Below are 230,686 nucleotides of genomic sequence, written 5' to 3' on the forward strand. Positions count from 1 at the left end.
AATTACAAAAAGAAATTCGGGTTTCTGTGCCAGACCTTAAAATCAAAAATGAGAAATATAAGGTTGTATATTTTGAGCCTGCCTCTGGCGTTATCAGGCTATGTTTGTCAGAAGCCGGTCGAAAAACCAAGGTTAGCGCCAATGTAGACAATATTGTAGAAGAAAATACGGCGTATTTTAAAGTAAGGGACATTGCTCGTATTCAGCGTTTGACCCATCGATTTATATGGGAGTTGGCGGTAAGGCATATGCCTTCTCTAGCAGTGCTGTGTGTAATGAATCGCTTTACGTTAGACAGGCTCAAAACCGTGTATCAAAGCGATAACTCGGATGATTTATTTCCTTTTTCTCGTACCCAAAATATTATTCCTTTACACGGTTTCTTTGCTGATAAAGGGCAGGCCAAGCCTAAATCTTTAATTCTAGAGGCAATGTTTAAAGAGTCTATACAGCAGCATTTGGTCGTACACTGCGTTCGCAAAAGTGACAACAGACTTGTTTTTATTAGAGAGCGAGACTTTTTGTACTCCAAACTTCGCACCCAAATTAAAGAGCAGTTGGATGAAGGAAAAATTCAGCTGAGCTCTACTGACGTAACGGCAATTCGCTGTCACGGCGCTATCACGCCGTTAACCAAAAAACGGTTGGCACAATTATCAAAACTCGATAAAGCGATGTACGATAAATTAGAGACGATGCAAGCAGGGTACACCCACTGTATTTTTATTACTAATATGTCGGCACTGCATCACGATCTCGTTATCGATAACCTAATTGCAAAACGGGAGTCGAAAGAGCCTGATTCTGTTCCCGCTTAATCGATAAACCGCGCTGCTATCTGCATTGGGTAATGCTTTTTTGTGTTATCTTTTTTCCCATTTTGCTATTCTTACCAATAAATCAAATTAAAGGGTTTTGTGTTGAAAGGGATCGTATCATTTTTGATCATTCTTGCGCTGCTAACGGTGGCGTTCGTTATTGGGTCGCAAAACGAAGGAGTAGTGACGGTAAATTATCTTATTGCTCAAGCAAACATTAGATTATCTACTCTCATCGCTATTTCGCTCTCTATAGGAGTGATTGTTGGTATCTTGATTATGCTAGCGAGTTGGTTGCGTTTGAAAGTGCAGCTCATGTCGGCTCAATCTAAGATGCAGCATTTGGAAAAAGACCACTAATGCTAGAGCTGCTGTTTTTACTTTTACCTGTCGCGGCAGGTTATGGCTGGATAATGGGGCGCAATAGCGTTCGCCAGGCACAAAGAAAGCAGTCGAGCATACTGTCTAAGCATTATTACAAAGGCCTTAACTTCCTTCTTTCAGACCAACCTGACAAAGCCGTTGATACGTTAATTAAAATGATTAACGTGAATAGCGACACGGTAGAAACCCACATTGCCATGGGCAGTTTTTTTCGTCACCGAGGCGAAATAGACCGCGCAATTAAGGTGCACCAAAACTTAGTGAGTCGTGATGAGCTTCAGCCTGCACAGCGTGAAAACGCGTTACGGGAACTAGGGCAAGATTACACACAGGCAGGCTTTTTAGAACGTGCAGAAAATGCGTTTCTCCAGTTACTTAACAGTGAAAAACACTACCTCATAGCCCAGCAACAACTTTTCAGTATCTATCAAACAACCAAAGAGTGGCAGCGAGCGATTGAGCTTGCTGAGCGTATGGTTGAATGTCACGGCGATAACGATGATGTGTGCGAGCGGCTTGCCCACTTTTATTGTGAGCAGGCAACGGTTGAGCTTAAAAATGACAGTCAGGGTGCGGCCCTTACGTTACTTCAAAAAGCGGTTAATGCCGATGCTCATGCGGTTCGCCCCTGGCTTATGCTGGGCGAGCTAGCACTTAATCAAAAACGATACACCGACGCCACTGCTTATTTTGTTCAGGTAGCTGAGCGAGATATTAACTGGTTTAGTGAAGCCGTGCCGAGTTTAGAAAAAATTGCCGAAGATACTGGTGAGTGGGATAGTTTCGAAAAGAACTTAGAAGCACACTGGCAAGAATGCGCTACGTCATACCTAGCCATGGTTGATGTTTTGCTGAAAAAAGGTGAGATATCGCAAGCCAGTGAGTACTTAATTGAGCAGCTTAGAAAGCGTCCTACCATGCGAGGTTTTAAAACCTTAATGGGCCTTTATATCGACCAGCTCAGCGATAAAAATACTGCCGATAGTTTGCGATTATTAAAAGAGTTAGTTGGAAAACAAATGCTTCAGCGCCCCAAGTATCGCTGTAATAGCTGCGGTTTTTCCGGTAGAAAATTGTATTGGCTATGCCCATCGTGTAAGAAATGGGGCGTAGTAAAACCCATAAAAGGGTTAGATGGAGAGTAATGATTTATGCCCAAAGCTAATCCCAATGAAGCTATTCAAGAACCCCGCGTTATTGTAGCGCTTGATTATGACGACAAAGACACCGCATTAGCGTTTGTCGATAAGCTAAGTCCCAGCTTGTGTAAACTCAAAGTAGGCAAAGAAATGTTTACTTTATTCGGGCCAGAGTTTGTTAAGAGTTTAGTGGGTAAAGGGTTTGACGTTTTCTTAGATCTAAAATTTCACGATATCCCCAATACCGTGGCCAAAGCGTGTAAAGCTGCTGCTGAACTTGGCGTTTGGATGGTAAACGTTCATGCTTCTGGCGGGCTGCCAATGATGCAGGCTGCAAAGCTCGCCATTGAAAATAGCAACAACCCCAACACCAAGCTGATTGCCGTCACGGTGCTAACCAGTATGGATCAAGAGCAGCTTTCAGGTGTTATTGATGGCGTTACCCCTGAACAGCAGGTATTACGACTGGCAGGGTTAACGGAAAAAGCCGGCTTAGACGGTATAGTTTGCTCAGCGCAAGAAGCAGCTGCTCTGCGCAAACGTCATAACGATGATTTTTTACTGGTAACACCCGGCATAAGGCCTAGTGGAAGCCAAGCTGGCGACCAGAAGCGAGTAATGACGCCCCCTGATGCTATTAATGATGGCGTTAGCTATTTAGTGATGGGCCGGCCTATTACACAGGCATCAGATCCCATGGCAGTGTTAGCAGAGGTTAATGAATCTATTCGTTGAACCTGTGCTAGTTTGACGCATTTGGGTTTTTATATGCTCTTCAATGAGCGCTAGTCGGGCGTTAGTTAAGCGTTCATAAAGCTTTTGGTGAGCGTCTATTAATCATAGTCACATGCCTTGAACAGCGAATTCATTTTTGGTTTATCAATTGAATACATACAAAAAAGCTCGATGTCTTATTACAGACATCGAGCTTTTTTATTAAGCGGGGCTAACCCAAAGCAGTAGCTGCTAAATTATAGACCGTTAAGCGCTACTTCTGCTGGCGTATAAGTTAGGCCAAGTTCTTCACCCAACGCATCGACAACCGCCTTATACGTAACTTTTCCTTCGTGGGTGTTCAAGCCCGCAAGTAAATGCTTGTCATCTAGCATTGCTTGAACTGGACCCTTGTTTGCCAAAGCAAGGCCAAAAGGCAGAGTTGCATTGTTTAGCGCCATCGTTGATGTACGCGCAACACCACCTGGCATGTTAGCAACACAATAGTGCACAACATCATCAATGATATAAACAGGGTCTTGGTGTGTCGTTGCTTTTGAAGTTTCAAAACAACCACCTTGGTCGATGGCAACATCTACCAATACTGAGCCAGGCTTCATTGCCGCAATTTGTTCACGGTTAAGCAACTTAGGTGCTGCTGCGCCAGGAATTAACACCGCGCCAACCACTAGGTCAGCTTTTGACGAATAGTGCTCGATTGCGTCAACAGTAGAATAAACTGTCTTCACTTGGCCATTAAAAATATCGTCGATTTGACGCAAACGCGGAAGAGAGCGGTCAAGAATAACCACCTCAGCGCCTAAACCAAGGGCCATTTTCGCTGCATTTGTTCCTACAACGCCACCACCAATAACCAATACTTTACCAGGTGCCACACCTGGTACACCGCCAAGCAATGTGCCACTGCCACCGTGGGCTTTTTCTAGGTAATGCGCACCTGCTTGTACAGACATACGGCCTGCAACTTCACTCATAGGAGCAAGAAGAGGGAGGCCTCCACGGTCGTCAGTTACTGTTTCATAAGCAATACAAGTTGCTCCAGATTCAACGAGAAGTTTAGTCTGCGTTGGGTCTGGTGCAAGGTGAAGGTAAGTATATAAAGTCTGGCCTTTGCGCAGCATTTTACATTCGTTAGGCTGGGGCTCTTTTACCTTTACAATCATTTCTGCTTCTGCGAAAACTTGCTCAGCTGTTGGCGCAATAGTAGCGCCAGCGGCTACGTACATTTCGTCAGTAAAACCAATGGCATCGCCTGCTAATGTTTGAACTAGCACAGAGTGACCGTTGCTTGTGAATTCTTTCACTGCAGCTGGCGTTAGGCCAACACGATACTCGTGGTTTTTTATTTCTTTTGGTACACCAACTAACATACTAGGTCCTCTTATTACTGATGAGCTCTGAGTGGCTCGGCTTTAAAAATAACTGTGTTTATTTTGGCGAGTATACGTTAATAAAAAGCGAACTATGTGCTGAAAAATAGCAGTTATTAGCATATAGTATGGCTATTAATTGCTTTTGAAAAATATAATATGTTAGTAAAAACCCCAAAACACCTTGACCGAATAGACAGGAATATCCTAGTTCAGTTACAAAAAAACGGACGGGTTTCTAATGTGGAACTGGCTAAGGAAGTGGGCCTGAGCCCCAGCCCATGCCTCGAGCGGGTTAAGCGATTGGAAAGCCAAGGCTATATAAAAGGCTACCACGCCATTGTGGATCCCGAAAAACTTGGCGCCGCAATGTTGGTGTTTGTGGAGATAACTTTAACGAAAACTTCCGTGGATATCTTTGCAGAATTTTCTGCTGCGGTAAAATTGCACGACGATATACAAGAGTGCCACCTAGTTTCAGGCGACTTTGATTTTCTGTTAAAGGCAAGAGTGGCAGATATGTCTAGCTATCGAAAGCTATTAGGAGACACACTACTGCGCTTGCCGGGCGTCAGTGAGTCTAGAACCTATGTGGTTATGGAAGAAGTCAAAAGTACGTCTTCTTTGCGCATTAATTTGAAGTAATGAAAGCATGGCTCAGAATGTTGCTTTTATGGTAGGCTGTGCAAAAATACAGTGCTTTAATACTCGCGCGCTTTCAATACCTTACAGAACCAATACATATCGGTTACAGAAGGTTTGAGGCGGTTACAGAGAATGGATAGCAGGAAACAAAAACGGGTTTCTTGTACTTATAGCGCATTACATCAATAGTAGTGGCAGATAATTTAAAGGTTTTATAAACGTTATGGCGCGATTAACAGGGGTTCAGCGAGTGTGGGAAGCAGGCATGATAGTCGCTTGCGTTTTCGCCTTTTTCTTATTGCTGGCACTAGCATCTTTTCATCCTGGCGATCCTGGATGGAGCCAAGCCGGGCTGCAGCTCGATGTACACAATTGGGTGGGGGCCACTGGCGCGTGGGTTGCTGATTTATTGCTATTTTCTTTCGGCTTCCTTGCCTATTTACTGCCTTTTGGTGCGGCGTTCTTAGGCTGGTTTCTTTTTCAGCATATTAAAGAGCTTGATGAATTTGACTACTTAACCATTGGTCTTCGGATTATTGGCGGTTTACTCATGGCACTGGGTGCAACGGGTATCGCGAGTATCAACTTTGACGATATTTATAACTTTTCTGCTGGGGGCTTTGTTGGAGATGTTATAAGCTCTGCACTAATTCCCTATTTTAATACCGCGGGCACAATCCTCCTTTTACTCTGTTTCTTTTGCACGGGGTTTACTTTACTCACCGGCGTGAGCTGGCTTTCGATTATTGACAAAATAGGCGAGGGCGCTCTGTGGCTTACCAGAAAAACGATTAGTGCACCCCAGCGGTTACTGTCTTTTGAGATGCCGCGCTTAGCGCTAACCAGTAATGTTAAGGATAATACCGCTTCATCAGGTGAGCTTGATATTACGACCATGCGCGCTGAGCCTGCTTATGAATCTGACTCTGCTTCTGGTTCTGAACATGAGCAGGGGCAGGAGAGGGGAGCGCAATCTGCTGCGCCTTCACACAATGCACACGATGATAGTGCGGCGAATCAGCGTCATTCGCCCTATGAGAGACAGGAACCACGGTTTACGGTAGACACTACTCACCATACCAGCCAGTCAGATGAAGAGAGCGAACCGCCATTTTATTCTCACACCGACGGTACAGACGAGCTCACACCGTCTTCTAAGGATATCGAAAAAGAGCCGAAAAAATCGCCATTTTCTTTATCAGGCATGCGCGCGGCCGTTAAGGATAAAGTGGGGTTGGGTGATTCTGGAAATTCAGCTGAATCAATCGTTGATAGTAGAGCGGATGAAGATGCTAACGAAATGACTCCTAACGCAACAAACTCTGCCGCTTTCAGTGAAAGCACAAGAAAAGCTGAGCCAACCATCGGTGACTTTGACGAGTTTGATGAATTTAATGCAGACATGCCTTACGCTAGCGACGAAGAAGACTCATCGAACTCGCATATTCAACCTCCCGTAGAACCTGCAAAGGCTCAAAAAACGGTAGATACCTCTGTACAACAACCGTTTTCGCCAGCGGCAGTGGGTGCTAAGCCTATTAAGCCAAGACAGGAAATTGATGAAAACATGGCGCCCATGCCATCGTTTGATTTGCTAGAGCGAGCCGATAAACACGAAAACCCCCTTACCCAAGAAGAGATAGAGGGTATATCTCGCCTGGTTGAGGAAAAGTTAGCCGATTTTAATATTGAAGCCACGGTAGTGGGTGTTTATCCAGGGCCTGTTATTACGCGTTTTGAGCTCGATTTAGCGCCGGGGGTTAAGGTAAGTAAAATCACTGGTTTGTCGAAAGATTTGGCGCGAGCGATGTCTGCCATGTCGGTGCGTGTTGTTGAGGTTATCCCTGGTAAATCGGTTATCGGATTAGAGCTACCGAATAAGCAGCGAGAAATGGTTCGCTTGAGCGAAGTTATCAGCTGCGACGCGTTTCAATCGAATAAATCGGCGCTTACCATGGTACTTGGCGCTGATATATCCGGTAAGCCAGTTATTGTAGATTTAGCGAAAATGCCCCATGTACTCGTTGCTGGTACTACAGGCTCGGGTAAATCGGTAGGTGTGAACGTAATGATTTTGAGCCTGCTATATAAAAGCACGCCTGAAGACGTTCGCATGATCATGATAGATCCTAAAATGCTCGAATTATCGGTATATGAAGGTATTCCTCACTTACTGTCTGAAGTTGTTACCGATATGAAAGAGGCGGCAAATGCTCTTCGTTGGTGTGTGGGCGAAATGGAGCGCCGATATCGATTAATGAGTGCACTTGGTGTGAGAAACCTCAAAGGCTACAACGTGAAAGTTGAAGAGGCTAAGGCAAATGGAACGCCGATAAAAGATCCGCTCTGGAAAAATGAAGAGAGCATGGAAATCGAAGCGCCAGATTTAGATAAATTACCTGCCATTGTGGTTGTGGTGGACGAATTTGCTGACATGATGATGATCGTTGGTAAAAAAGTAGAGGAATTGATAGCACGTATTGCACAAAAAGCGCGAGCCGCAGGCATACACCTTATTTTGGCTACGCAAAGACCGTCAGTAGATGTTATTACCGGATTAATCAAAGCAAACATCCCTACTCGTATCGCATTTCAGGTATCAAGCAAGATAGATTCGCGTACCATATTAGACCAGCAGGGTGCTGAAACACTGCTTGGTATGGGAGACATGCTTTACCTACCGCCAGGAAGTCCGGTGCCTACGCGAGTACATGGCGCGTTTGTAGACGATCATGAGGTGCATGCCGTGGTAGCCGATTGGCAGAAACGTGGCGAGCCCGAGTACATCGATGAAATTCTAAACGGTGAAGCGTCTGCTGAAGTACTACTGCCTGGTGAACAACCTGAAGGCGAAGAGCAAGAGTTTGACGCATTCTACGATGATGCCGTCGCATTTGTTACTGAAACACGCCGTGCAAGTGTGTCTAGCGTGCAGCGTAAATTCAGAATTGGTTACAATCGAGCAGCGCGTTTAGTTGAACAAATGGAGGCGAGTGGGGTCGTAAGTGCACAGGGGCACAACGGAAATCGCGAAGTAATAGCGCCGCCCCCAATAAAGGAATAACGATATGAAGAACAAAGCAATGTACCTTGTACGCAGTGTGCTTTTAGTGGCTGCTGGCGCAACAAGTTTTGTGTTAAATGCTCAAACACAGGCCTCAGTCGAAGCTGCTCCTGAATCAATGGCTGCTCCTGAATCCATGGCCGCACCTGAATCAACGAGCGATATTGATACTAACGACACAGCGGCATTAAAAACACTGCTCAGTGATATGCGTCAGTTTCGGGCTAACTTTGCTCAAACCGTTGTGGATGCCCAACAAAATGTAGTGCATGAAGCACAGGGTGTGCTTACTATGACACGTCCTGACAAGCTGCGTTGGGAAACAACTTTTCCAGACGAGACGCTACTTATCGCCGACGGCGAGGCCGTGTGGAATGTAGACACATTTGTAGAGCAGGTTACTGTGCTATCTCAGGCAAATGCTATTAAAGACAACCCTGTTATGTTACTCACCTCTACTGATAACAGCACGTGGTCGATGTTTTCTATTAGCCAGCTTGATAATGCGTTATCGCAGCTGTTAGAGCAAAAAAACAGGTCAGGACAAGAAAACACGTCAGGTTTGCGCAGCTTTCAAATAACGCCTAAACAGCAGGGCGGACAAATATTAACGCTTACCCTTACGTTCAATAGCGACAACGAACTTGCAGCGTTAACCATGTTAGATGCTCAGCAACAGATAAGCACGCTGACCTTCAGTGATATAGAAACAACCTTCCCACTTGCCGCTGATACGTTTGAGGTTGAAGTGCCAGACAGTTTTATTATTGATGACCAACGTTAATCAGGCATTCGCCCCACTGGCCGCGCGGATGCGGCCTACTACTATTGAAGAATACAGCGGCCAATCTCACCTTTTAGGCCCTGACAAGCCCCTTCGTAAAATGCTAGAAGCGGGTCACTGTCATTCGATGATTTTGTGGGGGCCCCCTGGAACAGGAAAGACAACCCTAGCAGAGCTCATCGGAGAATATACGAACGCTACAGTGCTTCGTATTTCAGCAGTGACGTCTGGGGTAAAAGACATTCGTGCGGCCATGGACAGCGCCCAAGATAACGCACGCTACAATCAGCGTACGCTATTATTCGTTGATGAAGTGCATCGTTTTAATAAAAGTCAGCAGGACGCGTTTTTACCGTTCGTTGAATCCGGTGTCGTGACTTTTATCGGTGCAACCACGGAAAATCCGTCTTTTGAGCTAAACAATGCGTTGTTATCTCGGGTAAGAGTTTACGTACTTAAGCCACTTGAAAATGATGCTTTGGCCGAGCTAGTAGAACGGGCTTTAGGCAATGTGCAAAAAGGGCTGGGCGAACGGCATTTAAAAATTTCAGAACCTGCAAAACAAGCCCTTATCGACTTAAGCAGTGGTGATGCCAGACGCCTCCTCACTTATTTAGAGCTATCTGCCGACTTTACCAGTAATGATGAAATTGCCATTGGTGACATTGAGCAAGCCGTTGGTCAAAAAGTGGCGAGCTACGATAATAAAGGCGATACGTTTTACGATCTCATTTCTGCCTTTCACAAATCGGTGAGAGGTTCAGACCCCGATGCAGCGCTATACTGGTATGCCCGAATTTTAGACGGTGGTGGCGATGCCCTTTACGTTGGTAGGCGTTTGCTGGCTATCGCTTCAGAGGATATTGGCAATGCTGATCCGCGCGCCATGCAGCTTTGCATTAATGCTTGGGATACATTTCATCGCGTAGGTCCAGCTGAAGGCGAACGGGCTATCGCGCAGGCTGCCGTTTATTGTGCATTAGCAGCTAAAAGTAATGCGGTTTATATGGCGTTTAGTGCTGCAAAGGCATTAGCCAGAAAAACGTCAGATGCGCCAGTGCCTATGCATTTACGTAACGCTCCCACGTCGTTAATGAAAGATCTTGGCCATGGCGATGGTTATCGCTACGCACATAATGAGCCAAATGCTTTTGCGGCAGGGGAGACTTATTTGCCAGAGAGTATTGTGGGAACGCGATTTTATGAGCCAAGTGAGAGAGGCTTAGAAAAGGCACTTAAAGCGAAACGAGATTTCTTAGACAGCTTAAATTCACAGAGCAAAAACAGACGGTAAAGGGGTATTAGCGTGTCACTTGGCGTATCACACAGCTTAACATTGTACTGTTTTATCGCCGCTGGCGGCGCGACAGGTGCATGTTTACGCTATTTTGTTACCACAACGGTAGATTCTTGGTTTGGAAAAAACATGCCGTTTGGTACACTAACGGTAAATGTCATTGGCTCATTTGCGCTGGCGCTTCTTTATGGCTTGATAGAACGTCACGATTTGAGCGATTCACCATACCGCGCACTACTAGGTGTGGGATTATTGGGTGCATTTACAACATTCTCAACGTTTTCCATTGAAACGCTAACGTTGTTAGAAAATGGGCTGTGGCTGAAGGCCATAGCTAACGTATTTCTTAATGTCGGCGCTTGCTTAATAGCAGGTTGGCTGGCAATTGAATTGATGAAAGGATAAGTAGAAGCGCATGTTAGATCCAAAGTGTTTGCGAAGCGATATAGAACAAACTGCCGAACGTTTGGCTGCCCGTGGTTTTAAGCTTGATGTGGCAGCATTTAGTTCGCTTGAAGAAAAAAGAAAAACACTTCAATCCAGAACTCAGGATCTGCAGAACGAGCGTAACGTGCGCAGTAAGTCTATTGGTAAAGCGAAAGCACAGGGCGAAGACATTGCGCCTTTGCTCGCTGAAGTTGGTAAGCTCGGTGATGAGCTTGATTCAGCAAAAGCTGAATTAACTGCATTGTTAGATGAAATTACAGTGATGACACAAGGCATACCTAATTTGCCTGACGAGTCTGTGCCTGAAGGTGAGAACGAAAATCACAATGTAGAGATATCACGCTGGGGTCAACCAAGAACGTTTGATTTTGAAGTAAGTGACCATGTCGATGTAGGCGAGCGCTTAAACAATGGCCTCGATTTTTCTACGGCAAGTAAAATTACCGGCAGCCGCTTTGTTGTTATGCGTGGCGATGTTGCACGTTTAAATCGGGCGATTGCGCAGTTTATGTTAGATGTGCATACCGGTGAGCACGGCTATCAAGAAATGTACGTGCCTTACTTAGTAAACTCTGACAGCCTATATGGCACAGGTCAACTTCCAAAGTTTGGTGAAGATTTGTTTCACACTCAGCCAGCAACTGAAGAAGGACAGGGGCTATCCCTGATTCCTACTGCAGAAGTGCCACTCACTAACATCGTGCGCGATGAGATAGTAGACGCTAAATCGCTGCCAGTGAAAATGACGGCCCATACACCGTGTTTTCGTTCTGAGGCAGGCTCATACGGTCGCGATACACGAGGCCTTATTCGTCAGCATCAATTCGATAAAGTGGAGTTAGTGCAGCTAGTAAAGCCTGAAGATAGCTTTGAAGCACTTGAGGCGCTTACTAGTCACGCTGAAGCGATTCTGCAAAAGCTTGAATTACCTTACCGCAAAATGTTGCTGTGCACTGGTGATATGGGCTTTGGTGCGTGTAAAACCTACGATTTGGAAGTGTGGTTACCAGCCCAAAACACCTACAGAGAAATCTCTTCGTGTTCTAACATGTTAGATTTCCAAGCCCGCCGTATGCAGGCTCGCTTCCGTAACCTTGAAACCAACAAGCCTGAGTTGCTTCACACATTGAATGGTTCAGGTTTAGCAGTAGGGCGTACATTGGTTGCTATTTTAGAGAATAATCAGCAAGCCGACGGCAGCGTAACGGTACCTAAAGCGCTCGTCCCTTACATGGGCGGTGTTGAAGTACTTAAGCCTCAGTAAACCGAGGGGCTTCGCAATACTTGTTGAACACCGTAGGTAGCTATTCGCACTTATTCATTTATAAAGTATTGTATTAAAAGGTTTTTAATTAAACGTACAATAAAGGCCTGATGGTTTTTACCTCAGGCCTTTTTTTGTATTTGCTGTTTTAATCGGTTATGCGTAACGAGAATTTTGGCTAAATATCATCGTATTTGCTAGAAAATTGCAATTCTTATTAGAAGTCTAATAAGTGTGGAAAACATGGAGGCTATATGTGTGGTTTTATTCAACGAGAGACAAACGCCCCCGCGGTTTTAGAACTGCTTGAGGAAGTTGGATTAGGTGAAACCATTCCGCTCTTTAACCATGAGGCACAGCATAGCGATACACTCAATTTTTATCCTGCATTTGGCAAATCGGTAGATAAACGTATCTCTAATCTTATTGTAGATAGTAAACGCACTATAAACGCAACGTGGTGGTTTGACGCGAGCCCCGTTGGCGAGACATTAGCGCTTGGTGATCGCACCACGTTTAATGCAAGAAATTTGGATAGCCCTTACTGGCACAAAGCAATATCTAAACGGCGTGGTGTTGTTGTCGCTACTGCAGTGGGAGAGTCTAATCCTTCTGCTAACGGTAAATCACAGTATTTAATGCGTCCTACCAGCGGCGCCATGCTGCTAGGTGTGGTCTATCGAATGTTTAGCAACGGATGCTTTTCATGTGCAGTGGTAACGCGGCCGCCAAGACCTGATTTCAGCCAGTATCACGAAAAATCCATTCCTTGTTTCTTACCCCACGATAAAGAAGTTATTAACGCTTGGCTTGGGAATAGGGACGACGGTGCTGTCGATGAACTATTGTCGAACCCCAAAATTTACTGCGACCTGGAAGTCACTAAAGTGAAAACCTTTAAAAGCGGCGAACCTTTAGCACCCACAACTATATTGCCAGCTTCCACACGCTAAACAGCCTACACAGTATCTAATGGGATAGCTGCTGTGTCGGTAAAACAGCTCTTTTCTATGATGTTGTGATAATAGTCTCTAGTAAAATGCCAGCGGCACTATTTGTGCTCTATATATTAAAGGGCATATTAGAGAATTATATGTTAAAGAAGGGCATATTAGAAACGAACACTTTAGGAAAGGGCATATTAATAGAGGCGTTATAGGCAGCGCGCAGGTTTTGGTAGGCCAGCTAGCTTTGTTGCTTGTTTGGCTGGGCCTTTTTTGAACAGACGCTGTAAATAGCGGCTATTTCCTTTTTCGGGGCCAAACTTGTTTGCCATGGCTTTAACCAGCGCTCTAATAGCTGGGCTTGTTTCGTACTCTTCATAAAACTCGCGAACAAAACGAACGACTTCCCAGTGTGCATCGCTTAGCTCAATATTTTCTTCTTGGGCCAGTAAGGGCACCATTCCCTCATCCCACAACGTATAATCTAGCAGGTAACCCGCTTTGTCTGTTGGAATTTCATTTCCGTTGTAGGTAAAGCTGAAGGTATCTTGTGACATTCTTATCTCGTCCGTCTTTATCTTGAGTTTTTTTCTTGGGTCTATCTATTGGCTTTTCTCGTAGCGAATTCTTGTAAGGCTATTTCGGAGCGTCTTCTAATAGGTCATTTCAGTACCGCGTTTTCTCTTTGGTCGGCCATATCACCTTTTTAAACCGCCAAATACGCTTCACCAAAAATGCTTCACCAATTATGCTTCACTAAATATGCTTTACCAAATACAACCCACCCACTCTTTAACGCAAACTAACCTATAACCCATAAGCTCAGAGCGTAACCCATTGCTGATGACGATTCGCTAGCTCTGCAAGTTCTCGATGATTGATTATCGAAACATTGTTCACAACACACGCACCTCGAAGTGCTAAATCTGCTTGTACTGCAAAAAGTATCGTCTTGCTGGGGCTTGCTTCGGCTTCGTCTGACAACGCTTTACGCTTAGCTAATAGTGATGCAATACTGGATTGTGCAAAAACGCCATCGCCAGAAAATATAATGATGGCCGCCGAGTCAGTGGCTTCGTCTGCTTTAACACCGGTATTAGAAGCCGTCTCATTATTTGCATTTAAAACTGCATCTAAATTTGCATCGAAAACGGCATTTAATAATGCATTATTGCTGCTTGAAAGCTGTGTACTGGTAATATTAATAATCATCAAAAGGTTACCACATGATCAGCGCGTTGAATCAATGCCAGTCGCTGTGTAGCGCTTAGCAGTTGTCCTTCGAGTTTTTCTATTAATCCGGTATTTAAAAGCACGCTATCGATTGCAAAAGCGTCGACGCTATCTTTGCAGATAAAACATTCTTCAATATCAAATAAAGGCATAGAGGCTAAACGTTTACTGTGGTTCCTTATCCCTTTTGTTGATGCTGTTTGAACAAGCTGTAATACCCCTTCACCTTCAAAAAGAACGTGAACCGTATGCCCATAATTTGTTGCTGCAAGCGCAAAGTCTAGCCCGTCTTGACTAAACGCGCTGCCATAAGGGCTCTGAGTAAATCGGATAAGTAAACTCGCCATTAAAATTGTACCAACCTAGTGCAATTATGTAACTCAGTAAAAAACTCGCCCAAGCCAGCCTGAATAAAAGGAGCGGTTAAATTCGCGGAGGCGATGCCGTTATTAACCGCTTCCTGTTCGCTCACAATACCGCGTTTTACCGCAGCGGTAATGCACACCAACAGTTTTACGTTATGGGCTTCAGATAGCTTTTTCCACTCACCAAAGCTAAAGCACTCACCACCAGCCTCAAGCATAAGGTTGTTGGTATGATAAACCCCATCACCATAAAAAAAGACATTATCGATAGTGCTGCCACTGTCAATCACGCCTGCAATAAACTGAAGCGCACGAAGTGTACTGTCGCCATGAAAAGGGGATGAGGTAATTAAAACTGAATATTGCGCCATAAAAAGTGTTCCAAACAAAAACACCCCGATTAAGGGGTGTTTGTTTTACGTATTAAACGCTTGTTTAGTCGTCGCCGCCAAATGCACCTAGAAGGTGAAGTATCGCAGTGAACAAGTTGTATATGTTCAGGTAAAGCGACACAGTAGCGCGAATGTAGTTTGTTTCACCACCGTGGATGATACGGCTAGTGTCATACAAGATGAAACCAGACATGATAAATACGATAGCTGCGTTAAGAGCCAAGCTTACCGCTGGCACTGCAAAGAAAATGTTCGCAATTAAGGCAACAAGCACTACCACTAAACCTACAACCAAGAAACCACCCATGAATGAGAAGTCTTTCTTAGTCGTCAGTACATAACCTGATAGAGCGAAAAACACCAGCGCCGTTGCGCCTAATGCTTCCATAATCAGACCTGGTCCAGCCACGCCTAGATAGAAGTTTAATGTGTAGCCGAGGGACGCACCCATTAAACCTGTAAACGCAAACACCCAAAAAATACCTGATGATGTGTCTGCTTTCTTCTGAACAACAAATAAAGTGATAAATGCGCCTATGGTCATGCCTAATGACATCATAGGTGAAATACCTACTGCCATTGCGACACCTGCACAAACTGCACTAAACGCTAGTGTCATCGCAAGCAGCATGTAGGTGTTGCGTAGAACCTTGTTCGTCTGCAATACCGATGGTTGAGATGCACTAGAATACATCGAACGTTGATCCATTGTTTCCTCCGATAGGACTATGATATGACCACAACTGGTACACTTACATTTAGTGTATGTTGTATGGGTTTTAGTTCCCATTTTCAAGTAGTTTCAGATGAAAATGATGTTATGTGCTTATAAAAACAGCCAAGGTACTCACTTAATACGTTATTTGTTTGATTTATGGGCACTTAAATAACTTTTTTCATTTTTCCCTTTACAGCGAAAAAAATATCATTAAGATACGCAGCACTTCTGGAGAGTTGGCAGAGCTCGGTTTAATGCACCTGACTTGAAATCAGACGTGGGGTCAAACCCACCGGGGGTTCGAATCCCTCACTCTCCGCCAGATTAGAGAAACCCGCACATTGTTGCGGGTTTTTTTATGCCAAAAGAAAATATATCCACGGATCGGCGCTGATTAGACTTTTGACTAAGACTACAGTCGCATTGTTACCCTCCTTAGACCTGTTTACCCTTGCGCTTCCTTTTAGCAACCCACAGGTGTTTTGTGTCTCAAGATAGTGCTTCATATAAAGAACTGCATAAGCCAAGTCACTCTTTCAAAACCCGAGATGATTATCTCAATCACGAATTACAAATACTGTCTGTGAAACGCTGGCGTCCGAATCTTCCTTTTAAAGATTACCGCATTGAGTGGGAAGACTTTATTCCAGGCATGGCAGCTACTATAGGTAAAATTGTTATGGTTGCTGCGGTGGTAGGGGCTTTTGCTGCACCACTTGGTTTATCGCCGGAATTTGTCATAGAGAATGTTCGCTTTGAGCTACTTATCGCCGCCGTTTTGTTTGTGGTTCTGATATCCGGTTTTTTAAATCCATCGGCTAACTTGGCCGGCACCCACGGACCTTTGTTACCTCTAGTGCCTTTAATGGTTGCATCGGGTGGTCATCCCATGGCGTTAGGATTGCTAATTGGCGTACTGGGCTTTTTATTGGGGATCACCAAAGGGGGAAGCCTGCTTGCAAGGCTAACCAGTAACGGTGTGTGCGGTGGTCTTTTACTGTATCTCGGATTTATTGGCATTACTGGGCAGGTAAAAAAACTGTTTGAATGGGCCGAAGGTTTCAATATGGGCTATTTAGCGTTTGTTGTACTCATTGCCACTATTGTGATGTTTGCATGGCTCGAGCACATCAAAAAGCGCTGGTTAGCCATTCCTCTTGGGGCCGTTATGGCAGCGGTGATCGCTCTTGCGATGGGCGCGCCTTTTGAATTCACGACCTCGCCAGGTATGCCAAATTTAAACCCAGCCTATTGGTGGGGTGAGAATACCGGTTGGCAGCTAGGGCTACCCGATTGGTCTCATTTTGTTGCCGTATTACCTTTTGCTGTGTTGGCCGTGGCTATGTGGTCACCGGATTTTCTCGGTCAGCAAGTGTTTCAAAAACTGAGCTATCCTAAAAATAGTGAAAATGCCTACATGAATATAGATGACACTATGATTGCTGCGTCTAGTCGACAAGCAATAGGCTCAGCGCTTGGAGGTGGCAATATTGCCTCATCATGGGGCACATATATTATTCCAGCGTCAATTGCCCGCAGACCCATACCCGGTGGCGCAATAATAACAGGCCTGTTGTGTGTGATAGCCGCAATTTGGGGCTATCCCATGGACTTAGCAATTTGGCCTCCAGTGTTATGTGTCGCCCTTATTGTTGGCGTGTTTCTGCCTCTCATGGAAGCTGGCATGCAAATGACCCGAGAGGGTAAAACAACACAATCTGCAGCGCTTGTTGTCATCAGTTCAGTGCTGGTGAACCCCGTATTTGGATGGTCGTTTACGATGCTGCTCGATAACCTGGGTATTGTAGGGTGTAAAGAGCGAGCGTTAGATCTTGGAAAGGCGGGTAGGTGGCTAATACCAGGCATCACTTTTATTGTGCTGTGTACGGTAATGGCGCTGATTGGCATGTTCCCCGGTGTGCCGGCCATCATGTCGTCTTTTCGTGTTTAGTTTTTCTATCCCAATGGGGCGTATCGTCAAAAAATTCGCATAAAAAGTCGATAAACACCTTAAGCTTTGAAGAAACCAGCTTACGGTGAGGGTATACGGCATAAAGTGATACAGACTGTGGTACATAGTTTTCTAGTATGGACACCAGTTCGCCGCTTTGTAGCGCCTTAGATACAATAAATGTAGGTTGCAGTACATAACCCTCACCGTGCTTTGCCACGTCAGCAAGTACCTCTCCGTTGTTGGCTGTTAATCGAGGTGCGTGTTTTTGCGCATTTGTTCTCAGCGCCTGTATGAGTTCCGATTTGTCGTTGTCGTAATTAACATGTGCATATTCGAGATAATGCTCTGGACGCAGCTCGCATGGGTGCTGTGGAGTACCGTACTTCTTTAAGTACTGTGGTGATGCGCAAACAGCAAGCTTTATCGTAGTCACCTTTTTAGCGATCAGCGAAGAATTGCTGAGTATGCCTGCGCGCAATGCTACATCTAATCCTTCTTCCACCACATCCACTTTTCTATCGTTTAACTGCAGGTTTATAGACACGTCGGGATATTGGGTTTGGAATTGACCAATACAGTCTGATAAGTGAAGGGTGGAAAATGAGACCGGAGCGCTAATGCGCAGTGTTCCCTTTACTTGAGAATTCAACAGTCCAAGTTGGCCTTCCATATCATTGACACTTTCAAGAATATGATTAGCGTGCTGTAAGCATTGATAGCCGGCCTCAGTTAAATGAATCTTTCGAGTGGTTCGGTTGAAAAGACGGGCGTCGAGACGCTTTTCAAGCTGGTTGATATATTTGCTAACGAGTTGATTAGACATATCGAGTTTCGATGCAGCGTTAGTAAAGCTACCTTCGTTTACTACCACAACAAACGTCTTCAATAGATCTATTCGGTCCATAACCATAGCCTCTCAGTCATCTTTCAATATTATTCACTCATTCTTCGTAAATAATATTGAAAACAAATTGTTGATAATCATTCAATAATTACACCATTTATTCAAGCGTTGTTGTTAGTTATTATTCTTATCATCTTGAGAGTACAGCTTATATGACAGGCACTCATGAATTCATAAATTAAAAACTATTGGAGATTAAAAAATGAAAAATTCACTACTAAAAAGCGTATTTACAACTAACAACAGCATCGCCAACCTTGCATTACGCCTACCAGTAGGCATTATTTTAGCTGCACATGGCAGTCAGAAGCTGTTCGGGGCATTTGGCGGATACGGATTAGAAGGTACGGGTCAGTGGATGGAGAGTATTGGCTTAGCGCCTGGCTTTTTAATGGCGCTATTAGCTGGAAGTGCTGAATTTTTTGGCGGGATCGCGTTAATACTTGGTTTATTAACTAGACCTGCCGCAGTGGTAAGCGCCTTCACCATGATTATTGCAATTGTGACTGTTCATGGCAGTAACGGGTTATTTATGAGTAACAACGGATACGAATTTGCACTATCGCTGCTGGCTATCACTGTGGCATTGGCCATACAGGGTGGGGGTAAGCATTCAATAGATAGCACAATAGTAAAAAAATTCGAGCTATCAGAAAATTAAGAATAGCTTTAGTCCATTATTAGTCATTGTGCTAGGCCCTAAGCCGCTATTGTGAAATTGAAGTAAAACCGAATAGTGGCTTAGTCGTTGCAGTGCTTAGTCGTCGCGATAACAAGTGCGAATTGCTCAATTTTTGTTACTACAAATCAAAATATAATCACATTGTTCACCAATTCGCCAGTTGATTGATTTTATTGAAATAAGGGCTTTACAGGCCAGCCAAAATCATTATCATACGCAGCACTTGAGGAGAGTTGGCAGAGCTCGGTTTAATGCACCTGACTTGAAATCAGACGTGGGGTCAAACCCACCGGGGGTTCGAATCCCTCACTCTCCGCCATATTGAAAGAAGCCCGCACAATGTGCGGGTTTTTTTTTGCCTGTAACAAACACTCTTTACACTGACTCACAATACTTTTACTTCAAACTACGGCTTCTTAATTTCATTCACTGCCGTATGTCAGTGATACATCATTGTTTTCACTATTTTTAGAGAAGAACTTTTGATCTCAACCAATGCATGCAGGGTATTTAAGGTTCATCCCATCATATAGCTCCGTTGTAAAACCAATACAGAAAAGTCTGATAATGCAGCGGATTTTTGCTACAAATAGTATATAACGAAATATTAATGCTTTTTGCGTCGGCGTTAGAAGCGATGCTCCATGTCTTCCTTAGAAGTAGACAGGCAAACATTAATAAAAGAATAAAAACGAGGAATATATGCAGGCAATGTCAACGCTCAAACTAAACGAAGGTTCTGTTGAGCAAAAACGTATGGAAGTGAAAACGTATTTTCTCGACTCATTCGATACCTATGAATCACTTTTTTCATGCTTAAGCAGTGATGAGGCTTTTTATCAGCGTGCTGAACGACTTCGTCATCCGCTGATTTTCTACTTTGGCCACACAGCAACATTCTTTATCAACAAACTCATTCTTTCCAAAGCGATAAATGAACGGATAAACCCTCGTTTTGAGTCATTATTTGCCATCGGTGTTGATGAAATGAGCTGGGACGACCTCAATGACAATAACTACGATTGGCCAACCGTTGATGAAGTAAGAGCATACCGAGACCAAGTGCGTACGCTGATGTGCGACCTCATTGATACTATTAACTTCTCTATGCCGATAGATTGGGAAAGCCCCATGTGGCCAATTGTGATGGGTATTGAGCATGAAAGGATCCACCTTGAAACGTCTTCAGTGCTTATTCGCCAACTACCGCTTTCGTTTGTTAAGTCCCAAGATTCTTGGCCTCGCTGTAGCGATTCTGTGACCAGCCTAGACAAGGCACCAGTGAACGATTTTATTAACGTATCGTCTGGTGATATTTCTCAGAATAAGTCTTGGGATAATCAATACTATGGCTGGGATAATGAATATGGCACGCTTAACGCGCATGTGAACGATTTTAAAGCGTCCAAGTTTTTGGTGAGCAATGGCGAGTTTTTATCGTTTGTTGAAGACGGCGGCTACGATAACGCAGAATACTGGGAAGAGGAAGGCAATAGCTGGCGGCTTTATACCAAAGCAAAGCATCCCTTATTTTGGTCTAAAACCGAGTCTGGTTTTGTGTATCGAAGCATGACTGAGGAATTTGCGCTGCCATTAGATTGGCCTGTTGACGTGAACTATCACGAAGCGAAAGCGTTCTGTAATTATAAAAGCGAAAGAAGTGGCAAAGTCATCCGTCTTCCTACCGAGAATGAATGGTTGCGAATGCGTGATGAGGCCGGGCTTAACCAAGCGGTATATCGAGATGGTTTCAATATTGCCCTTCAAAAGCATGCATCAAGCGAGCCGGTAAATACCAACCAAACCGGTGAATTCTATGACGTAGTGGGTAATGCATGGCAATGGACGGAAACGCCCATTTATCCTTTTGATGGCTTTAAAGTGCATCCGTTATACGATGACTTTACCACGCCAACCTTTGACAATAAGCACAACCTAATTAAAGGCGGCAGTTGGGTATCGACGGGTAACGAGGCAATGAAAGACAGCCGTTATGCGTTTAGACGCCACTTTTTCCAGCATGCTGGATTTCGATATGTACAAGGTGAGAGTGTAATTCAAGTGAATGATTTAGATTATGAAAGCGATACTCAGGTATCACAGTACAGCGAATTTCATTATGGCGACGAATACTATGGTGTTGCTAACTTTGCTAAAGCAAGTGCAGAGTTTTGTATTCAGCAAATGGCCGGTAGAGCATCAGTGAGAGCGCTTGATTTAGGCTGCGCAGTAGGGCGTTCTACCTTTGAGCTAGCGACTCATTTTGATCACGTTGACGGCGTTGATTTTTCAGCACGTTTTATTAAAACCGCATTTTCAATGCAAGAGCGCGGTGAAGTCCGCTATAACTTGATTGAAGAGGGTGAGTTAACGTCATTTAAATCTCGTAAGCTCAGTGCAATGGGCCTTGAAAACACCGTAGACAAGGTTTCATTTTCACAAGGCGATGCCTGTAACCTTAAACCTCAGTTAACAGGGTACGACCTCATCTTTATGGGTAACCTTATTGATAGAGTGTACAGCCCTCGAAAAGTACTTGCGGATATGACCGAACGCTTAAACCCCGGTGGTCTTCTTATTATTGCAAGCCCATTCACTTGGTTAGAAGAATACACAGAGCGAAATGAGTGGCTTGGTGGCTATAAAGATGAAAATGGCGAGACACTGAGCTCTACTGACGCACTTGAGCAAGCGTTAAGCCCCAACTTAGTTCGCGTTGGACAGCCGAAGGACATCCCTTTTGTTATTCGAGAAACTAAGCGCAAGCATCAGCATACGCTGTCTGAATTTAACGTTTTTGAAAAAAAGTAAAAAACGGTAATGCCTTGCAGTATGGATAATAGCGGCACGGAAATTAGCGATTTGAACAGTAGCGATAAGGATAGTAGTAGGAATAGCCCCAATAGTGCACAGACAGGCGCTCAGGCAAGCACACTAGCAGGCACAATGACAGAGGCAGGCGCAGTGCCTGCCGAGTTTCTAGCCTATCAAGATGTATGGGAAAGGGTAAATCCACAGGAGTATGACGTATCTTCTAGGCTCAAGTTTTCCGCTGTACCCAGCAGATACCCAGAAGCTCCTGCTGATACCATCGCGATGTGGATTGCCGACATGGACACCAAGCCATTACCAGAGATTTCAGCTTATATAGCCGAACGCGTTCAACGTGCATATGGTTATCAAGACAGCGATATTGGTGAGGCGGTACATGGATGGTTTGAGGCGCAAAGATCCTTTGTGGATTCAAACACAGTAGACCCATGCTCAGTCGTTGGTGTGGCAAGCGTGATAAGCGCGGTAGACGTCGCCCTTAAAACATTCTGTATTTCTGGGGATGAGGTCATGGTGTTAGCGCCGACCTACGGTCCTCTTGTTGACTGTATCAATAATAACAGTTTGAAAGTGCACGCCGTTCACACAAACCGTGATGAGAATGGCGACGACACCATTGATTTTAGTTCGCTATCAAAAAACACCACTGCTTTTGTCCTTTGCCATCCCAATAATCCAACAGGGCAGGTGCTACCAGCATCTTGTCAAAGCGAACTTATACGGTTTTGCAACGAGAATGGCATACTTATTATCACTGATGAGATACACAGTGAATTTGGCTTTTTAAGTAACGATAAACCACTACCTATCCCGCTTTTTGGCTCCCATTGCGATGCTGTGGCACAAAAAGGCATCATTCATATTAGCGGCGTGTCGAAAGCCTTTAATTTGGCCGCCATTCCAGGCGCTTCCTTTGCCATTATTGAAGACGCTGAATTAAGAGCGAAATTTAGTACTGCTATTGCCTCAAGGCATCTTGAGGCGAGCTACCTATCGCAAGTTGCGCTTAAAGCTGCCTATAGTCTTGGTCACAATTGGTTAGATAATATTCGTAAGGCACTTGGGCTCAATCGCAAGCTAGTTCACTTCTACTTTAAACAGCAGAACGTTAGTTGTGAATATACGATGGGTAAAGCGGGTTACTTCTTATGGCTTAACTTGTCGAAAACAGCGACCTGCGCTGATAAAAAGGTTAGCTCATCAGCGTTGTCAAGAAAGGGTATTTTCAATCCTGCTTCAACCTTTGATAGTTGTGTTAGCCGCGGCGTGATAGGCAGTGATGGCAATCAATTTAATGCACCTGGGTGGATTCGACTGAACCTCGCTTGCGATCCAATACAAATAGTGAACGTGCTAAACAGGTTATTTTTCCGTTAAGCACCACCAGACTTATAGCCTAGTGATATAAGTTTGCAACAAATACTACTTTTAACATAGGTTCACGAAATGCCATCTCATGGTACTATTGCACTAAAGATGGATATACAAGGTGAGTGTAAGAACTCCCAATAAAATAAAGCTATGCGCAAAGCCACAAATAAAAAGCCGTGCTAGAGCAGGTGAAAACGCAAGGGCAGTCGCAAAGACAGTGAGATAAACAAGTGATCAAAATTATCCTAGTAGACGACCATGAATTGGTGAGAACCGGGATCCGCCGTATTTTGGAAGATGTTGCAGATTTTAAAATTCTCGCAGAAGCAAAAAGTGGTGAAGATGCGGTTCAGTTGTGCAGAAAGAATGCGCCAGATGTCATTCTCATGGATGTGAATATGCCGGGGATAGGCGGGTTGGAAGCAACCAAGAAAATAGTTCGTATGTCTGAAAATACACGGGTTATTTGCTTGTCTATGCATACTGAAAGCCCAATTCCTATGCAGGTGATGGAAGCTGGCGCGTTTGGTTTTTTAACCAAAGACGCAGAGCCAGAAGAAGTCATACGTGCTATTCACAAGGTAATGGCAGGGCAAAAATACGTCGATAGCGATGTGGCTAACAGTATTGCCGTGGCTAGATTGTCGCCCCGTTCGGATAATCCGTTTAACGAACTTTCGTCACGGGAATTGAGCATAGCAATGCGGTTAACCAAGGGGAAAAGGGTTCCTGAAATCGCCAGCGAACTGAGTATCAATCCCAAAACCGTCAATACCTATCGCTACAGAATGTTTGAAAAGCTTGGTGTTGCCACCGATGTTGAACTTACTCACCTTGCCTTACGTCATAAGCTCATCGACTCTAATTTGTTATAGGTGTAAACATTTCACACTATGCCTGCATTTGATTCAGCAGCGTTTCTCAAAAATCTAACGTCGCAACCTGGGGTGTACCGAATGTACAGTCAGCAGGACGACGTTATTTATGTTGGAAAGGCAAAAAATTTAAAAAAACGTGTCTCCAGTTATTTTCGAACTAATGTAGATAATGCCAAAACGCGCTCATTAGTTAGTCAGATTGCGCATATGGACGTTACCGTTGTTAACAGCGAAACCGAAGCGTTCCTGTTAGAAAATAATTTTATTAAAAAGTATAAGCCACGCTACAACGTAGTGATGCGCGATGATAAATCTTACCCGTTTATATTTCTCTCTGATCACGAACATCCACGTTTATCATTTCATCGCGGCCCGCAAAAGAAGAAGGGGGAATACTTTGGCCCTTACCCCAGTGCTTGGTCGGTAAGGGAAAGCTTAAGGTCAATGCAGCGGATTTTCCCGGTCCGACAGTGTGAAGACAGTTACTACCGATCTCGCAGCCGCCCGTGTTTGCAATATCAAATGCAGCGGTGCAGTGCCCCCTGTGTTGAAGGCTACGTGTCGGATGAAGAATATAAAGAACAGGTGAATTTTGCTCGTTTGTTTTTGAAGGGCAAAAATCAACAGGTAATTGGCAGCTTAGTTGAGAACATGGAGAAGGCGAGTGAGTCACTTAACTTCGAGGCAGCGGCTCGCTATAGAGATCAAATTAATGCATTGCGAAAAGTGCAGGAGCGTCAGTGGGTAGCCGGTACTCAGGACGAAATGGATGTGTTTGGCTTCGCATTTAAAGGCAACATGGCCTGTATACAGGTAATGTTTATTCGTGAAGGTCAGCTATTGGGCAGTAAAGCATTCTTCCCAAAAGTACCCACCATTGCCGATGAAAATGAAGTATTCGAATCATTTTTCCTTCAGTTTTACCTTGCTGGCAACAAAACCATACCAAAACAGATTGTGTTGGCGAATACGTTAAGTGATGAATCAGCAATTTCTACGGTGCTCAGTAGTGAAGCTGGGCATAAAGTCACCTTCTTTAAAGGTGCTCGCGAAGAAAAGCGACAATATTTGGAGCTGGCGCAAACCAACGCAGAGTCTGCTCTTGATGCGCAATACAGCCAACAAAAATCAGTATTTGCGCGATACCTCGATTTAGAAACGGCGATGGAAGTAGACAGCCCCATTCAGCGTATGGAATGTTTTGATATCAGTCATACTTCTGGTGAGCAAACCGTAGCGTCCTGCGTGGTGTTTAACAGAGAAGGGCCGTTAAAGAGCGATTATCGCCGTTATAACATTGAAGGGATAACGCCAGGCGATGATTACGCGGCGATGGCGCAAGCATTAAAACGCCGATACAAGTCAGTGAAAGAAGTCCAAAAAATACCGGATCTGTTGCTAATTGATGGCGGAAAAGGCCAACTAGCGCAAGCAGAGTCATTTTTTGAGGATTGGCCACACGATAAAAAGCCCATGCTATTGGGTGTTGCAAAGGGCACCACGAGAAAACCAGGATTAGAAACCCTTATATTGGCAGGCAGTCACGACGTACTGCCAATGGATAGCCATTCTCCCGCCCTTCATTTAGTGCAGCATATACGTGATGAGTCTCACAGATTTGCGATAACAGGGCATAGAAATAGACGCCAGAAAGTGAAAACCACCTCGAGCTTAGAATCTATACCGGGTATTGGTGCAAAACGCCGCCAAACGCTATTGAAGTTCATGGGCGGTTTACACGGGCTCAAGAAAGCCAGTAAGAACGAAATTGCCAATGTGCCTGGTATTAGTCAAGAATTAGCCGACACTATTTACGACCACCTGCACCAATAACATAATGACTGGCAAGCATTAATGATTAAATTAAGGTAAGGTGTGTGGAATTATAGGCCGTAAAGGCTAGCGCTAAAAAATGCCCCCCGTTGGCAAAACCTGAGATATATCTTTTATGTGGAATGTTCCAAATTGTATTACTTTATTCAGAGTAATTTTAATTCCTGTTTTCGTTGTTGTTTACTTTCTTGATTGGCGTTGGGCCCACGAGGCCGGTGCATTCGTATTTTGGCTTGCCGCCATCACGGATTGGTTTGACGGTTACCTCGCAAGAAAGCTCGAGCAGTCGACGCCATTTGGCGCCTTTCTCGACCCCGTGGCGGATAAACTTATCGTTGCCACTGCATTACTCATGATCACACACAGTTATGCCACCTTATGGATTACGCTGCCAGCAGTGGCTTTATTGGTTAGAGAAATCTATGTATCAGCGCTGCGAGAGTGGATGGGCTCTAGCGGCGTTCGCGACGCAGTAAAAGTGTCATTTATCGGTAAAGCGAAAACCACAGCGCAAATGTTGGCGTTAATCGGTTTACTTTCAGGGCTTGAAACTTTCATGGGCTTCCCGATCTATTGGGTAACTTTAGGTTATATTCTTCTTTATATCGCAGCGGTGCTGTCAATTTGGTCAATGGTTGTTTATACAAAAGCGGCTTGGCCACACTTGAAAGGTGCTGCGTCAAATTAAAATTGATCGCGCTTTAACCAAGTTGAATAAAAAAATAGCAAACGATCGTCAAAACATGCATTTATCTCAATTTAAACGTTTTTTCGTATTGACAGTTTTGAATGGGTAGGTAAAATGCACCCCACATTTCGAGAGGACATAAACCTAACGAGATGTACGATTTAAGAGTGCGGGAATAGCTCAGTTGGTAGAGCACGACCTTGCCAAGGTCGGGGTCGCGAGTTCGAATCTCGTTTCCCGCTCCAAAATCGCTGGCATTATGTAGTCGCTATTTTGAAGTATAAATTAGCACTGCAGTCAGATTATTACGGCGGAATGGCAGAATGGCTATGCAGCGGATTGCAAATCCGTGGATCTCGGTTCGACTCCGGGTTCCGCCTCCATAATCTGTAACGCCACATCAGGTTCTACGCCTGACACCTCGCTGAAAAGCAACCCAATGCCCGGGTGGTGAAATTGGTAGACACAAGGGATTTAAAATCCCTCGCTGGTAACAGCGTGCCGGTTCAAGTCCGGCCCCGGGCACCATTTTATGATTGCACACCTTTTGCATGTTTCCCATAAAATCAAACCTCAATATAATACTTCTCTTTAGCACTAAGCATCATCTTCATTCAATTATGCTGAAAGCAGATATATTCAAAAATCATTTCCTTCAAAACTCTGTTGCTCATAACTCTGTTTTCCAAAGCTATTAATTCAAACTCTTTAATTCAAAGCCTTTAGTTCAAAGTTCTTTAAATCAGAAGACACAATGCATTGCAGCAAATGAAAGCATTGGCGTTGCATGTTTGCTTCGCGTAACCTTTCGCCCCTATATCCATTCTTAAAATTGGTGAACACATCATGTCACAACCCCTGAAGCAACAAATTGGCAATATTTCTATCGTGGTCGATGATTACGATGATGCCCTTGAGTTTTACATTGAAAAACTACAGTTTGTTTTAATCAACGACATAGCATTAGGCGAGGGCAAGCGTTGGGTAGAAGTATCGCCCCCAAATTCAAATGGTACGCATCTGCTATTTTCTAAGGCAAACACCGAAGAGCAGAAGCGTGCCGTTGGCAATCAGTCAGGAGGCCGAGTCTTTCTATTTCTTCATACCAATGACTTTTGGCGAGACTATGAGCACATGAAAGCCAGTGGGGTTGTGTTTGACGAAGAGCCAAGAGTCGAAGAGTATGGCACCGTTGTCGTTTTCCAAGATCTATACGGAAACAAATGGGATTTACTGCAAAGTAGTGCAGCTAGCGAATAAAATGGCTATCGACTAAAATTCTATACAGTCTTAGTAAACCAGAGATGCGGTGAGTACATGACGTTGGACGCGCAATTTAATGAGTGCGGATTTATCATCTTAAGGGATTTTTTCAATAATGAAGAAATTACCCAGATAGAAACCAACGTCGACCGCATTTATGAAACCTGGACTAAAAATAACGAGCAAGCCATATACGATTACAGGCTGGTTAACATGCACTCGTTAACAAGCCCCCAATACTTTAATGACGCTCCACATCAAAGGCAGAAGTTTTTTAGCGCAATTGCGCCGTTTAAGCTCACCTCGGTGCTTGCCAATATCTTTGGCGAAGGGGTGTATTTCCACAATACTCAATTATTTTTTAACCCTTCAAACACTCAGCGCCTTCCATACTGGCATAGAGATATGCAGTTTAGTGATATAGAAGACAAAGTTCAGCGCGATGAGCAGCATTCTATACTAAACCTTCATGTGCGCATTCCGCTAGTAGACGAAAAAGGCCTTGAGCTTGTTCCAGGGTCTCACAAGCGGTGGGACACAGAGCAAGAGCGCAATGTAAGGTTTGAGTTGGGTGGCCATAAAAACAGTGAAGAACTTCCTGATTCGTTGATGATGAACCTTGCCCGAGGCGACGTCTTGATATTTGACGGACAAATGCTGCACAGGGGCGTGTATAAGCACAACCCGATAAGAAAAGCCTTCGATGTGTGTGTGGGAAAGTACCATTCTATCTCTTCGTGCTTTTTAGACCCTCAGGTACTGCCTACCGAAGAGGAGATGGCGCACATCAATAACAATGGATGGTATACACTGGCGAGAGAAGTGTCCGCAAAAATATTTTAAAGATAGGTGATGACACTAACTGGTTATTGTTTCGAAGGAGTTGGTAGCGTGCTTAAGCTATAACGGTAATAGTAATTGACCAAGAGCGTCGAGCCCTCGGTCAATTATTATTACGAAACACGTGGGCTATTCAGCAGCTGCGTCTTTGAGTGGTTTCATTTTATCTTCGATATCTGAGGCTTCTTGTTCTGTAAGCGACGTCTCAAGAGGAGCTGGCTTGCCGTATAAGTACCCTTGTAAATAGTCCGCTCTGGCGTCTTTTAACCACTGTGCTTCATCTTCAGTTTCCACGCCCTCTGCAATCACTTCAATACCACTGCGGTTAGCTATTTGAATAAGACTCTTAACGATATTTTGTTTGTAACTGTCGTTATGGACATTCCTTACTAGCTCCATGTCTATCTTCACAAAATCAGGGCGTAAGCTTTGAAGTAAGTTAAGACCGGACCACCCAGAGCCAATATCATCGAGGGCGATTTGGAAACCGGCATTGCGATAGAATGCTAAAATACCTTTCAGGTGGTTTATGTCTGAGGCCCGATGGGTTTCCGTTACTTCAAACACAATGTCAGATGGCGATAGTCCAATTTCATTAATTGCCGCAGCCGTCGCCCGCAGGCAGTACGAGGGGTCGTAAATGCTAGATGGATTAAAGTTGATAAATAGTTTAGTTCTTAATTTGCCTCTTGCTGCGCACTCTACTGCAGAACGTCGTGCAACCAAATCGAGCGAGAATAAAAGGTCAGACTTTTCTGCAAGTTTAAATGCCAATGCTGGCGGTACGATTGAGCCATTGTCATCGCGAACCCTAAACAATCCTTCATTTGCAAAAACCTGTCCATCTATTGCACTGACAATGGGTTGAAACCATGATTCGTAACGCTGTTTCTCAATACTTTCCACCAGCCATTTTGCTTGATAGCGATTAACCAGTACTTCAAGCGTCACCATACGGCCCATATCGTCAATAGAAGGCTGTTGATCGTGTGACGCAGTGGTGACCTTAGTATTTTCTTTTTCTTTTGATTCTAGTGCGCCATTGAGGGACATGATGAATCTTTGAATATTTGGACGTTCTACTACGCAAGAAATACAGTGATCAGACTGCTGAGTGGCATGAATTTCCATTGAGCCGCATAGCCCTGCAACTTTTGAAAATGTTTCTAGAGTGGGGAGGAAGCTCCAAAAGTGAGTGGTCTCAAAAAAATAGTCGTCAATAGATTCGCAGTCGGCGCAGTACATAAGTTATTCCTAAAACATGGCGTATGAGTATGGTTACACTAGTGACTGTATTTTGGTTTCCTATGTAATGAAATTCTTATAACAGGCGCTTATAGATGGTTATATTTAATCGGTAAGCAACGTTGTACTAACAGGTGAATACCGGCAAGTGTGGTACTATTCGCAATCGTATTGATCATCCATTGGTAAGGGTAACCGTTGAACTCAGTTATGGCGCTGCGCGCACAAGAGCTGTTAAAAGCAGAGCGCCCATTTCATGCTCGAGGAAGCAAAGTAAAGCGCTGTGATGCGTGCCTTCTGCCTATTCCTCAATGTATTTGTGCCTACAAACCTGAATTGGGCACGGATGTTGCCGTGTTGATTCTCATGTACAAGGGGGAGTACTTTAAGCCCACGAATACGGGTCGGTTAATTGCCGATGTGGTGAAGGAAAACTACGCGTTTTTGTGGCACCGCACTGAGCCAGCAGCAGATATGTTGGCAATGATTAATAACCCCGCCTATCAGCCTGTTGTGGTGTTTCCCCACGAATATGCCAACGAAGTCCACCGCATTGACAAACCGCCTTTGTCAGGTGAGAAAAAGCTTCTTTTTATTTTTCTTGATGGAACCTGGCGCGAAGCTAAAAAAATGTTCAGTAAAAGTGATTACCTTTCAAACTTGCCCGTTTTAGGGGTGAACCTTGAAGGCTCATCTGATTATTTGCTGCGTGAGTCATCGCATATGTTTCAACACTGCACCGCAGAGGTTGGGGTGCATATATTGGCTATGGCTGAAGAAAAGGAAGGGGCAGAAAAGCTTGCTCAGTATTTCAGTATTTTTCGGCGAGAATATGTAAAAGGAAAACCTCACTTGCGTGACAAACTAGACTTTGCCAATGCGCAGGTGAAGTAATACGTTTACAAGCCTAAGCATTATTTGCGACACTCTGGTTGCTACAATTTTTTCAACTAGCCATTCGGAGATTTTTAATGTCATCAGTAACATTTCAAGGTAATGAAGTAAAAACGGTAGGCGAATTACCCAGTGTAGGCGCAAGTGCACCTGCATTTACGCTAGTTAAAGCAGATTTAAGTGAAGTTGCTTTGTCTGACTTGTCTGGAAAGCAAGTTGTATTAAACATTTTTCCATCAATTGACACTGGAACCTGTGCCACATCGGTACGCAAGTTTAATGAACATGCTGCAACGCTAGACAATACCGTTGTCATTTGTGTGTCAGCAGACTTACCGTTTGCTGCAGGCCGCTTTTGTGGTGCCGAGGGGATTGAGAATGTTATTACCGGTTCTACATTCCGCTCTTCATTTGGCGACGACTACGGTGTTGCGTTTGAATCAGCACCATTAACAGGTTTAATGTCCCGTTGTGTTGTTGTTATCGATACCAAAGGTAACGTAGTTTACACCGAGCAAGTAGCTGAAACTACTGAAGAACCAAATTATGATGCCGCAGTTGCTGCGTTAAGCTAAACTCTCTTAATTGATTGTGCAGTTTATATAATCGATTGGAAACCGCTGGCATAAATAAGCGTGTCAGCGGTACTCAATGTATTTATCAATACTGCGATTTGTATTTTTAGGAGACACCTATGACATCAACGTTACTTCAAGTTGGAGAACTTGCCAGTAAAATGCAGGAGAAACCTGTAACCCTTCTGCGAGCGTTGATGGACGACCCGCTTACCCAAACACCCGACAAGCGGGGGGCCATGGTGTTACCGGCCTCTGTTGATTTAGACCTAGACGGTGAGGGCAGCGATCATGCCACTGGCTTTCCCCACAGTATGCCGTCTGCCGAAGATCTCGCAGTATATTTAGGTAAGCAGGGCATAACAGCAAACACCACCGTCGTCGCCTATGATACGAGAGGCATTTATAGCGCGCCTCGTGCTTGGTGGATGCTGAAAACGCTAGGTCACAATGATGTGTATCTACTTGATGGTGGACAGCCTGCTTGGAAAGCCGCAGGTCTTCCTGTATCGGAGCAACAGCACTTTGGCAAACTGACTTACCACCCGTCACCTCGCAATGGATGGTTTGTGAATTCCAGTGCGGTGCTTCAGTCTCTCAATACAGATGCACAACTGGTAGATGCGAGAAGTACACCCCGTTTTAGAGGGGAAGTATCTGAACCTCGTGCAGGTGTGCGCTCAGGTCACATGCCTGGCGCATTAAACTTGCCCTTCGGTAGTCTTATTGATAACGGTCGCTATCTCCCTATAGACTCGCTCAAGCAAGCTTTTGAGCGTGCAGGTATAAATTTATCTTTGCCGATTATTTGTACCTGTGGGTCGGGAATTACAGCATGTGTTGTTGGTTTTGCCGCCCTTTTATGTGGTGCAAAAGAAGTCTCCATTTATGACGGCTCTTGGTCAGAGTGGGGTGCCGATCCTCAATATCCCGTTATTGTTGATTAATGCTTAGGTACAATTTAACAATAAAGATCTAACGCTAAAGAACCAACGAATCAGACATAGTCATTCCAATGGATTGAAAACCATGACTCAATTAAAAACACTGCCAAAAATCGTGGTACTGACTGGTGCAGGCATTTCTGCGGAGTCGGGGTTACAAACCTTTCGTGATAATAACGGCCTGTGGGAAAATCACAGCGTTGAGGACGTGGCAACACCACAAGCCTTCGAAAATAACCCTGAGTTAGTATACCGCTTTTACAATGCGCGCAGAGCACAATTGCAAGACAACCAAGTGTCTGCCAATAAGGCTCACCATGCACTTGCTACATTAGAGCAGCATTGGAAAGCGCAATTGGTGTTAGTAACACAAAACGTCGATAATTTGCATGAACGCGGGGGCAGCGAACGTGTGCTGCATATGCACGGCGAACTTCTCTCTGCTCGATGTAGTTTCTCAAACCAAACATTTGAATGGTCTGAATCATTTGATGGTAATACGGCGTGTCCTTGCTGTAGCAATAAAACCTTAAGACCAGACATAGTCTGGTTTGGTGAAATGCCCATGTATATGGACGAAATAATGTCACATCTTTCTACCGCAGACATTTTTATCGCCATTGGTACCTCTGGTAATGTGTATCCAGCAGCGGGCTTCGTGCAGCTCGCAAAAAGCGCGGGAGCCCACACGATTGAGGCGAATTTAGAACCAGGCAGCTCAAATGCATTATTTGATGAGTCGCTTACGGGGTTGGCCTCAGATGTTGTACCGAAATGGGTCGACGACACTATTGCTCAATATACCAAATAGAAGACAAATTAATGCAGTACCTCAACGAATTCCTTACCATCGCTTTAGTACATTTAGTTGCTGTGGCAAGCCCCGGCCCAGACTTTGCCATTGTGGTGAGAAATAGTGTCGCTTATGGACGTCGTATTGCGATATTCACCAGCGTAGGCATCGGTGCTGCTATTTTATTGCATGTAGCCTATTCGCTAGTAGGGCTTAGTGTGGTTATTGCCACTACGCCTTGGCTATTTACCACGTTTAGCTATTTGGCAGCGGCCTATTTACTTTACCTTGCGTTTGGGGCGCTAAGAAGCAGTCCATCTACGGATGCTTTGCCAGATGAGCAAAAAGTCGCAACCGCTATGATATCGCCGAAAAAAGCACTTTGGATGGGTTTTCTGACTAACGGACTCAATCCTAAAGCTACCTTATTCTTTCTGTCTTTGTTCACTGCCATTATCAGTATCGACACGCCTTTTAGCGTACGGTTGGGATATGGCATCTACCTTGCGATAGCCACCGGACTGTGGTTTTGCTTTTTATCCTATATGCTCAGCACCTCAAAAGTGGCAGAGTTCATTGGCAAGAAAGGCTATTGGTTAGACCGCGCAATGGGCGTTTTATTGGTGGGGTTAGCAGTGAAGCTGGTCGCGGGTTAACGCGACCTGCTTTGGTAAGATTAAGCAGATAGAGCGTTCTTACTCTTCAGAATCTGGAGAAAGGGTTGCCAGCATGTCAGCAATTTCTTCTTTTAACTCTTTGTCCTCAATTTTATTAGCACTCACTTTCGCTGATTCAAGGCTTTTTATGGCTGCGTACTTTTGGCCGCATTCTACCTGTAATTGAGCCATTGAAAACGCAATGGAAGAGAGGTGGTCTTTGGAATTTATCTTTTCTGCTTTTTTAAGTGCCTTGGCATAAATAACGAGCGCATCAACCAGTTCTTCTGTGAAATCGGCCAGGGTTTCCCACTGTTCGGGATGGTCTTTTGGAGTATCTTCGTGTTCAATACACAGCGCATTCAGCTCTTTGTATAATGCGTCGAAGGTTTCTCTGTCGTCTTTATTGGCAGCTTCCATAAGCTGCTCGCTAAGTTGATATACAGCTTTATATATTTTGGTATTGATCATAAAAACACATGTCCATCTCTGGTATTAAACGCGATAGCGCTATCGGCAAGACAAGCAGCAATAAAGTACTGGTGCCATGCAAGTAATAGTCTTCAATAAGTAAGCTTCAAACAGTAATCACAAGGTAATCATCAAGCGTTCACGCTATGGCAAAAATCTCGCGACAAACATCTTTCGAAGTGCCTCTTAGGGCGTGTTGATCTTTGTTGTACAAGTTTTGGGCTAAATGGAAGCATTTTAATCGCGAAACAGTCCTGTAGGCCTAGTGGGCTAAGTCAAAGGGCCCAAATAAAAAAGCGGCAACAAAGAGTAAAATGCTTCCATAACGCCCCCTTCGGGCAGCGCCTGTGAGCTATTTATCCTGCGTAAAATGGTTTCGATTTAGCCCGCTAGACCTTCAACCATTCGCCTTGTCTAAATAGCTCACAGACCGCTGCAAAAATGTACAGCAAAGATCAACACGCCCTAGTATTCAGGCATAATACCTTAATTATATGAAACGTGTTTCGCGTTCACCCAAGTATTTCTTCAATGTGCTTACTCTTTTGACTGACGTTAATGTTGAATGTTGTCGCAACGCAACTCAATACAAACAACAGACAATACGCACAGATGACTGAGCATGGGCAGTTTAAAAAAAGATAGGCGAAACAAAGACAGAAAAGTAAAGATAGAAAAGCAAACCTTGAATTTTGCCACGTTAATAACTATTAACGCACAAAGGCAACTGTTGTTATGTTACAGACAAGCATTCAACTGCGTGAATTGTTATACTCGCGCGGTTATCACGTTTTAAAATAGGAACGAAGTGAAAGACGTTAATTCTGACCGCCTAAACACAACATTGGCAAAGCAATATCAATTCGATCTGAAGTCGCTCTTGAAAAAAGCTTCTGTATTAACAAAAGCTAACTTTTCGCCTCTGCTTCAAAGCAGCGTTGTCCTGTTTCTCGCCTTTGTAGTGATGGGAGTGATTGCTCAACGGTTTATCACTATCAACGATGACGGCAGTTATATTTTTGAGCATCAATCAATTTTTGAAATTGTGGCAATATGTATCGTCTCTCCGTTAATAACCGGCCTTTACATGGCGGGCGTTAAACATGCTAGAGGAGAAAGCACCACAGTCTTTTCGGTTTTTGCCTATTTCCCTTTACTGTTTTTAGTTGCGTTAACACAGCTGGTTAACAGCATCTTAGTGCAATTAGGCTTAGTGCTACTCATCATTCCTGGCATCTACTTTTATCTCGCCTCGTCGTTTGCTCTTATGCTGGTGGCAGATAGAAAATTAACGCCTATCAGCGCAATTATCCTCTCTTGTCGCGTTTTTAATGCATATTGGAGTCAAATGCTGAGCGTATACGGCGTTTTCTTTCTATTATTTGCTACTGTGCCGCTTACCTTTGGTTTATCGCTAATTTGGGTATTACCCTTTTATTTCAGCGCGATGGGATTGCTGTACGATGAATTAATAGGAGAACAAGGCGCCAGTGTTACTGCATCAGGAAATGACGTAAAAGAGTCTAATTTTAATGCATAAGCGAGAAACGTTTAAAATTGTCCTCATCACCATTGGTGTATTGGCTGTTATTGTTATTAACGCCATTATCTTCAATGAGGAAACCCAGGACATTCTCGACGTTCCAGAAACTATCAAGGCGAAAAAGCCCGTACCAGATTTTTCTGTCTACACACAGGTAGAGGAAAAGAAGGCTGCTTTTTTTAACTATTTGAGGCCAGAGGTAGAAAAACAAAACGCGTACTTGCTTACACTTCGTCATTATGTGCAAACCCTTTATCGAAAAGCGCTAGCTGAAGAGCCTTTTAGTGAAGACGACATTACCCGTCTGGCGTGGTTAGAAAAAGAGTACCGAGTGAAGTCTTCAGATCCGCTGAACACTAAACTGCTTAATTTATTGCAAAAAATTGATGTGTTGCCTGCTGAGCTCGTCTTGGTACAGGCTGCTAATGAGTCAGCGTGGGGTACAAGTAGATTCGCCCGCGACGGCTATAACTTTTTCGGATTGTGGTGTTTTAGCAAAGGATGCGGCTTTGTTCCAAGCCGAAGAAATGATGATGCTTCTCATGAGGTGGCAAAGTTCGACAACCTATCACGGGCTACATACACCTATATGCGAAACCTAAACCGGCACGATGCGTATAAGGATTTACGAGAAATTCGTAGCCGATTAAGAGCCAATCAAATTGCTATTAACGGTGTAGCGTTAGCCGAAGGATTAATGAAATATTCTGAGCGTGGCGCTGCCTACGTGGAAGAACTACAAAATATGATCAAATACAACGAGGAGTTTTTGGGCGAATGATACGAGTTGCTATGGTGTTGCTGTGTGGATTTTTCACCGGTCAGTCAATTGCAGAAACAATTGATGTTGAATACAGTCGGTTTTACAGCCACGTAAAAAAGTTGGATAACGAAGATACCCAAGCTTTGCAATTCGCATTCGGATTTCTACGTGTAGGTGAAGGGCGTTTATGCGGGATGACCAGCGCTGAAATTGTCACTGATAAACAAACAATGAGCCTAGATGTAAGCAATGAAGGACGCTTTACGGTGCCTACCGAAAAAGCGCTTAAACTTGCAAATGCAATAATACGGATATCGTTGGTTGAGCGCGCCAATGTGTGCGACATGTCGGTACAGCTTGAGACTAAACCAGAGTATTTAAAAGCTCGCTATACCAAAGATGAGTTAACGTTTGTGTATGGCCAGTACGAAGCGTTCTTTAATGAAATGGGGAGCTTCCTGTCTTTTCTCATGCCAACGGTTAAAGGCTTGATGATACATTTTGAGGACAGAGATTTAGATTATATTACGCCTGAGGGCGTGACCATCACCAATGGTGTATTGCATATTGAGCAAGAGTGGATAAGCGAAGCAAAAGGGTTATCGTTACCTCAAGCTCCGCTTCGTATTACCGCAATGGCATCAAGTTAATAGCTGATAGCGTATTTGCTCTGCCAGACGGGTGATAGTTTCTTCGCCCTTTGCGCAGAGCTCTTCTGCTCGGTGAAATTCCATAATACCAACGTCAGTGAGTTGCGGCTCAATTAAGATATCTGGCGGATCGCCAGCAAGTCGAGAACGGGTTACTCTAGCTTGCAATATCTCTAACGAACTACTCATTACGCTCATTATTCCCGGCGGGTTCTTCTTATTGACCTTTGCAGGAACTTCCATGACTTCTTCTTCAACCTTTTCGATAACTTCAGCCCCTAATGAGTCGTTATTGCTCTTGGTTTTTTTATCAAGACCGTCTTCGGAATCACTGTCTTCTGACTTACTGTCTGAAGAGAACCACTGTTTCAGTGCGTTTTGGCTTTTGGTAAAGAAGTCTTCGGTTTTTCTTTGATTGTCTTCGTGATCTTTACGCAACTTTTCAAGTCTAAGGGGTCTAAAGTCTGCATTCAGATTAACCGCAATGACAAAATCTGCGCCTAGCTGTCGACAGAGGTTCACAGGCACAGGATTGACCACCGCACCGTCTACCAACCACCTGTCATTGTACGCTACCGGTGAGAAAAGCGCTGGAATGGCACAAGACGCTTGAATTGAAGTGCCCACCGGGCCTGAATCAAAAACAACTTCGCGCCCGGTATACAAATCTGTGGCCACTGCGGCAAATGGCTTATTCATTGCCTCAAAGCTATCAGCGCAAAAGTCACTGGCGAGTTTATCAAACACTTTTTGTCCGCTGGCTAGGCCGCCTCTGCGCAGCCCAACGCCCATGAGGGCTAACACCTGCCAATCACTAAGGGAGCAGGCCCACTCTTTAAGACCTTCAAGCTTACCACTTGAATACGCGGCGCCTACGTACGCACCAATAGAACAACCTGCCACAACATCAATCTTAATACCTAGTTTTTCTAGTGCTTGTATAATACCAATGTGGGTCCAGCCTCTCGCTGCACCCGCTCCTAAAGCGAGTCCAATTTTCATCTATTGAGGTTCCATAATGTTGATGATGTCGATAGTGTCTGCTGCCTCGGCTGACTGGTCACTTTCTGGCTTTTCAAAAGTGGGCTCGTCAAAGCCAATGTCGCCATCTTTCACAGGGCCATCATGTGTAGTTATTGATTGAAAGTCGTATAAGTTACTGTCAACTAAATGGGATGGCGCCACATTCTGAAGGGCACTAAACATAGACTCAATTCGTCCAGGAAAGCGCTTATTCCAATCTTGAAGCATGCCCTTAATATGCTGACGCTGTAAATTATCTTGTGAGCCACACAAATTACACGGGATAATAGGAAAGTCAGACAGTGTAGAGTATTCTTGTATGTCGCTTTCAGTGCAATACGCCAAGGGGCGTATAACGATATGCTCGCCGTTATCACTGACTAGCTTAGGCGGCATAGACTTGAGCTTACCACCGTGAAACATATTGAGGAAAAACGTTTCAAGCATGTCATCTCGGTGATGGCCTAACGCTATTTTGGTCGCCCCAAGCTCTTTTGCTGTGCGATACAAAATAGCTCTGCGCAGCCTAGAACATAAAGAACACGTGGTTTTGCCCTCAGGAATCTTATCTTTCACGATAGAGTAGGTGTCTTCTTCTACTATCTGATAGGCTACGCCTAAGCTGTTTAAATATTCATGAAGAATATGCTCTGGAAAGCCAGGTTGTTTTTGGTCTAGGTTCACTGCCACAATATCAAAGTGAATAGGGGCGGCGCGCTTCAAAAACATAAGAATATCGAGCATGGTGTAACTGTCTTTACCACCTGACAGACATACCATCACTTTGTCATTCTCTTCAATCATGCCAAAGTCGGCTATGGCTTTACCCACATTGCGACGAAGACGCTTTTGCAGTTTATTGAAATTGTGTTTTTGCTTACTTTGCGCTGCAGCAGAGGACGGCGATTCAGCGCCGTTTGTGCCTAAACTCATAATTAACTAACTTAGTTTGTGTGAAAGCCGCCATTATACAATAAAGCGGCTTTTGTTAACTATGCTTGTGTACGTTAAATATCTTCGCTTACAGTTTCATTACGCCCTGTTACACACGGTCGCTATTTTTTAGCGATTTCTCAGCGTAAATAGCGGGCACCTTGAGGCATTTGTCAGCACTACACGGTATAGGGCGACACAAATCCGTTAGGCTTTATGGCTAACACGTCGCAATTTAGCGCATCAATAACATGTTCTGCGGTATTGCCAATCAGCGCCGCCGATATGCCAACCCGCCCAACGGTGCCAATGATCACCAGCTCAGCATCTATCTCTTTAGCAACTTGTGGGATAACACGTTCAGGTAACCCTTCTTTTACAATACATTTGTTAGGGGCAATGTCGTGTTTTGCTGCATGGGCATTCATTTCATCAAGATGATGATTTTTAACCGCGCTGTGGTACTTCTCCGAATCAAACTCGGGAACCTCTATGGCAATGTTGAGCGGAGTAGCGGGGTAGCTATTGACCAGATTAACATGGCCTTTTAGCAGCCGAGCATATTCATTGGCAATGTCGGTTATTTTGTCATTCAGGGCTGCGTGTTCTTCATCTTCGCTGCCCACGTTTACCGCCGCAATAATTTCACCATTTTCAGGCCAGTCATGGTCTTTTACTAACAACACTGGGCGAGGGCACTTTCTCATGAGATGCCAGTCGGTTGGCGTGAATATAACAGAAGCTAGGTCGTCGTGATTTTTTGTTGCTTTGACGACTAAGTCGATTTGGTTGTTAAGCGCATAATAAATGATGGATTCGTACGCTTTATTGTTCCACTCAACCACTATGTCGATATTGGAAAAACCTTGCTCTTTGAGCTGCTGTGACAGTCGCTTAGATTGGTCTTTAGTGACAGCATCGCGCATAGTATCGCGCTCGTCAGGGCTTAGCATGGTGGTCATATCGTAAGATAGGTCGTACACAACCATTAGCGCAGTAACCGTTGCGCCTGTTTTTTGGGCAACCTCGAGAGCGCGGCTTAACGCAGGTTGGTTGTCACGCTCAGCATCGACTACCGCTAAAATGTGATTACACTCAATCATAACTTCTCCTTCCTATGAAGCTCTTCATTAAGTGTAATAGACAATAGGGAAAACGTGGCTTGTTTTAGATCAAAATTTTAACAAATTTGTCAAAGCCTTCTACCACGTTAACGTGCGCTAACCATTGCAAACAATGCTCGGCCCTTTAAGGGCGGTGACTTTGCCGTCGATAGCATCAAAATCGAGTATGGTGATCAGTTTGCCATCCACTTTAATTAACCCTTCTTTTTGAAAACGACTCAGTAACCGACTGATAGTCTCAATAGTCAGGCCTAAGTAATTCCCAATTTCGTTGCGAGTCATGGTTAGGTGAAACTCTCGGTGAGAGAAACCACGCTCTTCAAAACGCTGAGACAAGTGAGATATAAAATAAAGCAGGCGTTCTTCAGCAGTGCGTTTATTGAGCATCATGATCATATCGTGATCTTGCTTTATTTCAGCGCTCATAAAACTCATGATTTGATGGCGAAGCTTGGGAAACTGAACAGACATTTCATCAAGGGTGTCGTAGGGAAGCTCACATACCATGGCCGTTTCTAGCGCCTGGGTGTAGCTTTGATGTCTACTTTCGCGAAGCGCATCGAAACCCACAATATCACCAGGGAAATGAAAACCGGTTATTTGTTCTTCACCATCTGAATTAGTCACAAATGATTTGAACGATCCGGTTCTTACTGCAAATAATGACGTAAACGTGTCGCCGTTATTAATTAATGTGTCACCTTTGTGCAGCGGCTTTTTGCGTTCGATGATGTCATCGAGAGATTCAATCTCGGTCTTATTCAACGCCACTGGTAAACACAAGTGACTGAAGCTGCAGTTTTGGCAGTGGATAGAGAATCCGCTTCCTTTGCTCATAATTTCTATTCTCTGTAAGTTCACACCCCTAAATGGTACAACATCATTTAGGATAATGCGCTATAAATAAGATAAGCTGCATATAAGGCCATGGCAATGGCGATGCATTGTCGAACAGCACTATGCTTAAACCCCTGAATAATATACTGGCTACTGGTGCTTACAGCAAGCAAGGTTGGCAGTGTACCCAGCCCAAAACACAACATGATACCAGCGCCTTGAACCGCTGAGCCCGCCGCGAGAGACCAGGTTAAGGTGGAGTAAACTAGGCCACACGGCAACCACCCCCAAATAAACCCATAGGGTATGGCACTAAAAGGGGTTTTAAAGGGGAGAAAGCGTTTTGAAACCGGCTGGATATAGCGAAATAAATGTTTGCCCACACTCTCAAGCGCCGTAAGCCCTGTCCACCATTTTCCTAAATAGCATGCCAATAAAAATACCATAACAGCACTTAAAATGGACAACGCATAACTGGCCACGGGCACAAAGTCGGAGGCCATTTTGCCTAAGGCGCCGGTGATTGCACCTGCAAGGGTGTAACTAATAATACGACCAATGTTGTAGGCAAGAGTGAAGGGAAGTGCAGGTTTATCTTTTGGCGTTACCATTCTAAGCGCCGATACAATGCCACCGCACATTCCAACGCAGTGCACGCCGCCGGCTAAGCCAATCAAAAATGCAGAAAAGTAATTAATCTGATCCATACTTATCTTGTTCTTGTTGAAGCTTTTTGCGTTGTTCGGCCAGCTTCTTCTCTTCTGGCGGTAAGTCGTCATCAAACAAAATGCTGTAACCTTGTCGGTCTAAGTCTTCAAATTGATTTGATTTAACAGCCCAAAAAAAGATAACGATCGCAAGAGCAACAATGATAATCGCAATGGGAATTAAGACATAAATAATGCTCATGTTATTTGCTCAATAATCGTGTTGAATTTGTAACCACAATGATACTGCTTAACGACATACCTACAACAGCCACCCAAGGGGAAAGTAAACCCGAAACGGCAAAAGGTAGAATGATAATGTTATACAGCACAGACCAACCAATGTTTTGGCGAATTTTTTTCCGGGTTTGGTGCGCTGTATCGATAAGCGCCGGTACAGACAATAACTGATCGCCCAACAAGATGACATCTGCAGCGGTTTTAGCCACATCAGTGGCGTTACCTACTGCCACTGCAACGTCGGCACTGGCCAATACTGGCGCGTCGTTAATGCCATCGCCCATCATCATCACCTTTTTGCCTTGTGACTGAAGCGTTTGAACCTCCGCGTATTTCTGTTCAGGAGTAAGGCCACCCAAGGCCACGGATACTGGCAGTGAGGCAGTAAGGTCGTCTACGTTTTGCTGCGTGTCTCCACTAAGCACTACCAACAGGTTTGTTAAAGCCAAAGCATCTAGGGTCGATTTGGTATCATCACGCAGCGTATCGCTTACTTCAAATGCTGCAACCAGTTTCCCTTTTGTCGCTAAATATACATTGGCGGCAATGGGAATACTTTCGTTACTTGATGAGTTAACACCGCAAAAGATAGCTGAACCCATTTCAAAGGCAACGCCGTTGACTTCGCCACTTATTCCGCCACCGGGTGTCACGGTAAATTGAGAGACCTTATGCTTAATGTCATCAGAAAATGCGTGTGCGATAGGGTGCTCAGAGCGTGATTCTAGTGCCGAGGCAATTTCCCAGGCCCGCTGACTGTCTACACCCTGCGCATACCAGCTATGTCGAAGGCTAAATTTACCTTGGGTAAGCGTACCTGTTTTGTCTAAGGCGACTGTATCAATTGTGGTAATTTGCTCGAGAGCGTCGGCTCGCTTTAGCAAAATGCCTTGTTTGTTCAATTTGGCCATTGCACAAGTTAAAGCTGAAGGCGTTGCTAAACCTAATGCACACGGGCAGGTAGCAACAAGCACAGAAATGGTGATCCAAAACGCATCTACATTGCCGGTATAGGTCCAATAGGCATAAGTGAGCAATGCAATGAGTAACACCGATACCACAAAGTAGCGAGAGAACTCATCAGCAAGCTGTGCCGCCTTTGGCTTGCTGGCCATGGCGCTTGCCTGCAAACGCATTATTTGATTAACCAGCGCATTCTTAAGGGTATTTGTTACGACAACGGTTAATGAACCGTCTTTGCATATCGTGCCGCCATACACTGTGCTTTTCTCATGTTTCATCACGGGGTTAAATTCCCCGGTCAGCATGGACTCATCCACCGACGCATTGCCATCAGTAACATAGCCATCGATAGGAATAGTTTCCCCAGGCTTTATTAGCACCACATCATCTTTAGACAGTTGCTTGGCTAAGCATTCGATCACGCTTCCGTCGGCTTCTAATTTGGATGCAGAAACGGGTATGTACTGCATCATATTTGCTGAAATCTGCGCCGCACGATGCCTGCTTCTATGTTCTAAAAACCGGCTTAACAGCAGCAAAAAGATAAACATACAAATAGATTCGAAGTACACCTCTCCCTGTTCTAGCAGGGTTGAACGAATACCTGCTATATAGGTGCCAAAAATAGCGATGGTAACGGGCACGTCCATATTGACAGTTTTGGCGCTTATTGCTTTTAATGCGCCCAAGTAAAATGTGCTTCCGGAATACAAGACCACTGGCGTGGTAAGTGTAAGCGCCACCCAATAAAAGTATTGGCGGGTTTCTAATTCGATAGCGCCAAACCAATCAAAATATAGGCCTGTCATCAGCATCATAACCTGCATGGTCATAATACCGGCTAACCCAAGCTTTTTAATAAAGACTTTTTCTTCGCGCTTGTAACTGGCCTCGTGCTCATCAGGGTGAAAAGGGGAGCCGGAATAGCCGATGCGCTTTAACGTGGATAGAATTTGGCTTAATTTAATGACTGAGGCAGACCAAGTTACTAAGGCACGGCGTTCCTGTACGTTTACCGCGACTTGCTTAATACCGTCTACTTTGGATAGCTGCTTTTCAATTAACCAACCGCAAGCAGCACAGGTGATACCCTCAAGAGTTAACTGTATTTGTTTATGCTTGCCTTCGTCGTAAACGAATTCATCTTGAAGCGTTGGATCATCAAACACTTTTAACCTGTCTAAGGTGTCGAGAATGCTATCGTCAGACTTTTGCGCAGGTTCGGTTCTAAACTGATAATAGTCTTCTAGGCCATTGCTTACAATGGCCTCAGCAACCGCTAAGCAGCCAGGGCAGCACATTTGTCTGGTTTGGCCTAAAATGACGGTTTCAAAACGTTTGTCGTCATCATTGGGTAAACCACAGTGATAACAGGTAGCTTCGCTCATTACGGGTTAAACTTTATAACATTAGTAGTAGGCAATATGAGTGTATTTTGGATTTTCCATGCTTCGTCCACGGGTGTCAGCGAAACCTGCCATTTACCGTCTAAATTCGCTTCTATAAATCCACGATAAATACCGTTGGCGTCACGGCTAAGTAGGGTGCTTACATCTTTATCTTCTAAGGTCACGTGGTAAAAGTTCAGCTTAAGCGCATTGCCCTCTGCTGGAATACCTGAGTGAAATTCTAATGCAATGCTGCCATCTTTAATGGTGAGATCGGAGGTCATGTTAAGTTTGCGTGCAACGGCCTCTTTGTCTAGTCGTGCGTTGATTGCTTTACCTTCCTTGTAGTAATCGTCTACCACCAAACTATCTTCTGTTGAAATGGCAAGCTTAAGCAGCACGCCACCCATGATTGCGGTGATCACTGGCACGGCAATAAGAAACCACGGCCAAAATTGTTTATACCAAGGTGTATTCATTAATCGTTGATCTCATCGTTGTTTCGCTAACTGCATATTCATGTTCACTCTTCGCTAGCTTAAGGCTTCGAGACTTTCAAAAACCGCGCAAAAATAATCATGAATATACATTTAGTGTTTACATTTGATAGCGACTGGTTAAGTAAAACCAATGGCTAAGTGATGGTATTTTCTCATAAAAAAAGCCCCGCAGTAACGGGGCCTTTTGCGATATTTAGCTTTTCAATGATTAATCATTTGAAAGGCTATATACGTAAGCTGCAACAACGTGAATCTTATCTTTACCCAACGTCTTTTCAAAAGCAGGCATTACACCGTTTCTGCCGTAGGTAAGGGTTTCTGTCACCGCTCGGTGGCTGCCGCCATAAAGCCAAATGTTGTCAGTAAGGTTCGGAGCGCCAAGCATTTGATTGCCCTTACCGTCCATACCGTGACATGCAGCACAAGCCGCGAAGCGGGTTTTACCTGCTTTCGCTAACTGTGGGTCTACATCGCGACCGCTAAGACTAAGTACGTAGTTAACCACTTCGTTAATACCGTCTTCGCCCATTGCGTCAAGCCATGCAGGCATTGCTGCGCGACGACCGTTGATTAGCGTTTCCACAATTTTATCGCCCGAACCGCCGTACAACCAATCGTCATCCGTTAGGTTAGGGAAGCCGCCGTTCTGACCACGCGCATCAGAACCGTGGCACTGTGAACAGTTTTGTAAGAACAAGCGTTGTCCAACTTTGTTGGCTTCCGCGTCATTCGCTAACTCTTCAACAGGCACTTGTGCATAAGCTTCAAAGATTGGGTCAAACTTGTCTGCCGCATAATCTAGCTCGCGGTCATACTCAACCAGTTTACCTTGCTCTTTCGCATCTATACGCGCTTGCATAGACTCTTCTAGAGACTGAACGTTCTGGTTAGAACTTTTCCATCCTAGAAGACCTTCGTATGCACCTAAGCCCGGGTATAGTGCAAGATATATAAAGCCCCAAACGATGGTCATGTAGAACATAATTGTCCACCAACGAGGAAGCTGGTTGTTCAGCTCCTCAATCCCATCGAATTCGTGCCCCATTGACTCTCCTTCTGGTACACCTGTCTGGTTAGAAAGGCACCAGCGCAGAAGGAAGTAGCAACCAATGATTAACCCTAGGGTTATCACTGAAATCCAAATTGTCCAAAACATACTCATGAGTTCAAGACTCCTGCTAATCTTCTTTTGATTTTTCTTTTTCTTCGTCTGCAAACGGAAGGTTTGCGGCTTCATCAAACTTTTGTTTGTTGCGACTACTGAAAGCCCACCAAACTATGCCAATAAAGCTAACAAAGACGATGATAGTAAAAATGCTGCCTATAATTCCCTGATCCATATTATTTCAAATGTGTGCCAAGAGATTGTAGATAAGCAATAAGGGCCTGCATTTCTGATTTACCCTGTACTGCCGCTTTTGCACCCGCGATATCTTCATCTGTGTAAGGAACACCAAAGCCGCGGAATACTTCCATTTTCTCTGCCGTCAACTCGCCTTCTAGCGTGTTTTCTGCAAGCCAAGGGAAACCTGGCATATTAGATTCTGGAACAACATTGCGAGGATTAAGCAGGTGAACACGATGCCACTCGTCACTGTAACGACCGCCAACACGCGCTAGGTCAGGACCTGTACGTTTTGAGCCCCAAAGGAAAGGGTGCTCCCATACAGACTCACCAGCAACACTGTAGTGACCGTAACGCTCAGTTTCAGCACGAAACGGGCGAATCATTTGGCTGTGACACCCTACGCAACCTTCGCGTATATAGATGTCACGACCTTCAAGTTCAAGTGCAGTGTATGGACGTAGTCCTTTAACGGGTTCCATTGTTTGCTGTTGAAACATCAACGGCGTTATCTGAACCATGGCACCAAAGCTGATAGCAACCAGAATTAGTACGGTTAAAAGACCAACGTTCTTTTCAATTAACTCATGTGGATTTTTCATTATTCGACTCCTTTACTACGCCGGCTGTGTCGCTGGGTCTACAGCGATACTGCCTTTAGGGGCACGAACGGTTTTCCATGTGTTATAAGCCATGACAAGCATGCCTGTAACCACGAAACAACCACCAATGAAACGCACTACATAAAACGGCTTCGATGCTTCTAAAGACTCAACAAAACTGTACGTCAGTGTGCCGTCTGCATTAACTGCACGCCACATAAGACCTTGTAGTACGCCCGACATCCACATTGCTACGATGTAAAGTACAACGCCAATTGTGGCAAACCAGAAGTGAACATTAACAAGACGCGTGCTGTACATTGCCGGCTGGTTAAACAGTATTGGGATCAAGTGGTAAATAGAGCCAATTGACACCATAGCAACCCAACCTAGCGCACCCGAGTGAACGTGTCCGATTGTCCAGTCTGTGTAATGCGATAGTGCGTTTACTGTTTTGATTGCCATCATAGGGCCTTCAAAGGTAGACATACCATAGAAAGACAATGAAACAATAAGGAAGCGCAATACTGGGTCGGTGCGTAGCTTATGCCATGCGCCTGATAAGGTCATTATGCCGTTAATCATTCCGCCCCAAGAGGGCACGAATAATATAATCGACATCACCATACCCAATGACTGCGTCCAATCTGGAAGGGCAGTGTAATGAAGGTGGTGAGGACCAGCCCAAATGTAAAGTGAAATCAGCGCCCAAAAGTGAACGATTGATAATCTGTATGAGTAAACCGGGCGTCCAGCTTGTTTAGGCACGAAGTAATACATCATTCCTAAGAAACCGGCGGTAAGGAAGAAGCCTACAGCGTTGTGTCCGTACCACCACTGCATCATGGCGTCCACTGCACCCGCGTACAATGAGTATGATTTAGTGAAAGACACAGGAATTGCCATGCTGTTACCAATGTGCAAAACAGCAACGGTAAGCATGAATGCGCCTAGGAACCAGTTTGCTACATAAATGTGCGAAACCTTACGAATCACCAACGTACCGAAGAAGTTGATAATGTACGCAATCCAGACGAGGGCAATTAAAATATCGATTGGCCATTCTAGCTCAGCGTATTCTTTTGAACTGCTAAGCCCCATGGGTAACGTGATAACAGCAAGTACGATGACTGCTTGCCAGCCCCAGAAAGTAAATGCAGCGAGCTTGTCACTGAACAATCTTACCTGGCTGGTACGTTGAACGATATAGTACGACGTCGCAAACAATGCGCAGCCGCCAAAGGCAAAGATAACGGCGTTAGTGTGCAAAGGACGCAAACGCGAAAATGTTAGCCACGGCGTGTCAAAGTTGAGCATAGGTGCAAACAATTGCGCTGCAATGAATACCCCCAGTCCCATACCAATGATACCCCAGACTATGGTCATGATGGTAAATTGCCTAACTACTTTATAATTGTAATCAGGTTGTGCTTGGCTTGTCTCACTCATTTTAATGAATCTTCCACTTCAAATGAACTATGGTCTCCAACTGCCGAATAGTGCGGTTGAAACGCGTATCAGCTAATAATAACGCTTCACACCGAGCCCGGAAAGAGTAATAATTATTGTCTCCAAGCCAGTTGGTCCGCGGATAATAAGGTTTTTGATAACAAAAAGATACCACAAACTGGCCTTGCTTGATCTCTATCAATAAAGAAATACATAAAATTTAAGAAATGAAAAAAAGCGATAACAATAAAAGATCAAAGTTTTTACAAACTCAGTTGCCTCTCGTCGCTATTTTAGTCGTTGCTGTGTGTGTGTATGTCGCACATAGTTATCAATCATCAGTCTCTACCGACACTGATATTATAAGCGGATTAAAAAGTAGCTGCACGTTTTCCAACAAAACTTGCGAATTCTTAATAGATGATGAATTAGCTGTAGCACGGTTTTCTACACAGCCAATGCCAGAAGAATCAATCACGCTGTCACTTCGTATGCCGAACGATGAAATTATAGAGAGCGCATGGATTGAAGGGGTGAATATGTATATGGGAAAAGTGCCTGTACTGCTCGAACAATCGGTAAAGGGCGAATGGAGCGGTTGGTTTATGCTAGGCAGCTGCAGCGAGCCGGTAATGACATGGCAACTCCGATTGAACATAAAAAAACAGGCAGCACCAAGCTACCTGTATTTTACAACTGAGGCTTAACGACGCTGTTACATCATAGCCTGTAGATAATTTTGCAAACCAATGCGTTTAATAAGTCCAAGCTGTTGCTCTAACCAGCGTGCGTGGTCCATTTCAGTGTCGTCAAGCAACACAATTAGCATATCTCGGGTTACGTAATCGTTTTCTTGCTCACACAACGCGATAACTTCACGCAGTTTTGCATCAACTTCATATTCCACGCGAAGGTCGCTTTCAAGCATTTCAGGAACGTCAGTCCCCACTTTAAGACCTGTGCGAGTGACCATATCCGGAGTGCCTTCTAGAAACAGCATGCGTTCTATTAGCTTAGTTGCGTGGCCGCGCTCATCGTCAAACTCGTGGTCGATGCGCTCGTACAATTTGTTGAAGCCCCAGTCTAGATACATTTGTGAATGTATAAAGTACTGATCCATCGCGGCAAGCTCATAGCCCAGTAATTCGTTAAGACCGTTGATGATGTTTTGATTGCCTTTCATTAGTCGTCTCCCATTACTTGCGCTTGAAGATAATTTTCAATGCCCATGGCATCAATTTGATATTCTTGCGTTTCAATCCAGTCTAGGTGTTCTTCTTCGTATTCGAGAATGTCTTCGAGTAAATCTCTTGAAACGTAATCTTGTTTTTCCTCGCACAGCGCAATGGCTTCGCGTAGAAGGGGAAGCTGCTCTTTTTCAAAACGAGCATCACAATTGAGCATTTCAACTGTGTCTTCGCCAATATAAAGTTTTCCAAGCGCCTGAAGATTAGGTAAGCCTTCAAGGAATAAAATGCGCTCTATAATGTCATCTGCCTGCTTCATGTCTTTAATCGACTTTTTGTAGTTCTTGGTATTGAGAACTTCAAATCCCCAATTTTTAAACATACGAGCGTGCAGAAAGTATTGATTTATCGAGGTAAGTTCGCTTGTGAGAACCTCGTTCAATTTCGCTATAACTTGTCTATCGCCTTGCATTGCGAACGTCCTATCTGAAAATAATGTGTGGAGTCTAGTTGAAAGTGCGGGGTATGTCAAAAAATATTAGTAAAAACAATGATTTACTAATGAAAACAGTTCTCAATCAATCCTTCGTTCGCATTAGTAATACCTTACTGATGGGAGCGTACATAGGTTAAGCTCTCATCGGCGAAACCAAGCCCAGCTTCAGTAAAGAAATTAAAGACTTTGTCTATGCCGTTTTCAAGTAGGTAAGACACTTCATCTTCATAGCGCGCTATGGCAGCAACACGACCCTGGTAACCCGCGTTCTTGAGCTGAGTAGTAATATTTATCGCGTCTTGAATAGAGGGTAATGCCAGCAGTACCAGCTGCGTACTGTTTAAATCTAGATTTTCCCACAGGTCTACATCTTCGCCATCGCCGCAAATTACCTTATGGCCTTCGTTTGCCATTTTCTTAATTTTAATTCTATCTGCATCCATACCACATACATTGACATCAGACAGCTTCGACAGGGCGTTAAATGCGCCTCGGCCTACGCGACCCATACCAATCACTAAAAATTCTGCCTGTGACAAAGTAGGGTAAACATCTTCTTTTAATCGTTCTTCTTTTTCAAACCGCTTAATTTTGTCTTTAAAGCGGTTATATTGAGAATGAGAACCTTTATATAAAATACTTGTGAAGACAAATGAGATAGATACCGCGAGGGCAATAATGACAAGCCATGATTCTGCCAAAAGACCCATGGAAACCGCGACGGCACCAACAATAAGGCCAAATTCACTGTAGTTTCCCAAAACTAGACTGCTTAGGTAAGCGGTTCTTCCACGCAGGCGCAACGAGGTGAAAAGCCCAAAAAACAATATGGCTTTGAAAGGTAGAAAAAGACAGAATACTAAGGCCATCCCAACCATACTCAGGGTAGGTAATGCAGTAAGACCAATCGTTAAGAAGAAACCAATTAAAAACAGATCTTTAAAGCTTAAAAGTGATTTTGATAGCTCAGTGGCTTTTTCATGTTGAGCCAACATGATGCCAAAAATGAGCGCACCCAAATCACCCTTTATGTTCACTAGTTCAAATAATTGATAACCGCCAAGTGCTAATATAAAACCGGTAAGAGGGAGAAGTTCACCGTGTCCAGATTTGTTTATTATCTTATTAATAAGAGGCATGGCAGGGAATAATGCGAGTAGCCCAAGCGCATATACTGAGGGAAGTTTACCTGTAGCTGCCACGAGGAACACTACCGCAAAAACGTCTTGCATCACTAAAATGCCAATGGCTAAGCGTCCGTGGCGCGTTTTACTTTCACCACTTTCTTCAAGCACTTTTACAACGCAAACGGTACTGCTAAAACTGAGCGCAAAGGCAATGAGCACAGCACTTTGCCAAGAAACGGCGTCAGAGGCTTGAGCGACTAACGCCGCAGCACCGTAGATGACGCAGGTGATAACACCAATCCAGATTAGTGTGTGAGAAACACTGCCGGCCCATACTTCTCTTCGACTTAAATCTTTCAGATTAAGTTTAAGTCCAATAGTGAACAGCATAATGGTTATACCCAAATTCGCTATTTGGGTAAGATCATCAGTTAACGAATAACCAGCGAAGTTGAGAAGAAAACCTGCGATGAGGTAGCCAACAAGTGGCGGTACACCAATTAATTTAACCGTTAATCCACATACGAAAGCAAAGAGAAGAAACGCATACTCCATGGATACTTTAACCCTATTAGTTTTTAAAAATGACGGTGCCGTAAGGTCATCACGCCCTAGTCATAAATAAGTCTTTATGTATGGCAGACCTCAGTGATATAAACATTATCACGTAAAATAAAAAATTCGCATAACAATTACGGCACATCAACTCCACAACTGGTTATGCGTAACTTATTTAATTGATCTTAATCAATAAAATCACATAAAAACAATTAGATAATCAATATTACATAGACTCAGATGGGAAGCCTAGCGTACAGGGCTTTCGTTTCAGCAATACCAATAAGCAAGCAACGCCAGTCAAAGAAGTAAAGGAAATACAATGCGAAAAACAATTTTATTCACACTAACTGCATTTGTTGCAATCAATGTTGGTTTGAGCGTCATCGAGCCTAGTTTGTGGTGGTTACTCATCGTCACAGTACCATTACTCATCATTGGTTTATATGACGCTTATCAACCGCAGCATGCCATACTGAGGAACTTTCCGTTGATTGGCCGAGCAAGATGGGGAATTGAAGGGTTACGGCCTTATATTCAACAGTATATTATCGAAACGGATACGGGAGGTGCCCCGATTTCTCGTATGTTTCGAAACATCGTGTATCAAAGAGCCAAAGATAGCAGAGAAACTGTACCTTTTGGAACACAGTTGGATACTTACGAAGAAGGCTATGAATGGATGGGCCATTCTCTAGCTGCCCGGGAAGTTGACGATGTGGAACAAAACCCACGTGTGAATATTGGCGGTCCCCATTGCAAACAGCCTTATAGAGCGAGTGTACTCAATATAAGTGCAATGAGTTTTGGCAGCCTATCGAAAAACGCTATTTTGGCATTGAATAAAGGTGCGGCTAAAGGCGGTTTCTATCATAACACGGGGGAAGGAGGCCTTACCCCTTATCATCTTGAAAACAAGGGCGATGTGGTGTGGCAAATCGGCACGGGCTACTTTGGTTGTAGAACCGAGGATGGCAAGTTTGAGGCTGAATCGTTTAAAGAAAAAGCAACGTTAGAAAACGTGAAAATGATTGAAATTAAGCTGAGTCAGGGAGCAAAGCCAGGTCACGGAGGAATTTTACCTGCTTACAAAAACACCCCTGAGATAGCGAAAATTAGAGGGGTAACAGCGGGTACCCAGGTCGACTCACCACCACGGCACAGTGCGTTTTCATCGCCGTTGGAAATGGTTGATTTTATTCAATATCTACGAGATTTAAGCGGTGGAAAGCCCGTTGGGATTAAGCTAGCCCTAGGCAGAAAAAGCGAATTTATTGCTATGTGTAAAGCCATGGTGAGCAAAGGAATAACCCCTGATTTTATTACAGTAGATGGGGGCGAGGGCGGCACAGGCGCAGCGCCGCTTGAATATACCAACTCTATTGGCTTTCCATTACGTGACGCGCTGGCCTTTGTGGATGATTGCTTAATGGGGTTTGGTTTACGTGAAAATATAAAGATTATTGCGTCAGGTAAAATAATCAGCGCATTTCAATTGGCTAAAAACCTTAGCTTAGGGGCAGATTTATGTAACAGCGCAAGGGGGATGATGTTGGCGTTAGGCTGTGTGCAATCTCTGTCGTGTAATACTAATAGATGTCCAACAGGTGTAGCGACACAAGATCCGCGGTTGGCGAGAGGTCTCAACGTTGAAGATAAATTTGAGCGTGTTTATCGCTTTCATCAAAAGACGGTTCATGCACTTATCGATTTACTGTCATCGACCGGCCACAAAAATACCAATGAGTTAAATAGAACCCACATATTTAAGCGTATCGACCAATGTAACGTTGCCCGTTATGACGAAATGTACCCTTTAATTAAAAAAGGCGCTTTCTTGACCGACGAAATACCAGAGCGCTACAAATTACACTATGAGGAAGCTAACGCAGATAGCTTTATGCCCTCTAGCTTGCTTGCGGAAATAGATAAAGAAACAAAGGCAGTGTCCTAGACATCTGCCTTTACCTTAAATCTAAAAAAGGCGTTGAATAGCACTTTCAAATCTAATTAACGTAACCCATTCAGTCGTTGTTTTCAGCCGCTTTTTCAGGGATCCTCAGTTGATATAAACGGTAGTCGGTGGTGCGATAGGGCATCACTTTGTACTTAGGCTGCAAATAGGACACTAGGTCTATAAGTTCACTCACGGTTAATTCATCATTGATAATACGCATAAACGATACACCGTCTTCACTGGTAAAACTTGCTGGGCGACGTGGTGTAAGTTTGTGAGAAGGGTTAATAATACTGGTAACTAATTCACCATAGGTTTTTATTCTACCACTGCTTCCGCCAAGGGGAATAGGGTGGCTTATTAAATAGCGGGCATCACTGTCTGCTTTTTCGCCTGCAACCGTGTGACAATCGTTGCATCCATATTTCTTAAATACCGTTTTACCTTGTTCGATGTCGCCCTCTGGTAAGCTGAATCCTCTAGGGGATTTTGCACCTTGATCGCATGCACTTAAGAAGAGGCACGCCAGTAGCATTATTGTAATACGCATAGTTTTCTCCTTAACCAACCCATGTGGTTCATTAACAAGTATTGTCTAAATATAACTGACACTATTTGATTTAGCTCAATCCAAAGCTAAAAAACATGCACTACTATTAACATTACGACAAAGTTAAAAGGACAACACTATGCAGAGCTACGATACCATTTTGGTACCCATTGATGTGTATTCTGATTACGAGCTGGTAGTCGAAAAAGCACTTGCGATAGCGAGTAGCAGTCAACAATTACATCTATTATATGTGGCTTACCCGCAGACTAATGTAGAGCCTTATGGATTTTTTCTAGAGAAAGACTTTTCACAAGAAGTACGTGAACACGCATTAAGAGTATTGAAAGATGTGGCAGATAAATACGAAATACCACAAACTAACATTAACGTAGAGATTGGTTCGCCTTCAGATGAGATACATCATTTGGCAGAGAAAATAAGCGCAGATTTAATCGTTGTCGGTACTCATGGACAAAGCGGTTTGAAACTACTTTTAGGCTCTACTGCGAATGCCGTATTACACGGTGTCAAAACCGATGTATTAGCAGTGAAAGTATAAAAGTCTCGCAGTAACCATCCAAATACACATATAAAAACAAGAGCAAAAACAGTGGAGCTTTCGAAAGCTCCACTGGCACTAGCACTTAACTATGCTATTAGAATTAGCTAATTAAATTCGCAACTTAAATCCTACGTCTAAAACTTTATAACGCTTTGATTGATAAATCGCAGCTGTCTGTCACAAGAGTGCGAATAGTACTTTCAAGATTTTTAAGGTGAGAGTAGTGAAGGGCAGTTTCCCCACCAAATTTAGTACTGTTAATAGTAAACACAACATCGGCATCACGTGATGAAACGCAAAGGCGAATGGAGTCATCACTTTCATTTACAGGCACATGCATGTAAAGCGGTTCGTTATGAGAATCTAAATAGCTAAGCGCTTCAGAATCACTTTTAAACGGCGTTTGTTTTTCAGGTTGCAGCTTCCAGCTTGACGAGGGAACCACAATTTCTGCCAATAATTTTCCATGTTTAGAATCAATTCTATTACTCATAGTATCTCCTTGTTTTTGAATCTATTCAGTATTACTTAATGGATACGCAATAATGGCAAAGTAAGTTCTAATTTACCCAGACAGGAATGTTCCAATGAAACAATTCAGTTACGCGTAACAGATTTGTGCGTATAAAGCATTGTTTTATCAATACTTTAATAATTAATTCATTAATGCTGAAAACACTAGCGCTTATGCTTTGAAGACAGTTTTGCCATGCCGCCACGTTTAACACTGGCTTGTTTGGTATAGTGGCCTGGCATCTCCGGTGACTGCCAGCCCCCAGCTAACTGCAATTCGGGTAAAGATGCGCCGTCTTCCGCTAACGAAACTGCTCCACCAACTCGTCCACTGTGTGGCGTGATATTTTCTTGAATACCTGCCCGGACTGCAATGCGCTGCCACAACCTATAAATACTAGAGTAATTCAACACGGCGTCTTGGTTTACGCTATGACTTTCTTGATAAGGATGAAGCGCCGTTTTGTGATTGTTAACTCGCCTAAACAATACACCTTTACTAATTGAACGAGGGTCATTCTGATCTCGAGGAAGTGATGTAGAAGGGTTATTATTTGCCTCGTTGATGTATTCGTTAATCATAGAAAGTGTACTCGATGAAACATATCTATATTGGCCATCGCCACTTTGGTCGCTCTTGGAAGATACAACGAGTACAGTGTTATTTCGATGAGAAATGTGTTCAATGCACACCCTGACTAATTCGTCTGCACGAAGAAGGGCATCGAACATAAGATTAATAATGGCTAGGTCTCGAAGTTCGAGCAAGGAATCCGGGATGATTTTATTATTGATCTGCTCAACCATTTCAATGGTGAGTGGTACCGCTTGTTTATGAGACATACGAAATTTTTTGTTCTCTATAAGCGACAACCGAATAAAATCTCTAAGGTAGACCGAACGAATAATCGGGTTAGGTAGCTTTGCCATACCTAAGAACTTACTCAATGCTGAAAGCCGTCGCTTGATGGTTCTGTAGGCGAGGGGAGTTTGGCATAGCAGCGCAACGTATTCTTTTATGCATTCTTCATTGTTGGTAAAGCTATTGTTCAAACCTTGAAAGTTATTCTGCTTACAGAAAATCGAAAATTCGTTGTAATCACTAATATAAGCTCGCTGTGTGTTGTAAGGCAGTTTAGAAAATATATCTGTGAAGTATTTCTGAAAACTTTGGTCCGCAGACGAATAGGCATGATTTTCTGAAGTTTCTGAAGTAACACCGTATGCATCATCTGAAACTTCTGCTGTATTTGCCAGCGGTACTGGGAACAATTGATGGGAACGATGCTTAATAGTCTTATTTGTCATAAAGCCAAAGCCTCAACGGATTTCTTATCAAATGTGGGTAGCCTTGTTCGAAAAGGGCTCTTACTCACTGAGTTTAAAAGTATTAAATGAATCAAGTTAACGAATCAAGTGACGTGTATGTTGACGATTTTTCTCTGAAACAGCTTATGGAGCAACTTAAGAGAAACTTATGGGATATCTTTTGGGGAAGAAAAAGACAAGATTAACAATAAACCAATCAGCGTTCTTAATGTTAGGCGTCACAAAGCGGGAACATACTCATAAAATCCGCAGTCATCACAAAGTACTGAAGAGCTAAAATTATTTCTAACCATATGAAAATATGTACTTTTTTAAGTGTTCACGCATGATAACTGTAATTATCATGCGTGAACATTCAGCATGATAATATAGGTAATATAAGCCCGATTCAGATACCGTAAAACCCCCTACAAACCTTGTGCAAAATAACACATAACTGTGCATGTATACAGTTGTTGGTGGTATTTTAGGGTAAATTAGACTATAGCAACAGCTATGTGGCTCAAAAAACAGGCGCTCCTACGTAAAATCTGAGGCGTTTTCCAGACATCTACCTTGCAGAATTCGCGAAAATGAACCTTTTCCATATACCGTTACCTTTCAATAAACGAGAACTATGAGAAGCGAGATCTTCTTCATTGTATTAGGCAGAATCCTTCATCACTCATGAAGGTGAATAGCGGTGCTGCTCAAACTATAAAACAATTTTAATATGAATTAAAACCCGCGAATTCAAACATCAATTCAAATCTCAATTCAAAACCTAGTTTAAAACTGGCCCTGGCTGCTACGTGTAAAAAGCATAGAAAGCGTAAAGCACTTATGAACACTCCGTCGGTAGTTAACACACTTATGTTTTTACTTTGAAAAATTTGAAGTAGGAGATAGAAAGTAAAGTGGTTTAACCCAACCTAGTAAATCAAAACAGCTATTCTTGAGTTCTTCTTTAAGTAATGTCCAAACTCTTACGGTATTTAATCCCAGATGAGCAATATTGATAAAATTTGTCCTCCATATAGTCATCGCTAGTAAATTAAATATCGATAAATAATCTCAAAAACTCAAGCAGAAATAGGAAGCTAATAAGCCTATTAATCGCTAGATATTAAAAACTACGACAAATTATTTAACTACGCCGCTGAACTCATCCTTAGCTTTCTATGCATCGCTTTTAATCGCTAAACTATAAATCGAAAGAATTAAATTGGAAATGAATGATTAACTGAATATGCCTTTATAGTTGAAAAGTATTTAATTTAAAAAAATTGAAATGCTTATTTTTGATTTAGCCATAGAGTACTTGTACTGGATATCAGACCGCCATACTAATCTTTGATATATAGGCCGCTATTAACTCCGGTATGTAACAAAGAGCCTTTACTTGAAGTGTCATTGAATTAAATCAAAAGCACACACGTCTATTATTAATCGATACTTTGCTTTTCACTGAATGCGATTAAAAGAGCCAGTATAAGAGTGTTTTTTTTAATTAAAGAGCTCTAAAACCTCTCTGTATAAAATAAGAGCCAATAAAAGATGGATAGGTGATACACCTTCTAAATTGCCGACGCCTTTTTGGATACTTTAACAGTCTATTTAACATAATATACATTATGCGTAATTATGTATTGTGTCGTTTTAAGAGTGAATCTGTTGCTGCTTGGTTGGTTTGCTGTGCGTGAAGACTTACCTACTTTTACCGCATGCGCAGTGCTTTGCAGTCAGTTATATCTTCATGGGATTTTAGATGGCTGGTCACGAGTTTGTTTACGGTGCTTGTAACTGGCTTTTTGCAGGCTTTTTCTGAGGCTTGTTTTGAAAAGCTTGAATTGGTTTATGTTTGATAGTGAGTGCGTTACTAGCAGCTTTATCTATAGTTATGTGCATTATTTCAAATCGTCTTCTACGTGAAATCTGACGTACTACACCTCACATTCTTTTATTTAATTCACGTAGCGTCACCTAATATCTTGAGGGAATTCTAAAAGCTTTTGTAAAGACATTAATGTCTATCTTCTGTATTACTCCTATCACAAACTGTAATTTGATTGGCTTGTTTTATTTCTCTCAATTTAAAAATACGACCACGCTTTTTAGTTTTCTGCTTTTTAGCTTTTTAGCTTTTTAGCTTTTTATTTTTCAGTGCTTAATCAAAGTTTTAATACTCGGTTTTTATCCACGGCTTGAGTGACTTGTTTGTTGTCCTTTTTCCAAAGTTTATTATTTAGTTCCACTTCGATGATTTATGTAATTAGTATCATTATAAGTTCTTTGGTAGCCGCCAGTTTTTAACCAGGCCTTGATGATAATTTCAGAACGCTATTCTGAAATGCCCCAATTTTCTGATGATTGAAATAAATGCTGAACATTTAAGTGTCTTACTTTTAGTTCTTAGCAAATGGTTTTTAAAGGACTCGAGTGTTAGCTAGTGGCTTTGACACCGATCTCAAAAATCAAATCGCCTGAGAGATTTTAAAAAATTATCGAGGCTGTATATGATTTTCTTTATGAGAGTAACGGTTATTTTTATCAAAACAGATAAAAGAGAATAAAGCTAGTTTGATAATGACTAACGATTCTGTTTATACAGATTAAGATTATTGGAAAGACTGTGGCGGTTTTTTATTATCCTATGAATCACTATCCTATGAAATAGTAGCGCGGCTTGGTCTTGGACTAGGGCTTGGAAACTGGTTTTCCAGTAAGTTAATGCGTCACGCAGGGTTTGCTGTGAGTTAATGCATCACGCTGATTTTTTTTGAATAATTAGGTGTCGACGCTGTTTTTGAAATACATGCATGCAAGGTTCTTAAACTTCATATCAGCAACGAGAATCAATTATTACAATAACAATAAAACAGTGCTGACCGCCCTACTTTCTTCGTTACTAGATTACTGGTTATTAGGTTTTAGGACGTGTTTTGCTACAACCTATTTTTCGAATTCGAAAACACAATATTGAGGTTTTAGGTTTTTGGTTTTAGGTATTAGGTAATAGGTTCATCAACTTTTATCAGCCATCTAGCCGTTGATGCCAAAAAAGCACTATTTTTTAGGTGCTAATTTCTAAGCGCTAAGTTTTAGGCCTTAATTCTTAACGTTAATACTTGGCCGCTAGAGCCTAACCCTTTACAGGTTTAGAGTAAGACTTTTTAAGCAGCCCGAATCCGAATGCCGCCATTGTCACTGCCACAATACCGTTTAAGTAATTGAAAAAGGCGTAAGGTGCATAAGATAAAACGTCGACTTCAAGGGTTGCGGCATAAAATGCACCTGCCGTTGTCCAAGGAATAAGGCCCGTTGTCATTGTGGATCCTTCTTCCACTGAGCGTGAAAGTACGGCGCTGTCTAATTGCTGTTGCTCATATTTTGGCTTAAAAAGTTGGCAACTAAGAATAATTGAGATGTAGGCTTCTCCCATCGCCACATTACCCACAAAGCCAGATACAATAGTGCTAGCAACGAGACCTGCCGTTCGTTTTACTCTGGCAATACTGCCAGCAAGAAGCGAACTTAAAAAACCGGCTCCGTGTAAAACGCCGCCTAAGGCGATAGCCATTAAGGCAAGCAATAGTGTCCAGCTCATGCTCGTTATACCGCCGCGACCGAGTAAAGCGTCTAAGTTCTCAATGCCAGTCGATTCCGGTTTATTTTCCCATAGCGCATTCAACACACTGATAAAACTCTCGCCTTGATAAAAGATGGCAATAAACACGGCGAATAAAATACTGAATGACATGGTGACTTCTGCAGGTACTTTTTTAATGCTTAAGGTGGCCAATAATATAAGTGGAAGCAAGGTCACAATGGGTGTCAGGCTATAGTTGTTTGCCAGCGCATCTTGAATCAACGCGACTTCACTTAGGTTAAGGTTTTGATCTCCATAGCTTAACCCTATGACTACAAAAATGATGAGGGTGATAATAAATGTAGGTAACGTGGTAAAAAGCATGGAATAGATATGGCGAAACAGTGTGGTTCCAGCACTCATTGCTGCAAGGTTTGTGGTATCTGAAATAGGTGACATTTTATCGCCAAAGGTAGCACCACAAACAATCATTCCCGCCACCAATGGAAGTGGAATATTCATGGTGCTTCCTATACCTATTAACACAACGCCCAGTGTACCCACGGTGCCCCAAGACGTTCCGGTTGCCACAGACATAATCGCGCACAGTATCATGCCAACGGCTAAGAATAAGCTAGGGCTTAGCCAGCTCAACCCGTAATACATCAGCGTCGCGATTGTACCGCTGTGCATAAAACTGGAAATTACCATGCCAATCAATATAAAAATATAGATAGCGGGCATGGCTCGAGCCAGTGAATTTGTCATTAGCTCGCGAATTTGTAGGTAGTTGTACCCAAGTAAATAGGCATTTAAACCCACCCATATTAGGCACAAAAACATCAGCGCATGCAGACTAATACCCAGTCCAAAAATACCGCCAGCTAGTGCAATAACAATCACGCTAAAGCAGATGAAAGACTGCAGGAATGAAGGCGTGCGCAGTGGCGATATAGTGGATTTGGACATAAGTAGTTAAATTGCCTATTAGCGACTAATTAATGGAATAAAGCGCATGTTTTCTTTGTGGATACTATTTGTTATTGGAGCTATTCGTCTCTGGTGCGACTTGTTATTGGTACTATTTATCATTGGCGCCGCGGTAGATTTTTTCTAACCGCGCTTTATCTTGCTCAAAGCACAGTTGCTGCTCACTGCGTTTAAAGCTTTGTGTGGCAAAGTCATTCGCCACTTTTGAAAAATCAGACGCTAATTCGCTACCGGTGTCTTTTTTGAGTTTCTCGAAACACGCAGATAACGTTTGTAATGACTTTTGAATTCTTATGGCAACTTCAATGTTGCCAGCGCCATCTCTTGCGATACTTGTATATGCGTCATCAAAGATATCGTGTATTGAAATTTTAGGAACGGAAATGCGGTTGTACTTTGGTTTCTCATAATGGGGTTTGTCATTATGCGGTTGTTCACAGTTATTGTCGTCTGAGCTCTTTGCTGCTTTATTATGGTTGAAGGCGCGCCCGTCCTGATTGGTTTTGTCAGTGTTCTTATTTGGTTTTGACCACAACAGCATTAAACGGGTGATACTGCTAACAATGCCGATGGCAGTTCCGTGGTCGTTTACCGATGGAGACAACGCACGTGACGCTATTTCTGCTAGCACAATAAAACCAAAGCGTGGATCGGCTTCAAAGGAGCGCGACGAACTTATACTAAACGCTGAGATTAACCCTTCACAGTCAATATCTTTATTCACGTAAGCGATGTTCTTTTCCGGCGTAACAAATTCCCCAGGCAGCATGGCAATGTTAACAAATAGGTCGTTGTTGTTTGCCCACTCTTGAATCTTGGCAAGATCTATTAGCTGGATGTACCCAACCTCTGAGGTCTGTACCGCAAAACTCCCCTGCTCTTTAATGTCGCTTGCTGGAATAGCGCCCAAACAGGGGGTTTTAATTCGCTGCTCAATGGCGCGCTGCGTCGCTTCTTCAACTTTCAGTGTGGTTGATTCAACTCGACCTAAACGAGCTACACTGTCAACCCAACGAATAAAAGTTAAAATTACCACGGCAAATGCCAAACAGGTAATACAGAAAAGTAGGAATACACCCGCCTGTTCGTAAAACCCCTGGCTCATTGCAGTCAGAGCAACTGCGCTGTAAATAAACGCGCCAACAAATGTTGATAGCGCGTTTTGCGATACATCATCTGAAATGATGAGCCCGAGTGAGCGAGGTGTCGATGACTGGCTTGCAGATGCATACGCATTTACCATAGCACCAGCGGAAAACGTAGCAATCACCATCATGCTCGATGCCATAATAGAAAGCAGTGTTTTAACCGAATCAGGTTCAATCTTTGGTAGGTGTTCAGCAAGAGAAGTGCCGTCTACTATCTTTGCGGCGAAAACCGCGAGTAGCGAAAGCAGACAGAAACCTAAAGGTTTAATCCATAATTTTTCTTTAAAACTGAATAGCAAAAACCGTACTTTATCTACCGACAATGGCGCGTCCATACCTTTACTCCTGTTGGTTTTTACTTGTTAGTATTGTTATCTGATGCTTACTTATATTCGGCGGGGGTATAAATAGCAAGGGCGAATGTAGGTTCGCCCTTTTACTTACGTTACCAATTAACTTGCTTGTGTCTTGTTTTTGTTGCCGGCGCACCGTTTAGAACAGTATCGAACGTGCTCCCAATCTCTTTCCCATTTTTTACGCCAGCTGAATGGCCTATTACACACTGGGCACATTTTGGTAGGTAGATCAGACTTCTTCATTTTTCGTTATCTTCGTTAAAAACTTGGCGGCATCCTCTTTCATCGCATTAATATTGTCTTCTTTCATTCGGCCATAGGTCTTAAGGATCATAGCCATGCGGTGATTGTTACTGAGCTTTTCCTTATTCTTATCAATGAAATGCCAATATAAGTAGTTAAATGGACAGGCTTTTGGCCCCGTCTTTTTCGACACTTGATAGCCACAATTTTTGCAATAGTTAGACATTTTATTGATGTAGCTACCGCTTGCTACATAAGGCTTGCTGGCTAAATTTCCGCCGTCACTATATAAGATCATGCCAGCCACATTAGGTAACTCTACCCACTCATAGGCATCAGCATACACCGAGAGATACCAGGCCTGCACTTGTTCAGGGCTAAGTTCGGTGAGTAAACTGAAGTTTCCAATCACCATAAGCCGCTGTATATGGTGGGCGTAGGCATTTTGCTTCGTTTCTTTAATGCATTGACGCATGCAGTTCATATTGGTTTGCGCGTCCCAAAAGAACTCAGGCACATTTCTGTCGTTATTAAAGTAGTTATCCGTTTTAAGTTGCGGCATAAAGTGCCAATAGAACCCACGAATGTACTCTCGCCATCCTAGGATTTGACGAATAAAGCCTTCGGCGGAATTAAGGGGAACTTGCCCGCTGTGATAGGCTTGCTCCGCGGCGCTTATCGCTTCTTTGGGTGACAGCATACCGCAGTTTAAATAAAATCCAATGTGTGAATGATACATCCACGGTTTGCCTTCAACCATTGCGTCTTGATATTGACCAAAGTTAGGCAGGCGTTCCTCAATAAACGTATTTAGTACCTTAAGGGCATCTTTACGAGTGACAGCAAAGAAGAAGTTGTCTAGGTCGCCAAAATGATCGGCAAACTCGTTTTCAACAAGCTCAATGACCTCTTTCGTTATATCGTCAACCTCAAAGGTGCTGTGTTTTGGTACTTTATGATCATCTGGCATCGATTCGCGATTTTGTGCATCATAATTCCATTTGCCGCCAACAGGATCTTTACCTTCCATGAGTACGTTATGCTTTCGACGCATCTCACGGTAAAAAAATTCCATGCGCAGCTGCTTTTTCCCTTCGGCCCAGTCACTAAATTCCTGAGGCGTTGCGAGAAAGCGATTATCTTCTGAGATTTTAACGGGCGTTTTTAGCGTGTTTTCCCATTGCTGCATACTACTTAGCAGACGGTGCTCGCCCGGGGAGGTAACAACCACTTGGTCAAAGTCGCCAGCACTTAATGTTGCTTCAACCTGAGCCAATAGGCTGCCCTTGTTGCGCTCATCATTGTAGGTAACGTAATCTACGGTGTAGTTGTTATCTTTCAGTTCTTGTGCAAAGTGGCGCATAGCACTGAACAAAAACGCTATTTTCTTTTTATGATGCTTTACGTAGGTTGCTTCTTCCCTCACCTCTGCCATTAAAATGGTGTCTTGCGTTTTTGTTGCGTTCGCAATAGCCGGCAGATTATCGGTAAGCTGATCGCCTAAAACAAGAATGAGTGAAGCCATCTATTGTCCTTTAATCTCTTGAAAAGCATCAAGAGCACGCTGCCTAGAGGCTTTTAAATCTACAATGGGTTCGGGGTAACTTTTACCTAACTCTAGCTTGGCGTCTTTCGCTATTACGCCCGGTGTTTCCCAGGGCTTATGAATGTACTTATCGGGAAGATCTTTTAATTCAGGGCAGTATTTACGTACGTACTTACCTTTCTTATCAAACTTCTCGCCCTGCAAAATCGGGTTGAATATTCTAAAGTACGGCGATGCATCGGCGCCTGAGCCAGCCACCCATTGCCAACCTGCACTATTACTGGCTAAATCTGCATCTAATAAGGTATCCCAAAACCATCTTTCACCTTCGTGCCAGCTTAAAAGTAAGTTTTTAACAAGGAATGAACCAACAATCATACGTACTCTGTTGTGCATATAGCCGGTTTGCCACAGTTCGCGCATGCCAGCATCCACAATCGGAATACCTGTATTACCGGTTTGCCACGCTTTCAGTGCTTTCGCGTCTTTGCGCCATGGGAACTTATCGAACTTGTCGTTGAAGTTTTTATTTGGCAATGTGGGGAAATGAAACAGCAGGTAATAGCTAAACTCTCTCCAGCCAAGTTCACTCAAATAGGTGTCGATACTCTTATCTTCTGTGGCGCCGAATTTATCTTTTATCGCATACCACACCTGATTGGGAGACACTTCGCCAAAGTGAAGATGGGGAGAAAGTCTCGACGTTCCTTTCATAGAAGGAATGTCTCTGCCATCTTTGTACTGTCTAGCCGCGTGTTGTATAAACTCTGACAGGTTGTCCGCTGCACCTTCTTCACCGGGCTTCCACATTTTGCTAATGGTAGAGTCCCATTTAATCTCAGGAAGCAAGTTTAGCGCATCAAGTCCATCATCTTTATACTCATCATCCGCGTAGGTAATCCTCGCTGGAGGCGCCTTGGGATAGCGTGGCTCTTCAATTTTTAAGCATCCATTTCGATAGTAAGGTGTATACACTTTGTAAGGTGTTCCATCCTTTTTTAATACCTTCATCGGCTCCCAGAGCAAGCTGCCGTTACTGCTGTAAGCTTCAAAATCACTATCAATAAGCTGTTTTTTAATTTCCTTGTCACGATTTATTTGCCACGGTTCGTAGCAGCGATTCCAAAAAATCGCCTTAGCGTTGATCGCTTTCATAATCTTTGGGATAAGTACTTTCGGGTCACCCTTAAAGATTTTTAAGTGGCCGTTTAGCCTGTCATTAAGCGAGGTAAGCGAGTGATGCAACCACCATTGACTCGCGCTGCCAGGTACCCTCCCATCGGGAGTGGTATCGTCATAAATGTAAATGGGGAGAATTTTACCCATGTCACAGGCTGCGTTAAGTGCTGGGTTGTCATTCACTCTGAGGTCTTGTCTAAACCACATAATACTTACGGGAACGGTCACTTTTTTTCCTTAATGTGTTGCTCTAATCTTTGATTACTAACGTAATTGAACTTGTACGCAATTCGGCGGGTTCAGGATCCGTTGTGATTACAAAAGTGATATAAAAATAAATCTGAGAATTACTATGTCAAATCAAAACCTTAGCAGTGACAATACAACATCAAAACAACGTGGAGTCTTTTGGTTTAGACACGATTTACGGCTTCACGACCAAGTTGCACTAGCCTCGTTGTGTGAGCAAGTAGACGAAATTTCTTTTATTTATATATTTGATGAGAGCTATTTTTCACCCACCAAGTACGGGTTGAAACAGATTGGTGATAATCGATATCAGTTTTTACTGGAAACGCTCAGCGACCTCAAAGCGTCGTTAGAAAACAAAGGACATGAACTCACGGTTCTTAAGGGCAGTATTTCAGAATGTCTGTCTAATGTACTGAAGCAAGGTCAATTTACCCATCTTGGAGTGACTAAACATTGCGGTTTTCATGAACAGAAACAAATAGAGGAACTTGCTCGGTGCTACCCAAACATGTCTATTGTTGAGGGTGAGTCGCTAACACTGTTCAACGAATCTGACTTACCCTTTTCAATTGAAGAGATGCCTGATGTGTTTAGCCCGTTTCGCCGTAAGGTGGAAAAAAAGCTTAGTCCTAGAGAAGTTTGCAGCTCCGTTGACACCTATCCTACTCCATTTGTACTTGAGCACCTTACTGCCGATACGTTAATTATTGAAGACGAACTCGCCAACCAACACCAAACCTTGCAGCAGAGCAGTAATGACTTTGAAGGTGGTGAAAGTGCAGCCCTTGAGCATCTAAACAAATACCTGTTTGAGTGGCATGCTGCATCCACCTACAAAGAAACGAGAAACGCCTTGGACAGTTGGCGTGATAGCACAAAGTTGTCACCGTGGCTGGCCGTAGGCGCATTGTCGCCAAGAGAGGTAGTACGCCAAGTTACCTTGTTTGAAGAGCAGGTTGAGAAAAATGAATCTACTTATTGGATTTATTTTGAACTGTTGTGGCGTGAGTTCTTTCATTGGATTCAAGCAAAGTACGGTGAAAAATGGTTTAAATTTGGTGGTATTCAGCAAAAAGTGCCCGGCACAAAGCATAACCCCAAGGTGTTTGTTGATTGGTGTAATGGCAATACCGGTTATCCCATCATTGATGCCTGCATGAAACAGCTCAAAGCGACAGGCTATATGTCTAATCGCGGAAGGCAATTAGTAGCGAGCTGTTTTGTACACGAATTACAGCAAGACTGGCGCTTTGGTGCAGCGTGGTTTGAAAATCAGTTACTCGATTTTGATGTGGGCAGCAATTGGGGCAATTGGCTTTATCTTGCCGGCGTGGGAAGCGACCCTCGTGGACACAGGCAGTTTAACCTAGATAAACAAACGGCCACCTACGACCGCGACGGTGCATTTCGCAATAAATGGTTAACTTAAGTGTTTTAGAAAACGAGATGTTTAAGAAAATGAATAGCAAGCAGGTGAACATAGAAGTATGACTCAACAAGCCGTTTCTGTAATTTGGCTTAAGCGCGACCTCAGGCTTCGAGACCATCAGCCGCTGTTTGATGCTGTAAATAACGGTGACAACATCCTTTTACTTTATTGTTGGGAACCGTCCTTGCTTGCCGATCCTCATATGGATGTTCGTCATTGGCGATTTGTAGAGCAGAGTCTTGCTGATATTAACGCCCAATTACCCAGCGGTATTCAAGTACTGCAGATGCACATGGAGGTGCATGAGGCTCTATCGCAGATTCAGGAATATTTCTCCATATCCTCCCTAAGAAGTTACCAAGAAATTGGACTTTTGGTTACGTATAACCGCGACAAGGCAATAGCAACTTATTGTATTAAAAACAAAATACCATTTTTAGAGTGTAATACAGGCGCAGTGATAAGGGGCTTGCCTAACCGTGCACGTTGGCAGAAAAATTGGGAGGCACACTTTAATTCCCCAACCTATGATTTCGATATTCAGTTGGCAAAATGGGTAAATTGGACTCAGCATGCGCGTTTAGCTGATAGCGACACCACCTACTCGGCTTTTTCACTTTCTGGCTCAAGTTCTGATGTGAAACCTGGCTCAATTTCAGGTGCGCTTCAAAACCCATCAGTATCTGGTGGCGCATCAGCATCAAGTAGCGCAACAGAGGGCTCAGCTGAAGGCTCATCTGAAGGTTCATCTGACAGAGGCCAAATGCAAAAAGGGGGAGAAAAACGAGCGTGGCACGTAATGAAGCATTTCTTTGAGGAGCGAGGAAAATATTATCACAAGCATATATCTCGCCCTTTTGATGCTCGTCGTTCTTGTTCGCGATTAAGCCCCTATCTTGCTTGGGGAAATATCTCCATCAGGCAGGTTTATCATTTTGTTGAAAAAGAAAAGCAAATAAAGAAAGCGTCCGCCGGTAAAGACAAAGCACTGTGGTCGCGAGCACTGTCGGCCTTAACATCCCGGTTGCATTGGCACTGTCATTTTATTCAAAAGTTTGAAAGTGAACATACTATTGAATGGCGACCGATGAATGCCGCCTATGAAAAATTTCCATTTATTGATGGCCCCGAGGCAGAGCGACGTTTTTATCATTGGAAAAACGGGACTACCGGCTACCCCTTGGTTGATGCCTGTATGCGGGCTCTCGCCCAAACGGGTTATATTAATTTTCGAATGAGGGCAATGGTCACAAGCTTTTTGTGCCATCATCTCAATGTACATTGGCTAAAGGCGGCGCACTATTTGGCCACACAATTTTTAGACTTTGAGCCTGGTATTCATTACCCGCAAATTCAAATGCAGGCCAGCGTAACAGGCATTCATACGGTGCGCCTCTACAATCCACATACTCAATCTATGAAACTGGATCCAGAGGGCGTGTTTATTAGGAAGTGGGTACCAGAGCTAGCAGAATTGCCCGGTGACACTGTGCATGCTCCCTACGCCATGCCGCCCTTAGAAGCGATTATGCTGAATTTCGATGTTGAAAAAGACTATGTGTTGCCAATTGTGGATATTGGCAGTATGGCGAGAAAGACTGGGGAAAGATTGTGGCAGTATAGAGAACGCGACGACGTATTGCGCGAAGCTCGTCGAATAGTGCATCGCCACACCATGCAAAACAGCCCGAGTAGACAGTGGCTAAAAAAGAAAGCCTAGTTTCAGTTATCACCTACTTTGATTATCACACCACCTGTTAACGATTGTTTTTTCTGAGCCACTCGGTAAGAAGCTTAATTTGCCCGCATTTGTACGATGCATACATAAGGCGCATGGCATTTGACATGGCCTCGCTATCTGTCCACCCAGTCTTCTCGCGAATTTCGTCGTAACACGCTTTAGCTTCTGGAGACACATAGCCGCGCACGAGTTTTTTACCGGCTTCTTTTTGACGTTCTCTAAAGCGTCGCTGTTTATCAGCATTTGCTTTCGCTTTATCGCTGTTATTTTTTTGAAGCGCTGTTTTTGATTGTTTTTCTGTCATATTGTTCAAGTACCTTTTGAAGAATTTAGTGTACCACGCGTTTTTCTTTATAAAAATGACTGTTCGGAGTTGTTTAGCGCACAACTGTTCGCTAAATTAGCACTGAAATTTAAAACAATACGAGTTGGGAATGTCTGAGAGAAAAAATAGCTTTACTAGAGACGACTTACTAGCGTGTAGTCGTGGGGAAATGTTTGGACCAGGTAACAGCCAACTTCCTGCACCTAATATGTTAATGATGGACCGTGTGGTTTCAATTACAGAAGATGGTGGAGAACACGGTAAAGGTGAAATTATCGCTGAGTTGGATATATCACCAGACCTATGGTTTTTTGACTGTCACTTTCCTGGCGATCCGGTCATGCCCGGCTGTCTTGGCTTAGATGCAATGTGGCAGCTTGTCGGTTTCTTCCTAGGCTGGAGCGGCGGTCCAGGCAAAGGCAGAGCATTAGGCGTAGGTGAAGTTAAATTTACTGGCCAAATTTTACCAACAGCAAAGAAAGTCACTTACAAACTCACTATGAAACGCGTGATAAAACGTAAACTTTTCATGGGTATGGCTGATGGCACTGTTGAAGTTGATGGTAGAGAAATTTATGCGGCGAAAGACCTCAAAGTAGGTCTATTTCAAGATACATCAAATTTCTAATTTTTCCGCAAATACAAAAAAAGCCCCTTATTTAGGGGCTTTTCCTTTTGCATAATCAGTATAAAAGAGAATGTATTATTTTACAGTTAGTCCTAAGTGCCTATCTTCTACCGCCTCACGCCATCCACCTAACCACTGTGAACGGGTTTCGTTCTGCTGAAATGGACAATTTTCCTTCGCACGACCACTAATACCAGCTTGATAGCCTTTAGAATGTGCACGTGTCATTTTATCTCTTTTTTGTCTTTTCATTGACTAGCCTCTTCTGTTTGTTGAAAGTACAACAACGTCAGTTCGCGGGCGCTCTACATCATATTTATTAAAAGTGCCGGAAAATCTTTTGCGTACATTACTTAGATAGTGCACTTAGCCAATTGGTTCAAGAGAATTTTGAAATTAAAATTCTTGACTTTTAATAAATGAATGAAGTTTATATGAAATTATTTTTACAGTTTTGTGAATTTTTTTCGCACATATTTTTTGTGAACGAATGAACGTTTGATTTATGAACAGACATAAAAAAGGCCACTCAACAAGAGTAGCCTTTAACGTCATTTACTTTCAAGGAAGTGCGCAACTAGGTAATCACTATTACGTGTAAGTACTAATGAGTAATTAATAAGAACCTTAGCGTTTAATTCTGCGTCTAAATAATCCAGCTAACAACATACCACCTAATGCTAATAGCCCTGTCGATGCGGCCTGTCTTTCATAGGGTTGCTCATCTTCTGGTACTTCACAGTCGTCTATTGTGCCGTTTGATAGCGGTGATAGTTTAACCGCAACAATAGAATCAACGGCGTTAGTTTCACCTGCGCTGTCTAAAATTTCTACGCCAGTAATATACTTACTAGTAGTTCTTAGGCGTGCGTTAGCAATTATTTCATTGTTATCGTTAATATCTACGGCCTCAACAAGCTCGTAGGTGTTATCACAAGACACTAAATCGTTTAAATCAATTAACTCTTCAGTTTCAATGTTGTACATGAAAGCCGTTGTTTGACGCTGGGTTTCATTCGTCGCTGTCACATCTGCGCTACCCACAACAATATTATTATTGTTAATCGCATTTGGCGTTACGCCACCGCTAGTGAAAAATCCCTCTGGGTATGCTTTCTCTTCAGTTTCTAAGTTGTAGACAAAGAGACGAGAGCGTGAAGCCGTACTTGATGGCGGCAACACTGCACCGGTTACCCAGTTGTTATCATTAATACCAATGGCTTGGCTGATGATATTTTCATCACGAGGAAGTAACTCAATAGTTTCACCGTCTCTAAATACGGTAGCTACACGTTCACTTTCCGCTCTTGCCGATGAATTTGGGCGAGTAATAGCAACAAAATCTCCGGTTAAGCTTTCACCTACTGCAATACCTTGCTCATTAATATCGAAGGCGTAGGTGTAAAGGTAAAAGGTATTGTCCTCGGCAGGCTCTTCTACTAGTGGATACGTCTGTGTGTCAATGACATCGCCGTTTACATCGAGTTGCCAGATAGTAGCGTTAACTTCTGACAGGCTCACAAAGGCTGGAATCGGAGGATTTTGTGCTGTCACAAAAAGCGTAGATACGCGAGGGGCAGTAAATTCGCCCGTGTATAAATTGAATAAACAGCGGTCAACAGAAATATCACCGCGCTCTTCATCATCGTCGCAGCGCGCTACCGCATCATCAACAGCGGTTTGAAAGCTTACCGTACTAAATCCAGCTACTTGTAGGTTATTGTTGATAGCTCGCGCTGAAGCAAAACCGCCAAGGGTATCATCTACAGGAGGAAGTACTTTGGTCGTTCCAGATACTTGCACAAACGCCTGCTGTGAAGACTCTGGGTACGTATAATTAATGGTATCACCGTCAGTATTCTCATAGGCATCTAAAACAACTAAACCGCCAGAGTCGCCGACAATATAATTGCCGCTAAGGCTGTCTCTGCCCGATACCCGAACTGATTGAGTGTAATCATCAAATTTATCGGTAATTTCGTCTAACCCAGGTACTAATTCCGCATCTACTGTATCGGTAATGTAGGTTCTAAACTGTGTAAGCTTTTGAATCTGAGGAAACGTTTGGTTGCTAATTATATAGCTGACAATAGTGGAGTAATCTGAGTCAGTGAACACCCCTTCTCTCGCACTATCTTCATCTTCCAGCGAAGGACCAAAAGTTTCGAAGAAAACGGTGCCATCGATCAGTTGGTCAACGTCGATGGGAGGATTGTATTCAAGCTGCGCTATCGTTAGCATTTGTCCTGCTTCATCAATAGAGCGACCAAAATTGCTTCTTGCAGAATCCTGTAGCGGAAGAGGTGTCACTGAATAAGTCGCGGCATAAGCCGAAACACTTCCTGTTGCCAACAGAACGGCGGCGGCAAGCTGAGTTCGTTTCATCTAAAATCCTATTTACTGCTGATTATCTTCCAGCATACTTTCTAATTCATCCCAGCGCGCATACTTCTGGGACAACAATAATTCTTGGTCTGCCAAAAGCGCTAATGCTTTTGCAGTGGTGTCACTGTCTTTTTTGAAGAATTCAGGATCATTTACCTGTTCTTGCATTACTTCTAGCTCGGCCTCAAGACTTTCTAGCTCTGCGGGAAGTGATTCCAGTTCACGTTGGTCTTTGTATGATAACTTTTTCGCCTTGCGGGGTGAAGGCTTAGCACTAGGACTATCTGAACTTGAATTAGTTTCATTCCTAGACTTAGCTTTTTCTTCTTTTTCAATCTGAAGGCGTTTTTCCTGCTGCCCTTTATACCAGCTTTCAACGTCAGTGAAACCCCCAATAAATTCTCGGAGTCTTCCCTCACCTTCAAATACTAAGCTGCTATTTGCTACATTATCCACAAATTCTCTATCGTGGCTCACAAGTAACACAGTACCGGTATATTCGTTAAGCAGGGTTTCTAACATTTCCAGTGTTTCAACATCCAGATCGTTAGTCGGTTCATCGAGAACCAACAGGTTGCTGGGTTTAAGCATAAGCTTAGCCAGCATAAGGCGATTTTTTTCTCCGCCAGAAAGTGACTTCACCGGCGCATTTACACGCTCTGGTGTAAAGAGATAATCTTGCAAATAACTGATGACATGTCTGGGGTGGCCGTTAACCATTAAATCTCGTTTGCCATCGCCCACAGCGTCAATCACTGTCTGCTCTAAATCAAGACCATGCCTGTGCTGGTCGAAGTACGCGACTTCTAAATTTGTACCTCGCTTGCAGTTACCACTGTTTGCTTCTAGCTCGCCTAGCAGCAATTTGATGAGCGTACTTTTACCACTGCCGTTAGGGCCGATAAGCGCGAGCTTGTCGCCTCTTAGTACATTCAGGCTCAAATCTTTAACAATGCAAAGCTCACCAATGTTGTATGAAAGGTTTTCAACTTCGAAGACCATTTTGCCAGAGCGTGCACCTTGGTGCTGGTTTACCACTGCACTCCCTTGCACTGCGCGGCGCGCCTTGCGTTCATCACGTAATTTTTTAAGCGCTCTTACGCGACCTTCGTTTCTTGTGCGACGCGCTTTAATACCCTGACGAATCCACACTTCTTCTTGCGCCAGTTTTTTATCAAACTCAGCGTTTTGCGAGGCTTCGACTTCAAGGTCGTGCTGTTTCTTCTCTAAATAGGTTTCGTAATTGCCAGGGTAGCTGGTGATGCCGCCGCGGTCTAAATCAATAATACGGGTGGCCATAGAACGAATAAATGCTCGGTCATGACTCACAAACACAATGGCACCATTGTAATTGCTCAAGCTAGATTCCAGCCACTTGATCATTTCAATGTCTAAGTGGTTTGTCGGCTCATCAAGGAGCAATAGATCAGGCGAACGTACAAGTGCTCGTGCCAGCGCCGCTTTTCTTCTCCAACCACCGGACAGCGTCGATAACGATGTTTCTGGCTCAAGTTTAAGCATGGTAAGAGTTTGTTCAATTTGTTGTTCAAACTGCCAAGCATCACGTGCTTCTAAGGTTTCTTGTAAACGCTGTAATTTGTTGAGATTGGCTTCGCTGGGATCTTCACCAACCAATCGGGTTTGATGAAAATAGTCTTTAAGCGTCTCGCCAATGTCAGATAATCCCTCTGCCACGTAATCAAACAAGGTGACGTCTGTGGTTTGCGGCGGGTCTTGCTCTAAACGTGCGATTACTGTGTTGTTCTCAATAATTCGCTGGCCATCGTCGGCAATGATGTCACCAGAGATAACCTTCATTAACGTTGATTTGCCACTGCCATTTCGGCCCACAAGGCACACCCTTTCCTTCGGCTGTACAACAAGTTCGATACCGTCTAGTAGCGGCGGGTTTCCATAAATAACCGTAATATTTTTTAACTGCAAAATACTCACTGCAGAAATGCCTCCAGGTCGGCACTGTCAAAAGGCCAACCGATTTCTTTGTTTGTGTCTTCCCGTTTTAATACGGGAATGCGTGCACCATAGTGATGATAAAGGTCGGTGCTGTCTCTTATATTTACTTTCTCTACTGTTAGCGACGAAAACACGCTGGTTTTCGAAAGCTCGACGTCAGCTAAGTCACATAAACTGCACTGGGGGCCGGTATAAAACACTATCTTCACGACTGTAATGTCCAGCACTGATGAATTTTACCCTTTCTGGCAAAGTCTTCAGGAATGGTCTTTGACGTAATATTTTCAATACCAAAACCAAGGGCTTCAAGGGCTTGGGTATCAAGTTTAAACCCGCGCTTATTGTTAGAAAAGATAACTGTACCGTTTTCATTTAAACAGGCTTTTGCCCGTGTCAGCATATCCACATGGTCGCGCTGAACGTCCCATGTATTGCTCATGCGCTTGGAATTAGAAAACGAAGGCGGGTCGATAAATATCAGGTCGTATTTGCCTTTGTGATCGGCCAACCAAGTTGTACAGTCAGCCTGAACAAACGCGTGAGGCCCATCAAGCTTATTGAGCGCTACATTTTTCTTCGCCCAATCCAGATAGGTATTCGACATATCCACGGTGGTGACTGATTTCGCGCCCCCTTTTGCCGCAAATACAGACACGCTGCCCGTGTAAGAAAACAGATTAAGCACGTCTTTGCCCTTGGCCATATTCATAACAATCTGGCGGGTATCGCGATGGTCTAAGAACAAACCGGTATCTAAGTAATCCGTCAGGTTTACCAAGAAACGTGCGCCGTTCTCATACACTTCCATCATATCGCCAGACTGATTGAATTTTTCGTATTGCTTAGTGCCTTTTTGCTGGCTACGCACTTTTAACACAATGTTTTTAGGCGCAATGCCCGTTACTGCGGGTAAATGCAATAGCACTTCTTGAAGGCGTCTGCGCGCCTTATCTTCTGATACTGTCTTAGGGGGAGCGTACTCTTGTACCACTAACCAATCGCCATACTTATCCACGGCCACGTTGTAGTCAGGCAAGTCAGCGTCATAAATGCGATAGCAGTTTGTATCTGCGTTTTTAAGCCACGGCTTAAGCTTTTTAAGGTTTTTCTTAAGGCGATTTGCAAATTCATGGTTACCGGTGTCTTCGCTAAACTGAACGGTATTTTCTTCGTTTAACACATAGTTAGCTAAACGACACTCTAGCTTACCGTTATTCATTGCGTAGTCTTTGCTCGCGCGCAGCTTAAGTACTCGCAACAAGTCTCGGTTACTGCTTAAAAGAGACACATGCCAGCCTTTCCACGCTTCTTTAAAGCGCTTGCCCCATTCACTGAATAACGGAATAAGAGACGTCAGTTCCCCTAATCGCTCACCGTAGGGCGGGTTTGACACAATGTACCCTGGTGTAGCGATAGGTGGTGATGATTTGGTGGCATCTTGCTGACTAAAGCCAATATCGTTGTAAACCCCCGCAAAATCAGCATTGGCTTTTGCAATTGAAATCATTTTACGGCTAAAATCGGCAGCATAGATACCGCTAGTAGAAGGCTTTTGATTGTCTAAGGCGTCATCAACAAGGTTGTCCCACGTACTCTCTTCGTGACCTAACCACTTGGTGAAACCCCAGTATGAACGTTTGATCCCCGGGGCGATATTGCGCGCGATATACGCAGCCTCAATAGCGATAGTGCCCGAGCCGCACATTAAATCGACTAATGGCGCATCGGTGTTTTCAGTCCATCCGCTTCGCATCAGCATGGCGCAAGCAATATGCTCTTTAAGTGGCGCATCACCCGCTTCTTGTCGGTATGCACGTTGATGCAAGCTCGCCCCCGCTAAATCTATGCCGATAATAACGTTGTCACGTTGCAAGCGGGCGTAAACGGAAATGTCAGGGTGTCTGCGCTCAACAGACGGCCTTGCCAAGCCTTCTTCAACAAACGTATCAACTATGGCATCTTTAATACGAACAGCCCCAAACTGGGTGTTTTTGATCGCAAAGTTGGTTCCCACAAATTGGACAGACAGCGTATGCCTGGAGTCCATTTGCATCTGCCAATCTACAGTCATTGCCGTATCGTAAAGGCTTTCGGCATTATTTGCTTTACCCGATGCCAAAACCCAAATTACTCGGTTAGCCAGTCGCGACCATAAGCAAAGTTTATAGGCGTCTTCTTTAGAGCCCTCGAACTGAAGCATACCAGGAGCCTGCTTTATTTGTGCCTCAGGGCACAAAGTGAGCACTTCTTGTTTAAGTAGTTCGTCGAGACCGCGGCTGGTTGTAACCAGAATTGTATTCATTCATTTACCTGTAACTGGCGCACGACATTAGCACGTGCGCACTTTATGAGAGATCGGGGGTATTATAACGCGTTTACGATACGTTTAACGAGCGATGGACCTTGATAAATAAAGGCCGAATATAATTGAACCAGTGATGCACCAGCATCTAAACGTGCCTGGGCTGACTCAGGAGAGTCTATGCCTCCTACGCCGATAATAGGCATAGATTTATCTAATGCTTTATCTAATTTCTTCGTCACTTGTAAACTCATGTCAGTCATCACTGAACCGCTGAGGCCACCCATTTCATCAGCATGGGCTAAACCTTGCACTGCATCACGAGAAAGCGTTGTATTAGTGGCAATGACGCCATCCATTTTGCTGTTCATCAAAGACACCGCAATACTGCTTATTTCATCATCGCTTAAATCAGGGGCGATTTTAATGAACATGGGCACGTATTTACTGTGTGTCTGCGTTAGCGTTTCTTGAGCGGCTTTAAGACCTACAAGCAGTGAGTCTAATGCTTCGCCGTACTGCAGATTTCGTAGCCCTGGTGTATTAGGCGACGAAATATTGATTGTGATATAGCTGGCGTACGGATAAACCTTGTTTAGGCAAATAAGGTAATCTTCTAGAGCCTTGGTGTCTTCGGTATCTTTATTTTTACCAATATTGATGCCGATGGGCCCTTTGAATTTGGCTTCTTTCACTTGTTCAACAAGGTGGTCTACCCCTTTGTTGTTAAAACCCATGCGATTGATAATGGCTTGCTTTTCAGGCAGACGAAACAAGCGTGGCTTAGGGTTACCCGGCTGTGGCCGAGGCGTCACGGTGCCAATCTCAACAAAGCCAAAGCCCATGCTTGAGAATGCATCTATGCAATCACCGTTTTTGTCTAACCCTGCAGCAAGACCCACTGGGTTATCAAACTTAATTCCTGCTACCGTCACTGGTTTTGCAATAGGTGTGGTGCTGTACATCCATTTCAGCGGTGTATGTTGAGTTTTATTTAGCCAGTTAATCGTAAAATCGTGGCTTTTTTCAGGTTCACACTGAAGTAGCAGCTTTTGCACTAAAGATTGCATGGGTATTATAACGCTCGCTAATATAAAAAAGCCCTGTTGAACAGGGCTTAAATCATTAAGGTGCGTGTATTCTAATGGTTAGACTTCACGCTTAAAAGCATCAATTCACGTAAAGCGACAGAAAACTTCGCAAATTCGTGGGTTGTGCTCGTTTTAAACTCAGACATCATGTGATACCAGCGCTTTAACAACACTTGGTTGCTGTCTATCCAGTCATCAAGAATTTGATCCGCATCTGCAACATCGGTGCGTGATTGCAGCAAGTTAGCGGCAATAGAACGCTGCTGCCAATCCAGCTCTTCTCTGTAAGATGCACGAGCAAGAGCTTGCCAATGGTTACTTACTGCCTGATTATTGATTTGGTCGAGGAACCAATGAAGTTCTAATCTAGAACCTAGTTGGTAATAAAGCTTGGCGACGACATCGGTCTCATGTTTATCTGCATCAACAATTTGTGCTAAATCGAAACTAGAGAACATGTTTGAGAAGCTAGCCACTTGATAGGCAATATCATGGGGCACGTCTTGCTCAGTATATTTCTGCGTAGTTGCCTCAAGTTGCGAATATTCACTTTCAACCAAATAGTGCTGAAGGTTTTTTGACAAGGTATCGAATGTACCGCGATAGCTTTCGATGGCTTCTTCTATAGACTGAGCTTTATCGCCGTGTCGAATATACCAACGAGCGCCTCTGCGCATAATACGCCTTGCTTCATCGAGCATCGTAAGTTGAAGCTTGGCACAAATGACATTGTCTAAATCTTCAATACGGCTCCATAGGCTGTCCATATTAAAAATACCATGAACAATTGCATAGGCATCTGCAATTTCGCTCACGCTGGCGCCGGTTTCTTCCTGTAAGCGAAAAACAAAATTCAAGCCCATGTCATTAACCATATTATTGGTTAATTTAGTGGCAATAATTTCACTGCGCAGTGGATGTTGCTGCATGTGCTCGTTAAAGCGGCTGCGAAGCACTTCAGGGAATGCCTCTAATAACAGACGAGCATGATACGGGTTTTCGGTAACTTCAGGAATATTGAGCGCATCTTTCATCACCATTTTACCGTAGGCAATGAGCACACTCAGTTCAGGTCGCGTCAAACCTTGGTCTGTGGCAACGCGATCTGAAATTTCATCATCGCTTGGAATAAACTCCAACTCTCTGTTTAACTGCCCTTCTCTTTCTAATCCGTGGATAAAGCGAAGTTGCTCTTTAAGTTGTTTTACACCAGCTAATTCAGTAATTGAAATAGACTGGGTTTGACGATAGCAATCTTTAAGCACAATGGCAGACACATCGTCAGTCATATCATAAAGCAGCTTGTTGCGTTGCTTGATTGTAAGCTCGCCGTCATTAACTAAACTATTAAGCAGTATTTTGATGTTTACTTCGTTATCAGAACAATCAACGCCACCCACATTGTCGATAAAGTCGGTATTGACTCTGCCGCCGTTGGCTGCGTATTCAATACGACCTAGTTGGGTAACACCGAGGTTACCCCCCTCACCTACAATTTTCGCCTGAACGTCTTTACCGTTTACCCGTAAATCGTCGTTAGCGCGATCGCCCACCGCAGAATGTGATTCTTTAGAGCTCTTAATGTAAGTACCAATACCGCCATTCCACATTAAATCCACAGGCATCTTCAATACATTATGAATAAGCTCGTTGGGTGTCATGGTTTGTTGTCTAGTGCCTAACCATTTTTTCATTTCTGGGGTTAGCTTAATAGACTTAGCTGAGCGGTTAAATATACCACCGCCTTTTGAAATCAATTTGCTGTCGTAGTCTTCCCACGACAACCTTGGGTTTTCAAACAAGCGCTGACGCTCTTTATAACTGTCTGCTGCATTTGGATTAGGGTCGAAGAATATATGCAGGTGGTTAAATGCACAGATAAGCTTTGTATGCTCAGATAACAACATACCGTTACCAAATACATCACCCGCCATGTCACCCACACCGATACAGGTGAAATCGGTAGTTTGACAATTCACGCCCATTTCGCGGAAGTGACGCTTAACAGATTCCCAACCGCCTCTGGCTGTAATACCCATTTTCTTATGGTCGTAGCCAATGCTGCCACCTGAGGCAAACGCGTCGCCTAACCAAAAGTTAAATTCTTCTGCTATGCCATTGGCAATGTCAGAGAAAGTCGCGGTTCCTTTATCTGCGGCAACAACAAGATAAGGGTCGTCGTCATCCAATCGCACTACATCTTTGGGCGGTACGATTTCTCCGTTCACGATGTTGTCAGTAATATCCAGCAAGCTGGTTATGAAGGTGCGGTAGCATGCTTGCCCTTCTGCTTGAATAGCTTCTCGGCCTTGCTCTACAGGGGCTTTCTTACAAACAAAACCACCTTTTGCACCAACCGGAACAATAACCGTATTTTTAACTTGCTGAGCTTTCACTAGGCCGAGCACTTCTGTACGGAAATCTTCTTGACGGTCTGACCAACGCAAACCACCGCGGGCTACTTTACCGCCTCGAAGGTGGACACCTTCTACCCGAGGGCTATACACAAAAATTTCGTACTTAGGACGAGGTAACGGCATGTCCGGAATAAGTTCTGGAAGCATTTTAAACGAGACATAAGACTTTTCGTTCTCAGACTCATCAAGCTGATAGAAGTTAGTGCGCAGTGTCGCTGACATCATGTCTAAATAACGACGAATGATTCTGTCATCATCAAGATTATTAACGCCGTCTAGCTGCGATTTAATATCGGCAAGTATTGCGTCTTCTTTTTTCTTGTTGCGCTTTTTCTTCGGATTAAAGCGCTGGTCAAAGAAGTCTACTAATAAGCGAGCAATGTCGGTGTAGTTGGCCAGCGTATTTGCAATGTAATCGTGGCTAAATGAGCTGCCTGTTTGACGCATGTATTTTGCATAGGCACGCAAAATAGTCACTCGGCGTCCGGTGAGGTTTGCACCAAGAATTAAGCGGTTAAACGCATCGTCTTCTAAGGTGTTGTACCACACTTTAGCAAACGCATCTTGGAACAGTATTTGGGCGTTTTCCATGTCGAAATGCTGCCCGCTTTTGTGCAGCATTTTGAAATCCATGATCCAGTTATGCTCACCACCTGAACACGTTATTTTATATGGGCTCTCGTCAATTACGCGTAACCCAAAGTTTTCCAGCATTGGCAGTACATCCGACAGATGAATGGGCTCTGCACGGTGGAACAATTTAAGTTTAACAATTTGACTCTCAGAGTCTTCTTCTTGGGGGCGATAGAACAACATATCTAAGGTATGTTTATCGTCTAGCATCTCCAATTTACCCATGTCTACCAACGCTGCTGATGGCAGGTTGTGTTCCATGTAGCTGCGAGAGAATGCATTGCTATATTTACGCTCTAATGACTTTCCAGACGCCTCGCCGTGAGATGCTGAAATAGCCGACGCAAGCCTGTCATTCCATGTTTTGGTAAGCTCGATGATATTTTGTTCTATTTCCTTCACATCAAATTCCGCATTGTTATCGTTAACTCGCGCTATGTAGTGTGTTCTTGCATAAACAGATTCAGAGAAGAAGGTTGTAAACTCCACCTCTTCTGATGCGTTAAGCGACACCTTTAATAGTTCTTGCGTCTCTTTACGCAACTGCGTGTTGTAGCGCTCTCTTGGTACAAACACCATGCACGAGAAAAAGCGACCAAAGGTATCTTTGCGTATGAATAAGCGAGAAATCCCGCGTTCTTGCATTTGGAAAATACCCATGACAATTTGAGCTAACTCCTGTGCTGGCGTTTGCAATAGCTCGTCTCTTGGGTAAGTTTCTACAATGTTAACAAACGCTTTGTAGGCGTGAGTACCCGGCTCGAAGCCTGATAAGGCACAGATAAGCTGAATCTTTTCGCTTAAAATTGGCAACTCAATAACGCTTTGGTTATAAAACGATGCCGAATACAGCCCTAGGAAGCGGTGCTCACCGACCACTTGACCATTATCGTTGAAAACTTTGACGCCGATATAGTCCATATACGCAGGGCGATGAACGCGAGCCCGAGTATTGGTCTTGGTTAAGATGAGGGGATTTTCACTTAACGCTTCACTGCGTGCTGAGGCTGGCAGCTTCGATAAAAGACGCTCGCGGTTGTTAACGGAGTTCTTTAGTAAACCTAGGCTGCTATCGTTTTTAGGGATCCAGCGATGGTCGCCTTCTATGGCTTTTACATCGTAATAACGGTAGCCCATCATGGTGAAGTTATGATCGCCCAACCAGTTTAGAAAGCGATTTACCTGGTCTTTTTGCTCAACGGACACGGGCCAGTTAAACGACTCGCTGGTTTTAATTACCGTGTGCAATGTGCTGGTCATATCTTGCCAATCAGCCACGGCAAGTGATACTTCATCGACCACTGAGTGAAGCTCTTTCGTCAGTATGTCGATATCTTTTTTGGAAGTTTGACGGTCAACTTCTATAAAAATAACGGTTTCTTTTTTCGCACCTTCCAGGGTTTTGCCCTGCTCAGAAAAGCTTTCCACTTTGTTGCTGGTGTCACGCTTAATGCCTATGGGGCTGTGCAAAAATAAATGTGCGGTTATGTTTAGTCTATTCAGCGACATTCGAACCGAATCAACGAGGAACGGCATGTCAGACACAATCACTTCAACAATAGTGTGGCTTGAGTGCCAACCGTGTTTTGCAATTTCTGGATTAAAGACGCGTATATGGGGCGCAGAGTTATCGAATCGAGAAAGTGCATTCCATAAACTCAGAGTTGCACCGTAAAGATCGCTGTCGTTGCGATTTTCTAAATCATCGCTTGATATGTTTTTATACAACAGACGTCCGAATTGCTGCACAAGAGACTTCTGCTTCGTATCTACTTTTTTATCGATAAGTGCGAATACATTATCTAGCAGTACTGAGTGTCGCTGTGAGGTGACTGTCATTTGTTAACCTTTTAGTAATATCGTAAGTGCTGAAAACCTTTGTATTTTCTCTAATAAAGCGGCTTATTAAAAGCCCCTTTTTAACCTTATATTAACAGCATAGATAACTATGCAGAAAACACCTAAAAAAAGGGCCTAAAGGCCCTTTTTTTTGATTAGCTATGCAAAAATAATTTATGCACCAGGGTCATTTTTGTTCCACCAGAGGAACCTAGCTAACGCTGGTAGTACAATTATTGCACCAAGCATGTTAACAACGAACATAAACGTGAGCAGTATTCCCATATCCATTTGGAATTTGAGCGATGAGAATACCCATGTGCTGACGCCAATTGCTAACGTTACTCCGGTAAATAACACCGCACTGCCGCGCTCTTTAAGCGCTGCGAAATAGGCTTCTTGTACCGTTGCACCCTGCTTCAACATAAGGCTCTTGGTCGATAGTATATAAATACCATAGTCCACCCCTATTCCCACACCCAGTGCGATAACTGGTAAGGTAGAGACGGTGAGACCAATTTGCAGATAGGTCATCAATGCTTGGGCCAGCACAGAAACTACGTAAAGCGGTATAACAACCACTAATGTAGCGCGTATTGAACGGAAGCTGATTAAGCATAAAGCGATGACCGCACCGAATACATAGAGCATCATTGGATCTTGTGCTTCGCTAACCGCTTCGTTCGTTGCTGCCATAACACCCACCGGACCAGACGCTAAGCTAAACTTCATATCGTCAGTTTCATATTCGGTACGATAATCTTTAACCGCATCAACAACGCGAGAGATAGTTTCTGCCTTGTGATCTTCCATAAATAGAATGATAGGCATTACAGAGCAATCGCCGTTTAGAAGACCTGATGATGTAGGTACACGAGATATAGCTTGAACCAATGTTTGTTGGTTTCGTGGAATAACCTGCCACTTCACATTGCCTTCGTTGTAACCCGCATTCACAATTTTAGCGACTGACGCTAGAGACACTGCAGACTGAACGCCTTTGGTATTCTCCATTTTCCACTGGAAGTCGTCCATGGCTTTCATGACATTGTGTGATGTACACGCTTCAGGCGTGGTTTCTACCAAAATAGAAATGTAGTCAACGGTCACTTCGTATTTATCGGTAATTAAGAAGGTGTCTTGGTTATACCGAGAGTCTTCGTGAAGCGCTGGTGCACCGGCATGTAAATCACCGATTTTCATTTTTTGCGCTTGGAAGTGACCAAACACAAATAAGATAGCGGTAATAGTTAATATAATTGCAGCGGGTTTCTTACGTGAACAAGCAGCAATCATATCCCAGAACTTACTGTTCGCCTTTTCCTTGCCAGCAAATTTTTCTACATAGCGTTCGTCAAGCTTCAAGAAGCTCATCAATACAGGAAGTAACAGTAAGTTAGTTAAAATAATAACCGCTACACCCATACTCGCTGTAATCGCTAGCTCTCGGATGATACCAATATCGATAACCAGTAGGGTCATGAAACCAACGGTGTCAGAGAGCAGTGCAATACCGCCTGGCACAAGTAAGCTTCTAAATGCTGCCATGGATGCTTTTTTAGCACCAATACCCGTTACCGCCTGCTTCTCTACCGCATTTATCATTTGCACACCATGGCTTACGCCGATGGCAAACACTAAAAACGGGACAAGTATAGACATAGGATCCATACCAAAGCCGATAGAGGTGAGTAGACCAAGCTGCCAGATAACGGCAATCACAGAACACAGTAGTGGCAATACTGTTAACATTATGCTGCGAGAGAAGAAATACACCATGATGGCAGTAATACCAATGGCGATAGCAAAGAATACCAGTACGTCTTTGGCACCATCGGCTACGTCACCAATCATTTTGGCAAAGCCAATAATATGAATCGACGTATCTTCGTTTTCATATTGGCCGCGAAGCTGCTCTTCTAACTCTGCCGCAAGGGCCAGTGTATCAAGGGGTTCGCCGGTTTGAGGGTCAATATCTAGTAATTGCGCCGTCACCATTGCACAGCTGTAATCGCTTGCAACCTGTCGTCCAACAATATTGGCTTTTTCAATATTTGCCGCAACCAGCTCCAACGCTTCTGGGTTAGACGAGTTAAAGTCTGCAGGAATAACTGGCCCGCCAGCAAATCCGCCCTCAACGATTTCGGTAAATCGAGTGGACGGCGAAAACAGCGATATCACCAATGAGCGATTGACGCCGTTGATAAAGAAAAGTTGGTCGTGCACATTTTTTAATGTGTCGAAAAAATTCTTGTTAAAAATATCATCGTTTTTGTCGCATACAGACACGAGGATATTGTTTGCACCACCAAAATCTTGGCGATGTTCAATATAGGTCTGCATGTATTCATGATTAAGAGGAATGTTTTTTTCAAAACCAGCGTCTAAACGCATTTGAGAAGCTTGATAGCCCAGAAACACCGTTGCGATAGCGAATAGTGCTACCACAAGCTTTCGGTTACTGAAGACTAATTTTTCGAGAAAATGGGTCATTGCTTTTATTCTGCCCTATTTTAAATTCAACGTTTTAACGCCATTCGCTGATACCGCGAGATTCAGGCCTTTGAACTGCTTAGCATTAAGAATTGCAGCTTTATCTTCAATCTGAGATACCGAAATACCTTCCCCTGGCTTGCAATCAACAGGGTTTGCATATGGGTCGCGCATACTCGTCGGTATTGGTCTGTTGGCCTTCACCATTTTGCCGTTATTGCCAAGGGCATAAACAACAGAGTCTGAGCTAACAAGAATGGAATTTAGCGTACTGGTTGAACACGTTTGAATATATTCCCACGACGATTCATTGTGATTAATGAACATATTGCCGCGCAAACCAACCGCTAGCACTGAATTATCGTCAAGTGGCTTGATATCAAAAAACGAACCGGTGTAATCAACGCTGTAGCGTTCCCACGACTTGCCCATGTCGGTGCTTTTAGCCAATAGACCGGCTTCACCAGCAAGATATAGGGTATTGCCATCAAGCGTGATGCGATTGATATGGGGAAGAATAGATTCCAACTCTTGTTGATAAAAGGCTTCATCTTCTTTTCGGATGTCTTCCAAATATTCTCTATCATATGGGTCTAGCAAGGTTGCATGGCGTTCTGCATTCCACGTTTTCCCGCCATCTTCAGTGCGGTAAAACAAGCCATATGCCCCTGCGGCGACGCCCTGCATTTCGTCAAAAAAGAGCACGTCGAGAAAAGGACGCTGTAAATCAGGTTGGTACTGCTGCACCTCCCACGATTCACCTTTATCTGATGAATGAATAATAACGGCGTCGTGACCTACCGCCCATATATTGTCACCGACTACAGTAGTAGCGGTAAGCGTTGACTGAGTTGGAACTCGTTTTTGTTCGAAAACGTCTCCGTTTTCAGAAATAAGTACATGACCACGTTCACCGACAATAACAACAAACTGATCAGCGTCAATATCGAGCAGAACAGACTGTTCTACCAATGGTGCCATGAATACTTCTTCAGCGATTGCAGTGCTTACGTTATTCACTGCAAAGGCGGCGGCAATGCACGCTGCAATGGTTTTTTTCATATTGAACCATTCCCCCTAAAAATAATTGTCTGCAAACAAAAACGGTTGGCAAGTGCCAACCGTTTGGTGTGTAAGCCGATTAGCGCATACCTTCTCGTCGCAATGCTTGCGGCGTAAACTCAACATCTCGAGGACGTACAGTAAAGTCGTACATTTGCTCTTCGTTGTCTAAGCCGATGGCTAGATATCTACGAGAGTTCAAGTCATGGTACGAATCAAGTGTAGACCATTGAGTTGGTACTTCGTAGTAGTTTACACCATACGCTACTGCAACACGATATAGTTCACCACGATTATCATACATATCAGCAACTTGAATCTGCCAGCTGTCTTCATCAATGAAGAACACACGTTTTTGATAGATATGGCGGAAGCCTTCTTTCAATGTAGCTTCAACCACCCAAACACGGTGTTTTTCCCAGCGTGTCAAATCAGGGTTAACATGATTTGGCGTAAGAATGTTTTCATAACTTGCGTTATCAGAATGTAATGCATAGTTGTTATACGCTACGTACATTTCTTGCTTACCAACCAAGTTCCAGTCATAACGGTTTGGTGAGCCGTTAAACATATCGAAATCATCGGTGGTACGCAGGCCATCAGCCGCAGTTCCCGGTGTATCATAAGCAATGTTTGGTGCTAGACGAACACGACGCTGTCCGGTGTTGTACGTCCATGCTTTACGCGGCTCTTTAACTTGATCAACGGTCTCGTGAACAAGCAAGGCTGTACCTGCCAAACGGGCTGGCTGAGTTACTTTTTGCTTGAACATAAACAACACGTTGTCTTCTGTTAGCTGTTCAGGCGTCGCATTATCTTCTGCGTATTTAATAAGCAGCTGCTCATCAAATCCGATAACGTTATAGTCACCGCCAGTGGTTACCGCTGCTTGTCCGCCGTTACGCTGAACTGCAGCACCACGATAACGCAAAATGTGGTTCCATATTGCCTCTAACCCATTTTGTGGAATAGGAAATGGAATACCAATCGCTGCGCCCTTAATACCATTACCACCGTCTAAAAGCTCTGCACGAGTCGCATTTGCTTTAGTCGCGTCATAAATAGCCTGCGGGTTTGAAGCAGAGCGACGTGTCGGATATACCGGCATGCGGAACGTCTCTGGATAGGTTTCAAACATTTTCATCTGCCCTTCAGACAGATGCTCAGAATACTCTTTGTAGTTCTTAGCGGTAATTTCAAATAACACTTTGTCTTCAGGGAACGGATCAGGATGATGGTCGCCCACTGAGTATCCTGCTGGCACAGAGGTAATACCCCCTGTCCACGCTGGGATGCTGCCGTCTGCATTAGCGGCAACTTCACCACCGAGTGGTGTCAAATCTTTACCCAGTTTACCGGCTTCGGCATCTGAGACTTTCGCCATGGCGCTTGCACCAGACAACGCTAGTGACAAGGCGGCTGCAATAATTCCTACTTTTCTAATCATAAGTACCACTCTTTAGATTGCATATTTGATGTTAAATGACAAAAAGTCTCTGTCTGCAAGAGCATTAGTTGTTCCAATGCCTCCCCAGAACGCGCTGTATGACGCCGTAGCAGACCACTTACTTAAGTAGTCAAATGTCATTGATAAAGCAGCAGACTTAACATCTTCTGTGAAAAGGAATAGAGGATCAGGCGTGGTCCCCTCTACGTCATGTGAAAACGTTGCACGAACACGCAGGTTCATACCGGCATAAATTGAATTATAATCGGCAACAGCAAGTAATCGATAGCCCCATGCATCATCAGTGGCGAACGGATTAGTTTCCGGTCCGTCTGACAATCCTTGGTGAAGGCCTTGACGCAGGTTACCCGTTGCCGTTGGCTCTAAAGATGGCGTTCTTGCCGTACCAGGTGCATTCAGCCTCACCACGTTTGGATCTGGCATATCAACAATGTTTACGTAACCGGCTTCACCGAGTAATACAAAGTTATCTGCACCAAATTTAGGGCCAAATACGTGAGACGCAGTAAACTGCATCTGCCATGTATCAGAGAAAATAAAGCCTTGGGCTGTTTCACCCGGACCTACTGCTCTTCCGATATTATTTAGCTGAGAAATTCCTGCAAGGTCAGGACGCAAACCAGCATTGGCAAGCTGTTCTGGCATGCCCATGTAAAGTAGTTCAACGTCGTCTATTTGAAGCGGCTCATCAACACGGTAAGCAAATTCACCGGCCAATGCCGTTGTGCCAATGTTTGTGTTGAAGCTCATACCATACAGTTTGATATCTTCAGGGTAGAAAAACTCTGATTTTGTAAACGCACGTAAGTCTGTGATGTTATCGCGCGTTATTTCATTACCTGCAAGAAACGCAAGGTCAGCACCAATACCAGCTTGTGTAAAGTCTGACGTAATACCTGAAATAAGTGGACGCTGACTATGGTAGTTAATGTGATAGAAGCTGAATTCAGTCTCGTTAATCTCTGGTGAAAACACGGTTAAACGCAAGCCGTACTGACCTTGATCATCTGCTTCGTTGTGCGGGTCATCGCCAAAACCACGAACGGCAACCTTAGTTGGATACGCTAGATAGGCTTGAGAAATATCTGCTGCGTCCGCACCAGAACGCAACAAGTCGCCATAGCCGTTTAGTGCAGATAGCAAGTGCTCTAAATCAATATCTGGGTTACCACTGAAACCTAGTTGGATATTCTGGCGTTGACCGCCGTCTCCCGCAAAGTCGTTACCGGCAAAATAACTGCCTGAAACAGGTAGCCAACTGCGCTGGAACTCGTATTGATAATAGCCCGATACACTCACGTCAGGCGTTAAGCCTAATGACGCGTAGACCATACCAACAGGTAAAAATACTTCTCTTAGCTCGGCGCCAGGTGCGCGAGCACGAGTTACGTCAACAGGGTTGGTGGTGTTTATACCATGCTGGATAAACGTACTTTCACCCCAGCTGATCACCTGACGTCCAACACGCAAGGTAAGTGGCTTATCGCCTACCCACCAATCGCCGTAGAAAAAGGCATCGTACAACCGTACATCAGTACACAGTAAGTCTTCTGCTTCTGGATCCTGACATAAGTCGTATTGGTTGCCCGTTATAGGGTTTGAATATGGGCGGTCACCATCCATTTGCTCAAAGTCATAGAACCAAAATCCGCGAGCAAAGAAGCCGTAATCACCGAAGTTAATGTCTAGTTCGTGAGTACCTGAAATCTGTGTTGCGAATGCGTCGCCTGGATCGTGTGCTAAGTTACCTAAATCACCGTTGGTAGAGTAACCACCATCGGCTAAGCCCCATACATCACCACTAGAATAAAGTGGGTTGAATGCAGCGTGGTAGCCAGTCCAGTTAAATTGAGGATGATTACTGTTACCGATTAAATCATAATCTCTAGCTTCCGTACGAATACTTGTTGCAAGCGAGAACGTTGAATCTAACGTAATGCTTACATCACCTACTTGCCAATTAGCGGCGTGAGCAGGTACTGCAGCAGCACCTAGCAGAGTGAGAACCCCTGCAGCAATTGGTGATATTTTAAAAGCGCTAGGCCTGTTTTTCATATTTTTATACTCCCAAGTCGACGCGTGTGCATGCCCGACATCATGACCAACCATAACGATTAACAAAATCATTACATCATTTTACCAGAACCGCAAGAACTAATCCTACCAGTTAACAACTTTTACAACATTAATCGTATCAAATAGTTATTGCTTTATGCTGAGTATAAAAGCCATTTATGCGGTTGTACAAAATTCAGCTTGAAAGTGCGCAAAAATCGCTCACTTGTGAGTGTTTTGTGATAGCGGGGTTATGCGACCTCGCTTACTTAATTATCTAAGGCGTTCTATAGCCCTTATTTTATTGTGCTGATCTACAATCATACGGAAGCGCCCTTTCACCCCGTCCGAGGTGATAAACTGGCGCAAACGATTGGTGGGAACCTGCACCCGAACGCCAGATTCTGCCATCATGACAACGCTCGGTACCGCAGGCGAATATAATGCCTCACACTGGGTGTAAGGCACGCTTATAGAGAAATAAAATACGCTATCTGTTGGTTCAATCTGCGCCATAAGCAAGGCTCTTGCTCACTTTTTCAAACACATCTTTGCTCAGTCCTTTGTGGTTAAGCAAGCGACCTAGCTGTTCTTTCATTAGCGTTTGATGTTCAACTGCAAACCCCTGCCATTGGGTTAATGGCGTTACGATGCGAGCAGCAACTTGTGGATTCAATGTATCGAGTTTAAGTAAATAATCAGTAACAAATTTATAGCCACTACCGTCTAGCGCATGAAACATCTCGCTATTATAAAACGCGAAGCTACCAATGACTGAGCGAACTCGATTGGGATTACTCATAGTAAACTGAGGGTGTTCACACAACATCGTTATTGTAGCGAAGATATCCTTAGATGCTTGCGTAGCGTGTAGCGCAAACCATTTGTCCAGAACAAGCGGGTCGTTACTCCACTTTTGCTCGAACTTCGCCATAAGCGAATCAAAGGTGTCACGCTGACAAAACTGTGCGCCTCGCAACGCTCCGAGCGTGTCGGTCATGTTATCTGCTTGTTCAAATTGCTCAATAACAAGGCTTTCGTGCTGCGGTAACCGCGCCAAGTGTGCAAGAACAACATTCTTACAACGTCGCTGATTCACTGCATTCTGGTTGTAAGCATACGGGGCACTTTCAATGCTATTAAATACATCAAGCAATGATGACTCGAGATGCTGTGCAAATTGAGAACAAAATGCCTTTCGAGCAGCACTTAAGATTTCAACATTTATCGATGTTCTAGACTGGCAGAGAGTTTCAAATGAAGGAATAACCAGACATTCGCTGAGTAGCTCAACATTATCCAGCTCACGTGCAATGGCTTCTCTTATGCCCGCCCAAATATCGTCATCGATAGATTTGGTAGGAACACTTTCTAATTCACTGATACAGCGATTGTAGATAGACTGCATCGCATCCCAGCGATTAAATGCATCTTTGCCATATTTGAAAATGGTTAATAAGGAGGTAGTTGGTAACTCGTTATTCACTTTTGCAGGGGCTGAGAAGTTGCCTAATACCACCGGGGTCAATGTCTTGTCTGGAGCATCGATGGTGAAGGACACCGATTCTTTATCTAAAATGACCATTCCATCATTAATAATGGCTTCATTGTCGGTGTACTGCACTCCGTCTTCGTCCATCACTTCCATTTTGATGGGCATGTATAACGGATGCTTTTCACTCTGCTCAGAGGTAGCCGGCGTATGCTGAGATAATGTAATGGAATGTTTGCCATCGTCGAGCTTACTCTGCTTAACACTGATAATGGGCGTACCAGATTGACTATACCAACGTGCAAACTGGCTGAGATCTAACGACGTTGCCGATTGCATAGCAGAGACGAAGTCATCACAGGTTACAGCTTGCCCATCATGGCGTTTAAAGTATTCATCCATACCTTTTCTAAACCCATCTGGGCCAAGCAGTGTGTGGAACATACGAATAACTTCAGCACCTTTATCATACACCGTTACCGTGTAGAAATTGTTCATCTCTATCACTTCATCGGGTCGTATGGGATGGCTCATTGCACTTGCGTCTTCGGCGAACTGGTGTTCGCGCATCACGCGCACATGCTTAATACGATTGCTCAGTTCTGACGTCATATCAGCGCTAAACTGCTGATCTCTAAATACCGTAAGCCCCTCTTTCAAACTAAGCTGAAACCAATCTCGACAGGTGACTCGGTTCCCGGTCCAGTTATGAAAATATTCATGGGCAATAACCGCTTCCACATTAAAGAAGTCATCGTCGGTAGCCGTGTTTTGGTCGGCCAAAACAAACTTACTGTTAAATACATTGAGGCCCTTGTTTTCCATGGCTCCCATATTGAAAAAGTCTACCGCCACTATCATGTAAATATCGAGGTCGTATTCTAGACCGAAGACCTCTTCATCCCATTTCATTGCGCGTTTTAACGACTCAAGGGCAAACGTACCTTGGCTTTGCTTTCCCTTATCCACATAAAGTTCTAGCGCAACCTCTTTACCGCTAACTGTGGTAAACGTATCAGAGAGCATGTCAAAATCGCCTGCCACTAGGGCAAAGAGATAACACGGCTTCGGATGTGGGTCGTGCCATTTAACAAAATGTTGGCCGTTACTTAACTGCCCTTTGTCAATGGGGTTACCGTTGGAAAGTAACATAGGAAACGATGCATCCCCCACCACGGTTACCGTATAGACCGACAGCACATCAGGGCGGTCCATAAAGAAGGTAATACGCCTGAACCCTTCTGCCTCACACTGCGTGCAGTAAGCACCGCCAGAAAGATATAAGCCCTCTAATGCTTTGTTGTGATCAGGGGCTATAGTGGTTTCAATCTCGAGTGTAAATTCATCGCTCTCAACAGGAATTGTCAGAGAGGATTCGTCAAGTACATAGCCTGGGCTGTTATCACTTTTATGTGACAGTTCGATACCGTCAATGGTGAGTTTGTTGACAGGAAGGTTGTCGCCGTCTAGTACCAAGGCGTCTTGATGACTGCCCTGTCTTTTTATACGCAATGAACTGAATACACGAGTTTCAGTTGGATGAAGTGTGATGTGTAAATCTACGGTAGAGATAGCAAAGGCCGGCGGCATGTAATCCGCTCGGCGTTTAATTTGAACTGACATAGAACTCCTCAATGAAGCGTCTATATAATGTTTATACGGACCCTTCGCTTTTCGTTTCAAATGTTGGCGGCGTTATACGCAAAATTTTAATTCCCAAATAGGCGTAAACGATAGCAAGAAATGGATTAATTAAGTTAAAGAACGCGTAGAAAATGTAATCAAAAGGATTCACTAGCAGCACGCTATGCATATAGGCACCGCAAGTGTTCCAAGGAATAAGTGGTGATGTAAGCGTACCGCCATCTTCTAAACTGCGTGATAGGTTTAGTTGGTCTAACCCTCTTTTAGCATATTCTTCTTTATACATGCGGCCAGGCATTACAATAGCAATATACTGGTCGGCAGTGACTAAGTTTGTCGCGAAGCACGTCATAATGGTTCGGCTTACCATATCACCAGCAGATTTTGCGCCTAGCAAAATAGTGGCTACAGCTCGCTTGAGCAGTCCGACTCGCTCTAACACAGCACCAAAAGACATGGCACATATTATCAGCCATATTGTATTGAGCATTGAGGACATCCCGCCTCGAGATAATAAGCTATTTAAATTCTCATCAGGTGTTGAAAAGCTCACTCCATCAAACAAAGCTGTCCATACTACTTTTAATGCACCTATACTTGCAGTGTCATTGGAGCTTGCCATTGCAGCGACGACATCCCATTGGAATATAATGGCCCAAATACCGCCGAGTAACGCGCCGATAAACACGGCTGGAAACGCCGGCATTTTTTTAATCGCTAAAGTAAGGAGCACAACAAGTGGCACAAGAAGGTGCCATCCAAGATTAAAAGACTCACTGAGAAGTTGCTGCATTTGCTCAATTCGCTCGGCCTTCGCTTCACCTACTTCACTAAACCCGATAACAGTAAACAGAATAAGCGCAATAACAAAGCTTGGGATTGTGGTCCAGAGCATGTAGCGAATGTGGTCGAAAAGATCGGTTCCTGCTACTGCTGGCGCTAAATTAGTGGTTTCAGACAGTGGCGAAATTTTATCACCAAAATAGGCACCAGACACCACTGCCCCCGCGGTAATAGCCGCTGACATTTCCATACCTGCTGAAACGCCCATTAGCGCAACACCCACAGTCGCTGCTGTCGTCCACGAACTGCCTATGCTCATGGCAACCACTGCGCATATTAAACAGGTCGCGGCGTAGAAAAACGAAGGATTAAGAAGTTCGAGGCCAAAATAAATCAACGTAGGCACTGTTCCAGACAGCATCCACGTGCCAATTAAAGAGCCAACCGCAAGCAATATAAGACATGCTCCCAATGACATTGAAATGCCATCGACTATGCCTTTTTCTATTGTTTTCCAGCTATAGCCGTTTTTCATTCCAATAATGGCTGCCATACCCATTGCTAACAACAAGGCTATTTGATTAGGGCCGTATGACGAATTATCTTCAAACAGATAAACGGCAGTTCCCATCATAAGAACCAGTGCAACAATCGGAATTAAGGCATCTAAAAGTGACGGTGTTTTTAACTCTTTATTAGTCATTGTTATTATTTTATAAAACCTTTTTTGAAAGCTATTTATTTTTGCGAGCTTCTTAAATCAACAGTTCCTTCGATCAAGAGCTCTTGAATTAAGCGCTTTTAAAATTGAGAGCACTGATTTTAAAAGCCGCTTACATTCAGACGCGTCGCTGAAAAATTTGCGTTTAATATTATCTAAAAAACAGAGCGATAGAACATGAGCGCGATAATAACAGGACAAACAAAACGCACGTACCACGGCCAAATTTTCCAAAATAATCCGTGCTCTACGTTTTCGTTGCCCTCTTTAAGCTCAGCAAGTATGGCATCTCTGCGCCACACCCAACCAGCGAAAATACACAGCACTAAACCTAGCAGTGGCTGGCTGTATTCTGTAGTTAACGCAATAACGAACCCAAACAACATATCGAAATTAAGAATTATGATACAGCTGAGAATGAAAATTAACGCAGTCATGAATACCACGGCCTTGCCGCGCTGCAAACCTTTACTCTCTACCATGAACGCGACCGGTACTTCTAACATGGAAATAGAAGAGGTCACCGCCGCAATGGCCATAAGCGCAAAGAAAGTGAACGACACGAAAACACCTACAGTGCCAATAGTGTCAAACAACGCGGGAAGTACTTTAAAAATAAGTGTGTCGCCTTGAATTAAGGCACCATCAGGGGTGAATATTTCTACGCCGTTGTTCAATGCAACGTACATCGATGGAATGATAAGCATACCTGCTATTACCGCTACACCAATGTCAACCAGCGCCACCGAGGCTCCAATCGTTGGCAGGTTTTCTTTTTTACTCAAGTATGAGCCATACACTAACATTGTGCCCACACCCAAAGACATTGAGAAGAAAGCTTGCCCCATGGCATTAATTAACAAGTCAGGGTCGAGTACTCGTGAGAAATCAGGGACTAAATACGCACTCCATCCTTCACCTGCACCGGGTTGCATACTGACATATACGATAAGCGCTAGTATGAGAATGACTAAGGTTGGCATCAATCTAACTGACCATTTTTCAATACCGGCTTTAACACCACCGACTACGATAAATGCAGTTAACATCATGAATAAGGCGCAGAAAATAACGTTACGCGTAACGGAAGAGGTAAGAAGCCAATCGCTTGCAGACTGCAGTCCTACTAGCCTTACCGCTGAGTCAGCAAAGTAGACCAGCATCCAGCCACCGACTATGGCATAGAAGGCTAAAATGAGAGAAACGGTAACACAGCCCCAAATGCCGGTTGCTCTACCTACATAACTGCCTGATATTTTGCCAAGCGCGTCGACCATATTTGAGCGTGTACTACGACCAATGATCAACTCGGCCATTAGGACAGGATAAGCTAGGACAAAGGCCAGTAATAGATAAACGAGTACAAATGCAGCACCGCCGTTACTTGCTACTTTTGTGGGGAAACCCCAGATATTTCCAAGCCCAACCGCTGAGCCTGCAGCCGCCAGCACGAATCCTATTCGAGAAGAAAACTCGCCTCGTATCGCCATGTTATTTGCCTTTATTATTGTTGTAATATTTGTATAGACACAAAAAAAGGGCTGGCCCTAGACCAGCCCTTTTCCGACAGCGCTTAATGTGTAGTGATAGCGTATCGGCCTGTTTCAATCATATCGAAAGTAATATTTGCCGCCTCGTCTAAAAACGGGTCCAACTCTTCCATGTCTTCTGGAAGGTCATCAAGCGTCGTTACCGGCTCTAAACCAAGACGCTGCAGGCGTTCGTTAGCGCGTGCTAATGATTTTACCTCAGCTTCTTTTTTCTTGGCTTCTCTTTCAGCCTTTACAAGTGATATGAAATCTTTGTCTTTATTCTTTTTGTATTCCTCGATGTCATCATTGATGTATGAAAACTCGGGGTTTTGCATAATTCGTTTACTGTGCTTCGCTGATAATACGTCTAACGCAGATTGGCCGTCAGCAAACGTAGTGTAGTTGGCCCTGTTAATGCTATCCCATGGAAGCGCGTTATCAGCCTGACTTTCGCCCCACTCTGCAGGTTCGATAGCCGAGGGATACAAAATATCGGGAATAACACCTTTATGCTGTGTGCTGCCGCCATCAATTCGATAGAATTTAGCAATAGTAAACTGCACGCTGCCTAACGGGTTGTCGTACAGATCGTAAATTTTACCTAGGCCACGATGCTGCTGAACCGTACCTTTACCGAAGGTTTGCTCACCAACAATTAAGGCGCGATTGTAGTCTTGCATTGCTGCTGCAAAAATTTCTGAGGCTGATGCGCTGTAACGGTCAACAAGCACAGTCAGTGGGCCGTCATAAGATACTTTCCCATCGGTGTCACGATTAACGCTAATCTTAGATTGTCCGTATCGAATTTGAACCACGGGACCTTTTTCAATGAAAAGTCCAGACAGCAATGTTGCTTCTGTTAACGAACCGCCGCCATTTCCGCGAAGGTCGACAATAACGCCTTTCACGTTTTGTGACTTTAACGCTTCAATTTCTTTTGCAACGTCAACACTTAGGTTATTGTAAAAACTGGGAATGGTAATAACGCCTAAGGGCTGCCCTGAATGCGGACCTTCGTCAGGTACATACACTTCAGACTTTGCCGCCCTATCTTCCAGTTTTATCTTATCTCGGGTTAGTTTTACTACTGATGTTGTTTTTGATTCTGTTGCGCCCTTCTCTACTTGCAAGCGCACCATGCTTCCCTTTGGACCTTTAATCAACTCGACGACTTCGTCGAGTCTCCATCCAATAACATCAACAAACTCTTCATCGTCTTGAGCTACACCAACAATTTTGTCTTCTGGCTTGATTGCCCCAGACTGGTCTGCTGGACCACCTGGCACTACACTCTTAATAATGGTGTAGTCATCTTCGCTTTGCAGTACCGCACCTATACCTTCAAATGATAAGTTCATTTCCATTTGGAAACGGTCTGCATTTCGAGGAGAAAGGTAACTCGTATGTGCTTCGATGGTTCTTGCAAACGCGTTCATGGCAGTTTGAAAAACATCTTCGCTTTTCGCCTGCTTTGTACGTTTTATTGCACGTGTGTAACGCTTGGTAAGTAGCTCTTTCGCTTCTTCCCACGTTTTATCCGCCAATATCAGGTTCAGCGCATCGTATTTAACTCGCTGACGCCAAATTTCGTCAAGTTCGGCAGTGTCTTTCGCCCAATCGGCGTCTTCTCTGTCGTAATAGAACTTGTCGTTTTCTTTAGCAAAATCAAAAGGGCCATTATCGAGCAATGCGAGTGCATATTCATAACGCTCGACCCTGCGCTTAGCAGTAACATTGTACATGTCATAAGCAATGGATAAATTACCTTTGCCCAACGCATCATCAAACAAATCACGGTATTTTTCAAAGCTTACGACATCGTCTAATAAAAGCACTTGTTTGTTGTGGTCAAGTGACTCTATAAAACGTTGATAAACGCGGGCTGAAAGAAGATTATCCAACGAAATTTCTTTGTAGTGGGCGCGAGTGAATAATGCACTTACTCTTTTAGCGGCCACACTATGCTGAGATTCCTGTTGAAGAATAGGAAGCTCATCAACGTCTGGTGTTGACGTAACTGCACCAGCGCCGACGCCTACCGTCAAAAATGCGCTAGCAATAGAAATTCGAAGGATATCTTTCATATTTACGACCTCTTGGAACGTGCCAAACGTAAAGCATCTGCTTTTACTTTTACCACCATACCTGTATCAAGCTGAACATGAATACCGTCTTTAGCAATCTCGGTGATAGCCGCTGGCATAGGTTCTTTACCCAGCTTAACGGTAACGCGAGTGCCTTGCTTCATGTCATCTTCAGTTAACTTAGCAGGTGGCGTAGTATTTGGTCTGTTATTCTTCGGTTTAGTTCCGCGCTTTGCCTCAGGTTGCGTAGAATTAGCCGGTTTTTCGCCTTTAGGACGATTGAACTGACGCTTTTCTGAACGCTTAGGCTGCTGTGCTAGCTTTGCCTTACGTTTTTCTGCAGCCTTAGCTTTACTCTCTTCGAGTTGCTTTTGCGCGTGATCTGAATGTTCTTTCTCAATTGCTTCGCCCTTTTCACCATCAAGGTCAACGCGGTGAGCGCCTTCTTTAATGCTGTATAAGTAACGCCAACTGTTTGTGTAATGACGAAGGGTTGAGCGCAATAGCGTTTTGCTCACGCGCTCTTCATCGTCTAACCGTTGAGCAAGATCTTGAAAAATACCAATCTTAAGTGGGAGGGCCTCGCCTTCAATGCTAAAACATTTTGGGAAGGTCTCTGCAAGGAAAGCTATAACTTCCTTACTCGTAGTAAACTTCTCTGTTGATTCCATTAACTTTCTAAATTATTCAGGAGATTTCATCGTTATTTGCATCATCCCAAGTTGCCAGCGTGTGGTCAACCCAATCGAGCAATTCGTCGTCATCAATTTCTAATAAATGTGCATCTTGTTGCCAAGACTCCCAAGCGTAGTGCAAAATTTGCTCTAAACGCTGTGTTTCTATATCTTCTTCAGCAGCATCATATATCCCGTGAAGAATGAAGTTTAAACGTTCAGATGCCTCATCTGGGTCATCATGAACGTCTTCCATGTCCTCGAATGTAGATAATACTACATGAATATCGACGTTTGATTTCATAGTGCTTGCTGAGATTCAATCAATATATTCGCAATTTCGACAAGGCCATCCTCATCATCTTGCGTGAAGCGAGCGTGATTTGGACTGTCTATATCCAATACACCGATTAATGCGTTGTTAACCACAATGGGTACAACAATTTCAGAATTTGAAGCCGCATCGCATGCAATGTGACCATCGAATCCGTGAACATCGTCAATTCGCTGAACGGTTTGTGTGGACGCACTGGTACCACATACGCCTTTTCCCATTGGAATTCGAATACAAGCAGGCTGACCTTGAAAAGGCCCAAGAACCAGCTGTTCGTCTTTGTACAGGTAAAAACCAGCCCAGTTTACATCTTCGAGACCATTAAACAGCAGTGCACTGATGTTTGCCATATTGGCAATTAAGTCCTGCTCGCCCGATACCAAGCTTTTCGCTTGGCTTATTAGCTGGCTATATTGTTGTTGTTTCAAACGGTAACCCTGTTATTGATTAATGTTAAACGTCACATTCACACGGGCGTTCACACTCTCTTGCCCTGGCAAAGACAGCGACATTTCTTTGGAAAACGTGTCGGCACGCATGACTGGTATCGGCATATTGCCACCAGATTCAGATATTGCAACCACTTCACCCACTTCCACACCTAATTCTTTTGCTAGCAACTGTGCTCTATTCTTTGCATCAGCGACCGCTGTTACCAACGCTTTCTGATAGACAGAGGCTTCACCCATGTTTACAAAATTGAATTGCTGGATACGATCAACACCTCTTTTGAGCACGCCATCAAGCACACGATCGTAATTCTCTAAATCTGTTGAGGTAATGGCGATTTCTCTAGACAGTGTAAAACCATCTTGTTCTCTACCCTGCGGCGTATTGTTGTATCGGGGCGAAAGACGTACTTGCATACTTTGAATGTAACGCTCTTCGATACCCTCTTCTAATAAAAAACTAACAATAGATGTTAAGTCGTTTTCAAGCTGCCCATTGAGCTTTGTTACCGTTGTGCCTTGTTCTTCAACGATAAAGGTAACGGAGTAAGCATTAGGTGTAACATCGATGGCTCCTACTCCTTGTACACTAATTGTCCCTAATGACCTTTCATTGGCTTGCGATTCTTTTTCCTTAACAGCATCCTTACTCGCCTCAGTATGTGCATGGCTTTGTGCAGTGTATAAAGGTGCGGTAAACAAGGTAAGGAGTATAAGTGTCTTGGTAAATGTAAGCACGTTTTGCATATCAGTTCCTTTAATCGATATTAAGGTTAATTATAGCGCGTCCAGTCTATGCCATCCTATATGAACCCTGAGTGAACAAATAACAAGGCTTTAGTTTTAAAATAAAAAAGCTGGCTGCATATTTATTTCTGCCTCCAGCTTTAGGTTAATCTCTATTTGTAATTTAGTATTTGTATATAATTACTTAAGTACAGTTTTAAGCGACGCGATACAGTGATCGATGTTGCGCTGTTTACAGGCATATCCCATGAGACCGATACGCCATACCTTTCCAGCATGTTCTCCTAAACCAGCACCAATTTCTAAATTAAACTCATTGAGTAACTGACTGCGCACCGCGGCGTCATCAACACCATCGGGTATTTGTACAACGTTGAGCTGAGGCAATCTAAAATCGCTATTTACCGTAAGCTCCAAACCTATCTCTTCAAGTCCCTGTGCTAACTTTGCATGTCCGCTTGCGTGTCTATCCCACGCATTCTCAAGACCTTCCTCTTTCAATACGAGAAGCGATTCGTACATCGCGTACATACTATTGACCGGTGCGGTATGGTGATAAGCACGTTTAGCGCCCTTGCCCCAATACCCTACGATCAAATTCATATCGAGAAACCAGCTTTGCACTTTTGTTTGTCTGTTTTGAATCACTGAAACAGCTTTATCACTGAAAGACACTGGCGCTATACCGGGTACGCAACTGAGACACTTTTGCGAACCTGAGTAGATAGCATCTATTCCCCAGCCGTCAACCTCGAGTTCGATACCGCCAAGAGAGGTAACAGCATCAACAATAGTTAAGCAATTGTGTTTCTGAGCAAGCTCACACAGTAATTTGGCTTCGTTTCTCACCCCTGTTGAGGTTTCTGCATGCACAAATGCCACTACCTTTACATCTGGATTGGCGTTCAGCGCGTCTTCCACTGCATTAAGGTCGGTCTGCTCTCCCCACGTGTTGTGAATGGTAATGGCAGTGCCGCCGCAGCGTTCTACATTTTCAACCATGCGCAAACCGAAAACGCCGTTAACGCAAACAATGACTTTATCACCAGGTTCAACAAGATTCACAAAACATGCTTCCATGCCGGCAGAGCCAGGGGCAGATATGGGCATTGTTAGCGCATTTTCAGTTTTAAACGCGTATTGCAGTAAGTTTTTGGTTTCATCCATCAATTCAATGAACAAAGGGTCGAGGTGCCCTAGTGTAGGACGCGCCATGGCGTTAAGAATACGAGGGCTTACATCAGAGGGGCCCGGTCCCATTAAAGTGCGCTCTGGTGGAATAAATGTTGATAGTGATTTTGTAGATGCCGTTGTAAATGCCGTTGTAGATGCTTTCATATTAGCCCCTCTTACATTCAGGAGTTTTAATTCATAGCCACATACTACAAGGTTCGTCATGTGGTACAACCATCTGTATTCAACATAAATCTTGTGAATAGGGTTTTAGCTAAACATTTTCAAAATATGGAGGTGATTCAGGCTCAATGGAGGAAGATTTTGACAATACCCAACGGGATTTCTATACATTACGCACTGATAACTTGGTGGGTGGTGTGCAAAAAATAGGAATAATTTAATGGTCGAACCAGCGGCGATGGGTCGTAAGGCATTGTTATTGTTAAATATATATTCAAAATAATAGTGTCACAAAAAATTAACCGTTAATTTGTTTATAAAATGCACAAAGCTATTCTATACTTATCGTTCAACGTTAATACATACATTATCTCTCCCTGTAAAAGTTAGCGCACGGCTCAGAGATGAGCCATTCCCCTAGGCCCAGAACGATTGTTCTGGGCGTTTTTTATTGGGCTAACTGTTTGTGAATTAAAGCCTTCATGCGTCTGAACTGTTATGGATCTAAATTTTATAGATCTATTTTTATCGAGATGAAGTTAACGCGCGGGAACTGAGCGGCATCACAAAGCAGTTAGGTGCTTCAAATAGTGTTGCGCATTGCCTCGATAATGGGCAGCGGAAGCTTCTAGCTTTGACGCGACGCTTTCATCAAGTGTTTTCACCACTTTTCCAGGTGAACCAACTACCAAGCTATAATCCGGTATTTCCATGTTCTCGGTGATTAAAGCGTTTGCACCAATAATGCAATACTTTCCAATATTTGCCCCATTTAAAACAACTGCATTAATACCAATTAACGAGTAATCACCAATGGTGCAACCATGAAGCATCACTTTATGACCAACGGTAACACCTGTGCCAAGAGTAAGAGGAACACCAGCATCAGTGTGCAGGACACTACCATCTTGGATGTTGGTATCTTCTCCTACCGTAATAGTATCCATATCGCCACGAATAACCGCGTTAAACCACACGCTGCTTCCCTTCTGAAGGTTCACGTTACCGATCACGTGAGCGCCAGGTGCGATGTACGCACTTTCGTCAACCGTTGGCGTTAATTCGCCTAATGAATAATGCATGTTGTTCTCCTTCAAGTGCCCTTTTTAATAGCCGTTTTAAAAACCCTTTTACAAACAATGCTGGCCTCGAATCAGGCTCTGTTCTTTTTTTTGTGTCGATTGACTGATAGACGATACGCAAATAGTGAATGTAATTTTGCTGTGTAAAATTACACGTCTACTTGACGCATCAACCCTTCCTGAGACGTTGAGGCGACAAGCTCGCCTTGCTGAGTAAAAATTTGACCTCTTACCAAACCACGAGCGCCACCACTGAAAGGGCTGTCCATGGCATAAAGTAGCCATTCATTTAAGTTTACAGGACGATGAAACCACATTGCATGGTCAATGGTTGCCATCCTCAATGATTTGTCGGTGACTGCAACGCCATGCGGTTGTAGCGATGTACTTAAAAAATGGTAGTCAGACGCGTAAGCAACAGCAGCTTGATGAACGGACAAAGACCCAACAAGGGGATCTCTCGCCTTCATCCATATATAGCGCGTAGGGTCTCGCTTTACTGGTTGATAAGAGTTAGCCGCATTAATAGTGCGTATATCTACCGGTTTATGATAGCTCAGAGCCTCTCTCATTGGCCTCGCTATTTTACTAAAATTCTCTTGGTAAAAATCGATGTCTGACTGCACCTCTTCAGGTGGCGGCACGTTAGGCATTTCGGGGGCCTGATGATGCATGCCTTCTTGAGGTACTTGAAATGATGCCGTCATATAAAAAATGTTTCGACCGTCTTGAATAGCCTTCACCCTTCTCGCGGAGAAGCTGCGGCCATCACGGACAATTTCAACATCATACACTACCGGTTTTTTCGCATCGCCAGGTAATAAAAAATAGGTGTGAAACGAATGGGCAACGCGGTCTTTATCAACAGTTTCATAGGCTGCTGCGAGGGCCTGACCAAGCACTTGGCCACCAAAAAGCGCTCTAAATCCTAGGTCCCAGCTTTGTCCTCGGTAAAGGCCTGCTTCTACAGTTTCTAACTCAAATAGCGAGGATAGTTTTATGTCAGACATGTTGTTCTTTCTCTTGATTTAATGCTTTGGGATTTCTTGGATAATACTTTTCAGGCAATGATGCCTTATGCTCAAAAAAGCGAGTATCTTTATAGGGTAACTTCATAAACCCTGAAATACCTAACCCTTTTATAAGCGGAATTTGCGCCACTAAGTTTTCAAGAAGTGCTTTAAACGTATCTTCTTGACTGTGATCGAGAAGCGTATAGTAATTATGAATTTTTAAATGCATGGGCAAGGCTTCAAAAATAATGCACCCCGTATGATGAATCGCATTGAGGGCCTTGATAGTGTCGATAATTGTTTCAGGCAACTTAAGTAATTCATCGGGATCATCGCCATCTTCGAAATAAGAATGGGTTCTACTGTCGTCTTTTGACAATGACACTTTTGATAACTCGTACGGAATGTGTAGCGCTTTAGACGGAATAAAGTCTTGTTGCTCATTATCACGTTCAATGTGTACGGTGTTTTTCGCATTGAACATACAGCATTTAAATACTGCTGGCTTGTGAATGGCCCTCGCTAGAGTAATCACATTATTGACGGCCTGTTCAAAGGCACGGCGTAAACTTGGGTCGTGCAGGTTCAAACTAGAGTCTACATAGATACCCTCTGGCTCCCACCTGACAGCCATTCCCCCAACCACGGGATAGCGACCTAAACGGCTGATAGCAGAAACAAACGCTTTTTCAGTATCTCCCATACCTTGAAGGTAGTTTTTGTAATATCGATCAAACTGGGCGTCATCAATATACCGCAACTCTTCACTTTCAAGCGCCGCTTGCTGGCGAAGGTATGATTTTCTTGAGCTGTAAACCACAGTCTCGATATCTTGGCTCGTTTGGTGGACCCAGGTTGGAATAAGCGCCGTGTAAGCCGTGTCTTTATCCTCGGAAAACACCATATTTTTCAGCACATGAAGGTGCTTAAAAAAGTAATCTCCCCCCTGCCTTCTTTTGGTCGCATCTTCATCTAACATGTAGGTGAGTATATCAGCCAGCATTTTGGGCAGGCCTAAGGAAGAAGGTGTAATAACTTTACTGCCATAACGGCAAGATTGCCCAGATGCCAGTGCATATAGCGTACTGGCTAGCCCCTGCTCATCAAAGCGAGGGGTGGATAAAGCGCCGTTAAGTTGCTCTTCACCGATAAAATACACATCGCCAAGACGAGCGTTAGTTTGTTGAAGCTCGCCCGACATTAAATCCATAACGTTATTGGTAATGAATTGCCCTGACGCGTCAGTTTGGGCGAACACCGACGAGCCCCAGTCGATAAGACCAATACACTCGTTTTCAGCGTCCCACACCAAGTTTGACGGCTTAATGTCGCCATGTACGATGGGTTTTTCCAGCCCCTTGTCGACAAAATGCCTAAACTGAAACAGCAGCTGACCAACTTGCACCGCAATTTTAACAATCACTCGAGGCGGTAAGGGGCCTAATCGAAGGCTCACCTTTTCAAGGTCCTCTCCTGGTGCTTGGGCCATGACCAGAATGGACTGTTTTTTAATCTGCTGATATTCAATAAAGCGAGGAACATATTCATGCTTTACATGAGACAACATGAACGCTTCTTCTTCTAACCGCTCTCGAATATGTTGAGGAAGCGTGATCCGAGAGAATTTAAATACCCGTTGTTCGCCGTTGGGCGATGTACCAGAGAAGGCAAAACCAAAGGCACCTTTGCCTAGCAGTTTAATATTGATATATCCTAGACTCTTAAGCTCGGCCATACACAGACTCACCCAGTCTTTTAACTTTTTAGCGTCCGCATGGGACAGCAAGTAAATAGACTGTTCGTCGGGTATATAAAAGTGCTTAAGACCTTTGAGTTGGGACATGATTAATTATCTTCGTTAACCCAAACAAGTCTACATGTGCTGTTTTCACCAATGTAGCCTGTTACCTCATTCATAGCCGCACTCAGTGTGGTATCAAGCTGCCATGGTGGGTTTATCACCATTATCCCTGAACCATACATACCTGCATCATGGGTATTTTCAGCTACCTGCATTTCAGCTTTAAAACAAGGTGCTCCCAATGCACTGAGTGCTTCGCACATACGTTCACTGGCCCCGTGTTTTGCCCCTGCACGCTCAGACAGTAGCGGATACCACACAACTATTTGGGCTTGTTGCCATCGCTTTAAAACGCCCTCGATACCACTTACCACATCGTCGTATTCGTTGGCTCTCTCGTAAGGCGGGTCTATTAATATCGCTCCTCTGTTTGGCTTTGGAGGGGTAAGCGCTATTAGGCCTTCGAAACCATCTCGCTTATGACAATGTGAGTGATGCCCTGCATAGGCCGCAAAATTAGCCTCAAGCTTGGCATACTCTGCGGGATGAAGTTCCATGGCATGAAGTACGTCGTGATCCCGCTTTAGTTCGGCACTGATGATGGGAGATCCTGGGTAGGCATCTTTGTCTACAAATCGTTGGCATAGCGTAATGTAATCATTGAGTAGTTCACAACTTGCTGACACATTGCTTAAACTCGACACACCAGTTTCATACTCTTTATTCTTCGCAGATAGCGAGTCGGTAAAGTCATATAAACCGGCACCTGCATGTGAGTCATAAAGGGTAAAGGGCTTGTCTTTTTTCTTAAGCGCTTTTATTACGCCTAACCAGCACAAGTGTTTAATAACGTCGGCGTGATTGCCCGCGTGAAATGCATGTTGATAACTTAACACAAAACCTCTACATCGATTTTTGATAACTCTGTAACGCCATAATAACCTCTCGTGTTAACCGAGTACATTCCTAAGCCAACGGGGGTTAAAAAAAGGGATAAAAAAAGGCAATAAAAAAGGGCTAATTGACATACCAATTAGCCCTTTTAAGACGCTACTTTCTGAGCGCTTCGTTAGTCACGCTGTCGCAGCTCGTTCAAACGATAGCTATTTCAAATGCATGAGCATTTTTTCAGGAGAAGTAAGGTAGCTCATCCATAGGTTATTGAAACGAACCATGGTTGCGCCATCAATTATGCGATGATCCCCTGACCAATTAACCGCCATAATATGCTGAGCAATCACGTTATCGTCGGCATCAAATCGTGGCAATTTTTGCGTTTTGCCCAAGGCAACAATGGCGGCTTCCGGTTTGTTAATCACAGGAGTCGCTGTGATCCCACCAATCGCACCGATATTTGAGATACTGATGGTACCTCCTTTAAGATGCTCACCAGATACTCGCCCTGCTCTTGCTTGGTCAATAATATCCTGCATTTGCACAGCAATATCGAGTAGCGACAGATGCTGAACCCCTTTAATATTGGGCACTAACAACCCTATCTTGGAGTCCACAGCAAATCCGATATTGTGGTCATCGAAATAGGTGAGCTCAGTACCTTCATCATTGAGCTGACTATTGATGACTGGAAACTCGGTAAGCGCTAGCGACATGGCCTTGACGAAAAACGGCATGAAGCTAAGTTTAACCTCTTTTTTCTCAAACTCGGGCTTGAGGTTTTTGCGAAGTGCAATGAGGTTATCCATTACCACCTCATCACTTACCGTAAAGTGTGGAATGGTATAAACAGAGGCCGCCATTTGTTTAGCCATTGCAGATTGGATACCGCGCACTTTTTCCACGCGAGTTGAGCCTGTAACAGTATTTTGAACTGCGCTCGTTGAAGACTCTTTCGCTGATGCTGCTGTAGACGTTGCATCTTTACCTGACACCGGTTCGCCTCGCTTAGAAGCAGACGCAGAAACAGACGTAAGTACGTCAGATTTTAAAATACGCCCCTTTTTCCCCGAACCTGATACGTTGAGCAAATCAATATCTTTCTCTCTTGCGATACGACGCACCGCAGGACTTGCTAGCACTTTACCTGGAATAGAAATAGGTGGTTCAAAGTCACCGTCTTTCCACTTGGTATTGTTTTCCCGTTCGACTGCTTTACTGCTGGTTTGTGCATTAGCATTCGAAGGCGTCGATTTGGCGCTAGCTGCACTGTTAGAGTCTGATGCTTTGGCGTCGGCTGGTGCTTGCTCTTGTCCTTCAGCGCCCTTAACAGAAAGCGCGAAAAGTGGGCTGTGTACTTGAGCAATTTCGCCCTGTGCATAATAAAGTTTGTGAACGATACCCGCATTTTTGGCAGGAATTTCCACTACAGCTTTATCGGTCATCACCTCAACAACGGCCTGATCTTCTTCAATGCTGTCGCCTTCTTGCACATTCCATTTAACAATTTCACATTCAACAATCCCCTCACCAATATCGGGAAGGATAAAGTCTTCGATAATCGATGAATTAGACGACACATCTGAAGTTGTTAAATCGCTACTGGTTGTCTGAGGTGCGTCTGGTTCTGCCGTATTCGTCTCAGTCATATCTGTTTCAGCTGCTTCTGCATCAGAAGCGTCTGGCTTCATAGAGAATAGCGGCTCGTGCACTTTTGCTATTTCGCCAACAGCATAATGCAACTTTTCTACTACGCCGGCATGCATAGCAGGAATTTGTACTGTTGCCTTATCCGTCATCACTTCTGCTACTGGCTGGTCTTCTTCAATGTGTTCGCCTTCGCTAACCAACCACTCCAACAGTTCGCATTCAACGATGCCTTCACCAATGTCGGGTAAAATAAATTCAATTGTCATTGCTACTTCTCCCGTCATTAATAATGAAGCGTACGCTTGATAGCTTCGTACGTTTTAGTTTCGTCTGGCATGTATTCTTTTTCATGAGCCAGTGGGTATGGCGTATCTAAACCACACACCCGTGCAATCGGCGCTTCTAGGTATAAAAAACAACGCTCTTGAATACTTGCTGCAATTTCACTGGCAAAACCGCCTGTAAGTGGTGCTTCGTGGTTAATCAGCAAACGTCCCGTCTTCATGACTGACTGCATGACGGTTTCCACATCCCATGGCAATATGCTTCTTAAGTCAACAATTTCACATGACACACCATCTTCTAGTGCCATATCTGCCGCTTTTTGCAAAATCTCTATTTGAGCACCCCATCCCAGCAACGTTATGTCGTTACCTTCTTGTACAATATCGGCTTTACCAAGAGGCAGTTCATAATCTTCTTCAGGAACATCGGCCACAGAAGCTCTGTAAAGGCGCTTCGGCTCCATAAACAGAACCGGGTTTTTATCTCTTATAGAGGCAAGCAGTAACCCTTTTGCATGGTAAGGGTCTCTTGGTACCACAATTTTAAGGCCTGGGCAGTGGGCAAAAAACGCTTCCGGAGATTGACTATGATACAAACCGCCTGCAATGCCGCCACCGTAGGGAGTGCGAATGGTCAACGAACCAACATCGAACTGGCTACCTGAGCGGTATCGCCATTTCGCGGTTTCATTTACAATTTGATCGAATGCGGGAAAAATATAATCGCCGAATTGAATTTCTGCTACCGGTACTGAGCCCTGTGACGCTAATCCATTCGCAAATCCGATAATCCCTTGCTCGGTTAATGGCGTGTTGAAACATCTACCTTTACCGAACTTTTCCTGCAAGTGGCTTGTTGCGCGAAAAACACCGCCAAAGTGGCCAACATCTTCGCCAAACACCATTACTTTTTCGTCTTCGGTCATGGCAGTAATGAGGGCGTTATTGATTGCTTGTAGTAAATTCATTTTAGCCATTACTTCACTCTCCCCGCTGTTTTAGGGTATCTCTGAGGATATTTCTTTATGTGTGCCTTTAATGAGGCTAACTGTTCTTTTAGATGCCAAGGTGGGGTGTCGTATACATCTTCGATGATGTCGTCGATATCACACACATCTGTTTTTTCACACGCCTTCATAGCTGCAAGCACGTCTTGTCTCGCTTTTTCCACGCGCTTGTCATTTTCTTTCTCATCAAACCATCCCTTCCCTTCAAGCCAATTGGCCATTCGGGTGATTGGATCTTTGGCGCGCCATTTATCTTCTTCGTCTCTTGAGCGATAACCCGTTGGGTCGTCAGACGTAGAGTGTGCGGCAAGGCGATATGTCATAGCTTCAATGAGCACAGGACACTTTTCTGCAATAGCAAGGGCCCTGGCTTCTTTCGTTGCAGCGTAAACTGCCAGCGGATCGTTACCATCAACGCGAATAGTTTTAATGCCATAACCAAGACCACGAGACGCTATCCCGTCACCGGCAAATTGCTCTTCAGCTGGCGTCGATATGGCGTATCCATTATTACGGCAGAAGAATATAACCGGGCAGTTTAATACCGCAGCCATATTCAAACCGGCATGGAAATCACCCTCAGATGCAGCACCTTCACCAAAATAGCAGATGGTAACAACGTCTTTTCCAGACATCTTTTGGCCGTAAGCATAACCCGATGCCTGTGGGATCTGGGTACCAAGGGGTGATGAGATAGTCATGAAGTTCAGCGCTTTGTCACCATAATGAATGGGCATTTGACGACCTTTGTTTGGGTCGTCTTTATTACTGAACATTTGGTTCATGAATTGGTTTGTTGTGTAACCACGGTAGGCTAATGCGCCCTGCTCTCTGTACTGCGACATGATCATATCGTCTGGCGACAGCGCTGCCGCGCTTGCTACCGACGCAGCTTCCTCGCCGGTGCTGGCAAGATAAAAACTAATGCGCCCCTGGCGCTGCGCACCGACCATTCTCTCGTCTAAGACACGAATATATTCCATCGTGTCATAAATTTTTAGTGATTCTTCTTTTGTCAGTGTGGGTTCCACTGCGCCATCAATGACACTTCCTTCAGCAGATAAGATCTGAAGCATTGGGATGTCGACCACACCATTTTTTATTATTTGTACGTTGGATACGGTTTTTACATCTGCGAGATGATTTCTATCTTTCACAATTTTTCCTCTTATATTTGAGGGCTAATAGCAATATCTATCGTTGTAAAAGATGGTAGTAGAAACAATGAGGAAGTGTATTCCTCATTAGAAATGAATTTGTTTGCAAGATGAAGAGCATGAACTACTAAACCTGCTCAAGATAGGATATCTATCCTACAAAGGTAAATTCGTTGTAAAAATTGTGACATTAATGAGAAATATAATTCTATTTAATGAACGGCTAGGTGTCGGAAAAGAAACATTTGCCAAAGCCGAAATGTGTAATTTAGTTACGAAATTTGCGTATCTCACAGCGAAAACATCGCAAAATCTTTTTGTTTTATTCCAAAATCATGCTCGCTGTAAATGTAACAAAATATGTAATGTATTTAATTTTGAAACACTCATGACATTCATGTGACAAGTGTGCTAATAATTGTAGTGTCTTGATGAGAGAGGCAATGTCGATTTGCCAGCTTAACAATAATAAAAGCACAATCATCGAGGCATCGGGGAATAAAACCACAAGAGATTAACTATGAAAAAAACAACTTTAAGCGCTGCAATATTGGTGGCTTTATCTGCCACAACTGCTGCGGCGAATGACAGATTCGATTTAGATGCCCTTACTAAGGGTTTCGAGAAAAATGCAACCGTTGAACAATCTGCACTAGCGAAAGCTGGAACTACATGGCTTGTTAAAGCCAAAAGTTCTACTGCTACATCGGTAGCAGACGTAGCGCTGGCAAATCGCACTGGATTGTCTAACCTTTCTAACCCAACAGATGCTGTATACAACGCAAACACAGGCCTTGATATACTGCAGGCACAAATTGAATCTTTAGGTTTGAACGTATCGTTTAAATCTAGAACAACAAACTTGGTTGCAGGTTTGGTTATCGATGGTTCTTCACAGGACATCGCTAAAATCAAAACCCTTAGCGGCGTAGAAAGTGTTTTGCCTGTTGTAAATTCAGAACTTCACATCGCTGACAGTGCGGAATATATCAACGCAACAAGCTTAGTGACTGGTAATGTTGCAAGCGGTCAAGGTGTTCGTGTTGCCATTCTCGATTCGGGTCTAGATTATACGCATGCTGCTGTTGGCGGCCCGGGTACTATCGAAGCTTTCAACGAAGCATCTGCTGACCTTGCTGATACACCTGCGTGGCCTATCGGCAATGTTATTGGTGGTTTCGACTTCTTTAATGGCGACCCAGATCCAATGGATAACAACAACCACGGAACGCACGTAGCGCATTCTGTTTTGGGTGTTTCTCCTGACGCACAGGTTTATGCATACTCAGTATGTGACCAAAGCTGTCCAGGTGCGGCTCAGTTAGCCGGCCTTGAAGCGGCAATGGATCCAAATGGCGACGGTGACATTTCTGACCGTGTAGATGTTATTAACATGTCTCTTGGTGGTGATTTCGGTACTAACCGTGGTGGCGCTGTTGGCGAGCTAATCGACAAAGCGGTCGAGCTTGGTGTTGTAGTTGCCATTTCTGCTGGTAACGATGGCCCTACTCCGTTTATCGTTGGTGGCCCGAGTACTACCACCAATGCACTTTCTGTAGGCGCGATGACTCACCCTACAGCAGAAACCGCAGAAATTACTGCGACATTAGGCGAAACTGCAATTGTAGCTGTTGGCGCGGCATTTAACCCTGAGCCAGAGTTCTCAATTGATAGCACAACGCCTATCGTATATGCAGAGCCAGAAACTAATGCAACAGGTTGTGTTGAATATGCGGCCGACCTTACCGACCAAGTCGTTTTAATTGACCGCGGTGCGTGTGGGTTTACTACTAAAGTAGCCAATGCTGAAGCTGCAGGTGCTGCGTTTGTTATTGTAGCAAACAACATTGAAGGCGATGGCGCTTTCGTTATGGGCGGTACGCCAGCTGAGCCAATTGGCATCAACTCGGTAATGATTTCGAAAGAAGATGGCGACGCGCTTAAAGCATCAATTGAAGCTGGCAGTGCAATGTTTGCATTCGATTCAGTTCTTGTCGCTAAGCCTGGCGCGATTGCGACCTTTACTTCACGCGGTCCATCAGTAGACGGGTTGCTTAAACCTGAAATTACTGCACCAGGCACAGCGATTGATACAGCAGCTGTTGGTACAGGCGACGGTACGTCTCCGATTAGTGGTACCTCGTTCTCAAGCCCAATTACGGCTGGTGCTTTAGCTATGCTAGCGGAAGTGTTCCCTAACCGTAATGCGTTTGAGCTTAAAGCAACGCTGATGAACTATGCGAACCTTGACGTTACTCTTGAGCCACGCTCAACTAACCCAGAAGCTGAACTTGCCCCAATTAGTTACATCGGTGCAGGTCTTGTTGATGTAGAAAAAGCGTCGATGTCTGCTACTGCGGCATGGGACTCTTCTACTAAACAAGCTGCTCTTGCGTTTGGCCTTCTGGGTCTTAACGAAACAGCGTCTATTACTAAAACAGTGACGGTTAAAAACTTCTCTGGCGAGTCTAAAACTTACACATTGGCAGATGAAGCTCGCTTCGCCAATGATGCAGAGACTGGCGCGCTTACGATGGAATATCCAAGCACAGTAACGGTACCTGCGGGCCAAACGGTCACGTTTGATGTTGTGGCGACTATTGACCCAACTAAGCTTCCAGAGTGGACATTAGACAGCACAGTAGCTGGCAGCCCAGATGGAACTGCAGAGCTAACATCGGTGGAGTTCGACGGTGCACTTATGTTCACTGATGAAGCCGAAGAAACAATGCACCTTGTTTACCACGTATTGCCAAAAGCGTACGGCTCGGTAGAACTAGGTACTGAACTAACTGAAGACGGTGTTTTACGTACCGTAACTAATACTGGTTCTGTTGACTTTGACACTGCACTTGTTGCTACCATGATTGATAGCGGTGTAGATGCTGACAAGCAATTTGATATTGTAAGCACGTCACTTGAGTATGCATCAGTACCTGCTGAAACCTGTGAAGCAGGCGCAATCGTGTTTACTAACATCACCATGCGCGATCCAGTGGCATCATTGCATTCAGCTGGTTTCTTCATGGACGTAGATGTTGATGGCGATGGCGTTTTTGACTTTACTGCACAAACTCTTAACGAGTCAGCATTTGGTAGAGACTCTACTGCCGTACTTACCTTCACTCGCCCATTTGGTGCGTTATCTGGTCAGTTGTTCGACACAATTCACGAGCCAGGTTCAAACGTACTTAGCATGGTAAGTTGTGCAGATGGTTTAGGCCTAACTATTGCTGACCTTGGCAATGCAAGTGCAACTGTAGCCTTCCGCGTTGAGAACAGTGCTTTTGACTTCTTCCCATCTGTAGCATACGACGAAGACTTGGTAATCTCTAATTACTCGTTCCCACTTCTTGGCGCACCTACAGTAGTAGATGCAAGCGGTGAGGCGGTAGCGACTCTAGAGCCAGGCCAATCAGCGTTCTTAAGTGGTGTAGGTACAGGCGGTTTCACTTTCCTAGGTGCTGACGGTGCTGTTGCAACAACTATTCCTGTAGACGGTGGAAATGCACCAACGATCGAAGCACAGTCTTTCGACGTTGATGAAAACACTGAAACAGGTACGGTTATTGGTAGTATCGAAGCGTCAGACGAAGATGGTATAACAAGCCCAGTATCAGAGTTCTTCGTTCAGTCTTCTAGCTCGATTGCACTCTCTGTTTCTCGTGATGGTACCATCACGGTAGCGGATAGTTCGTTGCTAGATTTTGATGCCGGATTCGAAAGCGTTACTATGGAAGTAGTCGCTATCGATACATCTGGAAACATCTCTGAACCAGCTGAAATTACAGTATCGGTTAACAACCTAGCTGACGAAGTGAGCGAGCAGCCTGCTCCACCACCGCCAGCACCAGAGCCACGCACTTCAGGTGGCGGTTCAACGGGTTGGTTAAGCTTGTTACTTCTACCAGCAATTTACCTACGTAGACGCTTTAAGTAGTCTTAAGTAGCTGAAATCACAAAGCCCCTTATTGAAGGGGCTTTTTTATTGGCGCAAACTCTACAAGCAAAAGTACAAATACCGATCAATGTTTGAGTTGGTGTTTAATGAGCAAAAGCTTAATCCTGTTTATCGTCGCTAGATAAACCATGCTGGTTCACATCTAATCGCTTACTAGGCTGTACTCCCAACTCTCTAAAGTTTTCTATTTGGCGAACAATGTTTCCTCTACCACGTGTTAGCTTATTCATAGCCTGTTCAAAGCTGCCTTGCGCACTGTCTAACGACTTGCCTACTTTTTCCATATCGTTAATAAAGCCTACAAATTTGTCGTAAAGTTTTCCGGCCTGCTCTGCTATTTTTTGCGCGTTTTGATTTTGATATTCGTACTGCCAAATATTGTTAATTGTACGCAGGGCAACGAGTAAATTAGTCGGACTTACCAACATGATATTGTGATTTAGCGCCAAAGTGACTAGCTCTGGCTCTTCTTCTACAGCTAATAAAAATGCAGGCTCAATAGGGATAAATAACAGCACATAGTCAAGGGTTCTTAATCCTTTGAGGTTTTGATAGTCTTTTGCCCCTAACCCCTTAATGTGTCCTTTGATAGAAGTCACATGCTGGCTTAAATACAGCGCTTTTTGCGATTCATCCTCGCAGTTGTAAAAACGCTCATAAGCCGCAAGACTGACTTTTGAATCTATGATGACATCTTTATCGTTAGGTAAATGGACGACAACATCCGGCTGTAAACGCCTTCCGCTATCAGATTTAGCAGATACTTGGGTCTCAAATTCATGCCCCTCTCTAAGGCCCGACTCTTTTAATATGCGCTCTAAAACCACTTCTCCCCAGTTACCCTGTTTCTTATTATCTCCTTTAAGTGCGCTTGTCAGCGCTGAAGCTTCTTCTGTTATTTTTTGATTAAGCTCTTTAAGGCTTAGTATCTCTGTTTTAAGAGACGCTCGCTCTTGTCCTTCTCTTATATGCTGCTCTGATATTTGTCGCTTGAACCCCTCAAGTTCGTTCTTAAACGGTGCGAGTACTGCCTCAATATTTTGTTTGGTTTGCGTTGTGTAGCGCTGCTGCTTTTCCTCAAAGATTCTATTGGCTAAATTTTCAAACTGGGTTTGAAGCCGTTGTTCAGAGGCAGCCATGTTAGCCAATTTTTCTTCATGGTTTTCATGAAGCGCATCTATTCGCCCTTGCTGGGCCTCGTTTTGCGCTTTCACTCTGGCTAGCGCAATGCGCTCTTCATGTAGCGACTGCACAAGGGATTGATTCGTTATTTCGAGTTGCTCTACTCGTTCAGATTTTGCGCTAACCACCGCGAAGTGTTGTCTTAGCGATGTTAGTTCATTGGATATCTCGTCATAACTGCTTTCTTTGTTTCGTAGTTGAGCGTTTAAATGTAAAGAACGAGCAACAAAGCCGACAAGAAGAAATAAGGTGATGACAGCAATGATGAATAATACAAGGGAGTGTGAGGATAAGTATTGGATAAACATAGTGCGCTTTTGTACTGTTATTTTGTACAGCACTATAAACAAAAACAGGCGCCATTGGCACCTGTTTTTTTCTAGTGACTACCCAACACTCATCATGCGTGTTGGGCGAAGTCATATAGAAAGCGTTTATTTACTTAGTGACGAATCTAAATCTTCGATTTTTGCCTTCCAAATAGCAGGTCCCGTTTTGTGGGCATTAGCACCTGTGCTATCAACCGCTACCGTTACTGGCATATCTTCAACGTCAAACTCGTAAATAGCTTCCATACCAAGCTCTTCAAAGGCCACAACTCGAGACTTCTTGATGGCTTTTGACACTAAGTAAGCAGCACCGCCCACAGCCATTAAATATACGGCTTTGTGTTTAGCGATTGAGTCTACTGTAGCAGGACCGCGTTCAGCTTTACCAATCATGCCGATAAGGCCTGTTTTTTCAAGCATCATATCGGTGAACTTATCCATACGTGTTGCGGTTGTTGGGCCTGCTGGGCCAACCACTTCATCGCCAACCGCATCAACCGGTCCTACGTAATAAATGAATCGATTAGTAAGGTCAACGCCTTCTGGAAGTCCTTCACCATTATCCATCATAGTTTGAATGCGCTTATGGGCAGCATCTCGCCCGGTTAGCATTTTTCCAGAAAGTAATACGGTCTCGCCTACTTTCCAGTCTTGAATGTCTTCTTTGGTGACATCGTCTAAGTTTACCCGGCGCGTATTTTCACCAACTTCCCAGGTCACTTCTGGCCAGTCTTCTAAACGTGGAGGCGTTAGTTCAGCAGGACCAGAACCATCAAGATAAAAATGAGCGTGGCGTGTGGCAGCGCAGTTAGGGATCATAGCAACTGGTTTAGATGCAGCGTGAGTAGGCAATGATTTAATCTTAACATCAACAACGGTAGTCAAACCGCCTAAGCCTTGCGCACCAATACCTAGCTTATTAACTCGCTCAAAAATCTCAAGACGCAATTTTTCATCGGTATTTTGCGGGCCGCGTTCAATCAATTCCTGAATGTCCACAGGGTCCATCAAACTCTCTTTTGCCAAGACCGCTGCTTTTTCAGCAGTACCACCTATGCCTATGCCAAGCATACCTGGTGGACACCATCCGGCTCCCATGGTCGGCAATGTTTTTACTACCCAATCGGCAATATCGTCACTTGGGTTAAGCATTACCATTTTTGATTTATTTTCAGAGCCACCGCCTTTAGCAGCGATCATCACTTCAATTTTAGTACCCGGCACCATGTCGATATGGACAACTGCTGGTGTGTTGTCTTTAGTATTCTGCCTTGCCCCTGCTGGGTCTGACACAATAGAAGCTCTTAGGGGATTATCTGGGTTGAGGTAGGCACGGCGCGTCCCCTCATCTACCATTTCCTGCACTGTCATGTCGGTCTTATCCCAAGACACGCCCATTCCTACTTTTACAAAACAGGTTACTATCCCGGTGTCTTGGCACAAGGGACGTTTGCCCTCTGCCGACATACGAGAATTAATAAGAATCTGAGCCATGGCGTCTTTGGCCGCTTGGCTTTGCTCTTTGTTATAGGCTTCCTCGACTGCTTTTACATAGTCTAATGGATGGTAGTAAGAAATGAACTGCAGGGAATCTTCAATACTATCAATGAAGTCTTGTTGACGGATAACGGTCATGACATCCTCTTTTTATTTGGCTTTCGTGGTCTTAGCTAGCTAAAAGAGCGTATACTAGCGCATCTATTATCATCGCACCATGCAAAAGCGTGTGCCATGCAATTTTTATCATTATCAGCCGCGTAATCGATGCATCACCCGCTTATATTTATGCAAAGAAATGCAACGAATATGCCTAAAATAGAAAGAACAAAGCGCAAATACCATTTATGTCTTTTATTGCAGATATCACCAACGTTTCCATCACCCCGTTCACACAGCAACAAATTGCACACTTTTTGGGTGTAGATAACACGGCTGCTTCAACCACATTCTTAAACTTGTTTAGTCAGGTTGCTCACTGTGAGTGGTCTATTTTACTCGACACTGCGGGTTCAAAGAAAAGTGATGGCCGTTTTAACATCATGGCGTGGAACCCGTCATTGATGATTAGAGCGGCAAAAGGACAAACCGAATTTATTGATGCCATCCGTAATACGTCGCGTAAAGTGAAAGAGGCGCCCTTCGAAGCAACTGAAAAGTATCTTCACAAGCAGGTTGCACACCTTAAATGTCCACGTGATAAACAATATGCCCATTTGCCTTTTCTCATAGGGGTTGCCGGAATGGCGGGTTATGATGCAGGCAGGTTCTACGAGAGCCTACCTTCTAACGCGATAGATGACTACGATACGCCTGACTTTGCTACAGGCTTATATTTGCAGTCTATTATTGAAGATACAGAAACGGGGATTTTCTATTATTGCTCGGCGAATGGCAGCACTCAGCCTGATTTTTTACAGCCCGAATTTTCCCAGACCGATTTTTCCCAGACCGATTTTTCCCAGACTGATTTTTCAGGAACGCATCCGTCAGAGTCGGTAGAATCAAATTCAATCAATCAGAATACCAGTGTGCATGGCGAATGTAGAAAGCCTGATAAGCTTAAAAGTCGCAATGATTTCACCCTAACCACGCCCTTTGCGTCGAATCTCACCAAAGAGGAATATTGTCAGCGACTTGAAACAATCCACGGGTATCTTACTGCTGGTGACTGTTATCAAGTGAACATGGCTCAGCGTTTCACAGCCCAATATCGTGGCGACTTTTGGACAGCATATCGTCAATTGCGCGATACCAATCAAGCACCATTTTCAGCGTATTTTCATTTACCCGAAGGAACGATAGCGAGCATTTCGCCTGAACGTTTTCTGAGTGTAAAGAATGGCATTGTAGAAACCAAACCTATTAAAGGCACACGCCCCCGTTTTACGGATAAACAACGTGATGAAGAAAGTGCAAACTCGTTACTTAATGCAGAAAAAGATCGCTCTGAAAACTTGATGATTGTGGACTTGCTTCGCAATGATATTTCAAAGCACTGCACCCCTGGAACGGTGAATGTTCCTGCCTTATTTGCGCTTGAAAGCTATGAGGCGGTGCACCACCTTGTAAGTACAGTCACAGGAAAGTTAGCAAGCGAATCAACACCACTAGACCTTTTGGCATCAGCATTTCCTGGGGGCTCAATAACAGGCGCTCCTAAAATTAGGTCGATGGAAATTATTGATGAGTTAGAGCCGCATAGGCGCAATATTTATTGTGGCAGCATATTTTACATGGGCTATCGTGAGGATATGGACTCAAGTATCTGTATACGCACGGTATTAGCAGAAAACAATAAGCTGCATTGCTGGGCTGGCGGTGGTATTGTTTTGGACTCACAGGCGCCAGACGAATACCAAGAAACATTAGATAAAGTATCGAAAATAATCCCTGTGTTAGCTGCTTTTAACGAGGGTAATGAATGACAAAAGCCGAGTTTTTGAATCAGTTTCACCATTTGCGATTGCCGCATTTAGAGCCTGACTTTCCTCTTACTAAAACGGGACGGCCCGCGGCGGTTCTTATTCCTCTGATAGACTACGGTACATCGCTTAACGTTCTTCTCACAGAGCGTGCACATCATTTACGCCATCACCCAGGACAAATTAGCTTTCCCGGCGGTGCAGTAGAAAAGTCCGATAACACCCTTTTTGACGCTGCAATGCGAGAAGCCGATGAGGAAATTGGATTGCCGCCAAGCCATGTGGATATAGTTGGTGTACTACCACGATATCGCACCGTCAGTGGTTATGAAATTGCGCCCGTAGTAGGCTTTGTCAACCCAAGCTTTGAACTCAAGCTTGATCCCAATGAAGTTGAAAGCGCTTTTGAAGTACCTTTAACACACGTTTTAAACCGAAAAAATCATTTAATTCATAAAACCCATCTTAATAAACGGTCATTTCCCATTTATTTCATACCATGGCAAGAGCGTATGATTTGGGGTGCTACCGCAGCCATTCTGCGTAATCTTTCACACCATATTCATCCGTAAGCAACTGAAAAATCATTGTATTTGAGTTTTCGAATAGATAGGTTTTGCACTTTGGCCGCGTGCTGGCCGTCGAGCCTATCAATTTATCTTTACAGTCTATTAGCAAAACTAATCACATTATTAGCATTTCTGTATTGTAGTTAATGTTTGCTGAATGCATGATCGTGTCATTACTAAATAACATTTTGAAGTTTATGATAAGTGTATTTGACATGTTTAGCGTGGGTATTGGTCCTTCGAGCTCACATACTGTTGGCCCAATGAAAGCAGGTGCTGAATTTGCTGCTTTTCTAGCGAAATCCGAAGGCGCGAAATCAGAATCGCTTTTATCGAGCGTAGACACAATAAAAATTGAGCTTTTTGGTTCATTGGGCCAAACAGGTATAGGCCATGGAACCGGTAAAGCCGTTATCCTCGGTCTTTTAGGTCACACCCCTGAATTTGTCGACGTTGATAAGATTGACGCCATGCTTGAGCATGTGCGCTTAACAGAAACACTGTGTTTAAACGGTGAAAAAGAAATCGCGTTTCCTAACAAGAACGCCATTGTCTTTCATCGCAGAAAGACATTGCCTAAACACGCAAATGCATTAACGTTTTTCGCCATGAATGGCGCGACGGTTGTCGCTCAGCAAACCTATTACAGCATCGGTGGTGGCTTTATTATCAAAGATGAAGACTTTGATGAAACGAAAGCACACGCAGCGTCGCTGCAGGCTGAAGTTCCCCTACCCTTTAAGACCGCGGAAGAGCTGTTACTACTGTGTAAAAACAATGGTTTGAGCATCAGTTCGTTAATGCTCAACAATGAGTCGACATTCAGGCCTAAACATGAAGTAAAGCAAACTTTGTATAACATTTGGCTTGTTATGAAAGCGTGTATTCAGCGTGGGATAGAAAGCGAAGGCATTTTACCTGGTGGGTTAAAAGTGGTGCGCCGAGCCCCGGGACTATACCGTCGACTTCAAACCGAACACACCACCGATCCTATGCAAACCATGGACTGGGTGAATTTATTTGCGTTGGCCGTTAACGAAGAAAATGCTGCGGGAGGTCGTGTAGTCACTGCGCCGACCAATGGCGCTGCAGGCATCATTCCAGCGGTTTTACAGTACGTTGATAAATTTATCCGACCAGTGGATGAAGAAGTAGCAAGTCGATTTCTTCTTACCGCTGGCGCAATAGGCATACTGTATAAAGAAAACGCATCCATCTCTGGCGCCGAAGTAGGCTGTCAGGGTGAAGTGGGCGTGGCGTGTTCAATGGCAGCAGGCGCACTTGCAGAAATTATGGGCGGAACGGCTTCATCGGTAGAAAACGCAGCGGAAATTGGAATGGAGCACAACTTAGGGCTTACCTGCGACCCCGTTGGCGGTTTAGTTCAAGTGCCTTGCATTGAGCGTAATGCGATGGGTGCTATAAAAGCAATTAACGCCTCGAGACTCGCTCTTCGCGGTACCGGCGAGCACAAGGTATCGTTAGACAAGGTGATTAAAACCATGCGCGATACTGGAAACGATATGAAAACGAAATACAAAGAAACCGCTCGCGGTGGCTTAGCGGTTAACATTATTGAGTGTTAGCGTTACATAAACTCTTTATATAAGCAAAAGGGGCCAGCAGGCCCCTTTCTTGTTTGTACGCCTAAATTCGGTAACTGGCATCGCGTCTTTTTTGTTGACCTTGTTATTTTACGGGCAACGTAACGCCCTTAAACATCTTCTCAACTTCATCATTATTTTTTAGCATCATGGCCTTTTCGACTTTATCTTTCGTTAAATGGGGAGCAAAGCGCTCAATAAAGTCGTACATATAACTGCGTAGGAATGAGCCTTTCCTAAAGCCGATTTTCGTGGTGCTATAATCGAATAAATGACTGGCATCAATTTTAACCAAGTCAGAATCTAACTCTTCATTTACCGCCATGGAAGCAATTACGCCAATACCAACACCAAGGCGCACATAGGTTTTAATCACATCTGCATCGGTGGCGGTGAATACGATTTTAGGGGTAAGACCTGCCCGTTCAAACGCTTGGTCTAGTTCAGAGCGCCCGGTAAACCCGAAAACGTAAGTCACAAGCGGATATTTCGCAATATCACTGATGTCGATTGAGCCCTTTTTCGACAGCGGATGGTCTTTGTTTACGATGACGCTTCTATTCCAGTGATAGCAAGGCAGCATAACGAGGTCGTTGTACAGATGAAGTGCTTCAGTTGCTATTGCAAAATCCGCCTCACCTTTTGCCGCTAAATCACTTATTTGCGAAGGCGTACCTTGGTGCATGTGCAGTGATACCTTAGGGTATTTTGTCATGAAACCTTGAATAACATCAGGTAATGCATAGCGCGCTTGAGTGTGGGTTGTGGCTATGTTGAGTTTACCTTGGTCGGGTAACGTGTGTTCTCTAGCAACCGCTTTTATGCTTTCTACTTTGGCCAGTATTTCCCGAGCAATATTAATAACATCACCGCCGGCATCCGTTACGTGAGTAAGGTGCTTTCCACTGCGACCAAAAATTTGAACGCCAAGCTCATCTTCCAACATACGAACCTGCTTGCTTATGCCGGGCTGAGAGGTGTACAAACTCTCTGCAGTTGCAGATACGTTCAGGTTATTGTTAACGACTTCTACTATGTATCGAAGTTGCTGTAGTTTCATTGGTTATACCGCTTCATTGCTCTTTATATACACTATACTCCTATACTTATAACCAAAACTACATTTTTTTAAAGGTTGATATTACTAAATAGCCATAATACAGTTCAAATAGTGATTAAAATGAATAAAATTCAAAAACATGTGTTCATTTTGCTTTGTTTTATTCTACATTATGAATAGGTTGTCGCCGCCTTATTGACTGAGACACAATGACATCGAACAAACAAATATCCACCAACATCGACTTTTCTTCGGTGTTAGCCGCTGCTGTGCACGATATGAAAAATTCCTTGTTTCTACTTATTCAGTCAATTGAAGGGCTAAGAGACGCGTTGCCTAAGGAAAATAGCGGTGCCAGAGAGCAAGTCGCAAACGTGCATTACGAAGCTTCACGACTGAACACGAATTTGGTTCAAATACTTTCACTGTATCGATCGGAATTAGAAAGTATTCCCATCAGTGCTGATGAGTGCTTTGTTGCCGATTTGATTGACGATGTTGTAGGGTCAAATGCATTTTATATAGAACAAAAAAACATCGAACTCAGTGTGAATGTTGATGAAGACGTAAGTTGGTATTTAGACAGCGAACTTATTTATCTCTTAATAAACGATGTCATTGTTAATGCATTGCGCTACGGCACATCTCGCATCGCCATACAGGCAAGCATCGCCGATGATTATCTGTCGATAAAAATTGAAGACGACGGGAACGGTTACCCAGAGGAAATGCTCTCTAAAAGTCATTCAACCTTGAGTAACTTTCAACTGAGTCAGGGCCGAACGGGACTGGGGTTGTTTTTTGCTAAATTGATAGCAGACGCTCATTCGCACAATGACAAAGCGGGTATCATTTCGCTGTCTAACGGCGGAAGTCTCGGCGGAAGTGTATTTGAAGTAAAAATACCGTAGTATTAGCAATTAACGTATTGAACGATATGAAAAGCACGAAGCAATATGGCAACTGAGCCCCTATTTTTTAAAAGACAGTGTTTTTAAGATAGCGTTTCTTAAATAGTGTATTTAAAAATGATGTTTCGGAGATAATGAACTGATGGAACCACACGCATGTACGTGATAATAATTATTCTAATTGTTGTATTGCTCATTGCCGCGATATTTATAAACGCCATTCAGCAACATAGACAAAAACAAGAAGCTGAGCGCAGAGCCGAATTAGCAAAGCAAAAAACCATTGTCGATGAAACGGAAAATGTGCTTACGGCTTGTACCAACATGCCAGTTTCCTCACGAATTATCGGTATTTTGCATAACCGCATGGCAAACGCGCTTAAAGCGATTGACAGTATTGCCCCTACGCGTGATGTAAAGCAACGCATTGAAAGTAGCAAACAAGCTGCAGACGCGTCACTTCAAACCGACGGCAGTGATAATGTCGATTTTGTACTGCCAGACAATGACAAAACCATCATTCAATATATTCAAGCGGTTAAAAAGCTTCGTGTTTTGTTGCGCTCTGAACACAGCAAAGGCCAAGTGGGTTCAAAGCTTTTTTCTGAAGAAGACAAACAGTTAGAAAGACTACAAGTTAAGGTGAATGTGGAGACTCTGATTAAGCGAGGGCGAACCGCTCAATCTTCAAATATGCTAGGCTCTGCCCGTCAATACTTCGAAAAAGCAAAAATCGCATTAGAGAATCAGACCAATCATGATGAATACGTTTCATCAAAACTTGCTACGCTTAACGCATGGCTAAACGAAATTCAGTCTGACCTCAAAAGCGTTAACGAAAAAGACCGTGCGAGAAAGCAAGAGGAAGAACGAGACGAGCTCGACGAACTCTTTGCACCTAAGAAAAAATGGTAACGCTTTACATTCATTTAATACTCCCGTGTGCTTAGCTTAATCACGGCCTAATCAGCAAACATCTTATTAACTAGCATAGCGCTCTGTGGTTAGCTGCCACAGAGTTTGCGCTGATACCGATAGCCCTCGTCGCTCGTTTCTTAATAATCCCACTCGTTTACATAATAAGCCTTTATCGAAAGGTGCCTTGTCAGAGGGCTCTCTTTCACAGGGCTCTTTATCACAGGGCTGTGTATCAGAAGAGCCTTCTAAAGAATGTGCCTCTGAAAAAGGAAGCGCGATAAGGCCCAACGCTTCCATCTGCTGTTGACAAATTGATGGCATGATAGAAATTCCCAAACCGCTTTTGATCAGTTTACCTAACGTAGCCAACTGCCCGGTTTCTGCCACAATATTAGGTTCGCCATACTGTAACAACTCTGCTTCAGTCCACTTTCTTACCGCTGAACCACGATTCATCATCACCAGAGGAAAATTAAGGCACTGCTGCCAACTCGCCTTATTATTGAATTTTGCAGCCTGCTCTACTGATGCTACAACGACAAAATGATCCGTGAACAAGCTCTCAAATTCTAAGCCTTCTTTCTGTTCAGGTTCAAAGGTAAAGCCAATTTCTGCACGTCCGTCTCTTATTTCCTGAACGACTTGCTCCATCACTACGTCTACAACGCGAAGGTTAATATTGGGCGCTTTGTGATGAAAGTCGTGCAGCAGACTCGGTAAATGTGACTCTGCGAAAGACGGCATTGCGGCAATGGTAAGCTGACCTTTTGCCATCGCGAATAAATTCTGAATATCCGAAAACGTATTATCCCAGTCTCTGCTTAAACGAAGTGCGTTGGGTAGCAGAGCCTCTCCCTCGGGGGTTAAACTGACATTTCGTGTGTTTCTCTTGAATAATCTTCCTCCTAATTCAGCTTCCATTTTCTTAATTGAAGAAGACAGCGCAGGCTGAGTGAGGAAAAGCTTGGCCGCCGCCTCTGCGAACGTTGTAGAGTGAGCAACTTCGATGAATGCACGCAGGTGACGATAGGAAATGTTCATGGCAACTAATAACTTTATTTTATTAATAAGAAGATAAATTCAATTTTACATAAGTTGCTACAGAACAGATACTATTTGTTAACAATCCATTGGTGGAGAATTAAATGGCTGGATTTAATAAAGTAGTTAACACATATGAAGAGGCACTCTCGGGGTTATCGGATTCAATGACGGTAATAGCCGGAGGATTTGGTCTTTGTGGTATTCCCGAAGGTTTAATTGCACATATTAAAACCATGGGCGTAAAAGATCTTACTGTCGTATCGAACAACTGTGGCGTCGATGGATTCGGATTAGGCTTACTCCTAGAAGACAAGCAAATTTCTAAAATGGTGTCGTCTTATGTTGGCGAAAATGCATTATTCGAGAAACAGTTGTTAAACGGTGAACTAGAGGTAGAGCTGACGCCTCAAGGTACCCTGGCCGAGAAAATGCGCGCTGGCGGTGCGGGTATTCCAGCGTTTTATACCGCTACTGGCTATGGAACCCCTGTGGGCGAAGGCAAAGAAGTTAAAGAATTTGATGGTCGGCCTTATATATTAGAACACGCCATTACTGGCGATTTTGCCATTGTGAAAGCCTGGAAAGCCGACAAGTTTGGGAACTGTGTATTTAGACACACAGCGCAAAACTTTAACCCAATGGCGGCAACAGCAGGCAAAATTACGGTAGTGGAAGTAGAAGAGATCGTAGAGCCTGGAACCTTGTCTCCTAGCGAAATTCATACGCCGGGGATCTACGTTAACCGCATTATCAAAGGCGAGTTTGAGAAACGTATAGAGCGCCGTGTAGTAGCAAAGGAGGACGTGTAATGGCTTTAACGAGAGACCAAATTGCAATGCGAGTTGCACAAGAGTTTAAAGACGGTGACTACGTAAACCTCGGTATCGGCATACCTACCCTTGCGGCCAATTATGTGCCTGGTGACATCAGCGTTATGCTTCAATCAGAAAACGGCTTATTAGGAATGGGACGCTACCCAACCGAGGCCGAAGTTGACGCAGACATGATTAACGCAGGTAAAGAGACCGTGACGGCAATCACTGGCGCATCAATATTTAATAGTGCAGAAAGTTTTGCCATGATCCGTGGTGGCCATGTGGACTTTACGGTGCTTGGTGCCTTCGAGGTTGATGTGTCTGGCAATATTGCGTCTTGGATGATCCCTGGAAAGCTTGTTAAGGGTATGGGCGGTGCAATGGATTTGGTAGCAGGCGCTAAAAATATCATTGTGACTATGACTCACACAGATAAACACGGTAACTCAAAACTTCTACCAGCGTGTACGCTCCCCCTAACAGGCGTAAACTGTATAACACGTATTATCACTGACCTCGCCGTTTTATCCGTAGAGGACGGTGCTTTCGTATTGCAGGAAAAAGCGCCTGGTGTATCTGTAGAAGAGATTAAAGAGAAAACCCTTGGTAAGCTTATTGTGCCAGATGATGTAGCAGAAATGGTGTTCTAACTTTTTCTGCGTTTAACAAAGCCAGAAAATACAATGCGTAAGAGAGCAAGAGAATACCGTTCTCTTTTCAAATGCAGTATTTTCTGGCTTTTTTGTTTTTAAATACCATGTATAAGAGACTATGTTTAATAGAGCATGTTTTCAAAGATTAGAAATCGCCTGCTTTCAAATCGGTGACCTTTGAGGGATAATGCGCGGGAATATTCATATAGAGGCTCTACCTTGCTAGTTACTGACTTACCGGTTCATCATAAAATTATCTCCAAACTTGAAAGTAAGAACATCACCACCCTTACGGAAATTCAGGAGCGGACAATGCTACCCGGTATTCAGGGTAAGGATATTATCGCGTCCTCAAAGACAGGATCAGGTAAGACGTTTGCCTTTTTGGTGCCTGCAATTAATCGACTTATGTCTCAAAAAGCTCTGAGTCGACAAGACCCTCGCGCGCTTATACTGGCGCCAACCAGAGAGCTGGCAAAGCAGGTTTTTATTGAAGCAAAGTCAATGTGTAGTGGCCTAAGTTTGTCCTGCGAACTGATTGTTGGCGGCGAGAACTTCAACGACCAAGTAAAAGGTTTGCGACGCAATCCACACATAATTGTTGGTACAGCGGGACGTATAGCCGACCACTTGATTGGCAAGAGTATGTATTTAAACGGCTTAGAACTACTCATTTTTGATGAAGCTGACCGTATGCTTGATTTGGGTTTTGCCGCTCAGCTTAAGCTGATTAATACCTACGCCGACCACAGAAAGCGTCAAACCATGTTGTTTTCCGCCACCCTCGATAACATTGAGCTTAAGCACATGACAACGCAGCTCACACATTCAGCGGTAAGAGTGGCTGTGGGTAGCTCTACGGGCGAGCATGGCGATATAGAACAAACCTGTTTTTTTGCCGATAATGTGAGTAACAAAGACGAAATTCTTCGGTTTGAACTCGCTAAACGAGAGTACAACCAAGCGATTGTGTTCACCGCTACCCGCGAAGATACCGATAGGATTGCTGCAATACTCAACGAAGATAACCTTGAGGCTATCGCCTTAAGAGGCGATTTAGCTCAACATCAACGTGCTTCTATCATGAGCAGTTTTTCTAGAGGCCAGCAAAGTGTTCTGGTAACGACGGATTTAGCTTCTCGTGGTCTAGACTTATCAAAAGTAGGTTTAGTAGTTAACTTCGACCTTCCCAAAAATGCCGATGAATATATTCACCGAATTGGACGTACCGGCCGAGCAGGACAGAAAGGCGAAGCTTTCTCTCTTGTTGGTCCAAGAGACTGGAACAGTTTCGAGGCGCTTAAAATTCATCTTCAATACGCCCTTGAGTGTAAACCTCATGATGAATTTAGTGCAAAGTTTGAAGGTTTCACTAAGAAGAAGAGTACGCAGAGTAAAGGAAAACCAACAACAGATAAAAACCGTGATGCTAAGCCTGTTAGAGCAAAGCCTGTAAGACGTGTTGACCCTATGGAAGGTGCGGATATTGGAATGGTTCCTGTGAAGCGCAAGCCCCGTAATACCAGCGCGCCTGATCCTGAGGAAGAATAGTTGATAAACATTAACTAGTACTAATAAAGAAAAAAGCGAGCTTATGCTCGCTTTTTTGTTCGTGTTTGAAATGGTCGTTATTGCAAACGCATTAGTATTCCCACCAACACTCTTGCCACCATTCTAAAAACTCTTCGAAGTCTATATAACCGTCGTCATTGCCGTCGATTAATTTAAAGCCTTCTTCAACGTGACTCGCCTTTGTTTTTGGCGAAATAATGGTTAAAAGCTCAATAAACTCTGTTATATCTATCTGACCATTTCCGTCACGGTCAAAAAAACTGAAGTCTTTTCTTATCTCTTCAATTTTTGCATCTGAAAGTTGAGTGCTCACTCTCATTCCTTAAAACTTTACAACGATGTAGTGAGTGTATCGTCTCTCCTTTCTAGTGTCTATGCCTCTTTTTATTTTGCTTTTTCATTAGCTTTTAAGGCTCGCTCGCGCTGCGCCTGAGCTTTCTCCAAACGCTTCTGTTCCATGGTAAGCCTAGCGTCTGTTCCTACATGCTCTTGCTGTCTCGCTTTAGCTAGCTGCACTTGTTTTTCGCGCTCTCTGAAGCGGGAAATTTGATCTTCAGTATGGGTACCATGGCAATGGGGGCAGCTTACCCCTGGCTCGTATACATCGCTCTTTTTGTCTTCTTCGGTTATTGGCAGCCGACACGCATAGCACTGTTCGTAGTGACTCTTTTCTAAATCGTGGTTTACCGCAACCCGATTATCAAAAACGAAACAGTCACCTTCCCACAGAGACTCCTCTTTGGGCACATCTTCTAAATATTGAAGAATTCCGCCTTCCAAATGATAAACGTCTTCAAAGCCTTGTTCTTTGAGATAGGCAGTAGATTTTTCGCAGCGTATTCCGCCTGTGCAAAACATGGCAACTTTCTTGTTTTTAGCTGGGTCGAGTGACTTAGCGACGTACTCAGGAAACTCTCTGAAGGTGTCGGTTTTTGGGTCTATCGCGTTTTTAAACGTACCAATTTCTATTTCATAGCCATTACGTGTGTCGATAACGGTAACATCTGGGTCGCTTATTAAGTCATTCCATTCACTGGGCTTTACGTAGGTACCTACGGTTTGTCGAGGGTCTATCCCTTCAACACCCATGGTGACAATTTCTTTTTTAAGTTTTACTTTAGTGCGATAGAAAGGCTGCTCATCGTGAAGAGACTCTTTACAGGAAATGGGGTTAATCCGCTCGTCACTGTTTAAGTAACTGATTAACGCATCGATACCATCTCTGGGACCAGAAACGGTTCCGTTTATCCCTTCATGAGCGAGTAGAAGCGTGCCCCTGATGCCATTTTTTTCCATGACGTCAGTAAGTGGTTGGCGCATCGCCTTAAAGTTTTCAAGCGCGACGAACTTGTACATCGCGCATACAATATATTTTGATTCAGATTGTGTAGACATTATTTAAACCTTTGCTGATTGGAGCGTAAGACCAGTGCAAAATGCGGCGCGCAATATACCAAAATGCATCGCAAAAGCCAATCAGCTTAGGGGTAATAGCAAAAACGAGACTAAACGGCCATTCTTACTGAGTCTTCAGAGAATGCGTTCTGTTTATTATTTTGGGGATTGGCGTTAGGGTTGATGCTGCTATATTCACCACTGATAATGTCATACAACATGGTGTTATCTTCTTTAATATCACTTCTGTAGAGATTCGCTAAACGCTTTTGTGTGCCTAAGCTACAGTTATTTTTTACATCATCAGGTATGCGTGAAGCGTCGTCAGATTGGGCAAGCGGTGAAGGGTTCATCGATAAGAATAAGCGAGCAGAGGCTAAATCAGATGACATGAGTGAGGCTAACGTAGCCATATTCGCCCAGTCTTTATCTGCAGCTTGTAATGCGGGCTGCCTGTAGTGACTCAGGTTACTTATTTCGTTTTGATAGGGTGAGTCTTCGCTCTTTGCATGTGGCGTTAAATGTATAGGATGGGCTAACGCATTTTGATGCATGGCTAGATACAGAGCAAACAAGCGACCTTGTGAGGAGGCTTTTGCCAATGTACCGTCAAACTCCCAGCGGTAACTAGGGTCTAATTCAACAGTGCTGTTTGAACTGACTTGCTCAACGCTCATGATGAAAAACTGTAGTGATATTCATACGTTAGTTGTCGGCTGAATAAGAATATTCTGAAGGATCAAATTGCTCATTACGCATTTTTAAACCATCATTATGTTTTCTTGCTCTGCAAATCTTTGAGGATGCAGTGAAATACAGTGATAAAAGAGTACTGATTGTTGAAGATCAGCGACCATTTCTGCTTATGCTGAAAGGATTATTGCAATCGATGGGCGCGACCAACATCGTGACCAAATCCTCGGCGGAACAAGCTATTTCTGAAGCCAAACGCACAAAGTTCGATATTGTGGTTTGCGATCTGCATTTAGGTGCAGATTATAAAAATGGCTATGAGTTAGTAGAAGAGCTGAGAGTCAAGCGACTGATAAAAACGACCTCTGTATTTATTTTGATAAGTGCGGATAGCACTCGCTCTATGGTTCTTGGTTCTATCGATAGAAGGCCTGACGATTTTTTAGTTAAGCCCTTTTCTCAGGTTCAATTGAAGAGCAGAATAAGCAGAGCATGGCAAAAACGACAGTTTTTGCAGCAAGCCTATGAGTTCATTGAGAAAGAGCAATTTACTGATGCAATCACTGTACTCAACACACTGTATAAGGAACCCTCTCATTACAAAGGCCATTGTGAACAGCTATTAGTTGAAACCTATTGTCGTAAAAACGACTGTAAAAGGGCGTTGGCTATCTTAGCCCCCTACACTAGCGGCAAGCCTGTATTGTGGGCTCAAATTGCATTGGGAAAAACCTACATTCAAAACGCCGACTACGACAAGGCTATCACTATCGCGATGAAAACCCTTAAGCGGAATCGTTTTAGCGCTGATGCAAACGACGTATTAGCGCTCGCTCATCAGGGGTTAGAAAATCGAGAAGCCGCCTTAAACGCAATTAAAGAAGCCATAAAACTATCGCCCTACTCTGTTTCTCGTCATTTACAAGCCTGCGAAATAGCAAAGCAAAATCTTGATTTCGTCACTGCGTCGCTCTCGTGCAGCGCTATTTGGAATTTATCTAAACGTACCGTGCATAAAAACAGTCTGCATTGGTGTACGTTAATACGCAGCCTTTTAGATGTTGCCGAGCATTCAGAAGACCAAAAACAGCGAAACAAATATCAACAAGAGGCATTGCTAGCACTTCAAAGGGGCAAGTTTGACGAGCATCTTTTAAAAATGGATCGAAATTTTGATGTGGACATTTTTGGAAATATTGTCAACGCTCGGGTGAGCGCAATAGACGGCAAGTTGATTGATGCTAAAAAGCACTTGGTTAACTCTCAAGTTGCCATTGAGGAAAAGTACCCCGAGCACCCCACTGCCTATCTCCCCGATAGTATTAACGTGATGTACACATTGGGAGAGTACGATGATGCCCTTGCGCTGTCGAAAATTGTGGCAACCAGAAAAGATGAATTAGATCAAAACAGCGCTTCAATGCTTGAACAAAAGGCAGAAAAAGCAAAAACCAACTTGGCAAATTATCAGCAATTTAACCGCGAAGGTATTCAGCACTATCAGCAGAACTCATTTGAGCGAGCAAAAGCGTCGTTTGCTCTGGCCCAAAATTATGCCCCAGTGAATATTGGCGTTGCTTTAAACCTGCTTCAGTGCCTTCTTCAGCTATTTAAAATAATAGACAAAGCAGACTCGCAGATGGCTGGTGAGTGCAGGCGCCTTTATAAATTATTGGACAATATCCCACTCAAAGACGCCTACAGCGAAAAGTACTCGAACTTACGTGATGACTTGTCGCTTTTTCTTGGCTTATAGCGACATTTCATAGGCTTTCAATAGCCAGTTGACTACCTCTTTATCAACCTCTGTCACTTGCTGCAACTGGATCCTGTGCGTGCACATGGAGCCAAAAGGCCCAGAATTTTCTAAGCGCCCCTGTATATCCACCCCTTTTAGTTTTAATCCCAGGTCAATTCTTTTCTTTGTCGCAGGCTTGATCAGCGCAAATTGATTTTTTCGAATTACACTCACACTCCCTTTTTTCGGCACGACCACAACGTCATCACCCAATTTTGTCATTGTCGCTATCAACAAATCGTATATGGGTTTAAGTGTTTCTTTACCCTCATACTGAGTGGCTACCAAATCGGGAGAATCACTCTCTTCTTTAGAAAGAGTGACTATTGTGTTGGCAAATCCATGTGTAACCCCATAAGTTGTTTTTAAAAATGCGACTGCCTCTGAATGTTTATTGAAGTTTTCTTGCCTCAACAGCACAGTCCATTCTTCAAGGTTTTTACCCGTTTTTGCGGGCATATTTGCAATCATCGTCTCTAGTGCTTGATCCATATTTTTTCTCTTTTACTTGGATTAGCTGCATTATAGCTTATAGAGTAACGCTAGAAGCTCTATGAATAACGTGGCTTAGCTTAATTAGAAGCTACTTCTGAAACTTGTCTATCGTTGTAATAAATTCATCAATATTCTCGACCAGGGTTTTCTTTTGGGAATCGCTGAGTGTGGATGCAACTTCCACAATCATGGTTGCTCCCACTTTCATATTATGGGCGCTAGCTTGCTGATAGTCCTCGCTTCGGTATTTATCTGGGTTTTGCATTAAATAAGTTAAGTCTTGGACAAAATTTGGATTCGTGGTTTTGGTAATGAATAGTCGACGGGCTGCATTTTGAATTTTTCTGCGATACTGCAACCATTCGTCGGACGTTGACACAAACTGTGCGTTGTAGGTAGCAATAATTTGTTTTTGCTCCTCAGACAAATCACCAATACGCTCTTCCACGTTGTCAGTCATCCGCTCAATACGCTTTTCACTGCGCTCTGCCTCTGACTGTTCGAGAAACTCTTGCCGCTCCTCTTCTTCTTCCTTGTTGTCTTTTTCTAGTGTGGCGAATAAAGACACTATTTGTTGGTCAGTAAGGTCGACGGCAAGCTCAGCAAGTTCCGGGCTAATCTGTGCCCTCACCCTTTCCCAATGCGTTCTCACGTCGTTAATATGCGCATAAACCGTGTCGTAATCTAACTCGCGGTTTAGTACTTGCTGTTTCAGCGTTTTAAGCTGATTTTCATAGCGTTTCAACTCACTTCGTTTATGCCATTGAAGCCAATTGGTTAAGTAGTCATCAAACCGTTCTTCTTGTTCATCGTTAAGCTCTACATAGTCATCTAGATACCAGTATACCCACCAATCTAAGTTGTCATAAGCGAGCTTAGAGGTACACGCTGTAAGAGAAAGTAGCAGAACAAAGATAATAGCAACGCGCATTTTGATTAGCCTTCAATATGTTATGTGCAAAGAGCGTAATACTGTATAGACCGCTCAGATGGAAAAAGTGCAAAATAAATGGCTTTACCTTCCAAACAGTCTGCTCTATTTTCCATACTATAAGAACGAAACCTACTGAGAAGGATTTTAATGTGTCAAAACGTGTCGCAGTATTAACGTCGGGTGGTGATGCACCGGGTATGAATGCATGTATTAGGGCAATTGTGATTGCCTGCAAAAAGCGGAATTACGATTTAATAGGTTATCTTCATGGCTACAATGGATTAATTAAACAAGAATCTATTTCTCTTTCACTAGACTCTACTCACAACCTTATTCAGCAAGGGGGTACCGTATTGCACAGCGCTCGGTGCAAAGCTTTCACCGAGGAAGCGGGCTTGAAGCAAGCGGCAGCTAATTTATCAGAGGCAGGCGTAGATGCTCTTCTTGTTATTGGTGGTGACGGTTCATTTCGCGGGGCCACGCATCTGGCCGACCATTACCATGGCCAAATTATCGGTATTCCAGGCACGATAGACAATGATATAGCCGGCACCGATGCCACCATTGGTTATTACACTGCTATAGATACTGCAATGAACTCAATTGATAAGGTACGAGATACTGCAGATGCATTTGAACGCATATTTTTAGTTGAGGTGATGGGAAGACATGCCGGTTTTTTAGCATTGAACGCAGCGCTCTCGTCAGCAGCAGATTATGTGATTTTACCTGAATTCTTTGAATCGCCAGAAAGTGAGATAAAGAAAATTCTCACACAAATTCATGCTCAGCGCCGCGTGAGAGGCTCGGTAAGCTTTATTGTGGTAGTGGCAGAAAACGTATGGCCGCAAGGCCTAGAGGCCCTTACCAAGGCGCTTAACGACAGTGGAATTACTGATGTAAGACCGGTAACTCTCGGACATGTGCAACGAGGAGGCACTCCGGTAAGCAACGATAGGCTACTTGCTACTTCATTAGGCGAATACGCGGTAAGTCTTGTGGGTACAGATACAAGCAATGTCATGGTCGGAGAAGTGAACAGAGAACCCACTACTGTGCCGCTCACCAAAACCAGTGATAATAAACCGTTAAACAGCGCACAAGTGGCCTTAATGAAATCAATAATGAATGAAAGGTATGGTTAATACCACATAACCTCTTCTATTGAATAATTTACATAAATTGTGACCTATCGATAAAGCGACGCTTAATCAATAAAAGGGCTTAAAGAGTTTATGTTTTGAGGTAGTGAGAATTTCAGGTATGAGTTGAAAAGCTGATTGATGAAAATACAGAGAAGCGCCCTTGTAGGCGCTTTTCTTGTTTGTTGCCAAGTTAAAACCACAAGGCTAACTTTGTCCAGCGTTGCTCAAGATAATAAGAAGCAAGGACATATTCCTTGCTGTTAACTTAAGAGCGAGCTTAAGCGCAGGACTCAACTACATCTTCATTGCAGCTTTCACCTTATCGCGATGACTTCTGCTCACCTTCAGCTCGGTATCATTTTGTAAAATGAGGTGGTATTCGCCGCTAATATGACTCACTAGTTTTTTCACAAAACGGATATTAGCAATAGCGGAGCGGTGAACTCTGACAAAGAACTGAGGGTTCAATTCCTGCTCCAACTCTTTCATGGTTTTACGCATGATGTGCATACCGTCTAGCGCGTGAACACACATGTAATCGCCAGCCGCATCTATCCACTGAATATCTTGAACATTGACTCGTGTCACTTCAGAGCCATCTTTAATAGCAAGCACGTCTGGATAAGGGTTGGTTTCTACCGGTTCACCATTCGCTAGCTTGCGTAAAATTTCTTCACAATCGTCGCCTGTTAATTCTGCAACTAAACTCACTAGCTTTTGTGACTGTTCGTCTTGATGTGCCGTGCTGGTGTATTCTCTTACCTTATCGAGGGCTGCGCCAAGTCGTTCGTCATCTGCTGGTTTCAATAGATAATCCAACGCATGCACGTCAAACGCTTTAATCGCATAGCTGTCGTATGCGGTGACAAAAACAATCATTGGAATTGGCTGTTTCAATTCACGAAGTTTGTGAATGACTTGAAATCCATTGAGCCCTGGCATTTGAATATCGAGAAAAACGAGGTCCGGGCGATGTTGAGAAATACTGCTTACCGCCTCAAGACCATTTTGGCACTCGGCCAGCACTTGAATATCGCTATGACGTTCAAGCCTCGCACGTAGCCCTCTACGAGCAAGAGGCTCATCGTCTACCACAATGGTTTTAATCATTTGCTTGGTCATATCATACGTCCTTTACGTCATAGGGAATACGAATTCGTACTCGTACACCCGAGGGCTGATTGTGCTCAATAGAAAATGCAAAGTTGCGTTGGTAAAGCGATTGTAAGCGCTCTTTTATGTTCACAAGTCCTACGCCATTTTTCCGGCTTAATTTGCCATCTTTTATATCAGCACCAGGGCCATTATCGGCCACGTCCATCAGTAAGTCATTGCCGAAGGTACGGGCTGTTATCGCAATTTGGCCACCATTTTCCATTTTAGAAATGGCATGTTTAATGGCATTTTCAATTATGGGCTGAAGTATCATGCTCGGTACCAATGCCGATTCGCATTTAGTATCGATATCCCAGATGACTTCTAAGCGATCGTCGAATCGCACTTTTTCGATTTCAAGATACAGGCGAAGTGCCTTTATTTCCTGACCTAGCGGAACTCGCTTAATGGGATCGTTATCAAGTGAGTAACGCAAAAAGTTGCTTAATTTAGACACCATGGCTTCGGCAGTGTCATTCTCTTTCAACAGGATTAAGGTTGAGATAGCGTTAAGCGTGTTGAATAGAAAGTGAGGGTTCAATTGATATCGCAACATCTTGATATGGGCTTGATGTGCCATGGTGCTGGCTTTGAGCGCATTCTGCTTCTCTTTTTGCAGCATTTGAAAGTTTTTGATACCAAAATAAACACCACTCCAACAACCAACCATAATCAACGAGTTAATGGTGTTGGTGAAGTACATGTACCATTCGTCTGGGCGATAACCGTGCTTGTATATCTCCCAATAGTTAATGTTTTTTACCACAGCCCACACCAGCGCCACGATATAGCACGATGCGATAACAATAAGGATCATCTTTAAAGGAGAGCGCTTTCGAGCCCACCGATAGACATAGCGCAACGGAATAGTCAGTAACCAACCTGCGTATGCATTAAGCATGATAATGAAAACCCAAATGGATCTTACATCATGTAGAAAAGAGCCTATGTAGTAAATTAGCGCAAATCCTGCCCACCCTGCACTGTGCAAAGTCCAAAATAAACGCTCATTACTTTCGATTACTCGCTGGAAGCGACTCACTGTAACACCAACTTATTATTACCAAATATAGAGCTTGTAGTGAGATTATACGCTTGGAATTTAATGACCCAAGCAGCTTGGTCGTGTAGGTAGTGCGTCTGGTCGCAGCTAGGAGCGAGTGGACGTTTACTGTATATTTTCGCAGCAATAAGCGCTTTGTAACGACAAAACGAATAGATTAACGTCAACACGCCGTGCTAATTGTGTAACTGCTTTAATAGCTAATGTTCATTCGTTTAAGCCAGTGAACCCACCACCATGCAGGCCCAACGAGCAGAAAACGAAGATCTTCGAAAAATGAGGGCTTTTTCCCCTCAATTTTGTGTCCAACAAATTGTAAAATCCACATAACCACAAACAGCGCTAAGCTGAATTGCCAAACAGAAATATCGAAGTGAACCAACAGATTTACCACACCAAAACACGCGATAGTAAGTAATGTCATAGCCGCACCAATAGGACCAGACAAAGAAAAATAGTAATACAGTACTGGAATAGCGATGATGTGCGCCCATGTAATATCAAAATGCGCGATAGCGTCTGGGGTAGGAATACTCCAAAGCAAGCCAAGGGTTACCAAATAAATACTCGGCACTGCAATAGCGTGAATTATCACGTTAGTCTTATTTTGATGGCTTTCACCGTACTGCATAAGCAGCCTTTCAATACTTCTCATTGTCCCTCACCTTATTATTTGAATTATGAGTTTGTTAGGTTTTTACTTAGCTCACAGAGCTTACTAGCGCATAAAACAATTACATTAAGCGCAAAATTTGTACAGCAGATGACAATATATACCTTTGCCCGCTTTGTGTTGCCACTGCCTGTTTTGATGACAGTACACTTTTTAATGACAGTATACTTTTTGATGTCAGTTCACTTTTTAAAGACAATACATAGGGTCAGTTTAAAAAAAGCTACGACACCAAAGTATGTCTTGCGAGTAGCTCGCCAATCATTGCATCACCAGATTGAAATTTGAGCCCGTAATAGACTATTCGATTATCTAACTTATGATTTTTAACCATGGCTTTAATTTCAACCGCTTCACCATTAAGCATATATACAAGTGTTATTTCGGTATTGTCAATTAGTATGGGCCACCCAGGTTTCACCTGAAGCCCGACTTTGCACCCGTGTTTTGATAAGTCGACGATGATGCCTGACGCATCTTCATCGCCCTCGAAAACCTCTGACTTGATGTTTATGGCAACGCCAGGCTGTGAGCGTGTTGAGGCTCGAAGCCCTATTCGCTGTATGCGTGAAGGAAAGCTGGTAATTAATATGCCAGCGGGTTTAGAAAGTAGTTTTAGCACTTTTACCCGATAAGCAATGACTTGCCCGGTGCTACCCTCGACTATCGAGCGAACCACAATATCATTATCAACCGTTAACGCATCTCTTACCGTTATCCATTTTGATGAAGTTGGGATATGAAACATCATGCAGTCGTTGGTATGCATACCTAAATATTCAGTTTTGACCCGTTTCGATGCCGCAGGCATGGTGATCTCAAGATCGACAACATCCCCAGGCTGAAACGCATTGAGCGCCTCAAAATCTTCTTCGCTTATTGTTGTAGTGCTAGTTCTTTCAACCATAGGTTTACTACTCAGCCCTTCTCATCCTGTTAGAAGCAATATCGGTCGCGCTATCGCTAATTAGAAACACGTTTGCTTCGACAATATTTCAAATAGTGTCTAGCGCGTTTGATGCTTAAGTACGCTCACTTCAGTATTCACTTATAGTACACTAGTTCTTAACTACGTAAATAAAATGAGTTTTTATGTCTGATAACACGTTGCATTTTTCACTTAATTTATCTCAGTGGCAGGCTCATCAGTTCGATGTTCAGCTATCAATTCCTGCTCATAGCGCCTCTTCGCTAACGCTTTCCTTACCCAGTTGGATACCGGGTAGTTATATGGTTCGCGATTTCGCAAAAAACATTGTCTCGCTGTCTGCAAAGAAAACAGCGGCGAATACATTAGCAGCAGAAGCCTTTGCTCAATCATCCGTTAGCATTGAGAAGTTAGACAAACAAACATGGTCAATACAGACTGATGGTGATGCCTGCATTATCGATTACACGATTTATGCTAATGACTTATCCATTCGGTCCGCCTTCATCAATCATGAATATGCGTTTATTAATGGAACCAGTGCATTTTTACAAATTGCAGAATTTGAAAACTCACAGCATTATCTTGAAATAACACTAGGCGATACTATTCCGTCTAACTGGAATGCGCATACGTCGATGGAAACGCGAGAGCCCTGTTCTTTAGATAGTGTGATAGACGCCAATGCTAATGCTAGGGCATGGTATTTTGAAGCGAAAAACTATGATGAGTTTATCGACCATCCCATTTATGTGGGCGTGGCCGACACGTGCGAGTTTAAAGTAGATAACGTGAACTTCACGCTACTATTTTCAGGCAACAACAACATTGATTATGCGAGAATTGCGAAAGATTTAGCCCCTATTTGCCAACACCACCTTTCACTATTTGGCACGCCCTATCCAGTGAAAGATTACCTGTTTATGACCCTGCTAGCCGATAATGGTTTTGGAGGTTTGGAGCACAAATATTCTACGGCATTGCTTTACCCTCGCTTTGAGCTTCCTCTCGTTGGCGACGGCGAAGAAAAAACAGACGGATACGTCACGTTTTTAAGTCTTTGTAGTCATGAGTTTTTTCATACATGGCACGTGAAACGCATTAAACCTAATGTGATGGTAAAACCGGATTTATCCAAAGAAAGCTATACCAACCAACTGTGGATATACGAAGGGTTTACAAGTTTCTATGACGACGTCACCCTTGCTCGTGTTGGCACAATACCACCGCAAAAGTACCTCGATATTGTTGCTCAAAATATAAGTAGGCTTTTGCAAAATGCTGGACGATTTAAGCAAAGTGCGGCTGAAAGTAGTTTTGATGCATGGACAAAGTTTTACAAGCAAGACGCCAGTGCCACTAACAATATTGTTAGCTATTACACCAAGGGCGGTATCATCGCGTTGGGGCTCGATTTACTATTGCGAGAGCAATCTGGCGATACGGTGTGCCTCGACGATGTCATGCGCGTTTTATGGCAGCAGTACGGCAAAGATGAGAGCGGAACGCCGGATAATGTCATACAGACGTTATGTAAAGAGCACTTTGATATTGATGTATCAGATTATTTAAATAGCGTTGTATACCACACAGACGACGTTGAATTAGAAACATTAGTTCAACGAATTGGTGTTGCACTTCGCACTCGGGCAAAGGTATCTAGCGAAGATAAAGGCGGCCTATCATTGAAGTCGCCAATGAAACGACAGCTTGGCGCGACACTTAAACCTGCCCCATTGGGACTGACTGTTGCTCAACTATTTGAGGGGCTTGCCGCCATGCGTGCGGGGATCCTATTGAACGATAATATTATCGCTATAAATGGGCATGTGGTTTCTCAAGGCAAGTTACAACGTATTTTAGATACAACGTTAGAGTCAACAGCAGAAGTCAGCGTAATTCGAGACGGCCAACTGTTAAACGTGACCTTACCTATTATGAAAGCGAGAAAAGACATGGCGTTTTTTGAGATAAACGACGCCGACGTGTTTGGTCATTGGCTTGGCGTTAGGTAATTTGTCAAAAGGCGGTGCGTCGAAGCGCCGCCCTTTGTCATAAAAACCTTGATTGAACGAGGCTTTTTATTCCGGAGTACCAGTTACAATAGTTTGCGGGTCTAAGCGCATTTTACCAAGGTTGATACGCCAGTCTAAGTGTGGACCCGTGGCCCGCCCCGTTTCACCGATGGTACCTATTTGCTCGCCTTTTTTAACCCTATCCCCAACATTAACGGTCATACTGTTCAAATGAAGAAAGGTAGAGAAAACCCGCATTCCATGGTCGAGAATAAGAGTATTGCCTGAATAATATAAATCCTCTGCCATGGTGACAATGCCATCAACAGGGGCATAAACAGGAGTTCCCGTTGGAGCGCCTACATCTACGCCGTAGTGTGGCCACTTAGGCACGCCGTTCAACACCCGCTGACTGCCATATACGCCGGTGATGGGGCCTTTAGCGGGCCAGGAAAAACGAGTAAATAGCGCGTCTAAATCGCTGTTAGTGCTTCTCGCTTTTGCCACGTTTATGTTGTCTTGCTTAATACGCTGAGTGACCGATGCCGGCGGCGTTACCATCTTTTGTTCTAAACCGTCGATACGCTGAATATTGTATTCACGCTTTTCTAACGTAATGTGGCGCACTGTTTCGCTGCCATCAGCAAGGGTTACTGTAAGGGTATGTTCAAGCGGTGCAGTTCGATCGAAACCAATAACAAACTTTCCATCAAGATTTGTTGGCACAGCCGAATCATTTAGGGTCACAGTTGCGTTTTTAGGTACTTCACCGCGTAACAACGCACCTTGTGTAAATACTCCGTTTAACACGAGTGGTGCTGGTTGCTTGTCATCGCTGTGCTTGGTATCCATTTTACTGCTTGGAAGTGAGCTATCTGGAAGTGAGCTATCTGAAAAAGCGCCAGTGGAATACAGGTTTGTAGCATAAGCGTTTATAGAAAAGCTCCCGATAACAAATGCAGCTAGCACAGAGGTGAAGTGCGTGGTGCTATTTCTAGTATTCAGTGAAAACTTCATGAGGTCGAAATCCTTTACCAACAAAAATGTGTGTTTTACGGAGACTCTAATAATAGTAAGTGGCCATGTCTTTACGACACATCAATAAGCCGAGTAAAAAGCATTACTCTACTTAGGGCGTGTTGAACTTTGTTGTACGAGTTCTGGGCTAAATGGATGCACCTTAACCGCGAACCAGTCCTGTAGGCCTAGTGGGCTAAGTCCAAGGACAGTAGCTAGGATACAGACGCTTAGCCTGCATCCAAACTTTTCGGTTACGCGTTACCCAGAAACTAATGCGCCCTTGCCAACGCCCTCGTACGCAACCACTTTGCATTCGCCGTTTGGCGTTCTTTTCTTTTGTTCCACTAATAAGTACTGCGCTAGACACTCTACCGTGGAATCTGTCTCAATCACTTCACACACTGCTTTAGCAATCAGTAGCTCAAAATATCCTTGCGAAGACTCATAACCAAAACACAAATAGTCTTCAGGTGCGTCAACAGAGCCCGATAACTTTCTGTCAGCGTACTTTATTTCGTCTTCGCGAGTGGCAACGTAAATATCTTCCCAACGTTTTGCCCAATAGGTTTGGCTTTCCTCACATATCTTGCCATCGAGATAAATGTCGATACGAGACCGGTGACCGTGAGCAATACGTTGACAGTTGCCGTCGTGCTTTTTAAGTCCGTGGGTATAGTGATAAAAAGGGGAACTTATCACTTCCGTTCGTAGATTCAATGTCAAATTATCTACGTTTTCGGGAAGATGCGTCGCAAGCACCTCTTTAAGATACACCCCTACCGAGTCCATAGTGATCACATCGGAATATAAAATGGCGTAGGCTTCAGCCGGGCAATAAAGCATTATTTTCTCGCCGTTTTCACGACTAAAGCGCACTTCAACTTGTTCGCTGTCTTCATCGTGAATAACCTCTGACCCACTATATTCTGCGGGCACTAGAAGTTTGTGATCGACATATTCGTCTATCAATCGCTTGAGGTTTTTCTTCACGTGTCCGAAATCCTGGACCATGCTCTCTTCGTTCAGCTCGCCGTCCAATACTACATCGACAATCCAACTTTCCCCTACCATTCCGCGCTTCGGACACAGGTAAGAAAAGTCCATTACTGTCAAATCATTTACAAATAATTGCATAACACCCTTTAATCGAGTTTATTTTCTGTTGCTAGTATACTTTTTTTATCACTTGAGCGCAGTCATTAGTCCATAGAGGACTGACGATTGAGCTGATCTTTTAAATTCGGTGGAATTCCGCGAATAGTTAGGGTATCTGTGGCAGGGTCATAAAACACTCTATCCCCCATCAGTTTGCGCTCGAAGCTCACCGACACGCCGCCGCCTTGGCCTGTAAATTTCGCCAGCTGTTTAAGCGCAGCCGGATCAGGCTGAATCTCTTTTTCCAGCGGTACTTCAAGTGAATCAGTAAATGCGGCAAAATTGTTCTTCGTTTCTTCATTTGAAGGCAAGCGGTTGGCTAATTCATCTACCGATAAACTCTCGCCGGCATCAATTTGCTCTTTAAAATAGGATTTTACTTCTTCTCGATGTTGGTGCTGCTCTTGTGGGTCGAGAGATTCGCTTGCCAAATAAGCATCAACCGAGGAGATGAGCTGTTTATTCTGCTGTTTTACATCAACAAGCTCTTCACAGCCAACAAACTGCATGAAAAAGTCTGATACCTTGCGGCCCATTCGCCCTTTAATAAAGCTCACGTAGCGCTGTTGCTCAGGCTGAATATCCCACTGCGTTAAATCGAAACGGACGGCTAACTGCATTCTCGCTAAATCAAGATGCTCTCTTGATGATAAGTCCAGAGAATTGGTAACCTCAACGTGGGAGCGCGTGTTAAGTAACGCAATCATAAGAAACTGCGTAGATAGATACTCATACTGGCAAAATATTAAAAAGCCAGTTTCAACCGTCCCGGTGTCTGTGAGGGTTTTAACGAGGCGATGAGTGGCATCAACAGAGAAATCGTGAAATGCGTCTTCCACATTGTCACCCCCTGCTTTGTGTGCGCTTAGGTAATTTTTTAAACCCTCAGCGAAACCTGATACGTTTTGTACACTATTCTCTTGCGAGCTGTCTTCGTCGCTATTGCTAGCATCGGCGCTGCGAGGCACTTCTGAAACAAAATGGCCAACGCCCTTGCCAGGTTTAGCATTAAAACTGTGATTAATTTGATGAGCGAGTGACTCTATTTCTGGGGTAACCGCTAAACATTTATCGCGAGGGATCGCTTCTATTCTTTCTTCTTTGTTAACGATTAAACGATGAACAACAAAGTGGTGAATCAGTGCACTCATAATTGATCGGGTGTCCTGTTGCTTAAAAAGTGTATGAAATGCCCAAAGAATTGTGGGTTTTTAGAATGAATGATTGTACTCACTCAAACAACGATTATAATCATTTTACGAGTAAAACCATTCTTTTTATCAAAGAAAACATAAAAAAGAGGCGTAGCAATGCCCCAAAATAGCCGTTACAGCAACGACGAATTCGAAGCGCTGATGAACAAGGTAATATTAACACTTGAAGAAAGTGGTGCAAATCGCGATCTTTCACTTATGGTGTTAGGCAATGTCATTACCCATATCTTGAATACGCAAGTTAAGCCAGATAACCGCGAAGCGATGGCTTCTCAGTTTGCCGACGTGTTGAAGAAAAGTGTCAAAGCGTAATAAGGTAGTTCTATGATACTTGCCGAATCTCCTCGCCGCCAGCGCGTTACAAAGCTAGTGAACTGGGGGCATTGGTTTGCCCTAGCGAATATAATCATTGCTATTGTAATCGCCTCTATTTTCGTCTTTTCTTCTCCAATGCCCGGCACTGGTGTGGGAACGATATTTTTGCTGGCAAACTGGTTTGGTCATATTAGTTTTATGACCTTTTTCGGCTTTGTCATTTTTATACTCCCCTTGTGTTATCTCGTGAGTAATTCCCGGATTATTAAGGCTAGTGCGTCTGTTATTGCCGCCGTAGGCCTTGCCTTACTAGCGTTTGACGCGCTGCTGTTCAATCGCACGGGCTTCCACATTAGCTTTCACGCGGCAGACTTACTGCGCAGCGAAGCCCAGTCTCAAATAGCGATAGAGAATTGGCAGCAGTGGGGATTCTTGTTTTTGCTCTTTATTGTGTGGCTTGGCTTTCAATTAGTATTAGCAAACGCCATTTATAAACGCGTAGAACGTTTTACAAAATACAAAATAGGTGTGCCGGTTACTACCTTCTTTGTAGCCTGTTTTGTCACAAGCCATGCTGTGCATGTGTGGGCGGATGCTAAGCTTTATCAGCCCATCATCAAACAAGACAATATGTTTCCGCTGTCTTATCCAGCGACGGCAAAAACCACCATGTCTCGCTATGGGTTATTAGACCTTGCCGCTTACGAAGAGCGTAAGCAGCTGCAGTTTAACCCCGAGTTTCACAGCACAACTTATCCAGCACAGCCGGTTTATTGTTCTGTAGACACCAGCAAGAACTTGACGGTGGTAGTGCAAACTGATGACGTGGCGATAAATGATTTAAGCACATCATTGCGACTAAATCGGCTTGATAATTACTACTCGACAGCGAGCAGTTTAGAAGGCTTGATGACCACGGCCCTATTCGGTGTGCCAGAAATTTATCAAGACGCGCTGTCGCAAAAACGCCCCGTCATGTTAGCGCTACCTCTAGGCTCTGGCATGCCTGTATCGGTTCACAGTGATAGTCCCCTTCCAATGTCGCAACTATCCGGTTACCAGCAGCCTCAATCAAATGAACATGACGGCCTGCATATCGCCTTTATGAATGGTGCTGATATTGAGAATTACATTGAGAAAGCGAGACAAAGCCAACACGATGTGATTGTTGCTACTGGCTATGGAAGTGATGACAGTAAAGGTGTGCTCTATAGTAACCTGCCACTGCGTGCGAACGTTGCGAGCACTGAGGACCTGGCACCCACCATCTTAAATGCATTAGGCTGCAATGCTCCCAGCACCTTTTATTCAACGGGACAAAGCTTACTTTCGCCAACACGACCTTGGTTAGTCAGTACATCTGGAGAGCGCATTGTCGTTTTCCATGCGGGAAAACGTACAGACGTATTGAGTAATGGTAGTTACGAAATAACAGAAATGGCTACCGGTAAGCGTAGCAATGATGCATTGAATGTAGACCTGCTTAGCCAAGCGATTAAGCACCTGTCTCGCTTTTCTACACGGAATTGAGTAAGCCGTTTTAAGTGAGCAGTTTACGTTAAAATAAGGCCAAACAAGGTGGCGGATAAGTTACGCATAACTTATTCTCCACCTTATCTGCTCTCTTCATTCGCTCACTCTATTGCAGTAAGCTGTTGTAAGGATTGAACTTTACGAACACCTTCTATAGTAGCGCCAGCGGGTATGGCATTTTCTGAAAAGTAGATGCTTTTCTTTAGGCCAGCTGCGTGCGCTGCCTCAATATCTCTCCAGCTATCACCAATAAGTACGCTATCATCAAGTGCTATGCCAAGCTCTTGTGACGCTTGCAACAACATTCCTGGCTTTGGCTTTCTGCATGCGCAGTTAATGGCATACTCTTCTACGCTGCCCTCAACGTGATGAGGACAAAAATACACGGCAATCTCGGGCACACCCTTATCAGCAAAGTCTTGTTTTACCCTATCCATCAACACATGAAAGTCGGCTTCGGTATAGCGTCCCCTAGCGATGCCGCTTTGATTGGTGACAATAACAATTTTATACTTTGCAGAGGCATACATTCTTACCACGTCAAAAATGCCTTCAACGTAATCAAAATTGTCGTAATGACCCACGTAGCCATGGTCTACGTTTATCACGCCGTCTCTGTCTAAAAACAACGCTTTATGCTGAGTGTTCTTCTGATGAGTGCTCTTGCGATGCGTATTAAAGCCTTTAAGCTTGCTCATACACGCTTTTCCCACACTTGAATGTGAAAATGGGCGGTCACAGTGGTCAGTGCATTTACCATGTCGGTAATACTGTCTTGAGGTAATTTCCAATAAAAAGGCGTCATTTTAACTAGCGATAATGCATGCTCGTTGTTTAAAAGCGATATTTCAAAGCGCAGTGTCTCACGAGTCACTAGCGTAAACCCTTCACGACCACTCACGTCGAGCTGATGTTTTTCTGGAGCATCATAAACCCGCTGCTTTATTTCATATAAATGATCTTCCGCTGGGTCTACTGTGATCAACAACCCGTGTTCTGGTGTGAGGATGCGTTGGTATTCGTCGTTGCTGCCAGGTGCAAATACTTGAAGCACCACATCTTGGCTGTTAGATTCCAGTGGAAGCTCGAAACTGCTGGCTACAACAAAGGTGTGTTGTTTAAACGCCTTAGCAGCAAGCTCTACGGCAATTTTCGAAATATCACTGCCAGCGCCAGCAACTTCTATGGGTTGTGCTTGTGAGGCTTGTCCGCTTATTTTCTGATTTTGTAGCGTGTGCTCTGTTAAACCTTTCTCTTTTAAACCAGCTACAACAGCATTCAAATAACTGCCCTCGCCGCATCCCGCATCGTAGATATTGACACGTCCACGCTCTTTTATTTTTGGGTTTAGGTGAGCGCCGATAAGTTCGCACATTCTGTCTTTTAACGGTTTATACGCGTTTCGCTGATGAAATTCTCTTCTTGCCCTTACCATTGCTTTGTCATCGCCTGGCATTTTTGACTTTTTAAATTGAACGGGTAATAAGTTCACGTAGCCTGCTTTCGCTTTATCAAAGCTATGGTTATTAATGCAGCGAATTGGGGTTTCGTTTAGCGAGACAGGTGTTTTGCAAAGTGGGCATAGCCACATAGTGGAGGTCTTAAGGTCGGTTGCGATAAGATTAAGTTTATCAAATTGAATGCACTGACAGCAATCGCATGTTTGCTGTCAGTGATTTTCACACCTAATTAGCCGAAAGTTGCGTGACTATCAAACTAGGGCGTGTTGATTATTTTCCTAAAGACGCTAGAGGATGAGCTTCCTCTGTCCATGGTGAACTAAAAAAATGCTCAACAACCTCTGTGGGCACTTTGTCTACAGATGCATATTTCCATTTGGGTGACATATCTTTATCTATCAACAACGCGCGAACCCCCTCTTGAAACTCGCCACTTTCCCCGCAGCGGCATGACATGTTGACCTCCATTTTAAAACACTCAGCGAGGGTCATAGATGCACCACGACGACACTGCTCGAACACCAAGTGCATCGTAATAGGCGAGCCTTTTTGTAGCGTAGATTGAGCGCGGCTAAGCCATTTATCGCCCTGCATATCGCAATTCAATATAGCGTTAACCACTTCTTCTGCGCTATCGCCTTGGCAAAGTGAGTTTATGAGGTCACTGTGTTTTTCTATGTTGCCTTGAGGCAGCTCTTCGGGCTGCTTCAACGCACCTAGCAGCGTAGAAACCTGACCCATCAAATCGTTTGGCTGCCATGAGTGCTGTAACAGGCTATCAACCATCGTGTCTTTTTCAGTTGAAGCCACCAGCACATCAGCTAGCCCAACAAATCGAGCGTCCGCACCATTCATCTGTCCGCCAGTTAGCCCTAAAAATAGCCCCGTCTTTTCAGGTAGTCTGGGTAGAAAGTAACTCCCCCCTACATCTGGATAAAGACCAATGCTTATCTCCGGCATAGCTAGGCGTGATGTTTCGGTGACAACACGGTGGCTCGCGCCGCTTAGCAGCCCCATTCCGCCGCCCATCACGATACCAGCACCCCACACTATGATGGGTTTGCTATAGTTGTGAATGGTGTAATCAAGGGTGTATTCTGTTTTAAAGAACGTTTCCAAAAACTCTGGAACTCCACCTTCGGCTTCGACCATAGAGCGATACATAGATACTATATCGCCACCCGCGCAAAAGGCTTTATCACCTGCTGCATCAATAACAACGGCGACTACGTCATCTCTGCTCTGCCACGACAATAGTGCATCCAGCATTATGGTTGCCATGTCTAAATCAAGCGCATTCAGTGCCTTTGGTTTGTTCAGCGTTAGCCGACCAATAACATGGCTTCCATTTTTAGCCGAAAGTTCTTCTTTGATAACAACCGAGTCCATATTACGACTTCCTTAACCTGATTTTCTATTTCTGATTTTTGAGTAAAGGCTAGAGAATGCTGCGTTCATCTGCTAACAAACGTCTACCAATAATAACGCGCATGATTTCATTCGTGCCCTCTAAAATTTGATGCACTCGCACGTCACGGAAGTGTCTCTCTAATGGATACTCTTTAATATATCCATAACCACCGTGCAGCTGCAGTGCATCATTGCACACACTAAAGCCAACGTCAGTAGCAAATCGTTTAGCCATTGCACAATAGGTGGTTTTATCCACGTCGTTATTATCAAGCTTGCATGCGGCCATGCGTACCATTTGACGAGCGGCTACAAGTTCTGTTGCCATATCTGCTAGTTTAAACTGCAGCGCTTGGAAACCAGCAATAGCTTTGCCGAACTGCTCTCGTTCGTTCATATAGTCTCTTGCTACATTCAGGGCCTGTTGCGCAGTACCGACTGAGCAGGTTGCTATGTTGATACGACCGCCGTCAAGACCCTGCATCGCCATTTTAAACCCTTCACCTTCGTCGCCAAGTCGCCATGCGTCTTGAAGTTTTACGTTATCAAAGGTGATCATTCGTGTTGGCTGAGCATTCCAGCCCATTTTTTCTTCGGCTTTTCCGTAAATTATACCGTCGCTATCTGCCGGCACGGCAAATGCAGATACGCCTGAAGGGCCGTCGCCACCCGTTCGCGCCATAACAACCAATACATCGGTGCTACCCGCGCCTGAAATGAATACTTTAGCGCCATTAAGCACATAACCATCGTCTGTTTTTGTGGCTTTGGTTTTAAGTGATGCGGCATCAGAACCTGCGCCTGGCTCAGTTAAACAGTAAGACGCTAACTTATCGCCTGTGACTAATTCATCACACCATTGGGCTTTTACGTCCTCGCTGCCCCATAGCGCAATCATCCACGTGGCCATGTTGTGTATGGTGAGCATCGCAGTGGTAGTCGTACAGCCCATCGATAGCTGCTCAAAGATAATTGACGCGTCTAAACGTGATAGCCCTAGGCCACCCGCTTCCTCTGGAGTATATAATCCGCAGAAACCAAGCTCGCCCGCTTTTTTGATAGCGTCAACTGGGAAGTGGTGCTCTCTGTCCCACATAGCAGCATGTGGTGCTAATTCTTGTTGTGCGAACTGACGTGCTGTTTCTTCAAACGCCAATTGATCATCATTTAATTCAAAGTTCATGTGGATTGCCTTTCATTATTGTGACTTTACACTGTATTAACACGATAACTAAAAGTTACCCCTTACGTAAACGTAAAGGTAAAACATTAATTAAATTATAATTGCGATGACGTAAATAAAATGTGACGAAAATGCTGTCCAATGTGTTCCGTTCTTTGTAATGCGTTTCTGTAAAGACCGTCACGTTTCAACGACTCGTTTTAGCTGTAGTTTTAGTTGTGTTTGAATTAGTTGTTAAATTAGTCGCTTTTTAACAAACGGATACCGGATAATAAGCTGCTGATAGCGTGTAACTAAAATTATGGCGAATGTAGATGCTAAGGTTTTTTATTGTTTCGTGCAGTTTTGAGCCTTCGCTGGTAAGCTAGTTACAGAGTTATCACTAACCTTGGTTTTTGTGGAATTACGAGCAGCTATTGTAGAAGACAACGCCACCGCCCGCACAGCATTGCGCGGTCACGTTATGTCTATCGCGAATTTATCGGTTAGTAGCTACACCTCGGGGGTAGAACTCAAAGCCGCCTTGCGAAAACAAAACTTTGAATTGCTCATCATGGATTATCACCTGGGCGAGGGGAAAACGGGCGTAGAGTGGCTGCAAAGTTTAAAAGAAGCCGACTTTATTAAACCCAGTACTGGCGTATTTTTTCTTACATCAGATCGTTCTCCACAGGTCATCGGTCGAATTATGGACCTGCAGCCCGATGTGTTGCTTATTAAGCCCTATACCATTGCATCACTTTCCCGTCAGATAAAACATTATCTCTACTATCGCGATTTCGTGAAAAACGTTTTAGAAGCGCTTGATAATAAGCAACTTGAAAGAGCAATAGGTGTTATACGAACTAAGATTAAAGAAGGCATTCCCCCTCGCCTAGTTTCAGATATTCGCAAGCTGTACGCCCGATTGTTATTCAATAATGGTGAGGTTCAGCGAGCGCTTAATATTTACGACGACATTCTAAGTCGCTCAGATAAAGTATTGTGGGCACAGTGGGGAAAAATAAAATGCCAGTATGCGGCTGGTCAATGGCCACAGTGCAAAGAACAGCTAAGCTCAATGGTAAACTCCAGCTTAGCCAGAGACGAAGCGTTTGAATGGCTGGCGTCTCTGTCTTTTGAACAACACTCTTATGAAGATGTTGAAAAGTACTTAGAACAAATCAAGTTTAGTGAATTGAGTTTACCCGCGGCCAAACTCAAAAGCCTAGCATTTCAAAAGCAAGATAAGGTGGTAGAAGCCATCGACCTGCTGCAGAAAAAACGAGCTCTGCATAGGTCTGCCAAAGATAGATTCAACGATTTCACTTTTGAGCTAGCGGAGTTTTATTTACTGCTTGCAGAGGATTCGCCGCAGACCAATCGGAAAGAAAGCTTATCTCAAGCTCGCAAGCTGGTTGGCATTGCCGGTCGAAACCAGGCAGACGCCCAAACGTTACAAAAGCGAGACTACCTGCTCGCCTTTTCATCGGTACTTGATGGGGATTTGGACAAGGCGGCTTATTTCCTTGAGCCTGACTATATGGATAACCACCTCAGAACCGAGCCTTCTATGCTGGTTATCGCTGCAAAAGTCCATCACAGTTTGGGAGATGAGCGTCGCGCAGGTGAATTATTACTGATGGCAAAACAAAAGAACAGCGACATTCAGGGCATTTCTGAGCAGGTGATGAACGAGGAGTCTATTTTTTCAGGAGGTGAACGCCTCGGCCTTAATCATGAGCATGCGGTAGCGATAAACGATACTGGCACCCAACTTTTCATTGACGGTTTATACGCTCAGGCGATGAAGCACTTTTATGATGCATTTCAACTGTCGCCTGCTACTGCTGCATTCGGCCTCAACCTACTACAATGTATGGTTGAAGCCGATACTGCCGTATACCGACGATTTAATATTCACCAGTTGCTAGATACGCTTTCTGAGCTAGCCCTTAGCGAGTCAAACACAGCCAGACTCGCTCAGCTCACCTTGTCTGTGAGGGCAAACAGCTAGCTATCTCAAGCACGGTGTTTATATAAACTTACTTTAGGCGTGTCAGCAAGCTCGAAGTGTCCCATCTACTGCCACCCAATTTCTGTACATCGGCGTAATACTGATCGACCAATGCGGTTAGCGCGAGGGTCGAGCCATTTCGTTTTGCTTCATCTAGCGCTATGCCCAAATCTTTGCGCATCCAGTCAACAGCAAAACCAAAATCGTAAGTGTTAGATAACATAGTGCTAGCGCGATTTTCCATTTGCCATGATTGTGCCGCGCCTTTGCTAATAACATCGATAACCGCGTTACAGTCGAGACCGGCCTTTTGGCCAAAATGTAACGCTTCAGATAGCCCCTGAACAATACCGGCGATACAAATTTGGTTCATCATTTTTGCAAGTTGACCGCTACCACACTTCCCTAGAAGCTGACTGTGGCGAGCATAATTATTGATTACTGGTTGAATGCGATGAAAGCTTGCTTCTTCTCCACCCACCATGATGGTGAGTTGTCCATTTTCAGCCCCTGCCTGCCCACCAGAAACCGGCGCATCCAAAAAGTGTACCTTTTCCTTTCGGCATTCGGCGTCTAGCTCTCTCGCAATATCAGCTGAGGCGGTAGTATGGTCTACTAACACCGCATCAGGTTTCATTCTGCTAAGTGCACGGGTACCTATTTCTCTAACGTCGTTGTCGTCACCCACACACATAAAAACAATATCTGCACCTTCGGCAGCTTCCTCAGGGGTTTTTGCTATCGTACTTGTTGGCGCAACGCCTGAATAGGTTGATAACCACTGCTGTGCTTTTGATGACGTTCGATTGTAAACTGTGACCTTGTAGCCTGCATTTGCCAAGTGTCCGGCCATAGGAAATCCCATAACACCTAGCCCTAAAAAGCTTACGTTTAAATCTGACATGCAAAATACTCTCTTGTTGTTTACAGTAGAAGCTAAGCTTCTTTTGGCTAATAGAATATCAGAATTCACACTAACAAAAATATAAAGGAAAGAAATTGACTATTTATCAGCACACTGTGACAAGTAATACCGGAGACGCTGTTCCACTTGCGCACTATGCGGGCAAAACATTGCTTATTGTTAACACCGCTAGCAAATGCGGTTTTACCCCACAGTATAAAGGCCTCGAGTCACTGTATAAAAAATACAAAGACAGAGGTTTTGAAGTACTGGGTTTTCCATGTGATCAGTTTGGCCATCAAGAGCCAGGTAGCGATGATGAAATTGCGCAGTTTTGCGAAATGAACTTTGGTGTGTCGTTTTCGTTATTCAAGAAAGTTGACGTAAATGGCGCCGATGAAGACCCACTTTTCACCGAATTAAAGAATAGAGCGCCCGGGTTACTTGGCAGTAAACGTATTAAATGGAATTTCACTAAGTTTTTGGTAAACGATAAAGGCGATGTGATTAAGCGCTACGCGCCAACCATGAAGCCTGAAGATATCGAAAAAGATATCGTAAAGTTGCTTCCCTAGCTCTTTTAAAAAAGAGCGCCTTTAAAAAGAGCTCCTCTTAAAAAGAGCTCCGTTTTAAAAAAAACTGTGATGAATAGCGCCCAAATAGCGTCAAGGGGAACGCATGAAAGATAACGAAACAATACACGTCGCGTGTTTCAGTACGCAAGAGTATGACAAAGCGGTATTTGAACGCGCATTAGATAGTGCCTGGGCTTGTGCTGAAAACAGCGCCCCAAATAGTATCGTAAATAGCGGCGAGCCTTCCTATAACCGCGCTGTCACTATAACGTACTTTACTCACGGGCTAACAGCATCTACGGCACGTTTGTGTGACGGGTACGATGTGGTTATTGCCTTTGTCAATGATGATATTGGCGCTGAAACAATCAAAGCACTTGCGCAATGCAAGGTGAAACATATTGCGCTGCGCTGCGCTGGTTTTAACAACGTAGATATAAAAGCGGCACATGACTATGGCATTCAAGTAAGTAGAGTGCCGGCATATAGCCCGCAAACCGTTGCCGAGCATACTCTCGCCCTAATCCTCACGCTAAATAGACAAACTCATAAAGCCTACAATAGAGTGAGAGAGGGTAACTTTGCGCTAAATGGCCTTTTGGGATTTACGCTACACAACAAGACCGTAGGCGTAGTCGGTACGGGTAAGATTGGTTGTTCGGTTATTCGCATTTTAAATGGTTTTGGCTGCCGCGTTCTTTGCTACGATCCTTATGAAAACCAGGAAGCAAGAGACTTAGGCGCACAGTATGTAGATTTAGATACCCTCTTTGGTGAAAGTACGATTGTATCTTTACACTGTCCACTCAATGAGAACAGCCATCACATGATAAATAGCGAGTCGCTTCACAAAATGCAGAATGGAGTCATGCTAATCAATACCTCGCGAGGTGGTCTTGTGGACGATCAAGCAATAATAGACGGGCTCAAAAGTAAGAAAATAGGCTACCTTGGATTAGACGTATATGAGCGGGAATCGGAGCTGTTCTTTACCGACCACTCCCAAGATATTATTCAAGATGACAACTTTCAGCGCTTGACCACCTTTCCCAATGTATTGATTACAGGTCATCAAGGCTTTTTTACCGCTGAGGCACTTAATGAGATAGCCCACGTGACAATAGATAATATTATTAATAACAACAATATCGTTGAAATATGAATAAAACAGATTGCTGAGAATTTGTGAGCCGCGCGTTACCATCACCTGTGGTTCAACATTTAATCGTCGGTATATCACTCCATCGGGTGGTCGCTCGTTGAGTGATAAACTGTCGTTTCATTTCATGAGTTTTAGTGAAACCCTTTGATGCAATTTGGAGCGTGCTTTTACCATATCTATCATTGACAGCGTCAAGCACATTCATCAATTTAGGGTTATCTTTGTTTTCGGCAAACAGGTCAGCTTGATAATTAGCTGCGGATAAAATCTCGACAAGGCCCACGCCACAGCGATAAAAACAAATACCCGGCTTGTGAATTTTATCTATAACGGCAGGAATAGCGTTAGTAACTAAACGGGTGTCCATAGTGGGTACGGCAAACTGGTGATACACCGACTTCCTGTAATAGCGCGCGTCATCATGGGGCGAGTTAGATGCAAAGACAGTGATAGCCTTTGTTAACCCACGCTGCTTACGCAGTTTACGCATTGCGCTTTCGCAATGCCCTGTAATCGCCTTGTGTAATTCTGCTTTCGTTGTCACTCGTGCACCAAAAGTACGTGTACTGTAAATCTGTTGTTTGTCAGGCCTCACATCATCCCAGTGAATACGAAGTTCGCCATTGAGTTCTCTGACCGTGTTTTCTAATAAAATTGAAAATTGCTTTCTTATCCGCGCCGGTGACTGCTGGGACAGTTGAAGCGCGTTATTAATTCCAAGGGCTGTCAGCTTTTGTCCTAAACGGCGACCTACCCCCCACACATCCGTGACATCCATCTGCTCTAAGATATTGACGCGCTCTTGCTCGCTGTGAATAACTGCAACACCATTATACCCAGGAAGTCGCTTACCAGCGTGGCTGGCTGCTTTGGCTAACGTAGGGGTTAATCCTCCTCCTGCGCCTACAGGTAATCTCACCTCTTTCCATACCGTTTGTCTGATTTCACGGCCTAGCGCCATCCAACTTTCGTGAGAAAGCGCAGTGTTAAAGCGCGCAAACACTTCGTCTATAGAATACACATAGATGTCATCGGCGAATTGGCCGATGGTGTCCATCATTTTGGTACTCAGAGAATGATACAGTTCATAGTTTGAACTCGTTACCGTTACGCCGTATTTTTCGACAACGTCTTTTACCTGAAAATAAGGTACGAATTTCTTAATGCCTAATCGTTTCGCTATGGGACACACTGCCACCACACAGCCATCGTTATTGCTAAGGGTAATCACTGGCTTTTTACGCAGGTCTGGCCGCATCACTTTTTCTGCAGATGAATAAAACCCCGACGCATCGCACAAAAAGAACACTAGGCGCCTACCTTCTTGTTAAGCGGCACGTGAATTCTCACTGAACGTGTCACTACCCCTTCAAGTGAAAAGTCATCGCCCTCTTGTATAAAGTACGGTAAGGCGTCAGATTGCGCAGAAAGTAACGCACGACGCTCCATGTCTAGCCGTTTACAGCAAAACACGCCGTTAAGCACCGCAACGATAATAGACATGTGTTTGACCTGTTCCGCGCGTGAAATGATGAGCACATCACCATCAAAGATGCCGTCCAGTTCCATTGAGGTGCCCTGAGCGACACCAATCCACGTAGCGGAGGGTTTATCGATGAGCAACTCGTCCAAGCTTAACTCCATCTCTATGTATTCTGCAGCAGGGCTTTCGAACCCCACTAATCCTGCTTGTGCTTTGATAGGTATAACTTTCATAAAAACCACAATACTGTACACATATACAGTATTGTATTTTTAAACTTGGATTGCCGTCAAATTACATTTTTAATCGGAAAGTTAAAGACCTGATTTTCTGGCAACTATAGTCTGATAAAGAACAAAAACCCGGATGATCCGTTATCCCTCAGATAAAGTTTAAATGACACGCTGTTAACTATCTTTGATGCCAATATCAATTCGCTTTACATGCGCCGTCCATATTGTACGAGAATGTTATTCGAGAATATTGTACAAGCATGTTCTATTCGAAGATGGACATCGACAGCGCGAGCGGGCTGTATATTCAAGCGGAGTGATTGTCAAACTATGTCGGACGAAACAGAACAACGTAAAAGCGCTGAAAGCAAAAACTCAAAGAGTAATAACTCCGAGAGCAATGACACTGAGAGCAAAAAAATGGCTCGTGAAGTAGAAGATTTGTCACAGCCAAAATCCCGTATTGTTTATGAAGCCATAAAACAAGCAGGGCAAGAGGAACTCACCAGGCCGACTCAAAGCTTGTTATGGTCGGGAATAGCCGCCGGTATCTTAATTTCATTTTCAGTGCTCGGGGAAGCAATTCTTCGCACGTATCTGCCCGATGCGCCTTATGGTTATTTAATTGAAAACATTGGTTATAGCCTTGGTTTCATGCTGGTGATATTGGGCCGCATGCAATTATTCACCGAAAATACAATAACGACCGTACTCCCACTCATAGAAGATTTTAAAAAGAAAAACATGTTCTGCGTGGCAAAGCTGTGGAGCATTGTGTTGGCAGCAAATGTGATTGGCGCTTTTTTGATAACGGCGTTGTATGTGTTTACACCAGCATTACCTGAAGATCTGGCGCCAGCTATGCTCTCTCTAAGCGAACACGCTGTGTTTATGCCCCCCTTAGATAGTTTTTACAAGGCCATTCCCGCAGGTATTCTTATCGCTGCGATCGTTTGGATGATCCCCCAATCCGAATCGTCGGCCTTTATGATTATTCTGGTATTCACATGGTTAATCGCTGCGGGAGACTTTACCCATATTGTGGCAGGCTCCGTTGAGATGGCCTATCTCATGTGGCTGGGGGAACTTGGGTTGATGGATGCCACATTTGGATTTTTTCTTCCCGTATTTTTGGGCAATGTAGTGGGTGGCACATTAATATTCTCATTTTTAGTCTGGGGACAGGTGAAAAATGAAATTGAATAAAATCGGCTAATGGCTAGCTTCTAGTGGTTAGCGGTCAGTGATTGCTAGTTAGTGATAGGCAAAGCGCAATATCACTTTCTTACAATGAGCTGAAAGTATTTGCCCAGCCACATGTAGGGGTCGGATTTGTGGTACTTCCTCTCCAAGGCCAGCAAGTCATCATACTTAGTGGCTTGGTGAGAGATGTCGCGCATATAGTCATGAAAGCATCGAATACCCGCTTTATCCAATACAGTAAAACCGAGTGAATCGCAGTAGTTAAGTACTTTCACTGCAGAAAGAGGCTGCTTTGGATTTAATCGAACCTGCTTTTTAGCCTTCATGCCTTTTTCAATGTAATCAAAATTGCCATAAATCGCATTGGCGAATAAATTAGCGTCATGATTAAAGAAGCTCAAACTCATTATCGCCCCAGGCTTCATGCGTGCGTAGATAGAGGATAACGCCTCATAGGGATTATCTAACCACTCCAATACGGCATGGCAAATAACAACATTGAAGCGTTCAAAGTCGGTTATCTCCTGAAGAAACTCTTGCCTTATCTCAATGTTATCTCTAATGTCCTCATTGCTACTGTGAGAAAGTAGGTCTGCTGCTTGTTGAAGTACATCGTTTGAGGCATCGGTTAGCACAACGCTATGCCCTATTGAGGCTAAGTGCGCTGCCATTACACCCGTGCCACCGCCTATTTCAAGTACTGTACTGTTGGCAGTAAGATGACTATCTAATACATCACAAAGCAAGGTATGGCGAAGCTTTCCCTTGGTAGTACCGTAAATATTTTTGGCAAACTTATCAGCGATGCCATCAAAAATATGGTCTTCTTTCATAGTGAGAGTTCACATCCTGTAACGAGATAATTAGGCTGGATTATCTATATCAACGAACTCTACGGCTACATCGAAATGAGATTCGATGTGTTCTCCTAGTGCCTTTGCACCGTATCGCTCTGTAGCGTGGTGCCCGGCAGCAAAAAAGGCAATATCCATCTCTCGTGCAGTATGGATAGTTTGTTCGGAGACTTCTCCGGTAATAAATGCATCAACACCTAATTCCACGGCTTGCTCTATAAAGCCCTGCCCGCCACCAGTGCACCAGGCTAGCGTTTTTATCGGTTTTGCTTCACTGCCCTCAAGCAAAATAGTCCGTGATAACAGTGAGCCCAATGCATCACGTAACTCTCCTGATGAAAGCGCGTTCTCAAATTCCCCCTGCATTAAAACACCAGTAGGCTTAACTGACGACACAGCTGCAATATTTTCTATCCCCAATAGGTCCGCTAGCTGACGATTATTGCCAAGTTCGGGGTGAACGTCTAAGGGTAAATGGTAGGCATACAGGTTAATGTCGTTTTCAATCAACGCCTTTAATCGCTGCTTTTTCATGCCGGTAATGGTTTGAGATTCGCCTTTCCAAAAATAGCCGTGGTGCACCACAATGGCATCGGCATTTCGCTTGATCGCTTCATCAATTAGCGCCTTCGATGCAGTAACTCCCGTGACTAATTTTGTAATTTCTGTAGCTCCCTCAACTTGAAGGCCGTTTGGGCAGTAATCGCTTATCTCATGAGCTCTAAGCAACCCGTCTAGATATGTTTTAAGCGCTTGATTAGTAACCGACACGTGAACTCCTTTAAAGCATTAGCTTGAAAATTAGACAGAATGTAAAAAAAACGTTATAAAAGCCATGAGCATTTTTTATACTTTGTGTTGGAAGTTTTGCCGCTAAGTTCTATATCGGCAAAGACGAAGGCAAAGGCACAAAGCAACGCCTCGAACAGGGCAGCACAATAACAAAATATGAATAACAAAATAAGCGAAACAAAATAAGAACGGGGAAATCATGGCAAAACCTGATAAAAACGACGTTATAGAAGAATTTACTCACGCCTACACTAGTGTGAACGGTAAACGACCGGATATTCAAGCCAAAAGTGGCTGGTACAGTATCGATGGTGGCAAAAATGTGAGGCTGGCACAGATTCAGGAAATGACTGCAGCATTACTAGAAGATGGTAGTAAAACACCCTCCACATCGAAAGCGACGAAAGAGGCTATGTCTGAAACCCCTCCTAAAACTACTTCTAAAACTAAACCTAAGAATGAAGCTAAGACAAAACCGCAAAAAAGCGGCTTCTCAGTAAAACAGTATTGGGCAGACAAACTCAACACTGAGGCACCGGGCTCTACACAACCTCGCTAGATTTCGGCTACCTGCCGGCTAGACCTTGCGCTACGAAGGGCACTAAATGCGCAATAACTTCGCTGATATCAACGTGCTTTTGAAAATCAGATTCGGCGATTTCGGTGAGTGCTTGGCTTGATGCCATGGAAAAGACGAAGCTACCTATGGCGAAATGCAAGCGCCAAAATAGCTCTTCTTCTGGCACATGTGGTAAGCAGTGTTGAATTGCCCTAACCAGTGCTCGTACCGTTGCGCCATAGTCTTTCATAATAAAACGTCGTAAATGGCCTTGAGTCTCGTTGTATCCTCTACCAAGAAGTTTAACGAAGTTAGCTGTGCCATGTTCAGTGACGGTATTAAGCTCAAGCATAGGTGGAATAAGTGTGTAAAGCAGCTTTTCGACGCCTTGGGCGCCTTTTGAAGATTCAAAAGAGGTTAGGCAGATGTCGATATGGGGCATAAGTTGGTCAAAATAGCGTTTGAAAACAGCCTGAATAAGATTTTTTTTACTGCCGTAATGGTAGTTGACCGACGCAAGGTTAACCCCTGCCCGCGTGGTGATTTCTCGCATTGAAGTGTGTGAAAAGCCATTTTGGGAGAACAAACACTCTGCTGCATCGAGAATGTCGTTTTTCGTTTGCCGTGCCATTTTTTCTTTCTTATTTTGCTCGTAAAGTGGGGCAATCACTGCCCCGCTTTCACATGTAGATTAAAACCAGTGTCTAGCTTTACTCCACGATTTCATGATTACACGTTCAACCACTGACGCTGCCGACATACCAAGTTTTTCAGCCACATTCTTTTTCACTGAATACTTAACACTAAAAATTTCTCGTTTAGGGTAATGAGATAAGATGTAGTCGTCAGAGGTTGTAATATCATCGATTAAACCAAGCTCTTTGGCTTTGGTACCAGGCCAATACTCACCTGTCGCTACACGGTCGATGTTCATATCTGGTCGCTGGCTATGGACAAAGTCTTTGAACAACACATGAATTTCTTCAATTTCTTCTTTGAACTTAGCGCGGCCTTCATCGTTATTTTCACCAAACACCGTAAGGGTTCTTTTAAACTCACCCGCGGTATGTTGCTCAAACTCTATGTCGTTTTTCTTTAATAGCTTATGAAAGTTTGGAAGCTGCGCCAACACACCAATGCTGCCAATATAAGCAAACTGAGAGGCGAGAAGCTTATCAGCAACACAGGCCATCATATAACCGCCGCTTGCTGCTACTTTATCAACCGACACGGTCAATTTAAGCCCTTTTTGTTTTATGCGCTGAAGCTGAGAAGCAGCAAGACCGTAACCATGAACAACACCGCCGCCACTTTCAAGACGCACTAGGACTTCATCATCTTTATCTGCAACACACAAAATTGCGGTAATTTCTTCTCTTAGGTTATCCACCTCGCCTGCATCCATCGAACCTTTAAAGTCGATGACATACAATCTAGGCGGCTTCGGATCGTCATTCTTCTGCTTGCCTTTCGCTTTTTCTTCTTTCTTTTGCTCTTTCGCTAGTTTTTTCGCCGAGTTTTTGTCTAGCAGTACCTGCTTAGCGTATTGCGTAATGTCCTTTAGCTGATCTGAGATTGAGGTAATCTCTAATTGCCCTTTACCGTGTTTTTGCTTATTTGCTACGCCAACAATGGTTGCAACAACAACCACAAACGCAACCACCAAGGTAACCGCTTTGGCTACAAACAAGCCATATTCGTACAAAAACTCCAAATCTTACTCCTAGTAAAAAAATAAAGGGTTTGAACACTTCAAACCCTTACAAGCAAAAATAGAATGGGTACGCATACTTAAACTACAAGTGCGCTACCCCATTCTTCCTATCGATTATTGGTATTATGTAACGTGTACTACGTTATTTGTCATACATGTTAGCGCAACATAATACCAGCCCTCGTTCATTCTGACGATAGCCTTATTCTGTCGATAGCCTTATTGTGACGATAGCGTAATCTTCTCAATGGTATTTGCTTCAATATCTTCATCTGTGAAATAAATATCTCTCAGCGTAGGTTGGTCAGAATACAATCTGGTTTGATCTAAGAAGTGTTCACTGTCGAATTGGCGAGATTGTGAATACGTTAATATTCCTCGTCCCTGTGGCCCTTCTTCAGTAAAACTGATCACCATAGCCCAGCTTGTTCCATAGTTAATGTGATACCCGCCAGCCTCTGCACTCATGATGGTGTTGTTGCTCACCGGCTCATAACGGTGTCTTGGCAGCAAGGTCTCATCACGGCCTCGAATGCTATCAAACACATTGAAACCACCTTCAATATTGTGTGCACCACCCCAAGGCAGTTTTTCACCACTTGCAGTTCCATTTGGTAAGCTTCGCTCAACAAACTGAACGTCACCTAGGGTAGCATCAAATTCAACACCCGCTTGTTCAATAACCTGAACCGCTTTTGCTAATTGTTGCATGGTGGTGTCGTTTTGAACTAAGCCTGTTGGCGTTGTAACAGGAGACTCAAGAGAGAAAGGCACTTCCCACTGTGGGTTTTGATTAAACTGGAATGCAAATTCTCTAAACACATGTGCGCCAACACTAGAGGTGTTCATTGTACTATCCCATGCGCCAAGGGCATCACAGGCGGCCGAGATATCTACATCTGTACCGTCAACGTTTACTGGCGTATCACCTTGTTCAGTACATGCTTGTAGCAGACTCGGTAAAATGTCTTCAGCAAGATAACTGCGATTATTTAGTAAAAGCTCCTCAACTTCTTCAGGCGTGAAGGTCTCATCGCTTCCAGCCTCAGTCTCGATAAACTTCTGGCCCATTCTAGAGCGTAGAGATTGTTGATTCTCAGTATTGCCATAAAGTGGATTAACACCCGTTATTGGTGAAGACAGGTTCGTTAGCCAAAAGCTATCGTTAGAGTTTTGTACCGAATCTGCCCCCTCGTATTTTGGCGCTTCCTCATAAGGTACGGGGCCATCAAAATCGAATTGTGAAATAAACCCAGGCAACACGGTAAAGCCCGCTGCGGCTTTAGTTTGTATTAGCAGTGGGTTTGTCGTTAATTCATTGATAGCTGTTTCGGTAAGGTTTGGCACAGTAGAGTCATCAATGTAAAACACTTGGCCATCACTTGAGGCCGCCATCGTATTGTTAAAGATAACACCATCATAATCTTTAAACGCTTGCTTGAACTCGTCCATCGAAGAAGCCATATTCATGGCTAACCAGTGATCGACAACATCAAAATTAGGCAGGTTGGCATCTTTAATCGCAAATGCATTTACATTATCCCAGCCAAAGTTTCCAGGCACTTCTATCATTGGCCCATAGTTGGTGTAATAAGACGTTTTATTAAGCGCAATAGTCTGTCCACCGCCAACAGCAACTTCTATCTGTAGTGGTTTTTCATAAATAATGCGCTTATTGCCATCGACTATATGGCTCATTCCCGATGCGTCATCTTCATCTAAACTAAGTTGATAAACCACAAAGTGCTCTGCTGTAGAGAACGTGTGTGTCCAGGCTACATTTTCGTTAAACCCAATATTGACTGCACCTGGCAGGCCCATTAAGGAACTCCCAGTGACATTTAAATAATCGGGAATTTGCGCATGGAAGTTCCAAAAGCGTAAATTACCGGTGTGAGGGAAATGGGGGTTACCTAAAACAATCCCTTTACCATTAGTGGTTTTATCGCTACCTAGCCCCCACCCGTTTGATCCCATTTCCTGTGGGTTTCTTTCAGGTAAGGTGATGGATGGGTTCATTTTAAATGGTGTCGTTGGCGTATTTTTAGCACTTGAAGGTGTTTGCGCTTGAGCACTTGCAGTTTGACCTGATGCAGCAGTTGGCGCTGGGGTTGGAAGGTAATTTTCACCTTCAGGCGCGGCTAAGAACATGGGGCCTAAAAAGTTTGCAGCTCCTGGCAATAACGCCACACCTAAAGAATAGGTCAGTAAATCTACGCTATCAATGGGTTGTACCCAAGGCTGACCTGCACAACTTTGATCCTGCTCTGCTACAGGCGTTTCGTCTAAATAACGGTTATAGCCCGCTGTGTAGCCCTGAAACATGGCTCGGGAATTGGCAGATAACCGAGGCAAATTGTCTTCAGCTAGCTCACGAATACCTAATGTAAGAAAGCCAAAGTCGTTGATAAGGTGCTCTGAATCACCACTACCTGGCTGCATATCGGGGCCAAAATACTTGGCTCGCTCAGAATTGTATTTCAAAATTTGATCTGCCAGCACGCACATATTGTCTCTGGCGAATGCATAGCCAACACCATAGGCCATGCTTTCAAGATTATCTGCTTTAACGTGAGGTACACCATAAGTAGTCCACGTAATGTCAGCCGTTAATGAACCATCGGTGTCAAACGCAGGAACAGGTGTAGGTGCGGTTACTACGGGTGGCGGTGACACTGGAGTGCTGCCGTCTTGCACATCTGAAAAGTCGTTGTCATTGTCACCGCATCCAGCTAAACAGGCGGCAACAGATAGTGCAATTAAAGTCCGTGTAGGGTGAATATTTTTAGTTATTGTCATTGATAGTTTCCTTGTGAATAAATGCAAATATGGCGAGCTAACACCCCAAAGCGTTTTGCTTGCTGCCACAACACATCCGACCAATTCACATTACATTAACAAAACACAACATTCAAATAACAGTCACACTTAGAAACAAAAAAGCCGGCTTTCGCCGGCTTCTTAAATGGAACATTTGTAACGCTTAGTTTGCGACGACAGACTCATCACTGATTGGCAGAAGGCCTGCATCAGAAGAGACGTACGTTGCAACCTGACGCTGCATTTCTGCGGTCACTGCGGCATTTGAAGCCGGGCTCAAGCTAGATGCATGAGCACCACTGTTAAACAGTACCAGTCCACTGATAGGGTCTGCTTGAGGCCCTACTGTCGTTGATACCTGCTCAAGTCCAATGATGTTAGCTAGTGGAAGCTGACCAGACAACGGCAACGCAGTAGAAACAGGGATAACTTGGTCAGGCAGGTTTTCTGCACTGCCATCACCCACTACTGTCATCATGTGCACAGGGGTATTACTACCTAGAGTTTGTGCATAGTTCGTTGGGTCACCTGAATCCATTACGGTTTGTGCAGCAAAGGCAAACTCAGCAAAAACAGCGTTAACCGCGGCTGCTTGTGCTTCAGTAAGGTTTGCTTCAAACAAGGCGACCGCTTCAACTAGCTGAGCTTCGTTGACATCAGTTGTTTCAAACAACTGGTTCAATAGCGCAACGAAGTCATCTGATGCTTGAGAAAGCAGAAGTCCTTTAATCAGCGGTCCAAACGACGGTGATTCAATTAAGAATTGAGCTGCACCGCCTCCAGGAGACTCAAGAGACGCTTGTTTGATTGCAAACATGCCGTCAAGTGCAGCTAAATCGCCGCCCATGGACGTATTTGCTAAGGCTGCAAAATTACCACCTGTAATAGCACCTAACGATACACCCATGATTGATACACGACTTGTATCAAACTTAACTCCCTGTGTAGCTGTGGTATCAACTACCGCGTTAAGGCCAAGACGCAAACCAAGTAAATCAGATACACTTTGACGCAGGTTGTCTCTTGCAGTAGGCAAACTAGCAAGGTTCATATAATGCGTTGCACTTACCGACGTTGCATTAAGGTCGTCCATTCCGTCGCCATCAAGATCGAATCCACGGCTACCGTGAATGGGCTGATCGATAGCAACCGAGGCTACACCTGCTAGCGCTAGTGTACCGGTAATGGCTAACATGTCTTCTTTTTGGCTGGTGATACCGTGAGCAAGGATAACCACAGGCCAACCTGCTTCAGGCATACTGATAGGGAAACCTATAGCACCTGCAATGGCTGGGTCTGGAATAGTTACCTGAACATCTAGCGCTTCAGTGCCCATATTACCGCCAGTAGGCTGTGGATATGGGTTGAATTTAGTAATGTTACGAGCACTATCTAATTTTTCACCGTTAACGCGAAGATCGGCAAGACCTAGCGCAGAACACGTTTGCGCATTAGGACCTGGCGTCGCCGCTGCTAACGCTTCCTGTGGTGCGCCTGCTAGCACGATACCGCTGTCACAGGCTGCAGTCCAAAACTGGTTAACCGGTGCAAGTGGGTTTTCAGCAGATGGAACACCCAAGAAATATGGAAGGTTAATATTTCCTTCATAACGCTGGGCCGCGCAGAATGGACCGACTTGGGTTAGGATTGCAGTAGAAACACCTACCGCGAACTCATTCAGCGGGCCCCACTGTGCAGAAAGCTGACCAGACACTGTACCTGCTAAACCAGCACACGTTTCTAATGCACTAAAATCCGTTGCATCAATAAATGCTTGGGTTTGAGCCGGTAAGCCTTCTTTACCTGTATTCACTGCTCCTGCTACTACTTCGGTAGTAACGAGATTGAGTGCTTCCATTGCGGTAGGATCTTCATCGGCATCACCCACTACAATTGCAGGTAACGCTTGTCCTGCCGTAGGGTCGCCAGCACCTGCGCGGGCAGCAAATTCGCTAATCATCACCTTCTTGATGGTATCAAGAGAGTTAGCAATAGACTGAGTAGTAAACGCAGACACGTAGGTCAGCTCTTCACGTTCGTACCCAGCACTAATCAGTGGATTAACCAGTGAGTTAACTAGACCTTGAAGCTGCAGCTGGTCGTCCGTCGCTAGTGGGTTTATATTGATATCTAGCCTTGCTAAATCCCAAGTTGTAGAACCTTGCACCGACTTACCCGATGAATCTTTAAGGTCGGTCGTCATTACAAGCATGTAACCCTGCGCTGGTTTAAGCGGCTTTAGAGGTACAAATGAAACCGTGTTGTTGTCTGCCAAGCTCAACACATAATCTACGCCGAAAGTAAGCTGTTCACCTAACTTACAGCCTGCTGATGGCGTTGAAACTTGTGCGCAATCTGGATCAGATTGGTCAAGACCTAAGGTTGCTTCAAACAACAAAATACCTGAAGACAGTGATGACTCATCCAGTGACGTATTCACCGGCGTTTCAACATTAATCACAAATGGATGTTGTGTCGACCAGCCGTCTAATACGTTTAATGCGTTTTGCGGGTCGCCAAAATCAGTGGGATCGGCAACCGGTATGTTTAATGTGTAATCGAAAAAGCCATCATCGCCTGGCAGCATTAATAAGTCGTTGGGAATGTTAAGATTCCCTGCTGCTGGATCAAATACTATTCGCGAAAATGGGGTTTGTACTTCTGTTTCGGCCTGAATGTCGGAAAGGGTTTCATCGGAGCCACCACAGCCTGCTAGACCCAGTGCAAGGGCCACACTGGAACTTAATACGAGTTTTCTCATCTCTACTCCCTACAAGCATTGTTGTTATTCTGTGTCTAAAATTCGGTTTTATTAAAATAGCTTGGTCTATCCTGCTTTAACAGGCATAGAAGATCGTTTCAAACATGTTAGACCAGTTGTATCTTCCTCAATCTTATTGACTTTGTTGCAACTTTGCAAAGTTTTGTTAACTAGTTTGGTGAACTTTTTTTACGTTTGGCAGGTTTTTAACGGGATTGTTTTACTTAGCGGTCAGGTTGAGTATCATCACACCACTTGTAAAACGCCCAGCAAAGCCTCTTTGCACGATGTAATTGAAGGACAATCATGAACGACTATAATGCGCCCAGCAATTTATTAAACGATAAAGTAATACTTATTACTGGCGCCGGTGATGGTATTGGTGCACAAGCGGCTAAAACCTTCGCAGCATTTGGTGCGACTTGTATATTACTTGGCAGGACAGTAGCCAAGCTTGAAGCTGTGTACGACGACATAGTTGCCGCTAAGGGTGCAGAGCCTGCGATTGTACCTTTAGATATAAAAGGTGCTACGCCTAGTCATTATCAACAAATGACTCAGACCATTATAGACCAGTTCGGTCGTTTGGACGGGGTGCTACACAACGCCTCCATTCTTGGCCACTTAAGTGCATTTAAAGATATTGACGCTCAAGAATGGCAAGATGTCATGCAAATAAACCTAAACGGTACGGTGTATATGACTCAAGCATTACTCCCTGCTCTTTTGAAAGCTGAAAACGCCTCAGTGATTTTCACCACCTCAAGTGTAGGTAGAAAGGGTCGCGCGTTTTGGGGAACCTATGCGGTCTCCAAGTTTGCTACCGAAGGGGTTATGCAAACTCTGGCAGACGAATATCAGAACAAATCTATCCGCTTTAACTGCATCAACCCTGGCGCAACGCGAACAAGCATGCGCGCCCAAGCATTTCCGGCAGAAACCCCTGAAACATTAAAAACGCCAGAAGACATTATGCCTACCTATTTGTACTTGATGGGCAATGATAGCGCGGATGTTAACGGTGAATCCTTAGATTGCCAGCCAAAGTAACCTAAACAGGTAAACAAAAAGCAAAAAGCCGCGTTAACGCGGCTTTTTGATCATTAGACGAAGCGCTATATTAGCCTTCCATTTTTGCCCAAGTATCTCGCAGACCTACCGTGCGATTAAATACAGGCTTTTCAGCAGTACTGTCGTTATCTAAACAGAAATAACCGGTACGCTCAAATTGCCATGCACCAACTTCAGGTACATTATCTACCAAGCCAGCTTCAGCCCAGCCTTGTTTTACGTCAAGAGATTCTGGATTGATAGCATCGGTAAAGTCTTCTTCGGCAGCAGGATTAGGTACATTGAACAAGCGGTCGTATAAACGGAACTCTGCCGCTTTTGCTGTTGCTGCATCTACCCAGTGAATAACGCCTTTTACCTTACGGCCATCAGCAGGGTCTTTGCCCAAGGTATCTGGATCGTAGGTACAATAAACAGTCGTTACATTGCCCTCTTCGTCCTTCTCTACACGGTTTGCTTTCACTACATAGGCGTTGCGAAGACGCACTTCTTTTTCAAGTACCAGTCGCTTAAACTTTTTATTTGCTGATTCACGGAAATCCTCAGCTTCAATCCAGACTTCACGACTAAACGTGATGTCTCGAGTGCCCATTGTCTCATCATTTGGATGATTAGGAGCCGCCAAGGTTTCAGTAGCGCCTTCTTCGTAATTTTCGATAACAACTTTAATCGGGTCTAGCACGGCCATTGCACGAGGCGCATTCACGTTTAAGTCATCGCGAATACAGGCTTCTAGCATGGACATTTCAACCATGTTGTCCATTTTGGTCACGCCGATACGCTTACAAAACTCAACCACAGAACCCGGCGTGTAGCCGCGACGTCGCAAGCCAGCAACCGTTGGCATGCGTGGGTCATCCCAGCCATGAACGTGTTTTTCATCAACCAACTGAATAAGACGGCGTTTACTTAGCACCGTGTATTCCAAGTTAAGTCGAGAGAATTCATACTGCTTAGGGCTGCAATCGATAGAGATATTCTCAATCACCCAGTCGTATAAACGGCGGTTGTCTTGAAATTCTAACGTACACAATGAATGCGTAATGCCCTCAATGGCATCTGATATACAGTGCGTAAAATCGTACATTGGATACACACACCATTTATCACCAGTTTGATGATGGTGGGCGTGCTTCACTCTGTAGATAACCGGGTCGCGCATGCACATAAACGGCGAAGTCATGTCGATTTTGGCGCGCAGGCTGCATTCGCCTTCGGCATAGTCACCGGCGGTCATCTTAGCGAATTCACGTTTATTGGTTTCTACATCGGTGTCGCGATAGGCGCTATTTTTACCCGGCTCTTTCAAGGTTCCGCGCAATTCACGCATGACTTCCTGGCTAGAAAAATCGACATAAGCTAAGCCTTTATCAATCAATTCGTTTGCAAAGCCGTGTAGCTGGTCGAAGTAGTTAGAGGAATAACGCTCATCACCGCTCCATGTAAAACCGAGCCATTTAACGTCTTCTTTAATTGAGTTAACAAAAGAAATATCTTCTTTTGCTGGATTCGTGTCGTCAAAACGCAGATTACAGGTTCCCGTGTAATCTTTTGCAATACCGAAGTTCAAGCAAATGGATTTGGCATGACCAATGTGAAGAAAGCCATTTGGCTCCGGCGGAAACCGCGTTTTTATTGAGTCATGCAAACCACTGGCAAGATCTTTATCAATGATTTGACGGATAAAATTGGTCGGACGATGCTCAGTCTCGGCCATTCGCATGTTCCCCTTATGCACAAGTAATTATATTAATAACGTGAGTATACCACTGACACAAATGCTTCAACCACGTTTTATTCATTTAACGCTGACAACTGGTTGAATAACCGACGACAGAGGCCGATATTGCTACCTTTCACGTTAAACACAGCACTATAGATGATAGCGAAATAAAGGGCGCAAGCTGTTTTGTAAAAGGATGCGTCGATAATTCACTATCGGGCTTCATAGTTCAAAAACAAGACTTAACGGAAAAATGTGTTAATCTGATTTTGATGGCAACGATGTCGTTGTAGCGAGAAATGATGTTTATGAAAGAAAAAGCGACCTCTTTTGATATTGCTCACTTGGCCGGTGTTTCACAATCAACCGTTTCAAGAGCACTAAACAATAGCCCTCTTGTTAATTTAGAAACAAGAGAGCGCGTGCAGCGAATCGCACAAGAACTCAATTATAAAGTCGATAAAAATGCGAGCAATTTAAGAAAGCAGAAAAGCAGTACGATTGCCCTATTACTTTTTGAGGACCCCACCTCAGACGACTCAATGATAAACCCTTTTTTCCTTGCCATGCTAGGCAGCATCACACGTGCCTGTGCAAAAGCGAATTACGATCTTTTAGTCTCTTTTCAAAATTTAGAAGACGATTGGCACGCGGAATATGAAGACTCAAATAAAGCAGACGGCATTATCTTATTAGGGTATGGCAACTACACCGACTATCAAACCAAGGTCGCGCAGCTTGAGTCGCAGGGCACGCATTTTGTTCGTTGGGGCGCCCCTGATAAGGACCACCCTGGAGTCAGTATTGGCTGCGATAATTATCAAGGCGGACAAAGTATTACCGAGCACTTAATCGCGTTAGGTAAAAAAACCTTTGCCTTTATTGGCGACAATGGCGTTCATGCGCCTGAATTTATGGCGCGATATCGCGGTTATACCGACACATTAGAAAAACATAACCTTACCGCTAAAAGTGTTCAGCGAAACGCCATTTCCACAGAAGATGATGGCTCAGACGCTGTTCGCTCATTAATAGAATGTAACGAGCTGCCTGAAGCAATTGTATGCGCCTCAGATTTAATCGCAATGGGCGCACTGCGTGCCTTACGACGGGCCAACATCAATGTGCCACAGGATGTGGCAGTGGTTGGCTATGACAATATTGCGGTTTCTGCGTACACCACCCCTGCATTATCTACTGTGCAACAAAATACCAATCTTGCGGGAGAGTTATTGGTCGACACCTTATTAAGGGCCATTAACAACGAGAAAGTAGAAGACTATCTTATGCCTGCTGATATCATCATACGCCAGTCCTGCGGTAGCGAGTAAAGCGTTAAAAACCAAAAAGGGTGCGTGATGAACGCACCCTTTTTTGACTTGGTTAAGCTAGGTTTGCAGCCTCGCGCTTTACTGCCTTTTCATTTGGTCAGCCAGGGTAGCCATTAGTTCATCGTTCGTAATAGCGCCATCACGCACCCATACTTGAACACCGTTAGCCGCCACAGTACTTAAGAGCGAACCGCCCTCTCGTATCTGCTGGCTTTCACCGCCTAACTGCTCCTGCCACTGCCCCTCTTGCATAAACTGCGACACATTAAACGAGGCAGGTTTATTGGACTTATTCAACAACACTAGCGCGGTTTGCTGATTTTCTTTATCTTGTAACACGCGATAGAACACCGCTTTGTGCTCTTTTAATTCAACATTTAACTGAAGCCCACGCTGCAAGGCCGGCGTTGCTTTTCGCACGTTAGCAATATCGCTAAGCGCTTGCTGAATTGGGTTGGCTTTTGCGCTGTCGATACGCTCTTGCCCTAGATAATTGCGATTACCAGCATGCTCTGCAGTGCCGCGCATAAAGCCAATTTCAGACCCCATATATACAACCGGAATTCCTCTTACCGTAAATAACCAGTTATGAGCATTGATAAACCCATCATCTGTGGCATTCATGCGGGCCATGTCATGATTATCGTAAAACGTCGTTAAATCATACACGTTTTCATAAGGCCCATGGGTAAGGTGTAACACCTCTTTCATATCCGCAAAATCACTGTCCAGTGGTTTTTCAAACACTGACAACATGGCTTTTTGCATAGGGAAGTCGAGCACACTGATGTTGCCGTTTTTATCTAGTGTGTGCTGCGCAATATTATTCGCCTCGTAATCGAAGCTTTCTCCGAACATAAAAAAGTCAGGGTTTTCTTCACGCACACGGTCGGACATTTCTCGCCAGAACGCATGAGGCACATGGCGAATAGTGTCTATTCGAAACGCATCAGCCCCCTGAGAAATCCAATAAAGATAACTGTTGATCAAGTAATCTCTTAGGGCTGGGTTTTCGTCATCTAAGTTAGAAAGCTTCACTAAGTCTGGATAGTTGTGAAAAAAGGCATGCAGAGGATTGTTTTTTGGATCTAAATCCTCAGGCGCTAAATTTTGATGGTCTGCCACCAAAAGCCCGTTTTTATCGTATAGCTCACCGTATCCTGGTAAATCATTAGTCATGGTGAAACTGGGTGAACCATGATTAGCCACAATATCAAACACTGACTTTAAACCCTGCTCGCGCATTTGTGCGGTATATTGCTTAACGGTCAGGTCTTCACTCACCAAATGCTCGTCGGGTTGATAAAAATTCGACGCCCAATACCCGTGATAACCAGTTTTACCACCGTCTTTAAATGCGCCGCCATAGGTGATTTGTTCGTCGCCATTAAACGCATAATCAGGGTTGTCATGAACCGGTGTCATCCACACTGCGGTAAAGCCCATCTCTGTAATGTAGTCGGCGTTTTGTAAAATACCTTTTAAGTCGCCGCCCATATACCCTACGTAGGCTTTTTTGCCTTCAGGCCCCTCTAGTGGCAGCCTCCAAGTAGGATAGTCTCCACCTTGGTCCTCAAAATTATTCGACTTGTCACCATCAACGAATCTATCGGTCACTACAAAGTAAATAGCTTCCCTCGCAAAGGGTGTGGTTGTGCCTACTATTGTTTGATTATTCAGCGACTCAACATTAGCTCCCTGGTGATTAACATCTGCCTTGCTTGTGGCGTTATTCGAGTTTGTGCAGGAGGCTGTTAATAATGTCGCTATGGCCATCGCGATTGCTGTGCGTTTAGACACCATCTTGAATAACTCCTTTTTCTTCAACAATTTCACTGGTATCAGCTTCTTTTACAAAAAATACTGCTATAGCACCAATCACCATGGACACACCCGCAACGACAATGATGTATTTAGCGTCGTTATCGAAAACGCTACTTAAGATCCAACCTGCTGTTAGGCCTGATACAATTTGTGGTGCCGCAACGGTAAAGTTAAATATGCCCATGTACACGCCAGTTTTATCAGCAGGAAGTGCACCAGCCAACATAGCGTAAGGCATTGCAAGAATAGCGGCCCACGCAATACCCACGCCTATCATGGGTATGAGTAATTTAACGGCACCAAGAGGTACGGTAACTTCTGTGATGAGAAGGTTGACGTTTACCATGGTTAAATCTTGGAAGAATAAAAAGCTCACGTAACTCAGGCCGCCCAGTGCCAACGCGCCAGCATAAATGGTTTTGCGACCAAATTTGTCCGCTAGCTTTGCAAGAAAGATAGAGAAAATAGCGGCAAACACAGAATAAGCGGCAAATAGAATGCCCACCCAGTCGCCGGCGGCACCTTTGGCCATAATGATAGCCTCTGGAACCATAGGGGCAGCTGCGATAAATGCAGGGTCAAACCATTGCTTATCTACGTTCCATATATGTTGGGTAATAGCGGGCGTGGTGTATACCCACATGATAAAGAGTGCAAACCATGAGAAAAATTGCACAACCGCTAACTGTTTCATGGTTTTAGGCATAGTTGCCACTAACGCAAAGAACTCTTTTAAACGCTGTGCTAGTGGAGCCTTCTTTTCTTTTTTCTTTGAGTTAAGGGAAGCGCCCTGTTCAGGACTCAACCCTTTATATCGACTGTATTCTTCAGGCGAATATTCTTTCGTTCTAAACACGGTCCAAATAACGGTACCCAACAACACTGAAGCACCGATATAGAATGCCCACATTACTGAAGGTGCAACCTCCCCCATTTGCGCCGTGTTCTCTAAACCCACAACGTTGGTGAGCACAAAGGGAAGGATAGAGCCAATAACAGCACCGATATTAATAAGAAGAGACTGAATAGAATAGCCCACATTGCGCTGCGATGGCGGAACCATGTCTGAAACTAATGAGCGAAACGGCTGAAAGCACACATTAAACGAGGCATCCATGAGCGCAACCATGAGCGCCCCCATTACCATTGGCGCTAAAAACGCCACAAAAATAGGCGCATTGGGGAGCAATATCATACCCACAACGGCAGCCACGGCACCGGCTAAAATAAACGGTCTTCTGCGGCCCAGTCTATTCCACGTTCTGTCCGACGCAGAACCCACGATAGGTTGCACGATTAAGCCCATAATTGGGGCGACAAGCCAAAACAATGACAAAGAGTGAAGATCGGCGCCCAGATCTGAAAGAATACGGCTCACATTTGCGTTTTGCAGGGCAAAACCAAATTGAACGCCAAGGAAGCCAAAACTGACATTCCAAATTTGCCAAAATGAGAGGCGGGGTTGAGTTGCTTGCATAATTAGCTCTATTTATTGTTTTTAAATTAATTTACAACGAATACCGTTGCAGACATTGGTGGCAACGTTAACGTGTCGTCAACGCCAAATACGGTTTTATCGCTTAGGCGAGTGGCTTGCGTGTATTTTGATAGCATGGTCGAATAACGAGCAAGAGATACCTTCGCCTCTTGTTTATTCATTATTACCATTATCATGCTACCGTCATCCTCTTCAGCGCGGCGGAAATACGTATAAACGCCATCATGAGGGGCGTAATGCTTCATTTCTCCCATAAACACGTTGGGATAATTTTGTCGCAAAGCTAATAATGTTTTCACCCGTTGCTGCGCCCAACGTTCATCTTGTGACAATCCTTCGCCTGTAAATGCATTTACTGCTGAATCGCTATTCTGTTTGAAGCCGCCTGGAAAATCGGACCTGATAATTCCGTGATCTGAACTGTCAGGGTTGGCCATGAGAATTTCTGTTCCATAGAATACTTGAGGAATACCACGGGTGGTTAGGAAAAACGTCATAGCCATATTCCATTTGTCTATATCGTGACCAAGCTGAGTAAAAATACGGCTCATGTCATGATTATCAGGAAATATCACTAGGTTGTTAGGATCACCATATAGGAAGTCGGTCGCCAGCGTTTCATAAATATTCCCTAGCCCTGTGTTCCATGACTCTTCTTGTGTAAGTGCAGATGTCAGCGCGGCCTGTAGTGGAAAATCCATTACAGATGGCAATGCACTAACGTACTCATCATGACGATGGCTTCCCGCCTGCCAGTAAGCGGTAATGGCTGGGTTAATCGTCCACTCTTCTCCCACAATGTTAAGGCTTGGATATTCTGACATAAGACGGGCTGTCCACTTTGACAAAAACCCTTTATCGGAATAGGAATAGGTATCTACACGAATGCCGCTTAAACCGGCAAACTCCACCCACCAAATAGCGTTTTGAATTAAGTAATTCGCTAAATGAGGATTTTTTTGATTGAGATCTGGCATGGTAGGAACGAACCAACCATCGCTAAAGCCTTCAATATCGCTTTCTATAACATGAGGGTCGTGAAGTGATTCTCGCTTGTGCGTGGTGCCAACGAAATTCCCCTCGTTATTTATCCAATCATCTGAAGGTGTATCCTCCATCCACAGGTGACCACTGCCTATGTGATTAAGCACCATATCCATGATAATGCCAACGCCCTGCTCGTTTGCTTTTTCACTGAGCGTGACATAATCGGCATTGGTACCGAAGCGAGGGTCTATTTGATAAAAGTCAGTTGTGGAATACCCGTGGTAACTGTATTTGGCCATTGCATTTTCAAGCATTGGCATTGTCCAAATTTGCGTAAAGCCCATGTCTGCGATGTAACCAAGGTTATCTATAATGCCCTTGATATCACCGCCATGTCGGCCACCCTTGTTCAACCTATCAACAATATCTCGGTAACCAGCGACATCATCGTTACTGGAGTCGCCATTAGCAAACCTATCTGGCGTAATGAGATAAATTGCATCTTTAGCAGAGAACCCTTCACGACTTTTACTCTCACTGTCTCGAGGCTGCAGTTCATAAGAAAACTCATAAGAAAGTAAGTTGGAGGACGAGTTAGCAGACGAATGAGAGACTTTTGCCGAGCCAGCTTCGTTGTTTGCGTTAATATTACTCGTATTTTTTGCGTCATCAGTTAACGTAAATATCAGCTCGCCGCTTGCTGCATTTGAAATATCCAAGGTAACAAATAGATAGTTGGGGCTATCTAATGCCGTTACTGCATTAATAACGACCCCCTCTCTATTTACCGAAACTTTTTTATTAGCAATATTGTCACCATGAAGCATCAATTCAACCAATGGCGATTCCATACCTACCCACCAATTTGGTGGATAAACATCAATACTGCCTTTGGCGGCATACACAGGAAGCGTGCTTGCTAAAACTGTGAACAATGCTGCAGTGGCTATTTGTAAAGAACTTGGTTGTAAAAAGCGTGTTCGCAAAAGGCCAGCTCGCGAAGCGCCTATTCTAAAAAGACTTGTTCCCACAGTCTTTCGTGGTAAAGCAAACCTGAGAAGAGACGACCGGAGAAAATTTAAAACTGGAGACGTCACTAAGACCACCTCATGTTAAAAAGACGTTAAGTAAAAAGCGAAAGAAGATAGTACCTGTGTAACACTAAGATACCAATTCACTGCATACGTATTCACTACCTGGGAACTAGGACCTGTAAACAAAAAAGCCACTTGGCTTGCTTAATACAAACAAAGTGGCTTTTACCGGATGCTTTTATTTGAGGCTGCTTATCAAGCGCTTGCCTGGGCTATTAATAAAAGTCACGAAAAAGACAGTGCTATTAACTCTTATAGTTCAAAAACCAGTGTCTCTAGGCCCTCAAGCGAAACTGATGTCATCACAGTGCCGTCTTTAGCGTCTAATGCGAGTTGCTTTTCGCCGACCAGAGGCTTAAGCAACGACGGTATTTCTGACTCTGTAAACAAAGACGTGGGGAAAATAAGCTGCATGTCTTTTACAGGCTGTTCTGAGAAATTAGTAACAACAATAAACCCATCATCTTGTGAGCGCCTTGCAAACGCAAACTGCTGCTCACTGTAATTATTACTTGGCAGGCGTTGAGAGGTGCGTTTATTTGAGTTACGGCTATTTGAGTTTTGGATTTGTGAAGGCGAATTATCATTCTGCGCATTACTCAAATTGATATCGTGCAGACTGATAAAATCGCCGTTCACTGCGCCATGGTTGGCAGCAATAGCCATTATGGACTCATAGAAATTCCGTAAAGACTTTTCTTGCTCTGTGGATGCACCGCCATCAAACTTTCCATTGTTCATAAAACGCTGATGGGCAGGCACGCCGGCATAATCAAAAATAGAGGTCCGAGTAGGGTCGCCAAATCCCATGTCTTCACTTCCGTCCTCCCCCACGTCTTGGCCAAAGTAAAGTAGCGTTGGAGAGCTGCTAATCAGCGCGCTAACGGCAAGTGCTGGTTTGCCCTTCTCTGCACTGCCTGCAAAATCCTCACTAGCAATGCGTTGTTCGTCGTGGTTTTCTAAAAAGTGAAGCATATGGGGTGCAATATCAGAAATTTGATTGTGAACAGATACCAGATCACTGACTTTCCCTGAGCCCTGCATAATGGTCTTAAGCGTATCGTAAAATCCAACTTTATCGTACAGATAGTCCATCTTGCCTAGGTGTATATAATCTCGGTATTTAGACGGTTGATATACCTCTGCCAATAAAAACGCGTCAGGCGAGCGTTGTTTAATACTGCTGTTTAAAAATGACCAAAATTCGACAGGTACCATTTCTGCCATGTCGTAACGAAAACCGTCGACACCTTTATCTAACCAATAATGGGCAATGCTCTGAAACTTATACCAGGAATCAGGTAGGGATTTGTCTTTCCAAAAATCTACATGTTCGCTATATGACTTCTCTGCGTATTGTGCAGGTAACGTGGGGAAGTCATAGGTGCCATCAGGCTTCACACCGTAGTTTATTTTAACGGTTTCATACCAGTCGTTAATGTCGGGCTTAGCAGCTCTTGCTCCATTTCCGGTCCATTTTGCTGGGTACTCTTTAAATTCACCATCAGCTAAGGGATGTTCGTCTCCGCCAAGGGTCTCATAGCCTTGTGCGGTAGGCACTTCAAATGCTTTATCTACAACGTAGTAAAAATTATTGTCTCTTGCATACACCACTGAAGTATCGTCGTTGTGACCAAAGTTGGTTTGTCCCTCGGGCAATGATAACGATTGATAGCTGCGAGCAACATGGTTTGGAACGATATCGATAATCACCTTCATGCCATTTTCATGTGTACGCTTTATGAGGGCTTCAAACTCTTCCAATCTGTTTGCTGGGTTTAGCGCGAGGTCAGGATTTACGTTGTAGTAATCTTTCACTGCGTAGGGGGAGCCTGCACGGCCTTTTACTACATCGGGGTCGTCGTGTGATATTCCATATTCGCTGTAGTCGTTGATAACTGCGTGATGTGGCACACCTGTATACCACACATGGCTGGTACCTAGCGCTTTAATGCTAGAAAGTGCAGCATCATTAATATCGGCGAACTTACCTACGCCATTGTCTTCAATGCTACCCCATGGAATATTTGCTGTATTCGTATTTCCATAAAGGCGAGTAAAAAGCTGGTATACCACCGGCTTGCCCTGCACTAATGATAGGTGTTCAGTGGAGAGCGCTTTAGTAGACGGCGCTTTACTAGGAGAGGACTGGCCATTCTCAGTAGGGTTTGAACCCTGAGATTGTTGATTACTCATTGTATCGTTGTCTGAACAGGCTAGAAGACTTGAGACCACGATAGCAACCGCGATAGGTTTTCGAAACGAAGAAATAGTAAAAGAAGACATATTTTTAACTGGCATCGTATTGATTACTTCAATTTTTCTGAATGCCAACAGGATACGCGTTAACGTATTGTTAAAAAACATGCATACGTATTCAACCCCAAAAAACCTATTACTATGCTGCTACTGAAACCCTTTCCTCACGCTTTGTAACAAACGGAACGTTAGCGGTAGAGGTGAAAGCATCAACACTCATTTTATTCAAACTAGGCTGAATGCTCTGATGCACCTCTTGTTGAAAACGCTTTAAAGTGTTTGAGAGTTCGCTCACTAAAGTAGTTGGTGAAAGGCGGTAAGGCACTCGCTGCCCTTTAAAGCTGATAGCTTCGCCAACTTCATTAAAGTGAATGCCAAACGCCTTCATTCGTCTAGCCAACTTTGGCTCCATTAGCACATAGGCGTGAGACATATTTAAATGCAAACAGACACTGGTGGCCATTAAATAGAGCGCAATCGATAAATAAGGTAATTGTTCAATATTGAACTTTAGGTTTTTGTCTTGCTTTACTTTCGCCAGTTTTTCACTTGGTAACACTTTTGTTTTAAACTGCCTAACTCGAAACTCTCTGGGCACAGCGAGACGAGAAATTTCACATACGCCGTCAGACACTAAATTAGAAGGCAAAAGTGACGAACAAGAAAATGCATCGGAAAACTTGTCTTCCAGAGGTAGAGCGCCACTGCCATGCTGGGGTAATACTAGACGTATTGTACCTGCGCACTCTCCGGTAGGAAGGTGCTTAATGTAGCAGTTCACTGCCCTATCGTCGTACTTGTCTACCTCAAGAGACGACGCTCTTGTCTGTTCAAACTTCATTTCTTCACAATAGACTTTATGACGTGTTTTAAAACTGACGTCTTTGTCCTTTTCATCGTTGGCAACAACCAGTTGATAACGGCTAAAAAAGAAACGAACAATTTCTTCGTCGATGGCGGGTTGTTTGGCAAACATACTTGGTAGCAATGCTGGTAAATTGTTAAATTTCTGAGAAACCACATGGTTAAACTTACTCATCGCTTTTCTTGTTCTTATAATCAACGCAAAACTCCCAAATTTTCATCATTTTGGTAAGCGTCCTAGCTCACATGAAACACGCACAATCGATTAGATTTTCGTTGTGTTATTTGTGTCTCTACTGCTCCGTATTAGCGCATCCCCGCTAACAAAATCAGACTTTGATAATCTATCGTACAACAGCACATTCGCTGTGGCGGCCAAGTTCATACATGAATATGTTGGTATGTACACAACATGGTCACACCAGGTAATAACGTCACTTGGCACACTTCCGTCCTCAGGACCGAGTATATAAAACGCATTTTCTGGGTGTTCGAAGTGCGGTAATGGCACAGCACCTTCTACTAACTCAACACACACTACTTTTGCACCTTTAGGCACAACATCTTTTAAATTATCGACACCAACAGTTGGAATAATTTTGTGAAACGCTTTTGTATCTGCGTTAAATTCCTTTGCCAATCTGTATCGCTGGCCGGTATAAAAAACCGACGCTACACCATAGCAGCCGGCAGCCCGTAAAATAGAGGCAACATTCACCGGATTTTTTGGATTTATTAAGCCAATTGAGGCCTTTTGTTTTGCCAGTTCCATACTTCAGCTCAATTCACTGTTTTTATTGTTAGCGGATACTGCCACTTATTCTTACCACCTACCACACGCAGCAACGTAAATTAGGCTAAGGTATAAGTTTTAAGCCCTTTTACTCGTCACTTAGAGGTCAATTACATGTATAAATACCGAGAACACATCAGTAAATTGAACCTTAATTGTGTGACCTGCTTTATTATTTTGTTTAGTTAAAGCAATTTATGAACCAGAAGTGCGTAAAAATTACAGTGCGCAATGCGAATATCTTACAAGAGTATGTAAAGAGTACAAGGAAAGTATGGTTAAACCATTTACACTTAAGAAATTGAGTCAGAGCGAGGCAATAAAATCAATGTATTCAATACTTTAAACAAAACCTGCTGGTCAAATGGCCTTTAAAATTAAAAGTAATATTTGTTCTTTTACCTTTTTTAATTGGATTTCTGAGCGGGATACAAGGAAGGCGTTTTTGGAACAAGTGCATTTCGCTCATTTAGATGTATGCAATCGGGTACAGTGTAAGGCGCTGATTTTGCGTTCTTATACATCGTCACACTCTAAGAGTGAGTGAATTTTGAGCTGCAACAGCGTTATGTATCAAAAAAGATACGCTGCTACAGCTTGTAATAAATATGTTTATTCTAATTGAACGCGAAACCCCATCAATTAAATGAGGCGTGTTAGCCTTTTAAGCTAAGGCAGTGCGTTAGGATAAAACGTGCTGCATATTCTAAGCACGTGAAATAAGGCTTAACCGGACTTACTGTTTCAGGCCACATCCTTCATTTGACCGGATAAAAAACGTCTTCCCATCCTTCTGCCTTGGGCATAGCCTCTTAAAAGCTTCTTTTTGTCCATAGTTAAACGCTTTACGCCAAAAGAGGCGTCTGGAGCAATGATGTGTATTTTGCAGTCTGCTGGAGGGTTAGTCAGAAAGTGTAAGGTTTCGTTATAGGTTTTCGACCGATTAATCAGCGTACGGAGCAATTCCGGTTGATCGCGATACATTTTCTCTAACAACCAAGGAGATTTCAGCTCAGGTTTTGTAAATCCCGGTGGCTGAGACAAAATAACGGTGATGTCTCTCGCCCCCATCGCATAAGCCTGCCTTGCAGGTATGGCATCGGCAACGCCACCGTCCACATAGCGCCGGCCATCGATAACTGGCTGCTCTCGAAAAGCCGTCGGTAAAGCGCAAGAGGCAACCATAAGATCATCAACGTTATCTTCGTTCGCTTGAAAATATTCACATAATCCAGAATTAACATTGGTGACACCCACAAATAAATCGATGTCAGTACCAGTATGAGGTGCTCGTATGCCAAGAGACTGTTTTGAGTGATGCCACAACCAATGAACATCGGTCATATGGCCACCTTTAACAAACCGAAGTGGACTAAAAAACTCTCGCTTGGTCGCATACTGTAAAATAATTTTTTTGCTTAACCCCTGCATATGAGTGACATAGGTAGATAGGTTAGTCGCCCCCGCAGAAACACCAATTGCAAAGTCAAAGGCAAAATACTGCTCATCCATAAGCTTGTCTAACACACCTGCGGCAAATACACCTCGCATGGCGCCACCTTCAACCACTAATGCTCGTTTCATACATTTATCCTTCCCTGTTATCGCCATCGTGTGTAAATGCCATTAATAGAGCTGGTGATACAAAATTCGCGCCATTAGGGCGTATTGAACTACCTTAGATAATTCACTGAAAATAACGGGTTTATAAAAGGCGCAGCATAGGTAAAGAGAGAATAAAAAACCGCAATATCGTCGATATTGCGGTTTATACCTTGTTTCGTCGGATACACGCTAAGCGTGTTAAGAATTTACTTCATGGAAACAGTCAGCGTTGGCATTGCACCATCAGGACCTGAAACTTTGAATTCATACAGCCCAGCTTCAGCCACATCTATCATCAGGTTATTATTACTACTTCCCAGAATTTTTGGTGTACCTACACTTACCGCATTGGTCGCTGAATCATTAGGGTTGCCTAAGTTTACCGTTGACCAATCTTCTGAGGCAACTTTGAACTCAACTGCTCCAGCACTCAACTCTACCTCAGCTACATATTCACCAGCACCTAAATAAGAGAACTTATCAACGGCCTCCCAACCATTCATGCCACCGCGAACAAATACATCGGTTTCACCCCAGAAATCCTCTTTGTACACACCAATAGTAGGAGCATCCTCATTTGACACATTGAAAACAAATACATAGCGATCGGCATTTTCAATAGTAAGGATAAGGTTATCATTGGTCGCTGCTAATCCAACAGACTGCCCGACAACCACATTTCTATCACTGTCGTCGCTACTAAGCGCTCCGAAATTAACGGTACTCCAGTCTTCAGAGGCGACTTTAAATTCATAGGTACCAGGCTCTATATCTCGAGCAAACGTATAGATACGGCTTCCTTGGTACTGGAATTCTTCAGCGGTTCCCCAGTCGTTCATTGCACCACGAAGATACACTGGTGTGCCAACATAGGGCTCCTCATTCTCTACCGTCAACACTGGCGCTTCGTTGTCACTGGCATTAATAGTAAATAGATAGGTAGCATCAATTGAGGGAGTGAACGCAAGGTTTGTATTGGTTCTACCTAATACTTTTTCAACGCCATCCGTTACCGTACCATCATCACCGTCAACTGCTCCGAAGTTCACCGTATCCCAGTCTTCAGATGCAAACTTAAACCCATAGGTCGTCCCGCCAATAAGGGGAACCGCAACGGAATAAACCCCGTCACCTTGATAGGTAAATGCATTATCTAAAGACCATCCATTCATATCGCCACGTAGATAGGCCGTAGTATCGCCATAAGGCACCACATCAGGAGCGCCTGATGTCGCAAACGCACTTAGTCCATAACCTTGTGCACCCGATTGAGGCTTTACAAAAACGGCAATGGTTAACGCCGGTACAGAAAAAGTGCCATTACCATCATCACCTTCTGTAAACGTTGCGCCTCGCACGCTGCTGTCAACTGAATTTGCATGAGTAGCATGTAACATAAAGCCTTTGGCAGTATTTACTGTAATGGTTTTCTCATCATAGCCCGTGTTTATCAGAACCATAATCGCGTCGTTCATCATATCGATATCGGCACGAACAGTATCATCAGTTTGGACAGCACCATCGTCGATGCTCATCGCAATTAAGCCTTTTTGCTGATTACTGCCAATATTATGAAAACCAATGCGATCGATAATATCGTTAGCGTTAGTTAACCTAAATAAGGGGCTAGACATACGAATTGAAAGTAGCTCTGCAAACACATCAGAAGCAAACATTATGTCGGCTGTCGATGCGGCGCGTTCTGGATCGTAAATAAACTCACCCATTTCTTCCCAGCGTGCCTCATTGTCTTGCGCAAGTGGTAAACCTACATTCCAGTTGTTGGTGCCATAGGTAAAGTCAACATAGTTAAACCAGTCACCGGAATCGTAGGTATTGCGGTCCATAGACTTAGAGCGCAGCATGTCGCCACCCATTTGCAAAAATGGAATACCTTGAGCGACTAAGTTAATCCCCATAGCCACATTTTGCGCTCGAACGCGCTCTTGCAAGCTGATGTCTTGCGGCAATGTGTAGTTCAATTGATCCCACAGGGTTTCATTATCGTGCTTAGACACATAGTTAATGATGTCTGCAGGATCTTCAGCGTAACCGCCTAAATTACTGGTGGCCCCCGCACTACCCGATGAAGTTTCAAGAACGTAGTCTTTCAATGTTCCAATCAAGCTCATTTTTACGCGGTCTTGGTCGCTAAGCAGCGCATCTGAATCAGGAGAAAAAATGTTTCCCTGACGGATGGCCTCGCGAATACGATCGTTAAACGTGCCAATTTCAGAACCTGCCATATTTAGCTGATTAGCCTGCTCATAACCCCGCTCTATTTTGGTCCACCCCTCGCCATAGAAATAGTTATCTTCATCAACTGTCTGCACCGCTTCACGTAAACGCAGCATAGTGTCTTTGGTTGCTTGGCTCATAATGTCAAAACGGAAAGAGTCATATTTGTAGTGCTCAGCCCACATGAGCAAAGAGTCCTCCATGAACTTTTCCATCATCACATTACGCGGCTCTGTATCATCACAGCATGTTTCGCGAACAATTGCTCCAGTATCTACCTCGTAACGGTGATAGTACCCTGGTACCGTTTTATCGAGTACAGACTTTGAAAATACACCCGACGCGTTGGTATGGTTGTATACAACATCGAGCGCAACGCGAAGCCCCATTTCGTGCAGCGCTTGCACCATTGCCCGCATTTCTATAATGCGCTCTACACCTTCAGCGCTTGACGCATAGCTTCCTTCAGGCGCATTAAAATGATGAGGATCGTATCCCCAGTTAAATGTGTCTATACCGCGAAGATCATTAGTAAGCTGTTGCGCTTTTGCCGCTTCAGCAAGAGGGTCGTAGCTGTTGTACACGTCAATCAGCAGCGTATTTTCATTCTCTTCTTCGCATACTGCAGCGTCATTAATTAAACGACATAGCTCTCCCACGGTGTCATATAAATCAACCGTATTTGTAGGGTCTTCATCGATGGTGGCAATATCATTTGCAGGTAAAATGTGAAAGTAGTTCAGTCCTGCGTCAACGAGCTTTTGAAGATGCGCAACAGGTGCTGTGCCCTCCTCCGTAAAGGCGAGGTACTTGCCGCGATTTTCTTCAGACGTAGATTCGTCCAATACACTAAAATCGCGTATATGCCCCTCGTAAATCACGGCATCTTCAGGGTTTTGGATAGTTGGAATTGTGTGAGAATCCCACCCTTCGGGTTTTAAGTCTTCATCTGCAAGATTCACAAAGCGTGAGAATCGTCCATTGGTGCTTAGCGACACTGAATAAGGGTCGGTGACCAGTAATGTTTCAATATTGCCCGTATTAGGATGAAATACCGTTATTTCATAACGATATAGTTGTCTATCTAACGTGCTATCACCCTCGTACTTCCAAATGCCAGAATCGTTATCACGCACCATCTCAATACGCTCTGATACACTCTTATTGTCGTTGTAAATAAGCAAATCGACATTAGAGGCAGTAGGAGCCCACACGGCCGCAGTTATGCCGCTGTCGTGATAAATTCCACCTAATTGAGCTTCATCTGCATCATTTTCACCACGAGTGAACAATGCATCAATCGCATTAGCAAGCTGAAGTCCGGTTGCAGCAACAAGATTACCTTCGCTGTCATACCCGCCAAGCGCAGTTTGTGTGGTGATAACGGTTTTTGCATCATCAACAGACCAATTACCCTCCCAAGCAGTTAGTTCACTCAAATGAGGAGCCAGTGCCGTCTGCTCTTCAGTTAGGGTTGAAGGCATCAGTTCGACAATCGTTCCATTGATGCCATTTTCTAACGTACTTTCTAAATCTGCTGTGGCCGAGTAATGTAATTTAACTGTGGCTACTGACTCAGGTACGTCCCACAATATGGTATTAGCATCTAACCAGTGGGCGCCAAAGCCCTCAATATCAACTGCCTGAGGACCCAAAGACATAATAGGGAATTCGAACAGCGTGGGCTCACCTGATAGCGTAAAGTTCATGCGCACAAATGTTTCGTCATCCTGAACAAGAGACGCTTGAAAATCGCCGCCGCCCAGTTCTTTACCCGCATCATCTGTTCCTTTATGGATGATAAAGTTGTGACAATCGCCATAGCCTTCTTTGAGTTCTAAAATCCAATACGCGCCATAGTTTGCGTCTACCCCATTATGCACACGTCCGTTAGCCCAATCTGTATCGGCGTCGGCATACGCATCGCAGGTATCATTATTCCAAGTATGTAAACGCCAGCCTTCGTAGGCCGCATCATTACTGCTATTGTCTGCATCGACTGCTGCCCGGTTGTAATACAACACCGCTTGATTTTCACCAGGGGTAAACACTGGCATAGGCAGAGACGGATCGGCGCCGACGACACAAGCATCATTGGTTTCGTTAGGTACGGTTGGTGCTTCACACGCAATAGGCGGAGGCGCAACGCACTCGGTTCCCGTTTCATCGGGTACGTTAGGCACCTCACAAGTTAGTAATTGATTGGTGCCAGACTCAACGTCCGAGCCCCCACACCCTGTTATTATGAAAGCGCCTACTATTAGCACGGCTAACCGCCATACTCTTAAGCGAGTAAACATAGTGTTCTCCTGATTTGTTCTTATATTTGTAGCTTTTATTTTGGCTTTAACTAATGGGATAACGTTGCCCAAGGCTAGAGATTTCATAATCGGTATGTCATCCCTAAGAAGTACTGAGTGCCAAAGTATTGAATAGTGCCGGTTTGTTCTTGTGACGAGAAATAGCTGCGAGTGGGCTCATCGGTAAGGTTGTTTACCTGAAATAATACGCTCCAATTCTCGTTCAATTCGTAAGACGCTTGATAGTCAACGACAAGCTCAGAATCGAAGTTAACTACCTGATCATTAACGGCGACTTGTTGAGAAACAAACGAATCTCTAAAACGTGTGGAAAGACGGGTTTCAAATCCTTCGTATTCCCAAAATGCGGTAAGAGTGGCTACGTTTTCAGACAAACCAGGCAGGCTCGTTGCGTAGATTCCATCGCCAAGTGTGCGCTGAATCTCACTTTCTGTGTATGAGTAGCTTGCGCTTATGCCTAGGCCAGACCAAAAGCCAGGCAACATGCTGTAAATTTGCGTATAGGCGATTTCGATACCACGAATATAACCACCTTCTGCGTTGTTAACCGCTGTACTGTAACTTCCGTTTTCTGTCGGCACAGTTACAAATAGCGGGTCGCCGTTAGCATCTACGGCTAATTCTGATTCTTGGCCGGTGAACTCTGGGGTTAAATACACCGGAACTTGCACAGAATCTGGCGTAACAATGCCATTCCCTTCAAAGTCGTATGGGTCTATTTCGATATCTTCAACAAACGATTCAATATCTTTGTAAAAGCCTGCAATAACTAATGCACCTTCGGTTTCGCTAAAATAGTACTCCCAAGACACATCGTATTGAGTAGCATAAAATGGCTCTAAGTACGGACTATTACGGGCGTTGCCATTGACTCGAGCTGTCGGCGTAGATAGGGTTATTTCCCCAGAGTCTCGGTCTTGAAACGCGGTAACTACCTCTACGTTGGTCGAAGCATTTGCAGCAAAACGATTTATTGGTGCCCGCCCCATGACCTTTGCAGCAGCTACACGTAATTGCATATCGTCGTTGAGCTGAAAGTTTAGGTTGATTGAAGGCAACACATCGCTGTATTCATGGCTGAGTAACGCAGGGCGATAAAAGTTGTTAATAAGACCTACATCATCGGTAATGTTTTGCGCCCCGGCTGTTGGGTCGCTAACCTCTTCGGTTGCGCCGGTTTCTAAATCAGAAATAAGCTGGGTGGCACGCTGAAGCGTGGTTGAGCGTTGTTTACTTTTTACGTAACGTACCCCCACGTTACCGGTGACAGGTAAACTCCCAATTTCCGTACTTATCGCTGCCATTAAGTAGGCTGAATTCACAGTTTCAAACACGTCGCCACTTTCTTGTAACGTCCATGCAGTTGCCGGCCCTGTGCCCGGGCCATTTATTACCCCTGCTGCACCTGGCCCCCAAGTTTGAACCGGTACAGGCCTGCCGTCTGGAAACCATGCGTTAAGTGCACTGTCCAAATCTACTGACAGATAACTTGGGAAATAGCCAAAGTCTCCGCTCCAGTCAACCTGTTCCACCATATCCGAGGTTAGTTTTAGCGGCGGTTGGCTTACTGAGAATGCGCTGTCGTTTCCATACTCAAACACAGAGCGATCGTTGGTATATTCTCTGTCTGAATAGCGGTAGCCAAATTCCAAGCCGGATATAACGGGTGAATCTATAAAATATTGAAAATCGATTCTGTAGGCATCTAATTCGTCTTTATTTTCAAAAGGGTAAATACCATACTTGCTTACCATCACTCGGTCGGTATTGGTGAACGCGCTCATTTGATTAAAACCTAAATCAGGTAAGTCTAATCCATTGAGCAAATAGGATATTTGAACATTCTCATCAAAAACAGGGTTGGCTGCATTGGCATCCTCACCCACTAGAGACCACAACAAACCGTTTCTAAAATCGCTCTCAGCGGTAGAACGAGAGATGTCGAACTGAACCGCTAGGTCGGCACTAATTTCCCAATTGGCATTTACACCAAAGTTTGCAACGCTATCAAAATCTTGATTGTCATCGTTTACTAGCTCTACACGAGTAAAGCTATTGTCTGTGCGTGAAAATGTGCCGCCAATCACGCTATTGTTTACAACAGTTGGATTAGTGATGCCTGCGTTAATCCCGCCCAGTTTCACTCGGAAACCTCGCGCGAAGGCTTCAGAGTCAAACTTTGAAATAAAGGCGTCGGCTTTTAGCGTAAAGGTGTCGATTGGTGCCCATTCAATGGCAGCCACATAACCATCGCGAGTTTCCTCACCCCCTTTGTGCTGCATTTCAAACCCTTCGGATATGTACTCACACTCCACACATGAGTCAGGCCCATCAGCGTCACCTTCAATGCCGTCTACATCCACAAGTCCGTTATATGCAAGACCTATAAACTGAGTTGAAACACTCGGTTGAAATAAGCGGGCATACCCTAACGACACGCCTACCGTGTCATCTAAAAATTTACCTTGATAGGAAAAGCTAAGACGATGGCCGAATTCCTCTGCGTCAGAAACTTCTGATGCCCTATCGTTATACATCCCTCGCATATTGGCGCTGAATTTATGTTGCTCCTGTATTTTAAGAGGAGATGCTGTCTTTAATTCAACCGTTCCAGCAATACCACCCTCAATAAGGGAGGCTTTCGGTGATTTATACACCGCAGCTTCACTGATGAGCTCCGAAGGATATTGGTCAAATTCAATAGCGCGGCTACCGCTTGTAGAAACCTGTTCGCGGCCATTTAATGTTGAAAATACAAAGTCACCAGAAAGCCCCCTAATGTTTATCTGTGCAGCTTGGCCACCGGTGCGAACTGCTGAAATACCCGGGAGCCGAGTTAGCGCGTCAGCCATTGATACATCCGGAAGACCGCCTAAGTCATCCGCTGAAATTTGTTCTGACACTGTGTCTGAAAAACGCTTTTGGTTTAAAGACTGAATTAAGCTAGTACTAAATCCTCGTACTTCAATGCGCTCAAGTTCTTCCCGTGGGGGAACTTCAACCGCTTGTGTTGAATTAGCTTCTGTGGTGGTTTTCGCTTGTGGATTGTCGGCCTCTTCCTGTGCATAGAGGGGCAAAGACATAAAGGCCACCCCGCTGCTTATCAGGGCTGCCATTATTGTGCTGGGTTTAAATGTTTGCATGGGTGTCCCATTCTTTGTTTATTATCGACAAGTTAGGACTACAACAGCTAATCCGGACCTTAACTTGCCTCTTTTGTTCCAGTAATGAATCTTACTGTTTTGTACAAAAAGGGAGCAATGCTATGCATACGTATTCATTTACATATCTGCAACATATGTTTCAAATACAAGGGGTTTGTAAGCATTTAAGTTACAAGCTACGTAAATTAGCGACGGGTTTAAAATAGGCTTAATGAGAACATGTTTAAAATCAGGATGCTAATAAGCGTATTTAAAACGGTAAGGTTAAGCTTAGGATGTAGAAAAACACAGGGATATTAAAAGAGAAATATAAGGTAGATAGTTGAAAATAAGTCATAAAAGTATGAAAAAAGATAAAGCGCGGGATTAGTATAGGAGATTACTTTACTTAACCTACGTTCCCTTTTTACAACCAATAGAGTGATTGAACAAAGATAGAGGCAAAGGAAAAAGGGATAAACACAGAGCCTTTGGCAGGAAAGCGCGCTGGCTCCGTGTTAAATCGATGGTAGCTAATTTTTTATACAACCTGATTGGGAGCGTCGGATTTATGGATAAATATGCAAAAGCGTTTTATAAGCCGCAAAACTGTTTAATAAACATATCGTGAGTCGCAATTTTTCCCACGGGTTCATTTTTGATATTTTTAATATTACGCATTAACTCTAAGAGTTTCTCATCCGACATGGCGTTCGCCAGTGGGTGGTAATCGTTAGCGTCAATGCCCTGGCCCATCATCACCTGTAGCCATGAACTCTCTAAGAAAAGGTCGTTTTGCTCTCTAAAAATATTTCCCGACGCCTTAAATAATTCTATTTTATGGGTGAGACTGTTTGGTACTTCCATGTTTCTCACGTCACGCCAAAACTGGCTATCGTTACGTTCGTTTACATGATAATGCAATATTATAAAGTCGCGAATTTGCTCGTATTCCAATTTAGACTGCTGATTGTACTCATCAATCTGTTCTTGCCTAATTCCATTGTGAGGAAACAGGTGAATTAAACGTACCACGGCTGACTGAATAAGATGAATACTGGTAGATTCCAACGGCTCAAGGAAGCCGCTAGCCAGCCCTACCGCAATGACGTTTTTGTTCCATTGCTTACGTCTACGACCAGTTTTAAAACGTATAAAATTAGGGTCGGCCAGTGGCTTGGTATCGATATTATTAGATAAAATATCTAGCGCCTGATCGTCACTGTAAAAGTTACTGCTGTAAACAAGGCCGTTGCCGTTGCGATGCTGCAACGGAATACGCCACTGCCACCCAGCGCTGTGCGCAATTGAGCGAGTAAAAGGGCTCGTCTCTTCATGACGTTCTGAGGGCATTGCCACAGCGCGATCGCATGGCAACCAATGTGACCAATCTTCATAGCCCGTATTGAGGGTTTGTTGGGTAAGCAAACCTTTAAACCCTGAGCAGTCGATGAAAAGATCACCGCTTATTGAGGTGCCATCCTTTAACGTGACGGCTTTTATAAAGCCGTTTTCGGTATGCTGCTCTACCCGCTCTATAATTCCTTCTTTACGAACAACCCCCATTTCTTCGCATTTTTTACGAAGAAAGCGGGCGTAAAGCGAAGCATCAAAGTGATACGCATAAGGCATTTCAATGATGGGATCAGGAGATTTTATGTGGGCAAACTTTCCCGCCTCGCAGGCAAGATAGTTGAGGTCATATTCCCATATAGAGTCTTTCAGACCCAATTTTTGCGCGCGTTTAAAATAATGATGAAAATGGCAAAACGCAAAACTTTTACCCGGTGCACCAAAGGTATGGTAATAACTATCACCCTGCTCTTTCCAATTCTCGAAACGAATAGCGAGCTTCATAGTAGCTTTCGTTTCTCTGAGAAATTCTTTCTCATCCAAACCCAGCATCTTATTGAGCAGTATAATGGGTGGTATAGTCGCCTCGCCCACGCCTACGGTGCCAATATCTTCTGATTCCAGCAATTTAACGTTAACTCGAGAACCTAATAGACGTTTGACAACCGCAGCTGAAATCCAGCCAGCTGTTCCACCACCCACAATTACTACATCTTTTACTGCTGTGTTTGTCATATTTTTGCCACTGCCGCTTGTAAACTTCACCTTTTTATTAACGCTTGAGCGTACTGCTTTTTGCTTTTGCTTCTGCTTTAACGATAATAAAAAGAAGGGGTTTACGATAAAAGGCCCCAATCAGCATGACTATTTGGGGCCTTCATTTTTATCTTTCTAACTCTGTTTATACCACTCCCAATGAGAGCGGCACAAGTTAAGCGTTATCAAACATTAGAACGTATAGTTAACACCAAGTAGGAAGTTGCGTCCATACTGTTGGAATTCAGTAATTTGACGCGCGTCGCCTGGGTTAGTACGGATAGTTGGCTCATCGGTTAGGTTTTGACCTTGCAGAGTAACGCGTAAGCCGTAAAGTGCCTCAATGCCAGACTCGCTAAAGTCATAACCGATTTGCGCATCCCACTGTTCAACACCAGCATCCTGTATTTGCGCTAGTGAAAGACTTACCGCTCTTGTTTCTGTGCTAAAGGCATCACGCTTGGTGCCAGAAACACGTACTTCAAATCCATTGCTTTCATAAAACGCGGTAAGTGAGTAAGTTTCATCTGATAGTCCTGGTACTGCATCGCCGTTGTCTAACTCACCGTCTAGGAAAGTTGCACTTGCGAACATACCGAAACCTTCAAGAGATTCGTGGAACAAGTCAAACGGAATACTACCTTGTACTTCCCAGCCTCTAACGAAACCTTCAAGGCCGTCTTCACGGAAACTCACAACACCGTTAAATGTAGCTGGTGGAACAATATCGTTCTCGTCTAACACGTCATCGCCGTTGATATCGGTTTGACCTGAAGTCTGATGGAAGCCTTCAATGAATGACTCAGAAAAATCACCAATTGTTTGGCCGCTAACGTGCCAGTTAGTTAGGTCTTTATAGAAGAAGCTAACAGCGACGTAACCAGAATCTGCAAAGTAATTCTCATAAGCAATGTCAAATTGGTTTGCTTGAAGCGGTCTAAGTTGTGCATTACCCGAGCTTGCAGACCAAGGCCCGTTAGCCACGTTTTGAGAAATAATTTGCTGGTCGTTAAACGTGAAGCTAACCGTGTTGTTAGGTCTCATGTCATCCATACGTGGACGGCTCAACACTTTACCCATCGCGGTACGGATAAACTGGTTCTCAGCAACCTCAAAGCTTAAGTTAAGCGTCGGTAGAATATCGTGGTACGACGAACCATCAGAGACTGGCGTTACAGCTGTGAAGCCTGTTGGACCGGTTGTTGTATTAAATCCAGTCCCCGTTTGGTCTACATCGATGATTTGAAGCCCTAAGTTACCTGTGATGAAAATACCACGTAACTCAGTATCAATGCTTAACTTGGCGTATGCAGTCAACAAATCTTCGGTAATGGTATAAGTGTCACCGATACGACCGTTTTCAAACAGTTCAGCTTCAGTTTCAATGTAGTAGCCACTTCGGTAAAGAGCTAGACTGTCGTAGGCTACAACACCTTCCACACCAATGTGGCTTAAGTCAGCTACGCCAATAGGGTTTGGAATAGATTCTGAACTTGGCCATAGTGGAGAGGTTAAGAAAGCACCATTGTTGTCTTTTGCTTTTTCACGCTCTTGATAATTTACACCAGCGGTAAATTTAGAGAACATGCCCCAATCAACAAAACCTTCAATATCAAGTCTTACTGCATCTAGAGTTTCATCAAAAATTGGCTCATTCACAAAACCATCTTGCGCAGTATCTGGACCAAAGCCTTCAACGCCTTGGAATTGCTCAACAGGTGCTAATGAACCGCCCCATGCTTGAGGTCCAGCGAGTTGAATTAAAGATGGGTCGGTTAAATCAACACCGTCAAGAGTTGGGTGATCGCTGTAAACCGCACCTGTAGATGTCATTGTCCACGAACGCGGAGTAAGTGGGCGACCGTCAACACCGGCACGTCCTACACCTGAATAACTTTCGATATCAGTGATAGTCTTATCAACTTCACCCATTGAAACGTCTAAAGTTGCCGTCCAGTTGTCGTTAATGTTGTATTCAACATTAAGACCAAAAGTAGTTAGCTCCGCCTGTTGCTGACGCGAATCGTTACGGATTACAGAGTGGAAACCATCGTAGTATCCTGATGTTACAAGACCATCTTCAATACCTGTGATTGTGTACTCGCTTGTACCCCACTCAGCACCACCTTCTTCGACCCCTCTTCGAACATCGTTTTCTTCAAAATCGATGTATAGCGCGTCAAATTGAATAGTTAAATCGTCGGTTGGCGCGTATTCTATGACACCGGCAATTGACGTACGCTCTAGCATGGCAGAACGAGTAAATGAGTCGTTACCGCCTAAAATCACGGTACCATCCGGAACCTCGACTGTATCCTGGCCATCAAATCGTCTTGGATTCCATAAAGGATTGCCATTGTCATCAAATGTACCCTCTGGCGTTGTATTGACATTGGCATATCCCCAACCACGGAAATACTTTTCTTGTCGTGGCGATTCCATATCAGCAACAACAAGCGCAACACCTAATGTGTCGTTTGCAAACTGATCAACGTAGTTAAACGATATTCTGTGACCCTTGTTGTCAAAATCTGGGTTACCAGAATCTTCACCGTTCATCTCAAAGCTGCCGTTTATTGCAAACGTTTCTTTTGCTGTTAACGGGCTTACTGTTTGAATGTCGATGGTACCACCGATGCCCTGAGTCATAAGACCGGCTTCAGGTGTTTTATAAACAAGTATGTTAGAAACGATTTCAGTAGGATACAAATCGAACTCAACCCCACGGTTATCACCCATACCTAATAGTTCGCGTCCATTAAGCGTTGTACCCACGTAGTTTTCATTAAAACCACGCACTGAGAGACCACTTGTTCTGCCGTTTCTACGCTCACCGGCTAGACCTGGAAGGCGGGCTAGTGATTCAGCAATAGAGGTATCTGGTAATTTACCAATATCTTCTGCAGAAAGTGCCTCTACAATTGAGGTGTTGTCCATTTTTATCGCTTGCGCGCGTTGTAAACTTCCGCGGATGCCACTAACTTCAATGACTTCCACTGCCGTTTCATCAACTGCGTCTGTATCTGACTGCTGAGCTAGTGCAGGAGCACTACCAAAAGCAACGCCGCCAGCGATAAGCGCTGTCTTAATTAGGTTTGGTTTAAAGTGTTTCATAAAACAGGTGTCCCGTAAGGTTTCAATTTTTGCCTATTTAATTGTTATTGTGACAAAGAAATGACAATAGATTACATGGCGTAATGCTATAGAGGTGTGAGTTATTGCACAATTGCTTGCATACGTATTCAATCCACTTTTTCAACAATACGTTAACATTAGCAGCAAATGTAATTTTGTAAGTTAATTACGCAAAAGGCATAAAAACGGGGCTTTCAGGGTGTTTTGTTGTTCTTTTGTTTCATCAAGGCAAAATAAAATGTAAATAGAAAATCGTGGAATATGTCTATAGGAAAATGCTCATCCATAAAAAAACCCGCTGAAAGCGGGTTTTTTATAACTATTTAAAGTAGCTATTTAAGATAGCTACTTGGCATGTCTATCGCTTACCAACCAGTGGTTTCGCGTAGTGCTTTACCAATTTCAGCTAGAGAGCGCACGGTTTTAACGCCCGCATCTTCTAGTGCTTTAAATTTCTCGTCAGCTGTACCTTTACCGCCGGCAATGATTGCACCTGCGTGACCCATACGCTTACCTTCAGGTGCAGTTACACCCGCAATGTAAGAAACAACAGGCTTAGTTACGTTAGCTTTGATGAATTCAGCAGCTTCTTCTTCTGCTGTACCACCAATCTCACCAATCATAACGATAGCTTCTGTTTGAGGATCGTCTTGGAACAACTGAAGGATGTCGATGAAGTTAGAACCCGGAATAGGGTCACCACCAATACCAACACAGCTAGACTGACCGAAACCTTCGTCAGTAGTTTGCTTAACCGCTTCGTACGTAAGTGTACCAGAGCGAGAAACAATACCTACTTTACCAGGCTTGTGAATGTGACCAGGCATGATACCAATCTTACACTCTCCAGGAGTAATCACGCCTGGGCAGTTTGGACCAATCATGCGAACGCCTTTAGCATTTACGTATTCTTTAACGTAAAGCATATCTAGCGTAGGAATACCTTCAGTAATACAAACGATAAGCTCGATGCCAGCATCAGCAGCTTCAACGATTGAATCTTTACAGAATGCAGCTGGTACATAGATAACAGTTGCCGTTGCGCCTGTTGCTTCTACCGCTTCACGTACTGTATTGAATACTGGAAGACCTAGGTGCTCAGTGCCGCCTTTGCCTGGTGTAACACCACCAACCATTTGCGTACCGTAAGCAATCGCTTGCTCAGAGTGGAAAGTACCTTGACCACCAGTGAAACCCTGACAGATTACTTTGGTATCTTTGTTAATTAATACAGACATTATTTGCCCTCCGCTGCAGCTACAACTTTCTGTGCTGCATCAGTTAGCGACTCAGCAGCAATGATATCTAAACCAGAGTTCGCTAGAACCTCACGGCCAAGCTCTGCGTTTGTACCTTCAAGACGTACAACAACAGGAACATTAACACCCACTTCTTTAACTGCACCAATGATACCTTCGGCAATCATGTCACAACGAACGATACCACCAAAGATGTTAACTAAAACCGCTTTAACGTTATCGTCAGATAAGATGATTTTGAATGCTTCTGCAACACGCTCTTTAGTCGCGCCGCCACCAACGTCTAGGAAGTTAGCTGGCTTGCCACCGTGTAGGTTTACGATGTCCATTGTACCCATTGCTAGGCCGGCACCGTTAACCATACAACCTACGTTACCGTCTAGAGCAACATAGTTAAGTTCGAACTCAGCAGCATGCGCTTCACGTGCATCTTCTTGAGTAGGATCTTGCATAGCTTTAACTTTAGGCTGGCGATATAACGCGTTGCCATCGATAGCTAGCTTAGCGTCAAGACAGTGAAGGTCACCATCTTCTTTGATTACAAGCGGGTTAATTTCAATCAATGCAACATCAAGATCTTCAAACATCTTAGCTAGGCCAAGGAAAATCTTAGTAAATTGTTTGATTTGAACGCCAGAAAGGCCAAGTTTAAACGCCATTTCGCGTGCTTGGTAAGGCTGAGCACCAACAATTGGGTCGATTTCAGCTTTAAGAATTTTCTCTGGTGTTTCTTCAGCAACAGTTTCAATCTCAACGCCACCTTCAGTAGAAGCCATAAACACAACACGACGGGTTGTGCGGTCAACTACTGCACCAAGGTACAATTCGTTAGCGATATCTGTGCAAGTTTCAACAAGGATTTTGCTCACAGGCTGACCATTTTCGTCAGTCTGGAAAGTCACCAAATTTTTGCCAAGCCAGTTTTCTGCGAAAGCTTTAATTGCGTCAGTATCTTTTACTAACTTAACGCCGCCTGCTTTACCGCGTCCACCTGCGTGGACCTGACATTTTACTACCCACTCACTACCGCCAATGCGGTTAGCGGCCTCTACAGCACTTTCAGGAGTGTCTGCTGCGTATCCTTCAGAAACAGGTAGACCGTATTCTTTGAATAGCTGCTTACCTTGGTATTCATGCAAATTCATGGTGTTTCTATCCGATTTTTAGTAAGACAAAAGTCGCAAATGCGACTTGATTAGTTTGGCTGATATTATCACATCAAATATCAGCGTTGCGTTAGAAGCAAACACAGCATAGACCATATTTGCCACTAACCACAATTGCGTGAGACGGAAGTCTTATACGTCTAGTAATAGACGTGTCGGATCTTCAAGCATCTCTTTTACGGTTACCAAGAAGCCTACTGACTCTTTACCATCAACAATTCTGTGATCGTAAGAGAGTGCAAGATACATCATTGGCAAAATTTCTACTTTCCCATTAACCGCCATTGGACGATCTTGGATTTTATGCATACCCAAGATAGCGCTTTGAGGAGGATTAATGATTGGTGTAGACATTAGTGAACCAAAAACACCGCCGTTCGTGATGGTGAAGTTACCACCTTGTAGATCAGCCATTGCTAGCTTACCGTCACGACCTTTCAATGCTAATTCTTTAATACCCTTCTCAACACCGGCCATACCTAACGTATCGGTATCTTTAAGAATTGGTGTTACCAATCCACGTGGCGTTGATACTGCAATAGAGATATCGAAGTAGTTGTGATAAACAATATCATCACCGTCAATAGACGCATTCACTTCAGGGAAGCGCTTAAGGGCTTCAGTCACTGCTTTCACATAGAAAGACATGAAGCCAAGGCGAATACCGTGACGTTTTTCGAAACTCTCTTGGTACTGCTTACGCAATTCCATAATAGGCTTCATATTTACTTCGTTAAACGTAGTAAGCATGGCCGTAGAATTTTTCGCTTCTAACAAACGGTTCGCGATTGTCTTGCGAAGACGTGTCATTGGAACGCGTTTTTCAGTGCGATTTCCAACCGGTAAGTCTGGTGTTGCTTCGCTTGATGAAGAAGCTGCCGCAGGTGCCTTATTGCCACCTTTCAGGTGCTTTTCAACATCTTCTTTAGTGATGCGACCATTTTTACCTGTGCCTTTAACACTAGATGCATCGACACCTTTCTCTGCAAGTAAACGACGAACTGATGGGCTTAATGCATCGCTGCTATCATCGCTCTCGTCACTATCATCTGCAGGAGCAGACGCAGCAGCGCCGCCAGAAGCGCCTTCTACAAACTTAGCAATCACTTCTTCAGCGGTTACCGTTGCACCCTCTTCGGCAACAATTTCTGACAGTGAACCATCAGCAGGAGCTACCACTTCAAGTACCACTTTATCCGTCTCAATATCTACTAGATTTTGATCGCGCGATACCGCTTCGCCAACACCTACGTGCCAAGTAGCGATAGTAGCGTCAGCAACAGACTCTGGTAATACTGGCACTTTTACGTCAGAAGCTTTACCAGCAGGTGCGCTTTCAGACTTATCAGCTTTTGCTGGTCTAGACTCTTTTTCAGAGTCAGACGAGTCTGATTTAGCCGGAGCAGCAGCGCCGCCCTCTTCAAGTTTCGCGATAACCTGCTCACCTAAAACCGTTGCACCCTCTTCGTTCAAGATCTCACCGATTGTACCGTCCGCTGGCGCTACAACTTCTAGAACTACTTTATCAGTTTCAATATCAACCAGATTCTGGTCTCGTTTAACTGCATCACCGGCTTTAACGTGCCAGGTTGCAATGGAGGCATCGGCAACTGACTCAGGTAGAACCGGAACTTTTATCTCAATTGTCATTTCTGTTCCTTATTTAATAGTGAGAGCGTCTTCAATCAGTGCTTTTTGCTGCTGATTGTGAACGGATACATAACCTACTGCAGGCGACGAGGATGCTTCACGACCCGCATATGTTAACTTTGCACCTTCTGGAATTGCTTGCCAGAAATGGTGTTGGCTACAGTACCAAGCGCCCTGATTTTGAGGCTCTTCTTGGCACCAAACCCAATCTTTTACGTGACTGTACTGTGCCACAATTTTTGCGCATTCTTCTTGCGGGAAAGGATAAAGCTGCTCTAAACGAACAATAGCAACATCGCTTTGTTCGTTCTTACGGCGTTGGTCCAGCAAATCGTAATACACTTTGCCCGAACACATTACCACGCGCTTGACGTCTTTCGGATCTATGTCGTCAATTTCACCGATAACGTTGTGGAACTTACCTTCACTGAGTTCTTCAAGAGAAGATACAGCCAGCGGGTGACGTAATAGTGACTTAGGCGACATAACAATAAGTGGCTTACGCATAGGGCGAACCACCTGACGACGCAGCATGTTATATACCTGCGCTGGCGTTGACGGAACACACACTTGCCAGTTGTGATCGGCGCACATTTGTAAGAAACGCTCTAGTCGCGCTGAACTATGCTCTGGACCCTGACCTTCGTAGCCATGTGGTAACAAAACAGTTAAACCACACAAGCGGCCCCATTTTGCTTCACCTGAACTTAGGAATTGGTCAAACACAACCTGTGCACCGTTGGCGAAGTCACCAAACTGGGCTTCCCAAATGGTTAAACAAGTCGGTTCGGCAGTCGCGTAACCATATTCGAACGCCATTACCGCTTCTTCAGACAACACGGAATCGTAAATTTCTATTTCGCCTTGGCCTTCTCTTATATGTTGCAGAGGAAGGTAAGTCGAACCGTCTGTCTGATTGTGAAGTACCGCGTGGCGGTGGAAGAACGTACCGCGACCACTGTCTTGGCCTGTAATACGAATATCTTCGCCCGCATCAACAAGGGTAGCGTAAGCTAAATTTTCTGCCATACCCCAGTCGAGAAGCTTTTCGCCAGCGACCATAGCTTTTCTGTCTTGATATAACTTGTTTACACGAGACTGAAGCTTGTGGTCTTCAGGGAAAGTCGTAATAGACTCACCCAATTCTTTAAGTTTTTCTACACTTACGCTGCCGTCGTACGGCGTATCCCAGTCGTGACCTAGATACGGAGACCAGTCAACGCTGTGCTCTGTCATCGGGCGCCACTCTTCTACAACACAAGCTCCGTGATCAAGCGCTTCGCGATACTCTTGTAGATAGCGGTCCGCATCACGCTGCTCAATAACGCCTTCAGCAATGAGCTGATCGGCATATATAGCACGTGGAACAGGATGCTTCTTGATTTTTTGATACATTAACGGCTGTGTTGCGTTAGGCTCATCAGCTTCGTTATGACCGTGACGGCGATAACAAACCAAATCGATAACCACATCTCGCTTAAACTTCTGACGATATTCAAGCGCTAGTTGGGTTACAAACGCAACGGCTTCAGGGTCGTCAGAATTTACATGGAAGATAGGAGCCTGAACCATTTTCGCAATATCAGTACAGTATTGCGTAGAGCGGGTATCTTCCGTTTTTGACGTAGTGAAACCAACTTGGTTATTGACTACGATACGCACAGTCCCGCCGACAGCAAAGCCTCGGGTTTGTGACATATTGAAAGTTTCTTGTACAACGCCCTGACCTGCTACAGCCGAATCACCGTGAATGGTGATAGGCAATACCGTATTGGTATCGTTTTCGCGGCGAACAAGACGTGCTCGCACAGAACCGATAACCACAGGGTTAACAATTTCCAAGTGAGATGGGTTAAATGCTAACGCTAAATGAACGTTGCCGCCTGGGGTGGCAAAGTCAGAAGAGAAACCAGCGTGGTATTTAACGTCACCTGCACCAAGTGAATCGTCGTGCTTTCCTGAGAACTCGTCAAACAATACTGACGGGTTCTTACCTAGCACGTTAACCAACACATTTAATCGGCCGCGGTGGGCCATACCAATAACCACTTCTTTAGTGCCAGCCGCGCCGGCTTTGGTTATTAGCCCTTTTAGCATGGGTACTAACGCGTCGCCACCTTCAAGAGAGAAGCGTTTTGCGCCAGGGAATTTCGCACCAAGGTACTTTTCCATGCCGTCAGCAGCAGTAAGCCCTTTAAGAATGCTTAATTTCTCGTCACGAGAAATTTCTGGCTTAGCCTGCACCGATTCAAACTTTTGCTGTAACCAACGTTTTTGGTCGGTATCGGTAATGTGCATATACTCAGCACCGATAGAACCACAATACGTTCTGTTTAGCGATTTGACTAATTCACCTAACGGAAGCGACTCTTTACCAATGGCATATGAGCCTACGTTGTAAACAGAATCGAAATCTTCTTCAGAGAGGTTATGGTGAGAAAGTTCTAGGTCGCGCACTCTAGCTTGTTTCCAAAGCCCTAGCGGGTCAAGGTTAGCGTGCTGATGTCCGCGAAAACGGAATGCATTAATAAGCTGGAGAACTTTAACTTGCTTGCCGTCTGAACCACTTGCAGAGGGTGCCGTGGAGCTAGACATTCGTGCAGTTGGACCTAACGCAGCAAGTTGCCTAAATTGATTTTTAATTGCTGTATGATTAGTTTCTAATGCTACGCCATCAAGATTGGGGAGGTTATCGAAGATTTGGCGCCATGTTTCGGAGACGCTTTGAGGGTCTTCCAAATAGGCTTCATACAACTCTTCAACATAGGCAGCGTTGGCACCTGCCATGTGCGAGGAATCCCACCACGCTTTCATCACGCTTTCTTGCATTTAATTTGCCTTGCTACGTTTTATAAAATCTAGTTAACAATCAAGTACTATTATAAGGCTATTCTCAACAGAACCAAGTGTTATCACTATGAATACATAAAAAAATAGCCATCCTAACTGGATGGCTATTTAGAGCATCAAAAATCTGTGACTAACTTAGTTAGTAAAGATTCGAACTAAACAGCCCGAGACAGAAGCATAGACTTTATTTGTCCAATTGCTTTTGTTGGGTTTAATCCTTTCGGGCATACGCTTACACAGTTCATAATACCATGACAGCGGAATACGCTAAAGGCGTCGTCCAGCTCGTTCAAACGCTCGTCTGTCGCCGTATCACGGCTATCGATTAGGAAGCGATAAGCATGTAACAACCCTGCTGGGCCGATGAACTTATCTGGATTCCACCAAAATGACGGACAAGATGTTGAACAACAAGCACATAAAATACACTCATACAGACCATCTAACTTCGCACGCTCTTCAGGAGACTGCAAGTGCTCTCGAGCAGGTGGCTGTTTTCCATCGTTGATCAAGAAAGGCTTAATCTTCTCGTACTGAGTGTAAAATTGCGTCATATCAACAACTAGGTCACGCACTACGGGTAGACCTGGAAGTGGACGTACAACAATTTTGCCCTTTCCTAACGCTGACAGTGGAGTAATACAAGCAAGACCGTTCTTGCCGTTCATATTCACACCATCTGAACCACATACACCTTCACGGCATGAACGACGGAAGGACAACGAGGCATCTTCTTCTTTCAATGCAATCAGTGCGTCTAGTACCATCATGTCTTGACCTTCCTCTACTTCTAGAGTGTAGTCTTGCATGCGTGGTTTAGCGTCAACATCTGGGTTATAACGGTATATCGAAAATTCTAATTTCATTATCGTTACCTCTCTTAATACGAACGCGCTTTAGGAGGGAATGCCTCTCTAAGTTTCGGCGCCATATTGACATCACGTTTGAGCATTTTTTCAGTGTTCGGATCGTAAATGCTGTGGCATAGCCAGTTGTCATCATCACGATCTGGGAAATCGAAGCGGCTGTGCGCGCCACGGCTTTCCGTTCTGAAATTCGCTGCTACTGCTGTGCTATACGCGGTTTCCATCAGGTTATCAAGTTCTAGGCATTCAATACGCTGTGTATTAAAGTCTGAGCTCTTATCGTCAAGGCGGGCATTCTGCAAGCGCTCGCGAATTTCGCCAAGCTCTTTCAGGCCGTCAGCCATTGCATCACCTTCACGGAATACTGAGAAGTTAAGCTGCATGCATTTTTGCATGTCTTTCTTGATCTGAACTGGGTCTTCGCCCTTGCCAGTCTCTGAACTTTCCCAGCGGTTAAATCTAGCCATTGCTGCATCTAGGTCAGACTCTGATGCGTCGCGACTTGGTGCCATATCAGATAGTGTCTTGCCAAGGTGCATACCCGTTGCGCGACCAAATACAACCAAATCAAGTAGTGAGTTACCACCTAGGCGGTTTGCACCGTGTACTGATACACAAGCAATCTCACCACAAGCAAATAAACCATTCACAACTTTATCGTTGCCGTTTTCGTCCACTGCTAAGCACTGACCGTCTACGTTAGTAGGAATACCGCCCATCATGTAGTGACACGTTGGTATTACTGGAATTGGCTCTTTAACAGGGTCAACGTGAGCAAAGGTACGAGACAACTCAAGAATACCAGGCAGACGTGATTCAAGTACGTCTTTACCAAGGTGGTCAAGCTTAAGTTTGATGTGTGTGCCCCAAGGACCCTCACAACCACGACCTTCTCTAATCTCAGTCATCATTGAACGAGCAACAACGTCACGGCCTGCTAAGTCTTTCGCATTAGGTGCATAACGTTCCATGAAACGCTCGCCGTCTTTGTTGAGTAGATAACCACCTTCACCACGACAACCTTCAGTAACTAATGTTCCTGCACCAGCGATACCCGTTGGGTGGAACTGCCACATTTCCATATCTTGAACCGCAACACCAGCACGTAGTGCCATACCAACACCGTCACCAGTATTGATGTGGGCATTAGTGGTAGATGCGTAAATACGACCTGCGCCACCTGTTGCTAGTACGACTGCGCGAGACTTAAAGTAAACGACTTCGCCAGACTCGATGTCGATTGCTGTACAACCAACAACGTCACCGTCTTGGTTTTTCACTAAATCAAGGGCATACCATTCAGAAAATACTTTTGTTTTATTTTTTACGTTCTGTTGGTAAAGAAGGTGAAGAAGCGCATGACCTGTACGGTCAGCAGCAGCTGCTGTACGTGCCGCTTGCTCGCCACCAAAGTTTCTTGATTGTCCACCAAAAGGACGTTGATATACTTTTCCGTTTTCAAAACGAGAGAACGGTAGACCCATATTTTCCATTTCTATAATGGCTTCAGGACCTTCTTTACACATGTATTCGATTGCATCTTGGTCGCCGATGTAATCTGACCCTTTTACAGTGTCATACATGTGCCATTCCCAGTTGTCTTCATGTGAATTACCTAGCGCAACAGTAATACCACCCTGTGCAGACACAGTATGAGAACGGGTTGGGAAAACTTTTGATAACAGTGCACATGACTTACCAGACTGTGAAATCTGTAGCGCGGCACGCATACCTGCGCCACCAGCCCCAATTACTACTGCATCAAACTCGTGTACGGGTAAACTCATCTTACACTCCCCACAATACAAATAGGCCGACAGCTACGTAGCCAAAAGCGATGATATTTAGTATATATTGTAATCCCGCGCGCAGACTTGTTGACTTAACATAGTCTGATAGTACCTGCCAAAGGCCGATACGTACGTGGATCATCACTGCGATTAGTGCTGCCAATGTGAAAACTTTCATAGCTAAACCAGAGAATAACCCACGCCATTCGACGTAACTTAAGCTACCGCTGGTTATAAAGTACCACGCCATGAAAATCGAGTACGCGAAAATAATTGCTGCTGTCGCACGAAGTGATACGTAATCTTGTACACCATCGCGCTTCATACTTGCTTGGTTGGTTACCATAATGCAACTCCCAATACTACGGTCAGTACAATCCATAGTGCGATTGTTGCTTTTGCACTATTGTTGCCTGACTCTAATTCTTCCCAGTGACCTAAATCCATAACAACATGTCTTAGGCCGCCTAGAATGTGATACGTCAGCGCTGAAGCTGTGCCTATTGCGACAAATTTTCCAAAGAAACCGTCCATTATTGCTTGAACATTCGCGAAGCCTTCAGGCGACTGAACAGATACTGCCCATGCCCAAATAACGAAAAGTAACGCGAAGAACATTGCAACACCGGTTACGCGGTGGAGAATTGACGAAATAGCAGAGGGCGGAAATTTAATAGTATTGAGTTCTAAATTTACTGGTCTTTGCTTTTTCACAATGTATGCCTGTTTAATCCGTAGGGATAAGAATTACTTGTATTTATTATGTCCTGAACAAGTGAATTCGCTTTTAACCTGTTAATTGCCTCATCCATTGAGTTGTTAACAATTTGTGAACTTATCTTTAATGCTTTTAACAGAATAATTATTCTAGTATTCAAGCACCGCCGAGTATATCCAGCGTAGTATATAATTACAATTTTTTGTGTCGTAGTAAGACTTTAGTCTGTATTAACACTTTATTGGTAACTATTTTAAATAAAAAGAGATCACAATTGCTCCAAACCCGCCGCTTCTAACGTACAAACGCGTGATTTAGGTTATCAGTGCTGGGTTTGTGTGACCATATTATATCGAGCAAGTTAATGTCTTTTAATGTAACTGGTTAATTATTCTGCATGAAGTATATAAGCTTGTAACGCAACGCATCACAAAAACATCGATTAATGATTTACCTTTTCCCAAAAGTAATTAAAAATATTGGGGTATTAAGGAAAGTGGTGTTTTTATTTAGTAAATAGTGAGTAACAAAGTTGCTAATACAAATCTCAGTGATAGAGAATATTTATTATACATATATGCAATAAAATTGACTTATTGGTGCATAATAAAGTACAAATACGCCCACTTTTCCCAATTAAGCGGACATTTTCGTCCGTTTTGCTGCAAACAGAACCATTCTGAGGAGAGCAATATATGGCAGATCAAAAAGCCATTCTTAAAGCCGGCGACAAGGAAATCGAGCTTCCTATTTTGTCTGGCACAGAAGGACAAGATGTAATCGACGTCCGTTCAGTTGGACAACACGGTTATTTTACTTACGACCCTGGTTTTATGGCTACAGGATCTTGCGAGTCTAGCATCACTTACATTGACGGCGCTGCCGGCGTACTTCTTCACCGTGGCTTCCCCATCGAAGAACTAGCGCGCGACGCTGACTACCTAGAAGTATGCTACATGCTGTTACACGGTGACGCACCGTCTACAGAGCAATACGAGGAATTTAAAGAAACAATTACTCGTCATACAATGGTTCACGAGCAAATTAACATGTTCTTCCATGGTTTCCGCAACGACGCCCACCCTATGGCGATGTTGTGCGGTACTGTTGGTGCAATGTCATCGTTCTATCACAGCGACCTTGACGTTTCTAACGAAGAACAGCGTGTACGCAGTGCACACCGTTTAATCGCGAAAATGCCTACACTTGTTGCTATGTGTTACAAGTACAATGTAGGTCAACCGTTCGTATATCCTCGTAACGACTTGAGCTATGCAGCTAACTTCTTAAACATGATGTTTTCTGTACCTGCTGAAGAACATAAGATTAGCCCTGCAGTTGAGCGTGCAATGGACCGTATCTTTACGCTTCATGCTGACCACGAGCAAAATGCATCTACCTCTACCGTTCGTCTAGCTGGTTCATCTGGTGCTAACCCTTATGCGTGTATCGCTGCAGGTGTTGCGTCTTTGTGGGGTCCTGCTCACGGTGGTGCAAACGAAGCATGCCTTAACATGCTAGAAGAAATCGGTACTGTTGACCGCATTCCAGAGTTTATCGCCAGAGCGAAAGACAAGTCTGACCCATTCCGCCTAATGGGCTTCGGTCACCGTGTTTATAAAAACCACGATCCCCGTGCCACCGTTATGCGTGAAAGCTGTCATGAAGTACTCAGTGAACTTAACGTAAAAGATCCACTGCTTGAAGTAGCAATGGAACTTGAAAAGATTGCGTTGAGCGACCCGTACTTTGCAGAGAAGAAGTTATTCCCTAACGTGGATTTCTATTCTGGTATCGTACTTAAAGCGATTGGTATTCCAACTAACATGTTTACATGTATCTTTGCGTTATCGCGCACAGTGGGTTGGATTTCACACTGGCATGAGATGATGAGCGATCCAAAACAAAAAATTGGTCGTCCTCGTCAGCTATACACCGGTCACAGCCAAAGAAAATATACCCCTATAAAGTAGTTATGAACTAACTGCCTTTTTAGGTTGTAAAAATAGCGCCACGATTGGCGCTATTTTTGTTTATGGCGTATTTTTTAAAGGAGTACAAATGCCCTATTCTGCACTTGGTCTTGGTTTAGCAGGTTTAATACCGTTTATTGCTATGCCGCTGGCCTACGTATTTAATATTTTATCCATTACGCAAAGCGCAACGTACTTCGTACAGTATTCCGCAGTGTTACTCTCTTTCTTTGGTGGCGTTCACTGGTGGGATGCAATTAGCAATCAGCGCTACGACAAGCAAATGTATTTGGCCATGTTGCCTACTATTGTGGGATGGCTGTGTCTTGTCTTCGCCAGTGATGTAAAGGTTCTCGGTGTGCTGTCGTTAAGCTACGTTGCCGTTATGCTTTACGATAAATTCACTCTCAGCCTACCAAAAGACCAAATTGTGAGTTACATCGGATTACGCATGGGATTAACCACCGTTGCGGTAGTCAGTCATGCCTGGATGATATTTCTATTATCATAAATATAACGATATAAAAAAACAGACTGCCACAGCTCGTTTGAGCCGTGGCGGTCTCGTCGCTCTTACTTAGTGGCTCTCATAATTAGCGAGTCGCATAATTAGCGTCTCTCTTACATTGCCACAGTGTTTTTTGGCGAGTCTCTTATGTTGCAAGTGTCCCATTTTTATACGCCTCAAACGCCTCCATTATTTCTTGCTGCGTATTCATAACGAAGGGTCCGTATTGAACAATGGGCTCATTAATCGGCTCACCAAATACCACAATACACTTGCATTCACCCTTGGTAAGAAGCGTTAGTTGTGAGTTCTCAGTACTTGTGGACGACAGTACCCCGAGTTCTGTTGCGCTGAGCGTATTTTCCAATGCTGCTGATTCTGGGTTTACCGTCAACGCCCCCTCATAAACATAAATAAACCCCTCTTGCATTCCCTTAATATTAATAGAAAGAAGAGAGGGTTTATCCTCGGTGGGTGTAAGATGAATATCAAAAAACGACGGTGCAACAGCGGTGGTTTTTACAGGTCCAGTAACACCGTCAAATTCACCAGCAAGCACCTTCACTGTGGCTCCGTGACTATTTACAACCGGTACGTCTGACGGTTGAATGTCTTGGTAGTTTGGCGATGACATTTTTTCATGAGACGGAAGATTCACCCATAATTGAAAGCCTTGAAGCAGGCCCTCTTCTTGCTCTGGCATTTCTTCATGGATAATACCTTTACCTGCATTCATCCACTGGATCCCGCCTGCCTCTATAACCCCCTCGTTCCCTACGGAATCTTTATGGCGCATCTTCCCTGCCAACATGTAAGTTACCGTTTGAAACCCCCTATGGGGGTGAGCAGGAAAGCCAGATAAGTATTCATCCGGTTTATCGGAACCAAAAAAATCGAGCATCAAGAATGGGTCAAGCCTAGGGAGCATTGGCTGACCAATAATACGCGTTAAAGAGACACCGGCCCCGTCACTCGTGGCTACTCCTTTGACCCGTTTTGTGACCGAGCGTTGAGTGACAGCATGTTTTTGATCATTAGTGTTTGAATTCATAACAGGTGCTCTCGCTCATTTACCGATGTGTTCTCTGCCATGGGCAGACATCAAATCTTGAGATGGTCCCACTGGGATAACCTGGGTTGGGTTAATCATGGTATGACTAAAATAATAGTGACGCTTTATATGGTCAAAATTAACGGTTTCTGCCACGCCAGGTACTTGGTAAAGCTCTTTCATATACCCGAATGTATTGGGGTAATCGGCTATTTGCTTTTTATTACATTTAAAGTGTCCGTGATACACGGGGTCGAAGCGTACTAAGGTGGTAAATAGACGCCAGTCTGCCTCGGTTAGCGTGTCTCCCACTAAATAACGCGATGAGGAAAGACGAGTTTCAACCTCTTCAAGGGCATCGAACAACGCATTGACGGCTTCTTCATACGCCTCTTGTGTAGTGGCGAAACCAGACTTGTACACCCCATTATTAATACTGTGATAAACCAATTCGTTAATTTCGTCGATGTCAGAGCGCAATAATTCAGGGTAATAATCATCCTCGTTTCCTGTTAGCGCATTAAAGTCGCTATTGAGAATTCGAATGATGTCTGCTGACTCGTTGTTAACAATGGTGTTGAGTTTTTTATCCCACAAAATTGGCACAGTAACTCTTGTCGTAATATCAGAGTCGACCTTGGTGTATAGCTGGTGAGCAAACTCAAAGTTAAAAAGTGTATCGCCAGTTGCACCAGGATAATCTCCAAATTCCCAGCCGTTATCTAGCATTTCTGGATGCACGACAGATACGTCGATGTGGGATTCTAGCTTCTTAAGCTTGCGAAAAATCAGTGTTCTATGGGCCCATGGGCACGCTAAAGATACATACAGGTGATAGCGCCCGCTTTCAGGGGCAAACTTACCGTCACTGTCCTCTATTCGATGACGGAACTTACTTGCCTGCCGTTCAAATTTGCCGCCACTTTTATCAGTGTCGTACCATTTATCTTGCCACTTTCCATCAACTAATAAACCCATAACCATACCTCTTTGATAAGGACGCGCTGACCGTTGCCGTACATTCGAACCAACGATTTTAAAATTGTTTACGCGCCTAAGTGTTAAACGTCGTAATTTCGATAGATTAATTAAAACATGTAATTTATAGAACGTATGTTGACTTAATACGGATTTATCATTCTAAAAAAGCTAAAGAAACTAGGGCGTGTTTATCTTTGTTGTACGAGTTTTGGGCTAAATGGAAGCATTTTAATCACGAAACAGTCCTGTAGGCCTAGTGGGCTAAGTCAAAGGGCCCAAATAATTAGTGACCGGTTATGAGTACAAAAAACGTATCGTCGATGTTACATGTTGAGTCCACTGATGATTCTGGCAATGATTTTTGCGGTGATTTCTGAGAAAATACTCCCCGTTCCAATTTAGGTACAGCGAAGGTTGGTAAAAAGTGTAGCTAGGGCGCTAATAGAGTGCTGATAAAGTGCTGATAAAATGCAGAACAAAGCGCCGAAGGATTCATTGAGCTATACACTGATTTTGTCATTGAGCTATTTACGAAGCTAGCCACTGAATTGGCCGCAAAGCTTTTGCCTATTATTTACCGTGCTGTGCGAAATACTAAACGCCAAATAAAATGCGAATTAAATTACGAAAGAAAGTGCAATAAAGATGTTTAGCGCGCAACAAGCCATTCGCAGAGATAAACAACACTATTTGAACAAGCTTATTTCATTGAGCGAGTCATAACGAACTGAGTAGAATTACCATGTCTGAAGACCCACGGTTAGGTGGCATAGTGCGCCTGTACGGCGCAGAACAAACCCATGCACTAGCAAATAGCCATGTTGCCGTTATTGGCATAGGTGGCGTGGGCAGTTGGACCGCAGAGGCTCTTGCGCGCTCGGGTGTAGGCAAAATCACCCTAGTAGACTTAGATGATGTGTGTGTCACTAACACGAATCGCCAAATCCACGCACTCAATAACACAATAGGCGAGCCGAAGGTCGAGGTAATGGCATCCCGTATAGCGCAAATCAATCCTGCGTGTGACGTTGCGATGATTGAAGATTTCATTACTCCTGAAAATACAAAAAACTTGCTAACAACTGAGATGGACATGGTTGTGGATGCTACTGACAGTATTCGCGCTAAAGCAGCCATGATTGCCCACTGTAAACGCAATAAAATTCCTATTGTTACTGTTGGCGGCGCAGGCGGTCAGATAGACCCTACCCAGGTGACTCGGGGCGACTTGTCAAAGACAACCCAAGACCCTCTTGCAGCAAAGCTTCGAAGTGAATTACGACGTTTTTACAATTTCAGTAAAAACCCTAAACGCCGTTTTGGCGTTGAGTGTATCTACTCCACTGAACAGCTTCGCTACCCTCAGCCAGATGGCTCTGTGTGTTTTAGCAAATCAGCAATGGAAGGTGGAACCCGACTAGATTGCGCTGGAGGCTTTGGTGCCGTTGTCACAGTAACGGCTACATTTGGCATGTTCGCAGCAGCAAGTGTTATAAACCGATTAACGGGTAACAAGTAATTTAAACGCGCTTTCATATTACCTTAGGGCAAACAACCTGTTATATTTCAATGTCTATTGTGTTGTCATGCCCGCTGTATGTACTGAATAGCACGTGTAAATCTTAATTTACCGCTGTATCGCCTAACAAAGGAGAAGACTGTGTCACCAGAAGAGCTCAATAAATTAATGGCCGATTGTGCATCCGACGCAAAGGTTGTCGCATCTAAAGAGTTCGACATCACTCTTGATGATTCACCGCAAAGCATTGCAACGGTAGATGACGTTTTACTTAGCTTTATCGATAAGTTTCACGACCAAGCTCTAGAAGATGAGGCGGTTTTTACTATTTGTAATATTTTTGGCGCCTACGTGGGTGAAATATTAAAAAATCAAATTGGCGGCGAGTGGATTTACGATCAATCAAACCCGAAAGCCCCAACTGTCTTTTTAGGTGTTGGCGGCAATACGTATGCATTAGCTGGCATTTGCTACGAGCGATTGGTCAACGACAGTCAAGTGAGTGTTTATGCCTACTATGAACAAGCCTTGCTCAACCATAAGCACTAATGCTGCTATGACTAACAAGAATAAGGGTTAGCTCCCTTAGCTTTTGTTAATTCCTTCATCCGGCTGTTCATCTTTATCTTCAGTATCGTATTTTGAGGCGTTTTGATTTTTGCATTGCTCTTTGTTTTGCTCGTCAGGCGTCTTCTCGGTCTCTACGAAGGGTGTTGCCCAATCGTAAATCATCCACTTTAAGTGGCGACTACGGGTTACTACATAGAGTGTCACTGAATAGAGTAAAATCTTTACTGCCGTAACCACCTCAAAACCCCATTGATGATGCATGAGATAATAGATTTGAGACGTGAGTAGAATAAGCACCCCTATTTGTATGAATGGCAAAATACAATGACGCCAACTTACAAGGTCGTGCTTCCATAAGCGCTCTCTTTGACTGATCAATACAAGAGTGAGCAATACTGGCAAGCTCGCTACTAAATTAAGGCCTAAGGCTTCCTTTTGAGGATAGAAAAAGGCAAGCAGATCAGTTGTTTGTGTACGAGATGCAACGGAAAAAATAAACACAAGCCAATCTATACAAAGCAGTAGCAATAGCGAATACAACCAGACAGGCGGCAGTATTCGTCCAGATTCATCATAGTACTTTAAGGGTAGTTTTAGCATTGGGTCAGCTTTGTCATAGTCGATTTCATTTTAGTTTTTGTTTTAGTGCTAGTCTGATTAATGGGGCTGTGAATATAAAATTAAAGCGCACCAGCTAAAAATACCGTTAATTAAAAGCTGCCTCTTTGTAACATCAACACGCCCTACTTTAGTCAAAGCCTCTGCAAAAACGTATAGCAACGAACAGCACGCCTTTTTTACTCGTGATTTAAAACGTCCAATTTGAAACTCCTGATTTAAAACGCCTGATTTAATGAAAAATGAGCAGCTATGTACTGTGTTATTGTGCCACTTACTGTATACTTTGCGCCCTTTTTAAGTCGCGCCCAATGTCCGTTGAGTCATTGGGACATCGTCATTGGCTAGGTGATATTTTAGATGACAGTAGAAACGTTTAATCCTAACAAAGTAACCAACAACACAACCACGTTAGAAACGCCGGTAAAAGTGTTGAATGAGACTAAATCGAACAACGCCAGCAACGGCAGTCGTATCGGCTTTGTTTCGTTAGGCTGCCCCAAAAACTTAGTGGATTCTGAGCGTATTCTTACTCAACTTCGCACCGAAGGCTACGATGTCGTACCGACCTATAACGATGCCGATCTAGTCATTGTTAACACCTGTGGGTTCATTGATGCCGCTGTTGAGGAGTCACTAGATACCATTGGCGAAGCACTTAAAGAAAACGGTAAAGTTATTGTCACCGGTTGTCTTGGCATTAAAGAAGACGAAATTCGCGAGGTGCACCCTAACGTTCTCGCTATTACAGGTCCTCATGCGTATGAAACCGTGGTAGAGCAAGTGCATGAGCATTTGCCAAAACCGTCTCACAACCCGTTTGCCGACCTTGTTCCAGACCACGGTGTAAAGCTTACACCAAGACACTATGCTTATTTAAAGATATCGGAAGGCTGTAATCACAGATGCACATTCTGCATTATCCCTTCTATGCGTGGCGACCTAGTGAGTCGACCAGTGGGCAACGTGCTTGATGAAGCTAAGCGCCTAAAAGATGCTGGAGTGAAAGAGCTTCTTGTCATCTCACAAGATACTAGTGCCTATGGTGTTGATGTAAAACACAGAACAGGCTTTTGGAACGGCATGCCTGTTAAAACCCATATGCAGCAGCTGTGTGAAAAGCTAGGTGAAATTGGAATTTGGGTACGTTTACATTACGTGTACCCCTACCCGCATGTTGACGACCTTATTCCTTTGATGAACGAAGGTAAGATTTTGCCTTACCTCGATATTCCGTTTCAGCACGCGAGTAAACGTATTCTGCGTCTAATGAAACGCCCAGGCAGCTCAGAGCGAGTACTGGAACGAGTGAAGAAATGGCGTGAAGCCTGTCCGTCACTTGTTATTCGTTCTACATTTATTGTTGGCTTTCCTGGTGAGACTGAAGAAGAGTTTGAAGAGCTTCTTGAATTCCTGCGAGAAGCGCAGCTTGACCGTGTTGGCGCGTTTGCTTACTCACCCGTTGAAGGTGCAAGGGCTAACGATTTGCCTGATCCTGTTCCAGAAGACGTTAAGCAGCAGCGTCTAACTCGCTTTATGGAGGTGCAGGGAGAAATAAGCGCTGCTCGCCTTCAAGCACGAATTGGCAACGAATACCAAGTGGTTATTGATTACGTAGACAGTGAAGGTGCAGTAGGTAGAACGTACGCTGATGCGCCAGAAGTTGACGGCCTTGTTCATCTAAACGGCGTTTATGATGTGAAACCTGGTGAGCGTGTTTGGGCTGAAGTAATCCACGCTAACGAACACGACGTTTGGGCTGTGCTGTCTGATGAGCAAGACGACGATTAGTACTAATAGCATAAAGTACATAGCACGTAATACGTTAAAAAGGCGCTAATCGCAGCGCCTTTTTTGGTTCTTGGTTTTTAGTTTTTGCTTTTTACCAAGGCAACATTTCACCATTGGAATGAACAAACTGCCCGGTAGACTCGATATTCAATTCAGAAATTCGCTCTACCAAACGCTCTGCACACGTTGTGGTATCGATATCACCAGCACCGCCCACCATTTCGGTTTGCACAAAGCCAGGATGAAACAAGCCAACCGCTATGCCTTTTGGCTTAAGATCGTTAGCTAGCGATACACCTGCGGCATTTAGCGCTGCCTTTGACATACGGTAGCCGTAATAATTACCAGAGCCGTTGTCAGTCATAGAGCCCATCCGACTTGTTATTAAGGCAACCTTGCTGCCTGAAGATAAGCGCGGCAGTAACAGTTGGGTAACAAGTAATGGGCCTAATGCATTTACTCTAAATTGATAATCAATGGTATTTGGATCCCAGTCATCAATAGACTCTTTGCCCAGCACCCCTGCATTATTAATGAGCACATCAATATTGATATTAGACAGCGGCGCTAATTGCTCGCCTAGCGTATCGGGCCGAGACACATCTACGCCCTGAATCACATTAATACCTGTACTGTTTAATTCGTCACAGCTATTTCGGCATGTTGCATACACTTTTGCGCCTTGCTGTTGATATTGCTTGGCCAGTGCGAGTCCGATCCCGCGATTGCCTCCCGTTATAACAACATTCATAACGCCTCCCTTTGTGTGTATTCTCTTATATGGTTAAGTTGATAAAATTGATTTAGATGTTTTAGATTTAACTGTGTTGTTCCAGTGCAACTAACAAACGATCCAAGTCTTCAGGTGTATCAATACCTATAGGTGGTGGCGCTTTGGCCTGTTGGCAATGGATGCTATCGCCGTACCACAAGGCTCTCAATTGCTCTAGCGATTCTATTTGCTCTAAAGCGCTAGGTTCATAATTCACATATTGCTCGATATATCTTGCTCGATACGCATAAATGCCGATGTGGCGATGATAGAGCGCCGTATTTGCATCGCGCTTATCGGCCATCATTCTATCCCGTTCAAAGGGAATGGCTGAGCGTGAAAAGTATATCGCTTCGTTATTCTTGTTAACCACAACCTTTACAATATTAGGGTTAAACACGTCTTCAGTACTGGTAACCGGTGTGGTTAACGTAGCCATCTCACACTCTTTAGCGTGTGCCAAATTAAGCGCAACTTGGCGAATATTTTCTGCGGGAATAAAAGGCTCATCGCCCTGCACATTCACCACAATGTCGTCTGCGCCGAGCGCCATTTTGCGAACCACTTCGGCAATGCGCTCAGTACCAGACTGATGGTCTGACGACGTCATGCAGACCGAGCAGAATTGACTTGCTACTTCTTCAATTCTATCGTCGTCGGTGGCCACTATAATGCGCTCTGCACCGGCTTCTTTAGCACGCTCAACAACATGCTGAATCATTGGCTTTCCGTTGATGGATGCTAAAGGCTTGCCAGGAAAACGACTGGAACCAAAACGTGCGGGTATAACAACTGTAAATGCCATAGCTTGAAGTACCATTTATAAGGGCAAAAGACTTACTTGTTATTGTTTAAATTGCGATTGCAGAAAAACAATAGCGCTTGGTGGAAATCGCTATTGTTTTAGCGAGTCGCGTCCACTTGCTCTAACGACAAGGTCGTTGCCTTGGCTTCTATCAACACAGGAATGCCGTCTTTAATGTCATAAGCAAGACGGTCAAAACGACAAACTAAACTGTTGTTAGACTCACCTAAGACAAGTTTTCCCTTGCATACTGGGCATGCTAATACTTCTAATAGTTTTTTATCAAACGCCATCTTCTTTTTCCTTTTCGCTTTCTATAACTAACCCCGTAGTGGCTAGCTTATTATTTACTTCATTAAAAAACGCATCACTAATACGTGCACTAACTGGCAAAAACCAGCAGTCGTCGTGGGCATATGGAGCTACCTTTACCGCGTCTTTTTCTGTCATGATCACAGTACCATTAGGAATATCATCGCGAGTAAAATGATAGTGATCGGGAAACGGCAAGGACGCAACAAGATTTAGCCCCATCGCTTTTAACTGATTAAAAAAACGCTGGGGAGAACCAATGCCTGCCAGTGCGCTTACAGGCTTTTCACGAAACGAGGCTACGCTAGCCTGCTGTTTTTTATCTTGAATATTGGTGAGTTTCTCTGGCTGTAACGACATAGAAAACTGCTTTGAAACGTCGTGGCGAAATTGGGGAATGACGTCACTGTTATGAATGATTGCATCCACAGTCGCTAAACGCCACTTTCCTTCTCTTAATGGCCCCATGGGCAACAAAAAGCCGCTACCAACTTCTCTATCGTCCATTACCACTAATTCAACGTCTCGATACAGAGCGTAATGCTGAAGGCCATCATCGCAAATAATGAGTTGGCAACCTAATTCATCAACTAAATAGCGAGCACCACGAGCACGTACTGGGTCAATTACTACAGTACAACCGCTTCGACTGGCTAACAGCCTAGGTTCATCACCTACCTCTTCGGCGTTGTCATTCTCATTCACGCTACGCGGGTAAAAACTTGAGTTGCCGCCATAGCCACGACTTAGAATACCCACTTTAATGCCACGTCGGGTGTAATACTCTGCAAGGGCCAATACGACTGGCGTCTTTCCATTACCACCCACAGATATGTTGCCCACAACGATGACGGGCGCATTCACTTTTATAGCTTTCTTAACGCCTAGTTTAAATAGCAGTCTTCTACCTGCAGAAACGCAGTAAAAAAGCAGCGTGAGGGGCGCTAACAACCACACCAATGGGTGTCCGCCATACCACTTTTTTACCAAATTACTCACTTAGCATCACCAAACTGCAGTGCATGAAGTTGTGCGTAATGGCCATTTTTCTCGAGCAGTTCGTGATGGCTGCCTTTTTCGATAATCTGCCCCTGTTCCACCACCATAATAGCATCGGCACTTTCAATGGTAGATAGTCTGTGTGCCACCACAATACTCGTGCAGCGTTTTTGCAGTGTTTCTAATGCATCTTGAATTAACTTCTCAGACTCCGTGTCTAACGCCGACGTTGCCTCATCAAGAATAAGAATGGGCGCCTGGGCTAAAATAGCCCGTGCGATAGCAATGCGCTGGCGCTGGCCTCCCGATAGCATCAAGCCGTTTTCACCAATGACGGTGTCCAGACCATCTGGCAGGTTAGCGAGAAACTCTTCTACATGAGCCATTTTTGCTGCGTGTTCAATCTGGCTACGGGTGACATTTTCCCGCGCACCATAGGCAATGTTGTTAGCGATGCTTTCATTAAACAGGGTAACGTTTTGAGACACTACTGCAAACTGAGCACGTAAGTCTTTAAGGTCTATGGAATTGAGCGCCTTGTCATCAATGCGAATTTCACCCTGTTGGGGTACATAGAACCGCGTTAACAAGGACGATATCGTAGACTTTCCACTACCTGAGCGCCCTACTAGAGCAATGGATTGGCCAGGTTTTGCAGTAAACGAGACATTAGACAGTGCAGGCGTTTGTTTACCGGGGTAACAAAAAGTGACGTCATCAAATTCAAGCTTTCCTGCTGCGCGCTCAAGGGGTAATGTTCCGGTATCATCTTCATCGCTTTGATCTAGAATTTCAAAGATACTCGCACAGGCGGCCATGCCTTTTTGAAATTGATTGTTGATGGTGGTGAGCTGTTTAAGGGGTTTTAGCAGCATGACCATACAGAACACGACATTAATAAATACCCCAGCGGTGAGTTGTTCTAACATGCCTGGCGTACTGGCAATATATAACACTACTGCCAAGGCGATGGAGGCAATAACCTGAATTGATGACACGCTGAGAATTTGAGTTACAGACAGCTTCATAGTTTGCTGACGATTGTGGTTATTCTTTTCTTTAAACTTATCCTGCTCTATTTTCTGCCCACCGAACATGATAACCACTTTATGACCGCGAACCGCCTGCTCTACTGATGAGGTAAGGTTACCCATAGAGTGCTGAATATTTTTACTTACCACCCTGAAACGCTTGCTGACAAAGGCGACAATAATGGCAACTAATGGGCCTATCAGCAGGAAAATAAGAGACAGCTGCCACGAGTAATAGAACATTACCCCTAAAAGGCCTATTACTAATGCACCCTCTCGAATAAGGGTAAGCAGTGCTTTTCCTGATGCATTAGCAACTTGCTCAGTGTCGTAGGTAACTTTACTAATAAGCCCGCCAACGGCGTTGTTATCGTGAAAAGACACCGGCAGGTGAATATACTTTTCAAATAGCTGCTGGCGCATACGCATAACCACTTGAGCACCAATCCAGCTCAATGTGTAGGTACCTAAGAAATTGAATATGCCTCGCAACAAAAACAAAGGGACAATGGCATAAGCGGCAAGGCGCAAGTATTCGTGATCATTTTTTCCCAATGACTCATCAATCATGGGTTGAAGCTGCGCAAAAACAAAGGTGTCCACCGCCGAATAGCCAATCATACCTATGATGGCAAATACGAAAGGCACCTTGTACACCTTTAGGTAGCTAAGAAAGCGCTTAATTTGAAAATCCGAGGTGTCGGCTTGCTGCATGAATTATTTTCACCCGTCTTGTCGTTTGCTAAGTTTTTAAATGCGTAATTAAATACGGTATTCGGTAACTTCTTCGATAAATTGCCTGATAAATTATCCGATAATTAAAGCCCAACGCATTGTTGTGTCTTTAACTAGGTTTTTTGACCTTTGCTGCCCCTTTACTGCCCCCTTTTACTGCCAAATAGCTGCAGCGGCATGTGCTGCCTAAACAAGGGTGATGTTTTAAGACTTGCTAGCCTGAATAGAAAAACATCTAACACGGAATAAACGGTACTAAAACCTTTGCTTTATTGTACTCGTTATTCATTCAATTCACTAATTTCACTCCTTATTTGCTTAAAATGCCACCGACACTTTCAGTATCAGGTCAATGAGGTTCACGACTTGATGAGAGATGAGTCGGATATCGAGCGTCGAGATACCAACGCTTATTCAAGTCAAACCGCTGAGAATGAACAGTGAAACCTGTGGTGTTTTGATTGAAATAAGTGCGGCTATCTGCGGGAAATGAAACGGTTAAATAACCATGGTAGCTTGTCATAAAGTAGGGAATATTAAGTGCCTCATAACCCGAGATAACTTCCTTTGCAGGAAACTGCCATCGGTTCTCAAAACCTTGAGTGAAAATTACCGCTTTAGGCGCCACGTATTTCAAAAACACGTCAGTAGAAGAAGTATTGCTGCCATGATGCGGTGCAATAAGCACATCAGCTTTTAGGTTTGCCTGTGAATTAGGCAAGGTTAGAATGGCGTATTCAGTAGTGCGCTCGATATCACCCGGAAACAAAACACTGCGCTGGCCGTCGGTTATTTTTAACACGCAAGAATGGTCATTATTGTTTATTGTATTGCCCACCTTTGGCCATAAAAAATGAATGGCCAGTCCCTGCCATCGCTCTACTCGCCCACGCTCACAGTTTTTCGTGGGTGAAAACCACAATGCATTTTGAGCTAGTGGCGAAGATGCTAGCGCCGCTTTGCCTCCGGCATGATCGTTGTCTTTATGTGTATGAACAATAATGTCTATCGACTCCACGCCTTCTCTTTTGAGTAAAGGTAGCAACACCGAGCTCGCCGTATAGGCTAGGTTACGATAGCTAGCGCCCGAGTCGATAACCATGGCTCTTTCGTCTTTAATTACCACTATTGCACTGGCCTGCCCTGCATCTAACACATGCACCTTCCATTGGTCAGGATTTGAGGGGATATAAAAGGCTAAAAGCGGAGTGATTAGCACAAACAGCGCATGTCGCTTGTAACGCCATGGGGGAGCGATGATGACCATCATAAAAACTAAAAGACAGGCTGCTACTTTCGAATCAATGTGAATATTAATTGCTGCCCAGTCATAGTGGGCAATGTAGCGTAAAACACTAAGTAACCACGATAGAGCACTATCTAAATAGATGAAAAGACACTCAGCCATTTGATAAACATTATCTACTGCGCTTCCATCTACAGCGTCTTCTTTCGAGGGTTGTACTAGGGTAAGTACCAGTAAGATAATGAGAGCGGGAGGCAGTAATAATGTAATTACCGGAACAGCAATAATATTGGCAATCAACCCCGCTACCGACAGTGAATTAAAGAAAATAATGGTTAAAGGCGCCATAAATACGCCCAGTAAAAGCTGTAAAATCAATAGGGTTTTAAACCGTGACCCATTTTCTGTGCGAAACCGTGTGGTAAGAAACCAAATATAAAAGACGGCACACACGCTTAAGTAGAAACTAGCGCTTAAGATAGACAATGGAAAAAGTACAATACTCATTGCCACCATAGCGGTGGCTAAGTGTATGGGTCGGTAGGCAATAAAAAGCAGTGAGAACACACTGGCAATAGTGAGTAGCACGAACGCTCTAACAACAGGGAGTGCCAGACCACTTAACGCAGCATAGAACCCGCAGACCACCCACACGGCCCCGATAATCAGTATTCGGTATTTTATGGCAAACACTGGGGTTAATGTATGGGACTCTTGTAGAGATAACAGCAAAGAAGCGAACCAATGAGGGAGACAGGGCATTAAAGTTACACGTCGCTTAGGAATTAAATCGTGCATTGAAGCTACACGTTGCATTGAAGTTATACGCTCTATTGAAGCGAAGCGCAGCATTGAGATAAAAGCCTGCACCACTCTCTTTATGTAACTTGCAATGAGCAGAAACCCGGCGCTGAGTAATAACGTGTACGCTGCGACGACACCTAAATGCATTCCCGAAATACTAAAAAGGTGCCCAGTGCCGGTAACCTGCAAAAGCTGCCAATGAGATTTGTCGAAATTAACACGTATTCCTACTAATAACGCTTGCCACCAAATGCGGTTTTGAATGTCGATAGTATGTAATACCGCAGCCATTCGTAATCGGAAGCTGTGTTTATGGGTAACAGACGCCGAATACAAAGTTTTGATGTATCCAGTTACATGAACGTTATCTACCAGTAGCTGCTTTTGTTTATTAAACCCAACGGGATTTTGAGTGCTGTATCTCGGTTTTAGCTTTACCACCGCTGTAAATTCATCGCCGTTGTGTAGGCAATGCTCCGCATCCGCACCTTTTACAAATGTATAAGTAGACATAGTTAACAGCCCTTTCTTACCCATCAATAACTCGGTAGCTCTTTCTATTTCGCTTTCTGTTTCCCCTTCTGTTTCGGTTTCTGTCTGGTTTTTTAAGCTGCTCTCTTTCTCAATCTCTGCCGTTCTATCTAGTCTCCTTCGTTGGTTGTTACTTCTATCATGTGCATTGGTTCGTATTTCAGTTTGGGCGCGCTTATACGGCGATACCGTTGGTTCAAAGGCAATAAATTTTACCAAGTATTTATAGCTTTTTTCGCATGTAGAAAGGTGATCAGACTGGAGATTGTCAGATGGGATACACCCGCCCTTAAGTACACGAGCTCGAATTGTGATCTCTTTTTGAATTTTGTCGTTTGGTAGTTGCCAAGCATAGTGTAAATACCCTACACTCGCCTCCATCAGTGCTCCGGCAACACAACCGTTCAATACTAATATACAAAAGCAGATGCCTTTACCGGCTTTAACTTTTAAAGTGTCCAACGTATTGTTGAAGTGTTTGCCATACAGGGATAGAAGTATGGGCAGCAGGCATAAAGTACACAGAATCGCTAACTCGATTTTGCTAGGTAGCCGAGGCCAAAAGACGGCACTTAACGTACCTAGGCAAAAACTGATTAGCCAAATTGTGATACTATTTACCATGTGACTACGTAGTCATTAATGCGGATTGCGTGGTGTGTGGCAAGTGAAGCACGTTCAGCGGAACATATTTTCTTTTTTATTAGTAATGGATTGCGAGCTATCATGTTCTATTTGACTCTAATTTTAAGACGCATCGAAGTTTATGCCTAAGAAATTCATACGACGCTTTTTGCCTGATCATCAAAGCATTAAGAAAAACAAAGCACTCAAAATATTTGGCCATGTGCTTCATGAGCCAAATCTGTGGCATTTGAATCGTCGTTCTGCGTCGGGCGCTTTCGGCATAGGACTTTTCTTCGCATTCTGGCCAGTGCCCTTTCAAATGTGGCTGTCTGCGGGCGTTGCCATTCCTTTTAGAGCGAACATTCCACTTTCAGTCGCCACCGTATGGATAACGAACCCCTTCACTATTCCGCCTATATTTTATGGCGCATACAAGGTGGGTACTACTGTACTGGGGACTAAGCCTGAGCATTTTGAATTTCAGTTTAGTTGGCAATGGGTGGTGGAAAGCATAAACACCATTGGGCCTGCGTTTTTGGTTGGCTGTGGTATCTGTTCAGTAGTATTTGGTCTGCTAGGTTACTTATCGCTTAACTGGATATGGCGCTTTCAAGTGAGTAAAGCGTGGGAGCGCAGAAAGCAGAGACGGAATATGAAGGCGAATTCGCTGTAATATAGCCCTGCTCCCCTTCAATCACATTGCTATCGCGATGAAGAGTGTTGTTAACACAATGAACAACGGCGCCGTATGTGATTGATATACGTTCTAGCGCCGCTATCCACTTTTTAAAGCATCTCTAACCTTCGTGTTCATCAAGAAATGCAATTAGTGCAGCTTCGTCCCACACTGCAACATCAAGCTCTTGAGCCTTGGTTAACTTAGAGCCTGCCTTTTCACCTGCAACCAAAAAGTCCGTATTTTTTGAAACTGACCCAGCAACCTTTGCACCTAGTAACTGAAGTCGCGATTTAGCATCTGTTCGGCCCATTTCATTGAGCGTTCCGGTGATGACGCAGGTTTTACCTTTTAGCGGCAGGCTGTCCTCTCGAGGCTTCTCAACGGTAGGCCAATGGATGCCTTCACCTAACAAGGCGGTGATCACATCAGTGTTGTGCGCTTCATTAAAGAAATTGAAAATATGCTCGGCCACAATAGCGCCTACATCTTGCACCTCAATTAGTGACTCAATGGACGCCTCTTGAATAGCCTCAAGCGTGGTAAAATGCATTGCAAGGTTTGCAGCCGTGGCTTCACCTACCTCACGAATACCTAACGCATATAAGAATTTCGCTAATGTGGTTTGCTTAGATGCCTCAAGTGAGTCTAACAATTTAGACGCCGACTTCTCAGCCATTCGTTCTAAGCCAATTAAGCCACCAAGCGACAAGGTAAAGAAATCTGCCGGACTGTGCACTAAATCAGCATCGACGAGCTGATCCACAAGCTTATCGCCAAGTCCGTCAATATCAAACGCCTTACGAGAAGCGAAATGCTTCAGTGCCTGCTTGCGCTGTGCAGGGCAAATCAGCCCTCCTGTGCAGCGCGCAACAGCTTCGTCTTCTAATTTCTCTGCCTTCGAGTCACACACAGGACAATGGGCTGGAAAATTAATATCTACCTCATCACCAGTACGGTTAGCTTCTACCACAGACACAACTTGAGGAATAACGTCGCCAGCCCGTCTTATCACAACGGTATCGCCAATTTTTACACCCAAGCGCTCTATTTCATCTTGATTGTGAAGCGTTGCGTTCGATACGGTTACGCCGCCTACAAAAACAGGCTCGAGTCTAGCCACAGGCGTTATCGCGCCAGTACGACCCACTTGGAATTCCACATCTACTAATGTAGTTACCTCTTCCTGGGCCGGGAATTTTTGTGCAATAGCCCAGCGCGGTGCTCTAGCAACAAAGCCCAGTGTGCGTTGAATGGAAATATCATCAACCTTAAACACAACACCGTCGATGTCGTAAGGAAGTGCATCCCGTTTGTTTAAGATAAGGTTGTAGTAGTCTAAGCAGCCGGTTCCGCCTTCGGCAGTACTGATATCAGGGCACAAAGGAAGGCCCCAAGAGGCAAGCTTATTGAGGCGCTCACTGTGCGTATTAGGAAGGTCGAACGACTCCGGCTCAACCACGCCTAGTGAGTACGAATAAAACATTAGCGGGCGTTTAGCGGTAATTTTAGAGTCTAATTGCCTCAAACTTCCTGCCGCTGCATTTCGAGGGTTAGCAAAAACCTTCGCACTTTTTTCACGCTGGGTATTATTGAGCTTTTCAAACCCCTCTTTGGGCATGAAAACTTCGCCACGCACTTCTACACGGGCTGGCAGATTATCGCCGCGAAGCGATAAAGGTACGTTGGCAATGGTTCTAACGTTGGCAGTAATATTTTCGCCAACCTGCCCATCGCCGCGGGTGGCCGCTCGCACAAGCTCTCCATTTTCATAAAGAATACTTACAGCCAGTCCATCAAGCTTAGGCTCACAGCTAAAAGCGAGGGTTGTCGTATCTTTTAAGCGGTCTTTTAAGCGCTTTTCAAAGGCCAGTAACGACGCATCATCAAAGGCATTATCTAGAGATAGCATAGGTACATCGTGAGTCACTTGCTCGAACGACGACAGCGCCGCGCCGCCCACCTTTTGACTTGGTGAGTTAGCACTGTATAAATCTGGAAACTGCTTCTCTAATGCAATAAGCGACTGCATGTCGCGATCGTACTGTGCGTCTGGCACAGAAGGGTCGTCCAGAACGTAGTACTGATAATTATACTCGTTCAAACGTTTGCGAAGTGTCACAACATCATTTTTTGCTTGCTCTAAGGTATCGGACATAGAGTCGGTATCACGCCATAATAAAAGTGAAAAACGTTAAACAGGTATCATGAGTTTCTCTACAGACATCTGTTTAAATGAAAAAAGGACTTGATAAGCAAGTCCTTATAAATTACCTAAGCGGTTCTAGTTAGCTCTGTTCTAGTTAGCTCTGTTCTAGCTAAGTCTCTACTCGTTGAGTTTCAACTCTTTAAGCTTCTACTGGCTAGCCCTCTACCAGATCTGGCTTTTCTTAAAGCTAACGAGTAAGACAACATACAGGTTAAATTTACCCCATCGCCCCACCGCAAAAAACAAGCTTCTACCTAGCTACGCGAAATCATTCGTTTGCGCTCAAATTCTCGAATTTTCTCGACGTACTGCTGCAGCCCTTGTTTTGTTAACACACTGCGGCGGCCATCGAGTACTTGTGCGTCAAACTCATCCGCTAATTTGCGAGCCGCATTATGCATCATATTAAACACCTGATGCGGATCGCCCTCAATGGGTAAGATCATAAACAACGAGATGCCCTGGGTATCAAAGTTCTCTAAATTGTCTATATCGAACACGCCTGGCTTAAACATGTTTGCAAGGCTAAACAACACAGGTCCCTTACCGTTTGAGTTAACGTGACGGTGAAAAATATCCTGATCGCCAAATTTGAAACCCAACGTCAGTAGCATAGGCAATAATGCAGCTCCCGATATAGGCAAGTCATTCTTTGCTCGCACATTCAGCACTAACACTTCCTGTGCGGCTGCGTCAGAGGTTTCGTTTGATGCGGCCTGATTAGAGGACGGACTAGAGGCCTGATTAGCAGACTGAGTATCGTTATCGTCGAAATCGATACGCATTTGATCGTCACCAAAGTTTGGCTCTTCCCGTTTCCTTGCCGCGGGTTTGGTACGTTTGGTTTTAGAGAATCGTTTTCTTTCACCAGCAAGCTCATCGTGATGACTGGCCACACGTTCGTTTTCGGCCTTCTCTCGCAATGAGCCAGAAAAAGTAGGTTCTACCCGTTGCGGTGCAGCTGTTTTATCAAACTGCCCTTCTACAATCTTCGACTCCGAATCGCTATTTTCTAAAATGCCGTTTTCTAGAGTACTCGTTTCGGAAGTCTCTTCTTTAGTCGCATCTACATAAAGCGTTGAGGTGGCTTTCGGTACTTCAGAACGCTGGTATTTTTTCGACTCACTCGCTATGTTGCCAGCGTCGGCTGTATGGTCTGCCGACTCTGATGGATTATGCTGTGCACTCGTGCTTACACTGCTGGTTGAATCAGAAAGAGGCTCAGAATTCTCGTTTCCACCGTCGCTTTGTTCATTCGCTTGAGACCCATGAGAAGACGCTTCAGATTCTTTCAATAAGAAACCAGGGGGCTCTGGAAAATCCGCTATGTTGTCATTTTGAACCGGCGCAGTGTCACTAGAAGAGCGGCTCTGGCCTTGCAAATGGGGTTTTGGATTGGTAATGACTGAACCATAAAGTGTAGAACGCTGCTCTTGTGCATCATCATCTTCCTGCTCGATATTGACCGAGTTTGCGCTTTCAGAAGCGTCGCCAGAAGGGTAATCGGCACCTTGCGCTCTATTTTCTGCTAATGACTTTCTATCAGCGTCATCGGCAAACATGCTGGAATCGTCGCTACTAGAATCGTTGCTGATAGAACCTTTATCACCGCCTGACAACGTGTGCTCGTCATCTGAATTAAAGCGGGTCTCATCAGCGTCATCACCATGATACGAACGGTTGCCGCCAATAACACGAACACTGCCTACACCGAGTTCGTCGAACCCACCGTTTTCTGATGATTCATCACTTTCAACATCGCTATCTTGGCTTTCGTTCCACTGTCGTGGCTCTAAACGTTCCTTGCGCTCTGGCTTACTATTTTTTCTGATTTTCCATATACCATGGGCTAAAACACCGATGATAAAAACAGAACCACCTAACAGTAAAAATAGACGTAATTCATCTTCCATTTAATTCTTTCGCCCTTTGTTATGCTTCTGCGAATGCAACGGCTTCGTCAACATCAACGGCTACCATCCGTGACACGCCCGGCTCCGCCATTGTGACACCAGTAAGGTGACTTGCCATTTCCATCGCTATCTTATTATGGGTTATATAAATAAACTGCACTGTTTGCGACATTTCCGACACCAAATTACAAAAACGCCCAACGTTTGCATCATCTAATGGTGCATCAACTTCATCAAGAAGGCAGAACGGCGCCGGATTTAATCTAAAGATTGCAAAAACCAATGATAAAGCGGTTAACGCTTTTTCTCCACCGCTTAAAAGATGAATTGTGCTATTTTTCTTGCCCGGTGGCCGAGCCATTATGGTTACCCCAGTTTCTAACAAGTCCTCATCGGTCAGTGCAAGGTAGGCAGAGCCGCCGCCAAACACCTTTGGAAATAAGGTTTTCAAATCCTCATTGACCTGTTCGAAGGTATTCGAAAAACGGGTTCTTGTCTCTTTATCAATTTTACGAATAGCAGATTGAAGAGTTTCAAGCGCGTCGGTTAAATCATTATTTTGCTCATCAAGATGGGCCTTTCGCTGAGATTGGGCTTCAAACTCTTCCACTGCGGCCAAGTTCACCGCGCCTAAACGCTGCAAACTCGCTTGTGTTTTTTCCAACTCTTGTTGCCATTGCGTTTCATCAGCATCAGTAGGCAACTCAGCTAAAAGCATTTTGAGAGATTGCTTTGATTCGTCAAGCTGTTCTAATACTGTATTGGCACGAACACGAAAGCCTTCAATTTCTATGTTCAAAGAATCAATGTGTGCTTGCCTAGCTTGAATGTCTTTCGCTAATGACTGCTGCCCTTTTTCGGCTTCCCGCAGCCATTGCTCTACCTCTTCTAAGCGCACAAGTGCTTCACTGCGCGATTGTTCAAGCTCCGATTTAGTGTGCAATAGGTGCTGTAGCTCTTCGTGCTGAAGTTCTTGTGGTGAAGTAAGTTTTGACAGCTCGTCTTTAAGTCTGGCGGTGGTTTCAGCGTACTCGCTCATCTGACTTTCATTACGCGTAACCTGTTCGCGATACAGCCGCTGGTGGTTATCTAACTGCTGTTTCTTTAATGCAAGTTCATGTTTTGTAGACGTTAGCATCTCAACTTGTCCGCGAAGCTCGTTGAGATTGCGCTCTGCTAACTCGCGCTTTTCAACCACGCCGCTCATGTAATCCTCAGACTCAATAAGCTGAGCCTCGTGCACGGCGAGATCTTCAGAAAGCTGTTCTAACTGTGCTTCCTCGTCTTTGTGCAATACTTGCTGAGATGAGAGCTCGTCGTATAATTTTTTGCTTCTGGCTTGTTGCTGCTGTTGCTGCATATCAATTAATGAGCGGGCGTTTTTTAGTTGCTGCAAGGCACTTTCGCTTTCCATTATTGATGATTGTAGACGCTGCTTTGCCTCTCGTAACTGATTGAGGTTTTGCTCTTCTCTTTCCACTGCATCAATACAAACGCTTTTAGCCTGCTCTAATTCAACGAGTTCAAGTTCAAGTTGTGAGAGTTTATTTGCTCGTTGCAATACACCGTCTTCAATATCACCTGGCTTCAATATCCAGTTGGCACCACACCATAAACCCGTTAATGAGATAGCACTTTTGCCTGTGTCTTTTAACTTCTGCTGGGTGTTCGCGCTAAATAGCTCGCTATCTGTCTCGCAAAGAAAAATATCGTTTAAAAAGCCAGGTACTTTTTCGTTCTGTTTCTGCTCAAGAAGTGCATGCGCTAATGTGCCCGTATGAGCATTGGTAATGAAAACGTCATGTGTATAAATTCGCACGCCATTGGGTAACGCACTGCTTGCGTCATAAAGTGCGGATATATCGTTTTGATTTGCGAGTAAAGGCTGGTTGAACTGATTGAGGATAACTTCGATACACGGGGCAAGGCGCTCAGGTGCACTCATTGATTGCCACAGAGTTTCCGCTATTTTCTCTTTACTATCATGGTTATCTTTACTGTCATGACTCTCTTTACCGCCGTCGTCCTCACTGTCATCACTGCCGAACTGTCGCGAAGCGTCACTTTGCAGCGCTGACAACGCCGTGTAGCTAGACTGTATGGATTGCCATTTATTTTTCACGCTATCAAGTTCAGAAGCACGCTGCTTCAACGTATTTAACGCCAGTAATTCATCCTGCTCTATATCGTGAATAGCATCTTTTTGTTCACTTTGATTAATTTCAGCTTCTTCTAGCTGCGCGTCTAATAACGCACTTTGCTCTTCGTAATCTTCATTCTCAGCTTGTGCTAATTCTTGCTGAATGTCAGAAATTCGCTGTGACGTTCTTAGCTGCACGCTCATCAAAGATTGAATTTGACTATGGCATTGCTGCACTTTGCTTTTTACTTGATTATAAGTGGATTCTTGCTCTCGTGCCCTTGCATTAAAGTCACGCAGTGCTTGCTCAGCGTCTTCAAATCGCTCCTTTACGCTATACAGCTCCGCTTCTTTAAGCTCAATTTCCGGCTCAATATCGACTAAGGCAGCATTAGAACTAGATAGCGAGGATTGTGCTTCACTCAAGGAGGTACTTAATAGGCTTTGTTGCTGTGCTAACCGCGCAATTTCCTGCTCTACTTGCGATACCCTTTGCTTGGCGTGCAGCGCGTTTTGCTCTAAACGGGTTATGGCAGTGCTTGTTGAGAAGAGTGACTGTTGCAAATCATCTATAGACTGTTTTAACTCTGCTTGCTGCTCTTTATAGGCCATTGCGCCCGCTTCATCACCTTGCTGGCGAGCAATTAACCCTTCCATCTCAGCGGTGAGCCCACTTTTGTTTTGTTCTAACTTGTCTATGTGTTCGCTGTTTTTCAAAAACCGAATGGCTGCCAACTGCCCTTTAAGATCTCTCGCTTGCGCTCTCAACGCTTTATATTTTGTTGCTGCTGCGGCTTGTCTTTGCAGTTTTTCTAGCTGCCTACCCAATTCATCCCTGACATCGGTAAGGCGCTCTAAATTGTCTTGGGTATGCTTTATTCTGTTTTCTGTTTCTCGTCTGCGCTCTTTGTACTTAGAAATACCTGCCGCTTCTTCAATGAATACTCTTAACTCTTGCGGCTTAGACTCTATCAAGCGCGATATCATACCTTGCTCGATAATAGCGTAAGAGCGCGGCCCTAGCCCGGTTCCCAAAAATAGATCGGTGACGTCCCGTCGACGACATTTCGCTCCATTAAGGAAATAAGTCGATTGCGCTTCTCGAGTAACTAGACGTTTAACAGACAGCTCATTGTAATTAGCATACTCGCCAGATATGCGCCCAGAGCTATTGTCGAATATCAATTCAACGCTACATTGGCCAACGGGCTTTCGCGATGATGAACCATTAAAGATAACGTCGGTCATGGCGTCGCCGCGCAAGTTCTTAGCTGAACTCTCGCCGAGCACCCAACGAACTGC

At 44.1% G+C, this 230,686-nt stretch carries 182 protein-coding genes, 5 tRNA genes and 1 pseudogene (2 of these 188 running past the window's edge); 66 read left to right on the plus strand and 122 right to left on the minus strand.

Annotated features, from left to right (window positions below; translation table 11 throughout):
- The 4 genes from AC27HD_RS01915 to pyrF all read left to right on the plus strand — a co-directional run.
- Positions 1-818 carry the final stretch of a PilZ domain-containing protein gene (locus AC27HD_RS01915; RefSeq protein WP_487103438.1) on the plus strand. The gene continues 1,522 nt to the left of window position 1, outside the view, so only the last 818 of its 2,340 coding nucleotides appear in the window; its start codon lies beyond the left edge, outside the window; it ends in the stop codon at positions 816-818.
- 99 nt (positions 819-917) lie between these two features.
- Positions 918-1,178, plus strand: coding sequence for a LapA family protein (locus AC27HD_RS01920; protein ID WP_235207789.1), 261 nt, complete (start codon positions 918-920; stop codon positions 1,176-1,178).
- Positions 1,178-2,347 carry a lipopolysaccharide assembly protein LapB gene (gene lapB, locus AC27HD_RS01925; protein ID WP_334029600.1) on the plus strand — a complete coding sequence of 390 codons (1,170 nt, stop codon included), beginning with the start codon at positions 1,178-1,180 and terminating at the stop codon, positions 2,345-2,347. Before AC27HD_RS01920 ends, lapB begins: the two co-directional genes overlap by 1 nt.
- A gap of 33 nt (positions 2,348-2,380) precedes the next feature.
- Entirely contained in the window at positions 2,381-3,076 is a 696-nt protein-coding gene (gene pyrF / locus AC27HD_RS01930; protein ID WP_487103890.1) for an orotidine-5'-phosphate decarboxylase, read from the plus strand.
- A gap of 236 nt (positions 3,077-3,312) precedes the next feature.
- Here pyrF and ald read toward each other — a convergent pair whose 3' ends face one another.
- On the minus strand, positions 3,313-4,446 hold the full coding sequence (gene ald / locus AC27HD_RS01935) for an alanine dehydrogenase (protein ID WP_163106396.1): 1,134 nt from the start codon (positions 4,444-4,446) through the stop codon (positions 3,313-3,315).
- A 159-nt stretch (positions 4,447-4,605) separates the two neighbouring features.
- On the opposite strand from ald, the gene lrp reads away from it, so the two are divergent.
- The 7 genes from lrp to AC27HD_RS01970 all read left to right on the plus strand — a co-directional run bounded on the left by lrp (position 4,606) and on the right by AC27HD_RS01970 (position 12,900).
- Positions 4,606-5,091, plus strand: a complete 486-nt coding sequence (gene lrp, locus AC27HD_RS01940; protein WP_032096289.1) for a leucine-responsive transcriptional regulator Lrp — start codon at positions 4,606-4,608, stop codon at positions 5,089-5,091.
- A gap of 223 nt (positions 5,092-5,314) precedes the next feature.
- On the plus strand, positions 5,315-8,155 hold the full coding sequence (locus AC27HD_RS01945) for a DNA translocase FtsK (RefSeq protein WP_487103441.1): 2,841 nt from the start codon (positions 5,315-5,317) through the stop codon (positions 8,153-8,155).
- 4 nt (positions 8,156-8,159) lie between these two features.
- Positions 8,160-8,939 carry an outer membrane lipoprotein periplasmic chaperone LolA gene (gene lolA, locus AC27HD_RS01950; RefSeq protein WP_487103443.1) on the plus strand — a complete coding sequence of 260 codons (780 nt, stop codon included), beginning with the start codon at positions 8,160-8,162 and terminating at the stop codon, positions 8,937-8,939.
- Complete coding sequence (locus tag AC27HD_RS01955; RefSeq protein WP_487103445.1) at positions 8,926-10,233, plus strand: replication-associated recombination protein A; 1,308 nt, start codon at positions 8,926-8,928, stop codon at positions 10,231-10,233. The genes lolA and AC27HD_RS01955 overlap by 14 nt, the downstream gene beginning before the upstream one ends.
- A gap of 12 nt (positions 10,234-10,245) precedes the next feature.
- On the plus strand, positions 10,246-10,641 hold the full coding sequence (gene crcB / locus AC27HD_RS01960; RefSeq protein ID WP_487103447.1) for a fluoride efflux transporter CrcB: 396 nt from the start codon (positions 10,246-10,248) through the stop codon (positions 10,639-10,641).
- Between the two features lie 10 nt (positions 10,642-10,651).
- Positions 10,652-11,947, plus strand: coding sequence for a serine--tRNA ligase (serS, locus tag AC27HD_RS01965; protein ID WP_487103449.1), 1,296 nt, complete (start codon positions 10,652-10,654; stop codon positions 11,945-11,947).
- A 254-nt stretch (positions 11,948-12,201) separates the two neighbouring features.
- On the plus strand, positions 12,202-12,900 hold the full coding sequence (locus AC27HD_RS01970; protein WP_487103451.1) for an SOS response-associated peptidase family protein: 699 nt from the start codon (positions 12,202-12,204) through the stop codon (positions 12,898-12,900).
- A 200-nt stretch (positions 12,901-13,100) separates the two neighbouring features.
- Here AC27HD_RS01970 and AC27HD_RS01975 read toward each other — a convergent pair whose 3' ends face one another.
- The 5 genes from AC27HD_RS01975 to AC27HD_RS01995 all read right to left on the minus strand — a co-directional run bounded on the left by AC27HD_RS01975 (position 13,101) and on the right by AC27HD_RS01995 (position 15,590).
- Positions 13,101-13,448 (minus strand): TusE/DsrC/DsvC family sulfur relay protein, encoded by a 348-nt coding sequence (locus AC27HD_RS01975; protein ID WP_032096282.1) that lies wholly within the window; start codon positions 13,446-13,448, stop codon positions 13,101-13,103.
- 265 nt (positions 13,449-13,713) lie between these two features.
- Positions 13,714-14,103 carry a hypothetical protein gene (locus AC27HD_RS01980; protein ID WP_487103453.1) on the minus strand — a complete coding sequence of 130 codons (390 nt, stop codon included), beginning with the start codon at positions 14,101-14,103 and terminating at the stop codon, positions 13,714-13,716.
- The gene (locus tag AC27HD_RS01985; protein ID WP_487103455.1) at positions 14,103-14,471 is read right to left on the minus strand and encodes a DsrE family protein; all 369 of its coding nucleotides are present in this window, start codon (positions 14,469-14,471) and stop codon (positions 14,103-14,105) included. Before AC27HD_RS01985 ends, AC27HD_RS01980 begins: the two co-directional genes overlap by 1 nt.
- Positions 14,471-14,860 (minus strand): sulfurtransferase complex subunit TusD, encoded by a 390-nt coding sequence (tusD, locus tag AC27HD_RS01990; protein ID WP_269519729.1) that lies wholly within the window; start codon positions 14,858-14,860, stop codon positions 14,471-14,473. Before tusD ends, AC27HD_RS01985 begins: the two co-directional genes overlap by 1 nt.
- A gap of 64 nt (positions 14,861-14,924) precedes the next feature.
- Entirely contained in the window at positions 14,925-15,590 is a 666-nt protein-coding gene (locus AC27HD_RS01995) for a Bax inhibitor-1/YccA family protein (protein WP_487103457.1), read from the minus strand.
- A gap of 239 nt (positions 15,591-15,829) precedes the next feature.
- Between AC27HD_RS01995 and AC27HD_RS02000 the strand changes: the two genes are divergently transcribed.
- Together AC27HD_RS02000 and AC27HD_RS02005 are read left to right on the plus strand one after the other, a co-directional pair.
- A tRNA-Ser gene (locus tag AC27HD_RS02000) sits at positions 15,830-15,921 on the plus strand.
- A gap of 162 nt (positions 15,922-16,083) precedes the next feature.
- Positions 16,084-17,550: a DUF3360 family protein gene (locus AC27HD_RS02005; protein WP_163106387.1), complete on the plus strand. Its 1,467-nt coding sequence runs from the start codon at positions 16,084-16,086 to the stop codon at positions 17,548-17,550.
- On the opposite strand, the gene AC27HD_RS02010 is transcribed toward AC27HD_RS02005, so the two are convergent.
- On the minus strand, positions 17,528-18,457 hold the full coding sequence (locus AC27HD_RS02010; protein ID WP_487103459.1) for a LysR family transcriptional regulator: 930 nt from the start codon (positions 18,455-18,457) through the stop codon (positions 17,528-17,530). The genes AC27HD_RS02005 and AC27HD_RS02010 overlap by 23 nt on opposite strands.
- Positions 18,458-18,659: 202 nt before the next feature.
- Here AC27HD_RS02010 and AC27HD_RS02015 point away from each other — a divergent pair, with 202 nt between their 5' ends.
- From AC27HD_RS02015 to AC27HD_RS02070, 12 genes are all read left to right on the plus strand, one after another.
- Positions 18,660-19,118, plus strand: coding sequence for a DoxX family protein (locus AC27HD_RS02015; protein ID WP_487103461.1), 459 nt, complete (start codon positions 18,660-18,662; stop codon positions 19,116-19,118).
- Positions 19,119-19,366: 248 nt separating this feature from the next.
- A tRNA-Ser gene (locus tag AC27HD_RS02020) sits at positions 19,367-19,458 on the plus strand.
- Between the two features lie 383 nt (positions 19,459-19,841).
- Complete coding sequence (gene ovoA / locus AC27HD_RS02025; RefSeq protein WP_487103463.1) at positions 19,842-21,950, plus strand: 5-histidylcysteine sulfoxide synthase; 2,109 nt, start codon at positions 19,842-19,844, stop codon at positions 21,948-21,950.
- Between the two features lie 21 nt (positions 21,951-21,971).
- Positions 21,972-23,348, plus strand: coding sequence for an aminotransferase class I/II-fold pyridoxal phosphate-dependent enzyme (locus AC27HD_RS02030; protein WP_487103465.1), 1,377 nt, complete (start codon positions 21,972-21,974; stop codon positions 23,346-23,348).
- Positions 23,349-23,572: 224 nt separating this feature from the next.
- Positions 23,573-24,217 (plus strand): UvrY/SirA/GacA family response regulator transcription factor, encoded by a 645-nt coding sequence (gene uvrY, locus AC27HD_RS02035; protein ID WP_032096273.1) that lies wholly within the window; start codon positions 23,573-23,575, stop codon positions 24,215-24,217.
- Positions 24,218-24,235: 18 nt separating this feature from the next.
- Entirely contained in the window at positions 24,236-26,053 is a 1,818-nt protein-coding gene (uvrC, locus tag AC27HD_RS02040) for an excinuclease ABC subunit UvrC (RefSeq protein ID WP_487103467.1), read from the plus strand.
- Positions 26,054-26,168: 115 nt separating this feature from the next.
- Positions 26,169-26,741 carry a CDP-diacylglycerol--glycerol-3-phosphate 3-phosphatidyltransferase gene (gene pgsA / locus AC27HD_RS02045; RefSeq protein WP_487103469.1) on the plus strand — a complete coding sequence of 191 codons (573 nt, stop codon included), beginning with the start codon at positions 26,169-26,171 and terminating at the stop codon, positions 26,739-26,741.
- Positions 26,742-26,910: 169 nt separating this feature from the next.
- Positions 26,911-26,986 (plus strand) — tRNA-Gly (locus tag AC27HD_RS02050).
- 64 nt (positions 26,987-27,050) lie between these two features.
- Positions 27,051-27,124: transfer RNA gene (locus AC27HD_RS02055), tRNA-Cys, on the plus strand.
- Positions 27,125-27,182: 58 nt separating this feature from the next.
- Positions 27,183-27,269, plus strand: a tRNA-Leu gene (locus AC27HD_RS02060).
- A 318-nt stretch (positions 27,270-27,587) separates the two neighbouring features.
- The gene (locus AC27HD_RS02065; RefSeq protein WP_487103470.1) at positions 27,588-28,001 is read left to right on the plus strand and encodes a VOC family protein; all 414 of its coding nucleotides are present in this window, start codon (positions 27,588-27,590) and stop codon (positions 27,999-28,001) included.
- Between the two features lie 57 nt (positions 28,002-28,058).
- A complete protein-coding gene (locus AC27HD_RS02070) occupies positions 28,059-28,847 on the plus strand; it encodes a phytanoyl-CoA dioxygenase family protein (RefSeq protein ID WP_487103472.1) in 789 nt (262 codons plus the stop codon).
- 126 nt (positions 28,848-28,973) lie between these two features.
- Here the strand turns inward: AC27HD_RS02070 and AC27HD_RS02075 are convergent, their stop codons facing one another.
- The gene (locus AC27HD_RS02075) at positions 28,974-30,089 is read right to left on the minus strand and encodes an EAL domain-containing protein (RefSeq protein ID WP_487103474.1); all 1,116 of its coding nucleotides are present in this window, start codon (positions 30,087-30,089) and stop codon (positions 28,974-28,976) included.
- A 210-nt stretch (positions 30,090-30,299) separates the two neighbouring features.
- On the opposite strand from AC27HD_RS02075, the gene AC27HD_RS02080 reads away from it, so the two are divergent.
- The 5 genes and pseudogenes from AC27HD_RS02080 (at position 30,300) to AC27HD_RS02100 (ending at position 33,951) form a co-directional block, all read left to right on the plus strand.
- Complete coding sequence (locus tag AC27HD_RS02080; RefSeq protein ID WP_487103892.1) at positions 30,300-30,983, plus strand: tRNA-uridine aminocarboxypropyltransferase; 684 nt, start codon at positions 30,300-30,302, stop codon at positions 30,981-30,983.
- 77 nt (positions 30,984-31,060) lie between these two features.
- Complete coding sequence (gene tpx / locus AC27HD_RS02085; protein ID WP_032096258.1) at positions 31,061-31,558, plus strand: thiol peroxidase; 498 nt, start codon at positions 31,061-31,063, stop codon at positions 31,556-31,558.
- A 119-nt stretch (positions 31,559-31,677) separates the two neighbouring features.
- Positions 31,678-32,505, plus strand: a complete 828-nt coding sequence (locus AC27HD_RS02090) for a sulfurtransferase (RefSeq protein ID WP_487103476.1) — start codon at positions 31,678-31,680, stop codon at positions 32,503-32,505.
- Between the two features lie 46 nt (positions 32,506-32,551).
- Positions 32,552-33,313: pseudogene (gene cobB, locus AC27HD_RS02095) on the plus strand (Sir2 family NAD+-dependent deacetylase); the annotation flags it as partial.
- Positions 33,314-33,324: 11 nt separating this feature from the next.
- Positions 33,325-33,951 (plus strand): LysE family translocator, encoded by a 627-nt coding sequence (locus AC27HD_RS02100; RefSeq protein ID WP_032096255.1) that lies wholly within the window; start codon positions 33,325-33,327, stop codon positions 33,949-33,951.
- Positions 33,952-33,990: 39 nt separating this feature from the next.
- Here the strand turns inward: AC27HD_RS02100 and AC27HD_RS02105 are convergent, their stop codons facing one another.
- Positions 33,991-34,422 carry a hypothetical protein gene (locus tag AC27HD_RS02105; RefSeq protein WP_032096254.1) on the minus strand — a complete coding sequence of 144 codons (432 nt, stop codon included), beginning with the start codon at positions 34,420-34,422 and terminating at the stop codon, positions 33,991-33,993.
- 808 nt (positions 34,423-35,230) lie between these two features.
- On the opposite strand from AC27HD_RS02105, the gene AC27HD_RS02110 reads away from it, so the two are divergent.
- From AC27HD_RS02110 to AC27HD_RS02120, 3 genes are read left to right on the plus strand one after another with little or no spacing between them, the layout of a single operon-like run.
- The gene (locus tag AC27HD_RS02110; protein ID WP_032096253.1) at positions 35,231-35,962 is read left to right on the plus strand and encodes a YciC family protein; all 732 of its coding nucleotides are present in this window, start codon (positions 35,231-35,233) and stop codon (positions 35,960-35,962) included.
- Positions 35,955-36,746, plus strand: coding sequence for a glucosaminidase domain-containing protein (locus AC27HD_RS02115; protein ID WP_032096252.1), 792 nt, complete (start codon positions 35,955-35,957; stop codon positions 36,744-36,746). The genes AC27HD_RS02110 and AC27HD_RS02115 overlap by 8 nt, the downstream gene beginning before the upstream one ends.
- On the plus strand, positions 36,743-37,378 hold the full coding sequence (locus AC27HD_RS02120) for a DUF2987 domain-containing protein (protein ID WP_487103479.1): 636 nt from the start codon (positions 36,743-36,745) through the stop codon (positions 37,376-37,378). The genes AC27HD_RS02115 and AC27HD_RS02120 overlap by 4 nt, the downstream gene beginning before the upstream one ends.
- Here AC27HD_RS02120 and AC27HD_RS02125 read toward each other — a convergent pair.
- From AC27HD_RS02125 to ccoN, 12 genes are all read right to left on the minus strand, one after another.
- Positions 37,370-38,380, minus strand: a complete 1,011-nt coding sequence (locus AC27HD_RS02125) for a patatin-like phospholipase family protein (RefSeq protein WP_032096250.1) — start codon at positions 38,378-38,380, stop codon at positions 37,370-37,372. The two genes, AC27HD_RS02120 and AC27HD_RS02125, sit on opposite strands and share 9 nt — an antisense overlap.
- Positions 38,381-39,334 carry a tRNA 2-thiocytidine(32) synthetase TtcA gene (gene ttcA, locus AC27HD_RS02130; RefSeq protein WP_487103481.1) on the minus strand — a complete coding sequence of 318 codons (954 nt, stop codon included), beginning with the start codon at positions 39,332-39,334 and terminating at the stop codon, positions 38,381-38,383.
- Between the two features lie 179 nt (positions 39,335-39,513).
- Positions 39,514-40,437 carry a universal stress protein UspE gene (gene uspE / locus AC27HD_RS02135; RefSeq protein ID WP_487103483.1) on the minus strand — a complete coding sequence of 308 codons (924 nt, stop codon included), beginning with the start codon at positions 40,435-40,437 and terminating at the stop codon, positions 39,514-39,516.
- Between the two features lie 117 nt (positions 40,438-40,554).
- The gene (fnr, locus tag AC27HD_RS02140) at positions 40,555-41,295 is read right to left on the minus strand and encodes a fumarate/nitrate reduction transcriptional regulator Fnr (protein WP_032096247.1); all 741 of its coding nucleotides are present in this window, start codon (positions 41,293-41,295) and stop codon (positions 40,555-40,557) included.
- A gap of 47 nt (positions 41,296-41,342) precedes the next feature.
- A complete protein-coding gene (locus tag AC27HD_RS02145; RefSeq protein WP_487103485.1) occupies positions 41,343-42,002 on the minus strand; it encodes a sulfite exporter TauE/SafE family protein in 660 nt (219 codons plus the stop codon).
- Positions 41,989-42,204: a cbb3-type cytochrome oxidase assembly protein CcoS gene (gene ccoS, locus AC27HD_RS02150; RefSeq protein WP_032096245.1), complete on the minus strand. Its 216-nt coding sequence runs from the start codon at positions 42,202-42,204 to the stop codon at positions 41,989-41,991. The genes AC27HD_RS02145 and ccoS overlap by 14 nt, the downstream gene beginning before the upstream one ends.
- 1 nt (position 42,205) lies before the next feature.
- Positions 42,206-44,593, minus strand: a complete 2,388-nt coding sequence (locus tag AC27HD_RS02155; protein ID WP_487103488.1) for a heavy metal translocating P-type ATPase — start codon at positions 44,591-44,593, stop codon at positions 42,206-42,208.
- Entirely contained in the window at positions 44,593-45,072 is a 480-nt protein-coding gene (locus AC27HD_RS02160; RefSeq protein WP_032096243.1) for a FixH family protein, read from the minus strand. Before AC27HD_RS02160 ends, AC27HD_RS02155 begins: the two co-directional genes overlap by 1 nt.
- 229 nt (positions 45,073-45,301) lie before the next feature.
- Entirely contained in the window at positions 45,302-46,255 is a 954-nt protein-coding gene (gene ccoP, locus AC27HD_RS02165) for a cytochrome-c oxidase, cbb3-type subunit III (RefSeq protein ID WP_032096242.1), read from the minus strand.
- Between the two features lie 16 nt (positions 46,256-46,271).
- Complete coding sequence (locus AC27HD_RS02170; protein WP_032096241.1) at positions 46,272-46,433, minus strand: cbb3-type cytochrome oxidase subunit 3; 162 nt, start codon at positions 46,431-46,433, stop codon at positions 46,272-46,274.
- Position 46,434: 1 nt separating this feature from the next.
- Positions 46,435-47,040, minus strand: coding sequence for a cytochrome-c oxidase, cbb3-type subunit II (ccoO, locus tag AC27HD_RS02175; protein WP_032096240.1), 606 nt, complete (start codon positions 47,038-47,040; stop codon positions 46,435-46,437).
- 15 nt (positions 47,041-47,055) lie between these two features.
- On the minus strand, positions 47,056-48,489 hold the full coding sequence (ccoN, locus tag AC27HD_RS02180; protein WP_032096239.1) for a cytochrome-c oxidase, cbb3-type subunit I: 1,434 nt from the start codon (positions 48,487-48,489) through the stop codon (positions 47,056-47,058).
- Between the two features lie 227 nt (positions 48,490-48,716).
- Between ccoN and AC27HD_RS02185 the strand changes: the two genes are divergently transcribed.
- Entirely contained in the window at positions 48,717-49,196 is a 480-nt protein-coding gene (locus AC27HD_RS02185) for a hypothetical protein (RefSeq protein WP_032096238.1), read from the plus strand.
- A gap of 8 nt (positions 49,197-49,204) precedes the next feature.
- Here AC27HD_RS02185 and bfr (AC27HD_RS02190) read toward each other — a convergent pair whose 3' ends face one another.
- The 3 genes from bfr (AC27HD_RS02190) to AC27HD_RS02200 all read right to left on the minus strand — a co-directional run bounded on the left by bfr (AC27HD_RS02190) (position 49,205) and on the right by AC27HD_RS02200 (position 51,854).
- Entirely contained in the window at positions 49,205-49,672 is a 468-nt protein-coding gene (gene bfr / locus AC27HD_RS02190; protein WP_032096237.1) for a bacterioferritin, read from the minus strand.
- Positions 49,672-50,148, minus strand: coding sequence for a bacterioferritin (gene bfr / locus AC27HD_RS02195; protein WP_032096236.1), 477 nt, complete (start codon positions 50,146-50,148; stop codon positions 49,672-49,674). The genes bfr (AC27HD_RS02190) and bfr (AC27HD_RS02195) overlap by 1 nt, the downstream gene beginning before the upstream one ends.
- Positions 50,149-50,282: 134 nt before the next feature.
- Positions 50,283-51,854: a cation:proton antiporter domain-containing protein gene (locus AC27HD_RS02200; protein WP_487103492.1), complete on the minus strand. Its 1,572-nt coding sequence runs from the start codon at positions 51,852-51,854 to the stop codon at positions 50,283-50,285.
- Positions 51,855-52,179: 325 nt separating this feature from the next.
- Between AC27HD_RS02200 and AC27HD_RS02205 the strand changes: the two genes are divergently transcribed.
- Positions 52,180-53,811: an FMN-binding glutamate synthase family protein gene (locus tag AC27HD_RS02205; RefSeq protein ID WP_032096234.1), complete on the plus strand. Its 1,632-nt coding sequence runs from the start codon at positions 52,180-52,182 to the stop codon at positions 53,809-53,811.
- Between the two features lie 70 nt (positions 53,812-53,881).
- Here AC27HD_RS02205 and AC27HD_RS02210 read toward each other — a convergent pair whose 3' ends face one another.
- A complete protein-coding gene (locus tag AC27HD_RS02210) occupies positions 53,882-54,364 on the minus strand; it encodes a c-type cytochrome (RefSeq protein ID WP_032096233.1) in 483 nt (160 codons plus the stop codon).
- A gap of 139 nt (positions 54,365-54,503) precedes the next feature.
- On the opposite strand from AC27HD_RS02210, the gene AC27HD_RS02215 reads away from it, so the two are divergent.
- Entirely contained in the window at positions 54,504-54,926 is a 423-nt protein-coding gene (locus AC27HD_RS02215) for a universal stress protein (RefSeq protein WP_032096232.1), read from the plus strand.
- Positions 54,927-55,071: 145 nt separating this feature from the next.
- On the opposite strand, the gene AC27HD_RS02220 is transcribed toward AC27HD_RS02215, so the two are convergent.
- The 7 genes from AC27HD_RS02220 to AC27HD_RS02250 form a co-directional block, all read right to left on the minus strand.
- On the minus strand, positions 55,072-55,422 hold the full coding sequence (locus tag AC27HD_RS02220; RefSeq protein ID WP_032096231.1) for a hypothetical protein: 351 nt from the start codon (positions 55,420-55,422) through the stop codon (positions 55,072-55,074).
- A 185-nt stretch (positions 55,423-55,607) separates the two neighbouring features.
- Complete coding sequence (locus AC27HD_RS02225) at positions 55,608-56,750, minus strand: tyrosine-type recombinase/integrase (RefSeq protein ID WP_032096230.1); 1,143 nt, start codon at positions 56,748-56,750, stop codon at positions 55,608-55,610.
- 3,142 nt (positions 56,751-59,892) lie between these two features.
- Positions 59,893-61,308, minus strand: coding sequence for a Na+/H+ antiporter NhaC (nhaC, locus tag AC27HD_RS02230; RefSeq protein WP_487103496.1), 1,416 nt, complete (start codon positions 61,306-61,308; stop codon positions 59,893-59,895).
- Between the two features lie 112 nt (positions 61,309-61,420).
- Complete coding sequence (locus tag AC27HD_RS02235) at positions 61,421-62,812, minus strand: DUF2254 domain-containing protein (RefSeq protein ID WP_487103498.1); 1,392 nt, start codon at positions 62,810-62,812, stop codon at positions 61,421-61,423.
- Between the two features lie 117 nt (positions 62,813-62,929).
- Positions 62,930-63,076, minus strand: coding sequence for a DUF2256 domain-containing protein (locus AC27HD_RS02240; RefSeq protein ID WP_487103500.1), 147 nt, complete (start codon positions 63,074-63,076; stop codon positions 62,930-62,932).
- Positions 63,063-64,601 (minus strand): cryptochrome/photolyase family protein, encoded by a 1,539-nt coding sequence (locus AC27HD_RS02245; RefSeq protein WP_487103502.1) that lies wholly within the window; start codon positions 64,599-64,601, stop codon positions 63,063-63,065. The genes AC27HD_RS02240 and AC27HD_RS02245 overlap by 14 nt, the downstream gene beginning before the upstream one ends.
- Entirely contained in the window at positions 64,602-66,029 is a 1,428-nt protein-coding gene (locus tag AC27HD_RS02250) for a cryptochrome/photolyase family protein (protein ID WP_487103504.1), read from the minus strand.
- Positions 66,030-66,153: 124 nt separating this feature from the next.
- On the opposite strand from AC27HD_RS02250, the gene AC27HD_RS02255 reads away from it, so the two are divergent.
- A complete protein-coding gene (locus AC27HD_RS02255) occupies positions 66,154-67,482 on the plus strand; it encodes a DASH family cryptochrome (RefSeq protein ID WP_487103506.1) in 1,329 nt (442 codons plus the stop codon).
- A gap of 58 nt (positions 67,483-67,540) precedes the next feature.
- Positions 67,541-69,202 carry a cryptochrome/deoxyribodipyrimidine photo-lyase family protein gene (locus tag AC27HD_RS02260; protein ID WP_487103508.1) on the plus strand — a complete coding sequence of 554 codons (1,662 nt, stop codon included), beginning with the start codon at positions 67,541-67,543 and terminating at the stop codon, positions 69,200-69,202.
- Between the two features lie 37 nt (positions 69,203-69,239).
- Here the strand turns inward: AC27HD_RS02260 and AC27HD_RS02265 are convergent, their stop codons facing one another.
- The gene (locus AC27HD_RS02265) at positions 69,240-69,527 is read right to left on the minus strand and encodes a hypothetical protein (RefSeq protein WP_032096224.1); all 288 of its coding nucleotides are present in this window, start codon (positions 69,525-69,527) and stop codon (positions 69,240-69,242) included.
- Positions 69,528-69,657: 130 nt separating this feature from the next.
- Between AC27HD_RS02265 and fabA the strand changes: the two genes are divergently transcribed.
- Entirely contained in the window at positions 69,658-70,176 is a 519-nt protein-coding gene (fabA, locus tag AC27HD_RS02270; RefSeq protein WP_032096223.1) for a 3-hydroxyacyl-[acyl-carrier-protein] dehydratase FabA, read from the plus strand.
- A 75-nt stretch (positions 70,177-70,251) separates the two neighbouring features.
- Here the strand turns inward: fabA and rmf are convergent, their stop codons facing one another.
- From rmf to AC27HD_RS02410, 28 genes are all read right to left on the minus strand, one after another.
- Positions 70,252-70,428 (minus strand): ribosome modulation factor, encoded by a 177-nt coding sequence (rmf, locus tag AC27HD_RS02275; protein WP_032094108.1) that lies wholly within the window; start codon positions 70,426-70,428, stop codon positions 70,252-70,254.
- Between the two features lie 375 nt (positions 70,429-70,803).
- A complete protein-coding gene (locus AC27HD_RS02280) occupies positions 70,804-72,561 on the minus strand; it encodes a DUF3466 family protein (RefSeq protein WP_487103511.1) in 1,758 nt (585 codons plus the stop codon).
- A 12-nt stretch (positions 72,562-72,573) separates the two neighbouring features.
- A complete protein-coding gene (gene uup / locus AC27HD_RS02285) occupies positions 72,574-74,514 on the minus strand; it encodes an ATP-binding cassette ATPase Uup (protein WP_032094110.1) in 1,941 nt (646 codons plus the stop codon).
- Positions 74,511-74,744, minus strand: coding sequence for a glutaredoxin family protein (locus AC27HD_RS02290; protein WP_032094111.1), 234 nt, complete (start codon positions 74,742-74,744; stop codon positions 74,511-74,513). The genes uup and AC27HD_RS02290 overlap by 4 nt, the downstream gene beginning before the upstream one ends.
- Positions 74,741-76,837 carry a bifunctional 23S rRNA (guanine(2069)-N(7))-methyltransferase RlmK/23S rRNA (guanine(2445)-N(2))-methyltransferase RlmL gene (gene rlmKL / locus AC27HD_RS02295; protein ID WP_487103514.1) on the minus strand — a complete coding sequence of 699 codons (2,097 nt, stop codon included), beginning with the start codon at positions 76,835-76,837 and terminating at the stop codon, positions 74,741-74,743. The genes AC27HD_RS02290 and rlmKL overlap by 4 nt, the downstream gene beginning before the upstream one ends.
- Positions 76,838-76,899: 62 nt before the next feature.
- Positions 76,900-77,907 (minus strand): quinone-dependent dihydroorotate dehydrogenase, encoded by a 1,008-nt coding sequence (gene pyrD / locus AC27HD_RS02300; protein WP_487103516.1) that lies wholly within the window; start codon positions 77,905-77,907, stop codon positions 76,900-76,902.
- A 71-nt stretch (positions 77,908-77,978) separates the two neighbouring features.
- Positions 77,979-82,817, minus strand: a complete 4,839-nt coding sequence (locus AC27HD_RS02305; protein WP_487103518.1) for an NAD-glutamate dehydrogenase — start codon at positions 82,815-82,817, stop codon at positions 77,979-77,981.
- Between the two features lie 174 nt (positions 82,818-82,991).
- Positions 82,992-85,310, minus strand: a complete 2,319-nt coding sequence (locus AC27HD_RS02310; RefSeq protein ID WP_487103520.1) for an efflux RND transporter permease subunit — start codon at positions 85,308-85,310, stop codon at positions 82,992-82,994.
- A 15-nt stretch (positions 85,311-85,325) separates the two neighbouring features.
- Positions 85,326-86,372 carry a WD40/YVTN/BNR-like repeat-containing protein gene (locus AC27HD_RS02315; RefSeq protein ID WP_032094116.1) on the minus strand — a complete coding sequence of 349 codons (1,047 nt, stop codon included), beginning with the start codon at positions 86,370-86,372 and terminating at the stop codon, positions 85,326-85,328.
- Positions 86,373-86,451: 79 nt separating this feature from the next.
- The gene (locus tag AC27HD_RS02320) at positions 86,452-87,819 is read right to left on the minus strand and encodes a DUF1329 domain-containing protein (RefSeq protein ID WP_487103522.1); all 1,368 of its coding nucleotides are present in this window, start codon (positions 87,817-87,819) and stop codon (positions 86,452-86,454) included.
- Between the two features lie 12 nt (positions 87,820-87,831).
- Positions 87,832-89,895 carry a DUF1302 domain-containing protein gene (locus tag AC27HD_RS02325; RefSeq protein WP_032094255.1) on the minus strand — a complete coding sequence of 688 codons (2,064 nt, stop codon included), beginning with the start codon at positions 89,893-89,895 and terminating at the stop codon, positions 87,832-87,834.
- Between the two features lie 273 nt (positions 89,896-90,168).
- Positions 90,169-90,411 (minus strand): DUF2835 family protein, encoded by a 243-nt coding sequence (locus AC27HD_RS02330; protein ID WP_349378708.1) that lies wholly within the window; start codon positions 90,409-90,411, stop codon positions 90,169-90,171.
- Positions 90,398-93,010 (minus strand): aminopeptidase N, encoded by a 2,613-nt coding sequence (pepN, locus tag AC27HD_RS02335; protein WP_487103524.1) that lies wholly within the window; start codon positions 93,008-93,010, stop codon positions 90,398-90,400. Before pepN ends, AC27HD_RS02330 begins: the two co-directional genes overlap by 14 nt.
- A gap of 31 nt (positions 93,011-93,041) precedes the next feature.
- On the minus strand, positions 93,042-94,517 hold the full coding sequence (gene nhaC / locus AC27HD_RS02340) for a Na+/H+ antiporter NhaC (protein ID WP_032094120.1): 1,476 nt from the start codon (positions 94,515-94,517) through the stop codon (positions 93,042-93,044).
- 173 nt (positions 94,518-94,690) lie between these two features.
- Positions 94,691-96,025 (minus strand): sodium-dependent transporter, encoded by a 1,335-nt coding sequence (locus AC27HD_RS02345; RefSeq protein WP_032094121.1) that lies wholly within the window; start codon positions 96,023-96,025, stop codon positions 94,691-94,693.
- An 83-nt stretch (positions 96,026-96,108) separates the two neighbouring features.
- The gene (gene prc / locus AC27HD_RS02350) at positions 96,109-98,151 is read right to left on the minus strand and encodes a carboxy terminal-processing peptidase (RefSeq protein ID WP_487103527.1); all 2,043 of its coding nucleotides are present in this window, start codon (positions 98,149-98,151) and stop codon (positions 96,109-96,111) included.
- A 2-nt stretch (positions 98,152-98,153) separates the two neighbouring features.
- Positions 98,154-98,822, minus strand: coding sequence for an RNA chaperone ProQ (gene proQ / locus AC27HD_RS02355; RefSeq protein ID WP_487103529.1), 669 nt, complete (start codon positions 98,820-98,822; stop codon positions 98,154-98,156).
- A 16-nt stretch (positions 98,823-98,838) separates the two neighbouring features.
- Positions 98,839-99,129 (minus strand): hypothetical protein, encoded by a 291-nt coding sequence (locus tag AC27HD_RS02360; RefSeq protein ID WP_032094124.1) that lies wholly within the window; start codon positions 99,127-99,129, stop codon positions 98,839-98,841.
- Positions 99,126-99,587: a GAF domain-containing protein gene (locus tag AC27HD_RS02365; protein ID WP_287008676.1), complete on the minus strand. Its 462-nt coding sequence runs from the start codon at positions 99,585-99,587 to the stop codon at positions 99,126-99,128. The genes AC27HD_RS02360 and AC27HD_RS02365 overlap by 4 nt, the downstream gene beginning before the upstream one ends.
- 12 nt (positions 99,588-99,599) lie before the next feature.
- Positions 99,600-100,355, minus strand: coding sequence for an SIMPL domain-containing protein (locus AC27HD_RS02370; RefSeq protein WP_487103531.1), 756 nt, complete (start codon positions 100,353-100,355; stop codon positions 99,600-99,602).
- A 180-nt stretch (positions 100,356-100,535) separates the two neighbouring features.
- Positions 100,536-101,615, minus strand: a complete 1,080-nt coding sequence (locus AC27HD_RS02375) for a pyridoxal-phosphate-dependent aminotransferase family protein (RefSeq protein WP_487103894.1) — start codon at positions 101,613-101,615, stop codon at positions 100,536-100,538.
- A 659-nt stretch (positions 101,616-102,274) separates the two neighbouring features.
- Positions 102,275-102,793 (minus strand): gamma carbonic anhydrase family protein, encoded by a 519-nt coding sequence (locus AC27HD_RS02380; protein ID WP_487103533.1) that lies wholly within the window; start codon positions 102,791-102,793, stop codon positions 102,275-102,277.
- Between the two features lie 149 nt (positions 102,794-102,942).
- Positions 102,943-103,803: an acyl-CoA thioesterase gene (locus AC27HD_RS02385; RefSeq protein ID WP_032094127.1), complete on the minus strand. Its 861-nt coding sequence runs from the start codon at positions 103,801-103,803 to the stop codon at positions 102,943-102,945.
- A complete protein-coding gene (locus tag AC27HD_RS02390) occupies positions 103,796-105,649 on the minus strand; it encodes a protein kinase domain-containing protein (RefSeq protein ID WP_487103534.1) in 1,854 nt (617 codons plus the stop codon). Before AC27HD_RS02390 ends, AC27HD_RS02385 begins: the two co-directional genes overlap by 8 nt.
- A gap of 2 nt (positions 105,650-105,651) precedes the next feature.
- Positions 105,652-106,503, minus strand: coding sequence for a 23S rRNA (adenine(2030)-N(6))-methyltransferase RlmJ (locus AC27HD_RS02395; RefSeq protein ID WP_487103535.1), 852 nt, complete (start codon positions 106,501-106,503; stop codon positions 105,652-105,654).
- Positions 106,504-106,710: 207 nt separating this feature from the next.
- A complete protein-coding gene (locus AC27HD_RS02400; RefSeq protein ID WP_487103536.1) occupies positions 106,711-108,417 on the minus strand; it encodes a dihydrolipoyllysine-residue acetyltransferase in 1,707 nt (568 codons plus the stop codon).
- A gap of 17 nt (positions 108,418-108,434) precedes the next feature.
- Positions 108,435-109,412 carry an alpha-ketoacid dehydrogenase subunit beta gene (locus AC27HD_RS02405; protein WP_349378696.1) on the minus strand — a complete coding sequence of 326 codons (978 nt, stop codon included), beginning with the start codon at positions 109,410-109,412 and terminating at the stop codon, positions 108,435-108,437.
- A complete protein-coding gene (locus AC27HD_RS02410) occupies positions 109,412-110,599 on the minus strand; it encodes a thiamine pyrophosphate-dependent dehydrogenase E1 component subunit alpha (protein ID WP_081926510.1) in 1,188 nt (395 codons plus the stop codon). Before AC27HD_RS02410 ends, AC27HD_RS02405 begins: the two co-directional genes overlap by 1 nt.
- A 520-nt stretch (positions 110,600-111,119) precedes the next feature.
- Here AC27HD_RS02410 and AC27HD_RS02415 point away from each other — a divergent pair.
- The gene (locus AC27HD_RS02415; RefSeq protein ID WP_487103537.1) at positions 111,120-114,539 is read left to right on the plus strand and encodes a S8 family serine peptidase; all 3,420 of its coding nucleotides are present in this window, start codon (positions 111,120-111,122) and stop codon (positions 114,537-114,539) included.
- A gap of 119 nt (positions 114,540-114,658) precedes the next feature.
- Here AC27HD_RS02415 and rmuC read toward each other — a convergent pair whose 3' ends face one another.
- Positions 114,659-116,050, minus strand: coding sequence for a DNA recombination protein RmuC (rmuC, locus tag AC27HD_RS02420; RefSeq protein ID WP_487103538.1), 1,392 nt, complete (start codon positions 116,048-116,050; stop codon positions 114,659-114,661).
- A 126-nt stretch (positions 116,051-116,176) separates the two neighbouring features.
- Positions 116,177-117,706 carry a fumarate hydratase gene (locus tag AC27HD_RS02425; protein ID WP_487103540.1) on the minus strand — a complete coding sequence of 510 codons (1,530 nt, stop codon included), beginning with the start codon at positions 117,704-117,706 and terminating at the stop codon, positions 116,177-116,179.
- Between the two features lie 209 nt (positions 117,707-117,915).
- Here AC27HD_RS02425 and pabB point away from each other — a divergent pair, with 209 nt between their 5' ends.
- From pabB to AC27HD_RS02440, 3 genes are all read left to right on the plus strand, one after another.
- The gene (pabB, locus tag AC27HD_RS02430) at positions 117,916-119,496 is read left to right on the plus strand and encodes an aminodeoxychorismate synthase component I (protein WP_487103542.1); all 1,581 of its coding nucleotides are present in this window, start codon (positions 117,916-117,918) and stop codon (positions 119,494-119,496) included.
- Positions 119,493-120,065: a CoA pyrophosphatase gene (locus tag AC27HD_RS02435; protein ID WP_487103544.1), complete on the plus strand. Its 573-nt coding sequence runs from the start codon at positions 119,493-119,495 to the stop codon at positions 120,063-120,065. Before pabB ends, AC27HD_RS02435 begins: the two co-directional genes overlap by 4 nt.
- Positions 120,066-120,259: 194 nt before the next feature.
- Positions 120,260-121,648, plus strand: a complete 1,389-nt coding sequence (locus AC27HD_RS02440) for an L-serine ammonia-lyase (protein WP_032094259.1) — start codon at positions 120,260-120,262, stop codon at positions 121,646-121,648.
- Between the two features lie 103 nt (positions 121,649-121,751).
- Here the strand turns inward: AC27HD_RS02440 and cysB are convergent, their stop codons facing one another.
- The gene (gene cysB, locus AC27HD_RS02445; protein ID WP_032094138.1) at positions 121,752-122,726 is read right to left on the minus strand and encodes an HTH-type transcriptional regulator CysB; all 975 of its coding nucleotides are present in this window, start codon (positions 122,724-122,726) and stop codon (positions 121,752-121,754) included.
- Between the two features lie 209 nt (positions 122,727-122,935).
- On the opposite strand from cysB, the gene AC27HD_RS02450 reads away from it, so the two are divergent.
- Both AC27HD_RS02450 and AC27HD_RS02455 read left to right on the plus strand, forming a co-directional pair.
- Entirely contained in the window at positions 122,936-123,637 is a 702-nt protein-coding gene (locus tag AC27HD_RS02450) for a sensor histidine kinase (RefSeq protein ID WP_487103547.1), read from the plus strand.
- 156 nt (positions 123,638-123,793) lie between these two features.
- Entirely contained in the window at positions 123,794-124,552 is a 759-nt protein-coding gene (locus AC27HD_RS02455; RefSeq protein WP_032094140.1) for a hypothetical protein, read from the plus strand.
- A gap of 66 nt (positions 124,553-124,618) precedes the next feature.
- On the opposite strand, the gene AC27HD_RS02460 is transcribed toward AC27HD_RS02455, so the two are convergent.
- The gene (locus AC27HD_RS02460; RefSeq protein ID WP_487103549.1) at positions 124,619-125,596 is read right to left on the minus strand and encodes a LysR family transcriptional regulator; all 978 of its coding nucleotides are present in this window, start codon (positions 125,594-125,596) and stop codon (positions 124,619-124,621) included.
- 104 nt (positions 125,597-125,700) lie between these two features.
- On the opposite strand from AC27HD_RS02460, the gene AC27HD_RS02465 reads away from it, so the two are divergent.
- The 3 genes from AC27HD_RS02465 to AC27HD_RS02475 all read left to right on the plus strand — a co-directional run bounded on the left by AC27HD_RS02465 (position 125,701) and on the right by AC27HD_RS02475 (position 128,618).
- Entirely contained in the window at positions 125,701-126,408 is a 708-nt protein-coding gene (locus AC27HD_RS02465; protein WP_032094142.1) for a CoA transferase subunit A, read from the plus strand.
- On the plus strand, positions 126,408-127,064 hold the full coding sequence (locus AC27HD_RS02470; RefSeq protein WP_487103550.1) for a CoA transferase subunit B: 657 nt from the start codon (positions 126,408-126,410) through the stop codon (positions 127,062-127,064). The genes AC27HD_RS02465 and AC27HD_RS02470 overlap by 1 nt, the downstream gene beginning before the upstream one ends.
- 222 nt (positions 127,065-127,286) lie before the next feature.
- The gene (locus AC27HD_RS02475; RefSeq protein ID WP_032094144.1) at positions 127,287-128,618 is read left to right on the plus strand and encodes a DEAD/DEAH box helicase; all 1,332 of its coding nucleotides are present in this window, start codon (positions 127,287-127,289) and stop codon (positions 128,616-128,618) included.
- A 91-nt stretch (positions 128,619-128,709) separates the two neighbouring features.
- Here the strand turns inward: AC27HD_RS02475 and AC27HD_RS02480 are convergent, their stop codons facing one another.
- From AC27HD_RS02480 to AC27HD_RS02490, 3 genes are all read right to left on the minus strand, one after another.
- Entirely contained in the window at positions 128,710-128,952 is a 243-nt protein-coding gene (locus AC27HD_RS02480; RefSeq protein ID WP_163106303.1) for an EF-hand domain-containing protein, read from the minus strand.
- A gap of 71 nt (positions 128,953-129,023) precedes the next feature.
- Positions 129,024-130,034, minus strand: a complete 1,011-nt coding sequence (trhO, locus tag AC27HD_RS02485) for an oxygen-dependent tRNA uridine(34) hydroxylase TrhO (protein WP_487103551.1) — start codon at positions 130,032-130,034, stop codon at positions 129,024-129,026.
- Positions 130,035-130,144: 110 nt separating this feature from the next.
- The gene (locus tag AC27HD_RS02490; protein WP_052009986.1) at positions 130,145-130,711 is read right to left on the minus strand and encodes a VC2046/SO_2500 family protein; all 567 of its coding nucleotides are present in this window, start codon (positions 130,709-130,711) and stop codon (positions 130,145-130,147) included.
- Positions 130,712-130,842: 131 nt separating this feature from the next.
- On the opposite strand from AC27HD_RS02490, the gene AC27HD_RS02495 reads away from it, so the two are divergent.
- Positions 130,843-132,483, plus strand: a complete 1,641-nt coding sequence (locus AC27HD_RS02495; RefSeq protein ID WP_032094147.1) for a response regulator — start codon at positions 130,843-130,845, stop codon at positions 132,481-132,483.
- Here the strand turns inward: AC27HD_RS02495 and AC27HD_RS02500 are convergent.
- Positions 132,478-133,017, minus strand: coding sequence for a DUF4287 domain-containing protein (locus AC27HD_RS02500; RefSeq protein WP_487103552.1), 540 nt, complete (start codon positions 133,015-133,017; stop codon positions 132,478-132,480). The two genes, AC27HD_RS02495 and AC27HD_RS02500, sit on opposite strands and share 6 nt — an antisense overlap.
- A gap of 91 nt (positions 133,018-133,108) precedes the next feature.
- Positions 133,109-133,951: a DUF6279 family lipoprotein gene (locus tag AC27HD_RS02505; protein ID WP_032094149.1), complete on the minus strand. Its 843-nt coding sequence runs from the start codon at positions 133,949-133,951 to the stop codon at positions 133,109-133,111.
- Between the two features lie 152 nt (positions 133,952-134,103).
- On the opposite strand from AC27HD_RS02505, the gene AC27HD_RS02510 reads away from it, so the two are divergent.
- The gene (locus tag AC27HD_RS02510) at positions 134,104-135,099 is read left to right on the plus strand and encodes an ATP-dependent 6-phosphofructokinase (protein ID WP_487103554.1); all 996 of its coding nucleotides are present in this window, start codon (positions 134,104-134,106) and stop codon (positions 135,097-135,099) included.
- Between the two features lie 294 nt (positions 135,100-135,393).
- Here AC27HD_RS02510 and AC27HD_RS02515 read toward each other — a convergent pair whose 3' ends face one another.
- The 4 genes from AC27HD_RS02515 to AC27HD_RS02530 form a co-directional block, all read right to left on the minus strand.
- Complete coding sequence (locus tag AC27HD_RS02515; protein ID WP_334029812.1) at positions 135,394-136,221, minus strand: LytR/AlgR family response regulator transcription factor; 828 nt, start codon at positions 136,219-136,221, stop codon at positions 135,394-135,396.
- A 1-nt stretch (position 136,222) separates the two neighbouring features.
- Positions 136,223-137,296: a sensor histidine kinase gene (locus AC27HD_RS02520; protein WP_032094152.1), complete on the minus strand. Its 1,074-nt coding sequence runs from the start codon at positions 137,294-137,296 to the stop codon at positions 136,223-136,225.
- Positions 137,297-137,510: 214 nt separating this feature from the next.
- A complete protein-coding gene (locus tag AC27HD_RS02525; RefSeq protein WP_287008652.1) occupies positions 137,511-137,972 on the minus strand; it encodes an Mpo1 family 2-hydroxy fatty acid dioxygenase in 462 nt (153 codons plus the stop codon).
- Positions 137,973-138,213: 241 nt separating this feature from the next.
- Positions 138,214-138,897, minus strand: coding sequence for a PilZ domain-containing protein (locus AC27HD_RS02530; RefSeq protein ID WP_032094154.1), 684 nt, complete (start codon positions 138,895-138,897; stop codon positions 138,214-138,216).
- Between the two features lie 185 nt (positions 138,898-139,082).
- Between AC27HD_RS02530 and AC27HD_RS02535 the strand changes: the two genes are divergently transcribed.
- Positions 139,083-140,933 (plus strand): M61 family metallopeptidase, encoded by a 1,851-nt coding sequence (locus AC27HD_RS02535; RefSeq protein WP_487103558.1) that lies wholly within the window; start codon positions 139,083-139,085, stop codon positions 140,931-140,933.
- Positions 140,934-140,999: 66 nt separating this feature from the next.
- Here the strand turns inward: AC27HD_RS02535 and AC27HD_RS02540 are convergent, their stop codons facing one another.
- The 3 genes from AC27HD_RS02540 to yejK all read right to left on the minus strand — a co-directional run bounded on the left by AC27HD_RS02540 (position 141,000) and on the right by yejK (position 144,259).
- Positions 141,000-141,785, minus strand: a complete 786-nt coding sequence (locus AC27HD_RS02540) for a M23 family metallopeptidase (RefSeq protein WP_081926512.1) — start codon at positions 141,783-141,785, stop codon at positions 141,000-141,002.
- Positions 141,786-142,211: 426 nt separating this feature from the next.
- Positions 142,212-143,087, minus strand: a complete 876-nt coding sequence (locus AC27HD_RS02545) for a 6-carboxytetrahydropterin synthase (protein ID WP_032094156.1) — start codon at positions 143,085-143,087, stop codon at positions 142,212-142,214.
- Positions 143,088-143,152: 65 nt separating this feature from the next.
- The gene (yejK, locus tag AC27HD_RS02550) at positions 143,153-144,259 is read right to left on the minus strand and encodes a nucleoid-associated protein YejK (protein ID WP_487103560.1); all 1,107 of its coding nucleotides are present in this window, start codon (positions 144,257-144,259) and stop codon (positions 143,153-143,155) included.
- A gap of 159 nt (positions 144,260-144,418) precedes the next feature.
- Between yejK and AC27HD_RS02555 the strand changes: the two genes are divergently transcribed.
- Both AC27HD_RS02555 and AC27HD_RS02560 read left to right on the plus strand, forming a co-directional pair.
- Positions 144,419-144,634 carry a YejL family protein gene (locus AC27HD_RS02555; protein WP_032094158.1) on the plus strand — a complete coding sequence of 72 codons (216 nt, stop codon included), beginning with the start codon at positions 144,419-144,421 and terminating at the stop codon, positions 144,632-144,634.
- Positions 144,635-144,646: 12 nt separating this feature from the next.
- Positions 144,647-146,167, plus strand: a complete 1,521-nt coding sequence (locus AC27HD_RS02560) for a DUF3413 domain-containing protein (RefSeq protein ID WP_032094159.1) — start codon at positions 144,647-144,649, stop codon at positions 146,165-146,167.
- Between the two features lie 104 nt (positions 146,168-146,271).
- Here AC27HD_RS02560 and AC27HD_RS02565 read toward each other — a convergent pair whose 3' ends face one another.
- From AC27HD_RS02565 to AC27HD_RS02580, 4 genes are all read right to left on the minus strand, one after another.
- Entirely contained in the window at positions 146,272-146,868 is a 597-nt protein-coding gene (locus tag AC27HD_RS02565; protein WP_487103563.1) for a D-glycero-alpha-D-manno-heptose-1,7-bisphosphate 7-phosphatase, read from the minus strand.
- Entirely contained in the window at positions 146,865-147,761 is an 897-nt protein-coding gene (locus tag AC27HD_RS02570; RefSeq protein WP_487103565.1) for a putative RNA methyltransferase, read from the minus strand. Before AC27HD_RS02570 ends, AC27HD_RS02565 begins: the two co-directional genes overlap by 4 nt.
- A 139-nt stretch (positions 147,762-147,900) precedes the next feature.
- Positions 147,901-149,019, minus strand: a complete 1,119-nt coding sequence (locus AC27HD_RS02575; RefSeq protein WP_032094161.1) for an enoyl-CoA hydratase/isomerase family protein — start codon at positions 149,017-149,019, stop codon at positions 147,901-147,903.
- A gap of 49 nt (positions 149,020-149,068) precedes the next feature.
- A complete protein-coding gene (locus tag AC27HD_RS02580) occupies positions 149,069-150,223 on the minus strand; it encodes an acyl-CoA dehydrogenase family protein (RefSeq protein ID WP_032094162.1) in 1,155 nt (384 codons plus the stop codon).
- Between the two features lie 415 nt (positions 150,224-150,638).
- Between AC27HD_RS02580 and AC27HD_RS02585 the strand changes: the two genes are divergently transcribed.
- Positions 150,639-152,219 carry a response regulator gene (locus tag AC27HD_RS02585; RefSeq protein WP_487103896.1) on the plus strand — a complete coding sequence of 527 codons (1,581 nt, stop codon included), beginning with the start codon at positions 150,639-150,641 and terminating at the stop codon, positions 152,217-152,219.
- A gap of 28 nt (positions 152,220-152,247) precedes the next feature.
- On the opposite strand, the gene AC27HD_RS02590 is transcribed toward AC27HD_RS02585, so the two are convergent.
- Positions 152,248-153,123 carry an NAD(P)-dependent oxidoreductase gene (locus AC27HD_RS02590; protein ID WP_487103568.1) on the minus strand — a complete coding sequence of 292 codons (876 nt, stop codon included), beginning with the start codon at positions 153,121-153,123 and terminating at the stop codon, positions 152,248-152,250.
- A gap of 95 nt (positions 153,124-153,218) precedes the next feature.
- Here AC27HD_RS02590 and AC27HD_RS02595 point away from each other — a divergent pair, with 95 nt between their 5' ends.
- Both AC27HD_RS02595 and AC27HD_RS02600 read left to right on the plus strand, forming a co-directional pair.
- Positions 153,219-153,698, plus strand: coding sequence for a glutathione peroxidase (locus tag AC27HD_RS02595; RefSeq protein ID WP_487103570.1), 480 nt, complete (start codon positions 153,219-153,221; stop codon positions 153,696-153,698).
- Positions 153,699-153,819: 121 nt separating this feature from the next.
- Entirely contained in the window at positions 153,820-154,860 is a 1,041-nt protein-coding gene (locus AC27HD_RS02600) for a 2-hydroxyacid dehydrogenase (protein ID WP_487103898.1), read from the plus strand.
- Between the two features lie 52 nt (positions 154,861-154,912).
- On the opposite strand, the gene AC27HD_RS02605 is transcribed toward AC27HD_RS02600, so the two are convergent.
- Both AC27HD_RS02605 and AC27HD_RS02610 read right to left on the minus strand, forming a co-directional pair.
- The gene (locus AC27HD_RS02605; RefSeq protein WP_487103572.1) at positions 154,913-156,169 is read right to left on the minus strand and encodes a Y-family DNA polymerase; all 1,257 of its coding nucleotides are present in this window, start codon (positions 156,167-156,169) and stop codon (positions 154,913-154,915) included.
- Entirely contained in the window at positions 156,169-156,576 is a 408-nt protein-coding gene (locus tag AC27HD_RS02610) for a S24 family peptidase (protein WP_032094265.1), read from the minus strand. Before AC27HD_RS02610 ends, AC27HD_RS02605 begins: the two co-directional genes overlap by 1 nt.
- A 330-nt stretch (positions 156,577-156,906) precedes the next feature.
- On the opposite strand from AC27HD_RS02610, the gene AC27HD_RS02615 reads away from it, so the two are divergent.
- Positions 156,907-157,782, plus strand: a complete 876-nt coding sequence (locus AC27HD_RS02615; RefSeq protein ID WP_487103574.1) for a formate/nitrite transporter family protein — start codon at positions 156,907-156,909, stop codon at positions 157,780-157,782.
- A gap of 71 nt (positions 157,783-157,853) precedes the next feature.
- On the opposite strand, the gene AC27HD_RS02620 is transcribed toward AC27HD_RS02615, so the two are convergent.
- Both AC27HD_RS02620 and AC27HD_RS02625 read right to left on the minus strand, forming a co-directional pair.
- On the minus strand, positions 157,854-158,612 hold the full coding sequence (locus AC27HD_RS02620; RefSeq protein ID WP_487103576.1) for a methyltransferase domain-containing protein: 759 nt from the start codon (positions 158,610-158,612) through the stop codon (positions 157,854-157,856).
- 30 nt (positions 158,613-158,642) lie between these two features.
- On the minus strand, positions 158,643-159,404 hold the full coding sequence (locus AC27HD_RS02625) for a Nif3-like dinuclear metal center hexameric protein (RefSeq protein WP_487103578.1): 762 nt from the start codon (positions 159,402-159,404) through the stop codon (positions 158,643-158,645).
- A gap of 220 nt (positions 159,405-159,624) precedes the next feature.
- Between AC27HD_RS02625 and AC27HD_RS02630 the strand changes: the two genes are divergently transcribed.
- A complete protein-coding gene (locus AC27HD_RS02630; RefSeq protein WP_032094168.1) occupies positions 159,625-159,984 on the plus strand; it encodes a hypothetical protein in 360 nt (119 codons plus the stop codon).
- Between the two features lie 7 nt (positions 159,985-159,991).
- Here the strand turns inward: AC27HD_RS02630 and AC27HD_RS02635 are convergent, their stop codons facing one another.
- The 4 genes from AC27HD_RS02635 to AC27HD_RS02650 all read right to left on the minus strand — a co-directional run bounded on the left by AC27HD_RS02635 (position 159,992) and on the right by AC27HD_RS02650 (position 167,279).
- The gene (locus AC27HD_RS02635; protein ID WP_487103900.1) at positions 159,992-160,615 is read right to left on the minus strand and encodes a TetR/AcrR family transcriptional regulator; all 624 of its coding nucleotides are present in this window, start codon (positions 160,613-160,615) and stop codon (positions 159,992-159,994) included.
- Positions 160,616-160,675: 60 nt separating this feature from the next.
- Entirely contained in the window at positions 160,676-161,698 is a 1,023-nt protein-coding gene (gene sohB, locus AC27HD_RS02640; RefSeq protein WP_032094169.1) for a protease SohB, read from the minus strand.
- Positions 161,699-161,917: 219 nt separating this feature from the next.
- The gene (locus AC27HD_RS02645) at positions 161,918-164,497 is read right to left on the minus strand and encodes an acylase (RefSeq protein WP_487103580.1); all 2,580 of its coding nucleotides are present in this window, start codon (positions 164,495-164,497) and stop codon (positions 161,918-161,920) included.
- 184 nt (positions 164,498-164,681) lie between these two features.
- Complete coding sequence (locus AC27HD_RS02650; RefSeq protein WP_487103582.1) at positions 164,682-167,279, minus strand: VolA/Pla-1 family phospholipase; 2,598 nt, start codon at positions 167,277-167,279, stop codon at positions 164,682-164,684.
- A 306-nt stretch (positions 167,280-167,585) separates the two neighbouring features.
- Between AC27HD_RS02650 and AC27HD_RS02655 the strand changes: the two genes are divergently transcribed.
- Positions 167,586-168,329, plus strand: coding sequence for a YciK family oxidoreductase (locus AC27HD_RS02655; protein ID WP_487103584.1), 744 nt, complete (start codon positions 167,586-167,588; stop codon positions 168,327-168,329).
- Positions 168,330-168,399: 70 nt separating this feature from the next.
- Here the strand turns inward: AC27HD_RS02655 and glnS are convergent, their stop codons facing one another.
- A complete protein-coding gene (gene glnS / locus AC27HD_RS02660) occupies positions 168,400-170,067 on the minus strand; it encodes a glutamine--tRNA ligase (RefSeq protein WP_487103586.1) in 1,668 nt (555 codons plus the stop codon).
- A 314-nt stretch (positions 170,068-170,381) separates the two neighbouring features.
- On the opposite strand from glnS, the gene AC27HD_RS02665 reads away from it, so the two are divergent.
- Positions 170,382-171,404, plus strand: coding sequence for a LacI family DNA-binding transcriptional regulator (locus AC27HD_RS02665; protein WP_032094268.1), 1,023 nt, complete (start codon positions 170,382-170,384; stop codon positions 171,402-171,404).
- A gap of 78 nt (positions 171,405-171,482) precedes the next feature.
- Here AC27HD_RS02665 and AC27HD_RS02670 read toward each other — a convergent pair whose 3' ends face one another.
- From AC27HD_RS02670 to sdhC, 19 genes are all read right to left on the minus strand, one after another.
- Positions 171,483-173,207 (minus strand): alpha-amylase family glycosyl hydrolase, encoded by a 1,725-nt coding sequence (locus tag AC27HD_RS02670; protein WP_163106266.1) that lies wholly within the window; start codon positions 173,205-173,207, stop codon positions 171,483-171,485.
- Positions 173,197-174,705: an MFS transporter gene (locus AC27HD_RS02675; RefSeq protein WP_487103588.1), complete on the minus strand. Its 1,509-nt coding sequence runs from the start codon at positions 174,703-174,705 to the stop codon at positions 173,197-173,199. The genes AC27HD_RS02670 and AC27HD_RS02675 overlap by 11 nt, the downstream gene beginning before the upstream one ends.
- Before the next feature lie 26 nt (positions 174,706-174,731).
- Positions 174,732-176,663 (minus strand): glycoside hydrolase family 13 protein, encoded by a 1,932-nt coding sequence (locus AC27HD_RS02680; RefSeq protein ID WP_487103902.1) that lies wholly within the window; start codon positions 176,661-176,663, stop codon positions 174,732-174,734.
- Between the two features lie 396 nt (positions 176,664-177,059).
- Positions 177,060-179,108, minus strand: a complete 2,049-nt coding sequence (locus tag AC27HD_RS02685) for an alpha-amylase family glycosyl hydrolase (protein ID WP_239060049.1) — start codon at positions 179,106-179,108, stop codon at positions 177,060-177,062.
- A gap of 97 nt (positions 179,109-179,205) precedes the next feature.
- On the minus strand, positions 179,206-180,105 hold the full coding sequence (locus AC27HD_RS02690; protein ID WP_487103590.1) for a PEP-CTERM/exosortase system-associated acyltransferase: 900 nt from the start codon (positions 180,103-180,105) through the stop codon (positions 179,206-179,208).
- Between the two features lie 90 nt (positions 180,106-180,195).
- Entirely contained in the window at positions 180,196-180,702 is a 507-nt protein-coding gene (locus tag AC27HD_RS02695; RefSeq protein ID WP_032094177.1) for an RNA methyltransferase, read from the minus strand.
- A gap of 765 nt (positions 180,703-181,467) precedes the next feature.
- On the minus strand, positions 181,468-182,307 hold the full coding sequence (locus AC27HD_RS02700) for a patatin-like phospholipase family protein (RefSeq protein ID WP_032094178.1): 840 nt from the start codon (positions 182,305-182,307) through the stop codon (positions 181,468-181,470).
- 227 nt (positions 182,308-182,534) lie between these two features.
- Positions 182,535-186,866, minus strand: a complete 4,332-nt coding sequence (locus AC27HD_RS02705) for an alpha-1,6-glucosidase domain-containing protein (RefSeq protein ID WP_487103591.1) — start codon at positions 186,864-186,866, stop codon at positions 182,535-182,537.
- Between the two features lie 83 nt (positions 186,867-186,949).
- Positions 186,950-190,030, minus strand: coding sequence for a TonB-dependent receptor (locus AC27HD_RS02710; RefSeq protein ID WP_487103593.1), 3,081 nt, complete (start codon positions 190,028-190,030; stop codon positions 186,950-186,952).
- Between the two features lie 594 nt (positions 190,031-190,624).
- Entirely contained in the window at positions 190,625-192,118 is a 1,494-nt protein-coding gene (locus AC27HD_RS02715) for a tryptophan halogenase family protein (RefSeq protein WP_487103595.1), read from the minus strand.
- Positions 192,119-192,331: 213 nt separating this feature from the next.
- Positions 192,332-195,253 carry a TonB-dependent receptor gene (locus AC27HD_RS02720; RefSeq protein ID WP_032094180.1) on the minus strand — a complete coding sequence of 974 codons (2,922 nt, stop codon included), beginning with the start codon at positions 195,251-195,253 and terminating at the stop codon, positions 192,332-192,334.
- Positions 195,254-195,639: 386 nt separating this feature from the next.
- Complete coding sequence (gene sucD, locus AC27HD_RS02725; protein WP_013783986.1) at positions 195,640-196,512, minus strand: succinate--CoA ligase subunit alpha; 873 nt, start codon at positions 196,510-196,512, stop codon at positions 195,640-195,642.
- Entirely contained in the window at positions 196,512-197,678 is a 1,167-nt protein-coding gene (sucC, locus tag AC27HD_RS02730) for an ADP-forming succinate--CoA ligase subunit beta (protein WP_032094182.1), read from the minus strand. Before sucC ends, sucD begins: the two co-directional genes overlap by 1 nt.
- Positions 197,679-197,831: 153 nt before the next feature.
- Positions 197,832-199,349, minus strand: coding sequence for a 2-oxoglutarate dehydrogenase complex dihydrolipoyllysine-residue succinyltransferase (gene odhB, locus AC27HD_RS02735; protein ID WP_032094183.1), 1,518 nt, complete (start codon positions 199,347-199,349; stop codon positions 197,832-197,834).
- A 9-nt stretch (positions 199,350-199,358) separates the two neighbouring features.
- Complete coding sequence (sucA, locus tag AC27HD_RS02740) at positions 199,359-202,178, minus strand: 2-oxoglutarate dehydrogenase E1 component (protein ID WP_487103598.1); 2,820 nt, start codon at positions 202,176-202,178, stop codon at positions 199,359-199,361.
- A 176-nt stretch (positions 202,179-202,354) separates the two neighbouring features.
- Positions 202,355-203,065, minus strand: coding sequence for a succinate dehydrogenase iron-sulfur subunit (locus AC27HD_RS02745; RefSeq protein ID WP_032094185.1), 711 nt, complete (start codon positions 203,063-203,065; stop codon positions 202,355-202,357).
- 14 nt (positions 203,066-203,079) lie between these two features.
- On the minus strand, positions 203,080-204,852 hold the full coding sequence (gene sdhA / locus AC27HD_RS02750) for a succinate dehydrogenase flavoprotein subunit (protein WP_032094186.1): 1,773 nt from the start codon (positions 204,850-204,852) through the stop codon (positions 203,080-203,082).
- A 1-nt stretch (position 204,853) separates the two neighbouring features.
- Positions 204,854-205,201, minus strand: coding sequence for a succinate dehydrogenase, hydrophobic membrane anchor protein (gene sdhD, locus AC27HD_RS02755; RefSeq protein WP_032094187.1), 348 nt, complete (start codon positions 205,199-205,201; stop codon positions 204,854-204,856).
- Complete coding sequence (gene sdhC, locus AC27HD_RS02760; RefSeq protein WP_032094188.1) at positions 205,195-205,569, minus strand: succinate dehydrogenase, cytochrome b556 subunit; 375 nt, start codon at positions 205,567-205,569, stop codon at positions 205,195-205,197. Before sdhC ends, sdhD begins: the two co-directional genes overlap by 7 nt.
- A 699-nt stretch (positions 205,570-206,268) precedes the next feature.
- Here sdhC and AC27HD_RS02765 point away from each other — a divergent pair.
- Both AC27HD_RS02765 and AC27HD_RS02770 read left to right on the plus strand, forming a co-directional pair.
- Entirely contained in the window at positions 206,269-207,546 is a 1,278-nt protein-coding gene (locus AC27HD_RS02765) for a citrate synthase (RefSeq protein WP_032094189.1), read from the plus strand.
- Between the two features lie 88 nt (positions 207,547-207,634).
- Positions 207,635-208,057: a DUF3429 domain-containing protein gene (locus AC27HD_RS02770; protein ID WP_032094190.1), complete on the plus strand. Its 423-nt coding sequence runs from the start codon at positions 207,635-207,637 to the stop codon at positions 208,055-208,057.
- 142 nt (positions 208,058-208,199) lie between these two features.
- On the opposite strand, the gene AC27HD_RS02775 is transcribed toward AC27HD_RS02770, so the two are convergent.
- Positions 208,200-209,105, minus strand: a complete 906-nt coding sequence (locus tag AC27HD_RS02775; protein WP_487103602.1) for a pirin family protein — start codon at positions 209,103-209,105, stop codon at positions 208,200-208,202.
- Positions 209,106-209,120: 15 nt separating this feature from the next.
- Positions 209,121-210,083, minus strand: coding sequence for a glutathione S-transferase family protein (locus AC27HD_RS02780; RefSeq protein ID WP_487103604.1), 963 nt, complete (start codon positions 210,081-210,083; stop codon positions 209,121-209,123).
- A gap of 745 nt (positions 210,084-210,828) precedes the next feature.
- Between AC27HD_RS02780 and tcdA the strand changes: the two genes are divergently transcribed.
- The gene (gene tcdA / locus AC27HD_RS02785) at positions 210,829-211,605 is read left to right on the plus strand and encodes a tRNA cyclic N6-threonylcarbamoyladenosine(37) synthase TcdA (protein WP_487103606.1); all 777 of its coding nucleotides are present in this window, start codon (positions 210,829-210,831) and stop codon (positions 211,603-211,605) included.
- Between the two features lie 141 nt (positions 211,606-211,746).
- Positions 211,747-212,154, plus strand: a complete 408-nt coding sequence (locus AC27HD_RS02790) for a hypothetical protein (RefSeq protein WP_081926505.1) — start codon at positions 211,747-211,749, stop codon at positions 212,152-212,154.
- A gap of 36 nt (positions 212,155-212,190) precedes the next feature.
- Here the strand turns inward: AC27HD_RS02790 and AC27HD_RS02795 are convergent, their stop codons facing one another.
- Positions 212,191-212,775 (minus strand): DUF2919 family protein, encoded by a 585-nt coding sequence (locus AC27HD_RS02795; RefSeq protein ID WP_487103608.1) that lies wholly within the window; start codon positions 212,773-212,775, stop codon positions 212,191-212,193.
- A gap of 378 nt (positions 212,776-213,153) precedes the next feature.
- On the opposite strand from AC27HD_RS02795, the gene rimO reads away from it, so the two are divergent.
- Positions 213,154-214,584 carry a 30S ribosomal protein S12 methylthiotransferase RimO gene (gene rimO, locus AC27HD_RS02800; RefSeq protein ID WP_487103610.1) on the plus strand — a complete coding sequence of 477 codons (1,431 nt, stop codon included), beginning with the start codon at positions 213,154-213,156 and terminating at the stop codon, positions 214,582-214,584.
- A gap of 91 nt (positions 214,585-214,675) precedes the next feature.
- On the opposite strand, the gene AC27HD_RS02805 is transcribed toward rimO, so the two are convergent.
- From AC27HD_RS02805 to AC27HD_RS02830, 6 genes are all read right to left on the minus strand, one after another.
- Positions 214,676-215,335, minus strand: a complete 660-nt coding sequence (locus AC27HD_RS02805; RefSeq protein WP_487103612.1) for an SDR family oxidoreductase — start codon at positions 215,333-215,335, stop codon at positions 214,676-214,678.
- A 67-nt stretch (positions 215,336-215,402) separates the two neighbouring features.
- Positions 215,403-216,161, minus strand: a complete 759-nt coding sequence (gene kdsB / locus AC27HD_RS02810; RefSeq protein WP_487103613.1) for a 3-deoxy-manno-octulosonate cytidylyltransferase — start codon at positions 216,159-216,161, stop codon at positions 215,403-215,405.
- A gap of 98 nt (positions 216,162-216,259) precedes the next feature.
- Positions 216,260-216,454 carry a Trm112 family protein gene (locus AC27HD_RS02815; protein WP_032094197.1) on the minus strand — a complete coding sequence of 65 codons (195 nt, stop codon included), beginning with the start codon at positions 216,452-216,454 and terminating at the stop codon, positions 216,260-216,262.
- Complete coding sequence (gene lpxK / locus AC27HD_RS02820; RefSeq protein WP_487103615.1) at positions 216,444-217,472, minus strand: tetraacyldisaccharide 4'-kinase; 1,029 nt, start codon at positions 217,470-217,472, stop codon at positions 216,444-216,446. The genes AC27HD_RS02815 and lpxK overlap by 11 nt, the downstream gene beginning before the upstream one ends.
- Entirely contained in the window at positions 217,469-219,217 is a 1,749-nt protein-coding gene (gene msbA / locus AC27HD_RS02825; RefSeq protein ID WP_487103617.1) for a lipid A export permease/ATP-binding protein MsbA, read from the minus strand. The genes lpxK and msbA overlap by 4 nt, the downstream gene beginning before the upstream one ends.
- A gap of 370 nt (positions 219,218-219,587) precedes the next feature.
- A complete protein-coding gene (locus AC27HD_RS02830; RefSeq protein ID WP_487103619.1) occupies positions 219,588-222,200 on the minus strand; it encodes a DNA internalization-related competence protein ComEC/Rec2 in 2,613 nt (870 codons plus the stop codon).
- A 385-nt stretch (positions 222,201-222,585) separates the two neighbouring features.
- Here AC27HD_RS02830 and AC27HD_RS02835 point away from each other — a divergent pair, with 385 nt between their 5' ends.
- Positions 222,586-223,119 carry a DUF2062 domain-containing protein gene (locus AC27HD_RS02835; RefSeq protein ID WP_032094201.1) on the plus strand — a complete coding sequence of 178 codons (534 nt, stop codon included), beginning with the start codon at positions 222,586-222,588 and terminating at the stop codon, positions 223,117-223,119.
- Between the two features lie 124 nt (positions 223,120-223,243).
- Here the strand turns inward: AC27HD_RS02835 and ligA are convergent, their stop codons facing one another.
- The 3 genes from ligA to smc form a co-directional block, all read right to left on the minus strand.
- Entirely contained in the window at positions 223,244-225,280 is a 2,037-nt protein-coding gene (ligA, locus tag AC27HD_RS02840; protein WP_487103621.1) for an NAD-dependent DNA ligase LigA, read from the minus strand.
- 305 nt (positions 225,281-225,585) lie between these two features.
- Complete coding sequence (gene zipA / locus AC27HD_RS02845; protein WP_487103623.1) at positions 225,586-227,244, minus strand: cell division protein ZipA; 1,659 nt, start codon at positions 227,242-227,244, stop codon at positions 225,586-225,588.
- 19 nt (positions 227,245-227,263) lie between these two features.
- Positions 227,264-230,686 carry the 3' portion of a chromosome segregation protein SMC gene (gene smc / locus AC27HD_RS02850; protein ID WP_487103625.1) on the minus strand. The gene runs 126 nt beyond the window's last position, so only the last 3,423 of its 3,549 coding nucleotides appear in the window; its start codon lies beyond the right edge, outside the window; the stop codon is at positions 227,264-227,266.

The organism is Alteromonas sp. 4NS20-0143, from assembly GCF_057542855.1.

Bases quoted from the DNA above. Each gene is read 5' to 3' on its own strand.
- lapB (WP_334029600.1), top strand. From the start codon at position 1,178: ATGCTAGAGCTGCTGTTTTTACTTTTACCTGTCGCGGCAGGTTATGGC.
- ald (WP_163106396.1), bottom strand. From the start codon at position 4,446: ATGTTAGTTGGTGTACCAAAAGAAATAAAAAACCACGAGTATCGTGTT.
- lrp (WP_032096289.1), top strand. From the start codon at position 4,606: ATGTTAGTAAAAACCCCAAAACACCTTGACCGAATAGACAGGAATATC.
- AC27HD_RS01945 (WP_487103441.1), top strand. From the start codon at position 5,315: ATGGCGCGATTAACAGGGGTTCAGCGAGTGTGGGAAGCAGGCATGATA.
- lolA (WP_487103443.1), top strand. From the start codon at position 8,160: ATGAAGAACAAAGCAATGTACCTTGTACGCAGTGTGCTTTTAGTGGCT.
- AC27HD_RS01955 (WP_487103445.1), top strand. From the start codon at position 8,926: ATGACCAACGTTAATCAGGCATTCGCCCCACTGGCCGCGCGGATGCGG.
- serS (WP_487103449.1), top strand. From the start codon at position 10,652: ATGTTAGATCCAAAGTGTTTGCGAAGCGATATAGAACAAACTGCCGAA.
- AC27HD_RS01970 (WP_487103451.1), top strand. From the start codon at position 12,202: ATGTGTGGTTTTATTCAACGAGAGACAAACGCCCCCGCGGTTTTAGAA.
- AC27HD_RS01975 (WP_032096282.1), bottom strand. From the start codon at position 13,448: ATGTCACAAGATACCTTCAGCTTTACCTACAACGGAAATGAAATTCCA.
- AC27HD_RS01980 (WP_487103453.1), bottom strand. From the start codon at position 14,103: ATGATTATTAATATTACCAGTACACAGCTTTCAAGCAGCAATAATGCA.
- AC27HD_RS01985 (WP_487103455.1), bottom strand. From the start codon at position 14,471: ATGGCGAGTTTACTTATCCGATTTACTCAGAGCCCTTATGGCAGCGCG.
- tusD (WP_269519729.1), bottom strand. From the start codon at position 14,860: ATGGCGCAATATTCAGTTTTAATTACCTCATCCCCTTTTCATGGCGAC.
- AC27HD_RS01995 (WP_487103457.1), bottom strand. From the start codon at position 15,590: ATGGATCAACGTTCGATGTATTCTAGTGCATCTCAACCATCGGTATTG.
- AC27HD_RS02010 (WP_487103459.1), bottom strand. From the start codon at position 18,457: ATGGACCGAATAGATCTATTGAAGACGTTTGTTGTGGTAGTAAACGAA.
- AC27HD_RS02015 (WP_487103461.1), top strand. From the start codon at position 18,660: ATGAAAAATTCACTACTAAAAAGCGTATTTACAACTAACAACAGCATC.
- ovoA (WP_487103463.1), top strand. From the start codon at position 19,842: ATGCAGGCAATGTCAACGCTCAAACTAAACGAAGGTTCTGTTGAGCAA.
- AC27HD_RS02030 (WP_487103465.1), top strand. From the start codon at position 21,972: ATGGATAATAGCGGCACGGAAATTAGCGATTTGAACAGTAGCGATAAG.
- uvrC (WP_487103467.1), top strand. From the start codon at position 24,236: ATGCCTGCATTTGATTCAGCAGCGTTTCTCAAAAATCTAACGTCGCAA.
- pgsA (WP_487103469.1), top strand. From the start codon at position 26,169: ATGTGGAATGTTCCAAATTGTATTACTTTATTCAGAGTAATTTTAATT.
- AC27HD_RS02065 (WP_487103470.1), top strand. From the start codon at position 27,588: ATGTCACAACCCCTGAAGCAACAAATTGGCAATATTTCTATCGTGGTC.
- AC27HD_RS02070 (WP_487103472.1), top strand. From the start codon at position 28,059: ATGACGTTGGACGCGCAATTTAATGAGTGCGGATTTATCATCTTAAGG.
- AC27HD_RS02075 (WP_487103474.1), bottom strand. From the start codon at position 30,089: ATGTACTGCGCCGACTGCGAATCTATTGACGACTATTTTTTTGAGACC.
- AC27HD_RS02080 (WP_487103892.1), top strand. From the start codon at position 30,300: ATGGCGCTGCGCGCACAAGAGCTGTTAAAAGCAGAGCGCCCATTTCAT.
- tpx (WP_032096258.1), top strand. From the start codon at position 31,061: ATGTCATCAGTAACATTTCAAGGTAATGAAGTAAAAACGGTAGGCGAA.
- AC27HD_RS02090 (WP_487103476.1), top strand. From the start codon at position 31,678: ATGACATCAACGTTACTTCAAGTTGGAGAACTTGCCAGTAAAATGCAG.
- AC27HD_RS02100 (WP_032096255.1), top strand. From the start codon at position 33,325: ATGCAGTACCTCAACGAATTCCTTACCATCGCTTTAGTACATTTAGTT.
- AC27HD_RS02105 (WP_032096254.1), bottom strand. From the start codon at position 34,422: ATGATCAATACCAAAATATATAAAGCTGTATATCAACTTAGCGAGCAG.
- AC27HD_RS02115 (WP_032096252.1), top strand. From the start codon at position 35,955: ATGCATAAGCGAGAAACGTTTAAAATTGTCCTCATCACCATTGGTGTA.
- AC27HD_RS02120 (WP_487103479.1), top strand. From the start codon at position 36,743: ATGATACGAGTTGCTATGGTGTTGCTGTGTGGATTTTTCACCGGTCAG.
- AC27HD_RS02125 (WP_032096250.1), bottom strand. From the start codon at position 38,380: ATGAAAATTGGACTCGCTTTAGGAGCGGGTGCAGCGAGAGGCTGGACC.
- ttcA (WP_487103481.1), bottom strand. From the start codon at position 39,334: ATGAGTTTAGGCACAAACGGCGCTGAATCGCCGTCCTCTGCTGCAGCG.
- uspE (WP_487103483.1), bottom strand. From the start codon at position 40,437: ATGATTGAGTGTAATCACATTTTAGCGGTAGTCGATGCTGAGCGTGAC.
- fnr (WP_032096247.1), bottom strand. From the start codon at position 41,295: ATGAGCAAAGGAAGCGGATTCTCTATCCACTGCCAAAACTGCAGCTTC.
- AC27HD_RS02145 (WP_487103485.1), bottom strand. From the start codon at position 42,002: ATGGATCAGATTAATTACTTTTCTGCATTTTTGATTGGCTTAGCCGGC.
- ccoS (WP_032096245.1), bottom strand. From the start codon at position 42,204: ATGAGCATTATTTATGTCTTAATTCCCATTGCGATTATCATTGTTGCT.
- AC27HD_RS02155 (WP_487103488.1), bottom strand. From the start codon at position 44,593: ATGAGCGAAGCTACCTGTTATCACTGTGGTTTACCCAATGATGACGAC.
- AC27HD_RS02160 (WP_032096243.1), bottom strand. From the start codon at position 45,072: ATGAATACACCTTGGTATAAACAATTTTGGCCGTGGTTTCTTATTGCC.
- ccoP (WP_032096242.1), bottom strand. From the start codon at position 46,255: ATGAGTATGTTTTGGACAATTTGGATTTCAGTGATAACCCTAGGGTTA.
- AC27HD_RS02170 (WP_032096241.1), bottom strand. From the start codon at position 46,433: ATGGATCAGGGAATTATAGGCAGCATTTTTACTATCATCGTCTTTGTT.
- ccoO (WP_032096240.1), bottom strand. From the start codon at position 47,040: ATGAAAAATCCACATGAGTTAATTGAAAAGAACGTTGGTCTTTTAACC.
- ccoN (WP_032096239.1), bottom strand. From the start codon at position 48,489: ATGAGTGAGACAAGCCAAGCACAACCTGATTACAATTATAAAGTAGTT.
- AC27HD_RS02185 (WP_032096238.1), top strand. From the start codon at position 48,717: ATGAAAAAAAGCGATAACAATAAAAGATCAAAGTTTTTACAAACTCAG.
- bfr (WP_032096237.1), bottom strand. From the start codon at position 49,672: ATGAAAGGCAATCAAAACATCATCAACGGTCTTAACGAATTACTGGGC.
- bfr (WP_032096236.1), bottom strand. From the start codon at position 50,148: ATGCAAGGCGATAGACAAGTTATAGCGAAATTGAACGAGGTTCTCACA.
- AC27HD_RS02200 (WP_487103492.1), bottom strand. From the start codon at position 51,854: ATGGAGTATGCGTTTCTTCTCTTTGCTTTCGTATGTGGATTAACGGTT.
- AC27HD_RS02205 (WP_032096234.1), top strand. From the start codon at position 52,180: ATGCGAAAAACAATTTTATTCACACTAACTGCATTTGTTGCAATCAAT.
- AC27HD_RS02210 (WP_032096233.1), bottom strand. From the start codon at position 54,364: ATGCGTATTACAATAATGCTACTGGCGTGCCTCTTCTTAAGTGCATGC.
- AC27HD_RS02215 (WP_032096232.1), top strand. From the start codon at position 54,504: ATGCAGAGCTACGATACCATTTTGGTACCCATTGATGTGTATTCTGAT.
- AC27HD_RS02220 (WP_032096231.1), bottom strand. From the start codon at position 55,422: ATGAGTAATAGAATTGATTCTAAACATGGAAAATTATTGGCAGAAATT.
- AC27HD_RS02225 (WP_032096230.1), bottom strand. From the start codon at position 56,750: ATGACAAATAAGACTATTAAGCATCGTTCCCATCAATTGTTCCCAGTA.
- nhaC (WP_487103496.1), bottom strand. From the start codon at position 61,308: ATGTCCAAATCCACTATATCGCCACTGCGCACGCCTTCATTCCTGCAG.
- AC27HD_RS02235 (WP_487103498.1), bottom strand. From the start codon at position 62,812: ATGGACGCGCCATTGTCGGTAGATAAAGTACGGTTTTTGCTATTCAGT.
- AC27HD_RS02240 (WP_487103500.1), bottom strand. From the start codon at position 63,076: ATGAAGAAGTCTGATCTACCTACCAAAATGTGCCCAGTGTGTAATAGG.
- AC27HD_RS02245 (WP_487103502.1), bottom strand. From the start codon at position 64,601: ATGGCTTCACTCATTCTTGTTTTAGGCGATCAGCTTACCGATAATCTG.
- AC27HD_RS02255 (WP_487103506.1), top strand. From the start codon at position 66,154: ATGTCAAATCAAAACCTTAGCAGTGACAATACAACATCAAAACAACGT.
- AC27HD_RS02260 (WP_487103508.1), top strand. From the start codon at position 67,541: ATGACTCAACAAGCCGTTTCTGTAATTTGGCTTAAGCGCGACCTCAGG.
- AC27HD_RS02265 (WP_032096224.1), bottom strand. From the start codon at position 69,527: ATGACAGAAAAACAATCAAAAACAGCGCTTCAAAAAAATAACAGCGAT.
- fabA (WP_032096223.1), top strand. From the start codon at position 69,658: ATGTCTGAGAGAAAAAATAGCTTTACTAGAGACGACTTACTAGCGTGT.
- rmf (WP_032094108.1), bottom strand. From the start codon at position 70,428: ATGAAAAGACAAAAAAGAGATAAAATGACACGTGCACATTCTAAAGGC.
- AC27HD_RS02280 (WP_487103511.1), bottom strand. From the start codon at position 72,561: ATGAAACGAACTCAGCTTGCCGCCGCCGTTCTGTTGGCAACAGGAAGT.
- rlmKL (WP_487103514.1), bottom strand. From the start codon at position 76,837: ATGAATACAATTCTGGTTACAACCAGCCGCGGTCTCGACGAACTACTT.
- pyrD (WP_487103516.1), bottom strand. From the start codon at position 77,907: ATGCAATCTTTAGTGCAAAAGCTGCTACTTCAGTGTGAACCTGAAAAA.
- AC27HD_RS02305 (WP_487103518.1), bottom strand. From the start codon at position 82,817: ATGACAGTCACCTCACAGCGACACTCAGTACTGCTAGATAATGTATTC.
- AC27HD_RS02310 (WP_487103520.1), bottom strand. From the start codon at position 85,310: ATGACCCATTTTCTCGAAAAATTAGTCTTCAGTAACCGAAAGCTTGTG.
- AC27HD_RS02315 (WP_032094116.1), bottom strand. From the start codon at position 86,372: ATGAAAAAAACCATTGCAGCGTGCATTGCCGCCGCCTTTGCAGTGAAT.
- AC27HD_RS02320 (WP_487103522.1), bottom strand. From the start codon at position 87,819: ATGATTAGAAAAGTAGGAATTATTGCAGCCGCCTTGTCACTAGCGTTG.
- AC27HD_RS02325 (WP_032094255.1), bottom strand. From the start codon at position 89,895: ATGAAAAACAGGCCTAGCGCTTTTAAAATATCACCAATTGCTGCAGGG.
- AC27HD_RS02330 (WP_349378708.1), bottom strand. From the start codon at position 90,411: ATGGCGCAGATTGAACCAACAGATAGCGTATTTTATTTCTCTATAAGC.
- pepN (WP_487103524.1), bottom strand. From the start codon at position 93,010: ATGTCAGTTCAAATTAAACGCCGAGCGGATTACATGCCGCCGGCCTTT.
- nhaC (WP_032094120.1), bottom strand. From the start codon at position 94,517: ATGACTAATAAAGAGTTAAAAACACCGTCACTTTTAGATGCCTTAATT.
- AC27HD_RS02345 (WP_032094121.1), bottom strand. From the start codon at position 96,025: ATGGCGATACGAGGCGAGTTTTCTTCTCGAATAGGATTCGTGCTGGCG.
- prc (WP_487103527.1), bottom strand. From the start codon at position 98,151: ATGAAAGATATCCTTCGAATTTCTATTGCTAGCGCATTTTTGACGGTA.
- proQ (WP_487103529.1), bottom strand. From the start codon at position 98,822: ATGGAATCAACAGAGAAGTTTACTACGAGTAAGGAAGTTATAGCTTTC.
- AC27HD_RS02360 (WP_032094124.1), bottom strand. From the start codon at position 99,129: ATGAAATCAAACGTCGATATTCATGTAGTATTATCTACATTCGAGGAC.
- AC27HD_RS02370 (WP_487103531.1), bottom strand. From the start codon at position 100,355: ATGCAAAACGTGCTTACATTTACCAAGACACTTATACTCCTTACCTTG.
- AC27HD_RS02375 (WP_487103894.1), bottom strand. From the start codon at position 101,615: ATGGGACCGGGCCCCTCTGATGTAAGCCCTCGTATTCTTAACGCCATG.
- AC27HD_RS02380 (WP_487103533.1), bottom strand. From the start codon at position 102,793: ATGCATTATTCATTAGGCGAATTAACGCCAACGGTTGACGAAAGTGCG.
- AC27HD_RS02385 (WP_032094127.1), bottom strand. From the start codon at position 103,803: ATGTCTGACATAAAACTATCCTCGCTATTTGAGTTAGAAACTGTAGAA.
- AC27HD_RS02390 (WP_487103534.1), bottom strand. From the start codon at position 105,649: ATGTCCCAACTCAAAGGTCTTAAGCACTTTTATATACCCGACGAACAG.
- AC27HD_RS02400 (WP_487103536.1), bottom strand. From the start codon at position 108,417: ATGACAATTGAATTTATTTTACCCGACATTGGTGAAGGCATCGTTGAA.
- AC27HD_RS02405 (WP_349378696.1), bottom strand. From the start codon at position 109,412: ATGGCTAAAATGAATTTACTACAAGCAATCAATAACGCCCTCATTACT.
- AC27HD_RS02415 (WP_487103537.1), top strand. From the start codon at position 111,120: ATGAAAAAAACAACTTTAAGCGCTGCAATATTGGTGGCTTTATCTGCC.
- rmuC (WP_487103538.1), bottom strand. From the start codon at position 116,050: ATGTTTATCCAATACTTATCCTCACACTCCCTTGTATTATTCATCATT.
- AC27HD_RS02425 (WP_487103540.1), bottom strand. From the start codon at position 117,706: ATGACCGTTATCCGTCAACAAGACTTCATTGATAGTATTGAAGATTCC.
- pabB (WP_487103542.1), top strand. From the start codon at position 117,916: ATGTCTTTTATTGCAGATATCACCAACGTTTCCATCACCCCGTTCACA.
- AC27HD_RS02435 (WP_487103544.1), top strand. From the start codon at position 119,493: ATGACAAAAGCCGAGTTTTTGAATCAGTTTCACCATTTGCGATTGCCG.
- AC27HD_RS02440 (WP_032094259.1), top strand. From the start codon at position 120,260: ATGATAAGTGTATTTGACATGTTTAGCGTGGGTATTGGTCCTTCGAGC.
- cysB (WP_032094138.1), bottom strand. From the start codon at position 122,726: ATGAAACTACAGCAACTTCGATACATAGTAGAAGTCGTTAACAATAAC.
- AC27HD_RS02450 (WP_487103547.1), top strand. From the start codon at position 122,936: ATGACATCGAACAAACAAATATCCACCAACATCGACTTTTCTTCGGTG.
- AC27HD_RS02455 (WP_032094140.1), top strand. From the start codon at position 123,794: ATGTACGTGATAATAATTATTCTAATTGTTGTATTGCTCATTGCCGCG.
- AC27HD_RS02460 (WP_487103549.1), bottom strand. From the start codon at position 125,596: ATGAACATTTCCTATCGTCACCTGCGTGCATTCATCGAAGTTGCTCAC.
- AC27HD_RS02465 (WP_032094142.1), top strand. From the start codon at position 125,701: ATGGCTGGATTTAATAAAGTAGTTAACACATATGAAGAGGCACTCTCG.
- AC27HD_RS02470 (WP_487103550.1), top strand. From the start codon at position 126,408: ATGGCTTTAACGAGAGACCAAATTGCAATGCGAGTTGCACAAGAGTTT.
- trhO (WP_487103551.1), bottom strand. From the start codon at position 130,034: ATGTCTACACAATCTGAATCAAAATATATTGTATGCGCGATGTACAAG.
- AC27HD_RS02490 (WP_052009986.1), bottom strand. From the start codon at position 130,711: ATGAGCGTTGAGCAAGTCAGTTCAAACAGCACTGTTGAATTAGACCCT.
- AC27HD_RS02500 (WP_487103552.1), bottom strand. From the start codon at position 133,017: ATGGATCAAGCACTAGAGACGATGATTGCAAATATGCCCGCAAAAACG.
- AC27HD_RS02505 (WP_032094149.1), bottom strand. From the start codon at position 133,951: ATGCGCGTTGCTATTATCTTTGTTCTGCTACTTTCTCTTACAGCGTGT.
- AC27HD_RS02515 (WP_334029812.1), bottom strand. From the start codon at position 136,221: ATGACCAAGCAAATGATTAAAACCATTGTGGTAGACGATGAGCCTCTT.
- AC27HD_RS02525 (WP_287008652.1), bottom strand. From the start codon at position 137,972: ATGAGAAGTATTGAAAGGCTGCTTATGCAGTACGGTGAAAGCCATCAA.
- AC27HD_RS02530 (WP_032094154.1), bottom strand. From the start codon at position 138,897: ATGGTTGAAAGAACTAGCACTACAACAATAAGCGAAGAAGATTTTGAG.
- AC27HD_RS02535 (WP_487103558.1), top strand. From the start codon at position 139,083: ATGTCTGATAACACGTTGCATTTTTCACTTAATTTATCTCAGTGGCAG.
- AC27HD_RS02540 (WP_081926512.1), bottom strand. From the start codon at position 141,785: ATGGATACCAAGCACAGCGATGACAAGCAACCAGCACCACTCGTGTTA.
- AC27HD_RS02545 (WP_032094156.1), bottom strand. From the start codon at position 143,087: ATGCAATTATTTGTAAATGATTTGACAGTAATGGACTTTTCTTACCTG.
- yejK (WP_487103560.1), bottom strand. From the start codon at position 144,259: ATGAGTGCACTGATTCACCACTTTGTTGTTCATCGTTTAATCGTTAAC.
- AC27HD_RS02555 (WP_032094158.1), top strand. From the start codon at position 144,419: ATGCCCCAAAATAGCCGTTACAGCAACGACGAATTCGAAGCGCTGATG.
- AC27HD_RS02560 (WP_032094159.1), top strand. From the start codon at position 144,647: ATGATACTTGCCGAATCTCCTCGCCGCCAGCGCGTTACAAAGCTAGTG.
- AC27HD_RS02565 (WP_487103563.1), bottom strand. From the start codon at position 146,868: ATGAGCAAGCTTAAAGGCTTTAATACGCATCGCAAGAGCACTCATCAG.
- AC27HD_RS02570 (WP_487103565.1), bottom strand. From the start codon at position 147,761: ATGTGGCTATGCCCACTTTGCAAAACACCTGTCTCGCTAAACGAAACC.
- AC27HD_RS02575 (WP_032094161.1), bottom strand. From the start codon at position 149,019: ATGGACTCGGTTGTTATCAAAGAAGAACTTTCGGCTAAAAATGGAAGC.
- AC27HD_RS02580 (WP_032094162.1), bottom strand. From the start codon at position 150,223: ATGAACTTTGAATTAAATGATGATCAATTGGCGTTTGAAGAAACAGCA.
- AC27HD_RS02590 (WP_487103568.1), bottom strand. From the start codon at position 153,123: ATGTCAGATTTAAACGTAAGCTTTTTAGGGCTAGGTGTTATGGGATTT.
- AC27HD_RS02610 (WP_032094265.1), bottom strand. From the start codon at position 156,576: ATGAAAGTTATACCTATCAAAGCACAAGCAGGATTAGTGGGGTTCGAA.
- AC27HD_RS02615 (WP_487103574.1), top strand. From the start codon at position 156,907: ATGTCGGACGAAACAGAACAACGTAAAAGCGCTGAAAGCAAAAACTCA.
- AC27HD_RS02620 (WP_487103576.1), bottom strand. From the start codon at position 158,612: ATGAAAGAAGACCATATTTTTGATGGCATCGCTGATAAGTTTGCCAAA.
- AC27HD_RS02630 (WP_032094168.1), top strand. From the start codon at position 159,625: ATGGCAAAACCTGATAAAAACGACGTTATAGAAGAATTTACTCACGCC.
- AC27HD_RS02635 (WP_487103900.1), bottom strand. From the start codon at position 160,615: ATGGCACGGCAAACGAAAAACGACATTCTCGATGCAGCAGAGTGTTTG.
- AC27HD_RS02645 (WP_487103580.1), bottom strand. From the start codon at position 164,497: ATGACAATAACTAAAAATATTCACCCTACACGGACTTTAATTGCACTA.
- AC27HD_RS02650 (WP_487103582.1), bottom strand. From the start codon at position 167,279: ATGAGAAAACTCGTATTAAGTTCCAGTGTGGCCCTTGCACTGGGTCTA.
- AC27HD_RS02655 (WP_487103584.1), top strand. From the start codon at position 167,586: ATGAACGACTATAATGCGCCCAGCAATTTATTAAACGATAAAGTAATA.
- glnS (WP_487103586.1), bottom strand. From the start codon at position 170,067: ATGGCCGAGACTGAGCATCGTCCGACCAATTTTATCCGTCAAATCATT.
- AC27HD_RS02665 (WP_032094268.1), top strand. From the start codon at position 170,382: ATGAAAGAAAAAGCGACCTCTTTTGATATTGCTCACTTGGCCGGTGTT.
- AC27HD_RS02670 (WP_163106266.1), bottom strand. From the start codon at position 173,207: ATGGTGTCTAAACGCACAGCAATCGCGATGGCCATAGCGACATTATTA.
- AC27HD_RS02675 (WP_487103588.1), bottom strand. From the start codon at position 174,705: ATGCAAGCAACTCAACCCCGCCTCTCATTTTGGCAAATTTGGAATGTC.
- AC27HD_RS02685 (WP_239060049.1), bottom strand. From the start codon at position 179,108: ATGCCAGTTAAAAATATGTCTTCTTTTACTATTTCTTCGTTTCGAAAA.
- AC27HD_RS02690 (WP_487103590.1), bottom strand. From the start codon at position 180,105: ATGAGTAAGTTTAACCATGTGGTTTCTCAGAAATTTAACAATTTACCA.
- AC27HD_RS02695 (WP_032094177.1), bottom strand. From the start codon at position 180,702: ATGGAACTGGCAAAACAAAAGGCCTCAATTGGCTTAATAAATCCAAAA.
- AC27HD_RS02700 (WP_032094178.1), bottom strand. From the start codon at position 182,307: ATGAAACGAGCATTAGTGGTTGAAGGTGGCGCCATGCGAGGTGTATTT.
- AC27HD_RS02705 (WP_487103591.1), bottom strand. From the start codon at position 186,866: ATGTTTACTCGCTTAAGAGTATGGCGGTTAGCCGTGCTAATAGTAGGC.
- AC27HD_RS02710 (WP_487103593.1), bottom strand. From the start codon at position 190,030: ATGCAAACATTTAAACCCAGCACAATAATGGCAGCCCTGATAAGCAGC.
- AC27HD_RS02715 (WP_487103595.1), bottom strand. From the start codon at position 192,118: ATGACAAACACAGCAGTAAAAGATGTAGTAATTGTGGGTGGTGGAACA.
- AC27HD_RS02720 (WP_032094180.1), bottom strand. From the start codon at position 195,253: ATGAAACACTTTAAACCAAACCTAATTAAGACAGCGCTTATCGCTGGC.
- sucD (WP_013783986.1), bottom strand. From the start codon at position 196,512: ATGTCTGTATTAATTAACAAAGATACCAAAGTAATCTGTCAGGGTTTC.
- sucC (WP_032094182.1), bottom strand. From the start codon at position 197,678: ATGAATTTGCATGAATACCAAGGTAAGCAGCTATTCAAAGAATACGGT.
- odhB (WP_032094183.1), bottom strand. From the start codon at position 199,349: ATGACAATTGAGATAAAAGTTCCGGTTCTACCTGAGTCAGTTGCCGAT.
- sucA (WP_487103598.1), bottom strand. From the start codon at position 202,178: ATGCAAGAAAGCGTGATGAAAGCGTGGTGGGATTCCTCGCACATGGCA.
- AC27HD_RS02745 (WP_032094185.1), bottom strand. From the start codon at position 203,065: ATGAAATTAGAATTTTCGATATACCGTTATAACCCAGATGTTGACGCT.
- sdhA (WP_032094186.1), bottom strand. From the start codon at position 204,852: ATGAGTTTACCCGTACACGAGTTTGATGCAGTAGTAATTGGGGCTGGT.
- sdhD (WP_032094187.1), bottom strand. From the start codon at position 205,201: ATGGTAACCAACCAAGCAAGTATGAAGCGCGATGGTGTACAAGATTAC.
- AC27HD_RS02765 (WP_032094189.1), top strand. From the start codon at position 206,269: ATGGCAGATCAAAAAGCCATTCTTAAAGCCGGCGACAAGGAAATCGAG.
- AC27HD_RS02770 (WP_032094190.1), top strand. From the start codon at position 207,635: ATGCCCTATTCTGCACTTGGTCTTGGTTTAGCAGGTTTAATACCGTTT.
- AC27HD_RS02775 (WP_487103602.1), bottom strand. From the start codon at position 209,105: ATGAATTCAAACACTAATGATCAAAAACATGCTGTCACTCAACGCTCG.
- AC27HD_RS02780 (WP_487103604.1), bottom strand. From the start codon at position 210,083: ATGGGTTTATTAGTTGATGGAAAGTGGCAAGATAAATGGTACGACACT.
- tcdA (WP_487103606.1), top strand. From the start codon at position 210,829: ATGTCTGAAGACCCACGGTTAGGTGGCATAGTGCGCCTGTACGGCGCA.
- AC27HD_RS02795 (WP_487103608.1), bottom strand. From the start codon at position 212,775: ATGCTAAAACTACCCTTAAAGTACTATGATGAATCTGGACGAATACTG.
- rimO (WP_487103610.1), top strand. From the start codon at position 213,154: ATGACAGTAGAAACGTTTAATCCTAACAAAGTAACCAACAACACAACC.
- AC27HD_RS02805 (WP_487103612.1), bottom strand. From the start codon at position 215,335: ATGAATGTTGTTATAACGGGAGGCAATCGCGGGATCGGACTCGCACTG.
- kdsB (WP_487103613.1), bottom strand. From the start codon at position 216,161: ATGGCATTTACAGTTGTTATACCCGCACGTTTTGGTTCCAGTCGTTTT.
- AC27HD_RS02815 (WP_032094197.1), bottom strand. From the start codon at position 216,454: ATGGCGTTTGATAAAAAACTATTAGAAGTATTAGCATGCCCAGTATGC.
- msbA (WP_487103617.1), bottom strand. From the start codon at position 219,217: ATGCAGCAAGCCGACACCTCGGATTTTCAAATTAAGCGCTTTCTTAGC.
- AC27HD_RS02830 (WP_487103619.1), bottom strand. From the start codon at position 222,200: ATGGAGGCGAGTGTAGGGTATTTACACTATGCTTGGCAACTACCAAAC.
- AC27HD_RS02835 (WP_032094201.1), top strand. From the start codon at position 222,586: ATGCCTAAGAAATTCATACGACGCTTTTTGCCTGATCATCAAAGCATT.
- ligA (WP_487103621.1), bottom strand. From the start codon at position 225,280: ATGTCCGATACCTTAGAGCAAGCAAAAAATGATGTTGTGACACTTCGC.
- zipA (WP_487103623.1), bottom strand. From the start codon at position 227,244: ATGGAAGATGAATTACGTCTATTTTTACTGTTAGGTGGTTCTGTTTTT.